Source organism: Tolypothrix campylonemoides VB511288_2 (genome assembly GCF_045999855.1).
Taxonomy (GTDB): domain Bacteria; phylum Cyanobacteriota; class Cyanobacteriia; order Cyanobacteriales; family Nostocaceae; genus Scytonema; species Scytonema bouteillei_A.
Genome location: NZ_JBFPMW010000003.1, coordinates 1 through 230,686, shown reverse-complemented (window position 1 = coordinate 230,686; position 230,686 = coordinate 1). Strand labels below are relative to the sequence as shown.

Genomic DNA, 230,686 nt, shown 5'->3' with positions numbered 1-230,686 from the left:
AAATAAAACATCACCATTATTGTATTTTGAAAATACTACACAAACAAAATCTAAAGATTTTAATCGCTCTTTTATGGCTTCAACTTCTTTTTGAATGGGAAATGCAAAATCATGGAATTCAACAGTCAATTGTTTGATTTTACATAGTGTTTCATCACTTATTGAATTAAAGAGATCGATTTCTGCACCTTCAATATCTACTTTTAGCAAATCTACACTTTGGATATGGTGCTTTTTCAGAAAGCTTTCCAAAGAAATTCCTTCAACAGTAATCTTTTCTTGTACAGCACTAACAGCCCAGTTCCCTATATGATTGTATTCTGGATTATCTGTTACACAAAATTTTACTGGCTCATTTGAGTGGGAGATTGCATAGTTAAATTTTCTAATTAAATGTGTTTCCTGAATCTTTTTATGTAAAGAAGGTAGAGCTTCTACTGCATAGCACTGGCATCCAAATTGCTGACTAACTTCATGAGAGAATTGACCTAAATGAGCACCTAAGTCAAGAACCACAGAGTTAGAGTTAACTAAATTTGCGTAAAAGTGATGACCTCTAATTGAGATCAAACCAGATATATCTTTGATAGATTTCATAAGCTTAATTGAGGTTGTTTATTGATTGACTTCTTTCAAGGCGTTAAGATTGCGTACTACATGGATGTATCATATGAAACTTCGTACCATGTCAGGTCAGATTTTTGAAATTTCAGTCTTAGCCGTTCACCTTTACCGCTCAAATATCGATCGCCGTGACATTTAACAGTAGTAGAATTTTGAGGAAATTTTACTTGTGCGTCACTCGCACCACCTACAATCAAAATCTCTTGTCCGTTAACATAGTGCTTGGTACTCATATCTACGCTAATGATTGAATTACCTGTATTGTTCAGTACTACAATTTCTTCACATTTTGGCTCAATAATGTATGGAGGGCTCTGCCAGAAATTAGCAATTCCCTGTAATTCTCGTCGTTCAACATTTATATATTGATTGTTGCGAAATAATGGTCTCTCATTTGTTAGGCTAGCAGATTGTTCGGGAGTCCGACAATTTTCAAATTTATTGTCTCCTATAACTATATTTTGTAATTCTCCAAAATAAAAGATACAGGCAGTTTTTTCAAGTTTTTCATTAACAAAATGTGTATTATTGTAAATATAAATATTGTTATTTTCTCCTGTTAAATTTGCTGTAACCGTTGGATGGTTTTCACCAATAATTTTGTTGTTTAAGAATTCAATATCATTGTTTTTACGACTTGTTAATAAAGCACTATCACAATCACGAAAAACATTATCTTTAATTAAAACATGATTGATATCAAAAGCACAAACTCCAGAGAGAGATTTAGAAAATGAACAGTTAGTAATAATATGTTTGTTAAGCGCTGGAAATTTACCAAGTGTTAAAACTAAACCATGATAAGTAGAGTCTTGAAAGATACAGTTGTCGAAATAATGAGATTTATTTGGTGATAAAGCTGCATTTTCAACCCAAGCGGTTGCCGTTTGAGAAAATTCACAGTTAGTTACGATTAAATCTGCTTCAATACTCAGCAAAGCTCCATTAGAACCATGCAATTTACTATTAGATATAATCACTTTTTGAATTCCATCTCCACCACCATAAATGACCTCTCCTCTAAAGTCATGCACGTAAACAGAATCAATAGTGATGTTGTCTAAAGAGGTATTAAAATCTAAAACAATCCCTTTATGGCTCAGATCCCATCCATCTCCAGTCAGTGGATCGGCTGGCCATTTATTATTCCCTGTGAATCCATTTGTACCACCACTTAATTCTAAATTTCTAATGACAACATTTTTTCTTGGTTGTCTGGGATTTAGAGTACCTTGAATCATAATTCCATGACCCCTGACAACATTTCCATCAATAACAGAGTAATCTCCGCTACTATGAAGGATTGTTTTTCCAATACCATCACCAAAAAGTACGATATTATCGTAGTTAATAATTAGTGAAGATGGTTCTTTAACAGTTAAAGACGGCGGAGCAATTTGATATATACCTGAGGGTATATAAATATTTCCTCCACCTATTTTACCAACTGAATCAATGGCAGATTGAATAGTTGCCGTGTTGGTCGCAATAGTATTAGAGTCGTTCGTAAGACCAATTGTAAGTGTTCCAAATTCTAAAACATTGACATAATTTATAGGTAAATTTTGAGCTTGTGCAGCCTGCATCAAATTGAAATTTTTGGCTGCTTCTTCTAATGAGGAAGCGTTACGTAGCGATCGTAAGATACTAGCGAAGGAGCTTAAACTAATAAGAGCGAGCAGAGTACGACGAGCCAACATAACTACAATTGTACTAGTAATTTCTCAAGACTTTGAGCGCGAAATTGCCAAGTATTTTGCTGAGCAAAACTCAGTTGACGTAAGCTTTTTTTGTAGACTTCAGGATTTTTATAAGAGGCTAGCTGCTGGCGTATGTACGTGACTGCATCTTTCGCATTATGAAAGATCGTAATCCATTTAGGATACAAACGGCATTCCGGGATATCGGTGCTGAAAATCGGGCGACCGCTAGCAATGCCATCCATAATTTTTGTAGGACAAGCTGCTTGATTAAAGGAGTGATCTACTACGTAGGGAATCCAATTGATTGCAAAAGACCAGTAATAGTGTGCAACTTGGTCAGATGGCACTTTCCCAACATTACGGACATTAGGCAATTCAAACACTGCTTTAAGAGCTGCATACCAATCTGCACTTGTTTCTTCGGCAGATACGTCGATACCACCAACAAAAACAAAGTTGACTTCCGGGCAAGCTTTTACTACATCATAAATTAATTTCCAGTCTAGGCGATTGCCTAAGTTACCTACATATCCAACTGTCATTGCTTCTGGAGATTTTTCTGGCTGATGATTTAAATAAGTGTTTACAACTCCATGTGGATAATGGTGTATGCGATTGCTTGCATAGGGATGAATTTTTTGAAGCGCTACAAGTTGAGAGTAGGAAGAGCAGAGCGTAATGGCAGCCCGTTCAATTAATTCTTTTTCTTGTGCTAAAATTCGATCTTTGCGGCTAGGTCGATAAAGAACGTAATCATCAAAATTATAGTATATTAATCGTTCTGATGGCACTTTGCGAACCCAAGGTGCAAAATGTGGTTCAGAAGCTATGACCCAGGGGCTTTCTCCTGAACTCTGTTTCAGTTGTTGGCACCAGTTTTTAACGAGCTGTTGTAAGTAGATTCTAAATAGCTTTTCTAGTTGTCCTGCATAGCCAGTAGGCAATGTGTTAATGGACCTTTTGAGCAGAGATGGGGGATTACGGCTAGACCAATTGGGACGGAGACGATAATAAGTTCGCCAATCATAAAAATGCACAGCGTGAGTGTGGTATTGCTGAGCTAGAGCTTCTGCCAGACCATAAGCCCAAGGACTGTTTGCACCTAAAAATAAAAAACTAAGTTTTTGCATATTTTCCCGACCTATAACAATCCATATCATTCCCCTAAGATGTAGGAATAAAGATTGGCTTTTTCAATTCAAAAGTGAAGTTTTACCAACCACGCAAATCTCTAAGCCAGTAGCCAAGATAAGGCGATCGCCCAATAAATTCTCGAATCGCTAAACGTATGCGGGGAGGTATTCCCTGAAAACGGCGGATTGGAGGTTGATAAGCTGTTGGTTGCTGACCTTTCTTACTTCTTTCAATTGCTTGAAGAGTCGAAACTTGATGAATGAGAGATTCATAGCCTTTCCACATAACTGCTGCATTGAAGTTGGAGTGTGCGCGTTCAATCACGGCAGAATAAAAAGTCTGATAATGTTCACAAGCGTACATAACTTGTGCTGCCAAGGCTCGCATTTTACCTAAAGGTACAAACAGCCCTGTTTTACTTGCGGTAACAATTTCTTTTGTTCCAGTATTAATATCCCAAGCAATTGGTACACATCCCATACTCATCGCTTCAATAGTTGCCATACCAAATGGTTCAACACGACTCAGCATGAGCAGAACCTTAGCTGATGCAGCGACAGAGAAGACGCGATCGCGTGAAACATGACCGTAGACACAAATACGATTGGAATGAGGAATCTTGTCAATCTTAGCCCTAAACTCTGGCGTTACATGACCAAACCAGTGTAGCTTTCCTGCAAAGCCAAGTTTAACTAGCTGTTTCCATAACTTGAGAACGTCAAACGCCCCTTTTGTTGGATTATCGCCACCTAAAAATACAAGTTCATCTTGCCGTAAATTATTAAGTTGTGATTGTTCGGGGAAGACACAGCCGTTATAAATGACAGAAAGTTTCTCTGGCTGTTGTAAACGATCTCGAAATTGAATAGCGACGGTCTCGGATACAGCAACTATTGCCTCTAAATTTTCTTCTTCTTTAAGAGCTGTCTGCCAGTACTGAGGAGCAGTGTCATGGACAACATAAACACATTTAGTGTTTGGAGTTACATAAGGAATGATAACATCAAATTCCCCACAGGCATTAAAAAACAATACGTCCTGTGGATTCTCCTTCAGCCATTGCAGTAAAGCTGCGGGAGCTTCTGGAGCTGAACCATACAGCCCTAAAGAATCAACTCGGAAATTATTCTCAAGATCTATCTTACTAGGCGTCGCAAGCAAGAGCATGGTTGTCTCAAATCCTGCTTTTGCAGCTTGCTGACAACAAGACAGAGCAACAGGCGATATCCCACCACTGCGATCGCTAGGAATTAGCCAACACAATTTCATTGTTATTAATATGAAAAAAGTACTTCACGATTTTACAAACAATCAGGATGCTCCCACCAATTGAGAGCGGTTTTGGGGAGAGATTAATTCTTCAGAATTAGCGCATCTGTGAATCATCTCAATGTACTGAGGACGCAGCCTATCCCAGCTGAATCGATTGTAGACGCTAAGGTGGCGAAGGTAATATTTAGATTCACTAAAACCTTCTGCCAAAACTTGGCATATCAAACCCGTTAAACTGTTCGTTAATTCAAAATTTGCTAAATATCCCTCCTTACCTACTACGAATTGAGTGATTGGATAATCATGGGCCAGACAAGGTAAACCATGAGACATTGCTTCTACAAGGACTCGCGGTAACCCTTCACGCAAAGAAGCAAGCACAAAGATATTGGCAATTTTATAGTAATTAGAAACCTCATTATGTTTAACAGTTCTTACTTGAAAATTATTATTCCCTAATAATTTCATACCCAATTCAATCACTTCAGATGATTCTGTATCTTTTTGCCCTAATAATAAAAGATAAGGTCGTGGCTCAGGTAGATTAGCAACCTCTCGAATGAGATAATCCATCCGCTTATGAGATTTATCAATCATTCCCACAGAAAGGATTAAGGGCTGTTCTTCTGGTAGTCCAAGCTTACTGCGTAAATTTTTGCGTTCAGTAGATGTCAGTATTTGTAATTGAGATGGAAGGTGAAAACCATAAGGAACTAAACTTTGTTTTTCTGCTGCTACTCCCGCATCTATAGCGGATTGCAAATGAAATGGAGTCAATTGCTGGATGTAATTCCATCTTGGAAAAGGCGGGTCTTGTGGAGAGCCATTAGAAAATAAAAGTTTGTATCTTTTTTTCGTGAAACGTCGCCAGTGCCAAAGGGCGTGTCCCAAGTTAATATCACTAAAATAGATTATATCTGGATTTTGTTGATAGATATATGGTAGTAAACTCAAAAAAAATGTCGATTGTTCAATATTATAGCCAGTTCTTCCAGTTAGTTTGCCCAATTGATTTGCTTTCCAGTCACTACGCGGTAAATTCCACAATGTAACTTCTTTCTCTCGAGTACCTCCATCTCCCTTAAAGAGAGTTAGCTTAAGAGAAGGTTCATTTGCCAATACATTAAAGCATTCTTGCGTAAAAGATTCAAAACCACGTTTTACACGACCCAGCCCCGAACAGGGCATAAAAACCTTAATCATTACGGTACCTTGGGAGATTAACTACTCAAAAATTTGTTGTTTGTGGAGAAATTAAGTTTCTCCTCGCGTAAATCATGTAACGCTGCTGCGATCGGGGAATTCTATAGCAATACTAAATCATTTGTAAAATTCTCTCTTGCCCCTTTTCCTTAGGCTCTTTGCTTCTTTGCAGTTTATAATTTTTACAACTCAAATAAGACTACTATCGAACGCCGATACAGTATTGCCAAAAAACCGTTTTCTTCAAGTTTATTCTACGAGATATAAAGATATTCGAGCTAGAAAGAACGTTTTTTTGTCTTCATTTTTATTTCTGTACGACGCTCTAGAGGCTAGTATTCAACTTGTTTAAAGATAGCATAGCCACTACGTAGAGAGGGATTCTGAGCGACTAGAGTATAGTTTGGATCTATAAGAAGTCTGTGATGATTCTTGTAATTCTGAAAGGTACTAGTATCATCAAGCACGAATAACTTTGCTCCATACACTTCCTCTAACTCATTACTAAAATTTAGTTCGGAAGCATCTATTAATACTAAATCAAAAGAATCAATCGCATATTTTTGTTTAATTTCATTAATACAATTATTGAGCTTACCAGGAAAATCTTCTGATGAGAAAAGTGAAATTTCGTGAAAATTAATTGAAGAGATAACAGAATACTGCTTTTCCAATTTGACAAAACTAGGTTTTGAAATGTTTATACAGAATGTGGAGGGATGATTTGGATTCTCTCGAATGCCTGTTAAAAAAGCCTCAGTGGTTCCCTCTCCAGCAGATGCTCCAATAATAATTGCTGTCTTGATATCTTCTTTTCCTGCAATTCTTTGAATGGTGCTAAAAAATTCGTCATTTCTCATTTCCGAAAAACGGTAAGGCAGAAAATAACCGAATCTCTTTTCCAAAAAACGCAATATATCGCCAGCTATTGACTTGAAGTGCAAAATCAACTGTTTGCTAAGTGTAATATATTTGGGTTCTATAATTGGTTGAGTTTCTAAATTTTTTAGGAAATTTTTTGAGCCAGTAGTAGGAATAGAGGTTTGAGAGTTTGTTAACGAGCTGGGAAGATAACTATAACCATTTTTTGGTTCTTTGAAAAATCTAATTTTTGACTCTAGCACACTGTCTAACGTTTTTGCCCAATCAACTTGTTGAGAATTATGCAACATTATGGAAACTTGCTGAACCCACTCATCAAAACTTCGGTGGGGTAGTTGATGAACACTAAAGCGGTACTTTAAGGGATCGCTATACGCTAAATTTTCATTCTCTCTCGTACTTTCTAATACATTAATAATCCAACGAGTACGGTCAAGCTCTGGATGCTTAAGTGATGGAAATTCATTAGCACACTTTATAGCTTCTTCTAATTTTCCTTGGCAGAGAAGGGAAATAATTAAATAAGCCCACTCGACTGGGTCAGGATCTAAAGCTTTATAGTGTTCAAGAGTTTGTTTAATCAGTGGGAGAATCCACTCGTATGCCTTTGCTGGCTTTCCTTGATAAAGATTACATAGTGCTAATCGCAGTCTTGGTTCGGGTATCCAGAATATATACCCCAGGCAACGAAGATATAAAGTTTGTGCTTCTTCATACTGACCTGTCCAAAGTTTTTCATCCCCCTGCTTCAGCAGCATTACATCTAATCCATTACAGTGGATAGGCGAATTTTTAATTTCTGATGAGTTTTCTACAACGATAAGCGGTTTGAAAGGATTGGTCTGAACAATCTTTTGATTGGGTTTAAGATTTTTGTATAGATTAAACCATTGGAAAATTTGATCTCGTTGTTTTAAAGTGTGTTGAGAATGAACCAATTGATACCCAGCATTAGTAATTTTTTCTAACTCATCTAAATTTTGAAATAGATAGTCAAGCTTATCTAATACATCATGTTCATTAGCAAAAACACAATTTTGCATATCAATAAAGCCACAGGCTTCCAAAGCTGATGTTTTTTCTGTAATGAGACATGATTTAGATGCTGGTATTTCAAAATGTTTGCGAACAACTTCTTTTGCAACTGTACCACAAGTAGGTACAAACCAAGAAGCGTTTATTGTACGGGCATATCGCTCCCCATACATCATGCGTGTTGTTAAACGCTCTGTATATCCTAAATGCGGGCAAATGAGCGATGGATAATTCTGGGAAACAATTTTATAGATTTGTTGACGCCAAGGATACAAATGATGTATGTGCCCGCTAAACAAAATTGGTATATTTTTAGATTCACTGTAATCCTTAAATATGTCAGCATCAACAAAATTTGGCCAGACAAATAAGTTTTCAGCAATCTCAGGTGTATGTTCAGCTGTAGTGGTGCAAATGGAAAAGAAGGTTTCAATACCCCAATGTTCCATATCAGAGAGAAAACCTGCACGGCAATCGCACCAGGAATCTCCGTTATGAAATCCTAGCTTGGGTATTTCTGGGTATGCCGAAGTATTTTTAATACTAATTCTGCAAGAATCAATATATTTAATACCACTTTCAAAAAGTGTTAAATCTGGTTGATACTTATCACAAATCTCCTGATAGTCACAATCCTCATTAATAACAATAACTTCAAAAAATTCGGATAAACACTTGACGTGTTGTTTGATGTGCATTTGGACGAACTTAGCTGTCTCTTTATGTTTCCATTGAAAAAACACAAGCTTAGGCTTAGTCATCTTCTCTATCTTATCCATACAATTTCTTTGCTAACTCCCAATCATTGTTAATAGCAATCAAACCTCACAGATTCGTTTTAGTGCCTTAACCACATAATTTTGCTCTTGCTCAGTCATTTGATGGAACAATGGCAAAATTATAGAACGCTCTTGAGCTTGTTCGCTTTCAGTTAAGCGCTGACACTTTCCCTTTTGGCAATCACAGTTATGGCGATCGATTCCACACAACCAATTTTCTCTCTTGTAAGCACTTTCGCGATGAGCGCACATAATTCCACGTCGTGTTGAAATACCTGCATCTAACATTGCCTGCATGACTTGCACTTGGTCACATCGCTCCGGTAACCTCACACAATAGCTTTGCCAATTACTTCTCACCCATCTAGGCTCTGTCGGTAATTTCAACCCTGGTACATCTGCCAACAATTCCTGATATCGCTGTGCTAAGTAACGACGACGTTCCACAATTTCCGGTAACCGCTTCAGCTGTTCGCGCCCCACTGCGGCTTGGATATCGGTCATGCGATAGTTGTAACCCAACATGGGGTAAGACTCGAAAATAACTTGCTTGGCACCATGACGCACTGTATCGGGAACGCTCATCCCATGTTGTCGCCAAAGGCGAAACAGCTTATCCCATTCAGGATTGTTTGTAGTTATCATCCCACCATCACCAGTGGAAATAACTTTACGGGGGTGGAAAGAGAAACAAGCGATATCCCCATGGGGTTTGCCAATTTTTTCCCATTGTCCATCCCAAAGAATTTCACTGCCGATCGCACAAGCAGCATCTTCAATCACTGGCAACTCGTAATGACGGGCAATATCCAGTATGGCTTTTAAGTTACAAGGCATCCCCATCTGATGAACAATGAGAATAGCACGAGTGCGCTCGCTAATTGCCGATTCAATTAATAGCGGGTTAATGTTATATGTCTGCGGTTCAATATCTACAAAGACGGGGACTGCACCGCAGTAACGAACACTATTAGCAGTAGCGATATACGAATGACTGACAGTAATCACCTCGTCCCCAGGCTGAACACCTACAGCTAATAGTGCGAGGTGCAGTGCCGTGGTGCAATTAGACACAGCACAAGCATAATTTGCCCCCACATATGCTGCAAACTCCTGCTCAAATGCAGCAACTTCCGGTCCTTGAGTCACCCAACCGGATAAGATCGGGCGCTTAGCTGCCTCAGCTTCTTCTTCACCCATCCACGGTTTGGCAATGGGAATATTCTGTATTTTCTCAGACATTGCTTGTTTCCTTTGTCAGCTTTTGTTCCTGCCACCAATTAACCAAACGAGCCAATCCTTCTTCCAGAGACACTTGTGTCTCAAAGCCCAGCAATTTTTTGGCTTTACTAACATCTGCCAGTCGGCGCTGCACGGGGTTCACTTTACGTTCCGGACCGTATTCTGGTTTTAGATCTGACCCCATCACTTTAGCCAAACTATAAGCCAGGTCATTTAAACTAGTTTCAACACCACTTGCAACATTAAAGACCTCATCTGTAACATCCGCTTTCGCAGCCAAAATGTTAGCTCTAGCAATATCTTCAATGTAAACAAAATCCATGGTTTGCTTGCCATCCCCAAAAATCAAGGGTGGCTGACCTGCGGCAATGCGATCCATCCAGCGAATCAGAACTTCAGTGTATACACCGTGAATATCCATGCGCGGACCGTAAACGTTGAAGTAGCGCAACCCTACGTAGTTCAAACCGTACATATCATAGAAACTGCGTAACAAACCCTCATTAAATGTTTTAGCTGCGCCATAGAGGGTGCGGTTATTATAGGGGTGATGGGATTCTGTCGTCGGAAATTCTTCTGCCATACCGTAAATGGAAGCAGATGAAGCCGCAACTACCTTTTTTACCCCTGCCTTGACTGCTGCTTCCAAGACATTAAAAGTACCATCTGCAAGTACTTCCAACGCCAGACGCGGTTCTTCAGCACATTGAGTGATGCGAATAGCTGCTTGATGAAAGACGACATCCACACGTTGCATGACGTCATCTAAGAGTTCGCGATCGCGAATATCACCTTCAACAAGAACTACGTGACCGTTTTCTCTTGCCCAAGCTAAGTTCTCGCGTCGCCCGCGTGTAAAGTTGTCTACAATAACGATCTCGGAAGTTCCCTCTTTAACTAGCAGATCGGCTATGTGCGATCCAACCAAACCTGCTCCACCTGTAATCAAGACTCGTTTATTTGGCATTTTCTTTTAACCTGATTATTTCCTGTTCCAGAGTTTGAATGCGTTCTAGTAGCTCAGATGCTCTGAGACCTAAAGTTGTTTTAACTGATTTAATGACGTTTGCTGCTGCTGTCTTTTCTTCACCTTCAAATTGAACTTCATAAATTCTCAGCACTCCATCACCTGTCAGCACATCAACATAACCTTCTTTTTTAGCTCGGTTGATGACTCGACCTGAGATGCGTCCTACATAGGAAGGAGGATTCTTAACTATCTCGGCTTGCCATATTAACAATTTTCGCCCGAGTAAGTATGTATAAGCCCCAGGGAAGGGAAAGACTAATGCCCGAATCAGACAGTCTATACTTCTTGTTGGTGCAGACCAATTAATTTCACCATCTTCAGGAAGGCGAGTACAACCATAGGTAGCTTCGGCACTATTTTGCTCAGTTCCTTGGTAACCTTGCAATAATTTAATAACCGTTTCTCCTAAATGCTGTTGCTGAATCTCATTTAACTGGTGATACAGATCGGCTACAGTATCGCGATCGCGAATGGGAATAAGCTTCTGAAATAGAATATTACCCCCATCTAGTTCAGCACTGAGCTTGTGAATTGTAATTGCAGCGCAAGGTTCATCATTGACAATTGCCCAATTAACATTAGCGCGACCCCGATAATGCGGTAAGGGAGAATAATGAACATTGACAAAGGTAGACAATTCAATCAGATCTGGTGGCAGAATGTAGTTATATGATGAAACCACCACACAATCTGGCTGAAATTTTAATACTAGCGATCTAATCTGCTTGGTGGAAGTTTCTGAAAAGATTGGAATACCTGCTTGGCAAGCAAAGTTAACTACAGGATCGTCTGTCTTGGAATCGGAACTGACATTTCTGACTACCGCTTGAACGTGGCATTTAGAAGCTAAAGATTCTAAAGCACTTAAAGTGGTAATACCCATTCCAATTAAAAGGACATTAGCCATTTCCCATCTACCTTTACAACAGTTGAACAAATTTCATTTCTGCATCGTTGGAAGATTGCCGCCAAATCACTTCTGCTGCTTTCAATCCTCCGGCTTGCAGGCGGATAATTGGTTCTGGTCCCACTGCTGATGGCAAAATCCCCATATGTCCTGGTTTTGGCTCAACTTCCGGGCATACAGGTATGTTGTGGGAGAAAAAGGCAGATCGATCTATGTCTCCCCAGTACTGAGCAACCAACGCTCCAGGCCAATATTTGGCGATCGCAGTTGCATCTGTTGTAGAGAGTAGCGGTTCAAAGCGCGGCTGCAAAGCCACTAAGATAGCATCGTATGTTTTATCTGTAGGAGCTTCTGCCAAACTATCAACAGTATCTACACTAGCACCAGCATTGACTAAACCCCGTTCGATAAAGGAACGAAAAGGGTTATCGCACAACAGCAAAATCTGACTTTTGTAGACCGCGATACCAGCGTCTAATAAAAGCTTTACCGCCATTATTCCCAAAAAGGAGAACACATCTACAGATAGATGCCGCTCGTTCACACCAACTACATTTATATTTTGCTGGCGACAAGCTATCAAATCCACGTCTTCTGGTCTAAACTCCCAAGCCTCATACATTAACCCAATAACTGCATTTGGCTTCATCCAAGCAATCATCTCTGCGTTAATAGGACGCACGTGACCGCTATTGGTAATGATGTCTGCTTGAGCGACAACATCTTTTGATTTATTTGTGAGAAATTCAATGCGATCTCTGACCCCTGCAATTTCAGCTATTTGCTGTACTTCTGCTTTTACCTGTTCTACAGAACCATAACGACTGTCACGAGCGATCGCAAATACCTTGTCTGCTCCTGCCATTGCTGCCAAGACGGGCGTGACTGCATATGCTCCAGTTGCGGCTTCAGTCAGTACTGTCATGTTTTGAAGTTGCAAATTGCAGCCCTGAATTGCTTGCCGCATTAAAGTAACAAGGCGATGGGAATTTAAACCAGGACGAGTATCGGACATTAAACTTTTACCCCTCGAGCAATTTTGATACTATCCGCAACGGTATGAATTTGTGCTGCTGTCAGTTCAGCGTACATTGGTAGCGAAAGAACTTCTTTTGCCACTTGTTCTGAATGAGGAAAATCTCCCGGCTTGTATTCTAAGTATGAATAAGCTTCTTGTAGGTGTACTGGAATGGGGTAGTGAATCCCTGTTTGAATGCCTTGTTCCTGTAAACTCTGTTGCAGTGTATCGCGTTGCTGTAACGCGATCGCATAAACGTGATAAACGTGATGGCTGTAGGGCATAACAGTTGGAGTTGTCACACCCGCGCTTGCCAATAATTGGTCGTATAGCGCTGCGTGAGTTCTCCGTGCTTCAGTCCACTTATCTAAGTAGCGTAACTTCACCCGTAAAATAGCTCCTTGGATACCATCCATGCGATAGTTGTATCCCCTTAAAACATGGTGATATCTGCGTTCTTGTCCCCAGTCACGCAGCATTCGCATAGTCCGGGCATATTCGGGATTGCTGGTGACAACCATGCCTCCCTCTCCATAAGCACCCAAGTTCTTACCGGGATAAAAACTGAAACATCCTATATCACCCAGACTACCAACTCGTTGCCCTTTGTATTCTGCCCCATGAGCTTGAGCCGCATCTTCTATGACAACCAGGTTATAACGTCGAGCAATTTCCAGAATGGGCTCCATATCTGCTGGCTGACCGTACAAATGCACCGGCAAAATAGCTTTAGTGCGTTCGGTGATTGCTTGTTCGATTTGGGTAGTATCGATTGTATAGGAAACAGGGTCAATATCTACGAAAACAGGTCGGGCACCAGTATAATAAATTGCAGCAACGGTGGCAACAAAGGTGAAAGGTACGGTTATGACTTCGTCACCAGGACCAACACCAGCTGCTAGTAGTGCGAGGTGTAATGCACTCGTACCTGTATTGACAGCAATCCCGTAATCAGCCCCGCAGTAGCCGGAAAATTCCTTCTCTAAATTGGCTACCTCATCACCTAAAATAAATTGAGTGCTTTCCAGTACGTTGAGAACAGCAGAATTGATTTCTTCTTTAATACTGGTGTACTGAGCCTTTAAATCGACAAATGGAATCATGCTGCTACCCTCGCTAAATCTAGTTCAACCAATCGACCTTGTCTCTTCATAGACTGTGAAGCCGCTTCAAGAATCCTGACGACTTGCAATCCTACTTCTCCGTCTGTAATGGGACGTTCGCCTTTGCGAATGCAATCGAGGAAGTGCAATGCTTCTACTCGAATTGCTTCTGTCATATCTAAATGCGGTGCCCACATATCTCCAGCGCGATAACCAATCAGCATCTGGTATACGCTCTCAGAATTGTCTTTGATTGTAATTCCTTTGTCGTAAATCTTGACTTTTTCACTGGGTTCTAAGTCATCGTAAACAATCATTTTTTGCGTACCGCCAATTAACGTGCGGCGTACTTTCACTGGTGCTAACCAGTTTACGTGGATATGAGCAATTAAATTACCTTCAAAGAATAATGTCAAGTAGGCAATATTTTCCGGTCCTCCAGAAACATGACTCATACCCGTAGCAGAAACGGCATATGGTTGAGATGACAGTACATAGTTCATAATTGCAAGGTCGTGTACTGCCAAGTCCCAAATGACATTAACATCATGCTGAAATAGCCCTAAATTGACTCGAACAGAATCGTAATAGTAAATATCGCCTAACACTTTGTTGGCGATTAGTTCTCTCATTTTGCGTACAGCACTTGTGTACACAAAGGTGTGATCCACCATCAGCACTAAATTACGCCGTTCTGCTTCGTCGATCAGCCTCATGGCTTGATCGGAGGTGACTGTCATTGGCTTTTCAACAAGTACGTGCTTGCCTGCTTGTAAAGCTGCCAATGCTAGGTCAAAATGTGTACTGACTGGTGTTGCGATCGCAACAGCATCGATTTTGGGGTCAGAAAACATATCTCGGCAATCCGTCGTAACTTGGATAGAGGGATAGCGAGATTGTACCTTCGCCAGCAATTCTGGTTTAAAATCACTGACCATTCTCACTTGAGAACCAGGAATTTCTGCAAAATTTCTTACTAAATTTGGTCCCCAGTAGCCATAGCCAATGACACCAATCTTGATGTTGCTTTCCATGATTTATCACTCACTATTTTATAAAAAATGAGACCTTTAGAGAAAGGTCTACAAAGCGCTCGGTAACCGTAGAAACAGGTAACTGTACGCAAATAAAACTTACTAAAGCCAGAAGCTTTTCAATTGAAAAAAATCAAAAGCGTTTTGATGAACTTCTGCCCTCGATCTGCTTCAAGCCAATCGTTAATGCAACTCCAAGCATTCCCAGAAGGAAATTGTTTTCTGGAATGCGTTGGGGTTGTTTAACCGTAAATAAAGCATAATTTGCTTTCTCGTTTCCTAAAGTAAAAATGTCTTGGCTTTCCCCTCTAAAATTAGACCACCTCGTAATATAGTCATCTATTTTGTTGACTATATATAGCGATTGATTGCTAGCTATTATGCCTCTATAAGGAACTAAAACAGAGGAGCTATTGTTAACTTTTGACGGAACTGTAGGCTGGGTATTTAGCAACAATTCAATGCCATTAGCAACTTTTCTAGCTCCTTGTTGGTTGTTCCAAAAAGTAGGTGTATTAAAATCAGGATTGCTAGGGAAACCAAACAAGTTAAGAAAAGTATCAGATTTGAAGGTGATATCATAAGTAATGCCATCAGCTGTGAAGTTTTCAATTTTACTGACATTACCCGTGCCATTGTAGATAATTTGAGCGGCTTGAGCAGGAGGAACAGTAGTTGTAATGGCAAAACTACTGATGATAGACATCACGCTACAGACTAGTTTTGAATTCATGAGTTGTCGTTAAGGCCTAGTTTTTAGGGTTTCTTGGCTGTTTAACTCAAGTGACTGGCTATCATTTCCAACTTTTGGCAGCGATCGCGAACATCGCCTATTTTCTTAGCTGGTACTCCTACAACAATGGCGTAGTCAGGAACATCATCAGTAACAACAGCCCCTGCTCCAACAATTGCTTTTTCTCCAATTGTGACTCCAGGAAGAATGGTAGCATTACTTCCTATAGAAGCACCATGCTTGACCTTGGTTTTAACTACATACCAGTCATCAGCTGTTTTTAAAGTGCCATCCTCATTAGTAGCGCGGGGGTAAAGGTCGTTAGTAAACATTACCCCATGACCGATGAAAACTTCATCTTCGAGCATGACACCTTCACACAAGAAACTGTGTGATGAAATTTTACATCGACTGCCTACTTCAACATCTTTTTGAATTTCTACAAAAGCTCCTATCTTGGTGTCATTGCCGATGGTGCAACCGTAGAGGTTAACAAGGTTAGAGTGAAATATCTTAACATTTTCACCCAACTTTACATCATGATTTATTGCCATTTATTCACCTTTTCATGACTAAATGTGATGGATTTGTGCGTTGTCCAAATAGAGTCTTCCAAATAAAGGCACTCATCAGATTGCCATGGATACTCTTGCCGCTCAATACTGTGCATGCTAACTTCAAACGGGCAAATTTCTCTGAGATTCTCAAGTAAAGTTTCGCTACGGCGTTCGGAAAACCATGTTGTTAAGGTATATGAACCCATGTAGAGCCGGAACTTTGGTATTTCACACCTGAAAATAAAAGTTCCTGGCTCTCGATAAAAAGGAGCATCGGGTTCGGAAAACCAGAAAATACAAATAGGCTGTTGAAAAGCATTAACGACTTGAAAAGAGAACCACAGACTTTCATGAGGTTGAGTGACATGTAGGGCAAACTCAAAGATAATAGGTTTTCCCCAGCAGTGAATACCATCTCCTTCAGAAGTGTGTACTCGCGCCCAAGCTACATGATTGCCTGTTTTTGTTAAAGGAGCTTCGTAGTAAGCTAGTTGTTCGTCAGCAAGTTTTTGACCTGCAAGATATAATTTTACTGCTTGTTCGGTATTCCCATCGTATTGAACTTGTCCTTTAGAAAGGAGTATGCATCGCTTGGTCAGTTGGGCAATAGCCTGCATGCTATGGCTGACAAATAAGACTGTCCGCCCTTCTTTTGTTGCGACATCTCCCATTTTTCCAAGACATTTCTTTTGAAATGCTGAATCTCCCACCGCTAGGACTTCATCTACAATCAAAATTTCAGGCTCTAAATGAGCAGCAACGGAAAAAGCAAGACGCACATACATCCCAGACGAATAACGTTTTACTGGCGTGTCTAAAAACTTTTCTACTTCGGCAAAAGCAACAATTTCATCAAATTTCTTCTCGATTTCAAATTTGCTCATACCCAAAACAGAACCGTTCAGGTAGATATTCTCTCGCCCGGTGAGTTCCGGGTGAAAGCCCGTACCAACTTCCAGTAAACTTGCGACTCGTCCTTGGATAGTGATTCTTCCGTTTGTTGGTTCGGTAATTCTGCTTAAAACTTTAAGCAGTGTTGATTTTCCTGCACCGTTGCGTCCAATCACACCGATGGCTTCACCTTGTGAAATTTCAAAACCAACATCCTTCAATGCCCAAAACTCTTCACGAGTAGCATTAAGTACTTTTTTCTCAGAAGGTTTGAGAAAGCTTTTAGCGAGAGTCTTAGCTCCTGTAGCAATGACATCTCGCAGAGCTTTATAACGGTAGCGACTGGTATTTTCTTCCTGGTGGCTGATGATATATTTTTTACTTAGATTTTCTACGCTAATAATTGTGTCAGACATCTGCTTTACTCCTTAATTAAATGACGTCAGCAAACGTCCGTTCCATTTTGCGGAAGTACCAAATGCCAGTCACTAGTACTATGGCTACTAATGCCACAGATAGAATGAATCCTGGCAAATACAGTTTTGATTCTCCACCTAAAATTGCCCAACGAAATCCATCAATCACACCGACCATTGGATTTAAAGAATATAGCAATCGCCACTTTTCTGGAACAATACTGCTACTAAAACCCACAGGCGATATGTAAAGACCAAATTGGACAATAAACGGCACAATGTAACGAAAATCTCGGTATTCGACATTTAAAGCAGCCAGCCACAATCCCGCTCCTATGGCTGCTGCAAATGCGATCGCGACGAACAAAGGCAGTGTTAAAATTCGCCAATCTGGTACAAAGTTGTACCATGCCATTAAGCCAAGCAGAATTATGCCAGAAACCATGAAGTCTACAAAACTGACTATGACAGCACTAACAGGCACAATCAGACGTGGAAAATAGACTTTAGACACAAGATTGGCATTCACAATTAAGCTATTGCTGGATTCACTAAGTGCATTGGCAAAAAATTGCCAAGGTAACATAGCAGCAAACACCAGAATCGGATATGGCGCACCTTGAGAAGGTAATTTAGCTAAGCTACCAAAGACTACAGTGAACACAACCATTGTTAAAAATGGTCGGATCAGTGCCCAAGCAAGACCAATTGCAGTTTGCTTGTAGCGTACTAAAATATCGCGCCAAGCAAGAAAATAAAAAAGTTCTTGATAGCGCCATAAATCTTGCCAGTACTGGCGCTCGGTACGTCCTGCCTCAATCACTAGTTTTGGTTTAGAGGCAATCTCTTGATGCCGCATAAATTATCGTTGCCTCAATAACTTAACTCATAAACTTATAAGCATTGATGTTTCTATAGGTGAGAAAACGAGCTTGCCTGCGAGTAAACTCTCCTACGGAAGGGTTCCCTTGAGGGGAAATTACTCCAGCTGCTTGTTGCCAAAGCTCTGATGGTGCCAATGACACTTCATAAGTACGGCGATCCCGCTTGCGGACGTGATACCATTTTGTTGCCTGACATTGCTGACACCAAAAAGCTTCTAGCCACTCTCCGTCTAGAGGAACTGCTGTCTGATTGGCGACTAACAGGATTGCATTGCGTCGGCTTATGCCTCTAGCTTCTAATTGACCCGAGCGATCTGCGTATAGTTGATATTTAGAACTCATACTATCGAGATAACAACTATGGGTTGGACAGTAAATAGCTCGTCTTTTTGAACGTTTTCGATTTCGATCGCACCTTCTCTGCAATTTGACCTCCCACGGCAATAAAAATAAGGAAGGTTACGTTGGATAGACCGAGATCAAAATGACCATCAAAGCCCAGAGCCGAAATTTACTAAAGATTATTTAATTCAAAGATTTAGCTATTGTTTTAGCTTTGTTTTTATTTTTGGAATTTTCAATCTTTCCAAAATATTTTGCGGTGTTTTGTTTTGTTATTTTTGTCTGGTTTTTCTCTCACAAAAATTATAAGAACATTATAAAAGAATTTTCTAAGGATACTTACGTGTATTGTTTAATTCATGTGAATTTTTTGCGTTTATTAACAAGAAAAATGAAGAGTATGTAAATTAATACTAATAAAATTATTTATGACTTTTTCGCCCTGCTTTTAGTAGTTTATGTATGACTCTTATCTGATTTTTGAAATACAAATAAGGGATACACCTTCGTGTAAGGGGAAAGCGTATGGATAGGAGTGGTGTTGGACATCCCCTACCACAAGAGCCCTTTGGCGGACAATGCCTACCCTACAGTACTCAAAGCTTGTCATAAATTCTTGGTGATTCCAATAGTAGCATTTTAAATTTAAAATTTTAGCAAAAGTAAAATAAAACTATTTTCATATTTGTTACATAAAATTATGTAGTTTTATTTGTGAGTTAGTTTTGAAGTTCAATAATTATTACCATTGCTAAAATTTAGCAATGCTTCATTATAAATTTATAAAAAAAACAAACCAGGAAATGGCAGAATTTGTTCGCCTCATAAATACCATATAAAAATCCTATCTAATTTTTGAAATATAAAGGAGCCACCCTCATACGTGGAGAACCTACGTTGAGAGGAGTGGCGTTGGCAATAACTACAACAGGGGTCTTTTGATATGCAATGTCTCTTGCCCTACATGACTTAAACTTTTGTTGTTCTACGTCACGAAAACAATGATTGGGGTTTGCGTATAGCTCTATGCTTGGGAGTATCTCTTTAAGGAGATACCCTTTGGATACAAAATGTCAGTTTAAAGTACAACTTTCTCCAAAACCTTCAAATACTGCTGGGAAATGATTTGAGCAGTAAAATGAGATTGCATATACTTACGACCTGCCATACCCATACTCTTTGCAAGCTGGCGATCTTTACTCAACAAGCGAATAAACTGAGCTAAACCTTGACTATCTCCATTTTCAAAAACACCACCACAGTTAGCATCTGCTATCATCTGCCATAAATACGAGCGTTTAGAGCAAATCACTGCCATTGGTCGTCCAGTTGCTAACGCAGGATACACCTTGCTAGGAGCAACTAGACTTTCCATACCCGCACCTACACTAACTAAGGATAAATCACAAGCCGTTAAGGAATAGGGCAGCACTTCTTTGTCTTGATATGGTAGAAATACCATATTATCTAGTTTTAAGCGATGTGACTCTCTAAGTAAATCCTCACCTTTTGCGCCACTACCAATAAACACAAACTGAATAGGCTCATCTTTTAAAAGCTTTGCTGCTTCTAGGATCGTATTCATATCATGGCAGCGCCCCATATTTCCTGAGTAGAGAACAGTAAACTTTTCAACTAGCTTATGCTTCCAGGCAAACCAGTTTTGCTGCTTGGGTATAGGCACAATCAAGTTGGGGTTTCCCCAACTGTGAATGACAAAAACTTTGTCTGCTACTTGCGGGCAATGAGATACTATCCGCATTTTCATAGCTGGGCTTAAAACTATAATGGCTTTAGCTTTCAACCAAATCTTTTTGTTGATAGCCCGCCAAAGCTTTGCCAACCAATGATCCTTAGATATCACTCCCAAGGAAATCGCAATATCTGGGTACAGGTCGTAAAGTATACAAATATAAGGCAGTCGGAAGAAAGTTTCTGCTATGTATCCCAGAATAATCGAAAATGGAGGAGCTGTAGTTAGCAGCAAAACATTACAACGCTGGCTTGTCTTAAACAAATGGAGTATTGCTCGCAAAGTGAATAAGACTCCACTAATAGCTTTGCCACGAATTCGGCCCAACCACAACTGAGCCGATCGCGATCGCTGAATGAAAATTCGTTCAAATTGTTCAATGGCTGGTGCAGAAGCGTCCTTAAAAGCATAGCCCGGTTGACTTGTGAAAACCTCAACCTCTACACCTTGCTGTCCTAAGTTTTTAACGAGTTCCTCAATTAACTGTCCGGTAGCAGCATAGTCGGGTGGAAAGAACTGGGTAATGACAGACAACCTAATGCTCTGTTTGCTCTTAATAGAGTCTTGAGTTTTACCTTCTATATAAAAAGAGCTTGACTGTAATAATTTTTCATTGATTCGATCTCTGGGTGTCATTGAATCCGTCCTTGAAAAAGTTTGTAATAATCGAGGTGCAAAACTCTATCAATTAAGTGGAAAATACCTGGATTTTGCTACCCCTTGAAGAATTCGTTGGAGAGTGTATTTTACGACTTCCTTTCTCTCAAAACATGACTGAAAGATGTGAAGTAAGTCTCAATACGACTTGGTCAAGAATTGTCTGCACCACAAAAAACACGGTTTCTTTTAGAAACGGGGTTTTTGTTCTGGCTTATCCAAGCAGTATTGGGATGACAAGTGCTTGCTTCACAAAAATCGCTAATTTTAGAGTGGGAAGGGAGTTAGGGCTTACGCATCCTCAACGGTATTGTGGGAGTTTCATACGTTGAGCATCTCCCATAACACTTCTTAAAAAGGGTGAGTGTGTGTCAATCCTAGGAGCAAGCGGACAAAAAGAGTTTGCGTTTCACATATGAGTCTAACTAAGTATAAATTACGACTCATGCATTCACACAAATACTCACAGATTTGTTCTGCGATCGTACTGTGTCAAATATCTATAAAGGTTGTTTAAAGCTTCTGCGAAATGTGTAATATGCACTTCTTACCATTGCATAGATACACTTTCTCCGGCAATCGGTTCTCTTCATTGTTCCAGACCACAAATCAAAAGAGAGATCCGTTGGATAGACTGAGATCGAAACGACCCTCAAAGCCGAAATCCTAAACTTACAATAGACTATTTAATTTAAATGCAAAAACTTACTCTCTTGAAATACTGGTACATCAGCGGTTCTTGCCGCAGTCTCTTCGCAACAAAACCAATATTCCGCCAATATACTTAAATTTTTCCCAAAAATCTAACTCCCTTTAAGTTTTACAGCTATTTTGTCAGATACACAGAGCATATCACAGTTTAACTTTAGTTAGGTATATGGTTATGGATAAAAATAATTTATGTAAATTTACTGAAAACAATTGACAAAACTTTTTCCTACGCTAAAATTAAAATACAAGACATTAAGTGTATTTACGTAGTTTTTTTTTGTATAAAAGACGAATGAAAATAACTAAAATTAATACTTTAAGCCTGAGAAAGGGAGTATGAGACGTTTGAGGATAGTATCACTTAAATCTACACGTTTATGTAAATTTTATCTATTAAATTTGCTTATATTTTACTTTTTTTTACATGGCTTTACTATAGGGAAAAGCTATAAGCTTTTTATCAGCCCTATGGCAGAAATTTAAATTAGAGGAGTTTATTTGCTTGATACTTTCATAACAATAAATTTTTATCTGGTAGTTCACCAAATAAAATTTGAGGAGGTAGAGTTTAGGAAAGAGGGATTTTCATCTTTAGGTTACAGCACACACTTTGCGAGGATTTATCTAGCAACCATGTATCCTAATGTGATATGATTAAATCCTTATAGTTACTCGCTTCAACGCAGTCAACAGTTCGCGAGCATCTGATAAAAGCAGAGTAATTCCTAACTCAGTTGCCGTTTCAACTAGCATTTCCTGTGTTGTGCAAATCCTGTTTGTATTTTTCTAAGCATTAATAAATCATGGAGAATCATTCTTCTCAACCTCTAAGTTCTGAGCAAAATACGAACTTAGTACCTCACCCTCAAGCTTCTCCGTGGTCTGAAGGACAAGGAGAAGATTGGAATTTACGTGAACTGTTAAGTATTGTACGACGACGAGGGCTAGTTATTGCAGCGATCGCCACGGTTGTCATGGGTGCTGTTGTCTATTCAACTTTGAAACAGAAAGCAGTTTATGAAGGCAATTTTAGGCTGTTAGTAGAACCTCTCAATCAAGAAAGTACGTTGTTAGATCTAACCTCTGGCAAACAGAACTCCAACTCAAGTCAGCCCAGCCTGGACTATGATAGCCAAATACAGGTTCTTAAAAGTCCCGGACTGATAACAGGGATTGCAAAGCTATTAGAGCCAGCTTATCCCGCCATCAACTATAATTCTCTTGTCAATTCTCTGACCATCACTCGCTTGGGTGAGACTAAGATTCTAGAAATTCGGTATCGGAGCAACGATCCTAGAGAAATTAAAATAGTGCTAGATCGGGTTGCTGAAGCTTACTTAAAATACAGCTTAGAAGAAAGGCAAACAAGCTTGCGCCAAGGGCTTCAGTTTGTGGAGACACAACTCAAGTCCATGCAGATGCGGGTCGATCAGCTGCAAAAAGAGCAGCAAATTTTTCGACAAAAGTATAAGTTAACCGATCCAGATATCCAAGCAGCGCAAATCAACGAGCGAGCTAGTACTCTAGCTCAACAACGACTAGCAGTCAATCAGCAGTTGGCAACAACTCGCGCCAAATTAACCAGTTTGGAGAAACAAAGTGGAGAGTTAGCAGCGCTCAATGAAGCAACAGTATACCAACAGCTTATAGCTCAGGTGCGTCAGTTAGACACTCAGATAGCAACTGAGTTAACTCGTTTTCAAGAGGACAGCCCACCCGTTCAAGCATTGAAAGAAAAACGCGAAAAACTGGTGCCCTTGTTAAACCAAGAAGCAAAACGTTTTTTAAACGTAGAATTGGCTAAGCTAGTCACTGAAGTAGAGACTTTAGAAGTGCAAAGCCAAGAGCTTGCAAAAGCCGAACAGAAGCTCGAACAGCAACGCAAGCAGTTACCAGTATTGGCACGAAAGTACACGGAATCGCAACGGAAATTACAAGTAGCAACAGAAAGCCTGAACCGTTTTCTCAGTACTCGCGAAGCTCTTCAGATCCAAGTCGCACAGACAGAGCTTCCTTGGCAATTAATTCAAGCACCGATTCAACCAACAAACCCCGTATCTCCCGACATTCGTCGTAGTTTGATAACGGGGTTTGTCCTTAGCTTAGTTTTAGGAATCAGTACGGCACTATTTATAGAAAAAATGGACAATACTTACCATAGTATTGATGCCCTCAAAAAGAAAGTTAAAGAACCGTTATTAGGCGCTATCCCCTTTGAAAAACAAGTTCAAAATGTTTCACCTCGTACTTCTAACCCCAAAATTTCCATCAAGATAGTACCAGATGCCTTTTCCAGGCATCTTCCCGGATTAGCTGTGACGGCTGAACAAAGCCATAACAACTACTCCGCGAATTTCTTAGAAGCTTTGCGCGTACTGTACACAAATATTCAACTACTGAGTTCGGATCGCCCTATCCGTTCCTTAGTCGTTAGCTCAGCAACGCAAGGAGACGGTAAGTCTACAGTGGCATTTCATTTAGCTCAGATAGCAACAGCAATGGGACACCGAGTACTGCTTGTAGATGCGGATATGCGCCGCCCTATGATTCACAGCCTATCCGATCTCAATAACCAATGGGGATTGAGTAACCTAATTTCAGCAAATTTACCAATTGCAGAAGTAATTCGACAACCGTCATTTATCAACCAATTATCTGTAGTCACTGCTGGACCTATACCACCTGACCCAACCAAATTGCTTTCCTCTGAAAAAATGAAACGATTGATAGCAAGTTTTCATAATAGCTTTGATTTGGTGATTTATGACGTTCCTCCTTTAATCGGGTTAGCAGATGCTAGCTTACTAGCACCTCACACAGATGGCATTTTACTGGTAGCGAGAATACATCGCACAAACTGTTTGGTATTGAAACAAGCCTTGGATAACGCCAAACGATCTCGCATGACTGTCTTAGGTCTTGTTGCTAACGGTCAAACAACTAGTTTTAACATTTATTAACTTGAGAAGAGCGAATAGAGACTCAAAGTAGTTACAGCTTGACTTTTGAAAGACCAAGTATTTTCTTGAGGGAAATGGAGTATCAGGCAATACCCAAAACCTTTCGCAGCACAGCTTGGTCTTCTAACTTGGCTTTAAGACGACCGTTTTCCAAATCGCGAATCCAACTTTGGCTTTTACCAGCCAATTTTGCCAATTCTCTTTGGGAAAGATTTAAATTTTGTCTTGCTTGTAGAATTTGATCGCCAAGCAAGAACCCTGCCGTGCTTTTTGACTTTTTTTTGTTCTTAGTAGCAGTTCGTTGTTTTTTGTCTGGTTCAATGGTTTGATGTTCCCACTCTTGTGGTAACTCAAAAGATAATATGCGAGCATTCATGAGCATATTCCACTTACCACGAGGACTTGCATCTGTTATACGGGTATTACCACCTGCATCATTAATCCAAAACTCTAACGCTTCATCTGGATCTTCGGGTATCTCAACTAATTTCGCCCATAAGGGCTGAATTTCAGGTGGATAGGTCACAGGGTCAAATGTCGGTTTCATGCCATAATAGTTAAGGACTTCTAAATCATTTTCAAAAGTCCGCAGCAGCCGTTTGCGTTCTTCCCTCTGTCTGCAAGCAACAGAGATTTTTGCTTCTCCGTAAGCTACCCGCAGTAGGGTAGGGACTGTGATCCGTTGTTCCTTCCCCATTTTGGTTTTAAACAACAGCCATAACATCAGTCGCGCTGTACCTTCATGTTGTTGCCAAATACTCATGACTGTGGTTAACAGGGATTTGGGCAAGCTGCCATATTGATAAAATGCAGTTCTTTCCTTACAACCTTGTTTATTTAAGAAATATTGAGACCAGACACCTGCTCTGACTTTAAAAGTTAACCCAGTTAAATATTTACACCCAATATTATCTTCTTGAAAGTGATGTTGAATGTCTATCAAGTGCCACAGTCGGCTGTCTTCTACAGAAAACCCCTTAATATAACCTTGTTGGGGCCAATTAATGGAAACAATCAGCGAACAAGCTTGTTGTACCAAATTCTTCATCAATGCCAGCTTAGCGCTTTTACTCAAGTCTTTGCGCTTTTCCATACCCAAGTATTTCTCAATTTGGCGGTCATCGATAGCAAATTCTTGTTCCCAAGGCTTATCTAAAGCTGTTACATGAGCAGCAAAAATCAAGTTGATGCAAGCCGCTCTAATATCAAAATTCTCTATTGTTTCTAATTCAGTCAGAAGTTCACCCTTGTTACGGAGTTCGGAGACATGAAAAGAGATTTCTCCCTTTCCTTGATTAACTTGTCTGAAATAACACACTTTTTGAGATTCATCAATTGCCCAAGGTAGCGAAGTTCTTTGAGAAAGAACATTACAAGCTTCCCATATGACTAGTGATGATGCAAATGGATTGGTCTTACCGTTGGCAAATAAATCAGGACTAGTTACTTCTCTAAAGTCAATTTTGCATCGCCCTCTTTTTGCCTGTAAAGGAATGGGCGACTGTGTTGGGCAAACAATTACACATTGAGGTTCGGGGTAATAGCCCTCGCAATTGTTACAAAGGCTAGGATCGATCCAGTATTCATCGTTCTCTAGTTTGATAGCACCAGTAGGACATTGGGGACGGCAATTGTCACATCCAACGCAACTGTTGTTAGGAATTGTATAAGACATATGGCTTCTTCCCACTCTAATCGTTGAGATGTTTGGCTCAAGTCTCCCCTAGATGTGTCCTTTACTCTCTCCACTCTTCACCGCGTTATTTTTGGTAAAAATGGATTTTTTTACCGTACTCATTACCCACATCTTTAATTGGGACTATACATCCAATTGGAAGCTATTTAAGGTTTTTAACCAGAGCCTATTTTTTTAGTTTCCTACTTTATAATATTTCATAAATTTTTCTAAAAATGTGTTCTTAACGAGCTAAAGAAGTTTTAAAAAACTACGCTTAAGAAGTAATTGAATAACACTTTTCCATGTTCGCATCATATAGTTAATAATTGTTAATCTAGAACAATTCGGATAATTAAAATATATCTTTTCATGCAATTATTAATAATATTAATATTTATATTTTTAAATTTTATGTTAAAAAAACAACATTTTTATTTTTCAATTTAACATTTAAAATAGTTTTTTGATAACAAAAAAAATAAATAATTTTGTATTTACTAATACTCTTAATTATTCTCTAAAATTCAAGCATTAGTTTATTGATAATAAATAGCATTAATTATGGATTAAATTGAGATAATAACTTTAAAGGATTCTGTAAGAAAACTGAGGTATACAACTGTCCAACTCATCTAGCTCTCTTCTAAAATATGCTCTCTTTTCTCTAACTTTATTTTAAATAAATCGCATTTAAATACCAAAAAAATTTAAAAAGACTTTTGTAAGTCAGAAAACTTTAATGAAATCCTAGATTGTTGGAAGAAGTTAAGAATGTAAAAATAACCTTATGTTAGTATGAACGAAAGAGTAACATTTGTAGATGTACTGACAGAAGGAAAAATCATGGCAACCGTAACAGGATTGACATTTGGTGGTAAAACTTGGACACCTAAATTTGTGGAAGCGATCGATCAAGAAAAATGCATTGGTTGTGGCAGATGTTTTAAAATTTGCGGCCACAATGTACTGCTGCTAAAAGCAATGAATGAAGAAGGTGAATTTGTAGAAGATGAAGATGATGATGAAATTGAAAAGAAGGTGATGACGATCGCTAACAGAGACAACTGTATTGGTTGTGAAGCATGTGCCAAAATTTGCTCCAAAAATTGCTACACCCATACTGCTTTAAATAACTAAGAATGAAGGATAAAGGATAAAGGGTAAGTTTTGTCATTTTCACTTCAATTTCAAACTTTATACTTTATCCTTCATCCTTAAGAGTGACTGAATTAAAAGTTTGTAGTAAACAAAAATGTAAATTGCAAGTTGTCTGCGGTGAACATATTAAACCTTGCTACCAATACCCTAATCAATTGTTAAGACTAAAGCAATCTTCTCTACTACTAGTTAATCTTGAAGAAGAAGACTTCTCCACCCCGATATAGAGAGATAGTCTTAATGAGAGTAGATAGTTGTTAGTGGTTGAGAGCCAAGCAGTTTTCCAACCACCAACGACTAGCCACTAACCACTAAACCCTAACCCGTTCTTTGTAAAGAGCAGGCATTTATGCAACAAATTCCTGTTTCACTATTGACCCTAGTTGCTGGAATGGTCGTCACGCTTTTCAGCATATGGGTTGGACAAAACCACAGTTTATTACCAGTACAAGCATCGCAACAAGCGCCTCTGGTAGATGGTTTTTTTAACATCATGGTCTCCATTGCCACTGCTTTGTTTATTGTGGTAGAAGGAACCATTTTACTTTTTCTAGTTAAATTTCGTCGCCGTCGCGGAGACGATACAGATGGCGTACATGTAGAAGGAAATCTTCCGTTAGAAGTTTTTTGGACTGCGATTCCATCGATTATTGTTATCTGTCTCGGAATCTACAGCGTTGATGTTTATCAACAGATGGGAGGGTTTTCAGCAGGACACCATTCCCCATCTCATGTAGCCCAAATGCCAGGAAGTGCAATTGCTGCTACCCTGAATGATACCTCATCAAGTCAGTCAGAAACAGCAACGACGTCTTCAGCAACTCCAAAATATGGCTTTGGCGGAACTCCACAAACACAAGATAACCCAGCTGAGTTGGTTGTCAATGTTACGGGAATGCAATTTGCTTGGGTATTTAACTACCCTGAGAGTGGTGTCAGTACAGGAGAATTACACGTTCCTGTGGGTACAGATGTACAACTGAAGATTTCTGCAACCGATGTAATTCACTCTTTTTGGGTTCCCCAATTTCGTTTGAAGCAAGATGCAATTCCCGGTATACCTACTGAATTAAGATTTGTAGCTACCAAACCAGGTACATATCCGATCGTTTGTACGGAATTGTGCGGCGGCTACCACGGTTCAATGAGGGCGCAAGTTGTCGTTCACAACTCTCAGAAAGAGTTTGACAACTGGTTGGAAGAAAACCTCGTTGCTCAAAAGCAAGAATTGCAAGAAGCTGTTGCAGTGAAGCCTGCAAATTTATCAACATCCGAGTTTCTCGCTCCCTATGTTCGAGACATGGGAATCCAAGGCGAAACTCTCAAGTCATTGGTTGGTAGTTAGTCGTTAGTAGTTAGTGGTTAATAGTTAGTAACTAATTTAACTAATAACTAACAACTAACAATTAACACTTAACAGAGGAAAAAATATGACCCAAGTAGGACTTCCACCAAACACTCCACCAGAAAAAAGTCAAGGCGAAATTCAAGTCGCGACACATCTCCACCCCTCACATCCTCAAGCGTGGAAATGGTATGACTACTTCACGTTTAATACCGATCATAAGGTGATTGGTATCCAGTATTTGGTTACAGCATTTTTGTTTTATCTCATTGGCGGACTGATGGCTGTTGCCATGCGTGCCGAACTGGCAACCCCAGATGCAGATTTGCTAGACCCCAACCTATATAATGCTTTCATGACCAATCACGGGACGATCATGATCTTCTTATGGATCGTACCTAGTGCAATTGGTGGATTTGGGAACTATTTAGTACCATTGATGGTTGGTGCTAGAGATATGGCTTTCCCGAAACTGAACGCGATCGCCTTTTGGTTAAACCCACCCGCAGGATTGTTAATACTTGCTAGTTTCTTTTTTGGCGGTTCGCAATCTGGTTGGACAGCTTACCCTCCTCTAAGCTTGGTGACTGCTAACGCCGCCCAAACTTTGTGGATACTTGCCATTGTGTTGGTAGGAACTTCTTCGATTTTGGGATCGCTGAACTTTGTCATCACTATTTGGAAGATGAAAATTCCCAGCATGAAATGGGATCAACTCCCTCTATTCTGTTGGGCAATTATGGCAACTTCAGTACTGGCACTTGTATCTACTCCAGTCTTAGCAGCAGGGTTAATATTGCTGTTGTTCGATCTCAATTTTGGGACATCCTTTTTTAAACCAGATGCAGGTGGTAATGTAATTATTTACCAACACTTGTTTTGGTTCTACTCCCACCCGGCAGTTTATCTGATGATTCTGCCAATCTTTGGTATTATGTCTGAAGTCATCCCGGTTCACGCCCGCAAATCTATTTTTGGATATAAAGCGATCGCTTATTCAAGTTTGGCAATTTGCGTTGTGGGATTGTTTGTCTGGGTACATCATATGTTCACCAGTGGTACGCCCGGTTGGATGCGGATGTTCTTCACGATTTCGACCCTAATTGTTGCCGTTCCTACTGGTGTCAAGATTTTTGGCTGGGTTGCTACCCTTTGGGGAGGTAAAATTCGCTTCACATCAGCCATGCTTTTCGCCCTTGGCTTACTATCCATGTTTGTCATGGGTGGATTGAGCGGTGTGACCATGGGAACTGCTCCCTTTGACGTTCACGTTCACGATACATACTACGTCGTAGCGCACTTCCACTACGTCTTATTTGGTGGTTCTGTATTTGGTATTTATGCCGGCATCTATCACTGGTTCCCCAAAATGACGGGACGGATGCTCAATGAACCTTTAGGTCGCATTCACTTCATCCTCACTTTGATTGGCACTAACTTGACCTTCCTACCCATGCACGAATTGGGTTTGCAAGGAATGCCCCGAAGAGTTGCGATGTACGATCCGCAATTTATCTCGCTCAATCAGATTTGTACTTACGGTGCCTACATCTTAGGGCTATCAGTAATTCCATTTACTATCAATATCATTTGGAGTTGGATTGCCGGAAGAAAAGCCGAAGACAATCCTTGGAATGCACTCACCTTAGAATGGACAACAAGTTCACCACCCATAGTTGAAAACTGGGAAGTTCTACCCGTTCTTACACACGGTCCCTACGACTACGGTTTGGATAGCCATAATGCTGCTCCACAAACTAGTGAAAAGGCTGTTCCTGCACAGTAGTTCTTCGGTCCCAGGCTCAGTCTGGAAATACCTCGTTCCCAGGCTAAGCCTGGGAATACCAACCTTGAGGCTCCGCCTCCAATATTGAACTAAAGATTTATGATGGACGCAGCAAAAAATATTAACAACCCCGTTGCTCTAGAAACAACGAGCGATCGTCACGAAGAACATCCAGATTTACGAGTCTTAGGACTCTCAGCATTCCTTGTTTCTGAATCCTTAATGTTTGCCGGCTTTTTTGCCACGTATCTCTTGTTTCGAGGTGGTGCTGATGTTTGGCCTCCACAGGGAACAGAAGTAGAATTGTTGTTACCTACAATCAATACCATCATTCTGGTATCAAGTAGCTTTGTCATTCACCTAGGTGATGCTGCCATTAAGAAAAATGATGTCCAAGGAATGCAAAAGTGGTACAAAATCACTGCTATCATGGGCGCAATTTTCTTACTCGGTCAAATCGTTGAGTACTTAACCTTAGGATACGGTCTAACTACCAATATCTTTTCTAACTGTTTTTACTTAATGACTGGTTTCCACGGGTTACACGTTTTTGTGGGACTGTTATTGATTTTAGGCGTGTTATGGCGTTCCCGGCGTCCCGGTCACTATTCTGCTACCAAACACGTTGGGATTGAAATGGCAGAAATTTACTGGCACTTTGTGGACATCATTTGGATTGTTCTTTTCACCCTACTCTATATTCTGACACAGTTTTGAAATGGCTAATGGCTAATGGTGAGACCAGCCCTGCAGGCGGGTTTCCCGCCGTAGGGGACTGGCGAACCCGGAGGGCTAATGGCTAATGGCTAATGGCTAATAGTCCTAACCTGTAAATAGGTTTCTAACTAACGTATAGCCTTTGCAGATCTTGTAGCATGTGTTTTGCGTATAGCGTAACAAAGGTATAGAGCGTATAGTCATGAACAATTAGCTAATAGCTAATAGCCATTAGCCATTAGCTATTAGCTATTACCCAGTAAAAATTTTATGCAAAGTGAAGCAGATAAATTTTCGTGGTTCCAAATTCCAGAAGACATCAAAAAGTTATTGATACTTGCAGCAGAAAACTGGGAAAATACTTTGGAATCCGATAAGTATATGAATCAAGCCTTAGCTAAAACAGGAGAATATACAGAGATTTTAGTAGCTGCCTACAGATATTTTTTTTACAAAAATAATTACATAATGGCACTGCAAACAGCAACTAAAGTTATAGATAGAATTAAAGAAGCAGAACAATTTCCCGAACAATGGGAGCAACTTAAACCAATATTAGCTACTCGGAAAGATGATTGTAGAATCAGATTATACCTCAATGCATATGCTGCTTCAGGTTTAGTGTTAGCAAAGCTAGGAGAAATAGAGCAAGCTAAAGAGATTAGTGCTAGAGTAAAAGAAATAGATGATAAAAATGAGTTTGGGGCTGGCATTTTATATGATATCTTGACACGTCCCAAAGAAGAAGACGAATAAAAAAGTGATTTTTGGGTCTTAGGTAATTAATCCAAAATCCAAAATCGAAATCGAAAATGACTTAATTTATTCATAAAAGTTATGAAAGGTAGGGATTGGTTTGTCACTGATGACGGACAGTATCAAGCCTGTCAATCAGTTAGACCCTGGGATTTATTAAGAGAGAATTATCGTCTCTATCGGTTTCTAACTGAAGTAGAAGATGTTCTTAGTAGTATTGAAGATGAGACTAGCCAACTTCCAGAAATTCGGATGTTGGTAAGGCGTTTAATTGTGAACTCTTACTGGGTACAAAGTCGATATTTAGAACCTTGTACCAAAACAGGAACCTCTATTTTACTCCTGTATGATGAATTAGGTTTTCCATTTACCGTGCAAACTGTGACATTTGCACCAGGTACTGTGTCAACAATTCACAATCATGGAACTTGGGGTGTAGTCGCAGTCTTAAAAGGCGAAGAGAGAAATACTTTTTGGCAGCGAATCCCTCATTCAGATTCTCAAGACAAAATTGACCGAACTGGAGAACTGACTCTCTTCCCTGGAGATATTATTAGCTTTACTCCTGATGCTATTCACAGCGTAGAAGCAGTTGGCGAGCAACCAACTGTAACTTTTAATATTTATGGAGAAACTCGTATGCGAGAAAGATTTGAGTTCGATCCAGTTAACTTTACTGCTAAAAATTTTTAACTGAATTAGCAGGTTGTTAGTTGTTGTTTATGACCACTAAGAACTAACTACTAACCACTAACCATTGATGGAGATAACTTTATGGCAAGAATCATTTTTTATGAAAAACCAGGCTGTAGAGGTAGTGTTAAGCAAAAAACTTTACTAACTGCTGCAGGTCATCAAGTTGTAGCTTACAATTTATTGACCGAACCTTGGACGGCGGAACGTTTGCGCTCATTTTTTGGCGATCGCCCCGTGTCTGAATGGTTTAATCGCACTGCTCCACGAGTACAATCCGGAGAGATAGTTCCTGACAAGCTCGATGCTGAAAGCGCTTTGCTACTCATGCTTAAAGACCCTATACTCATTCGTCGTCCTTTGATTGAAGTTGGCGATCGTCGTGAGGTCGGTTTTGATGTGGAACTCCTAGATGGATGGATTGGTTTAAAGCCTGTAGATGAGTCTTTGAAAGAAGTGAGTGAGACTCTCATGCAACAAGACTTGCAAAATTGTGCTCACGGACACGGACACGGACACAGCGAGCACAAACACGAACACGGTTCTGGCTCTTGCAAGCACTAGTGGATAAGTTGTGAGGTATTTAATTTTCTCATGTTGGCTGAAGGGGGATAGTAGGAGAAGATTTGGCTGACCGCTCTCTCGTTTCTGATGGTTCGTCATATAAATTCTCATAAGCAATCCCTTTGCCAGCCCTACAGACTGGAAGTCTGTGGCTACATAAAACAAGCCCACCTGCGTGGGCTAAAACCTAAAGCCCACGCAGGTGGGCTTTGTTTGTGCCGAGGCAGCGCGTTGCCCAGAGCAGCGCCGTGCGGAGAGAAGTTGCGGCTTGGGGGTTTCCCCCAATAGCAAACTTCGGAGGGTTCCCCCCGTTGAGGCGACTGCGGGGGGTTCCCCCCGTTGTAGCGCCTGCCGTCCACATTTCTAATGTGAGGGCGTTTTGGCAAAGGTATTGATTTTTAGTCAAAGTATTGCTGGTGGCGTAGGCTTGGGTTGGATGTTCTATATTTTTCTAGATACTAAATAATTTCTCGTATAAATTTTCATTTTTTTCTTTATACTTTCTTAAGATTTGTACAACCACCAAAGCCAAAAATTATCGAGTATACTTGTGGCACCCAAGTACCCTTATTCAGTAATTATACCCAACTAAAAGTTAAACAACTCAGTTAACTTTTAGATCGGGTATAAAATGCTCAAGGTTTTATAGCAATCCTATTTGATTTATGAAATACACATAGGGGAGCCATCCTCGTATGCGGGTTACTCGCGCACGGTGGTGTGGCATAGAGCACGTTACCTTGCCTAAAGTACTTAGAATTTTTACGAATGATTTAGGATTGCTATATAAAAGTCAAATATGGTTAGTAAATTCAGCCAATTTTCCTAGCGTATTAGACATTACGGGCTTTGAATGAGCATTGTTATCACAATACTTACTGAAGCGTTACAAGTACACAATTATTCAAATCAAGAAGTAACAATGTCACAAGAAACAGTCGTTCAATTTTTTGATGCTGCATTTCAGGATCAAATCATACAGGGACAATTGAATTATGCTTTTGCTGCGATCGCACCAGAAGCCCTGATCCAAATTGCTGGCGAGAATGGTTATAGTTTTACAGCTGGAGAATTACAAGCGGTTTTAGAACAACAGGCGGAATTGTCTGATGAACAGTTAAATTCCGTGGCTGGAGGTAGAGCGGCATATTTTGTCCGTGAAGGCGGTCCTATCTTTGCACAAAAGCAGTCCTACGATTCTCCGATGCGCGATGAATTAGGTGACGAAGAGGTTGATTTTGCCACGAATTCCAATACCTCTGCTGTGGAAGCCTTTCGCTCACTTACAGATTGATCGGTAACCATACTCTTGAGCTTGGTTGATGGGGAGATTTGATAAATGCTGAGATCTTCCCAATCCATCAAGCTGAGTGAAGCCTATAAGATTTTTCTGAAAGACATAAAATCATACCAATTTGAACAAAGAATGCGATAGATAGTTGGACTAAAGCAAGCCCAGAAAAGGCTTTCTCAATTTAAAATCTCAAATCCAAAATGGTATCAGCGTTTAACTCATAACAATCAGTACTATTTATTAAGTTTTTCTTGGAAGAATTTATGACATCTGGCGAGAAAAGAAAAGTTCAATTTGTCATTAAAAGTTCTAAGTTTTGCAATCTTCGCTGTCGTTACTGCTATGAATACGCGGAGTTAGGCAATCGTGAAGCGATCGCACCAGAGCAGTTAGATCGGATGTATGCTCATATTGCCAGTTATTACAGTCGCCTCGATCGCCCGGTAGAGATCCAGTTTATTTGGCATGGTGGTGAACCTCTTTTACAACATCCAGACTATTACTGGCGAACTTTTGACCGTCAGCAACAAATTTTTGGAGAACTGGCTGATTCCGTTACAAATACTGTTCAGACTAATTTGACTGTACTGAACAAACACCAGATTCATTTGTTGCGGGAAGGATTTGATGGTGTAGGAGTTTCTATAGATTTATTTGGGGGTCTGCGGGTTAATCAAACAAACGTAGATTCTTTAGACAGAGTTTTAGCAAATATGGATTGTTTGCGCTCTGAAAAAGTGCGTTTTGGATGTATCACGGTTTTAACTCAGTTGAATTTACCTTATTTGGAAGAAATTTATAAATTTTATAACAAAATAAAAATACCATTTCGAGTTTTACCACTCTTTAATGGAGCATTTGATGGACAACATCAAGGATATGAAATCAGCCCTAATGAGGTTTTAATCGCTTATTGTACCTTGTTCGATCTGTGGTTGGAAAGTAAAAAACCAGTCATTGTTAGACCAATTATTGATTATATTAAACAGGTAATTCAATACTATACTCCTAATACAAAACCAAATTTCTATAATAAAAGAGAATGGGAATCTATTTATTTGGTCAATATCAATGGTGACATCTATAGTTATGCAGATGCTTATAACATTGACTTTTGTCATGGCAATGTGTTTGCAACGCCTATGGAAAATATCATTCTTAGCTCAGGACATCAAAAAGCTATAGCAGCAGCAGAAAAACGCATGGCGTCTGCATGTCATTCATGTAAATATTTTGGCAGTTGTAGTGGTTATCCCGTTGCAGAAGAAAGTGTAATTCACAATCAAATGGATGAAGTAGGTCACGCCCACTGCACGAAAGAAAAAGGAATTTTGCAGTATATCGAGAAACGTTTAAAAGAAACTGGAATCATTAATCCAATAACACGCCAAGTCAATATCAATCAAGATTATATTTCTAAACATATCTTGGGTTTGGATATTTCCGTATGATTTTGTGGCAATGGAAATCGACTAGCTTATTAATTGATTTGAGAGGAGACTATGTTAGCCCAAAGTAAATTGATATGCGTACAAGAAGGAACCAAGGTTGTTTTGGATACTAATGTAGTTAGCCAAAGCCCCAGAATCTGGCTGAGTTCGGGGACGACACGGGAAATTCAACCCTTACCAGAACATATCAAATATCGCCCTGATTCGTTCGTACCCAAAGAACCATGGAAAGAACCGAACCCAACAGAATATCACCGTCTTGGTATTAATGAACCGCTCTCCCACCTTAGTTCTTGGGATCTGGGATCGTATATTGGTGTTTGTCGCTTTCCAGATGAGATTTTAGCACCATTGGAAGTCATACTTGAAGAGTTAAACACGAGAACTAAAACACTTCAATACTATCCACCTGCTAATACGCACCCAGAATATCAGAGTGCAATGACCAAAATCATCAATTATTTATCCTATTATTGTCTGTCGCATGAGCCACCAAAACTACTGGGTCTGCAAGTGACATTACCCGGATTGCGAACACTCACAATGGAGAACGCCGATTATTTTGTAGGAATGCACCTTGATAGTTGGGATCGAGCACCACTCAGACGCAGGCATAAATCCAGAAATCGGATCTGTATTAACTTGGGACGAGAAGAGCGCTTCTTTTTATTTATTAACCTCCCACTTATGCAGATGTTCGAGGCTCTAGGCTTTTCTGACGACGAAGTTTATAAGCATTATCGAGGGACAACCGTAGGCGATGAGTTTATGAAAAAATACCCCGATTATCCGGTCGTTAAATTGAAAGTAGCACCGAGAGAAGCGTATATTGCTCCGACAGATAACTTAATCCATGATGCTTCTTCTGTAGGTAAGCAATATCCTGACATTACGTTGTCTTTTATTGGGTATTTTGGCATTCCATTTGGTCAAAATCAAGAGCATTAATTTACAAAACAACACAGCTTTCCTGTAGAGAATTGCAAGCAATGTCTGAAATAGAATTCGATTTTCAAAAACTGATTCACCCCCTCGACACGGATATCTTTTTGAAAAACTATTGGGAGCAGCGATCGCTCTTTCTTGTTCGAGGAAAAGCAGATTATTATGCCAATCTTTTTTCAACAGAGTACATAGACGATCTCATTCGCTTTACCGACCTCAAATTTTCTGACTGTAGAGTGTTTAAGACTAAAGAAGGAGTATCCGTTGAACCCTATACAAAGATAGGACCAGATTATGCAAATTCCTATTCAGCAAATCAACTTTACGATGCTTATCACCAAGGGAACACATTCTGTATTCAGAAAATTCAAGATCGCTGTAAGCCAGTTGCTACTTTTTGTCGGAATTTAGAACAATTTCTCAATCATCCTGTAAATATTAACCTATACTTAACACCTAAAGGTGCTCAAGGATTTCCACCGCACTATGATACACACGACGTTTTTGTACTTCAGATTGCGGGATCGAAACACTGGCAAATTTATGAATATTTATCGGATTTGCCCCTCGTTACCAGAGGTTATGCAGTCGATCCGAAAAACTTAGACACGCCAACCCATAATGTTTGTTTGCAGGCGGGTGACTTATTGTATATTCCCCGTGGTTGTGTTCATGAGGCAATGACCTCAGACAGCTCCTCATTACATCTGACAGTGGGAATTTGTGTCTTTGAGTGGGCAACTCTCATTCAGGAAGCGATTTTATCTATCGCCGAACAGAACGTTCATTTCCGCAAAGCACTACCAGTAGGCTTTATCCATCGGAGCGAAGCTATGGCATCGATGAAAAATCAATTAGCAGAACTTTTGCAAGTCCTTGCTGATAAGGTCAACCACGAAGACGCTATAGAACGGTTAACCAAACGTTTCATTGGAGGGATGTCTCCACTCCCTGATGGACATTTTATCAGTTTGGATGCAGTTAATGAAATCGATCCCAATACTACTGTTGCTAAGCGAAAGGGAATGATTTGTCATATCACCAGAAAAACGGATTCAGTAACCATTCAATTCCCAGGAGGAACCGTTGAGGGGCCGCAGTCCATTGAGCCAGCGCTTCGCTTTATCACCAACTCAGAACAATTTCTCGTCAAAGACCTTCCAGGTATCCTCAGCAGTCATAGCAAAGTAGTTCTGGTGCGACGTTTGGTTAAAGAAGGACTGTTAATGATTCAACGCTAATCCCAAGCACCAAAAGTCTGAATGTAACAAACAATGTCTAACCCAGATTTTGATTTTGAGAAATTAATTCAACCTATCGATTCACAAACCTTTTTAACCAATTATTGGGAGCAAAAACCACTTGTTTTGATGAGAGAAGATGCAAATTACTATGTTAGCCTTCTCTCAATGAAAGAGATTGACAATATCATATGTTTCGCTAATTTGAGATCGGGCGATATTGAGACTGATTCTTTAAATCGCTCTAGTGATTTTAAATATTCTGATTCCCATACAGTTCCTAGTATTAATCACCTTTACCAAGCTTATTCTCAAGGTCATACTTTACTTATACACGAGCTTCAGTACCACTGGAAAGCAATTGCTGCTTTCTGCTGTCGTCTGGAACAATTTCTCAATCATCCTGTAAATGCAAACCTGTATTTAACACCTAAGAATTCACAAGCCTATCCAGCGCACTTTGATTTAAACGACGTTTTCATTCTTCAATTAGAAGGTGCTAAACTCTGGCGCATTTACGATTCCTTTTTAGATTTACCCACTGCTGCTCACATCCAAGCAATACCAAAAAAAATACTAGACGCATCGCCACGGGAAGTTTATCTCCAAGCTGGTGATTTATTGTATCTCCCTCGTGGTTTTGTTCATGAAGTGCTTGCTTTAGAAAGTTCCTCGTTGCACCTTACAATTGCTATAGATGTCTTTAAATGGAGTCACCTCATAACTGAAATGCTTGCATCTGCCACGGAGCAAAATGTCCGCTTTCGTAAAGCACTACCAGTCGGCTTCCTTCATCGGAGCGAAGCAATGGAGTTGATGAAAACTCAATTAGCAGAACTCTTGCAAGTTTTGGCTGCTAATGTCGATCGCGAAGATGCTGTGGAACAGCTGACCAAACGTTTCATTAAAGAAAAATTTCCATTGGCGATGTGAATTCTCTAGCAATCCTATTTGAGATCTCAACAAGAGAGATAAGAGAGACAAGGGAGACAAGGAGGACAAGGAGGACAAGGAGGACAAGGAAGAGGTGTTTGTAAATCATGTAGGACTGCTATATCAGTTATTGAGGTCAATCTATCCAGAATTCTTGCCTTCACGGCTACTCACAGATTGGGATTTTTCGTGAGTTTGCTCAACCGCGTAATACTAGAGCAAATACTTCCCACTTCCTTACGGCTCGTCTACAGAAGGTGCTGATACTGCAATTATTCTTCAGTCATTTCCTCTTCATCTTCCTCCTTAATCTCTTCCCAATCACCCCGTGCCAAGCCACGCTTGTGTTGCACCAGAATAAATTCGCCTTACCTATTCCTCAAATATTCCCCCGTCCCACTTAAAAATCTAGGTTATGACCAACAATGTAACAAAAAACACTTGTAGAGAAGTCTCTTTACCATTAAGTTTTGAAAATGATTATATATTGGTAGGAAATTGGGACTTTTTTAGTTGAAATCTTTATTTGACTTTCTAGAGTTCTTACTGTCCAGTGGACTGTTAGCCGCAAGAGTACTGCGCCCCAGCGCGAAGCTTGGGTGTAGGGAATTGCAGTTGAGCGAGTGCTTTTTCTAGAAGATATAATGGTTCGCGAATACTCTTCGTAAAATGAAAAGAATGAACAGTAAAAATCAACCCTACCAGTAGCTTTTATGACCCAAACACTACCACTACAAAAGCTATTTACCTTCAATGAATTTATTGAATGGTATCCAGAAAACTCACCCCGGCGCTACGAGCTACACAACGGAGTCATAATTGAGATGCCCCCACCAACTGGCGACCATGAAGATGTTGTAGGTTTTTTGATTGAACAAATCGTAACTGAATTTAAGCAGTGTAAGCTACCCTATACCATCCCAAAATCCGCTTTAGTTAAAACGCCTCATGGTGAATCAGCCTACATACCCGATGTATTGGTACTTAATCGGGACAATTTAAAAAATGAACCATTGTGGAAAAAAGAATCGACTGTTATCTACCCTGAATCTGTACCGTTGATAGTTGAAGTAGTTTCAACAAACTGGCGTGATGATTATCATAATAAATTCGGGAATTATGAAGAGATGGGAATACCCGAATATTGGATTGTAGATTACGCTGCATTGGGCGGGCGTAAGTTTATTGGCAATCCCAAACAACCTACAATTACTGTTTGCGAATTGATTGACGGTGAATATCAAATGGCCCCGTTTAGGGGCGATGATTTGATTGCGTCACCTACTTTTCCACAGTTGAATTTAACCGCACAACAGGTATTTAGCTCTGTGATTTAATGAAAAATCCCCTATCGCTTTCTCCAGTGGTAGGGTATAGTTATGTTTTTGTAAAATTATACTTTGGCACTATTGTACTTTTAGACAAAACTAAAAGTTAACCTAATTTACGACGGTTGTTTTCTACAATCTGCACTACCGCGAGTCCTTCAGAGATGGGTATGGTAGCGTCAAACTTTGGTGGGACAACTATTTTTCCAATTTTATTAATATAACCCCACTTGCTACCTATTGGGGCTGTCGCCCCGGACGCGGGGCGTAGCGACTCTCCGTGTCTGGTGTGTTAACTGAACCGTATTGAGTTATAGTCCATTTCCAATTAAAATAAAAGATGCCCAATAATAGGGGTGTTTAAATTGACTGTTACTTCCTGTTAATAATTCTAATTGTGCGTTGCGTAAAGCTTCGGCTTTGCTCAATTTCCCAGCTTTTAATGTTGTATAAAATGCATTCATTAAGGCTTGCGTACCACCATCAGAAACAGACCACAATGAAGCAATAGAGGCTTTGGCACCTGTTAATTGAATTTGATATCCCAAACCTAGAATTTCCTGACCGTTACCTAATTGTTTGCCCAAACCAGTTTGACAGGCACTTAAAACGACTAAATCAACATTAGGTAAAGACCAATTTTCTATATCTTTAAGGGTGACACGTGTACCATCCCCAAACAAAATAAATGAATCTTCAGGATTACCGCTCACTAGCATGCCATGCGTTGCTAAATGCACGATTTTGTAATCATTCATCTGTGGGATGGCAACTTGGGTGTTAAATTCTTTATCTAAAAGAATCTTTGTGTTTTGAATTGTCTTAGCTAAATTTTCAACTTCAGCTTTGGCAAATTGCAACCCGCTCAATGTTTCTTTTCTTTCCCCTACAGCTACTTGATAATCACCCTTGGTAAAAGCAGCGGCTAAAGTGGTTAAAGATGCTGGAGGTTTATTGTTTAATTTAGTTAAACTTGCAGCCGTAATATTGTTGACAATAAAACGCTCAACCAACCAATTTTTTCCGTCGTATAATGCTGCTAAAGGTATATATCTCAGTTTGCTATCCGGAGCATAGATAATTGCTTTTGCATCAGCTTGTTTGATGTCATTTTCAATAGGTTTAATGAGCCAATTATATAATTGTGTGGCAGAATTTTTGCTATCTTTATAAGGAGCTACTAGGGCTTGGCGAAATTCAGTAATAACCTGATTTAATTCAGATGCTTTGACTGGTACCGGACGGTGAATTGGGGGTGAATCCGCAGTTACTAAAACTAACTCTAATCTATCTTCTAAAACTAAGGGATATAATAAGACTGTTTTTTGATTTAACTGGCGTAAATTATCTCGCAGTGAGTTAAGTTGACGCAAACTGAGATTTTCCTGTCCGGAGTTAGTCGATAATTGTTGCACTAATGCTACTACAGACGGATTTTTGGTGAATTTATTAAATTCAGCCGTAATTGCCTGTTCGAGTTTGACTAATTCAGCGATGCGTTTTTCTTGAGCAGATGTCCGCGAAGTTTGGGGAATTTTTCTGAGATTGGTGAGTTCTTGTCCCAGTGCGATCGCTTTGTCTTGAATGACACTATATTTTTGTGTAATATCTTGTTCTTGGGGCTTGAGTGGTAAATTTTGGGATACTGGAGTTTCTATATTTGTTCCTCTTTGTCCGCTATTAGCAACTGCTGTTTTCTTAGGTGTTATGCGCTCAATTCCGATAAAATCACTCACTTCTTGGATTTTGAGTAAATCCAGAACTTGTTGCGCTTCTGCGGAACGATTTTGTTTAAGCAATAAATCGGCGAGGCGGCGGTATCTTTCTGCTACCGTTTCTGTATAAGATTGTTGAATAGCAGTTGGCATAACGCGCAAGTTTTGCCGAATTTCCTCAGTTAAATTAACTGATTTTTTGTAAAATGCAATTGCTAGCTGTGGTTGATTTTGTCCGGATAAAGTATCTCCTAAAAATTTCATTGTTGTGGCTTCACTGGCTCGATCGCTCACTTCGCGGTGTATAGCTAAAGCTTGCTGATACAATTCTTCCGCTTTGGCGTATTGATTTTGCTGTTGGTAAATTTGTCCTAGATGGCTCATTGTCACACCTTCCCCGGTGCGATCGCCCACTTCTCGATAAATAGCTAAGGCTTGCTGGTTTAATTCAATTGCTTGCTGATATTTGCTTAAATTGCTATGAACACGCGCAATATTATTAAGAGTGGCAGCAACCCCTAGTTTGTAATTATTTTCCTTGTAGATATTTAAAGCTTGTTGATATATCTTTAAAGCTTGGTCGTATTTACCTAAGTTTGCATATATTTGTCCAATATTATTAAGATTGATTGCTCTCCCTTGGAATTGAAAAGAGTCTTTACCAAAAGCATCACCAACAATAGCACGACTGACAAATTGTTGAGATGCTTGGGAGTTTTGACCGAGATAATCGTAAAGTAATTTAATATCTTGTTTGTTAACTTCTTCAGAATTAGTACTACTCAGTCTGTTATAAATATTTGCAGATTGCTCTGCGAGTTCTAAAGACTTCTGAGACTGACCCAAGCTAAAATAAGCCCCCGCGAGATTATTCATAGTTGCTGCTTGCGTACCTAAATAATTTGAGCAGCATTCTTGCAAACTGTTTAAAGCTTGTTGGTAAGAATTTACAGCTTGAGCATAGTTTCCTAAGTTAACATAAACTACACCAATATTATTTAGAGTTTGAATGCTGCCAATCTTATCATCACTGGTTTTTTGGAGAGCTAAACTTTGTTGATAAAAATCTAAAGCTTTGGCATACTGTCCCGTGCGAAAATAAACGCTACCCAGATCGCCAAGCATAATTGTTTCGCTTGTAGCATAGCTAGTATCTTTTGGGTTAGCGGCTTTTAGTTCTCGAAGAATCGCTAAACCATTTTGATACGCTTCTATAGCTTGAGGATACCGTCCCAAATTGACGTACACTTCACCTAGATAGGAAACAGGTATCCATTCATTTTGGCGATCGCGTGTTTTTCTGCGAATATCTAAAGAGGATTGAAAATATTCCAACGCTTGAGGATATTTACCTTGACGGAGATATACATATCCAATGTTCGTAAGGGAGTTAGCTTCCCCGGCTTTCGCACCGTATTTTTGGAAAATAGTTAAAGCCTGTTGAGATTGCGTTAACGCTGTTTGTAATTCATTCAAACCAACCAAATCCTTATAAATTAGACCTCCAGCGTTATTATTTAACATAACAGCTTCCGCGATCTGTTCTTCAGGTGTTGGAGTCGGTGCTTGTGCTAGAGATGGGGAAGCTAAAGCTAGGATCAGTGTTAAGGAAATAATAGGAAGTTGCATATATGTATTAATAGTGACAAGATTTTTTCTATGATAGTCGTAGTTCTAAGGAACCGCCAGGTTTGTGTTACTGCTAGATCTCAATACCTTTGCCAATTTCTCAAAAGCCCTACAGACTGGAAGTCTGTGGCTACATAAACCAAGCCCACCTGCGTGGGCTTTGGGTTTTAGCCCACGCAGGTGGGCTTTGTTTGTATAGCCTCACATTTCTAATGTGAGGGCGTTTTGGCAAAGGTATTGAGATCTTCAACTTCGTTCCCTTGTCTCCCTTGTCTCCCTTGTCCGGATCTCAAAAAGGATTGCTACATCTGCCGTGCCATTAAATTTGCAAATAATCCTTCTTGATTGACTAATTCCTCAAATTTACCTTGTTGAACAACTCGCCCAGCTTCAATGACATAAATTCGGTCGGCGTTCTGGATAGTGCTGAGGCGATGGGCAATAACGATGCGTGTTACTCCCAAATTGTCTAAGCTGGTACTAACGATAGCTTGGGTGCGATTATCTAAGGCACTGGTCGCTTCATCAAAAATAAGAATTTTAGGTTTTAATACTAAAGCACGGGCAATTAATAGTCGCTGTCTTTGTCCGCCAGACAGGTTTGTCCCTCCTTCGGAAATAACCGTGTGCATTTCCATTGGCATTGACTGAATATCTTCAGCAAAACCAGCCATGCGTGCTGCTTCCCAAGCTTCTTCCATTGTCACCAATGCGCCACTAGAAATATTTTCAAAAATCGAGGCGCTATTAATCCGCCCGTTTTGCAGCACTACACCAATTTGCCGCCGTACTGCAGATATATCTAGCCCTGATAAATCCTGCCCATCGTAGTAAATCGTCCCATCTTTGGGCGTTTCAAATCCCAACAACAGCCTGATAAGTGTGGATTTACCACTACCAGAAGGTCCTACTAAAGCAATAAATTCTCCTGGTTGTGCCTGAATGGTGACATCAGCTAAATTCAAGGGACCGTCTTCTCGGTAACGGAACGTTACGCGATCGACTTTAACTTTACCCGTTAATCGTCCCGGATCGCTTTTGCTAAGGTCAATTTCCGATTGAGCTTGAAAGATGGGCTTTGCCCGTTCCCAGAAAATGCTGATATCCAAAATGCTGACTATAGTATTACTTAATTGCGTTGTTCCAACAATAAATATGGCAAAGGCTGAGTTAAATGCTAAAAATTTACCTGTAGATAATCCTGCATCCCCTGCAGACGGGGCTTGAGTTATAAACGTGACCGCCAACCAAAAGATAATTATTGAACTGACAGTTGGCATAATGGTATTAAATATAGCTAAGATATCTTCAATGAATTCTGTACTCAATTTGAGTTTTAGCTGTTGACTGTACTTTTTTGCCCAATAAGCAAAGGCGCGGTCTTCTGCACTGGTGACACGGAGTTTAGACACGCCAGCAACCATCTGTACTGTAAAGCCAAAAATATCTCCCTCGATTTCTTCTAAAGGACGCAACTTTTGACGGTTCAGTACGCCGGAGACGGTGGTAAAGACGATTGTCACCAGTGCTACTCCTACTACCACTAAAGCCAATTGAGAACTGTAAACAAACAACAATCCCAAATTGAGTAAGGAAAAGACACTTGTAAAAATTGTGCGTAGTACTGTGTCACTGAGTTTCTGACGAATCTGAGTGATAACGGAAACACGAGATTGTAAATCCCCAATAGAATATTCACGAAAGAAAGATACTCGCAAATTTAATAATCTATCCCAGAGGGCTGCTTGGGAGTCTATACTGGCTTTAGTATCCAGTCTTAGGGTGGAAAAACCTTGAGCAATTTGAAAAATTATTGTGCCGATACTGGCGGCAAAAAGACCCAAGGCGATTTGTACTAATAAACCTCGGTCTGCGTCGGGAATAGCAGAATCAATGAGAACGGCAGTTGCTAAGGGAGTTAACATCCCCAGTAATGTGGCGATTGTACCTGTCAGGAGAATGACGAGCACTTCTTTGATTTGTCCTTGGAAAGCAAATACTAACAGATCGATAGCAGTGAGATGTTTGTCGGGTAGGGGACGATAAAACACATAGGCAAAGGGAGCTAGTGTTTGGGCAGTATCGTTATTTACAGGAATGCGAGTATGATTTGGGTCAAAAATTTCGTATTTTCTTGCACCCACCGGTAGCACTGCTACAGGACGGTTATCTTGCTGTGTATATGCCAAGAGGGGTCCAGTATCTTTTTGCCACCATTTATCGTTCAGTAAAACCCGCCTGATACGAATGCGCGATGCACGAGCGATCGCTTCTAGGGGTTCTTTAATCCGATTCATATCTTCGGAACGTGCAGGGGGCAAAATCTTTATTCCTAATGCTTTGCCTACCGCACCTGTAGCAATTAAAAGAGGTGTCTCTGATTGCAAAAATTCCGCTTGTTTTGGCTTGAGGACTGCTGCCAAATTACCTAAAGCACCAACTTTTGCTTGATGATTAAGTTGTTCTCGTGCTTGGAATTGCTGCCATTTTGCGGTTAACTCCTCCTGTTCTATTTGCATTAAAATTTGGCAGAAATCGCTATGGAGTTCGTTGAGAGCCACTTGGATAGTGTCCCAACTATTCAGTTTTTCAGGATAGGAAAACACGGGGGAAATCACGGCGCGATCGCCTGCACAACTACAGATATGTTTCCTCCAAATCTGCACTAACTCGAGAAACTTTTCTGGCTCGCATTTCTCCTCACTCTCTACAGTCAGTTGCCATAATAAACTATCTTCCATAGATACCGCTAAAATCTTATGCGTCTTAGCAGCTATCCCAAACAATGCTTCCCCCGCACGGACAGTAAACAGATAGCGGCGGACCCCCTCAAATCCTTGGTGAATGGGAATGGCAAACAGAGCGATCGCACCTGATTCAACCTGCCAAAATGTTTGAGTATTGTCGAATACTAAGGACTGATTACCTGTCAATAGTAATTTGGAATCATTCATCTTAATTTATAGTGGTTTTTAATTAATATTTCATTCATTTGTAGCAAATGTTTGGCGTTACTCAATCCATATATGAATCCTGGTTATCTCGATCTAAGCCCTCAACCTAGAAGAATTTACTGCTCCCTTCTCCTTTAAGGAGAAGCGAATCCCGACTGCATACTATTCAATTGAGTTGCCACTTCTGATGGTATATTGGTAAAGCGAATATAAAAACTATTAGATTCTGCTGCTTTGTCCAAGACTTTAGCATAAGTATCTTCGCTCACCGTGCTTTCTTCAGATAAGAAAAAATTTATCTTTAAATTAGTAAATGGTTGTACTTTTAAGGAGTTTTCTATTGAATCAAAATAAATTTGTCCCCCCTTTTCTGATAGTTTTACTAACTTCCCCATCCTGATACTGCTATCTACATCTTTGCCATCTAAGATTGCATATTTTAGGGAAATTGGTGCTAGAAGTTGCAAAAATATCTCTTCTTCTTGCTCCAGGTACAAATTGTATTCACCAGCAATTCCACCTACTTCATGTATCTCTATTGGTTGTTTCACTCCTTTTGCTTGTACTTTTTTAGAACCAATAATTTTGACAATAGAACCAGCCTCATTAACAGTTGAGTCGGAAACAAAAATCTGTCCGCCGACTGTATAAGATTCAATACGATAAGTTAAATTAACTTGACTCCCGATAATTCCATATTTAGTCCGTTTTTCTGAACCAATATTACCAACTACTACCTCTGCTGTATTGATCCCAATCCCCATTTCCAATTTTGGTAAACCCATGTGCTGCATTTTTTGATTCACAGATGACATTGCTAATTGCATCGCTACAGCACAAGCTATGGCTCTCTTAGCATCATCTTCTCTAGCAATGGGAGCGCCAAATAAAACTAAAATGCCATCACCCATAAACTCATCTATAGTCCCTTGATATTGAGTAATGACATCTGCCATATATCCCAAATAAAGGTTAATAATTTTGATAACTTCTTCAGCAGGTAATCTTTCAGAGGTCGCAGTAAAACCTCTTAAATCGGAAGTGAGAATAGTAATTTTTTTGCGTTCTCCACCCAGCTTTAAGCCTTCAGGATTTTCTAACAAATTTGCGACTACTTCATCGGTAAGGTAACGACCAAAAGTTTTGCGAATAGCTCCCGCAGTCCAGGCTATATAAGCTGTCACAGCAATTCCCGCACCTATTAATGCCATTAACGGTGGGACAATAGGAATCCACCACCCAGCAAGAAAAGCGAGATAACTACTACCTATAAGACAGCATACCGCTAGGAAAAGACTCAGAGGGGGAAATAGCGATCGCCTTTTAGAACTACCGCTATATCTTTGTTGCCATATCAATGCTGAGCCAATCAATGACCACAGAGAAATCCACAACCATTCCTGGGGCTTATTCCACGTTTTAATTAAGGGTCGGTTATCTAAAGTCGCACTTAAAATTTGACTGAGCGCATGGCTGTGAATAGCTACTCCAGCCATGCGTTTGGGTGCTGTTAAGACAGTGCTGCTATAAGGTGTATAGAATAGGTCTTTGAGACTTTCGGCTGTGGGACCAATCAATACAATGCGTCCCTTGAGTAAATCCTTTGGAGTGTGATTTTCTAACACATCTATAATGGAGATACGCTGAAAATTCTGCTTGGAATGACGATAATTTATAAGAACCTGATACCCTTGGTCTTCTGCTCTAACATAACCGCCATCATTGCCTTGAAATAACGGATAGATAGTATCTCCTGTTTTCACTAAAAAATTATCTGTTTGTCCGACATAAACATCGCGCTCGTGCAGATAGAGATATGCTAGTTTAAAAGCAAAACTAAATACATTCTCCCCATTTTTATCGGCTAAATACAGCAAACTCCGCCGAACTTTACCATCTCCATCTAAAGGAAAATCATTTGCACCTACCTGTCCCAGTTTTTTGAGCACTGGTGGTGGTGCAACTGCTGAACTATCATCACTCTCAGCAACTTTTTGCACGCCAACTAAATTGGGTGTAGACTCAAAGACTTTCACTAAAGAATCATGACCGGAGCCTACTGGTAAATCTCGATAGAGATCGAGACCTATCGCGCTAGGTTTGTGTTGTTTTATATTTTCTAAAATTTTTGCTAATAAACCATCAGGTATAGGCCAATGACCGCGCTTACCAAGTTTTTGGACATCTGATTCATTAATTTCTACAATGACAATGCGCGAGTCAACAGGCTCCAGAGAACGCAACGAAAACATTCGATCTAATGCAGCTAATTCCAACATCTGCAATAGTCCACTCAAGCGCAGGAGTAATACAACTATGACTGCACTGGGAGTAGCAATTAATATCCCGCGCCATCGCCAAATTTGTATTTTAATTGAACGCCACATACAGCATTTGATTTTGGGAGTGGTTTCTTTCAGGTATAAATTGCTGTTGTATCTTGGTGAAGGAATTGCGAGCGCGAAGCGGCTGCAAAGCAGCATCGCCCTTGGCGCAAGCGAAGCTATCGCGCTGTAGGAGCAGAGGCGCAGAGAAAATGAGAATTTTGAGGTTAAAAGACATGAATTTGCTTCTCTGGTTGTACAAAATTTATAAACTATTTAGTTTTAATAGTGTTGCTAGCTACCAACGGTTGCGAAACTAAGTTTTTTAAGCCGACTGACTCTAAAAATGTTTGCCAATTAGCTAGAATCGTGCGCTCCCTGGGGTTAGCAAGACGTTGCTGCACTATAGTATGTAACGCTTCATACCAAATACCTGTCTTAGCATACATTTGGGAGAGTTGTTTGGGATTTGTTTTGGCTAGCTGCTGTGATAAAGCAGGAGTTGTTGGGATACGTTCTACCCATCCATCAACAGCCATCTCTTTCTCTGATTCTTCGGAATTGCAAGCGATGGCAAAATACCAATGGTATTGTTTGCCAACTTTGAGAGCAGGTGTATTAGATGGGAGAGTAAAGCCAATAATTCCCGGTTTGTTAGGAAGTTTAACAGTTGTTTCGTAGACTATATTGTTGTTATCTAGCAGGGATAAGTGAGCTGTTTGTGCAGTTATTTGCGGTACAAACCAATAAAAAGTCGGACGTTCAGCTAAAGTTAAACCTAACTTACTTGCAGGTATTAAAGGAATTAACTTTTCTTGACTTGCTAAATCGCAGGAATCACCGCGACTTCCCCCACCTGCTGTAGTCTGTGGAGCTTTGCGGTTTGGTGGTATGAAGTTCTGACTTATTTGCCAGTTATCCCATCTTAAAGTCACTGGTGATTCAGATCTTCCTACTTGAGAAGAACTAGAGATCGTTGCTAATACCAAAGAAACTGGAATTGTTATAAGATTTATAAACTTTTTTTTCCAATTCATATTAAGTACGGTTAATTTTCCACCTTATAAAGGACAAAAAATAGAAAAAAGCTTGCAAGGGACATAGAGAAGGGTTTTCACAGACAGTTACGACACGATCGAAGAAACCCTATGAACCAGATTAACCTATGGTGTCAAAATTGACAGTATAGTTCTTGGCGTGACAGATAATTTTATTACACTTATAATCTAGATTTGATCCTATGAGCGGACAATTGCTAACTCATTTTCCTAATTTTGCGGTTTTTAAGGATCGCGATATTGCTTGGATGATAAATATCGGTAAATATACGGAATACCGTACTGGTGAAATTCTGCTTCGAGAAGGTCAAGAAATTATTGACACAGTGGAAATTCTATTAGAAGGAGCATTGAGTATTGGTGTTTCTCCTACAGGAAATATAGAAGATGCTGTTGAAATTGAGCGCGTAACAGCTGGCGAAGTTGTAGAATTTCTATCTTTTATAGATAATCGTCCTCCATCTAGCACTTGTACCGCCTTAGAACCCTCACGGGTATTATCGTTACCCAGACATTTATTAATTAAAAAATTGGAGAACGATACAGAATTTGCTGCCCGTTTTTATCAAATGTTATCTATTTTTCTGTCGAAGCAGTTGCGAAAATTAACTGATTTTCTTATTAAAAACAAAGTAGTACCGGGAGAACCGTTACGCAAAGTTTTATTTGTCTTTGCTATCTTGAATGATGCTGATATTGATTGGATGATTGCTCGAGGCGTTAGAATGAAAGTTCATTCTGGGACGGTGCTTATAGAGGAAGGTCAACCGCCAGAAGCCTTATATATATTGTTAGATGGAAAATTAGGTATTTTTGTAACCAGCCAACAGACTGAATCGGGACAAAAAGAAATTGCTACATCAGTCAAGGGTGAAATTTTGGGAGAAATGTCCTTTGTAGAAATGACAACCGCCTCCGCTACAGTCAAAGCAGCAGAATCTGCTGTATTATTGGCACTACCAAAGCACATCCTCATGGAAAAATTAAAACAAGATACAGGATTTACAGCCAGGTTTTATCGAGCGATCGCGGTAGTGTTAGCGGATAGAATTCGCGATCGGTTATTCCGCCGGGGATTTGGCAAACTAGCCTACCAACTAGACCCAGTTTTAACAGAAGATATTGAAGTTGAAGATGAACTTGACTTAGATACCCTAGACAATACCGCCCTAGCAGGTGCTAGATTTGACTGGATGATTAAACGCCTCAATAGGCAATAATTAATTTCTTATTATTTTACAAAATATTTCTACAAGAGCTATAACATATATGGCTGAAAAAGACAGTCTATTTCGCAAGGAATCACTGGAGCGTTTATCTTCTCCAGAAAGATTGGATCGATTAATGCAGTTGGTCAACCCTCTCGATTGGCTACCCTTGACGGCGTTAGGTAGTTTTATCCTCATTGGGTTGGTTTGGAGTGTTTTTGGACGTATTCCCATCACTGTTTCAGGGAAAGGAGTGCTTATTCAACCCTATCAAGTCATCACTTTTGAGTCTCCCATTTCAGGACAATTAAAAAGTCTAAATATCAAACCTGGACAGTGTATTGAAAAAGGACATATCCTAGCTACAATCGATCCCACCGATCTTAAGCAACAGTTGCAATTGCAACGCACGAAAATCGCCGAATTACAAGCACAAAGCCAGTCTTCTATTTTACTTCAGCAACAGCATACAATGAAGGAAAAAGAAGCGATCGCATCTGCAAGGGCTAGTTATATTCAACGGTTGCGGGATACCCAAACACTCACACCTGCGTTTTATGAAAAAGGTTTAAATGCGATCCGCGAACAGCGTATAAGTCTACAACAACGCCTCAAAGATGCTCGGGGTCTTGTTCCCGTACTGAAACACAGATTTCAAGAGCGTCAGCAACTTTTAGATGTAGGAGCAATTGCCAAAGATACTTTATTACAAGCAGAGCAAGAATACAAACAAGGACGCCAAACTGTCTATGATATCCAAGCGCAACTTAAGCAATTAGATGTAGAAGAAACAGAAGCCCAACAGAGATACTTACAAAATCTGAGTTCTGTAGGAGAACTGCAAACGCAATTGAAAGACTTAGAAACTAGGAGTAAACGAATTGACCAGGAAAACGTAGAAAACCTTAATAAAAACTTTAATCAAATTCAAGAAGTCAATCGAGCGATCGCTCAACTAGAAAAACAAATATTAGATAATAGCCAAATTGTCAGTCTTAATAGTGGTTGTGTCTTGGAAACCTCTGCTTTCGTTGGTCAAGTTGTCAGTCCCGCGACTCCCATTGCATCTGTGAATCTTCGACAAAATAACACCCCATTGATAGCCATTTCCTACTTTAGCATCAAAGATGGCAAGCAGATTCAACCAGGAATGACTATGCAAATTACCCCCGACTCGGTGAAAAGAGAACGCTTTGGCGGTATTGTTGCTAAAATCACTTCGGTTCCTCCCTTACCTGTCACTAAAGAAGGTGCAAATTCTGCGATCGGCAATCCCGATTTAGCAGCCAAAATTTTACCAACTGGTGGCGGAGATATGGAAGTGCGAGCAGAGATGGTACTTGAGCCGTCTACCTTTAGTGGCTATCGTTGGTCTTCCTCCCAAGGACCAAAATTAAAAATTTCTGCGGGAACGACTACCACCGTGCGGGTAAAAGTAGCAGAACAAGCACCGATCGCTTATCTCTTACCAATTATACGTGAATTTACTGGCATTGACTAATAAATTTCTCATGACTCCCCGCGCCTGGAGTAGGAGCTTTAAAATTCTTAGAAAGCAAATATTTGTATAAGAAATGCACTTAGTTTTATCCAAATACTTATCAAACTTAAATCCCTTCCGTAAAAGAAAGCCACCGTTAGAATTAGAAACAGCAAAAAGTCAAAGTTCCTGTCGCGTCAAAACTCCGAGCCTCTTGCAAATGGAAGCCGTGGAGTGCGGTGCAGCTGCTTTGGGAATTATTTTGGCTTACTACCATAAAATTGTTCCTCTAGCAGAATTACGGCAAAATTGCGGCGTTTCCCGTGATGGTAGTAAAGCTTCCAATATTATTAAAGCTGCCAGAAACTACGGAATGCAAGCTAAAGGTTTTAAAAAGCAGTTGGCACAATTAAAAATACTCCGCCCGCCGTATATTGTCTTTTGGAATTTCAATCACTTTTTAGTAGTTGAAGGATTTAAAAAAGATTGGGTTTATCTTAACGATCCAGCTACAGGTCCAAGGCGAATTTCTTTACAGGAATTTGATGAAGCTTATACGGGGGTAGTTCTCGTGATGGAACCAGGAACAGAATTTCAAAAAGGAGGTCGCAAGCCTAGCTTAATCGGCTCATTACTCGCTCGTTTGCAGAATTCTTGGGGACCTATTCTTTATTGTTTGCTAACGGGATTTTTTTTAGTGATTCCAGGGTTTGTCCTACCAGTTTTCAACCAGGTATTTGTAGATAATATCTTAGTAGAAAATCGTACAGACTGGCTTCGTCCCCTGATTTTGGGGATGACAATTACTATGGTTATTCAGGCATGGTTGACATTACTCCAAAGACGCTTTCTCCGGAAACTGAATATAAAATTATCGGTAGAAATGTCAGGGCAATTTATTCATCATATTTTGCAATTGCCAGTAGGATTTTATGCTCAAAGATTTGCCGGAGAAATTAGCAGTCGGATTAAGATTAATACTAAAGTAGCTGAAGTGTTATCGGGTCAATTAGCTAGAACTGTTATTGATAGTGTGATGCTGGTATTTTATGCCACAGTCATGTTAGCCTACGATCGTATGCTAACTGCGATCGCTATCTGTTTTGCTGCCATTAATATATTGACATTGCAAGCAGTTTCACGACAACGTACAGATATTTATACGCGAACCATCCAAGACAGAGGCAAAGTAGCAGGTACTGAAATCGCCGGTCTCCAGAGCATGGAAACTCTGAAAGCATCAGCATTAGAATCTGATTTTTTTGCCCGTTGGTCTGGCTATTACACCAAATTTATCAACGGTCAGCAAGAACTAAGCATTACCAATCAATTCTTAGGTCTTTTACCTACATTTTTAACTGGTTTGAGCTCTCTAGCAATTTTAGCGATTGGGGGGCTACGGGTGATGGATGGACACTTAAGTATTGGAATGTTAGTTGCTTTTCAAAGTTTAATGACAAGCTTTCTCACTCCAGTAAACTCTCTCATCAATTTTGGCAGTACCCTTCAAGAACTAGAAGGTGACTTGAACCGCTTAGATGATGTGTTGCAAAACCCTATCGATCCAGAATTAGACAGTCAAAATTTACTTATTTCGCCAAAACCGCTACAGTATGCTTCATACTGCCAACTTCAGGGATATGTAGAATTAAAAAATGTCAGCTTTGGATATTCGCGAACCGATCCTCCCCTCATTCAAGATTTAAGTTTTCAGATCAAACCAGGAGAAAGGGTCGCCTTCGTTGGGGGTAGTGGTTCTGGTAAATCCACAGTTGCCAAATTAGTCGCAGGGCTTTATCAACCTTGGTCCGGTCAAATTCTCTTTGATGGTATTCCCAGAGAACAAATTCCCAGAGCAATACTATCTAATTCTCTGGCAATGGTAGAACAGGAGATTTTTTTGTATGCTGGAACTGTCCGCGAGAATTTGACCTTGTGGGATGACACAGTATCTAATTCTCAACTAGTGCGAGCATGCATTGATGCGGCAATTCATGAAGTGATTCTAGCCTTACCTGGAGGATATGAAGGAAATCTTTTAGAAGGTGCGGCTAATTTTAGTGGCGGACAACGCCAGCGTTTAGAAATTGCTCGTGCATTAGTCAACGACCCCACAATTTTGATCGTAGATGAAGCCACCAGCGCCTTGGATGCAGAAACAGAAAAAATTATTGACCGAAATATGCGCTATCGTGGTTGTTCTAGCCTGATTGTGGCTCACCGCTTGAGTACCATCCGTGACTGTGATGAAATCATTGTTCTCGAACAAGGCAAAGTCGTACAAAGAGGTACCCACCAACAGATGTCACAACTTGACGGTCCTTATGCGCGGTTAATACAGTCAGAACCAACGAACAGCTGCTGCGGTTATGACTCGTTTATTTGAGATGGTGGCTAAACCATTGGCCATTATAAGCTTAATTTCCCCCTCTATTTCCCCTTAACCGAGCAGTATTAAATCATATCTTTACTACTTTTCTCAATTACTTACCGCTATCTCCACAGTTTCTTCATTTTTTTTGGATAAATTCAAGACTAGTTTCTCTTGATAAAGTTTGTTTTTCAGGCACTGGTGCGGACGATCTCCCGCATCTTTTTTTATTTCTGCAAGCACATGAATTACCACGATGCATGGTTGATGGAGAATTTCGTGCAATTCATTAAAATACCCCTCAGGTATTACCTAAGGGGAGGTTAGCATAAGTGTTTAGAAATAAAGAATGAGTTATATAGTAGCGTTATGAGTAACGCTATTGTTAACTGTAATTAACAAAAATGAAGAAGTTGTGGAGATTTGAACGCATCCCAACTAACCTTGCGCTACAGTTGGGGATGCGTGCGCGTTAGAACCCATAATATTGGGAAATTGCAAATTTTTCTACTTTTGATAATTGTCTCCACAACTTCTTCATTATTCCATATCTAAATGTAAGTATATAGTTCCTCTTAACAAGGTTTGTATCTGTAGGTAGGGGTGCGGAAAGTTCATCCGCACCTTTTTCTATGTTTCACTCATTTTAACTTCGTGATTATCTATAAGGACTAACCGCCCTTCTTTGTATGCCGATCGCAAGGCTATAGCTTCAGCTACAATATGCTGGGCGCTTAATCCTTCTTCATCTATCATTTTTTGTAAAGCAATTCCCGTCCGTTCGTCTGGTTCGTGAATGGGTGGAATTTGGCAATACCTCCTCCCATCACTTGTTCGCCTCCAAATACTGGGTTTTTCAGCTTTCGGTTTTCTGGAAGTACGTTGTTCTTTGATTAAAGAACGAACAGCCTCTTGTGTGATTGCTGTTAAGTCTAGAAGCTTGTCTATAACAGGCTGGTACTTCTTGCTGTTTTCCGCTAACTGATACACGGTTCTTGGCTCTATGTGTGCTAACTCACAAGGCAAAAATTTCCCAAATGCAGCAGCTATTTTGAGATACCTTTTTTCCTCGCCTTTCCAGTCTTTCTCTATAAGTAATTTTTTATACTCTTTTACCGGGAGCTTTCGTTTTCGCTCGGCTAACCAAAAGGCATGATGCAAAATGGCCTTAGTCACTTCCGTCAGGGTTGGGAAGGCGAAATTTTCATGACTGCTACTATCGATTGCATTTTCTTCAAAATACTGTTGCTCAAACTCAGAGGGTGTTTTAGATGGTTTGTCAACTCGGGTTGCGATCGCACTTTTTACTGGGGTCATCATAATTATGGAATTCTCTGGAGGGAAAAAATCACTGCTTATTATCTATTGCCATTTAAGTTCCAACTTCTCTGTGTACTAGAGAAGCGCCTCACCTTAGTCCTTGACTAATATGCTAATATGTGTGATGCGGCCAAACATACAAGAAACTCCTACCCCAGTTGAGGGTGATAGCCGAACAAAAACTCTTTCTAATAGAACAATTGTACTATTTAATAGAAAAGATAAATCCCCAAAATTACTTATTTTTTCCATAAATTAGAGAAATAATTATACATAAGTTAGAACCGTAGCCTCACAATCTATACTTTTGTTTGAGAAATACTTGCCTCACATACACCCCTTATGCAATGATGTCTTCATTTGCAAACTAAATACTGTTATTCCATGCATTTACCGTACTTTTGGCTTTGCATGGTGCGAAATTATCTTTAATCGACGGATGAAAAATGCCTTGGTACTTGGTAATTGAAACAATCAAATTTTGATGACTGTGACTGAGGCAATCAACACAACAAACACGAAATAGGGATATGCACAAAGATCTACCAGAAGCAATTAGTCGGCGCAAATTTTTAGGCACTGCTATTGCCACTACAGCCATAACGATAGGAGCTTCGAGCGTTTTTTCTTCTGTTTCTGCCAAACAACGGCGTCCAAATGTAGTGTTTATTTTAACGGATGACTTGGGCTGGGGCGATCTGAGCATTTACGGACAGACAAATTATCAAACGCCAAATTTAGACCAACTGGCGCAAGAGGGTACAAGATTTACTAATGCTTACGCAGCACAAACCGTTTGTACGCCAACACGTGTAGGCTTTTTTACAGGTCGTTATCCAGCCCGATTGCCAGTTGGTCTTCAAGAACCCTTAGCTGGGGGAGAAACTGTAGGATTACCGCCCGAACACCCTACAATAGCTTCTCTTTTAAAAGCTAACGGTTATGAGACAGCATTGGTAGGTAAATGGCATACTGGCTTTTTACCCAATTATGGTCCTTTAAAAAGCGGCTTTGATGAGTTCTTCGGCAACTATAGTGGAGCAATTGACTACTTCACCCATAAAACTGGCAATGGATCTCTTGATTTTTACGAAGGTGAAGAGCTTGTAGATCGATCGGGCTATACAACAGATTTATATACCGAGCGTGCTGTTAACTTTATTAAAAGACCTCGTACTCGTCCGTTTTATCTCAGCCTTCATTACACTGCACCACACTGGCCTTGGGAAGGACCGGAAGATGAAGAATTAAGTAGAACTTTTTACAATTCCAATAGCTTTACTGCAGGAGGCTCGCCAGAAACTTATGCTGCAATGATGAAAAGCCTTGATGATGGAATTGGTAAAGTCCTGACAGCTTTGGAAGAGTCCGGGCAGGCTGATAATACAATAGTGATTTTCGTTAGTGATAATGGAGGAGAAGAGTACTCTAATTTTGGTCCCTATCAAGGTAAAAAAGGTAGTTTGTATGAAGGTGGCTTGCGAGTCCCTGCTATTATTCGCTGGCCGGGAGTTATCCCATCCAATCAAGTGAATACTCAAGTGACTATTACGATGGATTTAACTGCAACAATTTTGGCAGCAACTGGCACTAAACCCGATCCAAACTATCCTCTTGATGGGAAGAATTTGCTGCCTGTCGTTTTAGGCAAAAAAGCTGTTTACCCGCGATCGCTATACTGGCGCTACAAAGCCTATCGCCCCGGTTCTTCACAACCACTTCAAGCAGCAGTCCGCAGTGAGGATTGGAAGTACTTAAAGCAAGGAGACAAAGAGTACTTGTTTAACCTTGCTACCGATGAAGGCGAACAAACAGACCTCAAAGATGATTACCCTGACGTATTAGAAGAACTTCGCACTAAATTTCAAGCGTGGGATGCACAAGTATTGCCTTATCCGGCTTAAAGAAAGCGAGTTATGCAAGAAAGATTGTGCCAAGAGAATTTAAACCATAACCTTGGTAAACAAAGAACACTCAAACCTCCTCAAAAACCAAGCGATCGCGATATGGTTTGGATACCGGGCGGGACTTTTATGATGGGGTCCGATCGCCACTACCCTGAAGAAAGCCCAGCTCATCTCGTTCGTGTCAGTGGTTTCTGGATGGATCGCTATGCAGTTACCAATAAACAGTTTCAACGTTTTGTCAAAGCCACAGGCTATAAAACTGTTGCAGAACGGCAACCAAAGCTAGAAGATTACCCAGGTGCTATCCCGGAACTGCTTGTACCAGGCTCGGCTGTCTTTCAGCAACCAAATCAACCTGTCAATTTACAAAATTGTAACTGGTGGGTTTACGTCCCTGGTGCTAACTGGCGACATCCTACAGGACCGGACAGTTCTATTAAAGGGAAAGAAAACCATCCCGCAGTACATATTGCGTATGAAGATGCTGTAGCGTATGCAAATTGGGCTGGTAAATCACTTCCAACAGAGGCAGAGTGGGAATTTGCGGCTCGTGGTGGATTGGATAATGCTGTTTATGGGTGGGGCAATGAATTTGCCCCTAAGGGCAAGCGGATGGCAAACACTTGGGAAGGAGAGTTTCCCTGGCAAAACCTAAAACCAAACCCTCCTGGAGCAGAACCAGTTGGTTTGTATCCTCCCAACGGTTACGGTTTATATGATATGGTAGGCAACGTTTGGGAATGGACAACAGATTGGTATCAAGACCATCACCCAGAAAACAAATCAAAACCTTGCTGCATTCCCACCAACCCTAGAGGTGCAACAAAAGAAGAAAGTTACGACCCTACTGTACTCCAAGCTCAAATACCAAGAAAAGTCCTCAAAGGAGGTTCTTTTCTTTGTGCGCCCAACTACTGCCAGCGTTACCGACCAGCAGCACGACATCCAGAAACAGTTGATACCTCAACCTGCCACATTGGATTTCGTTGTGTAGTCCGCGTAGGTTGATTGCAAGGTTTTCCATAAAATAGATTGTCCATTGTCTGGGGCGGGCTAGAAAGCTTGCCCTTTCAAACATTCAGGAAATCGAGCAGTTTTTTCAAAAGAACTTACTCTATTTTGTCCCTCATATCAACTGAAGTTTTTCTACACGCTATCTTCATTTTTTCTCTTTACACTTATAAATATTCCTGGCAGTGGTACGGAAACCCCTTCCGTACCATTATTTATTGGCTTTACTAACCTTTTTAATAAAAAGAACGTTGCAGCAAGCACTACAACGTTAGAACATGAAGAATATTTAGCTAAATATTAATTCTAACCGTTATAAACAATACAATTGATAACTTACTCCTTTTGGTAGATTAGCAAAAAAGTTTTTTCTAGAGTGATAATTAGCAGGGAGATACTTATCGAGATCGAAATTCTTCATTTACAATCATTACAATTGCTAATGGATATGCGGCAGTGATAGGGTAAGAATCTATGAAAACAAGTTCTCGGTAGCAAGAACTATAAATGTTGATTTATACTGAGTTTATATATTTAAGATGAGTCTAAAAATTTCACAATACGTTATACAGCAATTTCAAAACTGTGCTTTAAAAGCCTACAAGCATGGCAAATTAGTGGAGTCGTGTGGACTAGTTTTACAGATGTACAATCACTTCTCAGTCGCACAAGAAGATAGTTTATTAATAACGCGCTACGGCTTAGGTATAAAATATAACGCAGATAAATCCTTTCAATACTTACGATTGTTGAACCCACAAGGTAACGACTCAATAGAGTTTTATTATCAGTCCGTACAAGGCTATACAAACGCAGTCCGAACACATATTAAGGCAATGAACTTATACTTATCTATAACTCAAAAATATATTTCAAAAAATCAACATTAGACGATAGTAAGGTCAAGCCAACAGCCAGTCCAAAAACTTGGAAATATTCTCATTATACTAATTTCCTACAGCTTTGAGACACTGTTGGCGAAATATTGCTTTAACATTGAACGGATGGAAAAGCCCATTTTTCAATTCAAATTGGGATTGAAGTGTTTTCTAGACTGCTCCTACCGTGTAATACAAGGATAGGAACTCTTCTTTACATGTAATACACGATCAAAGTCGGTAAAACATCAATGAACTGGAGTTTTTCGGCTCGTATTTCTTGAGAGCGACTGGGGACGTCATCGCTCTTCGATAGCAACCGCAAGTACGCTCATCCCGCGCTTAAAGATGACAAAATATGACCTAAATTTTTCTGAAATTTCTTAATTTTCTCAAAAATCTGAAAAAACATACCTGAATTTCACTAAACTTTTGAAGAAAAAATTTGAACAGAATAGCAATAGAAAGCAACGAAAACGTTGTCAACATTTTCTGTAAACGCTATTTTTCAAATTCAGGAGCCGCTTATGAGTGTACAAACTCTTCCTTCTATGCAACGAAATAAGATAGCTCGACTGGCAGCGTTTTTCTACGGTCTGGTCTGCTATGCAATTTTCTTGTTCGCGTTTCTTTATGCCTTTGGATTTGTGGGAAATTTTGTTGTTCCCCATTCTATCGATTCAGCACCAGCGATCTCCTGGGCTAATGCCTTGCTAGTTGATGCTGCTTTGCTAGGTATTTTTGGCATTCAACACAGTGTCATGGCTCGTAAAGGCTTTAAAAACTGGTGGACTCAGTTTGTACCAAAGCCAATTGAACGCAGCACTTATGTTCTGTTTTCTAGCCTTTGCTTAATTGCTCTGTTCCATTTCTGGCAACCCATTGGGGGCGTCATCTGGAATATAACAAACCCTATGAGCGTTCTTATTATCTATGCTTTGTTTGCGTCTGGCTGGTTGCTGGTGCTAGTATCAACGTTTTTGATTAATCACTTCGATCTATTTGGTCTGCGCCAGGTTTGGCTCTACCTGCAACGTCAAGAATATACCCATCTCGCGTTTGCAACACCAGGTCTTTACAAATATGTGCGTCATCCCCTCTATGTCGGTTGGTTTCTTGGCTTCTGGTCAACTCCGACGATGACCGTGACTCACCTAGTTTTTGCATTAATTACAACAGCATACATTTTAGTTGCTATTCAGTTTGAAGAACGCGATCTGGTAAATATTCACGGTCAGGCGTATGCCGATTATCGTCGCCGAGTTCCAATGCTGGTTCCTTTTACTCATCGCCGTCAGCGCGAACAATAAAGCTACGCCGCTCTTCAACTTCTTGCACTTGTGGTTGAAGGCGATCGCATCCAGACAAACGTGATTCAACTTACTGTTGGATAGCTTAAGTAGGTCGGCATTAAAAATTATCGTCATAACAAGGCAGAAGGGAAAAGGTTTTTCGGCTACTTTACTTTTCGTTACATAGTTCGGTTTTTTTGTGCCTCTCTACTTACTTAAGCGGGAATACTATATAGCAAGTCTTGAGACAATTAGTATGAAACACAGATATCAAAGCATATAATAAGAAGCTTTTGATCCTTGTGCCTTTTTGCACTCAATATATGTATAATATTTTACAATTTACTTTTAACAAGCCTACCTAATGAAGAAGCGTCACTCTCGCACAATTAAAGCGTTACCATTACAATTTGTTCTCATTTGCAATCACAGACAACGGACCGGGAATGCTCCAACAAGTAAAAAACCGCATCTTCGATCCCTTTTTCACGACTAAACCTGTAGGCAAAGAAACAGGTATGGGTATGGCCATCAGCTATCAAATTATTACCAAAAAACATGGTGGCATACGCGAATGCTTTTCCACAATTGGTCAAGGAACTGAGTTTATGATTCAACTCCCCATCCACCGAAAATCTTCTCGTACTTTGACCGATCCCTTAACCAAAATCCAACCATAACCCGACCAAAAGTTAATGGAATTTAAAAGCTTTGAGTGTGACTTAAAAGAATTGTTTGCTGTGAATATTGTAATATTGGTCTTTATGCTTGAATTTAGCGATCGCTAGTTTTAGCCCGGAGATGCTTCAAGCATGAGACACACAGCAAATTATCTAATATCCGATCTATGGTATCGAATATGAATAACACACTCAAGAATAAACGCGCACTTGTTACAGGAGGGAGTCGAGGCATCGGGGCTGCTATCGTCAAGCGTTTGGCCAATGAGGGAGCTGATGTTGCCTTCACCTATACCAGCTCGCCCGATCGAGCCAAGGAAATTGCTGATGCATTGCAGGCACTGGGAGTTCGGGCTTTGGCTATCCAAGCCAACAGTGCCGAAGCCAGTGAGGTAGTGGCTGCTGTTGAACACACAGTGAACCAATTAGGTGGCATTGATATCTTAGTTAATAATGCGGGTGTGCTGGCGATCGCACCTATCGATGATTTCAAGCTTGCGGACTTCGATCGAACTTTTGCAATTAACGTGCGTGCCGTGTTTGTGGCAACCCAAGCTGCAGTGAAACACATGAAAGAAGGCGGACGCATCATCAATATCGGCAGTACCAATGCCGAACGTATGCCATTTACAGGTGGTAGTGTTTATGCTATGAGCAAATCTGCCCTACAAGGGCTTGTACAAGGACTGGCGCGGGATCTCGGTCCACGCGGAATTACAATTAACAACGTGCAGCCCGGACCGATCGCTACGGATATGAATCCTCCGGAGGGTGAGTTTGCCGAGATGCTCAAAAAGCAGTTTCTGGCACTGCCCCGCTACGGTACAGTTGAGGAGATTGCGGGGATGGTTGCTTATCTGGCTGGACCCGAAGCCGGGTACATCACTGGGGCAAACTTAATGATTGACGGAGGATTCAGCGCCTAACTACCAGAAGTGTGAGGAAGCCTTTGTCCTCAAGTATTGCTGATGTGTTGTAAGGATGAGCAACATGCTTTCGTCCTAAGTTATCTAGTTGCGATCGCAGTACCGCCTGTTTTTGCTCAAAATTACAGGCAATGTTATGACATTCTAGCCAGAGGTAAATATCCTCAAGCAGAAAAATGCCTTTCTAGGTTAATTGCTCTATATCCCGAAAACGCAAAAACACAATTTTTGAGCTTAAACCAATGCGATCGCACTGTCTTAAACTTATCCGTCACAGTCAGTATAAGTCGTCATTTCCCAGTGGAAAGGTAAATAGATAAATTCGGGCTCCGGGTTGTTCCCTGACTCAAGGGTTGCACTTTTGCTCTAGAACTGACTGAGAACGCGATCGCTATCCATCCCGCTTCACCCACTCCTCTCTTGGATGAGTCGCTTATATAGAAGGGGTCCGATCGCAATCGCTTAAATTTGCTTCCATTTTGGCTTGTAACTTAGCCACCTGCACAGCTATCCTCTATAATGTGTCACTCTTACAAATGAATTGGCTGCCATATTTCGTATAGGAGCACGTGAAGAAGAAAACGTTTTAACACGGAATCAATATGCGATCGATCTAACACAATCTTCAATCTAGATTTTTTGTAAAATCCGGAATGTCAAATACTAAGGCTGTATCAAAATTTGAGCGCAACCATTTTGCTTACCTCCAATTACAAATTATAAATTATTAATGATTTGGTTAACTTGTGATGTCCCAGGGGACTCCGGTCAAAATTTTGAAGGTATATACTTTAGCCAGACCATAATAACTAATGACTAAGAACTTTCAAATTCAATTAAGTTGGAAAGATCCAGTGACAGGAGAACAGAGAGAACCACGTTTAAGTTTACCCATAGCCTTGGGTCGAGAGTTCTCTCAGATGCCCGTCGAACATAACGGTAAGCGCGTCGCACGAATGCTGCTTAAGAGTCACCAAGTTTCTCGCTACCATGCCTTAATTGACTGTGAACAAAATCATTTAGTAGTCATAGATAGGAACAGTGCTAACGGTACTTTTGTCAATAGTCAACGTCAAACACGTTGTATTTTGACAAGTGGTGATATTTTGCAAATAGGTTCCTGCACAATTACTGTCAGCTTTGACTCTCGTGAGTTTCTACAAGAACCTAACGACAGTGTTAGCATTGACTCTCATGAGTTTCTACAAGAACTTAGCGACAGTGTTAGCATTGACTCTCATGAGTTCCCACAAGAATCTAGCGACAGTCTTAGCATTGACTCTCATGAGTTCCCACAAGAATCTAGCGACAGTCTTAGCATTGACTCTCATGAGTTCTCACAAGAATCTAGCGACAGTGTTAGCTTGAACTCTCATGAGTTCCCACAAGAATTTACTAACAATAAAACTTCGATATCATCTTTACATATTCCTACGGCTCATTCTCTTAGCCTGACAGAGATATTTCCTGTTATCTCAAACAAGCTTGACTTATACCAAAGTGGCTTCCTAATACCAGGTCTTATTACAGTACTGTTTGTAGTAGGAATGTTAGCTACTAGAAATAGTGATAAATTCTTCTACATTTTAGCAGCTTACTTAGCTATCTCAAGTCATTACTTTATACATAAAATTTGCCATAAACATAAGCCTTGGTGGTTATTATTCAGCGTAGGTTTAGCTACAGCTCTACCCCTTTTAGGTGGATTGCATTTATTTTCATCTCATCATGATGATAATTTTTTTGAGATAATTGTTAAGACTTTTTTAGGACAAGGATTATCAGAAGAACTTTTCAAAGCATTTCCAGTATTCTTAGTCTACTTAATAGGTAGATTACTTTCATCACCTAAAAGGGAAAGCATTGGGATATGGGAGCCAATAGATGGAATACTTTTAGGAACAGCCTCTGCAACTGGATTTGCTTTAGTAGAGACTATGATGCACGTGCATGAAGAGATTGAAAAAAGCGGTCATTTTGCAGGATTAACACTTTTAATTCCCCAAATTTTAGGAGATATTTCCGGACAGGTAGCATACAGTGGCTACTTTGGCTACTTTATTGGTTTGAGTACGCTGAAAAAATCATGGCGTTGGCAGCTTTTAGGAATTGGCTGTATGACTACAGCTACCATACACGCTATTGGGTCTATTGTGACTACATTGCAAGAGAAACAACAGCACAAGTACCTTGCTAGTATAAGCTTAGTTATCATCGGTTCTTTAGCTTACGCTTTTTTGATAGCAGCGATCCTTAAAGCCCGTCAACTTTCGCCAAAGTTGCAAAAATCTATTTCTCACTAACGTGAGTTCGACAGACTTCACCCTCCCGAAGTTTGCTCAACGGGGAGAACCCCCTCCGGGTTGGCCTGTTCCGGTGGTCGCGGGAAACCCGCCTACAGCACTGGTCTCACCGCCTACTCTTTCTAGATTTAGCGCACCCAACTTCTCGGGTGCGCTTCTACGATTTAATATACAAATTACATATGGAACAGCCGATCGGTCCTAGTATATGGCAAAAGCAGCTGCCCTGCATGGCGATTTCTCTTACCAAAGACAGTGCGATCGATTTTTCTTATTTTTAAATTTATTAAGATATGTCTTTTCTTTATAAGTTTTTCATTTTCTGCCTATAAGGTGGAGCGGTCGATAATTGAACTAATAGCCAGCTTGTTTGTTTTGAAGTTTATTTTAAGAAAAAACCACTTTATAACAAACCGATGCTAACGTGGGTACTTTCAAACCCTCTTTATGCTTCACAGCTAGTCTTTTACAGGAGTGTTGCTTTGAACGAAAGCCTTATAAAAATGACAGAGTTGTTATCATGTCTTGAAGAAATTCATACTACTAAGTATAGATAACCATTATGAAAATTTTGCTTGTAGAAGAAGATATAACAGCAACACAAATGCTAAAAGAAAGCTTGGAAATGAAGCAATATTCAGTAGATTGTGCTGCTGATAGTGCAACTGCTTGGGAATTAGCAGAAGCATTTGCTTATGCCTTAATTTTGTTTAATGTGGCACTACCCAAACTGGATGGCATTACGTTTTGTCAAAAACTACGAGCAAAGGGAAACCACACGCCAATTGTTCTCTTAACAGATCGAGATAGCACGACTCTCGAAATTGCGGGGTTAGATGCTGGGGCAGATGATTGCTTGGTGAAGACCTGCGAACTTGACGAATTGTTTGCCCGTATCCGAGCAGTCATTCGGCGGGTAACACTAGTCCAAAAGTTGGGGCAAGAATTCAGTCCATCATTAGTTGAGTTACCAGTTAAAAATCGCTTATACTTTAGTTCTAATGTAGCAAGCGCGAATCAACAAATACACCTCCTAATAGTTGATAATGGGGAGTTAGTTTCAGCTTTGACCGCAGAAGCTAAACTTCGGGGAATACGAGTACAAACAGCAAAAACTTTAGCCCGCGCTAGGAAAATTGTGGCCTCCACTCAACTAGATCTGATTGTGTTAGATTTAAGTTTTTCTAATTCTTTAGAAAATGGGTTGGAACTGTTAGTAGAACTTTCTGCTGTCAAATCGCCTGTACCCGTGCTCGTGTTGACTGCTAGTGGGAATTTTAGCGATCGCGTCCAAGCAGTAAAACTAGGAGCCACAGGTTTTCTGCAAAAACCCGTGTCACCCTCAGAGGTGATGGATGCGGTAACGCAAGTGTTACAAAAATCGAATATTCCAGAAGCAAAGCTGCTAATTGTAGACGACGATCCTCAAATTCTTGAGTTTCTACGAACATTACTGTCACCTTGGGGATTTCAATTAGCACTGCTTGATAACCCGCAAGAATTTTGGGAGACATTAGAACAATTCGCTCCGGATTTACTCATTTTAGATTGGCAAATGCCTTATTTTAGTGGTGTGGAACTCTGTCAAGTTGTACGTGCCGATCTTCGTTGGAATCAACTACCCATACTATTTTTGTCGGCACATAACGATCCAGAAACAGTGCAACGAGTTTTTACATCCGGTGCTGATGACTACGTCAATAAACCAATTGTGGAATCAGAATTGATAGCCCGTATACTCAATCGACTCGAGCGAAGCAAAATTTTACAACATTTAGCAGATATAGATACACTGACTGGTCTTAGCAATCGTCGTAAATTCGTGCAAGGTTTTAATTATCTACTACGGTTGGCAAAGCGCCAAAAACAATCTTTGTGTTTTGTATTTCTAGACTTAGATCGCTTTAAATCCATCAACGATTCTTACGGACACGATACAGGCGATAAAGTCCTCAAGCAGTTGGCAGAGTTGCTAAAGTACGACTTTCGTGATGAGGATATTGTCGCTCGTTGGGGTGGTGAGGAGTTTGCTATTGGTTTATATGGTATAGACCAACAACAATGTGTCGAGCGTATAACAAGATTTCTACAGACTTTTCGTCAGCATGAGTTTATCGATACTCAAAAGCAAAAATTCCAAGTTACCTTTAGTGCAGGTATTGCTGAGTATCCCTGTGATGGAACTAACTTGGAGGAACTTTATCACGTTGCTGATACCCAATTGTACAAGGCAAAGATATCGGGACGAAATCAAGTCCTGTCTTCACAATCTGTCAGTGTTAAGAAGGAGGCTAGTCTTCATATTAGTATGTAATAATTTATACAAAAGTCGTTATGGATTAGACCTCTCCTAAAAACAATGTCCGGACTCGCTGTTTGAAGCGTTTTTACTAAAGATATCGCAATGCAGAATGAATTTCTCAAGATGTCTGTATGTCACTCATAATTGTAACGATATATGTAGATCCTGGAGCAGCTTGACTGGGCAGAAGATAATGCGAAATGATAACAACCTTTGTGTCATCAGCATCTTCTTTAAATCTTGATGCAGCTCATGAAAATTTTATTGGTAGAGGATGACATAGCAGTCAGTACAGCACTTGCAAAGTTGCTCAGTGCAAATCATTACAGTGTGGACTTAGCAAACGATGGACAAACAGGGCTAGACCTAGCAATGTCAGATCGATATGACTTAATTTTGCTGGATTGGCTAATTCCAAAATTGGATGGTATTAACCTGTGCAAGCAACTCCGAGCGCAAGGTTACCACAAACCGATTTTGTTATTAAGTGCAAAGAATTGCCATGCAGATATTGTGGTAGGTTTGGATGCGGGAGCAGATGATTACGTTACCAAACCCTATAATCTAGAAGCATTACTAGCCAGAATTCGTTCTCTGCTGCGACGGAGTGGAACACTATCGAGATCCACTTTAAGTTGGGGAAATCTTTGTTTGGATAGAATCTCCGGCAAAGTCACGTGTCACGAGCAGGACATTGCACTGACAGCAACAGAATACAAATTGCTGGAATTGTTTTTGCAAAACCCCCATCGTATCTTTAGTCGTAGGATGATTCTCGATCGACTTTGGGGATTTGATGACGCACCGATTGAAAATGCAGTGACGACTCATGTCAAAGACTTACGCAAGAAACTGAAAGCAGGTGGTCTGACAGAAGATCTTCTCGAAACAGTGTATGGTATGGGATATCGATTAAGGCTTGTTCCAGCGATTTCTATTCCAGATCGTCCGGTAAGTACAGATGAGAGCAAGAGCAAGAAACGACCTCATACTAAAAATATAGCCTCTATTAATCAAGTCTTAGAACGATTTTGCAATTCCTTTGGTCAACAAGTTGCGGTGCTAGAGCAAGCAAAAACTGCTCTGTTGGCAGGAAATTTCAGCGAGGAGTTACAGCGGGAGACATTGCATGAAGCGCACAAGCTCGCAGGCTCAATGGGTACATTTGGATATCCAGAAGGTACCCGATTGGCACGGGCAGTCGAGCATTTATTGATACATAATCGAATTGAGACAGATGCAGAAATTTGCCAATTTTCCCAACTGGTGACGGCATTGCAACAAGAGTTAACAAAGCCACCCGTAACTGTCACGGCTCCAACAGTTCCTCAGCACCAGATTTCTCACGTGCTAGCGATCGCTGATGATGATATGCTGACGGAACGGTTGCTGGCACAAGCAGATGCTTGGGGGATTAGCATGAAAACATCTCCCAATTCGATCGCTGCTCGCTCGCACCTTGCCCTGGAAATGCCAGATGCAATTCTACTGGATTTGAGCTTTCCCGGTACAGAAAAAGATGGATTAATTCTGCTACAAGAGCTCGTAGAGCAATGGCCAGATCTGCCGATTGTCGTTTTTACCGCACGAGACTCTCTTGCCGATCGATTAGCCGTGGCGCGTTTGGGGGCGCGGCAATTTCTGCATAAGTCGGCAACAACTCAAGAGATTTTTCAAGCATTGGCGCGTGTCCTACCCCAATCCAAAACTTCAGAAGCTAAGGTTTTAATTGTAGATGATGACCCTGTCATGCTGACTCTCTTATCGGCATTACTGACTCCTTGGGGACTAGATGTGAAAACTTTAGCCGAACCACAGCAATTTTGGGAGGTGTTGATAGCGACATCACCAGATTTAGTGGTGTTAGATTTAGAAATGCCGATAGTGAACGGTTTAGAATTGTGCCAAGTCGTCCGGCAAGATGCCCAGTGGGGCGATCTACCTGTTTTGGTGGTCACAGCCCATACTGATGCTCAATTCCTTGAGGAAGCTTTTGCAGCAGGAGCCGATGATTTTATCACTAAGCCAGTTCTAGGTCCGGAACTCGTGACACGGGTACTCAGCCGAATTCAGCGAGTCCGAATGTGTTTGCAGGCAGGTAGAGCCAAACAGAGATGAAACCTTATTCGCAATTATTACCCTATGGAGTAGCCATCGGCTCAACTGCGCTCGCCCTGTCGCTGGGGCTCTGGCTAGAACCGCTTCCAATCCAAACTGTTGGTGCTCTTTTTTACATATCAATTCTTATCAGTACCTGGTATGGTGGCTTTCGACCGGGGAGCGCTACAGTTGTCCTTTCGATACTGGCAATTAATTATTTCTTTTTGCCTCCTCTGTATCAATTTTGGCTCTCCCAACCCAAAGACGTATTGCAGTTAAGCATTTTTCCACTGGTTGCTTTCACGATCGCGCTGCTCGCTAGCATCAACAGCAAACAGAAGATTGCACAACTTGGTGTTGAGCAACACCGTTTGGTGATGGAGACGATCGGGCGTGTCCGGCACTCTGTCAATTTACAAGGTATCCTGCAAACCACCGTAGATGAAGCCCGACAGTTTCTAGAGTGCGATCGCGTGAGTGTCTTCCAATTTTCTCCGGGCTGGGGTGGAACAGTTGTTGCCGAATCTGTTGCAACGGAATGGATATCTATTTTACCACTCCAAATGTATGCTCCTTTCATTGGCGAAGAGAACTTCAAACTCTTTAAACAAGGCATGGTCGTCGCACAATCTGATATTTATACGGCTGGGTTCGATCCCTGTCACATTGAATTTTTGGCGAATCTCCAGGTGCGGGCTAATCTGCTGGTTCCAGTTTTCAAAGGGGATGAATTATGGGGGTTACTGGCGGCTCATCATTGTGCGGCTCCTCATGAGTGGCAATCTTTAGAAATCGATCTCCTACGACAGTTAGGGGGGTTGATGAGCATTGCTATCCAGCAAGCCGCTTTGTTTGAACGGGCTCAGACTGAACTAACCGAACGCAAACGAACAGAACAAACTTTAGCAAAAGAGCTACTCCGTATCCGGATGCTCTTTGATACTTCATTTGATGGCATCGTTATTTTAAACACGCAAGGAAAGGTACTGGATGCCAATTTCCGATTTGCCCAGATGCTCGGCTATTCTCAGGAAGAAACTGCAAAGCTCAACATTTTTGACTGGGATGCTCAGTTTACTTGTGAAGAACTTCAGCAATTAATGCTTGAGTGCATATCTGTAAAAAGTGGAGTTTTGGAAACTCGCCACCAACGAAAAGATGGTTCGAGATACGATGTAGAGATAGGCTTTAGCGTTGTGGAATGGGAAGGGGAAATTCTGCGATTCTGCGTTTGTCGGGATATTAGCGATCGCAAACGGGCTGAAGTGGACCTACACAAAAGTCAAATCCAACTTCAACAACAATTAGCTGAAATCGAAACTATCTACCAGTCAGCCCCAATTGGGTTAAACGTCTTGGACACCGACCTTCGCTTTATCCGTATTAACCAGCGACTTGCAGAAATTAATGGGTTTTCCGTTGAAGCGCATCTCGGTCGCACGGTACGTGAGGTGCTACCCGAATTAGCTGACACTGCTGAACAACTGTTGCGTTCCATTTTGGAGACAGGCAAACCGCTTCTGAATGTGGAAATAACTGGCGAAACTCCGGCTCAACCGGGTGTGCAACGAACCTGGTTGGAAAGCTTCTTGCCTTTAAAAGATGGCGATCGCATCATTGGTATCAGTACTGTTTGTCAGGAAATTACCGAACGCAAACGAGCAGAACAAAGTTTGCAGGAAAGGGAAACAACCTTACGCTTATTTGTCCGGTATGCACCTGCTGGTATTGCTATGTTCGATAGAGATATGAACTATTTGATAGCCAGCCAAAGATGGGTGGACGATCACCATCTTGATTCGATTGAATCGCTTATAGGACGATCTCACTACGAAATCTTTCCGGAAATCACAGAGGAATGGCTGCAAATTCATCAACGGTGTTTGGCTGGAGCAACTGAAAAACGTGATGAAGATTTGTTTGTCCGCTTAGATGGGAGCCAACAGTGGATACGCTGGGAAGTTCACCCCTGGCATACTGCTTTAGGTGAGATTGGCGGCATTATTATTTTTGGTGACGATATTACACAACGCAAACAGGCGCAAATTGACCTGCAACAACTGAATGCTGAACTTGAGCAACGGGTAGTTGAGCGAACAGCACAACTGGCTCAAGCAAACGATCGCCTGTTAGAAACGGTTATAGAGCAACAGCAAATCCAACTCATTCTTTTAGAACAGACGCAACTGCTGGATTTAGCACACGACACTATCATTACGAGCGACTTGAACGGCGTGATGACCTTTTGGAACGAGGGAGCCGAGTTTATGTACGGCTGGACAAAAGCCGAGGCTTTGGGGCAAATCTCGCATATTCTCCTAAAAACTCAATTTCCTCAACCATTAACAGAGATCGAAGCAGAACTTTTTGAAAAAGGCTATTGGGAAGGAGAACTTATTCATTTTAGCCGGGACGCTCGACCCATTACTGTAGCTAGCCGTTGGGTTTTACAAAAAAACAATGCCGGTCAACCAATTAAGATCTTGCAAATCAACAATGATATTACCGAGCGCAAACAAGCACAACTTGCCCTCAAGGAAAGCGAGGAACGTCACCGACTTGCTATGGATTTAACTCATATTGGATATTGGGATTTACACTTACCAAGCCAAAATATAGTATGGAATGACAATCATTTTACCTTATTGGGTTTAGCTCCCTATGGTATCGAGCCTGGCTATGAGGTCTGGCTCAATCGGATTCATCCTGAAGATATTGGTTGGGTTGAACAACAGTTTTTAGAATCTATTAAAAACAGTACCGATTACACAACCGAGTATCGAGTGGTTTACCCGGATGGTTCGGTGCATTGGTTAATGGGGCGGGGACGCGCCATTTACAATGAATCCGGGCAACCGTTGCGATCGCTCGGTGTAGTCTTAGATATTACCGAGCGCAAACGCACAGAAGCAGTTCTGCGCCAGTTTGAGCGCATCGTATCCACTACCAAAGATGGCATTGCACTGCTAGATCGGAATTACACTCATCAAATCGTGAACCAAGCTTACTTGGATTGGTGTCACAAACCCGATACCGAGGTTATAGGAAATTCCGCAAGGGATGTTTTAGGTGAAAATTTATTTGAGAATTTTGTCCGGTCTCAGTTAGATAGGTGTTTGGCAGGAGAGACAATTCAGGATGAAAGATGGTTTGACTACCCCGATTTAGTTAAGCAATTCATTAGCTTTACTTATACACCTTATCGCGAACCAAACGGAAGCATTTCAGGCGCGATCGTTAGTCTGCGCGATCTGACTCGACTCAAACAAGCAGAACAAATGCTGGAACTTCAGGCTGTCATCACCCGAAACATGGCGGAAGGCATTTGCTTGGTTAAATCCAATAATGGAGTTATTGTCTATGCCAATCCTAAATTTGAGCAGATGTTTGGTTATGACTCTGGTGAACTCAACGGTCGGCACGTATCAATTGTAAATTACGAAAATAAAAACATGACAGCCGAAGAGGTCAACCAAGCCATTCGTGCTACCGTTCTCCAAGATGGAGAAGCTACCTATGAAGTTCATAATGTGAAAAAAGACGGTACCCCTTTTTGGTGTCGTGCGGCTTGTTCTGTATTTAAACACCCCGAATATGGCGATGTGTTAGTTGCAGTTCACCAAGATATCACGGAGCGCAAACGCATCGAAGAAGCTTTACGCGAGAGCGAAGAAAAGTTTCGCCAGCTTGCCGAAAACATCCAGACAGTATTTTGGATGACAGATGTTCAATATAAGCAATTTTTATATGTAAGCAATGCCTACGAAACCATCTGGCAAAGAAGTTGTCAAAGCCTTTACCAAAGTTTTTCTTCTTGGTTAGATGCCATTCATCCAGACGATCGCCAGTCTGTCGAAATTCCATTCATGGAACAAAAAACAGAGCAATATGATGTAAAGTATCGCATCATCCGCCCCGACGGTTCAATCCGTTGGATTCGCGATCGGGCATTCCCTATCAAAAATGAACTAGGGGAAATCGTTCGGATTGCAGGTCTTGCAGAAGACATTACAGAGCAGCAGAAAATTGAGCAAATGAAAAGTGAGTTTATTGGCATTGTCAGTCACGAACTCCGTACTCCTTTAACTGCAATTCGGGCAGCACTGGGTTTATTGAAAACTGGTATCTATGACAAAAAACCAGACAAGTTTAAGCGCATGATTGAGATTGCAGCTATCGACAGCGAGCGTCTCGTGCGGTTAGTCAACGATATTCTAGATTTGGAACGCTTGGATTCAGAACGAGCTGTTCTAGAGAAAGCAACCTGTAATGCGGCTGATTTAATTCAAATTGCTGTAGAGGGAGTGCAGGCGATCGCACACAAACAACATATTAGCTTTGAGATCCATCCTACTAATGCTAAAGTTTGGGCATCAGCTGATGCTATTATTCAAACACTCACCAATTTATTAAGTAATGCCCTGAAATTCTCACCTCCTAATTCCACAATTACTTTGAGTGTTCAACAGCAAACAGATAATGTACTGTTCCAAATAACGGATCGAGGGCGGGGTATTCCACCAGAGAAATTAGAAGCCATCTTTGGACGATTTCAGCAAGTCGATGCAACAGACTCTCGTGATAAAGGCGGAACCGGCTTGGGATTGGCTATATGCCGTAGTATTATCGAACATCATGGTGGACAAATCTGGGTTGAAAGTACTATTGGTGTAGGAAGCACATTTTTCTTCACTCTGCCATTGCCACCGAAGGAGATAAAATGACGACGAAACAAGTGTTAATTGTGGATGACGAAGAACGAATTCGGGAACTCGTACAAGTTTGTTTGTCAGACTTGGGAGGATGGGACGCGCTGACGGCAGCATCAGGACCCGAAGCATTAAAAATTGCCCAGACACAATCCATTGATGCTATTTTGCTTGATGTATCTATGCCAGAGATGGACGGCTTTGCAGTGTACGAACAACTTCAGGCAAATTCAGCAACCCAATCGATACCAGTCATTTTGCTAACAGCAAAAGTTCAAAGGAGCGATCGCGCTCGGTTTGCCCAGATGGGTGTGAAAGGAACGATTGTCAAACCCTTTGAACCAACGACCATTTCCGACGAAGTGGCTGAGATTCTTGGTTGGAATGACTGAGTTTTAAATTTTGTAACAAAATCCCTCTCTTTATTAGTTTTTCATTTTTTCAATTTACCTTTCAAAGGTATAGATAAAAATTCTTTATCTTAATAAGCAAATATCAATCCTTGCCAGCTTGAACGAGAGTCGGTGAAGTTGTCACAGTTGCATTATTTCCGTTTTGGAGTTTGGTAAAATGGATATTGTGAGGGAAATAACTCTACCCACTAAAACGATTTTGCTGATTGATGATGAAGTCAGCGTGCGAGAGGTTGTGGAACTCAGCCTCAAAGATTTAGCCCTTTGGAATGTAGTCACTGCCGATTGTCCATTAAAAGGATTGCACAGAGCAGCTGTCATTCATCCTGATGCAATTGTACTGGATTGGTCAATAAGCGGCATGGATAGTTGTATGTTTTTAACAAAATTAAGAAATAATTTAGAAACTCAAGCTATTCCTGTCGTGCTGCTAAGTGCTAAGGCGAGGTGGCTAGATTCACAAATTCTTCGACAATATCAAATCGCGGGTGTCATTCTTAAACCCTTCGATCCAGTTGCTCTCCCCGGTCAGGTTGCTAAACTACTCGGTTGGAGTTTTACTCTGCCACTCTCAGACTTTGATGTCAGTTCCTAACAGAAAAAACTTTTTGTCACTTCCCATGAAATATTCATATTTCTTCATTTAATTTAAAAGATTTAAAATTTGTTAAATTCTCTTTTTCTTTATAAGTTTTTTATTTTTTTTTTATAAATTGAAGTTGCTAGTATTTATATACTTGTTCTCTCTATTAAATGCAACCTCAAACAGACACAATCTTACAGAATCTACCACACAACGGCTTAATCTTAGCAACTGCGATAGCCAACCGATCCACATTCCCGGTCTCATTCAGCCAAATGGGTTACTATTAACATTGCATGAGCCGCAACTTGAGATTCTGCAAATGAGTGAGCATGTCGAGCAAGTACACCGAAGAAACAACATCAGATCCGAACACAGCCACTTTGCGGCAACAACTCTTTACGCTCCAAGACTTGCAAGTCATACCACTAGAGTGGATTGCTCGAGTCCATGAAGCAGTACTCGATCTTAACGATGCCAGAATCTATGAACTAATTGCTCAAATCCCCACGCAGAAACAACCTCTGGCAAATGCCCTGAAGTATTTGGTCGATAACTTCGAGCTAGAAGCGCTTGCTACGCTGACAAGTCCTTATTGAGAATCTTATGATTACGCTACTCAAACCAGCATCCCAAACCAAGATTTTACTTATAGATGACGCCCCTGATAATCTACGTTTATTAGCCAAAATGCTAGAATTGCGGGGTTATATCGTTCGGAAATCCCTCAATGGCAGAATGGCATTACAATCTGTCCAGAAAGATCCACCCGATCTCATTTTGCTTGACATTAATATGCCAGAAATGAATGGCTATGAAGTTTGCCAGCAATTAAAATTTTTAGAAAAAACACGTCAAATTCCGATTATTTTTATTAGTGCGCTCGCTCAAATCGAAGATAAAATACGAGCCTTTGAGTTAGGGGGACAAGACTACATTACTAAACCATTCCAAGAGCTAGAAGTTCTGGCAAGAATTAGAAATCAATTACTCATTCAACAACAGCAGCAACTTCTCATTCAGCAAAATCAACAATTAGAACAGGATCTCCAAGAACGCCAACGCGCCGAAGCGCAAATCAAGCAACTGAATCTTGATTTAGAGCGGCGGGTACAACTTCGCACTCTAGAATTACAGCAATCTTTAAACTTTGAAGCAACACTCAAACGAATTTCTGATAAAGTTCGAGATTCTCTTGAGGGACACCAAATCTTGCAAAGTGCTGTAGAAGAACTGGCAATAACCTTGGAAGCAAAATGCTGTGATGCAGCATTTTATACGAGAGAACGTCAATCCTCAATCATCCGTTACCAGTATGTTGCACCAGGGGAACTTGTGAGTCAAGGACAACTGTTGTACATGACAGACGCACCGGAAATTTACAATCAATTGCAACAACAGAAATGTTATTTAGCCTTCTGTCAAGTTCAGTCGATACCAATTCGCAATCAATCTGCAATTTTAGCGTGTCCCATTTTCGACGATCGCGTCAAAGAAACGGGCATATTGGGCGATTTGTGGTTATTTAAAGAAACCGATTCCTGTTTCACTGAGATAGAAATTCATCTAGTGCAACAAGTAGCCAACCAGTGTGCAGTTGCTCTCCGCCAAGCCTACCTCTATGAAGCGGCTCAAGCCCAGGTCAGAGAACTTCAAAGGGTCAATCAACTGAAAGACAATTTTCTCAACACCATCACCCATGAATTACGCTCTCCTATAGCCAATATGAAAATGATAATACAGTTATTGACAAACCTAAACGAGCAGGGACATGACCTGACTCGGGAAATTTCTTCAACACCTCTTTCAAGAAATCAAGTTGTTCAATATCTTGCTCTTTTGCAACAAGAGTGCGATCGCGAATTGAAGTTGATCGATGACATATTAAACTTGCAACATTTAGAAGCAGGAACCTACCCCGAGCAACTGACAAAAATTAACCTTCAGAATTGGGTTCAGCACATCATTGAACCGTTTCAAACCCAATTTCAAAATCAGCAGCAAAATTTTGAGATGACTCTTGCGCCCGACATAACGATCGTACAAATTGATTCACTAAGCTTGAGTCACATTATCACAGAATTGCTCACCAATGCCCGTAAATATACTCCTCCAGGCGAGAAGATTTCCCTAGCGGTTGCTATCAAAAAAGACACACCAAATTCAGACAAAATTTCTGCTATCCCAGAGCGCCAGTCATCCTTCCTGCAATTAGTTGTCACCAATACAGGAGTAGAGATTGCACCTGAAGAATTCCCCCGGATCTTTGATACGTTCTACCGCATTCCCAGTTACAATCTCTGGAAACAGAGTGGTACTGGCTTAGGGCTAGCGTTGGTTAAAAAACTGGTCGATCAAATGAACGGTACAATCCGGATTGAAAGCGGTAGCAACCAGACTTGCTTTATTGTAGAAATCGCGATTGCTTTAACGAACTCTGTTCGGGAAACAGAATCGACACACAAGTGAAATATAGCAATCCTATTTGAGATCTAAACAAGGGAGACAAGGAGGACAAAGAAGAGGTCTTCTTGCAAATAACAGTCCTATCCTAACTTGATTTGTACTGTCAACTTTTTTACTAACTATTTCACATTCAAAAATCTTTATGGACTTATCTCGTAAATTTTGATTAATCATTCAGAATTTTCAGCTTGATTGTGTTGCAGCATATTGTTTAGCTGACTTTCCAACCACTGAACCATCATCTGATTTAAGATATGTTGACGTATTGTAGTTGTCAGTTTAGATGGAATAAAGCCCTCAACCATCAATAAATGGCTTCCTTGATGCGTGTTCACTGGACCAATTAATTCTCCTATCCCAGCATCAAAAACAATATCCGTAAGTTCTGGTCTTAAATTACAGCGATAAATTTTACCTTCATACCCACAGCAATTACGACGTCTCTCATCAATATCATATAAATGGGCTGCTTCATACAAACTCATTTCTTGCTCTGAAATTTGATAAAAGAGTTCGTGAGCTAGCTGTTCGTAAGGAACAATCAGTTGATAAAGCAATATTTGGTCGAAATCAGCCTGATGTTGGCTAAAAAACATTTCTATTTCATAAGAAAATAAAAATTCAGCTACTTTCTGCTCTATCAAACTTTCTTGAGTCTCTGTTTCCCAATCTTTGACTGTTAGCATATGCTCGGATAGCCAATCCACTCCATTCACACCTATCTCTAAAGACCTCTCTCTTAAAAGTCGCTCTGACTCTATCTGAATTGCTGCTGGAGTTACTAGTAACCCTTGTTCTCGAGCAGTTTGCTGAATAATTTTTTTGTATATAATGTTTTGGCAAACTTCCTTTAACTTGAATTTTTTACGCAAATAAGCTACTATTTCTCTTTGTTCTATCGACAATCCAAAGAAATCGACTCTAGAGGAATTTTCATCATAAGGCATATCAAACTTTTCTCCCTTAATTTATTTATTTATTAAAAAAAATAAAGCAATAAAAATCTAAATTTTAGCATCCAAACTAGCAAATATCATACTATTGCTTGTCTTGTATTTTACCGATCGAAGATAGACAAGCCAATGCAAATCATGTGATGTGCTGATACAAACTTATCATTAAGACAGCAGGGAAGCAGCAGAGCAACCGTAACAGAGGAGTGGTCGATCGGGTTTGTACGCATATCGTTTAATCAATACTCATTAATCAAAGCACACATAATAGCAATATCAGCTTTGTAGTTTTAATATAAAAAAAGATTTTGGGGAAATTATGAGAAAATAATTAAATAATTTAATATTTGATTGGTTCCAACTGATTATATTTACCACATCCGTTATTTTTATCAAGGTGCAACTAGAAGATGCGGTTCTGCAATCCTAAAGCCTTCTGTCACGCCACTTGCTTTATACCGGGGAACCCCTAAGTTTGCTCCACCCGTTGAACAAAAATCCCATTGATGGGGAGCATCCCAATTTGGAAAAAACACGTTTGCGATTGAAATCGCCGCTATACAAGCTAAGTCCCTTCGGGTTCACCCTATCTCCGCTCCTGAGATAGCGCCTGCCGTTCAGAATAGAATTCTGAAGGCAATTGGCACTCTTTGGGATGCTCCGCATTGATGAAGTTGGCTATTTGGTAGTTTCTTACTTGGTGCTGTCAAAGCCAGAGACCAGTTGGTACTACCTGAACCGTAGGGAACCTTGACACTCCCTGCCCTAAAGAAGTTACAACTCATTTGTCGAAACGGCTTGCTTTGTCATCTTCACAATTTCCTCAAAGTTTTTCCATAAGTTTGAGGTAGAGCCAAAGCATGAATAATTATGAGTTAATTATAAGTTGGCATAACCTAAATATCTGGGGTGAAAGTTATGACTACTACCGTCAAATATGACATAGAAGTTATCAAAGACGAAGCACGTCAACTTGTCAATAAGGGAACCATAAGCCGCAATCAGCCAATTTATGCTTTGTGTAACTACATTCCCGGTCGCGAGTGGGTGTGTGTAGAACTGGAGTTAGAAAGAAACAACTTTTTACTTAGAGATAAAATTATTGACCTGTTAGGTCGTGAAGACTGGTCTGAAGACTGACGTTAAAACAAACGATGCAGACTTTAACCTTGCTTCTTGTCTGTAGAGTTCACTTTTTGTAATGAGACAAAGTTACGCTCATCAAACAACATCCTCACAACTTCCTCAAAGTATCTTCTTATAACTTAAGGTGTCAAATAAACACAAGCTCATTGAGTGAAACCAGCTTTCGTAAATTGTTCCATTCCATTAAGGTAGCTTTATTATGCAAGAAATACTGGTCAACCAAAAGACTGAACGCTGTGGTGAAATAGACCAAGCTCTCGTATTGCCTTTGGAGAAAGTAGGAATTGCAGACATTTCTCTCGTGGGAGGCAAAAACGCCTCTTTAGGAGAAATGATTCAACAACTGAGACCTAAGGGCGTGAAAGTTCCTACAGGATTTGCGACGACTGCTCATGCCTATCGCTATTTTATTGAAGCTGCGGGCTTAGAAGCGCAATTAAGACTTATTTTTGCTTCGTTAGATGTTGAGGATGTAAACAATCTGCGGTTGCGGGGTAAACAAGCAAGGTCTTTAATGCTCAAAACTCCTTTTCCTCAGGAATTAGAACAAGCAATCGCCCAAGCTTACGAGCATCTGTGTCAACAGTACGGGACTGATACCGATGTCGCAGTTCGCTCTAGTGCTACCGCTGAAGACCTACCTGATGCCAGTTTTGCCGGACAGCAAGAAACTTATCTTAATGTCCATGGACTGCAAGCTGTTCTTGACGCTTGTCACAAATGCTTTGCATCAATTTTTACAGACCGTGCTATTTCTTATCGTCAAATCAAGGGCTTCGATCGCGTCAACATTGCCCTTTCGGTAGGTATACAAAAAATGGTTCGTTCTGATTTAGCAGCATCTGGAGTCATGTTTTCCATCGATCCGGAAACGGGTTTTAAAGATGCCGTATTGATTAGTGCGGCTTATGGATTAGGTGAAAATGTTGTCCAAGGGGCTGTCAATCCTGACGAATACTTGGTCTTTAAACCTACTCTCAAACAAGGATATCAACCAATTCTGGACAAGCGTCTGGGTACAAAAGAAATTAAAATGGTTTATGACTTGGGTGGTTCAAAATTAACCAAAAATATTCCGGTAGTAGCCAGCGATCGCTCCTCATTTGCCCTCCGAGATAACGAAATTTTACAATTGGCACACTGGGCATATGTCATTGAAGAGCACTATTCAAAAGTACGTGGTGTTTACACACCAATGGATATTGAATGGGCAAAAGATGGCATCACCAATGAATTGTTTATCGTGCAAGCACGTCCAGAAACAGTTCAATCCCAAAAGGAAAAAAACGTTTTGCACAGCTATCGCCTTCAAGAAAAAGGTGAAGTGTTGATCTTAGGGCGGAGTGTGGGTGAGACGATCGGGCAAGGTAAAGCCAGAGTCATTCTGGATGTGCATCACATCAACGAGTTTCAATCGGGAGAAGTCCTGGTGACCAACCGTACAGATCCGGACTGGGAACCAATTATGAAGAAAGCAAGTGCAATTGTAACCAACGCTGGTGGACGCACTTGTCATGCAGCAATTATTGCGCGAGAGATGGGAATTCCAGCAATTGTGGGTTGCTCAAATGCCACGACTGTCCTTAAAACAGGGCAAGAAATTACTGTTTCTTGTGCTGAAGGCGAAACTGGAAGAGTTTACCAAGGTTTGTTACCCTATGAAGTGCAAAAAATTCCCTTAAAAAGCTTACCCCATACCCGCACCAAAATCATGATGAATGTGGGCAATCCTGAAGAGGCATTTAGCTTGGCTGCTATGCCTAATGATGGAGTCGGATTAGCACGCATGGAGTTTATTATTGCCAACTATATTAAAGCACATCCATTAGCATTGATTCATTTTAATGAATTAGAAGATGAACTTGCTAAATATAAAATTGCTGAGTTAACAGATCAATATGAAGAGAAAACCCAATTCTTTATTGATAAACTTGCACGGGGAATAGGAACTATTGCTGCAGCTTTTTATCCCAAACCTGTAATCGTCCGTCTGAGTGATTTCAAGAGTAACGAATATGCTAACCTGTTGGGTGGCAAACAATTTGAACCAAAAGAAGAAAACCCAATGATTGGTTGGCGTGGTGCTTCTCGCTACTATGATGAGCGTTACCGAGAAGGCTTTGCTCTTGAATGTTTGGCAATGAAGCAAGTCCGTGACGAAATGGGCTTAACCAACGTCATTTTGATGGTTCCGTTTTGCCGTACTCCTCAAGAAGGTCGCCGTGCGATCGCAGAAATGGCAAAAAATGGTTTAGTACAAGGAGAAAATGGATTACAAATCTACGTTATGTGTGAATTGCCTAGCAACGTACTGCTAGCAGATGAGTTTAGTCAAATCTTTGATGGATTCTCTATTGGCTCAAACGACCTCACGCAGTTGACGCTGGGGTTGGATCGGGATTCGGAGTTAGTGGCGCATTTATTTGATGAACGTGACGAAGCAGTCAAGCGAACGATCGCAAAGGCAATTTACACAGTCAAACAACACGGACGTAAAATTGGTATTTGCGGTCAAGCACCAAGCGACTATCCAGAATTTGCTCGCTTCTTAGTTGAACAGGGTATTGATTCTATCAGTCTCAACCCTGATTCCGTACTCAAGACACTATTAGAAATAGCTGTTGCGGAACAAAAGGGTCAGTAATCATACCATCAGAGTTATGAGTTATTAATCTTGAACAATTAATAACTCATAACTCTGATGGTAAGTGTGGAAACCATGTGGCTGTCCTCCCATGGAGGAAACACAACGAAGTTCCTAATGGGACAGTCACATCCAGGAGCTTTAATCCTCAGCGAAGGAGAACTGAAGATTTATTGTCTTAACCACCACACCAATTATCATAAACTTGTCCTGTCATCGCCTCTGGAAATTCATCGCAAAATTCTTCAAAGGCAGTTTTTTCTAATCTTTTTGCACTTTGATGGGCTATTTCAGATTGCAATTCCTCAACGACATCCCAAGCAGCAGCGCACTCTTCGGAACGAGGAGAAGTTTTTGCACAGGCTTCACGCGCTTTTGTAATGGAATCCTGAAGTTCTTGTTCTAGCAGGATTGTTCTAGGTAGTTCAACAAATTGGCTTCTATTGATAATATCGGTTAGAGAGATAATACCTAACAGTTCTCCTTGAATAACTGGTGCTTGTAACAGATGGTGTTCAGCAAACAACCTCGCCACATATTCCACACCTAAGTCAGGGTTCACCACAATACAAGGTTTGCTCATGATTTCATAAACCCGCACTTTGCAAGGCTCTTTACCGTAGGCTATAACTTTATAGACAATATCTGACTTAGTAATAATACCATAAGCGTCTTGATTGTGACGGCGCTCAACAATGAGCGATCGCCAATCTCTTGCTTTCATAAGCCGAACGGCTTCAGCTACAGTTGCTGAACTGCGGATTGTTGCTACGTCTCGAGTCATGACGTCTGCTGCTGTTAACATATCAACAGTCATAATATTTTTCCTTGTATTTTCTTTGCAAAACTCTCTGTTTTCTGCTTTTATGTCTTCTGCAATTGGAGCTTTCTTTGATTGGTTTTCAAGGTATTAAATACATATTTACACTCCTCTAATATACTTTTTCATTAAGCCTACTACCGACTCCACTATCAACCAATACAGTTCAGTTAACAATATCGAATCCTTGAAGATCCCCCAACCTCCCGCTCGAAAGGGAGGCTTTATTTCTCCCAAACAATTGCCTGGGGGGATCGAATCTTATCCGAACCGTATTACACTATCAACTTATAAAAATACTTTGAGGAAATTGTGAGGTTCTACGCTCGAATTATTTTTTTGGCTGCTGAACTTTTACAAATAATAAATTACTTCAGGCTGCAAGGTTGCCCGGTTGCGAGTTAAAACTGTCATTTAACTGCTTATCTTCACAACTTCCTCACATCTTTTTTATACTCTAAAGATAGAAAGGTTAGGAGAAGCGATCGCAAACAAATTCAAAAAAATATTTAACTGAGGGAACGAATGTTTTTTGTGAGTATGTACAAAAAAATACTTTGGTTTTTACCTGTTATAACCAACTGTATGGTACTAAATATAACCTCACAATTTCTCGATTTTTGTCTTTAATCTTGAAATAAAGATGATAAGCTAGTATCTGACAGTGAGGACAATAAAAATATGGCAATACCGCTGCAACTTACTTTCCATAACGTTCAATCATCAGCATCTGTTGAAGAGAAAATAAGAGAGAATGTTCAAAAATTAGAACGTTTCTACAATCGAGTGATTAACTGTCGGGTTACTGTTGACGCTCCCCACCGCAACCAACGTAAAGGCAATCTTTATCATGTACGAATCGACCTGACGCTCCCTAAAGAAAACATCATTGTTAACCATAACCCATCAGACGAAACAAGCCATGCAGATATATATATAGCAATTCGTGATGCATTTGAAACTGCACGCAGACAATTGCAAGATTACACCAACTTGCATCAATGAATAAATGTGAGTTTGGCGAACTACACCCTCCCTCTCCTTGAAAAAGAGGGAGAGTGTAATCTGTTTTAACTTCATCTAACTTACGTTGAAGCAATACCTCTAATTGCTCCAACTGTTACTGTTTGTGTCATTAGTCAACTTTTTTCTTTCTATTTTCTTTGTAGAGATTATACTTTGGTTGCTTATGCTTCTTCTGTCAGTTGTTCTTTTTCTCACCGCTGCTTGTAAATATTCTTCATACAAGCGTTCTTCCGTCAAAGCTTCCCGTGCTTTTTCTTGCGTTGAGATGTTTCAACCTGATTGAGTGTTCCGACAGTTACTAACAAACTTCTCGCTCGTGCTCCGGTTCCCCAATTCTCCAACATAAATGCCCAAAGCTCGAGCAGTTTCCACGAGGTAACTGTTAGCATGCACGGGCGCAGGGCTTTGAAGGAGGACTTGTTGTAGAGGGACGGCAACAACTTGTCCGTTTTACCAAGCCACCATTCGATCGAATTGTCCTTGTGCGACTAAATCCACTGCGGTTTTACCAAAAGCTGTCGCCACCAAACGGTCTAAAGCAGAAGGAATACCGCCTCGCTGAATATGCCTAAAACTGAGACTCGCGTTTCTATTTTCTTGGTACTGTAATTAGCAATTTGGTCAGCAATGTATTGACCCATACCACAGCTGGGAGTTAGGCTCCACAGATCGCGATCGCTACAATTACAAGATAGTTTTACCGCTTCAATGCCTTCTGCAACTACGACGATCGCAAATTTGCGTCCCCAGAGATCGCGCAGTTTGTCAAGATGCTTGCAAATACCCTCAATCGAATAAGGAATTTCCGGAATCAAGATAACATCTGCTCCTCCTGCTATCCCGGCTTGTAAGGCTAAATGGCCTGCTTTTCTGCCCATAACTTCCACAATCATTACCCTGTCATGACTGGCGGCGGTAAAAGTGAGGCGGTTGAGAGCATCTGTAATTGTATTGACGGCAGTATCAAACCCAACAGATTTTTCCGTGAGTGCTACATCATTATCAATTGTTTTAGGAATAGCCACAAAATTCCAGTTGCCTTGGTATGCAAGCGAGTGGAGAATCTTGACACTACCATCACCGCCAATACCAATGAGTGCATCTAGCCCTAATGTCTGATAACCAGCAACGATCTCATCTGCACGTGCTAACGTATCTCCTTTGTTGATAGTTCCTAAGATAGTTCCTCCCATACTGAGCAAGGGATCTATGCCACGTAAGTCAAGACCATGCATCGTTAGTGTCGTCGCTTTGCTTTCCAGCAGTCCCTGGGTTGCATAAGGAATTCCCAGCACTTCCCAATTGTAAGTGAGCGTTGCATGGCTCACAACAGCCCGAATCACAGCATTAAGCCCAGGACAATCTCCACCACTAGTGAGAATGCCAATTCGTTTGCAGTTCATATGTAATTTAAAGTAGAGTTAACAATTTAACGACGACTTCCAAATGGTATTAATATCAAACATTGAGCACGCTAGAATACCTGAATTCCGGCATACTGTCCTGAATGATTTAGAGATTAAAGAAAAAATGTGAGGAACTTATGAGGACGTTAGCTTCTGGAATTGAAATTCTATTAAGGCTGCTGTAGTAACAATCGTTCATCAGCATTTAACACCAATAGAGGATTTTCTGTATCTATCCATGAAACTTGAGCGTCTAACTTGTCACAACATTCACATACCAAACGCAAACCGACATCTAATGGAAGTTGTGCGGTTGTTGGGGTAAACTCTTGTAATATTCCGGCTTCTATCGTTTGATAGCGATCGAGGTCTTGGCTCAGTTTTGCTAGAAAACTGACTCCTTCACCACCATCTGCTTTCCCTTTCTCCAAGGCGTAGCCCATAGCAAATTGCAAAATTGAATCGACATAAGCCTTGACTTTAGGGTGTTTAACTCCCTCTGTAGCTGCGGTATAAAGTAGTTCACCATTCAGATACTCAAAATCTGGTACATACAGGTAGTTATTAACGAGTTCAAATACCTGCATTCCTTTAGCAGCTTTAACTGTTAACTTCTCATTTCTGACTCGATTAGCCGCATTCTCCAGCAGTGCAATTACAGCTAAAATAACAGAAGGCTAGTTACTATCTATACATCTTATTTCGATAGTGCCGAGTTTGTTTAGTCTTACCGGATTCCAACCTGACTTGAGTAAGCTTCCTCCTGTTTTTAAAAACAGGTGACTTTCAATTCCAGCTTTTTCCATTGCTTGCGACCAAGTATAGTAACGAGCAAAGTGCTGTTCAACTAAATCCTCCACACTTTCAGCATAAGGCATGAGTCCACCAACAGGTTGTAAATGAGTGTAAACTCCTTCCCAGCCGAAGGTTTCACTCCCTCGATAACGAATGGTATGTGCTGCTAGCCCAATCGCCTGTCCTTCATAAAAGGGACACGCTCTCGTTAGGGAAATGAGTGCTGAGTCGCAAGCTGTAGCTAAATTGTAGATATTTAGTAGTTCTTCTCGTTGTGCTGATGTTGAGTTGTAAGATACTACAACACGAGGGTCAATGACTCCAGGAGAGACTTCCAAATGTATGTGTGTGCCAGTACATTTTCCTGCGTGCAAAAATTTATCATAGCCGACGGTTCTCGCTTGGATGTGGTAGTTGGGGCGATCGCGCATAACTGGCATAATGTGCAAGGGATAGCTAGACAGAGGGTAAAGCCGTAAACCCATTTGTCGTCCTACAGAAAGCGCCAGTTTGAGATTTTTGAGATATTCTCTGGCTAGTTCTGTACCACTGGAGCCAGGAGATGTATTAATTTATACTATACTCTTGACAAACTCTGGCACAAAATAATTTGGATTTAAACCTTCTGCTTCCGCCATTAAGTGACAACCCTGCAAAAATTCATCAGCACGATTGCTCAGCTGACCTACTTCATCTACCAGAAAAAACTCTTGCTCAAGACCAATACGACGCTTGGGTGCATCCATCTAAGCCTCCGTCAGAAAAATTTTGTCACAGTGTCTCGACCTCATCCTTCAGTTTAAAAGATATAACTGCGCTGTTATTAAATTGAATTAACAATTAGTTATAATATTGATTAGTTATTAATCAATTATTGTGCTGACTGTTAAATCTCCCTATGCCAAAAACTAAGCCGGCCATGGTCGATCCAGTTGTTCTTGTGGCGGTTGCAGACTACTTCAAGGTTTTATCAGAGGTAAGTAGGTTACAAATTTTGACCTGTCTCAAGTCAGGACCAATGAATGTGATGGAAATCGCTGAGGCTACTGGGTTGGGGCAAGCAAATCTTTCTAAGCATCTGAAAGTATTGACTCAAGCAGGAGTTTTATCTCGTCAGCCCAAAGGTACCAGTGCTTATTATGAAATTGCCGAGCCAATGATTTTTGAGCTTTGTGAGTTAGCGTGCGATCGCATTAACGAGCGCGTGCAACAGCAGGCTAAAACCTTCAAAGCTCTTCGGAGCAACACAGGCGTTTTTTAACCAGGAAAACACCAATACAATAACGGAAAATAGAGCGCCTCCAAAGACTCCAGCTACACCTAGCATACGAAACGGATGCATGAGAATATTGTGTTCTGATAAGTTGAAGGTTCTAGAAATACCAAGCATCATCCCATCTGAGAAACAATGAACACTGAGGTGCTAGAATTACTCAACAGTTATAAGGAAATATCTTTTGATGGCGTCTATCTTACATCCCTTACGGATTGGCAAACATATTATCCGCTATCCCATTGTTCAAGGTGCAATGGCAGTAAGGGTCTCTGGCGCAAAGCTTGCTGGAGCAGTTGCCAATGCAGGTGGAGTAGGTACCATTGCCACGCTGGGGTTGGGGTTGCATTCTCCCTATTTTCATCAACGCAAACGAGGCAACTTTTTTGAGGTAAATCGACTGGCTTTGATAGATGAACTGACCGAAGCCCGCACCATTAGCCCGAATGGAGCGATTGGGGTTAATATTCTTGTTGCCACCAAAGATTATCCCGTGTTGGTTCAGACAGCTGCTGCTTGTGGAGCAAATTTGATTGTAACAGGAGCTGGATTGCCTCTGACTTTACCAATGTACACTACAGATTATCCCGATGTGGCATTAGTACCAAGCATATCTAACTTGCTCTCAGCCCAAATCATCTGTGAAACTTGGCAAAATCAATATAATCGACTCCCCGATGCCTTGATTGTCAAAAATTGTCAGATGGTTGGAGGGCATTTCACGCAGTGTGAGAATATTGGCTCTCCAGAATTCTCGATTGAGTCCCTCATTTCTCAGCTGCGAGATTATTTGGAACAACAGATGGGTGTCAAAATTCCGTTAATTGTCACGGGAGGAATTTGGGATCGAACCGATATCGATCGCATATTAGCCATTGGAGCAGACGGCGTACAAATCGGTACTCGCTTCATTACCACAGAAGAATGCGATGCCGATCGACGTTATAAAGACTTCCATCTCAAAGCCTGTTCAGAAGATATTGTCACTGTGCCCAGTCCCGTAGGAAAACCCACTCGTGCTTTACGTAATCCCTTTACAGAGCAGGCAATGGCTGGCTCATCAACAGCACTGGAGCAGCGATGTATTGCTAATTGTTTAGAGTCGTGTTTGTGTCGAGACACTGGAAAAACTTATTGTCTTCTCCAAGCGCTTGCTAAAGCTGCATCTGGGGATGTAGAGCGTGGTTTAATTTTTTCTGGAGCCAATGTTAGGTACGCTGAACGGATCGTGTCCGTCAAAGAACTGATGGCAGTGTTAACCCAACAGTAGAAGACAATGCTCTCAAAGATCGTTGTCCATAGTAAGAACGTGCTTGACTTATAAAATCAAAGGTTGAATGATATGGATGTAGAGCAAATTCTCAAACTTTATTCTGCTGGAGAACGAAGCTTTCAACGAGTTAATTTGCAAGAAGCAGAGTTAACCAATGTAAACCTTGTAGCTTCAGACTTTAGCTATGCTGATTTACGCCAAACACGACTGGGTAAAACCAACTTTAGCCAAGCTTGTCTGCGCGAAGCAAACTTGAGTGAAGCTATTCTCTGGGGAGTGGATTTGAGTGAGGCTGATTTATATCGTGCTATTTTGCGTGAGGCTGATTTGACAGGTGCAAAGTTAATTCAGACACGTTTGGATGAAGCCAACTTAATCAAAGCTAGTCTATGTGGTGCTAATTTGAATGCTGTTAAGCTTTCTGGTTCTTTGCTAGTTCAAGCAGACCTCCGTCCGAGTTCCAACCAGCGAACAGATTTGGGATATGGGATTTTAAGCGGGGCTGATTTAAGTTATGCCGATCTAAGAGCGGCTTTACTGCATCATGCTAATTTAGATGGAGCAAAGTTGTGTCGGGCAGATTTGAGTCGGACAATACAATGGGGAGATTTGGCAACGGATCTAACTGAAGCTAGTTTGCAAGGTGCAGACTTAAGTTACGCCAATTTAACAGGTGCGGTTTTGCGAAAGGCTAATTTGCAAGGCGCAGACTTAACCGGAGTGATTCTCACAGATGCCGATCTCCAGGGTGCTATTTTGCCTGATGGTACCATTCACAATTGAATTTTTGCCACAAGCCAGCAGGAGAGGGAGGTGTGTCGCACTCATTTAAAGATATCACTTGTTTGTGGGACAAGGGATACAAGGGAGAGAATACTGGCTCTATTTTTTGTCTGTACTTCCAACAATCCTTTACGACCAGATTGTTGCACGCAATATAAAGATGAAACTTTTGCAAGGGTTACACCAGCTTAAAAGCATATTTTAACTAAGCTATGTATATACCCTCGTGCAAGGTACATCACATTCTGTAAGTACCTTGCAACAAAATCGTCCCTTCTTCACCGAACTGTGAAGCGTAATGCTTCAGTATCAATTGGTTTTATCAAGTAAACCAACAGCAAATTCCAAATAATTGCGATCGCAAGGGGAAGTTTGCGAAGAAGTTTCACAACTTTGGGTTGGGAACTGCGATCGACTTCCACCAATTTTAAGTTGTAGTCTGAGCAGCGTTGTAAAAGTGGAAAAAACTTTGGATGTTCGGTATTCAGCATGACCGGAAAGGCTCGACCAGCCGTTTCGTTTGTCTTGCGAACAACTTGACGGTCAAATTCTGTTGGCTCGAGCCCCAGTAAATAGTAAAAGCTAGCCCGTTCGTGAACCGTTAGTGTATGGGTAGCAAACACTGATAACAGAAAAAAGCGACTCCACAGTTTGGCTTTCCAATTGTTCCAAAGTTTTAGTTGCGTAGACGCGGAGCGGCTTGTCGGGAGACATCGCAATAATGCCTTAAATATATCTCCGTGACGGTTTTCATCCTGACACCAACTTTCAAAGAAGCGAAAGATAGGGTAAAACTGCTTTTCTGGATGTTTTTGTAGATGGTGATAGATAATAATATACCTCCAGTAACCAATTTTTTCTGATAGGTAGACAGTATAAATTACCCATTCAATTGGGAAAAACGTATAAGTGCGGGTTTTCGTCACACTCGCAAGATCGAGTGAGAGTTTAAAGTCACCCATTGCTTTATTAAGAAATCCAGCATGACGGGCTTCATCACGAGCCATCAAATGAAATATTTCAGACAAAAGTGGATTGCGTTCTTTCAGCCTCCGCGAGAGTTCTTTAAACAGTAAAAACCCAGAGAACTCTGAAATGCATGAACGTTCTAAATAGTCAATAAAGACGCGGCGTGATTCTTCGTCAATATGTTCCCATGACTGCTCAAATGTCTCATCCCGGACAAAATGGTGACGATTGTAGTCTGCTCGCATTTCTGCAAGCATCGCTTTTAATTCAGTTTCTTGAGCAAATACATTCAAACTAGCTGCAGCTTCAAAGTCTGTGGTGTAAAACCGGGGAGTCAATAGGGTTTCTTGGTTTGGCTCTTTGATTCCTGCTTTTGCTTGCTTGGGGGTAGACTGAGGTAGAGTATTCACCATGCTTGTTCTGTTATTCAACTATCTTCTTTAATAACTATCAAGTTATAATACCTGGAGTCTTTTGACCAAAACCATTATTAAAATTATTTCTTCACAAAGTCTGTAGCGATCGCCTAGAACTGCGGAACTGTAAGGATAACCTCAAAAAAGCATTTATTAAGTTTTGAAAATTATTTAATCTTGCATTATTTAATAACTTTATAGTTATTAAGCGTAATAAATCTGGCTCAAAGGTTAAGGGACTTCCAAAATGGGTTATCATTCAAAGAATCACACACAATTACTGACACCTCCTGGCAATACACTTCCTGCGGATTCACGCGATCGCGTCAAGCAATTTATGCAGAACTTGCAGGACGAGATTTGTACAGCGTTGGAGCAACTTGACTCAAAAGCCCGGTTTCGGGAAGATCGTTGGGAGCGAGCAGAAGGTGGTGGAGGGCGTACCCGCGTGATTCGAGAAGGGCGGGTGTTTGAACAAGGCGGTATTAACTTTTCAGAAGTGTGGGGAGACAGACTACCTCCTTCAATTTTGGCGCAACGTCCAGAAGCCGTCGGACATGAATTTTTTGCTACAGGAACCTCAATGGTGTTGCATCCTCGCAATCCCTACGTGCCAACAGTACATCTCAACTACCGCTACTTTGAAGCGGGTCCAATTTGGTGGTTTGGTGGAGGAGCCGATTTAACACCGTACTACCCCTTTGCAGAAGATGCCATTCACTTTCACTCCTCGCTAAAGTCTGTCTGTGACGCCTATCATCCGGAGTATTATCCAACCTTCAAACGCTGGTGTGATGAATACTTCTATTTGAAACATCGTCAAGAACAACGAGGCATTGGTGGTATCTTCTTTGACTATCAAGATGCGAGTGGAAAGCTTTATGTCGGTTCTCAAACAGATACACCTGCAGCGCTCTACAGTCAGCAAGTAGGAACAGTCTCTCGTAACTGGGAAGATATTTTTGCCTTTGTCCAATCTTGCGGTCATGCCTTTTTACCTGCTTATTTGCCCATTGCACAACAGAGACAAGAAATAGAGTATGGCGATCGCCAACGCCAGTTTCAACTCTACCGTCGAGGTCGTTACGCAGAGTTTAACCTAGTGTATGACAGGGGAACGGTTTTTGGTCTGCAAACCAATGGTAGAACCGAATCCATACTGATGTCCCTACCACCTCTAGCCCGTTGGGAATATTGCTACGAAGTAAAACCAGGTACACCTGAAGCAAGGCTTACCGAAATCTTTCTCCAGCCCAAAGATTGGGTAAATGAGATTTCTGCACAACAATAACAACATTTTCCATTTTTTAGCTGAAGGTAGTGCAGTAGGAATGATGGTACTAGATTACAGTATTTAACTATGTACGCTGAAGGCTTGCGAACAAGAACTCTACAAGGACTTAAATAACGGGTATCTGGGGAAGGAGGTTATTTTTCTAATTAGTTTTTTAATCTCCGCTCCCCGATCCCAGTTTCCAAGCTCATGAAATTGCGGTTGTTTGGGAAGTCTTTGTAATATTCAAATATTTATTGAATGTGATTTGTGCAATTTGCATTTTACCGAATTTTACTTTCTCAAACTTGCCTTCTAAGCCAATGGAATACTGTAGCACAACAGCGTTTAAACCGAGTTTTTCTCTTAATGCATCAACAACGTGGAAAGAATTTGCACCCAACCTATCTAACTTATTGATAAAAGCAAGATGCAGCACGCGATAGCACTTCAGGTACCTATCTACCGTAACAGACTGGGATTGTACTCCTGCAACACCATAATTGCTCCATCTAACACTCGCAAAGAACGCTCAACTTCAATCGTGAAGTCAACATGGCTTGGTCTTTGGAACTCGCAATAAATTGACGAGGCTACCAGACATCCCGCGTCATTTAGGTGTATCAATTAAATTGATTTGCATATTATGCCACCAGCAAGTGACAGCAGTCGAGGTAATGGTGATACCCTTTTCACGCTCTAACTCCATATAATCCATTGTTGCACCATCTCTATCGCCCCCAACCTCTTCAATGTTTCATCAAACATCAACATTTATCTGTTCTATCTGTTTAGCAGCTTTCTCCCAAAGCTTAGCAGAAGCCTCATCTTGCCAATGAGTTCTTAAATTTTCTGCTTTTTTGTGGCATATTCGCTCTAACATTTCTAAAATTGCGGATAATGTCAATTTGTCAATTAATGTTTCTAAAATTTCCATATATTCTTTATGCATGATATATAACTCCTATTCTGCCGATTTCTTCTGACAAAACCCATATAGATGACTTTTCTACTGGCAAATCATGGATGAAGATTTGTTACTAATTTCTCCCAATATTCTGCTAACTTTTACACGCAGTTTAACTTATTTTTAAGAAAATTATGATGCGATCGCCATACAATGGCTATAAAGTTATTTTCTCATAACACTCAAGCTCCTTGATTGAGTTTCATTTTCAGCCTTATAGAGTTGTAGAAAAACAACATGAAGAACTTGTGAAGGGAAATTTTTCTTTACCAAGAACAGATATGGCTTAATTACAAATATTTATTTTATCTTCATATAAGAACATATTTACTCTTTCGCATTCCTCACAAGTTTCTCAAATTATTTTTCTATACCTAATTATAAGAAGATCATCTGTTAAAAAACTCACTTAGCCTAAGTATGAGAGGTCAATATGTTTAAAAAGATTTTAATTGCATTAGATTGCTCTGACGCAGGCAAATATGTTTTTGAACAAGGCTTTACTTTAGCAAAGATGGCTGGATCTAGTTTACTGTTGCTACACGTTTTATCTAATGAAGAAGAAGGGAGTCCTTATATACCCGTATCCACTTTTGAATACTACCCAGCAATGTGGGAACAAGTCTCAGATTTTCACCAACAGGAGTGGGACAGGTGGAAAAATAAAGGTGTAGAGATGTTGCGAGCATTATGTGCTCAAGCAAACATAGCTGATGTGAACACTGAGTTTAGACAAATTCCTGGCAATCCCAGTCGAGTCATTTGTGACTTAGCTCAGAGTTGGAACGCAGATCTTATTATCATTGGACGTCGAGGTCACTCTGGTTTAGCAGAACTGTTGCTCGGTAGCGTCAGTAATTATGTCCTTCACCACGCTCCTTGTTCAGTTCATGTCGTGCAACTTCCTCTTAGCAATAAAGGAATTGAAGTTGTCAAAGAAAGCGCAAGTGTTTCCATCTCCAAATAATTTTCTAAGTAGAACTGCAACATTAAAGTCTATCTAACTTGCCCAGCGTTTGCGCTATTAATTTGCACAGCAGAACGGGCGTTCTCACTCTTTTTACAAAAGTGATGCTAACTGAGGCTGTGCAAATTAAAAAATGATTAGTTGAGTTGGATAAATATTCAAGAGTCCCAATAAATTAACAGTTGAGGTTTAGCAGCACTGCATTAAGTTATAAGCTGTTTGTGAGAACTATGTAAACATGACTTCAAGAAGAATTTTTGTAACTGGTAGGACAGATCGGCTCAGACCCACTTTTTGCCAGTGCTAGATCCTGTAGAAATTTTTGGTGTTATGACATCATTACAGCAACTTTTAAACCAGTGGAAGATCCAATTAAAGCAAGTCAATCGGCAAATGTACCAAGCTAGTGATGAAATAGAAAGACGGATAGAAAAATGCACAGCAGAGCTTTCTCAAACAAAGGTGCTACTCCAAAGGGAAATGGAAAATTGCAAGCAATTAGAAGCACAAATCACATTTCAGACTTATATTCTGTCCAAGGTAAATGATGCAGTAATTGTTTTTGATTCTCAAAATCGCATTACTTCTTGGAACCAAGCAGCAGAAAAGTTATATGAGTATAAAGCTGAGGAAGTTCTTGGTCTCAAGTTGGAAGAAGTGAATCGCTATTGCTCGAGCAAAGCAGAGGATGAACAGGCTGCTTACAATCCATTAGCAGCGAGAGGGATTTGGCAAGGAGAGAATATTCATTATAAAAAGAATGGAGAAGAAATTTACGTTGAGTCATCGATTGGCTTATTAACAGATGATAACGGTGCCGATCGCGGTTTTCTTGCTGTAGTCCGCGATGTTACCGAACGCAAACAAGGTGAACAACAGTGCCAACAACTTCTTGCTCAAGAAGAAGCCGCCCGTATGGACGCAGAGGCAGCAAAAAGTAAAATTTTTAATATTCTTGACAGGATTGCTGATGGTTTCTTGGCTCTAGATTGCGAGTGGCGGTTCACCTATGTCAATCGCCAAGCAGCCAAGATCTTGCACAGAACCCAAGAGCAGCTCGTTGGCAAAAACGTTTGGGAGGAATTTCCCAACGCCATTACTCTAGCATTTTATCGCGAGTATCACAGGGCAGTAACACAACAGGTCACTGTTGAATTTGAGGAATTTTACCCGCCACTTAACACTTGGTTTGAAGTACACGCCTATCCCACACGGGATGGCTTATCAGTTTATTTCCAAGACATTACCAAGCGTAAGGGAGCAGAACACAAAATCAACCAGCAAGCAAATTTACTAGATATCGCCACAGACGCCATTCTCGTTTGCAATTTAGAACACCAAATATTATTCTGGAATAAAAGCGCGGAACGTCTGTATGGATGGCAAGCAGGTGAAGTTGTAGATAAAAATGCTAACAAGCTTTTGTATAAGGAAACATCACCTCAACTAGAAGAAGCCATTTTGACTGTTTTGGAACATGGGTCTTGGCAAGGAGAGTTGAGCCAAGTACCAAAAGATTGCAAAAACATCATCGTTCAAAGTCGCTGGACACTAGTACGCGATCGAATGGGACAACCCCAATCAATTCTTATCGTCAACACTGACATCACTGAGAAGAAACAACTTGAAGCGCAGTTTTTCCGCGCACAGCGGCTAGAAAGCCTTGGTACCCTAGCCAGTGGTATCGCTCATGACTTCAACAATATACTGACACCTATTTTGATCATCGCTCAACTGTTGTCACATAAATGTTTTGCTTTTGATGAGGAAAATCGAGAACTCTTGAAAACGGTAGAAGACAGCTCTAAACGCGGTGCAGATCTTGTCAAGCAAATTCTATCGTTTGCACATGGAACTGAAGGCAAGCGCGTTCACCTACAAGTCAGACACTTGTTAAAGGAAATGAAACGAATTCTTGAAAGTACATTTCCAAAATCTATTGAAATTAATATTGATGTACTAACCCAAAATCTTTGGACAATCCGAGTAGACCCCACTCAACTCCATCAGGTTTTGCTAAATCTCTGCGTCAATGCTCGTGATGCCATGCCTAACGGGGGTACTCTTAGTCTTTTGGCTGAGAATGTCTTTGTTGATGAAAACTATGCCAGGATGAATTTAGATGCCAAAGTCGGTTCTTTTGTTGCGATCGCAATCTCAGATACAGGATGTGGCATTCCTCCAGAAATACAAGAGCGTATTTTTGAACCCTTTTTTACAACTAAAGAAAAGAGTCAAGGCACGGGATTGGGTTTATCAACCGTTCTTGGTATCGTTAAGAACCATGGGGGGTTTGTAAACGTACATAGTAAATTGGGCGAAGGCAGCCAATTTAAGGTTTACTTACCAGCTAGTGATACACAGGTAACACAAGAAGTTTGTGATATTAGGATGCCCACAGGAAATGGAGAATTAATTCTCATTGTGGACGACGAAGAAAATATTCGAGAGGCGACAAAAAGCTCACTAGAAAACTATAACTACAAAATCCTAACAGCTAACGATGCTATTGGGGCATTCTCACTCTACACTTTACACAAACAAGATATTAGTTTGGTATTGATGGATATACAGATGCCATTGATGGATGGGCTAAATGCTATTCGCATCTTAGAAAAAATAAATCCCTCGGTCAAAATTATTGCTATTAGTGGGATTTCACACAATCAAAAGCTTCTAGAAGCTCATAGTATTGGTGTGAAAGCATTTGTGTCTAAACCATACATGATACAGGAATTATTGGATACCATTAAATGTGTTTTAAGTATGCCATAAATAACTACAAAGAAACTGAGGTATTACTATGGATCTTATCAGAGGGCTAAAACAATATTCTAAAAGAATACTAGTATTAATCTTTATTCTGCTCTTGGCATCCCTAATATCAGGTTTTTCTTAAGATTCCTCAAGCAATCCTATAGCCTTCAAAATAGAATTCTGAACGGCAGGCGCTATCTCAGGAGCGGAGACGCTACGCGAACAACGGGGGTTACCCGAATGGCACGCTCGAAGTGCGACGCGGAGACTTGGAGACACACCAGACGCGGAGGGTTCCCCCCTGTCAAAAATTATCATTATAAATTTTGTATATTTTATTTTCTGGAAGTCCCTAAAGAATGATAAATTCCGAATTGGATTGAAACGTCTTAACTCGGCTACTTCAAGCAGATTCGTTCTTAAGTTTTACTCCTTTGGGAGAACAGATAAAGTCTAAAAAATTCCTAGAATGCAATTACCAAGCAATAAATTTGGTATCTCCTAGTTTGGGACTAACTAGGAGTTTTTTAATTTCTCTTACTGACCATCTATATCTTAAGAAATAAATCCAAATTTTCTCATACTTAAGACTTGTGAATAATTAGTTCTGATGACAGATTGGACATTTAGGTTGGAATTGTTATTGTGTCATTGTTAGATAAAAAAGTTTATCCCCTAATAGAACAATGAACATTATTGCTTGGATTGTTTTAGGTTTGATTGCAGGTGCGATCGCCAAGGCTATTTACCCCGGTCACCAAGGTGGTGGAATTTTGGGAACAATCTTGTTGGGAATTATCGGTGCTTTTGTTGGTGGTAGCTTGGGTGTATTCTTCAGCACGGGACAATTCTCGCTAGCGGCGACTACTCTTAGTATCCCCGGTATCGCGTTAGCAGTTGTTGGTGCTCTTGTGGCTATTTTTATATGGAATTTATTTACCCGTCGTGCGGTGTAATCAACTGAAGTACGTTTAATTTATAGTAAACCTCAGGGAGCTAATTTCTTTATTTTTATCCCTGAATTTAATAATGATAGCGCTACCCTAACTTGAGGGTAGCGCTATCATTATTAACACTTCACAAGTGCTTTGATACGAATGAAACCATTTCAACTGATTAAATAAGTAGAAAGGCGCAAAAAAAAAGTATGTAAAGAAAAGTAAAGTGACCTAAAAACCTCTTCCCTTCTGCCATCTGCCTTGATTTTAAATGCGTTTTCCCTGAACTCTCCCCCAGTCTCCCTCTCGGTCAACATGATAAAATGAAAGGCAGCACAGCTTACCAAATCCTTATGGTGTTGGCACATATTCAACCGGGCGTTGCTGGTTTAGGAGGGAATTACGGCGATCGCGAAGCGCAAGCTGTACTCAGCTTATCGAAAAGCAAGCTCGCACTATCCCTCCCTTGATAAACTCTGTATTGTGATGTAGATGCAAGTACAGAGATGGCAAAAATTGAACGGGAGTCCATTAACTTTAAACTACCCAAAACACTAACCAAAGTACTTAGAGAGAAAGCTCGCGAGCTCGACACTACAGCAACCGATTTGGTCATCCAGGGGTTGGAACACGTTTTGGATTTGGCTCCCAGTACGGATAATGGTATAGATACCCGTTTGCATCAAATCGAAGTAGAACTAAAGCGATTGGCAGTTTGTACAGAAAATTCCGTATACAGCGCTACAGAAGCTGTTTCCTCACAACGCCTCAGTCAATTAGAACAACAGATGAAAGAACTGACCAATCGATTGTCACTTATTGAAGAAGCCTTGGTGCAGATGCAAAGCAGCTCGGGAAGTTACAGTCGTCGTCGATCCTCCGGGTACTCGCACTACACTCAACTCACTATAGAGCTGCAACCCATGCTAGAAGAAAACCTTGCCAAAAGACTTGCAGTCACTCTCGCTACCCTACGCAACCAGCGCGAAACTTTAAGCCAAAAGGATTTTTTATCATGGTCTCGCTCTCGCGATACTAACAGTATGGGGTGGCGCTACGAACAGAAGGACAAGCTTTATTATCCGGTGAAGTAAAAATAAAAAAGACAAACGTACTCATAGTGCGCTTTACACTTCTGCCTTTACATAGAGCAGAAGCACGATCGAATTTCTCTCTATAAGAATAGGTACTAAAAAAAATTCCGCCGTTGGGTTAGCTAGCAATAGCTGGCTGAAGATAGAAGGGATTTTGCTTACATATTGACAGAATGAAACCATCAGATCGATATTGGCTTTGTTATGAAAAGTTTCATTCTTGGTAGCCTATCTCTACTGCTGCTATCTACCACAACTGTACCTATTGTTAAAGCCGAAAACAGAGCGGCCAATCCCAATGTGTTAAGCGGTGCATCATCCTCTACTCAGATAGAACCTTTCAATCTCGTTCACTTAGCTTATCAAGGATACCTTAGAGACCAAGGCATTCCTGGTTATGGTGCTCTTATTATGGCTTACCAAGTTAAACAAATTAGTGCTGAAGATATTGTTCGGAGTGCAGTTAAATCGAATATACTGCCACCACAAGCGATAGACGATCGCGCATATAGGAACGCTGTTAATCTTCAATTAGAAAATTTGAGAATTAAATAAGCAAAAAAATCTCTACATTTTTTCTCGTGGGATGGGTCTGCCCATCCCTTTGTCAAATTAAACCCAAATATCAGAGGTGGAATCGCCGCCCGGATAGCGCATTTCATGAGCGCGAGACGGACCTCCTGGTTCTTGACCAAAATCAACGTAGAAATTTTCGTTGATTCTTAATCCTCCCTTTTCAGTGTCACAGTCAATTTGTAACAAGTATGAACCTGTCTTAGATAAGTCAGGATAAAACTGGTTATCCCAGGTACTAAACAGAGAGTTGGTAGCATACAACCGCTTGCCATCAAGACTCAGTTGTAGCATTTGCGGTCCGGCTGCTAGCTTTTTACCCTGTACTGTACTTCCTTTGCCTAACAAACCACCACACCAAACTTGACCTGTTAATTTGGGTTGGGAGGGATCGACAATCTCATATTGGCGAATATCACCATGCAGCCAGTTGGAAAAATAGACGTAGCGATCGTCTAGTGAAATTAAAATATCAGTAATTAATGATGGCACGGGAATTGGCCAACCCTCTACCTCAACGGATGGAATATCTATAACTTTTTCCACATCCCAATGTCCGTTGGATTTGTGCCAATGCCAAACATTACTACTAAGTGCTGCTCCTACAAATCCGTGAGTGCTATCGGGATTGTGGTGAAAACGAACTTCCAAGGGAATTAATCCTTCTTCACCCAAATCAACACTTTGAATAATGTCACGTTTTGACCAATCCCAGAAATGCAAGTGCTGACCGTATTTTCCCTCCGTCACATCATTTAGGTCAAAGCCGGGATAAAATGTTTTGGGGGAACCCCACTCACTACTGACCATAACATTATGACGGGGTTGATACCAAAAATCGTAGTTAAAGCGCATACCTTCGGCTTTGCTTTCCCAACGCCCTGCAATCTCAAAGTTTCCATCAAGCAATAGAAAACCACCAGGACCGTTACCTTCGCGATCGCCAAGCATGGAAATCATCACACGACCATCGGCAAGGCAGTGGACTGTATGGGGAGCCGTCAGGTTAGTTTTTTCACGAATTTCTTCTGGTTCGATGACTTTATGAATTTTGGGCGCTTTGGCATTCGCTGTGTCAATAATGTAAATTCTACTAGAACGTATACCCGGAATCACTAAAAACCGACGCGATTTACTTGTGTCATTGTGGCATGAACTACAGGTGTTCCAACCAAAATGATGCAATTCATCTCCTATATAGGGCATTGGTAAGCGATGAATAATTTGAGAGTACGTGGGAGAGTCTGGGTCAACGTCTATAGTTGCCAAGTAATCTGGTTCTTCAATCCCCGTACCCGTGTATAGTGCGATGGTATAGAGAATTTTTTCGCGTTCTGCTTTCATTGCTACTTCTGGAGAAGCGTAACCGGGACCGCAGCAAGCATGAGCCATATTGTTAATATCTCCAACAAGTGACTTTAAAATTACAATGGGAAAATCTAGTCCTCACAGCAGAGGAATATATCAAAAACTACACCCTTATAACTCATCGAGCTTAAAAAATACGGTAATTATATAGATTTATGTTTTTAAAATGCGATCGCATTTTAAAAGAAAGAGTTTTCTATCTTATCAAAACTTATGACTGTGCGATCTTTTTGTATGCGAAAATCAACAGAATTATATTACAAAATATAAGTTGACTTTCATATAGATTAATAATATTACTGAAAAATTAGTATAGAGATATACATATATTATTTCTTATACTTGGGATAGATGATAATGCACTACAGTATGCCGCACCTTCTATATGTGTGGGGATACGTTGGGTAAAGAAAGGAGAGGGAGAACTTGATTGGTCAACTGGCTTCACATCTGGCTGCCCCCAGTCAAGGTTTTGTAAGGGTTGTAAGTGCTATAGTTATTAGCGTTGGGTCCCTGGTACTGATAGGTTGGGTTTTAGACTTTGTACAACGCAGAAGTGTCCCACAATTTGGAGTTTGTGAGTGCCTGCACAGTTGGGAACTTCTCCCTGGTACGGGAGGGGATGGGATTAGCTATTGTACGGAAAGGTGCAGAATGCATGGGAGGGTTGGCTGGCGTGGATTCTCTAATCAACCAAGGAAGCCGTTTTTGGGTAAAATTTAAGGCGGTGAAGCAGTGAACAGTCTAAATAATGCAACAATTTTACTTGTTGAAGATGAACCGGCTGATGTTTTTAGAGTGCAAAGAGCTATACGTAAAGCCAATTTACCGATTTCCCTGGAAGTGGTAAGCGATGGGGAACAAGCAGTACTTTATTTAAGCGGAGAAGCACCTTATGAAGATCGTTTGCGCTATCCCTTACCAATGCTCATGTTGCTGGATCTCAAACTCCCCCGGCTTTCTGGTTTTGAAGTTCTAGATTGGTTGAGAGAATCAACGGTAAAACATTTACCAGTGGTAGTTTTGACTTCTTCTGAGGAACAAGTAGATATAGATCGTGCCTATGCTCTCGGAGCTAATTCTTATTTAACCAAGCCTATTGACTTCAATACTTTATTTGAAATGATCCAAGCAATTGGAACTTATTGGATTACGCTCAATCGCTCGCCCTATGCGAGAGCCGATTAGCAACAAAATATGGCAACCTTTACTGAGAAGGTATTCAGGTGAGCTGTAAATGACAGGGATAACATTACAGAAAAAGACTGTTTTAGTTGTAGAAGACGAACTATCTGACCAATTTCTCCTTCAAAGAGCATTTGGTCAAATCAATCAAGAAGAATTTGCTCTTCACGTTGTCAAAACTGCAGAAGACGCAATACTTTATTTGCAGGGATCTGAACCATATCAAGAACGAGCAGTGTACCCCCTACCCGTTTTGATTGTTCTGGATTTAAGACTCCCTGGTATGTCAGGTTTGGAATTGCTGAAATGGATTAAAAAACAACCACATTTCAATCATTTACCTATCATCGCTTTGACTGCTTTTGGCAATCGGGATTTGCCTCGCGCTTATGATTTGGGTATTGACTTTTATTTACTCAAACCCGTAGAAACAAATACGTTAGCTGAAATTTTGTCTGGATTAGGCATATACAGTCACGGTGCTGAAAAACCAGAGAACTCTTAGTATCACAACGCTAGGCGATCGCTGCACAGTCCTTGATGGCGTTGTTGTAATTGATACATATGGTGAAAGAGACTCCAGCAGTATTCTTCTGGCAAACCACAAGTGACAGCACCTCGGAGAACAATATTGAAGTACCAGTCGTTAGGAGCAACTTCTTCTGAAAGCTTATCAACGACAACATAAGTACGGACATTTTTGTATACCCTTCCTTCACAGTGAATGTCCACGTATTCATGGCGATAACCTCCTTGGGGGACATCTTCTCGCTTATCCAAGCGATCGCTCAAGCGCCAAGGTAATTGATAAAGTACTCCTCTAACACTGGTTTTCGTGTCTTTTACCACATCTAAAACACCACACTTGCGAGTTGGCGAGATGCGATAAAATCCCAATCGATATCCTTTCAATGTACCTGTACCAATCACATAGGGATGCGTCTTTTCACCAAGAGAGCGTTTTAAATCAACAGGACACATACACGAACCGTAAGCAAAGTAATAAAACGTTGAATCGTTCGCTTGTACCTGTTGTAACTCCGAATTTACACTGTCAGGATTATAAGTTTGTACCCAACTGTATTGAATGTGCCCAGATTGGTTGCTCATTGTTATTCAAGTAATATTAACTATTAAATATATTATGTTACACGATTATACTTAATTCTTTACATATTTGATAGAGTAACCGTATTATACTGGCACTGCATTCTTTCCTCGTTCCCAGGCTAAGCCTGGGAATGAAGGATAATACTTTAACTCTAGTAAACTCGATTCATCTGAACCCAAGTCTTAACGACAAGCCGTAAATCTTCAGGCAAGCTGTTTTGAGAGATGTCATTATACCGTACAGAACCCCTAGGGCTTGTTAAAGTATAAGTAATGTAATCAGCACTACCTCTAGTTGCTGGATAGTCCAAATTATTGAACACATCCCTTTCTTGCTTGAGTAACTGCTGAAACCTCCGTACCTGTTCCAAAGGAATGCGATAGACGCTACGTTCGGAGTCATTCTCATCACCAATCCGAACGCGAATTAAACTTCCATCATCCAGTAGAACTGTTTCATAAGTTCTACCAGCAATACCACCAGTCGCAATTTGCCGGAAAACAATACCGCGTTCCAAGGGTCTTGGTAATTGACTGCGCGGTATGGGAACTGCTTGAAAACCATTGTTATTAGCAATTGCACTTGCTCTTTCATCAAAGATTGCAGTACCTGATTCCGCAACGCGGTAAATTAAAACCTGTTGACCATCACTGATTGTGACTCTCCAACCGGGTACAACAGTTGCTGCACATAAAGCCAGTGGATCTGGTATCCCCAAACAGCTGTCAGGCCACTGCTGTCTGTCAACTTCAACTATTTGCAACTGTGAAACTGACAATCCAGAACGCTCGGAAGCTCTCACTAAAATTCTCTCAGCAAGGCGTCTTGGCAGATTCACATTGGGTGTTTCACCGTACTGTTGGGTGTCTAGCCTCACTTCTTCAGCATCGGGAGCGGCATGAAAGACTAAAGTTTCTCTGCCAGTTCCTACGCGCACTTTCCAAGCTCTTATCGCAACTTCGGTACAAGTCTCGCCCGGACGGGGCAGATTTAAACAACCATCAGTCGTCACTTGTTCGGCGTCAACAATACGTAACTGAGAAATTGCCAATCCTGTAAAATTCGATGCAGCTTCTAAGACAACATTGCCGACTCTTTGGGGTAATCTACCATTTGTGATGCTGCTTTCTCTTTGATTGAGTCTAACAACAGAACCTGTTGTATTGGTATGATAAACCAACCTTTGTTCTCCTGTACCCACAACTAAACGCCAACCAGGTACTACTGTTTGGGCACAAGTTTCACTCAACTTTGCTAAATTCAAACAACTATTGTCCCAATTTCTTTTGTCAATTTGAACGATCGCCAATTCCTCAACTGGTAATTCCAAACGTCCGGATGCAGTTTGTAAAACGGCATTTCTAACAGAATTTGGCACACCACTTTGAACTTGTTTTGCCAAACGGATGTAACGCCCAGTACTATTGGTATGATAAGTCCAGTTTTGGCTGCCATCAGAAAGGATAACTCGCCAACCAGGGACTCTGGCTTGGGTGCAAAGTTCGTTTTTGGTTGGTAAATCCAAGCAACCATTGCGCCAAATACGCTGGTTGTAATCAGTGATTTCTAGATTTTTAATAGGAATGCGATTTTTACTGGCAACATCTCGTTTAACTGCAGAAGCTACTGAAGTTGGTAAGCCGTTATTTTTACTATTTTGCTTTAGAGATTTATTTGGTTTTGCTGCGGAAATCTTTGCCGGAGACGCAGTTACACCTTCAGGCACCGCGATCGCCCCTCCAACAGATAAAATGCTAGATAATACTAAGGCAGTCAAAATCTGCGCTTGTTTCGTGGTACTATAAATTTTAGGGATGTGTCTCATGGTAATGTTCGAGCAATAATCATTGTCAGAACGTTGTATGCAACGTCCGATCGTCAGTCAGTAGTTATCAGTGAAAAGGCAAAAACTAATAACTAGTAGCTATCAGTTGAAAATCAAGATATCTTACAGCAGCGCTCTTAGAGACAGCAGTCTTGTGTATCTTCTCAACCAGATACCGCTATGGACGCTAGAAAACTCGCTATTTGTTCCTCACGTTTTTTAGTTGTTAATGACAGATCGAGCAAGCAACCATTTCCCTACTCTGTCCCGGCTTAATGCTCATCGTGTCCATCGAACCTAATAGTACAAGCTGCCCAATTTTTGAGATCTGGCGCAAGCCAAACAAGCTTTTGTAAAATTTCATCATTAACCCATAGGACTAAAGGGTGTTGAAACCGTTTTCGCAACTCGTCTCGCATGATGTTCGTAGAGACTAGGAGTTGATTGATGGCAATCACTGATTCTAAACCTCCGATCACTAAAGCTTGAGGTCGAGCAGAACCAAGCAAATCGTTAACAGTTGTATAAAATGTTTCAGAATTGGCAGGCAGAGTAATTTCATTGATTTCTGTTGGACAAAATTCCTTTAATAAATGGAGTATTTGTGTCTGCTTCACAGTGGAGTGACAGCAGGCTAAGAGCAATGAAAACTCTCCTTGAGAAACCTGAATTGCTCTTACAAGTCTCTGAATGGGAACTGTAACGTTTACTTTACTGTCTTGTGAATGAGCTAAGCCGAGCATTGACTTGTCCGAATTTTGTCCTAATAAGCTAAATTTACCAGCAAAAGACTTCGACCACATTTAGGTAAGTACTGAAGTTGTTGTATTAAAAATATCGCCATTTGTTATAAATACATAAAATTCTCCTCAATTTTAAGAAAAATAAGCACACCCATTAGCCTCATATTTACTGCTACAAATTTATTTTGTTACAAAAGTAAAATACACAACAGGAATAAGCAATTTCGTAACAAGAACAAAACTTAACATTTGATGAAAAAAATAATGGGTTTGATAAGGTATTCATATTGTCAGTAGGCTGCAAAATCACGGAGTTCTTGAAGGAAATCAGAGTTGGGAGGCTCAATCTCTGCCTTTGTCCTTTGAAGAAGTTGAAAACGCATTCGCGTTCATCTATTTTTGGTCTGCACAACGGAACCGCCATCTATCCCCTCTCACAAATGAAAGGGGGTAAACCAAGCAAAATTAACTTATTCTAAGAATTAGTACAAAATCAACGATGAAACAATTTTTTCTTAACTTATGTAATGCAGTACATATAATGATAAGGCAAGCTCGTAGAAACAAAGTCTTCTTAGCATTCTTGGTTGCTATAACCTTTGTGACTGCGGTGATATCCTCATTTCCCTCATTTGCTCAAAATAATTTGCGTCCGCAGACATTTGAGTTACGCGGAGTCTGGTTAACTAATATAGACAGTAACGTATTGTTCGATCGCAATCGGCTTCAAGATGCTTTGCAAACTCTGAAAAACCTAAACTTCAATACGGTGTATCCCACTATTTGGAATTGGGGTTACACGCTCTATCCAAGTAAGGTAGCACAAAAAGTGATTGGGCGATCGCTAGACCCAGTTCCCGGACTGCAAGGTCGAGATATGCTCAAGGAAGTTGTTGAAGGCGGTCATAGAAAAGGCTTAACAGTCATTCCCTGGTTTGAGTTTGGCTTTATGGCACCCGCCGATTCACAATTAGCTAAAAATCGTCCTCAGTGGCTCACAAGTCGTCAAGATGGCAGCAAGATCTGGAAAGAAGGTACCCATGACCGAGTTTGGTTAAATCCCTTTCTCCCGCAAGTACAACAATTTATACAAGAATTAATTGTTGAAGCTGTAAAAAACTACGATATTGACGGCATTCAATTCGACGATCACTTCGGTTTACCTTCGGAATTGGGGTACGATCCCTATACAATTGCATTGTACAAAAAAGAACATAATGGCAAAGCTCCTCCAAAAAATTCAAAAGACCCTGAATGGGTACAGTGGAGAGCAAATAAAATAACTGACTACATGAAACGCGTTTTTACAGCTATCAAAGCAGCCAAAAAAACGTGCTTGGTTTCAATAGCACCAAACCCCCAACGTTTCTCCTACGAATTTTTCTTAGCAGACTGGGCGCGTTGGGAAAGGATGGGGCTGGTTGAAGATTTAGTTATCCAAGTCTATCGCAACGATCTAAATGTCTTTGTGAGCGAATTAGAGTACCCAGAAGTCAAAATAGCCCGAAGCCATATTCCTGTCAGCATAGGAATTATTACTGGATTAAAAGGCAAATATGTTCCCATACAACAAATACAGACTCAAGTCCAAAAAGTGAGAGAACGCAAGTTTGTTGGAGTTTCCTTCTTCTTCTATGAAACTCTTTGGAATATGGCTGGTGAAAAGCCACAACAACGACAGTTAGCCTTCAAAAATATCTTTCCTCAACCTGTTGCCTATCCAAATCTGCTCGCAGGTTGGAAACCATAATGGCTAATGGCTAATTGCACCATTGGTTCGTCGCATTAATTTTGCTGGTTTGGTCTGAGTTGTCATTAATTTCTACAGCGAAGACAGCGCAACTACAAACCTATCAAAACTTTTGCGGCAAACCACTATTAGCCATTAGCCCTCCGGGTTCGCCAGTCCCCAGGGCGTGGGAAACCCGCCTGCAGGGCTGGACTCACCATTAGCCAATTCCCAAACGTCCTGCTAAAGCAGGAGTTAAGGGTAGCAGAGTGGCTACCATCAAGAACAACGCTAACAGACCTAAAGCAGCGCGTGCGTCATCTGGTTCGCTAATTTCATTTAAGCTGGGACGTTCTAAATCCCTTTGTAAAAACAAAATTACAATTGCCCAATACATGGCAAGAGGAGTTCCCAGAGAAACTAACGCCAGCACAATTAATGTTGCTACTGTTGCTCTTCCTGCAATTTTGCGTCCGTAAATAGCTTGTACGATGCGACCACCATCTAGTTGACCTGCAGGCATTAAATTAAGAGCGGTAATAACTAACCCCAGCCAACCAATAACGACTAGAGGATGTATATCTACTATGGCAGACTGTAAAGTAGATCCAAGAATAACCCGCGATAGGGTTCCTACCAAAATCGAACTTGAAAAAAATTCGTTTGGTAGTTGAAACAAACTACCTGGATGGGAAAGTAGTAACCCTGTCACGAGCATCAACAGAGAAATAATTCCTCCTGTAGCTGGTCCTGCTAAAGAAATATCAAAGAGAACCTTACGGTTGGGTATTAAAGATTCAAAACGGGTGATCGCACCAAATGAACCAATTTGCACCGCAGGGAGAAAGTAAGGCCAACTTAAGCGGACTTGATGACGGCGAGCAAGTAACCAATGACCAATTTCATGAGCTACTAAGATTGTTATGATACCCGCGCTAATGGGCAAAGCTTCCTGAAATCGTGCCGGGGTTGAGAAGAAATCAAAATTTAGTAACAATCCACCTGTTTCTAAACTTGTAGCAATGGTTGCTAGCACCAAGATAACCCCAAAGATTCTTTGCGGTACAGTCATTGGGCGGGGATCGTTACGGGATGGGAGGACAATCATCACAGGTTTGCCATCTGTGTTTTCCACTAAAAAAAGACGGTACTTATTTCCCAGGCGCTCGTGTAGACTTTCACTCAACTGAGTATGTACTTTTTCTGCATCTCCTCGGAGATTACCTTTAAAGATGGCACCTTCTTGGTAAGCAATCGTTTCTGTCGTAAAAAAGGTATCTATACCAAAGATACTTTTGATAACACTCAAATCTTCTTCTGGAATTGGCATTACCTCAAGTTCAACTTGAGCAACAGTAGCCGGACTTGTGGAGTTATTTGTAATGCCACGTTCTTGTGAGGCAACAGAAGCCAGCCTTTCAGTTGCTCGTTGTTTGAGAATCGCATCTTGACCAGCAGCGCGTAGCTGTCTCCCGATATAAATGTACACTCCTGCAGAAACTATCAACAAGAACAAAATACTCACTATGTTGATATAAACTCCTGCGGCAAACAACCCAAAAAACAATAACCAGGGAGTCATCAGCACGACCGACTGTAACCAGGCAAGGATTCCTAGTTTGCCATATGGTTTGGCGCGATAAAAGCCCCAACCCAAGATTCCAAAAGCGACCAGCACAATTGTGGCAATAATAGGTGTTTCTGATGAAGTTAACATTTTTTCTTAATCCTTCTGAAACCAGGCCTGAGTAAGTCAGTTGTTTTGTAGATATTATTAATCTATAACGAACCTTGCATCGGCAACGGTTTTAGCAGTAGATGAAGAGTGGGTGATAAAGCCTACAACATGAGTACTTAGTGCTGTCTTTCTGCCTTCTATCTAAAATTTGTGATTGATTGCTCAATCACTTGACCTCTTATAAAGTAAGATATTATATTTTTTTACAAATCTATACAAAACTTCAAGCTTGGTGATTGAGCATTGAGTGGAATCAAGACTCACTTATTGAAAAAAACTCTACCCCTTTTGCTAAGCCTTATAAGAAAGGGGTTTAAAAGCCTCTCTCCCATAGATTGCAGGTTGAGGGCGAGGGTTTGTTCAAATGTAACTTCGATTGGTAAGCAACTCACTCCGCTCCAGGTTTTGCAAAAATTTATACATTTAAATGTATATTTTTATACATAAATAAAAACGTTTTTCTAGAAAATTCCCATCTGTATATGGATTTTAATTTTTGAGATAAGTAAATACAAGTGCTAGTTATTCAGTAAACGATAATTGTATACGTAACCTTATGGAGCTATATCTATAATTTAAGCAAAAACAAATTTAGGTATTTATACTTTTATGTACTAATATAAAATAAAAGATAAAAAGTAACGTTAAGTAAACTTGGGCGAAATTGCATAAGACTAGAAAGGAAATATTGATAGAGCATTTGTTAGCTCAAAGGATATTTTCCTTGAGGTCTGGAATGCAAAGCCTTTTTCAATCGCATTAAAGAGGAAAATAAGGGAGTGAATTCGCAAACCCTTACACAAAATCAAAACAATCGACGATACGATCCAGAAACGATCGCCCGCTACTATGGCTATCGTCCCTGGCTGGGTTGGTCAAGAGCAGCGACAATTATTTGGTCTTTCGTTTGGTTTATACTTTGTCTTAAGTGGGATGAATGGCAAAATCAAGAGGAGCAAAACAAGCTAAAGCGAGCTACTCAATTGCGGCGGTTACTAACTCGCTTGGGTCCAACTTTTATTAAAGTAGGTCAAGCCCTCTCAACGCGACCAGACCTTATCCGTAAAGACTACTTGGACGAACTGGTAAAGCTACAAGACCAATTACCGCCATTTGAGAATGCGATCGCTTTCCAAATTATCGAAAGTCAACTGGAGCGATCTATAGACGAAATTTTTAGCGAGTTGTCGCCAAATCCTGTAGCAGCTGCGAGCTTGGGACAAGTTTACCGAGGTAGGTTGATAACTGGCGAAGAAGTGGCTGTAAAAGTACAGCGTCCCAATTTACGCCCCACTCTCTCGCTAGACCTTTATCTCATGCGTTGGGTTGCAGGTTGGATAAGTCCTTGGTTGCCCCTCAACCTCGGTCATGACCTCACAATGATAGTAGACGAGTTTGGCATAAAATTATTTGAGGAAATAGATTATCTCAACGAAGCCCGCAATGCCGAAAAATTTGCGACTAACTTCCGCAACGACCCTCAAGTGAAAGTGCCAACTATATATTGGCGTTATACCAATCTCCATGTTCTTACCCTAGAGTGGATTGATGGTTTTAAACTAACAGATACTAAGAGTATTCGTGCAGCAGGTTTAGACCCAAACGCGATCGTTCAAATTGGCGTGACAGCAGGTTTGCAACAACTTTTAGAACACGGGTTCTTTCACGCTGACCCCCATCCAGGCAATTTATTTGCCACGCCCGATGGTCGTATGGCATATATTGACTTCGGAATGATGGATCAATTGAATGAGACGACCAAAGAAACTTTGGTAGATGCTGTTGTGCATCTAGTGAACAAAGACTATAGCGACTTAGCAGAAGATTACGTAAAGTTAGGTTTTCTCACCCCAGATACAGATATTCGCCCCATCATACCAGCATTAGAAGCGGTTTTAGGGGATGCCATTGGGAAAAATGTTAGCGATTTTAACTTTAAAACTATCACTGACAATTTTTCGGAACTCATGTATGAGTATCCTTTCCGGGTTCCCGCTCAATTTGCTTTGATTATTCGTTCCTTGGTAACTCAGGAAGGTATTGCCCTAAGCTTGAATCCGGACTTCAAAATTGTTGAGGTAGCATATCCCTATGTAGCAAGACGATTGCTAACAGGAGAATCGCCCCAATTACGCCGACGATTGCTGAATGTACTTTTTAAGGATGGCAAATTCCAGTGGCAAAGATTGGAGAGTTTGCTTGCGATCGCTAGAACTGACGGTAACTTTGATGTGTTACCTACAGCACAATTAGGGTTCCAATACTTGCTTTCTGAGGAAGGCAAGTTTCTTCGGAAACAGTTAGTCCTTGCGCTTACTGAAGACGATCGCCTTCATACCGAAGAAGTTCAAAGGTTGTGGAATTTAGTCAAAGATGATATACAGCCCGCCCGCCTGTTAAATGTAGCAATAGAAGTGCTAACAGAATTATCTAGAGAAGGTGTGGCTTCCATATTACCAAAAGCTGCCGCAGCTTTTAGTAGCAAACCATAAAAATTGGCTAGTTGCTAATGGCTCACAGCTAATGGTAAGAGTGCAATTAACAATCAACAATTAGCATTCTTGCTACAGGAGTTTTCATGTACTACTATCCTCAACAGCCACCTTACTTTTTATTGGTAGTTGGACTTTTTGCAGCACTTGCTTCCGGTTTAGCCTTAGCTGGAACATTAAAATCTATAGTACAAAAATGGCAAAGCGATGGTGCAGAAACTTCTGGTTCTCGAATGTCTGTCAAACAACTGTCAGTACCATTTCTAGGCATAACAGCAGGTACGTGTTTATTTCTTTGTTCGGGTTTTGAGATCTTTGGTTTTCCGCCTTTTCTTGCCTATGCAGTTGGTTTACCAGTAGCCATTCTAACTTGCTTGCTTGTTTGGTTGCAATTGGGAAGTATGCTGGCTTATGTTGAACGTCAAGGAATGCGATCTCTAGATTTAGATTCTTTGCCCTAGAGATGTTGTAAGTGATTCGGAATAAGAGGGTGGACAAATTGTCCACTCTGTTTAGTTCATCATGTATAAAAGAAGTTAAAATTCTTTAATGCTGTTAACCTAGCTAGGTTTAACCGGTAATGAAAAGCTAATTTACGATTTAATCTTTTTGACCAAACTTCAGGAGTATTTTCATAAGAAGCATCCAGATGCATCGTCGGTTTTTGCAATTGTTTCCAGCCGTCATTCTTGACTGTCCACCCCACTTTTGCCGCTGCTAACCCAATAGCATTTCCATCTCCTCCATGAATTCCATGCAGTTCTAAATAACGACCAATAAGACCCCAATATTTTACAAACTCTTTTTCTTTGCCTCCATCTTTACCAACCAAGAATAAAGATTCTCCAACGTAATTCACCTTATCTAAGGATATTTCTAACTTAGAGGCTACATTTTCAACAGCTTTTAATCTTTCAGGTGTATATTTATTTATATGTTCCAATAAATTTTCAGTGCGTCCTATAATTCCAGGAAAATACTCAATTTCTGGTAAATAATTTATAATTCTGGTATCTGCATCAATGTATATTGTAACTTGAAGTTTAGTTAAAGCTTCTTCAATAACTGCCCGTTTATCATGATAACAAAGCAGAATACCTTGCTGACGATATTTATAAGCCAAAATATTGGAAACATTACTTAATTCCCTGGGTTCATCGGTGTAAACTACTAATAAAGTTCCTGGGGAATATTTTTCTAAATCATCTGCTAATTGCTTCGTAAGTTTGCGATACTTACTCCCCAAAGCTAAAGTGCAAAAACAAAACTCTTTAGGTGATAAAGTCATAGTGCTCTTTGATAGTTCTTGGTATAATATCATTTCACTTTTTTAGTGATACAAATACCTTGGTAATACCAATTCTGTATGAGGCTGCGTTTTATTGTCCCAGAACTTTAAACTAGGGTTAGGCTAGGTCAAAAATTTTTTGGCGCATTTTCATAAAGAAACGGTGTAAAAACGCAATGTCTTGCGCCTCTATAACCAATATTTATGTATCGTAGATTTCGTGAATTGAATTGGTATAAGGTAACGGCAATTGTATGCCATAGCTATATGGATTGAGTATAGAAGAATTACTGAAATAGAATGCTGTTAAATTAATCACATAAAAAAACTTGAAATCAGATAATACTTAAAGCATTGGTACAGAAAGTATAAAAACCTAATTTTTTATTTACTATGGAAATAAAAAACAAAACACTCTCCCAATTATGAATTTAGGAGAGTGTTTTGCTGGATTTATGAACCTGGCACCGAGCTATTTTAGCAGGCGGCAACCCGCCAACTATCGTCGCCGCATCAATGTTTCACAACTGAGTTCGGGATGGAATCAGAGTGGGACCACTGAGCCATAGGCACCAGGAATGAATGATGAATTATGAATGATGAACTTCATCAAAAGGAAGGCTCATCGTGGAATTCAAAACCCTGAAGACTGCACAGAAAAGCGAAACAAGTGTGAATTGTGAATTGAAGAAGATTGTCATCATTCATCATTCAGAATTCATCATTGAGATGAGGTCAAGACCTCGGTCTGTTAGGACAACTTGGCTAAGTACATTACTGCACGTACACCGACTGCCTATGAACAGGTGTTCTACCTGTGACCTTACCTACTTGTAGTAGTCAGAGCACTCATCTTGAGGTGGGCTTCCCACTTAGATGCTTTCAGCGGTTATCCGCTCCGCACTTGGCTACCCAGCGTCTACCACGGGCGTGATAACTGGTACACCAGCGGTGCGTTCCTCCCGGTCCTCTCGTACTAAGGAGGACTCCTCTCAATGCTCTTGCGCCTGCACCGGATATGGACCGAACTGTCTCACGACGTTCTGAACCCAGCTCACGTACCGCTTTAATGGGCGAACAGCCCAACCCTTGGGACGTACTTCCGCCCCAGGTTGCGATGAGCCGACATCGAGGTGCCAAACCTCCCCGTCGATGTGGACTCTTGGGGGAGATCAGCCTGTTATCCCTAGAGTAACTTTTATCCGTTGAGCGACGGCCATTCCATACTGCGCCGTCGGATCACTAAGACCGTGTTTCCACCCTGTTCGAGTTGTAGCTCTTACAGTCAAGCTCCCTTATTGCCTTTACACTCAACGCACGGTTTCCAAGCGTGCTGAGGGAACCTTTGTGCGCCTCCGTTACCTTTTAGGAGGCGACCGCCCCAGTCAAACTGCCCATCTGAAACTGTCTCCCGATTGGATAGACAATCGTGGGTTAGAATCCTAGCTTCGCCAGAGTGGTATCTCACCGTTGGCTCGGTATCCCCCACAAGGGATACTTCAGTGCCTCCCACCTATCCTGCGCAAGCCAAGCCCGGACCCAATTCCAGACTACAGTAAAGCTTCATAGGGTCTTTCTGTCCTGGTGCAGGTAGTCCGTATCTTCACAGACATTCCTATTTCGCCGAGTCTCTCTCTGAGACACCATCCAGATCGTTACGCCTTTCGTGCGGGTCGGAACTTACCCGACAAGGAATTTCGCTACCTTAGGACCGTTATAGTTACGGCCGCCGTTCACCGGGGCTTCAGTCGTCAGCTTTAGGGTTTCCCCCTGACCAACTTCCTTAACCTTCCGGCACTGGGCAGGCGTCAGCCCCCATACTTCCAATTGCTTGTTTGCGGAGACCTGTGTTTTTGGTAAACAGTCGCCTGGATCTCTTCACTGCGACCCACTTGCGTGGGCACCCCTTCTTCCGAAGTTACGGGGCCATTTTGCCGAGTTCCTTAGAGAGAGTTATCTCGCGCCCCTGAGTTTTCTCAACTTCCCCACCTGTGTCGGTTTCGAGTACGGGTTTGATGTTTTCATCACCAACGTAGCTTTTCTTGGCACTATCATTTACAACTCGGCATCCTTAGACACCTCCCAATCCATTCAGGGCGTTGCTATCTTTCATGCGTCTTACGTTGACTCCCACATCAAAGTGAGGGATTGTTCACCCTCTGTCCATCGACTACGCCTTTCGGCCTCGCCTTAGGTCCCGACTAACCCAGAGTGGACGAACCTGCCTCTGGAACCCTTGGGGTTTCGGGGCTAGGGATTCTTACCCTAGTTTGCGCTACTCAAGCCGACATTCTCACTTCCGTCTCGTCCACAGCTGCTTGCCGCTACTGCTTCTACCTACCACGGAACGCTCCCCTACCAGTTAACAATCTCATCACTTAGCATGCAACCTTCTGGAGCGGAGCGAGGGAGTGAAGGAGGGAGGGAGGGAGGGAGGAACTATTCTTCGTTCCCTCACTCTCTCACTCTCTCACTCTCTCCCTCTGTCTTCCAAAAGAGGCTGTATGCTAAATGATGGCTTGCTAAATCCACAGCTTCGGTACATCGCTTAGTCCCATTCATTTTCGGCGCAGGAGCGCTTGACCAGTGAGCTATTACGCACTCTTTCAAGGATGGCTGCTTCTAGGCAAACCTCCTGGTTGTCTTTGCACTCCCACCTCCTTTGCCACTTAGCGATGATTTCGGGACCTTAGCTGGTGGTCTGGGCTGTTTCCCTCTTGACGATGAAGCTTATCCCCCACCGTCTCACTGGTAACTCTCCACTGAGTATTCAGAGTTTATCTCGATTTGGTACCGGTCTCCCAGCCCGCACCGAAATAGTGCTTTACCCCTCAGTTTTTCCGTTACCGCTGCGCCTCAACACATTTCGGGGAGAACCAGCTAGCTCCGAGTTCGATTGGCATTTCACCCCTAACCACACCTCATCCGCCGATTTTTCAACATCGGTCGGTTCGGACCTCCACTTGGTGTTACCCAAGCTTCATCCTGGACATGGTTAGATCACCCGGGTTCGGGTCTATAAATACTGATAACGCGCCCTTTTCAGACTCGCTTTCGCTTTGGCTTCGTCAACAAACTTAACCTACCAGTACCTATAACTCGCCGGCTCATTCTTCAACAGGCACGCGGTCATCCGTTGAATCGGACTCCCACTGCTTGTAGGCTCACGGTTTCATGTTCTATTTCACTCCCCTCAACGGGGTTCTTTTCACCTTTCCCTCGCGGTACTTGTTCGCTATCGGTCACACAGTAGTATTTAGCCTTACGAGATGGTCCTCGCTGATTCACATGGGATTCCTCGTGCCCCATGCTACTCGGGATTCAGCTACTATCCTTAAGCTTTCGACTACAGGACTTTCACCTTCTTTGGTGCAGTATTTCGCTGCTTCGCCTAACCGCTAGATTCGATTTCGCTGTCCCACTACCCCAAAATGCATGCACTTTGGTTTAGGCTCTTCCCCTTTCGCTCACCACTACTGAGGGAATCTCTATTGATTTCTTTTCCTCCAGCTACTAAGATGTTTCAATTCACTGGGTTCGCTCTTTCGTTATTGGGTTGCCCCATTCGGACATCTCCGGCTCACTGCATGCTTCCTGCTCCCCGGAGCTTTTCGTTGGTAACCACGTCCTTCTTCGCCTCTGTGTGCCTAGGTATCCACCATGAGCCCTTCTTCTCTTGACCACTATTGCTGAATGCTAACTGCTCATCGCTAATTTCCATTAGCCATTAGCCATTAGCTTTTCGCTTTTAGTTACTTTCGCTTTTCTATGCAGTTTTCAAGGTTCTGGCTGGAACATTTCCAGCAGTCTTGTTCCCTTGCGGTTTCAAGTTGCTGAATTTCTTCTATTGATAAGTGCCCAAATCATCAATGCTTTGGCATTTTTTTCCGAACCCACACTAGTTTGAAAGCCAATTTTCTTTACCTCGCACGACCTAGGATTTCTGAATTATGAATTCTGAATTATGAAGTGTGAATTGTGAATTTCATCATTCATAATTTATCATTCATAATTTAGTTGGTCTCCCTAAAAGGAGGTGATCCAGCCACACCTTCCGGTACGGCTACCTTGTTACGACTTCACCCCAGTCACCAGTCCTGCCTTCGGCATCCTCCTCCACGAATGGTTAGAGTAACGACTTCGGGCACTACCAGCTTCCATGGTGTGACGGGCGGTGTGTACAAGGCCCGGGAACGAATTCACTGCAGTATGCTGACCTGCAATTACTAGCGATTCCACCTTCACGCAGGCGAGTTGCAGCCTGCGATCTGAACTGAGCCGTGGTTTGTGAGATTTGCTTGCTATCACTAGCTTGCTGCCCTCTGTCCACAGCATTGTAGTACGTGTGTAGCCCAGGACGTAAGGGGCATGCTGACTTGACGTCATCCCCACCTTCCTCCGGTTTGTCACCGGCAGTCTTCTTAGAGTTCCCAACTTAATGATGGCAACTAAGTACGAGGGTTGCGCTCGTTGCGGGACTTAACCCAACATCTCACGACACGAGCTGACGACAGCCATGCACCACCTGTGTTCGCGCTCCCTAAGGCACTCCCAACTTTCATCGGGATTCGCGACATGTCAAGCCCTGGTAAGGTTCTTCGCGTTGCATCGAATTAAACCACATACTCCACCGCTTGTGCGGGCCCCCGTCAATTCCTTTGAGTTTCACACTTGCGTGCGTACTCCCCAGGCGGGATACTTAACGCGTTGGCTCCGGCACTACGCGGGTCGATACGCGTAACGCCTAGTATCCATCGTTTACGGCTAGGACTACTGGGGTATCTAATCCCATTCGCTCCCCTAGCTTTCGTCCCTCAGTGTCAGTTATGGTCCAGCAGAGCGCTTTCGCCACCGGTGTTCTTCCCGATCTCTACGCATTTCACCGCTACACCGGGAATTCCCTCTACCCCTACCATACTCCAGTCTCTCAGTTTCCACTGCCTTTATCTAGTTAAGCCAGACGCTTTGACAGCAGACTTGATAAACCACCTGCGGACGCTTTACGCCCAATCATTCCGGATAACGCTTGCATCCTCCGTATTACCGCGGCTGCTGGCACGGAGTTAGCCGATGCTTATTCCTCAGGTACCTTCAACTTATTATTCCCTGAGAAAAGAGGTTTACAACCCAAGAGCCTTCCTCCCTCACGCGGTATTGCTCCGTCAGGCTTTCGCCCATTGCGGAAAATTCCCCACTGCTGCCTCCCGTAGGAGTCTGGACCGTGTCTCAGTTCCAGTGTGGCTGATCGTCCTCTCAGACCAGCTACCGATCGCCGTCTTGGTGCGCTCTTACCACACCAACTAACTAATCGGACGCGAGCTCATCTCCAGGCAGCTAGCCTTTCACCCATGGGCACATCCGGTATTAGCAGCCGTTTCCAACTGTTGTCCCGGACCTGAAGCCAGATTCTCACGCGTTACTCACCCGTCCGCCACTATCTCCGAAGAGACCGTTCGACTTGCATGTGTTAAGCATACCGCCAGCGTTCATCCTGAGCCAGGATCAAACTCTCCGTTTTGAAGTGTTCTTGCTCCGACACACCCTAGTGCGTCCGAGCCTCTTGGCTTATTATTTTTCTTTTGTGAGCGGGTAACAAACCGCCACTTAATTTTTTGACGAGGTCTTTAATTGCTTGGCTTTCAAACTATTGCTTTATCTTGGTTCGGTTGTGCGGGCGTTTCTCTCTCGCTTCACACTTTATCTAAGGTAACAACCACATCTGACTTTGTCAAGGTTTTTTCAGAAGTTTTTTTGAACCTCTAGATAACTCTACTCCTAACCCTTATCCAGCAACAGTTTCAATGCTTTCACAATTTTTAGGCTTTCAAACTTATCTATATATATTGTGTCTTGGTTCGGCGTGTCTTTTGGGTCTTTTCCCTTCAACACTTGCCTACCATAGCAAAAAAATCAGAGTATGGAGATAAAAATATCCTTAAAGCTTAGCTTTAATGTGCCGTAGGTGATTCATAACGTTGTCTACCTTTTTCTCCCACAGACTCTTCTTTGATTTAGACGGAAAAACTGCTGGTGACATCTCTGGATTCAGATTGCGATAATGTTCCCAAACTTCCCAGTAAGGACAACCCGGCTCAATCCGAATACCTGCCCAATGAAGATACTGCAGGGGTTGATTGACTGAAGGGTCAATCAGAATATCTGCCTGTGTTTGAAAATGAGGGCTTCCTCCCCAGTTTCCTGGTGCTTTTCCTGGTCTGCGAACAATATTGAAGCGGCGTGGAATTCGCTTCAGAAGCATATAATTAATGATGGGTTGGTCGGAAGTTTTTTGCGAGAAGTCAAAATATTCTGGATGAGCAGCACACTCGGTGAACACGTCATACAAATCTTGTTCGGAGATTAAGTTTTTCTTAGAACCCCAAAAACCTCCGTTAAAAATATCCTTGACTTCACCCTCATTGAATACCTTGGCTTCTAAAACTGTAGAATTAAAGACATTTTTAATACCCCCAGCATACTGATAATCACAACAAATAAAGTCGTACTCAGCTAAGTAGTTAAGGTTATCAATAATTTTTTCAAAAACAACTATATCAGTATCTATGTACAAAAACTCGTCAAATGGTCCAAACCAGCAGGCTTGCTTCCTGAATTGATTGGGACGAGCGAAAAACTTACCACCAAAGGTCTCGTGTAATTTTACTGATAGTCTGTCAATAAAATCTAGGTCTTCATAAAGCTGTACGCCGTAATGTCTGTTGAGAATATCTGCAATATTATGATAATTGTCATCATATGGAATCATAACGATTGGTGTTTCCCGATCGCGCAACCGGATACTGTTTAGGAGTGCGATCGCGTGATCGGTCACCTTATCATTAGCAATAATATAAATTCCCCGAGTCATAAAATTCTCCTCAACTTGTTAGTCCTAATTTACTTAAAATTCTTGTTGCAAAACTTGGTTGTGCGTCGTAAGACTTTGGTTTGGTTGTAAACTTTGGTTTCTTATCTGGTTCATGTAAGTAGCGATAGTGCAAGAAAATATCCCTATAAGGAAAATCAATATTTTCACCAGCACACAGACGGCTAAATATACTAGAAGACAAACCAATGTAATGAACGTACAGTAAGCGATTCCCCCTATCATACAAAATCTTATCTTTAGCTTCAAAATGCTTGGATGTTACACAACACCCTGTTATTTCACTTTTTGGTAAGCGCACTGCGAAATTGTAGCTAGATAGTCCTAAACGCATGACCATATAATTCAGAATTGTTTGGTCAGGAGCCATGTCATAGAGAACTTCTGCTTCGCCTTGACGCAGTTGTTCCAACAGCCACAAACGCTTCTGAACATCAAATATGCCTTTTTTAGAGGCATAAAATCCAGAACAAAACGTTTCCGTCTGCAAACGTTCTAGTGGGAAGAGTTGTGCTAATTTTGCTGATGAAGTGTTGTAAACATGAGATAAGTCTTTAAACTGAAAGTCATAGACGACCCAGTCATGTTTCTCAAGCTGAGTAAAAGTTTGCTCGAGGGAATTCATTAATAGAGTATCGGCATCCATGTAAACAAAACGGTCAAAAGGACCATCAAAAGCACCATAACGCCGATGAGTTCCAACCCTGTAATACTTATCGCCACCAATTTGCTGCCAATGAGTTTGTGCGGTGGGGTGAGTATCCCAAACATTACGCACAAAACTATCCCATTGCTGAATTGAATCTTGATTGTCGTAAAGCTGTACGTTGGGGCGACGAGAAATTTCTGTAGCAATTTGCGTTGTCCTATCGTCATAGGGATAGACACAAACTGGCATACTTTGTCCATAGATTGCTTCTATACTATTAAGTAAAGCAACTAATTGATCGTAGACTCTGTCATTAGCAAGAGTGCAGATACCATCCATATAGCTAAGAATTAATTAGGAGAATTTAGCAATATATTCTGAAAACCAGTTCAGCAAATTGAGTTTGTGGAGAATAATTTGTCTGGCTTCTCTTATCGCGTCCTTTGCTGCATACCAAGCATCTGGGGTAGATGTAACTTCTTTAATGTAGGCGATTCCTTTTTCATCCAAGCTGGGCAACCGTAAGAAACTATCGGGTGGCAATAACTTATCAGCGGCTGGTCCACCATAGTAAATTGGCAAACACCATGCAAGTAGAGCATCCCAAAGTTTTTCACTTACATACCAATCATTTTCAGCATAATTTTCTATTGCTAGATTGTAATAATATGGTGACATTCCATACCATTTACTCCCAAGTTCTCCTGGTGTTTTTGCCCAAGTCGGTAAGTTACGTCCATATAAATCGAATTTCACGTCGCTGTCCTGCAAAGACTGCAAGAAAGCCAAACGATGCCTGTGGCTGGCTGTACGATTGATTCCAGAAGTGATCCAACTGCAAGGCTTCTCCTTTTCCATAGGAGGCATTTCATCCAAGACCTGAAATGGAACATTATGATACCAAATAGCTGGCATATAATCAGGTGTCGGGGCAAAGTCGTCAGGACCTGAGATATAACCACAATACTTCTGGGCTTGTTGATAATTTCTCTTATTGATTTCTACAACCTCATCTAGGGGAGGTTCGCGGAGTAAGTAAATAATTCGCTCTTGAGGAACACCACGCAAAAGAGAATTCACATCTACTGGCATTTCAGCCTGCTTTTGTCGGAGGTTCTTGAACCACGGTTGCGGCTGAGGTGGTTCTGGAAAATCAAACTGATACATCAGTAAAAAATCTGGTTTTGGGTGTTTTGCCAACATTTGGATGTTGTCCCAGTGACCAAAAGAGTGAGGGGTTTGCTGCCAAAGCCAATCAATATTTTTAATAGCAGAATAGGAAGTCAGCATTCCTACTATTTTTTTAGCCATAATTTAATAAATATATCTAGAGGGACGAAAAGATTCATTAACATAATTGAGAATTCGTGTGGTTCGGTTTTCCCAAGAATACTGACGGGCAAAATTTATATTGTCTGCGTATCCTTCTAATTTCCTCGGGTATTTTTCTAAAGTACTCCGAATAGATTGAGCAAATGTATGAGGGTTATCTGGTTCACACCAACAAGCTACTAAAGAGCTATCTTTAAATTCTATAAGAGGTGGAATTTCAGTGACAGTGATTGGAGTTCCAGATGCCATGTACTGAAAAAATTTCACCGGATTTGTGAAATTTGCTTCTTTACCAGAAAGATGAGGATGAGCCAAAATATCAGCAGCTTGAAACAAGCTAACTAATCTTTTGCGTGGCAAGATCCAGCCTAAAAATTTAACATTTTCTACCTGCTTATCCCGAGCTAACTTCTGATAAGCTTGTACTTGTGATTCTTTTCCTCCTGTAATTGCAAACTGAATTTCTGGCAATTCTTTAGCAGCATCAATTAAAAGTTCAACTCCCTTAAAACGATATAAAGCGCCAGAATACACAACGAGATATTTGCGTCCTCCATTCAGAAGTTCTCTACGCCATACTTCTGCTGCGTCAGATTGTCTGATAAAAAACGCTTGGTCGGAACCATTATGCAACCATATAACTTTTTCTGATGGCATACCGCATTCAATAAGACTTTGTCTGATTGGCTCGGATTGGGTTATGGCAATTTGAAAATACGGACTACGGACAATTTCTGGTTCAAATTGATTTTCTTGAAAATAGTGACGCTCATAGATAGTTGGCACTTTGTTTCTCACTGCCATTCTCACAAAATTCCAATCTCGTGTATGTACTATTTTTGTTTGAGATAGAATATGAAATGGAAAGTAATATTTTGATATTAGTGTAATAGTGTTATTCCACCTCCTAGCAAGTTGCTCGGTAAACCAAGGTATTGGTAGTGGGGCTACTTTGAGATTTTCGCCCACGTCATAGAACTCTACAAACGTAGCATCGGGTTGTTTAGGTTGGAAAGGGTAAATCCACGCAGCTGGGTTGAAGGACTTATTTTTGCGATCGAGGTAAACTAAAACTGAGTCATAACCTAAGCTAGCAGCTGCATTAGCACAAAGTACATCATGAATTTCATGAGCGCTGTCTGGTTCAAAAGACAAGTATCCGGAAAAAAAAATATACAGTTTTCTTAACTGAGAACTTCTCATGACTAGTAGTACCTATAAAATCACGGTTAGCGGTCTATAAGACTTTTACAAAAGCTTATAATTCCTTGATTTTTGACTCTGCCTTTCTTTATGGTTGCTACCTAATGACAGACCTTATCCTAAGACCTATTAATTTTTTTATGAAAATAGATACTTCCTTTAAAAACATAAATTTTAATCATGAGATTCTAAAGATTTGATATTGTCTATTAAACCCATGGCAGCTTGGTAAGCATCTTGAATAAATTCTTGTTGTTTTTTCTTAGATGTATATGTTTTACTTTCAGATAGAGAACGCAAAGAAGCAAGCATGGAATTCAAACTTCTGCGGAATTCATCAGAAATGCCCTTTAGATTTTGATTGTCAATGCTGTCAGTACGCTCTTTGTCTAGCAAAAGTGCTGATTGGCAGTTCTCGTGCAAGTTAATAATATCGTCAAAAACGTCAATTGTATTGAGAATTTTGCCAGCTGATTTGTATGATTCTTCAATTAATTCCTGCCTTTCTTGAACACTTTCTACCATGTCATCAAGCAGCAGGCGCAGCAAGCCAATCATAGAATTAAGCCGATTGCGGAGTTCGTGCGAAAGGCGAATTACGCTTTGATAAGGCTGACTTGTTGCTTCAGCCTGAGAAGCAAATTGCATTGAGTACAAACGAGAGTAGTAGCCACCCTTTTTTAAAAGTTCGTCATGAGTTCCCACTTCTACCACGCACCCCTGTTCTAACACGGCAATTTGATGAGCTCTTTGTACCGTTGAAAGACGGTGAGCAATTACCAAGGTTGTACGTTCGCGACTTAAATCATCTATTGCTGCTTGCACTAAGCGTTCGGAAACAGTATCCAAAGCACTGGTGGCTTCATCAAGAATAAGAATATCTGGATCTTGCAGCAACGCACGCGCTATTGCCAAACGCTGTCTTTGTCCGCCAGACAACATAACACCGCGATCGCCAATCAAGGTTTCAAATCCCTGTGGTAATTTACAGATAAACTCATAAGCATTTGCCCGTTTAGCTGCGGTCATAATGTCCTCGTCTGTTGCTTCAGGTCGTCCGTAAGCAATGTTATACCGCACCGAGTTATTAAACAGAAAAGTATCTTGGCTGACGATTCCCATCGCTTTTCGCAAAGATGAGAGATCGAAATTGCGTAAATCGACGCCGTCAATGGTGATACAGCCAGAAGTAGGGTCATAGAATCTCGGTAAGAGATCTGCCAATGTTGATTTACCAGCACCAGAACCACCTACCAACGCCAGTGTTGTACCGCGTGGTAAATATAAATCTATGTCTTTTAAGACTGTCTTCTCATACTCGGGGTAAGAAAAGGAAATCCACTTAAAATGCACCCCACCCTGTAATTTTGAGTAGCGCACCTTCCCGCGAGCCATGATTGGTTTGTTATCACGTCGGAGAAAGTTAGTTGCAATGTCAACACTACTTGCAGAATTTGCAAAGCTACTGCGAAGAGCATTTAACTGAGAAAGAATTGGTAACAACCGTAGGAGGAGCAATAGATATGTAAAAAGAACAGCAGAAAGAGAAGCAATTTGGTTAGCAAAAAAAGTACGACTTAAAAAGGCAATCAGAATTAGAGTCGATATACCCGTAATTTCACTGACTGGTGTAATTAGTTCTGAGTGAATTTGAGATTCAAAATCTGCTTTTTCGCGATCGCGAATAATCTTCTTGAGCTTTTGAAATTCTCTTTCTTCATTGCCCGTTGCTTTTACCAAGCGAATCCCCATCAGAATTTCTAGAACAGTCGAAGAATAAATCCTAGACATTTCCGATAGCAACTTCCCAAAATCTCTAGCACGGGCAATAGCGTATTGATTAATTAACGTAACCAAAGATAATAAAACTGTTGTAGCAATTGTTAGCTGCCAAGAAATTGAGACTAACAATCCTACAAAAACTAAAATTGTAATGACGAGTATAACGACTTTAGTTAGGTTACCTACAGCACTAGCAGCACGAGAAACTTCTCCACCCAGACTGTTGATTAAATCCCCAACTTTCATCTTGGTATAATACTCTAGATCGACATCTAGTAATACCTTTAAACCTTCCTCGCGCATATCCGCAGTGAGCAAGCGCGATAGAGAACTGGATGTTAACGTACTAGCATAAGTTGCTGCATTTTTTAAAAAAATTGTGAAGACAATCGCTCCAGCCATAATTAACAGGCGGAAATCCTCCGGTACTTCATCAAAAGGCTGCGTAATCTTTTGAAGAATGGGAGACGACCCTTCAAAATCAACTGTCTGTCCTACAATTTTCAGAACAACCGGCACAATTAATATCGTACCCACACCATTAAATAAAGCTCCGGAAAATCCCAGAAGAATTGTTAATAGAATCAACCAAGGATAGGGTCTGGTAAATCTAAGAAGCACCGGATTGGTTAATATGGAGCGTTTTGAGTAGGTCTTTTTATTGAATAACATAAGCAACAACTTATTGCCGCAACTAACAATTCTGTCTAAACCTTAATTTCGGCAATGATTTGCGATAGAGTACACGCCATAGCATCTACACTATAGTATTTGATACATCTGTCTCTGGCTCTCTGTCCTCGCTTGTTCGCTGCTTCTAAATCCTCAAATATCAATTGTATTTGCTCGGCAATTTGCTCTGGACAGCCAGGATCGACAAGATAACCAGTGTCTCCCAAAATTTCCGGAATATCACCCACTCTAGTGGACAATACAGGTTTAGCCATTGCCATGCCATCTGTTAACTTCAAAGGAAATTGAGCTTGAGCAATTATCGTATCTCGTTGGGGAACAACTAAAACGTGAGCAGCTGATACAACCTCTGGCATAATCGCGACAGGTTTTTTAGGTAGCTTGATAATCCAACGCCCCCATTTTTCAATAAGTTTGTCATCATAGTCATCATAAGGATTGCTACCTACAAGAACAAGTCTCAAATCTGGTTGATTCAGCAGATCTAATGCTATTAACACATCTTCAACACCTTTATGGGGTCGCGGTGCGCCTGGAAACATGAGAATGCGATACTCAGAAAGACCGTAACGCTTTCTGCTAACCTCAGGGTCATATAGACTGGGGTCGAACATTATAGTATCTTTTCCATTAGGGACGTAAACACCACCAAATCGGTCTTGCAGAAATTGAGTGTCTATCGTGATTGCATCCGCCTTTTTAACCAAATTTTCCAGCCAACTGACATACAGTGGATGGTTGGGAAACCTCAATGCTCCATTTTTCTTACAAATATCTCTATATAATTGTATCGGGGTTGGGCGATACTTCCAATCAAAACCTCCATGCCAGCTCAGTTCCCAATCATCCATATCTAAAAGTAGCGGGCGATTGTTGCTCATTTTTTTAATGAGAGACAGACCAAAACTTGCAGGCTTGGGTTTCACTGCATAAATAATATCGCCATCTAGTTTTTGTAAAAGTTTTCTAGCCGAGCCAAAAAAGTTGGGATAATTTTTGCCCGTAACAGAAATGACTGGAATGCCAGATGGTGGTATAACATACAAATCTTGACCAAAGAGAAAGCCGACAATTTCTACCTGATAGTCTAACTTTTGCAGAACTTGAGCTAGCAAGAATGCTCTAACACTCCCACCTTCAGATAAATCGCTAACAACTAATGAAACTTTAGGTGCCACTATAATCTCACTTACTTTTAAACAATACTCTTAATTTCTTACTGACCGCTAACATAACTACGATCCGATCTTTTATGCCAATTTGTTAATTTGGCAAAGATGGAGATAATTTTTTTAGAGCGCGGTCCTCTATATTTTTCATATATTAAGAAGCTTGGAGTTATTACTCTGAGGTTATAAATGAGCTTGAGAATATAGAGACTATTAATCTTAATTGTGTTACTATCTAGCAAATAGAAGGGAAGATGTATCAATTTAAGCAGTCTGTCAAAATTATTTTTCTCCTTTTCCCTAATTGCTTCTCTCAACAAATAGCTTACACCCTTTTGAGACAGAGGAATTAACTCTTGATGCTTGCCACAAACTGTCTCATAAAACAGAATGTAATAGTCTTTCATATAAGACCAATTATTTGTTCGATTAGACTGGTGTTTTGTATAAAAAGCTCCTACCAGGGGAACATAGACAAAATTAATTCCAGCTAAAAGTAAATCCAAGCAAAAATCTCGATCTTGGAGAGCTTTAAGTCGTTCATCAAACATTTTGTGATGAAAAATGCTTCTATGCATCAGCAAACACTGCTGAAGGAGGGGAAATGGGGAATTAGCTAAAAAATCGGGGATCAACAATCGTTGAATCAATTGCTCGCTTGTTAGAGAACCAACTCTATTTTCAATCCTATTTGTAATATTGCCTTCTTTATCTAAAAAGACACGTTCATAGTCTGTATAGAATACAGTATTTTCTCCTGCTACACTACTTAAGCAGCTTAATTGAGAGCTAATTTTAGCTTCATCAATCCAATCATCTGAATCTAAAAACTGAATCCACTCGCCCTTTGCTTGTCTAAAACCACAATTACGAGCTGAAGAAACTCCGCCATTTTCTTTATAGAAGTAACTCACACGTGAATCCCGACTCTGGAACCCTTGAGCTACCTCTCTAGTACCATCCGTTGACCCATCATCCACAATAATGCATTCAAGGTCAGTGAACGTTTGTGAAAGTACGCTTTGCACTGAGCGTTCTAAGTAGCATGCTTGGTTAAAGCAAGTGACAACTATAGAAACAAGTGGAGTCATAAATTCAGATCTCTTGTGTTTTAGCCAATCCTCATTGCAACTGGTTCAAGCAGTATCTACCAGTATCCGGAGATATACAGAGAAACCAGAAACAGGTTCATTATAAATTAATTAAGTCATTGACTGTCTTAACAATGAGAGGTCAACACAGAATATTCACATTCCGCGCTCTGTAATATTACTTATCTTAGTGTTTGGTAACCAAAGCAAAATCTGCTTAAAGAGTCAAAAATAAAACATTATAATAACTACGTAACTTTCACAAACTCATTGTTCCATAGCCCTCGTACAAACCAGAAAGCAGCATTAAATTCCGGTTGGTTTGCGATCGCAATTTTAGCAGTATAAGTTGTAACAATTTGCTGATGTACATACACCCACAAACTTAAACTAGGTATGAAACAAGTTCGTAAAGGAAATTAACTACTATAGAAATGGACGAGGAGAAGTGGAAAACAGCACCACTTTAGCCCGTTAGAGGTATTGCTTGCTGACGACGCTTGCTCTTTAAGGAGAACAAAAGTGTTTGATAATTGAAAATTCTTATTTTCTAGAGGCGGTGCAAGCAAATGTTATGAGTCCGCTCTACCTAAAACTCAAAGCTTGGCTCAAATCAGCGCTTTCATTTCCGAAATCAATGTTTGTATCAAAGCATCCCAAGTTAAATTCTTGCAATAGTAGTCGAAGGATTTTATGGCTAACTTGCTTGGCATAATCTCGAAGAACTTGTTAAGTCACCTCGGGTATGTAACGTTTACCAAGCTTTTACCAAAGCATTACACAGTTATGTTTTTCTTGTTAAGTGCCTTACTCATATCTGTGAATTTATAACAGGTAATTTTTCTAATTTACTCGTGTTTAACTGTTTATCAAAGTAGGAATCAACAACATCATTAATCTCAGACATAAATTTATGAGTCGAGAATAAAGTTTTTTGTTCTGTCAAAGATTGAATGAGCTTGTTTTGAGTGGTAGAATTCTTCAAAACAGCAATAATTTTATCTACAGCTTCCTCTTCATTATTAAAAAATAATTCTTCATTGTGCTGACCTACAACTTCGATCTGTCCACCTACACTTCTAACAAAGGGAATAGCACCTGCTTTCACCATTTCAGCAATAGAAATACCAAATGGTTCTTTCTTAAAGTGAATACCGTACTTACATTTAGCTAGAACTTGAATATAATCTTTGTATGGAAGATTTTCATACAAAGTAATCCAAGATGAATTTTCTGCAACCATCTTTCTGATTAAACGATTGTATTGCCATTGATATACTCCACCACCTCCACCTGTAATGTGTAATTTAATATCAAAGCCTTGTTCTCGAACTTTTTTAAGGATTTGAATTACTTTATGAGGCTCTTTAGCTTTCACAAGCCTACCACTACAAATAAAAGCGTCTTCCTTGTCACTCCAAGCTACGTTTGAACTATCCATCACAACAGGGGGAAAGACGACTCTAGTATCAACACCATAGGTTTCTTTAGCAGCAGTTGCAACGCAATAAGAATTTGTTAAAGAAAGATTTTTGGCTAACTGTATTTCAGAAAACTTTGAAATCTTGTGATGAAAAGGTGTTCCTTCAACAACTTTAATCCAATGTATATATTGAATTCCTGACTTACCAAGATCCATGGCATTATACGCAGACATAACAAGATCGTAATTCTCGCAATTCTGCTTAAAGAAACGTAGTAACAAATGTAAAAATATCATTCTTATCTGATTGCTATTTGCCATCATAAAATAACAAACATCAGTTAGATAACTTGGAACAAAAGTTATAACTTTTATATTTTGTTTTGATAAACTTGTTCCATAAAGAGAATTTAGTTTTTCAAAATTAACATCTCCAATAACAAATAATGTTAGATCGTATTTCTCTTTTAATGCTTGCAAAATCCATAAAGCTACTGCTTCCGCTCCACCACCTGTAAAATAGGGGTAATAAATTGCTATCTTTTTCATGTCTCAAAAGTCCAGAACTTTCTAATTTTATTTTTTAAGAAATTTTTACGCTACTTTCAAAGATATTCATACTATTTAATAAATCTATAGCAGAATAATAAGAACCTTGAATTAATTCATTTTCTTCTTCAGGATTATCTACAAAACCATCTGCAAGCAAACGCAAAAAACCAAGGATGGGATTGAGACGAACTCGAATTTCATGAGAAATGTAAATTAAAGTTTCATGCTGAGTATTAGAGCTTGCTTTGTCTGTAAAAAACATTTGGTTCAAACTCATTTGTAGCTTAACACTATCCTCAAAAGATTCCAAACTTTTGAGAATTTCAACAGCTAAGTTGTAGGATTTTTCAATAAATTCCTGTCTCTGTTGAGATTCTTTTGGAGTCTCATCTAGTAATAAGTGCAAGTGACCGATCATAGAATTTAGCCTCGTTCGCACTTCACTCGCAACATGGTTTAACTTTTCATTCCGAGCGATTTGAGCTTGTGCTTGGTCGCTAAATTGCATCGAGTAGAGGCGAGCGTAGTGACCTCCCTTGCGTAAAAGTTCTTCATGAGTTCCCAGTTCTACAACCTGTCCTTGTTCCATCACAGCAATCTGATGAGCTTTTTGCACTGTGGAAAGACGGTGAGCAATCACTAATGTTGTGCGATCGCGACTGAGATCGTCAATTGCTGTTTGTACTAAACGTTCGGAAACCGTGTCCAATGCACTTGTTGCTTCATCTAGTATGAGAATTTCTGGATCTTGCAGGAGTGCGCGTGCAATGGCTAATCTTTGTCTTTGTCCCCCAGACAACATCACACCGCGATCGCCAATAGGGGTTTCAAATCCCTGTGGCAATTTGATAATAAACTCATAAGCATTAGCCTGCTTTGCTGCGGTAATAATTTCCTCATAATTTGCATCGGGGCGTCCGTAGGCAATATTATTCAAAACCGTGTCATTAAAAAGAAAGGTATCTTGACTGACGATACCCATTGCCTTTCGCAAAGACTTGATATCAAAGTCGCGCAAATCGATACCATCAATAGTGATACAGCCTGAAATTGGGTCATAAAATCTCGGCAAGAGATCCACTAAAGTTGATTTACCGGCTCCAGAACTACCTACTAAAGCGAGAGTTGTGCCGTGTGGAAGATACAAATCCACATCCTTAAGCACTAATTTGTCGCGATCGGTGTAAGCAAAGGATAGTTGTTTAAAATGGATTCCTTCCTGTAGTTTTGTAAATTTGGCTTTACCGTTAAGCATTAACGGCTTACCATCCTCACTTAAAAAATCAAGTACGGCATCCACGCTAGCTGCATTACTAGCAAAGCTACTGCGAAGAATATTTAAGTGTGAAATAATAGGTAGTAGTCGGAGTAATACCAGTAAATATGTTAAAAGAATAGCTGATAGTGCAGTAATTTTATCTGCAAAAAAGATGCGACCGAGGAAGACAATTGAGATTAAAGCTATAATGCCTATGACTTCACTAGTGGGTGTAATTGCCTCAGAATAAAGCTGAGATTTAAAATCAGCTACTTCACGCTTGTCAATAAGGTTATGAATCTTTTGATATGTTCTTTCTTCATTAGCAGTTGCCTTAACCAGACGAATTCCGCTAAGTGTTTCGATCATGACATTGGTTAGCATTTTTGACGAATCCGTCAGCAGGTTACCAAAATCTTTTGTGCGAGAAATAAAAGGTTGATTGGCTAAAGTTACCAAAGAAAGCAAAAAAGTAGAGCAAATTGTCAATTGCCATGAAATAGAAAGTAACAAAGCTAAGAATACTAAAATAGTAATGACAAGTATTATTAATTTAACTCCATGACTTATAGAAGTAGCGGCACGAGGAATTTCCCCATTAAACCGATTCATTAAATCACCAAGTTTCATTTTTGTGTAATAATCAATATCAATTTCCAGTAATAGCTTCAAACCTATTTTTCGTAAATCTGAGGTCAGCTTGCGCTTTAGATCGCTTGAAGTTAAAGTACTGATATAACCTGTTAAATTTTTTAGAATAATTGTCAATATAATAGCTCCTGCCATCACTGATATACGATAATGCTCGGGAACATTATCAAAAGGAGACATAACAGCTTTGAGAATGGAAGGAGCATTTGTTAAATCAACTTCTTGTCCGACAATCTTTAGAATAACTGGTGCGATTAAAGCAGTACTGACACCATTAAATAAAGCTCCAGAGAAACCCAATATGATAGTCCAGACAATCAAAAATGGATATTTTTTTGCAAAATAAATTATTAGTTTTTTCATTAACATAGTTTTTAAATAAGGAATGATTTAGTAGATATCCATTACTTCATGTCGAAACTTCACTAGTTTTTTCGTTCCGTAAAAACGGATTTGATATACTTCTTATAACTTTTGAAGCATCTGTGATAGTATCCCTGCCATTGCATCAATGCTGTAGAAATCAACACATTTTTTTCTAGCTAACTTTCCTTTTTCCTGAGCTTCTTCCAGATGATTGAATATCCATTGAATCTTGTCAGCTACTTGTTCCGGGCAACTGGGATCGACAAGATAGCCAGTATCACCTAAAATTTCCGGAATATCTCCCACTCGTGTTGCTAAAATAGGCTTGGCCATCGACATACCATCTGTGATTTTTAGTGGAAACTGAGCCAAAGCAGCTGGAGTATTTCGTTGCGGTACAACAATGACGTGGGCTGCTGAAACAATTTCAGGCATGGCTGTAGGTGGAGATTTAGGTAACTGGATAATCCAACGTCCCCAACGTTCTATCAGTTGAGAATCGTAGTCATCATAGGGACTACCACCCACAATCACCAGCCTTAAATCTGGTTCATTTAGTATATCTAGCGCCATTAAAACATCTTCAACACCTTTGTATGGTCTTGGGGCACCAGGAAACATTAAAATACGGTATTTAGAAAGCCCGTAACGTGCTCTACTTTCCTCTGCATTATATTTTTCTGGATTAAAAAGATTTGTATCTTTCCCATTAGGGACGTAAACGCCTCCAAATTTCGCTTTTAAGAATTGAGTGTGAATGGTGACAGCATCAGCGCGACCGACCATGTTTTCCATCCATTTCAAATAAAACGGGTGATCGGGATTTCGCAAGGCACCATTCTGTTTAAAAAGGTCTCTAGCAAATTGCTTGGGGGAAGGGTGATATTGCCATTTTTCTCCACCATACCAACTCAGTTCCCAGTCGTCTATATCTAAAATAATAGGTCGTTGACTGCTTAGTTTTTTCAACATAGACAAACCGAATGTTGTTGTTTTCGGTCGCATAGCATAAATAATATCACCGTCAACTTTTTTTAAAAGTTGAGAGGCTTCACCCAGAAATTTTGGATAATTGTGAGCAGTTAATTTATAAACAGGTATTTCAGATTGAGGGTTTGTCCCCGGTTCGCTCCCAAAATCAAATCCTAAAATTTCTACTTGGTATTGAAGTTTTTGAAGTGCTTGAGCTAGCAAAAACGAACGGACGGCACCTCCCCACCTTCCAGCTCCAGCACTTGATAAATCGCTAACCAATATTGAAACTTTAAATTGAGTTTTATTTTTTAGGACAAGCATAATATTTTAGTTCTCTCGCAAAGATTTTTTGCTATTGAAATTCGAGCTTAAAATTCAATGACATCCAGCTACTATTTCATTAAAAAGAAAATATTGACAGGAAATATTATTAAAGGAATAGGATTAACAATTTACCCAAAAATATAACGTTATTTTTACTCAGAGCTAAGAGTGATTACACGGAAAAATTATAGAAAGTCGGAGCAGTGAAAATTAAAATTCAGTACAATTTCGGTAGTTATTATTTTTAACTGAGGTGAACCAGATGCAAGTGTTCCGTCTTGAGGCACTTTCAGACAATTACATTTTTTTGCTGCACGCTCCAAAGCAAAACATAGCGGCTGTTGTCGATCCAGCTGAAACAGAACCAGTTTTTAGGAAACTGAAAGAACTAAAAGCTGAGTTAGTAGCTATTTTTAACACGCACCACCATCACGACCATGTAGGAGGGAATCGGGAACTGATTCAAAAATTTCCCCAATTAACGGTTTATGGTGGAGCCGAAGATAACGGTAGAATACCGGGACAAAAGGTATTTTTGCGGGAAGGCGATCGCGTACAATTTGCAGATCGAGAAGCGGAGGTGCTGTTCGTTCCCGGACATACCCGAGCTCATATTGCCTACTACTTTGCTCCTAAAAACTCCAGTGAACCAGGAGAGTTATTCTGTGGGGATACTCTATTTGCTGGTGGTTGCGGACGTTTATTTGAGGGGACACCAACACAAATGGTAGACTCCTTAGGCAAACTTCGCCTGTTACCGGACAATACCCGTGTTTGGTGCGCTCACGAATACACTTTGAAAAATTTGCAATTTGCCCTAACTGTCGATGCAAGCAACATTGACTTACAAAACCGCTTTGAAGAAGTCAAAGCTTTCCGCAATCAAGGAGAAGCTACGGTTCCTTCATTACTGGGAGTCGAAAAGCGTACAAATCCCTTTTTACGTTGGGAGCAGCCAACATTACAATCATCCGTAAACAGTTACGACCCCGTACAAACCTTTGCGCGGTTGAGGGGAATGAAAGACCAATTTTAGCTAATGGCGAACCCGTTCGCGTTCGCGAAGCGTGTGCCTTGCACATAGCGTCTCCGTAAGGAGATAGGGCTAACGGCTAATTGCTACAAAACCATTAGCTATTAGCTATTAGCCATTAGCTAAAAAAAGTTGCGATCGTACCAATTTTTCGCTATGATCTTTAGGTTTGATGATAAACGCTCTTGCTTCTCAGGATACAGCTACGATGTAAGCGATCGCAGTACGAAGCTCAAGCGATTAATATTTTAAAGACAGTAGAGAAACAAGAACAAAGATGGCGAAACGCATACAGTTAGTCTTAACTCAAGACGTCAGCAAGCTGGGAAGATCCGGCGATCTAGTAGAAGTCGCTCCTGGCTATGCTCGGAACTACCTGGTTCCTAGAAAATTAGCTACTCAAGCAACCCCTGGAATTTTGAAGCAAGTTGAGCGTCGGCGCGAGCTAGAACGTCAGAAACAACTGGAACTGAAGCAACAAGCTCAAGAGCAAAAAGCAACCATAGAAAAAGCTGGTAGCTTTAACATCGCCAAACAGGTTGGTGAAGGTGAAGCGATTTTCGGTACTGTGACCACTCAAGAAGTCGCAGATGTTATTAAACAAATTACAGGGCTGGAAGTGGATCGTCGTGGTATCACGATACCAGATATCAGCAAGTTAGGTAGTTATGAAGCTGACATCAAGTTGTTTACAGACGTAACAGCGAAAGTCAACATTGAAGTGGTAGCTAGCTAAGTCGGGCAGAAAATCAATTTTTTGTAAAAAAATATGCGTATTGTAAAGAGACGTTGCGTTGCAACGTCTTTTTATTAGACGGACAAATTTTGGTTTATAAGAGTAATAGTTCATTTGTATTGAAAAGCTTTAAACAAATTCTTTTATGTCAGAAGAACTTAACTTTCAAGGCAATGGCATGGATCGCCTCCCGCCCCAAAATATAGAGGCAGAAGAAGCGATACTGGGCGGTATACTGCTAGATCCAGAAGCAATTAGCAGGGTGCGCGATCGCCTCGTCCCAGAAGCTTTTTATATCAGTGCTCATAAAGATATTTATCAAGCTACATTACGCCTCCACAATCAAGGAAAACCCACTGACTTACTTGCGGCGATCAACTGGCTCAATGACCACGATATGTTAACCCGTGTTGGTGGAAGAAATAAACTTACTACGCTGGTAGACCGCACGGTGTCAGCCGTTAACATTGATGCTTTAGCAGAGTTAGTCATGGAAAAATTCCTGCGGCGTCAGCTGATAAAAGCAGGTAATGACATCGTACAACTGGGTTTTCAGACAGACACCGAACTACCCGTTGTTCTCGACCAAGCAGAACAAAAAGTTTTTAACGTTACCCAAGAACGTCCCCAAGTGGGTTTAGTTCATATTGAGGACACGTTAATTAATGCCTTTCAAGATATAGAAACTCGCAATCAAGGAATCGCCTTACCGGGAATTCCCTGTGGTTTTTATGACTTAGATGCATTAACCAGTGGTTTTCAGCGTTCCGATCTAATTATTGTTGCAGGGCGTCCGTCTATGGGTAAGTGTGTCGCCTATGATACAGAAATCGTATTAGCAGATGGTTCAATTTCTACTATTGAAGAAATTTATCGCCATTCTCAAGCAGAATTGTTAACTTTAACGGATGATTGGAAACTCCAGATAACTCAACCATCAGCATTTATTGATGACGGAATTAAACCGATTTTTCGCGTTACAACTCAATTGGGGCGGTTTGTTGAGACTACAATGACTCATCCCTATTTAACCATTGATGGATGGTACCCCCTTTCAGAACTGACTGTAGGAACTAGAATTGCTGTTCCTCGCAAAATTAATATATTTGGGACAAAGAAAGTTCGTGAATGTGAAGTTAAATTGTTAGCTTACTTTATAGGAAATAGTTGCTTAACAGGCCATACATTGGAATTTACGCATCCCAATCCTCTCATTCAACAAGACTTTATCCATGCAGTTACTAGCTTTTCTACTCAATTAAAAATTTGCGAAGAAAATTGTTTCGAAGCTTTATCACAATCGCATACAGCAAGAACTCAAGAACAAAAAAATTCTCTTGCTAAATGGTTGAAAAAGTTAGGATTGTGGAGCAAAGAAGCTAACACAAAGACAATTCCCGCTTTTGTGTTTCAACTAGAGCGATCGCAAATTGCTTTATTCCTCAACCGTCTCTTTGCAACAGATGGATGGGCAACTGTTTTGGCAAACGGTCAACCACAAGTAGGTTATTGCACTGTTAGCAAAAAACTAGCAAGACAAATACAACACCTACTCTTAAGATTTGGTGTTATTGCAACTTTTAAGCAGGAAAATATCAAATGTAAAGATACTAGTAAATTAGCTTGGCGATTGGATATTACTGATGACAATTCAATCAAAAATTTTATTTCAGATATTGGGATCTTTAGTAAAGAAACAAATTTAGCACAAGTACAAGCTGCTTTAATAACGAAGCAATATCAAACAGATTGTAGCCTTGTTCCAGTTGCAATAGACAAGGAAATAGCAGCAACTCAAGGTAAAAACACTTGGTTAGATTTAATTCAAAGTGTAGAAATTAAAGGATATACAAATATTCAGTTTGGGAAATTTACACCATCAAGCGATCGGCTTTTTACTTTAGCAACCGCATTAAAAGATTTGTCATTACAGCATTTAACAACAGGAGATGTTTATTGGGATACAATCGTTTCTATAGAACTTATAGGTTATAAACAAGTTTACGATTTAACAATTCCCGATACCCACAATTTTGTAGCCAATGATATTTGTGTTCACAATACTGCGTTCTGTCTAAACTTGGCTCACAACGTTGCAGCTTCATATAAATTACCAGTTGCAGTCTTTAGTTTAGAAATGTCGAAAGAGCAACTCGTGCAAAGGTTACTAGCCAGCGAAGCAGGAATTGAAAGTGGTTACTTGCGAAGCGGACGAATTAGCCAGACACAATGGGAACCTTTAAGCCGTGCTATTAGTACGCTCACGGAGATGCCAATTTATATTGACGATACTCCCAATATTACAGTTACAGAGATGCGGAGTCAGGCACGGCGCTTGCAAGCAGAAATAGGTTCCGAACTGGGACTGATTGTTATAGATTACTTGCAGTTGATGGAAGGAGCCGGTGATAATCGCGTACAAGAATTATCAAGAATTACCCGCAGCATCAAAGGTTTAGCACGTGAATTATCTGTTCCCATCATTGCTTTATCTCAGCTTAGCAGAGGAGTAGAGTCGCGCACCAACAAGCGACCAATGTTATCCGATTTAAGAGAATCGGGTTCGATCGAACAAGATGCGGATTTAGTCATAATGCTGTATAGGGATGAATACTATAACAGTGACAGCCCCGAGCGCGGAATTGCTGAAGTCATCATAGCCAAACATCGGAATGGTCCAACAGGTACCGTCAAACTGTTATTTGACCCACAATTTACCAAATTTAAAAATTTAGCTAAACCTGGAGGATATTAATACCAATAGCTAATGGCCATTAGCCATTAGCTATTAGCCATTAGCATTTAGCAGTATTACTCAATACCCAACAATTCCACATCAAAATTGAGAGTAGCATTAGGTGGGATCACGCCACCCGCACCGCGAGCACCGTAACCCAAGTCGGGAGGTATAATTAGCTGGCGACGACCGCCTACTTTCATAGTGCTCAGTCCTTCATCCCAACCTTTAATGACCTGTCCGACACCAAGTTTAAATTTAAACGGTTGGTTGCGATCGCGGGAACTATCGAATTTCTTCCCATTTTCTAAGGTACCTGTATAGTGAACAACAACCGTTTGTCCGGTTTTAGGAGTTGCGCCAGTTCCCTCCTTAAGTTCAACATACTTTAATCCAGAGGGTGTAGTAATGGCATTAGCTTCAGACATAGGTTTGCTTGCAATTAAGGTATTGTTTTCAGTTGTTTGAGTGGGTACTGGAGTTGTATCAGTCATCTGTTCCGCAATAGCTGTGTTTTGATTGTTACTACCAACTTGTGCCAGAACCAAGACGACAACACAAACCAGCATGAAACCCACGCTGAGTAAAATTGCTTTCAAAATAGTCCTCCCCACTAAGGAAGTCTGGTAATGAGATGACCAGCACGACAAAACTTAGTTTAAAACACAAAGCGATCGCTATCGCCAAAGCTTATTTTCTAAATCGCGGACTTGACGCTCCAAGCGGTCTATTCTACCGCGCAATTCATCCACTTCTGACTGACGAGCCACCCCCAAATCCTGCAACATATTCCGCAGTTGTCTTTGCATTTGAGCATCCCAGGTTCCCTGCTCTGACTTTAATTGCTGTACCATATCATCCATAACCGCCTTCGCCTGTTCGGGATCGAGCTTCCCATCTTTAACAAGGCGATCGCTTGCTTCCTTAACTTTATCCGCGACTAAGGATGTTGTACCAATACCCAACATTAATAACTGCTGCATCCAGTTGTTGTTGTCCATAATGCCTTTCTATCAATTGTTTCAAAGCAAAAAACCCTTTTTCATAAATCTATGCTATAGACCTATGCCACTAAGGTTAATTAATATAGAGTACAGCTCTATTCTGACAAACAAATATGAGGAATCAATAGTGTGGTTATCGAGCTACTCAAGGTGAAAATTCCGCCCGAACAACGGGAAAAATTTATCCAGAAGGATGCAGAAATTTGGACACCAGCACTTGCCAAGTATCCGGGTTTTCTGGGAAAAGAAGTATGGATCAACCCAAATGATGCTGCTGAAGTTGTTTTTATCATTCGTTGGGCAACACGGGAACAGTGGAAAGCCATACCTCAAGGTGATTTAGAGGCAATTGAAAAAAAGTTTACTCAAGCACTTGGATTTCCGCAAAAAATTGTAGAGTCAGAAGAATATCAAGTAAGGAAATTCCCGCAAAAGTGAGTTATATCCCCCAACCAAGCACCTTACTAATTTCTTGCGGTAATTTCAAAGGACGGAAGGGTTTGGCAAAGACAGCAGCAACTTGCAAACCACTAAAGCTTTCTCGGTCGGATTCTTGAACTTTAGCTGTCACTAAGATAACAGGAATTGGCTGAGTTGCAGGGTTAGCTTTAAGTTGCTGTAATGTTGTGCGTCCATCCATATCAGGCATCATCATATCAAGCAAGATGACATCTGGTTTGCGTTCTACAGCCAACTTGATTCCTTCCTCTCCACAAGAGGCTACAATCGCATTCCACCCCGCACCCATCTCTAACCCCAGTTTGGCAATTGCCCGCACATCTTCTTCATCATCAACGATTAAGACACTTTTGCTCATAGCAATGCCCCTCAAATTTTCATAATGATAATCTAACATTTGCTATCTATCCTATTTCTCAATCGGGGAGAACTAGGGTACGAGGTCAAAAAATATAGAACTTTTACAGTTCATGACTAACTGGTAACACAACATAAAAAGTACTGCCTTCACCTAAAATACTTTCAGCCCAAATTTTCCCATCATGCTGCTGTATTATATTTCGGCAAATAGCAAGCCCCAATCCGGTTCCTCCTTTTTGCCGTGAGTCAGATGCATCAACTTGTTGAAAACGCTCAAAAATAGTTTGCAATTTATCTTCTGGAATTCCTCGACCTTCATCTCGCACTGTAATCACAAGAGAATGGGGACTAAGATTAACATTCTTCCCCTCTGGCATTTCCCCCCTCTCGCCTTCCTGTTTGAGGAGATCGGCGCTTATCCAAACAGTGTCTCCCGGTTTTGAGAACTTAATGGCATTGCTGAGTAAATTCGTGAACGTTTGCAATAGGCGATCGCAATCTGCCCAAATTTCAATTTCAATCGGATTGACAACTAGCTTTACTTTTGAGTTATCTGCCATAGCCTGCATCGCTTCTGTCGCTTGCACTAATAACTGAGCAGCATGGCATCTTACCTTATGCATAAAAATTTTACCCGATTTCATCCGTTCCAAATCGAGAATGTCATTCACCAGACGGATCAGGCGTTCGGTATTGCTAGTGGCAATACTTAAAACTTTTTGTCCCTGCTCGGTCAAACTTCCGAGTTGACCGGCATCTAACAAATCCAACGCCCCCATAATAGACGTTAAAGGAGTACGCAGCTCGTGACTCACAAGAGAGATAAACTCATTTTCCAGTTGCTTGCGTTCGGTAATATCATTTGCAATCAGTAAAGCACATTGAACTTCGTTCAGTTCGATCGGTTCAACAGATAGCAGTATTGTCTTGACATCAGAGTCCTTAGTGCAAAACTCAAATTCTTGGTTGTGTAACGAACCAGTTTGTTGCAACAATTGCATGATACGAGACAGAGCATCTGAGTTTTTACTCAAATAAATCTCAGCAGTTGTGCGATCTATCACTTCTTCTAAGGAATAGCCGCTCATCCTTAAAAAACTGGGATTGACATCGATAAACCTTCCTTCGGTAATTGTAACAATAGCAATAGGATTGGGACTGGAGCGGAAAGCTTTGGAAAACTTTTCCTCTGCTTGTTGGCGTTCTCGAATTTCCTGCTGTAGTTGAGTATTTTGTGCTTGGAGTTGTTTTTGCAGTTTGCGAATTGTTAAGTGGTTTTCAATGCGGGCTAAAACTTCCTCTACTTGAAACGGTTTTGTGATGTAGTCTACGCCTCCAACAGCAAAAGCTTTGACCTTATCAAGTACATCCCCCAAAGCACTGATAAAAATCACCGGAATTTCACGGGTACGTTCGTTTGCTTTCAATTGCTGGCAAACATCATAACCATTCATTTCTGGCATATTGACATCAAGCAAAATCAGATCGGGAGGAGCTGCTGAAGCCCCCCGCAGTCCTGTTGAACCTTTAGTAACACTACGAACTTTATATCCTTGTGCCATCAACATTGCAGAAAGAAGGTTGAGGTTCTCCGGAGTATCATCGATTACCAAAATATCTGCTTTGTAAGTATTGGGGTTTCGAGCGTACATTTTCAGTGATGTTACTAAATTTAACAGTATAATTTTAAACTTTTTATTAAAAATTTTGAATAGTTTCGGACCTCCCCTAGTTCTCCCCGATTGTTCCTTAATCTAAAAAACATTGAACCGAGGTTATTTTATGATTCATCACTTTTCCATCTCCGTTAAAGATCCTTACCACGTTGCAACAGTTTTTGCCGAAATCCTGAAAGGACAAGCTCTTTCCTTTCCCCCTCACCCTGGTAGTTACATAGTTGTTGCCTTCGACGGACACGGTACAGCGATTGAATTTTACCCTTTGGGTACCGAACTCGTCCCTGGTGTAGAGAAAGAGCAATGTAATTTTGTACAAACTTCTAAAACTTCCGATTACAAGGATGTACATGCTGCTCTATCTGTATCTCTCAGCCAAGAAGAAATCGAGCACATTGGAAAACGTGAAGGTTGGCGTGTCGTTCGCTGTAACCGCGACTCTTTATTTGATGTCATGGAGTTGTGGGTAGAAAACAGATTGATGATCGAACTACTTACGACAGAAATGGCATCTCAGTATTTATCGCATTTTCTCCAACCAGAGGAAGCTGCGTACAAATATTTCAGCCCAGTCGCTGTTGGATAACCCTTTCTCAAAAAGAACAAAGACGCAAACAGTACATTAAAAATCAGTTTTTACAAAAAAGTTGCAAAACTTCTGCAGAGAGGTAAATTATATGCGACCCACAAAAATTCAACTTGTACTTACCATTATTGGCCTTACATTGTTCGGGTCTAACTTTATCCCTGCCATGCAACTAAAAGTGAAATACCGAACTATCTCTATCTCAGGTCAGGGTGTTGTTTCTCAACCTGTCAAAAGTACAGTAACAATTAAAGAACCTGGTTTTAATTTATCTAGTAATTCACTGAAAAAACAGTCTGAGAATAACCAGGTTTTCTTCTGGGACCTGAACCGCACCCACGCGCAGGTATGGAGAGGGTCCCATCTTTTGGAATTCCACAACGTCGAGAACCTGGTTGATTGAGAATTTTTTATAGTTCATCATATTTTTAATGTACGCAATTCTTCTTATTAAAATAGCAATTAACCACGACCCGTTTGTCTAAAAAGACGGGTTTTTGATTTGGCAAAATTGAGAAAATATTTACTCTATAACAATACCTTTGCCAATTTCTCAAAAGCCCTACAGACCGGAAGTCTGAGGCTACATAAAGAAAGCCCACCTACGTGGGCTAAAACCCAAAGCCCTTGCCTTGCGGTGAGACCAGTGCGTTCCCTTGTGCGTGGCACTTTCGTGCCATAGGCGGGTTTCCCGCGTCCCGGCAAGTCGCGTAGAGCCCTGCGGGCATAGCTTCGCATCGCGTAGCGTCTCCGCTCCTGAGATACCCTCTGACTTGAAAATGCTAGAAGTTACCCACCTAAAAGATAATTCAATTGAATTTGAATGTTTGTCGTTGAACCTGCAACTAGGACAGCCGCATCATTAAATCTAGGTGGACCAGTGCGGATAACTGGGTTTTCAGAAAATCCAAATCCCTCAAGTGGAATTCCCAAACCATTCCGATTCGCTTTATTGTCGCTGTTGGTGTCATGGAGAACAGCAACAGCATAATTGCCTGGTTGCAAATTTTTAAAGGTAACGGTTAATGGCATTGTTGCGATCGCAACGCACTGACTTTGTACAGCACTAGAGCTGTTGCTCGGAAAGCCCCTACTACTAGCAAATAAACTTAAACAAACTTGCCCTTGTCGGTTTTTCAACCCCTGTATTTCAACAGTTAATTGACTGTTTTGTTTGAGTCCCGCAAAGGATGGATTCGCTATTCCTCCAATCACTGAAAAAACTGAGGTAATGGCTAGAAATTTTAGAAAGCCTATCGATTGTTTTACTTTAATGTTTTTTGTCTTAGAAGTTGTCTGCAATTTACTAGATTTGTGCATTTTATATGTCCTTGATATAGGGTTTTGATAAATTTTTATCGAACGTTCAGTAGGTTAAAAGAGCGACTAGCATGCCAAAATCACTTACCAAACGCTCAGTAGGTAACAAGCAAAAAAATTAGCGCCTTTGAATTCCTTCTAGCAAAACCAAAATCATCTCATCAACTATCTCCTTTTTATAGGACACGGGTTCTGAAGAATAAACAACAGAAATACTTTCTAATAAAGACAAAAGAAAGCCGACAAGCAATTCAGGTCGAACAGCACCAATTCGATGATTTGCTTGAGCAGTTGTAAAGATTTGTCCAATGGGTTCAAAGATGGCTTGGTTAATTGCATTTGAAAGACGTTCCTTGGCTTCCTGGCTCAGAGAAGGCATATCTGTCTGCATCATGGCATGAAAGTTAATGGGATGTTGGGACAGAAACCAGTCAGTAACCCCTTCAAGTTGCGATCGCAATTCTCCCTCTGTTCGATGTAGCACGTTCTGTAATCCAATTCGATGACGTTCAAACAAACGTTCCCTAACAGAAACAAACAGTTCCTCTTTACTCGAAAAGTGATAGTAAAGCGATGCTTGACGCATCCCCACTGCCTTAGCGATATCACGCATCGTTACAGCTGTGTAGCCTCGAGCTTGGAACAGCAATTCAGCCACATCAAGAATGCGATTTCGCCCATCTGCTTGTTTATCTGAGATTGGGTTTTGAGAATCAGGGCTCACTATACTACTGAACGATTGGTAGGCTGCAATTAATAAAAAAATTAACAAAAACTGAGGGGCTGTGTCAAGAGCTAAGAGGGCAAGATTGAGTTAGTTACGAGTGCGATCGCAAATCCATCATATCCTTTACTACCTACAGTTTGGATTGCAGTAGCGCTTACGTAGGGCGACTGCGCTAGTAGCTCGTTAAATCGGCGCACTCCGCAAACGCTAGGATCGTTAGTGGTAGCATCAATGACAGTTCCATTGCGAACGACATTATCCGCAATGATTGCACTACCTTGACGGGCGAGCTTGAGTGACCAATCAAAGTAATCCGGATTGCTTGGCTTATCAGCGTCGATAAATATTAGGTCAAATACGTGACCCTCAGCTACAAGCTGTGGTAGTGTATCAACTGCCGGTCCAAGACGCAGCTCTACAACGTCGGTTAACCCAGCACGGGCAATGTTGGCACGAGCAATTTCAGCGTACTTTGGGTTGGCTTCTAACGTAATCAAGCGACCATCAGGAGGTAGCGCTTGTGCCAGCCAAATTGTACTGTAGCCCCCTAAAGTACCAATTTCTAGAATAGTGCGTGCGCCTTGGAATCGTGCCAACAAGTGCAAAAGTTTGCCCTGGTTTGGAGAAACGTTGTGTGCTGGCAAGCCAGCTGCGGCGCTAGCTTGAAGCGCCGCATCAAGTGCAGGATCGGACGGTACGAGCAAATCTGTAAAGTATTGGTCAACTACAGTCCATTGCTCCTGAGTCATATATCCTCACTTCATAATGTAATTCCAAACGCAGACAATTGCATTCCTCTATTTTTGAGCAGCACCGACAGCAGTAGGTTCACCAAGAATTTTAGTAAATCGTTCTATATAAAAGCTTACAGGATTTTCAACTGCCCGTATTGATTCGCGATCGCGCACAGTACTCCACCATTTTTGCAAGCGAGGTGTTTCTGTGGGTAAAGTAAAGTTGCGGAAATGCTCTAGAAGAGGTAAACGTTCAAACCAGGGGTAGAAACTGATATCAACTAAAGAGAATTGTTCTCCCAACCAATACGGACCCTTGCCAGATAGCTTGCTTAACCCTTCTTGCTCGACGTACAAAAGAGATTCCAAAAATTCTCTTTGTCCCTGTTCTCGTTCTTGCGTGTCTTTCCCGCGTAGAAATTTGTTAAACGCAGGTACAAGGCGAGTATTAGCGTAGTCGATCCAGATACGAGCGATCGCACGAGATGCGGGATCGCGAGGCAATAAAGGCGGTTCTGGAAAGACTTCATCAAGATACTCGTTAATGATGGCAGATTCATAGATGGCGACATCATTATGTTTGATGGCTGGGACTTTACCGTAGCGAGAAACTTGAGTAAAACCTTCTGGTTTGTTTTGTAAATCAATTTCAATAGGGGTAAAGTCAATTCCTTTTTCTAGCACAACAACACGAGTTCTTTGAGAAAACGTAGAGCCTTTGGAGAAGTAAAGCTGTATGGTGCTCATTTGACTACTTCCTTATTTAGGGTTGCAAAAAATGAAAGGCGCTAGGAGCAGAGAGAGGAAGTTAGGGAAAAAACGAACTACAAGGGGAGAGGCTTATATCCTAGCTCCCTGCTCCTTTAGTGAACTATAAATTTAGCTGGCATTTGCAGCAGCCAAGTTAATAATTACTTTTATCGCCCGAATTACCGTATATTACTTTAAAAGTATTTCACAGTCTTTGCAAAAACACAAGTATTTTTGCACATAAAGCTTTTGTAATTAACCAAAAGAGCGCTTTACTTCCTATTACGAACTACAGTTAGTTTAAATGGCTTAAATTTCTAAAACACTGTTGTCTTGAATTCAGATTTGATCTTTTGGATTATCTGTCGCCGCGTGTTATACATATTTTGAGTAGAAGCTTCCACCCTAGTAACAACATCAGGAGGAGCCGTTTGAGGAGAACCACTTTGAAAGGGGGGCTGCGGATTGTATTCTATTGCTAGCTGGACTTCCTGAGCAATTGCGTCACCAAATAACTCAGCAGCGATCGCCAATGCAAAGTCAATTCCAGATGTAACTCCTCCACCTGTAATTCGGTTGCGATCGATGACAACTCTTTCTGAGACTACCTGAACTCCAAGCTCTTGCAATAAATCTAGCGATCGCCAGTGAGTCGTGGCTCGATAACCTTGGAGTAATCCTGCTGCTGCTAGTATAAAAGAACCCGTACAAACTGAAGTCACATAACGGGCTTTTTCTCCCCGTGTTCTAACAAAATGAAGAAACTGTGAATCTTCCAACTTCAAGTTAACCCCAGGACCTCCCGGTACAACTAGCACATCGAAATCTGGAGCCTTTGCAAAGGTTGTATCGGGTAAAAAAGTCAAACCGCGCTCGCTGCGGATGGGGTCTAAGGTTTCCGATAGCAGATAGACTTGCGTATTTGGTAATTTGGAAAAAACTTCGTAAGGTCCCGTAAAATCTAACTGCGTTAGATTTGGGAATAAAATTATACCTATAGAGATGTTAGAGATATTTTTGTTAGTAGTCATTTTTAGTTTGTCGAGTTAAGAGATCGGCACTTTTATATGCTTCAGAAGTGAGACTTCGCTTTGCTTCAATTGTCATGCAAAATCTCCCAAACGACCCCATATAAGTATGCGTTTGTACGGAAAAAAGAATGGGCTTTCATCTTCTAGATACTTCATTAACTTTTCTCGATACCGTTGTACAAATCGCTCGTATGTTTCCCTATCGACTTGTTGCTCGTAGGCAGTTAATAATGTTCCACGATACCACTCAATAACTGCTTCTCGTGATGGCAATACGTGTCCGTATATTTGCAACCTCACTTCTTGTTCTACAAACCCCAATTTATAAAGTAGCCGGGCATACTTATCTGGTGATAGCACTGTCAAGCGACGTACATATCCCCCCAATTCTTGACTAAATTCCCGTGCTACCTCTGCTGCTACGGTATGTACTGGTTCTAAATCCATTGCAGGAACTTGTACGGCAAGTTGTCCCCCTAATTGCAGTTTTTCACGTAACTTTTCAAATAATCCCTCATGTCCTGTTACCCATTGCAAAGCAGCGTTAGAAAACACTAAATCAAATTTTCCCGGTACAGAATTTTCTTCAATATGTCCTTGCACAAACCGCAACCCGTGCCCCTCAAACTCACGTGCTGCTTGTAACATATTCTCTGAAGAATCCAACCCGATTGTCTCTCGTGCTGCTATTGTTTCGTGCAAGTATTTTGTCAACTTTCCCGTCCCACAACCAAGATCTAAAACTCGCATATTTTCTTGGCTGCGTACCATGTTGACTAAGTCATAAAATGGTCGGCTTCTTTCTGCTTGAAATTTTTCATATTGGGTAGGATTCCATGTATCACTAATTACCATATTTTTTACAGCCTGTAATTCTATTGAAGCAGAGTCTCGTGTCAGGAATTTTTATTTAGGTCTTAGTAAATTTTAACAACTAAGCACTAACCAACATTGCAGGATTTTCATTTTGCTTGAGATGGCAAACTAAATAGTTCCACAAAATGTAGGAGCGGGTTTAACCGCATAATTGCTAACCTGCATCAAGCGATTGGTGAACCTGCTCCTACCCAAATGCCTCTAGCTATCTTATCCAGATTTTTGGACTGTGCTGAACCTAAAAGGGACGGCTGCCCCGGATGCTAACCCTCTTTAAAATCCGAGTTGCGTTAGCATGAAATTCCGGACGATAGTGAGCCGTTGCCTGATTATCCCAATAAAGCAAGTCACCCTTGCTCCACTGGTGCCGATAGGCAAACCGGGGTTGTGTAATATGCTCCTGTAGACGCGCAATGAGTTTTGCTCCTTCCACATGGTCATAATCTACAATGTCTACCTCACTGGCAGCATTTAGAAAGAGGATTTTTTTGCCCGTATCTGGATGAGTGCGAACTAAAGGATGGATGGCAACTCGTTCGCCTGGTTCAGGGGAACGTCCTGCTGCATAGCCTGGCTTGGGATACTCATCCCGGTACTTGCCGTAAAAATTAAAGTGGCGTAGTTGTAAACCAGCAATTTGCTTTTTGGTGGCATCATCTAGCTCTTCGTAAGCCTGCTCCAAATTCACCCAGTAGGTATTAGGTCCTCCATTTTCAGGCAGTTGTACTGCATAAAGTAAGGAACCACTAGATGGTAAAGGAAGCCAATCATGATCGATATGGGGTAACAGTTCCCGATAGTTCGGGAAGACATTGACCGAACTCTCTTCAGCAGCAGCATTTGCCAGAGTAAGAACAAGGGGTGGCAAATATTCCTCGGTTTCACCTCTGCGGACGTAAGCAGGCTGCTGGAAAATATCACCAAAGTAACTGGCAAAGGCTAATAACTGGTCATCAGTTAATGTCTGGTTTTTAAAGATAAGAATGTGGCGATCGCGCCATGCCTGTTTCAGTTGCAGAATCACCTCTGGTTCGAGAGAATGACTGGCATCAACTCCCGTAACAATAGCTCCAAGAGCTGCTTCCGTGGGTGTAATCTCAATCCGATTTGCGGTGAGTGTCACGATTGTGTCTCCTTGATTTACAAAATATATGGTCAAAGTTAGGTGAGTGTAGGTGAATCCTCTATAACTTTCTGCTTGAAGACGTTTGGTAATTCTGCACTGAATACCTCACCTTGAACCACTTCTGAACGGAAACCATCAACCCCAACTGGAATATCACCGGTGATGGTGGTCCGATAGAGGACACGCTCGACATTCAAACGATCCAAATCTTGAGGAGCTAAATGCACGGTGGCGCGGTTGTCCCAGAACGCGATATCACCGTTGTTCCATCGGAAGCGGGTGGTGTAAGCAGGCTTGGTGATTTGGTTAAAGAATAACTCCAGAAGTAGCTGACTTTCTTGTGGTGATACGTCAACAATATGCGATGTGAAGCCTGGATTAACGAATAATGCTCGTTCACCAGTCTCAGGATGAACTCTTACTACTGGGTGGATTGAGACTAGTGGATTTACTGCAATCCGATTTGCGAATTTGCCGTTACGAGGATAATGCCCGCCACCATTAAAGCGATGTTCCGCTTTTAACGTATCTGCTAGTGCTCGCAGGGGCGCTGATAGACCTTCATAAGCTGCAACGAGATTGCTCCACTGGGTGTCACCACCGAAGCTAGGGACATTAACTGCGCGTAAAACTGACGCTGCTGGAGGGTTGATAGCTGCCGTTACGTCTGTGTGCCAGGGACCTCCACTGCGAAAACCGTACTGCCGCTCATAGAGCTTACGGTCTACAGGTTTAATTTGTGGAAATCCCGGAACTGGTTCGGGCTCTCCAAGGGGATGCGCGTAAGTCACTTCGCCAAAACGAGATGTGAAAACAACCTGACTCGCATGATCTATGTTTTGACCGCGAAAGAATACAACTTTCCACTTCAATAGTGCTTTACGAATTTCTTTGACTTCATCATCATTCAGAGGGCGGGAAAGGTCTACACCACTGATTTCAGCACCAATGAAACCACTAACTTGTTTGACTTCGATATGCTTGTACCCCATGTAGATTCTCCAAAGTTTGATATGTAGGGTGGTATTCACACTCGTCTAGTTTCTTTTGGAATCTTGCTATATCCATGCAAGCAATATTTCAAAGGAAAGAAGCATCGCTAAAAATATTTTACAGTAAATTGATAGATTAACCGTAGTATTTAACTATCGTTACTTTTGTTATTCATCATGGGTCATTACTCATCTGCCACTAATTAATATGCAACACAGCTTTGCCAACATAACGCCTGTCTAGTAATTGCTGTGCTAGTTCAGCAACTTGTGTCCAAGATGCTTCTACTTCAATATGAGGACGCAATTGACCTGCGGCAACTAGATTTGCTAGCCGTTTCAGACCAACTGCTGCTGATTCGCGTTTTAATTCGTGGAACAGAATCAGACCATACAGACTTGCACCACCAGTTCCATAAAATCGTGAAGCATCGAATGTCACTTCAGACCCTGCTGATGTACCAAACAGGACTAACACACCATCTTGTGCTAGCAATCCAAGAGCTGTACCAAGTACCGCACCACCTACTGAGTCTAAAATCAAATGGTAGGGACCAAATTCACGGGCAGGTGCGAGGTCTTCGCCAATGACAACTGACTGTGCTCCTGCTGCTTTCACCAAAGCTTCGTAATCTGGGTAACGAATATGTGCAACCACATATGCTCCTGATAACCGCGCTAGTTGAATAGCAAAATGTCCTACTCCTCCTGATGCACCTGTAATCAAAACTGGACGACTTAGGAGAGAACCGCCCTTAAGTAACGCGTGGTATGCAGTTAAACCTGCTACAGGTAGTGTTGCGGCTTGAGCAAAAGATACATTGGCAGGGAGTTCGGCGAGAGCATCTGTAGAAACAGCTACGAGTTCTCCCCAAGCACCGGAACGCACCAAGCCTACTACACGTGCTCCTTGAGGGGGACCAGAGCCATCAGATGCAGGAGTTTCTATTGTACCTGCTAAGTCCCAACCGGGCTGCCAACCTGCATCTGCGCTGGTCGATCGCCTGACTTCTCCTCGGTTTAAGGAAATTGCTGCGACTCTCACTATAGCTTGATTGGGAGTAGGTGTTGGTGCATCTACCTCATGGAGTGCCAAACGTCCTTGCACCTTTGGATCGACAATTACAGCACGTATTTTTCCCATAGAAAACTTCCTAGTTTGAGTTAAAAAACGTAAAGTTTTTATACATCAATCGTGATTATTTGTCCTGTGACTTCTAATGTGTTTAAAATCTAAATTTCTTTAACTATCTCAGCAATCTCTGAAATTCTACGGCAAACTGATAGATTTTTGTATTTTATACAACTTTGATTAGTAACATATCACAAAAAACTAAAGTTAACAATCTATTTATTAATAGTTAATATTTTGTAATTTGTAATTTGTGGTTAAGTGCTTTACTTAAGGTAGCAACTTTAAATCAAGAGTTGAAACAGTACAAATGTACGTAAATATTGCAACAATAAGGCGAACCGCTAGTTAACTTTATTTGTCATAACTTACTCATCTATCTTAAATAATTCTTATGCAAGTACAAGATACCCTTGAAAAATATCAGCAGGATAACCGTCCATCTATAGCAATAGGTCATGTAAGATTGGCTGTGACTGATGTTTCAAAGGCTACTGAATTTTTCGTAAAGCTAGGGCTACGTCATATTACTCAATCAGATGAGTTTGCAGTTTTAGAGTTACGGGGAGGAACACACTTAGTCATAAGAAAAACATCAGATCCTATTTCATCGGGAACAAATGCTCCCTTCGATCTGATGGTGGACGATATTATAACTGCAAGACAAACCTTTACAGAGTGGGGACTCACGGTTTCTGAAATTACAATTGGTAGAGTTCACAAATCATTTATTCTCACTGGACCGGATGGCTACTTAATTACAGTAACTTCCTCACATACTGGTGGCAGAGTTGTTTAAGCAAATCAGCAAATATTAGCAAATAGTAAATTGTCAGAGATGTAGCACTAACGCTAGGATGTTAGCGCCGATAGGCACCTATAAGAAGTGCTTGTCCGCCCGATCTCTGGGCTGCTTTAAGCACTGCATTGACTTTTTTGAGAGCATTTGACACGTTAGAGTCCGACTTAAGCCCAATCAGGTAACGGTAGCTGTGGATCTTCCCATCAAGCGGTGTTGAGTTTACGTTTACAACATGAAAGCCTACATCTTGCAGTTCTGCTACTGTGTAGGAAAACATTCGGGAGCCAGAAGGCACAAGAAGCGAAATAATCACATGATTCGGATGAGCAGTGAAAGTAGTTTGATTTGTCTTTACAATTACCCAGAAATTTGTTTCGTAGTCGTTATCTTGAATGTTATTTGCAAGTGTCTCTAGCCCGTAAACTTTAGCAGCAGCAGATGCGGCGATGGCAGCTGTTGTACCATCTCCGTTAGAGACTTCTTTAGCTGCTGCGGCAGTGGAATTTGCTTCCACTAATGGGATGTTTGGAAAATTTTGCTGCAAGTAAGTTGCCAGCCCTCGCAAAGCATTTGGGTGTGAAATAATCTTTTTGACATCACCTGCTTGTGTACCTGGCTTAACAAGAAGACTGGAGGCAATTGGTATTGTGACTTCATCAATGACGCGCCAGCCCGGATCTAATTCCTGAAATATAAGGCGATAAGTTTCAGTGACAAAGCCACTATCTGAATTTTCTATCGGTATAAGTCCGCGAGGCACTTCACCGCTTTTAATAGCAGCTGCGATCGCTGCGATCGTATTGTAGGGAACTGCTTGCTCGAACCCAGGCATCGTAGACTGATACACTCTGGTTGCTTGCTCTGAGTAAGTGCCTTGCGGTCCGAGGTAGCCAAATTTTTCAGCCAGTGCCAATTTGAGTTGTATTACTGCAGACAAGCCGAATGCAACAGTCGTGACGCCAGCAAGACTCAAGAGCGAGCGGAAAGGCTGGAGTGAGAACATGATAAAACTTGTTTCTGAAAATAAAGAACGATTAGTGTAAAAATGATTTTACAGTAGATAGGCTCATCTCTTACCGTTAGAAAGACATTCACTGTAAGGAATAGTTACAATTTTTGTATAGCAAGTAACTTTTTGCTCAAATAGTAAAAAATCACTTTTAGTTACAGTTACTAGAAGCATGGAAAGCGGTAGATATACTCCACCGCAAATATTGAATGTCTGGTATAGAGAGTCTAATTCAAATTAGGCTCTCATATTCTGAATGGGAAAGGATAGAAAAATGGTTCAAAGTATAGATAAAGCTAACTATACAGTTACCGATCTAGATCGACTCGCACAAGATTTAAATCGAGATGGAATTTGCGTGATTCGCGGTCTTTTTGACAAAAAACTGATTGAAGAGTGGGCTCAAGCTTTTGAAAAGTTATTTAGAGAGCGTCAAAATCAACCGGGTGGGCTGGCTCCTCGTGAAGTTGCTCGTTACTATCTAACCTTTCCTTGGGTTCCTCCATTTGCTAACGAGTTAGTTTTCGCCAATCCAACGATTTTGGGTATCCTCGATCGCGTGTTTTTCCAAGAATACGTCATGGTTCAGTTAGGAGCGGATATCCCGGTGCAAGGCTCCAATTATCAAGAAACTCACCGGGATTTTCGCCCCCTATTCTCAGACCAGATAGTAACACCACTCTATGCTCTGGCTGTTAACTTTCCTTTGGTTGAAGTTACGGAAGAGAATGGACCATTCCAGATGGCACGTGGGACACACCTTTTATCCCGTGAGGAGGGGCTGGGAAAGATTGCCAGTGGTGAAATTCCGATGGAATCTTTTTATATGCAACCCGGTGACGCTATCGTTCGCTCGCCTCTGGCGCTGCATCGAGGTTCACCAAACAGAACTGCTCAGCCGAGACCGATGGTAGTTATGGGCTATGTTATGCATTGGTTGCATACAGCGAAAGTGGATTTGACTGTACCGCGAGACTATTATGAAAGCCTTCCTGAGAAAGTAAGGCAGTTATTGCGATGTCAGGTAGTAGAGCAGTTGCCAAAGGAGAAAGTAGAAACTTATATAAATTTTAAGTACTAAGTCGTTCCTACAACCTACATTGTTAAACCATCATTTGTTATGAAGAAATAAGTCATAACAAATAATGGTTTAAAGCAGAACATTGACACATAGATAGAGGTTGGGGCAAGCAAAACGGAGGAAGATTTGTTATCTTCCCGTTTCACTTTCTACAGATACAATGTCTCATATCGATCCAACACCGGAAACCCTAACTCAAAAACGTACTTACACAAATCCAGTTTACAAAGGCTATTTCGCCGATCCCTTTGTTTGGAAGTACCAAGATGTATACTATGCGATCGGAACTGGTGCAGCAGAAGCACAAGGACAGATAGACGAAATCACAAATGCGACAAGCAATGATTCTGCCAACAACTTATATGTCTTTCCTCTATTACGCTCTTTCGATTTCCTAAACTGGCATTTTGTTGGTAACGCGCTAAAACGTCCAGACCCTACTCTTGGAGACAACTTTTGGGCACCCGAAGTTGCATACAGTGATGGTAAATTCTACCTTTACTACTCTGTGGGACACGAGGATAAAAATCATCAGTTGCGCGTTGCTACCAGCGATACTCCTGTTGGTCCTTATGAGGATATTGGAGAACCGTTGATAGATCCTAATTCTTGTCCCTTTGCCATTGACCCGCACCCATTCCGCGATGACGATGGGGAGTGGTATCTGTTTTACGCCCGAGATTTTCTCGACACTGAGGGTGGTACCCGTGCTGGGACTGCACTCTGTGTAGATCGGTTCCAAAGCATGACAAAGCTCTCCGGCTTTGGGAAAACTGTCTTGCGTGCGCGTTCGGATTGGCAGAGGTTTTTAGCCAACCGTTTGATGTACGGTGAAATTTTTGATTGGCATACCTTGGAAGGTCCTTGTGTCAGGAAACATGAAGGTCGGTACTACTGTTTTTATAGCGGTGGACGTTGGGAAACCGAAAACTATGGTGTGGACTATGGAGTTGCTGACAATGTGATGGGACCTTATTCAGATGCAGGTAACGAAACAGGACCACGCGTGCTGCGATCGCATCCCGGTTGTGTTCTCGGACCCGGACACAATTCAATTATTCTAGGTCCAGACCTAGAGACTGAGTATATTGTTTACCATGCTTGGGGAGTAAACATGGCGGCGCGACAGATGTGTATGGACGAGCTGATCTGGACGCCTGATGGACCCCGTTGCAACGGTCCTACTTGGACACCGCAGACCATCACTGAAAAAAGTATGAAGGAAGGTAAGGCGTGAGACCCATTATTTGCCAACAGCACTTTATAAGGAGAGGGGTTTGGGGTGAGGTTGATTTAGGATTCCTAGTTAAAAGCCCTTAATGATAGTAGCGCTATCCCAATCCTAGGATAGCGCCATTTTTCTTATTAAATCCAGGGATAATATATGAGCAAGGGCTCCCTGAGTTTTTAGTATAAATTAGCGTGCTTTAATACATTAAACAGCACGACGGGTGAGTAAATTCCAGATAAAAATAGCGACTAGCGCACCAACAACTGCTAATGCGATACCGGGGATACTAAGGGTAGTAGCAGCCAGTGAAAATTGACCCGTGCTAAAGAATACGCCTAAGCTACCACCAACAAAAGCACCAATAATTCCTAACAAGATCGTTCCTAAGATTCCACCACCTTGATGACCGGGGTAGATAGCTTTAGCAATAGCTCCAGCGATGAGACCTAATACAATCCAAGCAATAATGTTCATTGTTTTAAATGGGGTAAACTTTTTTATTTGACAATTACACAATAACAACTTAAATATGAATGTCCAATCTGTCAGCAGAATTAATTATTTACAAGTCTAAAGGCTGACATTAGTTGGTTTATTTCTTAAGACATAGATTGCTATTAAGAAAAATTAAAAAACTCCTAGTTAGGTCTCAAACTAGGAGGGAAGAAATTCATTGCTTGGTAATTGCAGTATAGGAATTTTTAAGAACCAATCTGTTCTACCAAAGGAATAAAACTCAAGAGTAAACATCTGTCGTCTTATGTAGCAGCCTACGCTCGGAAAACGAGTGGATGAATTGTCCTGAATGCGAACAACGCCACTTTACCGTGGTACCTACAAGAAATTTTGAGGAATTTTGTGGAAAATTGCGTATTCTCACAAACTAGAGTGTATTAACAATTAGCAATCACTACTCATCAAGTATCTCTTTATGTTCAAAGGAATTTTGTTCGCATTTGCAGCTGTTATTATCCCCTTAGCTAGCTACAGCCATAACTCAGCAATTGCCAATACCCCCATTCAGTATCATCTTTCTCAAAATACTAAGCAAACAAAAACAATACGTTACGAGCGCATTGGAGTCGGAGGTATAAGACTTTCTATGTCTGAAGCACAAGTCAGACAAATCTTAGGTAAACCTGTAAAGGTTACAAACGGATTCCTTGGTATTGTTGGTAAAACTCGGACTCTTCAATATTCAGGAATTACAGTTGATTTAGCCGAAGGTTCCCAACCGGGTAACTTTGATGTTTATCAAATCAAAGCTAATGGTTCTAAGTATGGAACACCTGATGGAGTCAAAATAGGTGACAGTCAAGAAAAATTAATGAAAATATATGGAAAAAGTCAACCCACTCAAAATGGTAATGTAACTCATTTTAACTACAGTATTGATAAACCCAGTCCCACAAGTTTTGTTTTTACTATTAAAAATGGTAAGGTCACGGAAATAAGCTGCTTTGATGTTCTTGCTTAACCCTCTCCTATCACTCTAGAGATAAAATAATTGAGGCGAATAGAATTCGCTGCTATACAAACAAAGTCCGCCTCTGCAGACTAATATGAAAACGGGGTTTGAAATTTTCTAGCAGCGAAAGTGATGAAAGCTTTCTTGCGGTTTTGCTCTCTAACCCCTTAAAAAAGGGGGGAACTTAATTCCAATTCTCCCTTTTCACGATGTTTTATCTCTTTTCTAGAGATCTGTGTACACCGTAGCTTTTTAAGCGGGGTTGCAATACTGCATGGAATCGCCTTTGTTTCCTCATACCAAGTTGCGTTTATACATTGTACTTTCTCCCTTGTCTTCCTTGTCCCCCTAGTCTCCCTTGTCCCATCAACAAGTGATGTCTTTGAATGCAACTTCGTATCACACCCCCTGCTTCTCTCTCTGGAAAATTGTTGAGAGCCTTTGATGTGTTGGGAGGGCTTGGGGGTGAAGGCTTTTTCCCGCTAGACGGTAGAATTTTTTCATCGGGATTACACGAGACAGGAGGGGGCGAAGAGCCTGGAAACGCGACGGGGTAAACGACAAGGAACAAAAATATAATATTTAGTTAAACTAACAATTAGTAATCAAGAAAATCAGATTAACGTATATTTTAGTTACAAAGGGATTGTATTTTTGCTGTACCCTATGTAATATTGCTAAATAAAACCCCAGTAAGTCAGTCAATAAACAGTATTTTAAAAGCTGTAGCTGACTTTGCAATCGTGTATAAATGGCATCCGCAAGCCCGCATTTAATTAAACAGGTGTATAGTGCGTGAAACTCGAATTTCCAGAGATTTTACAGAATTAAGACATCGAAAATTACATACACAAGGGAGCAATGATTATGACTGTCGCTCTAGAACGTCCCAAAAAAAGAACTCGCTCGGCAGAGATTCGCGAACAACTGGGATATCCTATCATTGATACAGATGTACATACCCAAGAATTCCCCCCAGTTTTCTTGGATTATTTAGAGCAAGTCGCTGGTACTACAATTGCAGAACGCTTCCAAGAACACCTACCCGGTTCATCCCGATCCAAATGGTTCAAGCAATCTTGGGAAGAACGTCGCGCATATCGCACTACACGTCCTCCTTTCTGGACTCGTCCCACTGATGATGCCTTAAATTTAGCTACCATTAGCTTACCCAAACTTCTACACGAGCGCTTGCAAGAAGCAGGTACAGACTTTGCTGTTGTATATCCCAACTTAGCAACTTTAGCTCCTCATATTGGCAATGAAGATATGCGCCGAGCAGTATGTCGTGCTGCAAACACCTATCATGCTGATATTTTCCGTCCCTATAGCGATCGCTTAACACCAATCGCTACCATCCCCATGCATACACCCGAAGAGGCGATTGAAGAGTTAGAGTATGCAGTGAAAGTTTTGGGATTGAAAGCAATACAAATTCCCGGTCATATTCGCCGTCCAATTCCCGCTTTTGAGAAATATGGTGAGGAAGTCGCAAATGAAGCTATCTGGATTGACACCTTTGGTTTAGATAGCAAATATGACTACGATCCCTTCTGGAAGAAGTGCGTGGAACTCAAAGTTGTACCCACCACCCATTCTAGTGGTATGGGTTGGATAAATCGTCGCTCTATTTCTAACTATCAGTACAACCATATCGGTCACTTTGCTTCGGCTGGTGAAGCACTCTGCAAATCACTGTTTTTTGGTGGTGTGACTCACCGCTTCCCTACCTTGAAGTTTGCTTTTTTAGAAGGTGGTTCAGCCTGGGGTGCGAGTCTTTACGCTGATTTAATTTGGCACTGGGAAACCCGCAATAAAGACCACCTGTTGGAAAATAACGATCCTGCGAAGATCGATCGTGAAGAACTGTTAGAGTATTACGTTCGCTATGGTGGCGAACTCGTACACGGTCGCTTAGATCGATTGGGAAGCGGTCTGGGCTTCCACTCTGAGTTAATATCTCCTACCGATCCAGGCGAACAGGATGAATTTGCCTTAGCAGGAGTTAAAACTCCAGAAGACGTGCGGACACGCTTCTTAAATCACTTTTACTTTGGTACAGAGTCAGATGATACCCGTGTAGCTCATGCTTTTAACCGCAAAGCCAATCCTTATGGCGATCGCATTAAAGCCTTTTTGGGTTCTGATTCCGGTCATTGGGATGTACCTGATATTACAGCTGTAACTGCCAATTCTTACTCCTTTGTTGAACGTAGCATCATTACAGAAGAAGACTTGCGCTATTTCTTATCTATTCATCCATTAGAGCTGTACACAAGTCTTAACCGTGACTTCTTCAAAAGAACATCTGTAGAAAAAGCAGCAGATGAATACTTAGAGAATAAGGATTAGGGACAAGGGAGACAAGGGAGAAGGACGCATTTCCAATGCCCAAGTTCTAATATCAAAATTTTGTAAAATCAGGAGAACGCATCATGACTATTGCTTTAGACCGTCCAACACAAAAAACTAAATCTGCTAGGATTCGTGAAAAACTGGGTTATCCAATTATTGATACTGATGTTCATACCCAGGAATTTGAACCCGCAGTTTTGGATTATTTAGAAGAAGTTGCTGGAAGTGGAATTGTTGAACGCTTTAAAGAACATTTACCAGGAGCTTCTCGCTTTAAATGGTACAAGCAAACTTGGGAAGAACGTTTTGCTTATCGTACTAACCGTCCTAACTGGTGGGGACGTCCGACTAAAAATACTCTAAATTTGGCTACTATTAGCTTGCCAAAGTTATTGCACGAACGGTTGCAAGAAGCGGGTACAGATTTTGCCGTTGTGTATCCTAACTTAGCTACAATGGCACCAAATATAGGCAATGAAGAAATGCGGAGGGCTGTGTGTCGGGCTATTAATAAGTATCATGCTGATATTTTCCGCCCGTACTCTGACCGCCTCACACCAATTGCTGCAATTCCCATGCACACTCCTCAAGAAGCAATAGAAGAGTTGGAATATGCCGTCAAAGTTCTTGGTCTGAAAGCCATTCAAATCCCCGGTTATGTTCGCCGTCCGATTCCCGCCTTTGAGAAGTATGGCAAGGAAGTAGCAAATGAGGTGGTTTGGATTGATAACTTTGGCTTGGATAGCGAGTATGATTACGACCCTTTCTGGGAGAAATGTGTAGAACTGAAAGTTGTACCTACGACTCACGCTTCAAGTCAAGGTTGGACGACTCAACGTTCTGTAACCAACGCTCAGTACAACCATATCAATCACTTTGCTTTTGCTGCAGAAGCACTGTGCAAATCTTTATTCTTTGGTGGCGTTACCCGTCGCTTCCCCAGTTTAAAATTTGCTTTTATGGAAGGTGGTTCTGCTTGGGGTGCGAGTTTGTATGCTGATATTATTTGGCATTGGGAAACTCGTAATAAAGAACATTTGTTGACCAAGAATAACCCTGCTATTGTAGACAAAGAAGCACTTAAAGAACTCTACATTCGTTATGGTGGAGAACTCGTGCATGGACGCTTAGATGGACTCGGTGATGGTTTGGGATTCCACAGCAAGCATTTTGCACCTGAAGATCCAGGCGAGCTAGATGAATTTGCTCTTGCGGGAATTGAGAAGCCGGAAGATGTACGCGATCGCTTTTTAAATCACTTCTACTTCGGTACGGAGTCAGACGATACCCGTGTAGCTCAAGCTTTTAACCGCAAAGCTCTTCCCTTTGGCGATCGCGTGAAAGCTTTCTTAGGTTCTGATGCCGGTCATTGGGATGTGCCTGATATTACCAGCGTGGCTGCTAATGCTTACTCCTTGGCAGAACGGGAAATCATTACTGAAGAAGATTTACGCTACTTCCTGTCTGTTCATCCATTAGAGTTATATACCAGTCTCAATCGTAACTTTTTCAAAGGTACGGCGGTCGAGAAACAGGCGGAGGAATATCTTGTCAGTATTGGTCGTTAGTTAATTCAGACTTTGCTCTCTCAAAGCTAAGTATGGTGGGCAAATAAATGCCCGACGCCACTCCTCGCTACGCATGGAAAGACGCGCACGAGGGTGGCTTCCCTACAGATATAAAATATCGGTATTTTCATCATAGCGAAAGCTTCCTTAAAGCCTCGAAAATCTATCAAAGATACTAATACCAATTCTCTGTGAAATTGCACATTATTGCCCTCACTCTAGAAGAGTGGGGCTATACAAACAAAGCCCACCTGCGTGGGCTAATTAGATGCATCTTCATTAAGAAATGGTATAACGATAGGTAAAATGTCTAGAATTGGGTTTGTAATTACGCTATGGCTAACGCCATTTTAGGCGAACAGCGTATGCATTGCAACTACAAACCAGCGATAATTATTCGCACCGATTTACTTAAACCCTAAGTTTTTCAAGGTCAGAAACTTCTTAAGAGTTGGTGGCTAATCAACAAAGATTTAGAGTTAAAGTATTTAGGTTAAATGTTATATAACAAAAAAGGAAATTTTTTTGAAATTTCAATGAGGAATTTGTATTGATAACTAAACATGAAAGAGTTCTTCTGGAAGAGCTTCAAAGTACGCGTGGTTCTAAAAGCAAACGGTTTGTTATTGATGGAATTGCCTTAATTACATCATTCAGTGGGCTTATATTTCTGTTTTTCCTCCACCACCAAAGCTATCTTATTCTTCTTGCATCTGCACTTTGTGGAGGAATGATAGGTGTTTCTATTGAAAAGATGTATAGCAGACAAATTATGTCGGTAGCACTCAAACTTTATAAAATGAACTCAGGAAACCCAACATAATTTCGCCTAAAAGCTATAAAGAGGAAGAAATTATTACAACTTTATCTTGAGAAAAGCTAAGTAAAAATATTTAGAACTTTCAGCGAGAAAAACTGAGCCCGAACTCTATGTTGTAAAATTTTTTCCTGCCTGATAGCACTCTTATGGATGATGTGACTGCTGGTTATGTAATGGAAATGAATCAACTTATTCTTGTTACTTGGCAGGCTGTTAGTTTTAAAAAACGACTTCCTTGAGAACTTCGTCCATTGGGTAATTTGGATCGACAAAATCGAGCGATACTTCACACCGAGTTAATGGAAACGGTTCTAATAACTTATCTTTTTCCCAACTTTCTAATCGCCACCACAAAGTTTGCACTACTATTTCTCTACCCTCAAGAAACTCAAAAGTAATTTCACCAATATTATTTAATCCTACTATTTCTTTACCTGTTGTTTTACTAGAAGTATAATCCCGATAATTTTTTGCTGTTGCTAAATATTGCTCTAAAGGTTTTTTACGCTCCTGACCGGGCAAAGGAGCTTTGACAGAATAGGGTATGGTAGAGTACGATTCTTTTGGTTCTTCGATACCTTCTGAGTTGGCAGATAAAAAATCAATTCTATACCACCATTCGGGTTGTTTGTTAATTTGTAGCGATCGCAAGAAACTTCGCTCGTTTACTAAATTCAATTTGGCAGGACTACCTTGAAGTATTAAAGGCAAACACTGAACTGTCTGTTCAAAACTTTGGTCAATGATAGTATAGATATTACCAACTTCAAGACTCTTTTGTTCTGGATTTTCCCATCCCAAAACCTCTACTGTTGGAAGATTGTTTGTGATGGCAAAGGGGACAAAACCTTGAGTATGTAATGAATGGCTCCCGCCAAATCCTTGGGCTTCGTTTTTTAAGGAACTGCTAGTAAATTGGGCAATGACTGTTTGTAACAATGGATTGTGGGGGGACTCACCATCGACAGGCTTGCCATAGCGCGTCTCTACGTTATTATAATGGGGACTTTGGAACGGATAAGTTGCACCATACTGCAATCGGGCAGCAAAACTATAATGAACATCTCCCGACAGGATGATGATACGATTTTTCCGTTCTGGTAGTGCTCGCAATGCAAGTCTTGCTAGCAGCCGTTCAACTGCGGTTTCTTCTAATCCCCAAGCTTCTGGGTCAAAACCCCATGCAGAAGCCCCTAATTTTTCTGCCATGTTTTTGGCTATCTTTTGTACGGTTTCTAAAAAAGGTAAACCAATGACTGGGCTTGGAGATACTACTATTGTGATTTTGGCATCTTTTGGGCGAGCTATTTTTGATATTTGTTCATCACAACCTTCTGCACTTAAAAGTGCTGGAAAATCAAAGTCTTTGTCGCCAGGAAACCCTCGCCAAGTGCGCGTGTCTAGGACTAAAACTTCAAAATTCGGACCAGTGACTGTATAGTGCCACTTAAGAGAATTTTCTTGATGTGGTAATCGTCTGGGCTGAGTTTTTTTAATTTCTTCAAAGGTAGGAATATCAAGACACCGTGCTATTTCCTGTTCGTAGTTTAGATCTCTTCCAAAAGAATCTGACCATGCTTCAGTTGCTTTCAGCAATGTTTCACCGGGTGTGTTACTTTCAAATTGCTCTGGTGTATTTCCCCACCCCTGGCATAAAGCATAGGAAAGCAATCCGTTTTGCAAAATACGTTTGCCCAATGGCTGTTTCAAAACGCGATCGCACCACGCCATATTAAGAAACCAGTCATCCGTCATTTCATGATCGTCAAATATCATATAAGTGGGAACATTCGCCAACCCACGTCTAATATCTTTTAGCGTTGAACTAAATCCTTGTAAGTAGCACAGTTCCTCTTCAAAAATAGTTTTTTCCTTACTACTTTTTAATCTATTGGGATAGACATCTTTAAAATCAGGTAAATTTTCTTGGTTTGTCCACAATACATCACTCCAGGCAAATAAATACATTGCTACAAATTCCCCTAATGTAAATAAGTGACTTTTAGCAATGTTAGAAATTCTATTCATTTTGCCAAGACTAGCTGTTAGCCCAGCCGTATGCGTTGCTAAATTGTTGCGTTGACCGGGATTTAACTCTTCAGGATAACTGATGTCTGGAAGTAGTTCTGTCCAACCCAAAAGAGTTTGGGATGCATCCACAAGCATGAAAAGTAAGGTATCTGCAACATCATCTACATAAACTTGATCCCCTGTTAAGAAAAGTTGATGCGGTCGTTTTTTAGGGCTTTCTTCTAATGCTTCTCTAATGATTTTGTCTAAAGCTGCTAGTGCATCTAAGCTTTCTCCGTGAGGTTTGCGACACGAACCATGAATGATTCGCAAATCGTTTATGTCTTTTGGTACGAGTGCAAAACTCGGCAATTCATATTGAGGATAGGCAATGTCTTGGAGCGAACCATCCAAATTAAATACACCGGGTTGATTCAGTGTTTCCTCAGTCCCAAAGTCTAAATTATATAGATAAATGTCTCCGTAGGACAGTGAATTTGGAGATGAAATCTTGGCAGTGACAGTAACTATATGTAGATGAGTCCCCAGGCTAATACTCTTTCGACTTCCTGTCAATAATAATTTATGACGAATATCAAAGATTTTTAAAGTAACAGTGCGGCTTTCTTTCAAAGCCACCCAGACAGTTACAGAATGTGTATCGGTTCTTCTTAAAATTGGTCCTGCAAGAACAAGGGGTAGGTTGTTTATCCGTTCCTTCAAAGGTAGCCATGTCATGGAGCTTGTGTAATTAAGAGAGAGGGGATCTTAGTTTTCGCAATTAAATTATAAAAGAAACATAGATTTAAAAAAGTTTTTAGATTTCGACTGTTTCATGACAGGCAGCATGGTGTAAGGTTCAACAGTCACCAAGTTATGGTCGTTACCATGGAACAAGATCAACTTATTATTCTCCGTAACACCAGTCGTGTAGATTTAAGCGATCTGTTTTCAGGGCGATCGCGTTCTATACAATCGGTTCGAGCATCAGAAGGAATTAACCTTCGCCTTGATGTGGAATCGCTCGACAAGCAAGATCTTTTTGAAGTGCGACGAGATCCTGAGGTTGTCAGTATTGCACCACCCATGCCAATTGCACTGGTTAAACCTGTTGCTAGCCAACAAACAGAAGCTTCTCCAACTGGGGTGACTTGGGGGGTGAGTGTCACCAGAGCATCAGAAAGCCCGTTTACTGGTAAAGGCGTAACAGTTGCTGTTCTCGATAGTGGAATCGATGCCGAACATGAAGCTTTCCGAGGAATTCAACTCGTACAGCGTGATTTCACTGGTGAAGGAAACGGTGACAATTACGGTCATGGTACGCACTGTGCGGGAACTCTATTTGGTCAACCAATTAACGGCTTGCGTTACAGCATAGCGCCTGGGGTTCAACGTGCTTTAATTGGTAAAGTTTTAAATGGGGTAGGCGGCGGTACTACTGCAGGCATATATCAAGCATTATTATGGGCTATCAACGAAAATGCTCATGTTATTTCCTTATCCCTTGGCTTAGATTTTCCAGGATACGTAAACAAATTGGTTGCAGAAAAAGAATACCCAATGGACTTAGCAACATCAAAAGCATTGGAGGCTTACAGAGCAAATATTCGTTTGTTTGAAAGTTTGGCAGAATTAACTCGTGCGAGAGGGGCTGTTTTCCAACAAGGGACGGTAGTTATTGCAGCAGCTGGTAACGAAAGTAAGCGAGACATTAAGCCTGATTATGAATTGGCTGTCACTCCACCTGCAGCAGCTGATGGAATTATTTCTGTAGGAGCACTTCGCACGGATGGCGAACCACATAATGCTTTAACAGTAGCCGATTTTTCCAACACAGGGGTGAATATCGCAGCTCCTGGTGTTGACATTTATTCTGCAGCAGTTGGTGGTGGTTATATTGACATGAGCGGAACGAGCATGGCAACTCCACACGTTGCAGGAGTCGCCGCACTTTGGGCAGAAAAAATCTTAAGTGAGACTAGAACTGTCAGTTCAACTGAATTGAGTGCTCGATTGATCGGTCAAGCAACAAAATCTCGCATAGCAACTGGAGTCGATCCTCTAGATGTTGGTGCAGGGCTTGTACAGGCACCACTAAGTTAGGGTATTTTGGATTTTAGATTTTGGATGATAGGGGATTAAGAATCTCCCCCGTGTCTCCCTTATCCCCCTTATCTTCCTTGTCTCCCTTATCCCCCTTATCTCCCTTGTCTGGCCGACCCCAATCTCTAATTTGAACGTATATTAAGATTTCTCTTAAATAAGTAACAACCTATAAACCTTTGTAAATCTTAAGATTATCTTAAAAAAATGGGTTTAGTATTATTCTTATGCATCCATCAGCATCATTATGCTAATGGTTAAACCACATCTAGTTGCAATAGGGTTAGTTAGTTATGAAATCTTCTACACTACGTCACCTATGGTCTGTGATTGAGGAAACTCAAACCAGTATTCTTTTAAATTTTAGCGATACAGAACTCATCCAGCAGTTACTCAAGCAACTCCAAAACCAAAAACTGATGAATGGAGAGGAGCTTACCACGATTAATACCTACTTAAGTTCCAAAGTTCCCTTAATTCGGGACATTGCTTTAGCACGTTTGGCATAACAAAATCATCTTTATCAGTAATAGTGTAAGATAAACTACAAGTATTTTTGTAGCAAACCGATCGCTATTTCCGGTACTTCTAGATGGGGTAAAACTCCTGCATCTGCGATCGCGTGAAATCCTTGAATTGCAGTAGTATTTAACTTGACTAAACGCTCTCCCAACTTGATACTCGTAAATTGTGCTTCTGTTCCCCAAAAGACAACAGTTGGAATAGTCAGTTGTTGAATGTACAAACTCAAGTCAAAGTATAAATCCCCTCGTAAAAATGCTAAGGCGGCAAACTTTGCATTGGGCTGTTGTGCAGAAGCTAAGAAAGCTTGTACCATCTCTTGAGAAACACGTTGTGGATTGGCAAAAAGAAAGCTTTGCAAAAAATTGCGTACAGCCAACTCATTTTCCGCACCTAAAATATAAATCAAACGATCTAATAGAGGTGTATTGATAATTTGCAGGGGAAGCCTGCGTCCTGCACCTTGTCCAAAATCATCAAATCCTGACGGGCATACCAAATACAGTGCTTTGAATAAAAAAGGTTGGGTGATGGCAAGACGTATCGTCAAGGCTGCTGTTAATGACGATGCTACCACTGTGACAGGTGTAGGACAAGTTTGTCTGATAAACTCAGCCAAGACTGTCAGGTAATCTTTAACTTGATAATCCCGCACGGGATGAGCAGATTCACCCCAACCAATTAAGTCAGGAGCTAATATGTGGTGCGTGGTTGCAAATGCAGGATAAACTTTAGACCATTCATATGCAGAAGCCCCACCACCAAAATTGTGCAGAAAGACAAGGGTTGGTAAATCTTCAGTTTCAGATATTATCCAGGGTACAGCCGTTTGGGTGTAGTAAACCATAAACCCCAAGGATGTATTGATGACTTTCTGCCCAAAACCAGGGGCTTGAAATTGAAGCATAAATTAATACCGCATAATTCGTAATTCATAATTCGTAATTTTGTGATTACAAATTCTTTCTAAATATTAAGCACGGTTTGCGGAATATAAAAGATTCAGAGGGTAGTTTCTTGTAGTGAAAAACCTACCCTATTATAACTTAATTGGGAAATAATTAAGTTATAGAGTTAAAAGTACCAACTATGTCCATAACAACCTCTGCTTGTTGTGCAGTCACCTTAAATCAACAACAGGAGCAAAATATTCAGCATCACAAGCAATGTGTGGATTCTGCGCCTGAGAACAGTAAATGTACGTCAAAAACTCGCACTGTTACTGTTGTAGAAAATGGTCGAGCGATCGTCAAACCAGCACCAGCACAAACTCAAGAAGATTCTAGTTCCAGCCTTTAGAGGATTACAAAAAATTCACTAAACCGAGGCGCAGTAATTCTCGCGTGAAATCACATGAGTAGCCAATGGTAGCGTCAGCGAGAAACTTGCCTGTAAGAGCATCTTTTGTAACTCCATAGCCCCCAAGAATTTCAATAGCTGTTTGGGCATTTTTAATTGCTACGTCTACGGCAAAGGTTTTGGCTGCAGGTGCCTTAATTGTTGACGCTAGTTGGGGATCGGTATCAGCTGTATGGGCTGCATCCCACACCATTAACCGTGCTGCTTGAGTATTGACCATCATATCAGCCAGTTTTAAAGCAACGGACTGATGCTCAATAATGGGACGTCCCCAACTCTCTCGATGCTTGGCATAATCTAAAGCGTACTCGTAGGTAGCACGAGCCAAACCTACATAGGAAGCAGCTAGTCCAATAGCGACTTCAGGAAGTAACACAAGCAGTCTAGCTGCTTCGCCCTCATTCCCAATCAAATTTTCTACTGGGACTCGGACGTTATCTAATAAAATTTCGGCATGATGGGAGGGTTTCCAACCAATCATCTCCGTTCTTGTGCCAAACTTTAAACCAGGTGTATCTGCAGGAATGTAAAATATAGACAAGCTTTCATGTAATGGTTTGTCTAAGGCTGTGCGGGTAATCATGAAGTAGCTATTAGCAATACCAGCATTTGTCACTAGCGAAGATTTTTTACCGTTGAGAATATATCCATTACCCTCTCGCCGAGCAAAGGTTTTCATCCCTATTTTGGGGTCTGGTATGGGACAAAACAAATCTGAAGTGGCTATGTTTGGTTCACTTTCTGCAGCACTAAACAAATGAGGTTTCCCAGATTTTACAAAAGATAGGATTTGCTTTTGCTGTTCGCGAGTTGCTGCTCTTGTCACAAAAAGCGACATAGCCGCCGTGAGGTTAAAGTAGCTAGAGGCAATGCTAACGTCTACAGCGCCTATTTCTTCTAACACTAATGCCAAGTCTACACATTTTTTGCCCTTACCACCGTACTCTTGCGGTAGCAGTAGAGATGTAAATCCTAGCTCGAATCCTTTGTGGAACACTCGTTTGCAGAAATCCCAGGGTTCGATGGAGCGATCGCTAGACTCTTCAATTATCTGGACAATAGGTTTGACCTCGGTTTGAGCAAAGTTGCGTGCTGTTGACTGCAACATTTGCTGCTCTTGTGTTAAGGTGAAGTCAATCATGATTTATCTTCTATTTGCATTTAGATATTAGACATTCCCAAAAATTGAGGGTGCAGTGCATGCAACCTTTATAGAGACGTTTCAAATAGAGCGTCTTTACGTTGTGTTTCGCCAAATGTCTGTTTTTTATATAGGAGCAGTACTGCAGTGTTTCAACTCCTTATTGAAAAATATACAATTTTGTTAACTGTTTGGTTAGCGTTAATTAAAGTATAAAATACTACTATATTTTGAAGTACAAGACATTTTGAGTTTTGCTATAAGACGAAAAATTATTACTTGCTAAGGCTTTCAGCTTAAACAGGGATGACAAAGCTTTGAGTAGCGTGAAAAAAAGATGTCAAAATTGTCTATAAAAAAGACAATAGTTTTAATACACTTACGGGGAATTAAACATTTTTAGCTGCGGCTTGAGTGCCAGACTTGCGATCTCCTCAACTAAATTCACGAGATCGATGGGCTTGGAAATGTGTGCTTGAAAACCTGCTTGCAATGCCTGTTTTCGGTCAAACTCTCCTGCATAAGCAGTGATAGCAATTGCTGGTATCTGTCCGCCCCGTTCTGGTGGCAAAGTTCTCACTTGCCGCATTAACATATATCCATTGACTTCTGGCATACCAATATCGGAAAGCAAAATGTCTGGTTGAAACTGAGCGATCGCAGCTAGTGCTTCCTTTGCAGATGGGACTGCTGTTACAATTGCTCCATAATGTTCTAGTGAGACAGTTAAAAAATCTCGTGCATCTGGCTCGTCGTCTACAAGTAAAATTCTAATTCCTTGTAAGTTTAAACCGAGATTGGATTGTATCTCGTGTTGAGGAACGTCCAATGGATCTGGTGTAAGGGGTAATCTGACTGTGAAAGTTGCTCCCAATCCAATACCCTGGCTTTCTGCTTGCACTGTTCCACCATGCAGTTCGACTAAATGACGGACAATTGCTAGCCCCAACCCTAATCCACCAAATTTTCTAGTTGTAGAACTGTTTTCTTGACGGAAACACTCAAACACGTAGGGCAAAAAAACAGAATCAATACCTATTCCAGTGTCCTTTACACTCACTCGGGCATACTTTAAGATTCGATCTGTTGTTTCCCTATTCCCTATTCCCAACTCTCGATTTACCTCTTTTGAGAGTTCTATTTCAACACGTCCACCATTAGGAGTAAATTTAATAGCATTAGAAAGCAAATTCCACATGACTTGCTGCAAGCGGTTTGAGTCACCTAAAAGGAGGTATTTGGAATTTGAGATTGGGTATTGAGTATAAGTAACCTGGAATTCAGATTCCAGTGAATTCTCGGTATTGTCATCCCAACTTTCAGCCACTCCCCCATCACTTGTATCAATTGAAAACTTCAAAGCGATGGATTTAGCTTGCGCGGACAAGCGCACTGTTTCCATTGCAGCTTGAATTGTCATAAATAAGTCAACAGGACAACTACTCAAACTGAGTTTTCCCCGGATAATTCGAGAGACATCTAACAAGTCTTCAATCAGCTGTGATTGTAACTTAGCATTCCGCTCAATGGTTTCTAAAGCACGGTCAGTTGCTGTCTTATCAAACTCGCGAGACCGCAGCAACTTTGACCAACCGAGAATGGGATTTAATGGTGTGCGGAGTTCGTGAGAAAGAACTGCTAAAAATTCATCTTTGATTCGATTTGCTGCTTCTGCTTCAGCACGTGCTCTCTGTTCCCTCTCTAGCAGTTGCTCGCGTTCTTTTTCAGTCTGTTTGCGCTCGTTTATGTCCAAAAACGCGCAAATTCCCCCCCTAGGTTGATTCTCTCCGTCGAAAAGTGGCGTGGCAAAACAAAGTAGAGTTATAGCTGTCCCATCTTGATAAACGAGTTCGATTTCTACATCTTGAACTTTGACTCCCTTGTGAACAGCGTATTGCAGGGGAATTTCCTGAGGGTTTAATTCTCGCCCTGCTCGAAAAATTTTGTATGGTGGCGGTAATTGTCCTTGGGAAGGAGTGATAGAAGCATTGGTGTCAGGAGCAAGCTTAAGCAACTTTGCTCCTGCTGGGTTAACCCGGATGTATTTGCATTGTGGGTCTTCCGCAATAGCGATCGCGATGGGAAGAACGTCAAATAATGTCTGTAACTCGTTAACCCTCATCTCTAAAGATTCTGCCATACTATTGAAGGCGCAAGCTAGTTGACCGAGTTCACCAACTTCATCAACTAATCGGCTTCGAGCATTCAACTTCCCTTCCTTAAGTTGCTGAGTTGTTTCCACAAGAGATTTTACCTGCTCTAGAAGAAAAACATTTCCACCTACCCAAGCTGCAACCAATGCCAAGATAGAAACAGCACCAAAGCCAAGAAGATTGCGAGTTAAAAGCCAATCAGCTTTTGCAAAGGCTACGGATAGGGGAATACCAATTCTGACGTAAGCATCAGGGTTTTGTGGATCGTCCCCCAACGGTACAAAGGCAAATATACGTGGAATTCCATCCAAGCTATTGACCTTGTAATAACCTTCTCGAGCAGAACGCATCCAATTGTAAGAGTCTTTTGGTAGTCGCTTGCCTACCCACTTTTCAGGTTCGGGGTAACGGACTAAAAGCGTACCTTGAGGATCGACAACGCTCAGTACGGAATTTTCCGGTAACTTAACCCGAGCTGCTAGCTGATTTAACTGCGCTAAGTCTAGTGCAGCAACAATAACCACTTGAAGCTGACCTGCTTTATTGATGACAGGGTAAGCGAAGTTTACAGTCGCTTTTTTGGTAACTCGATCGATTTGGTAATCGCCAACAGCAAATTTGCGAGTTTGTAGAGCACGCTCGAAATATTTACGGTCATTAGCACTGACAGATGGTTTGTAGGCAAGAGGACTACAGAGACTATTTCCTTTTGCGTCTAATACATTAAGGTTTGCATAGGCAGGATACTGTTTGAGGAGGTTCGCTAGCAAGCGATCGCACTCTGGAGATTGAGCATTACGTACAGTTGGTACATGAGACAATGTTATCAAAAGTTGACGAGTTCCTTCACTTATCTGCTTTTGATTGTTAGCGGCTAATCGCGTTAACCGCAATGCGTTTTCTCTGACTTCTGCTGTTGCTGTACGTCGTTGTTCTGAGGCTGTATAAAGAATGAGCCCTAAAGCTGGAATGAGGGACAGCAAAACAAGCACAAGCAAACGAGCGCGAAGACTGGCTAGAAGCTTACGCTTATTCAATTTGGCTTGCTGAGGCGTTGATTGCTTTCTGAGCATTACAGCTTTTCAAGATTTATATGATGCTGTCAATCATAGCCCAACTTAACTGAACCCGATCTTCGGAAGATTTAACGAAGATTTAACATATATTATTAGGCGGGGTTCAATCGCTTGCTCCAAGCGTAGCTTATTAACAACTCGCTCGTATTGGTATAACAAATTATACATTATCTTAAACATCGACTGTTAGGTTCTGAAAGCGACTTGATGTTAGGGTTGAGGCTTGAACTCCAGTTAAAATGGCCAGTATTTTCTGACTGCTACTTTCAAAAATAAACGTATTGTTCAGGATTTGAGTTATAGATAGCTGAGAGTATGTTAAACCGCCTATCAAACCAATGGTGTCATACTCTTGAAAATCATTAATGGTATCAATACCCCCGTTAGAAGACACAACAAAGACATCATTGCCTTGTCCTCCTGTCAGGTAATCGTTACCTTCTCCTCCCCATAAAAAGTCACTTCCATCATTACCCCAAATCATATCATTGCCAGCATCGCCGTATAGCTTGTCGTCTCCTTCACCACCAAAAATGCGATCGGCACCATTTCCACCTCTAATAGTATCGTTGTTCTCACCGAGAATATCTACTATAGGTGTGATTTCGTCACCAAATACAGTATCTTCACCTTCACCAGCATCAATTGTGTCAGAACCCAATTTGCCGATAACTATATCATTACTCGACAATCCAAATATCTCATCGCTGCCATTAGTTCCTATTAAGGTATCTGGACTTGCATCATTAGCCGCAATTGTGAGAGTCGTTGTGTTGATTGTGCCAGCAACTGCTCCTTGAATAGTGCCAAAGTTAAACACTATTGTTTCATCATTCTCTGGTAAGTTATCAGCTTTGATGGTAATACTTAGTTGTTGTGTTAATCCCGTACCTGTGACTCCAGGATTGAAACTGAGGGTTGTGGGAGCAAAGAAATAATCGCTCCCTGATGTGGCGGTGCTCGTTAAACTAATGGTTATAGGAACAGTTACAGTTGTGGATGGAAGGCTATCTAGGGTAACGGGAATGGTCACTGTAGTATCGCTATTACCTTCTACTTTGTTATATTGAGCTGCACCAAAACTCACTTTAGGAGGATAGGGGTTAACTTCAAATGCACCAATGTCAACTGTACCGTCAATAATTCGCGGATTCCCTCGTTGATCTAGTGTTAGTGCATTTGTATTATCACCTTTATTAATAGCCGGACTCCCTGGAAGTAGAGCATGAGTTGGGGTAAAACCACCATTATCCGCTAGAGGTGCAAGCAGAGGATTTGTATTTTGTAAATCACCCGTGGATGTAAAACCTGCGTCTGTACCGCTTTCTATGTTATGTCCAAAGGATATAATCTTGCCATCTCCTGGTGAAGCGAAATTCTGTTCGCCGTCATCATTTTTATTTCCCGCTAAGATGGAATTCTTGATATTTACGGTCAAAGTGATGAGATCGATACCACCCCCACCAGCATTTGAAAAGTTGTTGTAAATAGTGGTGTTGGAGATGTTGACAGTACCAGTGGCTATAACATCCCCGATCGCACCTCCACCAAACTTAGCGGTATTACCACTGATAGTACTGTTAGCAATGCTAAAGCCAGTAGCTGCACCAATACCTCCACCCACAATTTGGGCAGTATTCCCGTTAATAGTGCTGTTAGTTACAGTTAATGTACCTTTGTTGTAGATACCGCCCCCTGTTTGAGTTGCTTGATTGCCACTGATGATGCTATTTGCGATCGCTAATGTGCCTTCGTTATAGATACCACCACCAAATTCGCTACTTCCATTAGTAAGAGTCAACCCTTCAATATTGACTGTTTGACCGTTCTTAATGGTGAAGATACTGTAATTTCCACCTGAGTTGCGGCGAATTGTTAAATTTTTCGCTCCTGTAAAGTTAATAATATTGACGCTATCAGTCAAGTTGGGGAGCGCTGAAGCTAAGTTAACAACCGAAGCTGTAGGTAAACTAAACAAAATATCCTGAGTTCCAGGAGTGCTGTTGGAATTGAGAATAGCTTGTCGTAAAGAACCGACACCACTGTCATTCGTGTTAGTGACAACAAACTGACTGAGCACTTCACCATACGCTTCCATGGCTTGAGATGAAAAGGCTAGTGATGCTTCAATCAACCCAGTCGCAACTTCTAAATTCCAATCACCTCCCAAAGTGGAGTTTCCCGTTAAATCATCTGATGCGGTAACATCGGTACCTGTTAACTGGCTGAGTTGTTGTATAAAAGTTTTTCCCTCATCCCCAAAAGCCACATCGCAACCATAAACTACAAGATCGGTACCATCGCTTAAAGCCTTTTTCCAATGCTGCAAATCTTTTTCATAAGATTTTAGAGTCTTGCTGTTGAGTAGCGTGGAACCCAGTTGCAACCCACCTTTTATACCGTGAGAAACTAAATGAATTGATTTAATGAGACCGCCTTGCTGAAGAAAGGAATTTGTTTCCAAGAACTCACCGATCTGTGTAACCCCATCTTTGGTGAAGTCTAGAATAACGACTTGATGATCTGGTTTAACACTAGCAATTAAGCTTTGACTGTTAAGAACGGTCGGATCTATAAACACAAGATTTAATTCTTGAATGTGATAGCTCTGTTGTGTCATGATTGCGTTTTTGTAATAAAACAATATATTATTTATTTTTTTGCGATCTATCACAATTTATGATGCGTACCAGTTAATAGCTAGCGTGTCGATACTGAAAAAGCATCAAGATTAGACGAAGTTTGACTTCGCCCTCAACTTCCATACGTGCAAGAGGAGTAGTAAATCGTCGATCTTCTACCTTTGCAAGAGGTTAAAAAACTTTATTAAAGAATGTTAATTTTTCAAAGAATAACTATAAGAATACTTACTTCCTCACAACTTCCTCACAATTATCGCCTAACTTTTAAATTAGAGCGGGAAATTGTTGCAATTTATACTCGCTTATCAACTGTGAAGAAAAAGGTTGGTAATGAGGATGCTGCAAGTGAAAAAGCCTTTTTGGTATGAAATAACAGACAATATTTATTCTGGCGATCGAGGTTCTGGTAGAAAATCTATGTTCACTCTAAAAAAAGAGTAGTTCTACGCTTGTTATTTACAAAAACAAGAGATAAAAACTGAGGCGCAAAGCCTGAAAGACAAGCTTTGTGACAATTGCGCCTTGGGATGAGACCAGGTCAATAATTTCTCAGTTTTGCTAACTTATCTTAAAAGTACGAACGCTAGCTTGTAACTGCTGGGAAATTTCTACTGTCTTTTGTAAAGATGAAGAAACTTGACGAGAGGAATTGCTAGTCATTTCGGAGACTTTAGCAATCTCTTGCATCAAATCCGAGACCTCGTTAGAAGTTTGTACCTGAGAAACTGTAGCCGTAGATATGGAAGATACCAATCGATCGATTTGGCGACAGACATCTAAAATATGGTTCAAACTTTGTTTGGTGTTTTGAACCAGACGAGTCCCTTCAACAACCTGTGTTGTTCCTAACTCCATAGCTCTGACAACTTGATTGGTTTCACGCTGGATATTAGCTACGATTTCTTCTATTTCGGAAGTCGCAGCACTACTTTGCGCCGCTAATACAGCAACTTCTTCAGCAATGACAGCAAAACCCTGAGCATCTTCCCCTGCACGGTTTGCTTCAATACCAGTGTTAATAGCTAGCAAGTTGGTTTGCATAGCTATTTGGTTGATTAATCCCACTACGCGAGAGATTTGTTGTGAAGACTCACCCAGTCTTTTAACTTTTTTGGCAGTTTCTCCTACAGTTTCTCGCAAGGACATAATATTTTCTACTGTCAAATCCATTGCTGTACCGCTAGTTTCAGCAGCATGATAGGCGGTTCGAGCAACTTCTGCAGCTTGTTTGGCGCTTTTTGATACGGCTGTAATAGAGAACCTCATTTGGTCAATAGCATCTAGGGTATGACCAATTTCTTGGGTTTGTTTGAGGGATTGCGTTGCTAATTGATTCATAGCTCCGGAGTTGTCTGCGATCGCAGCATTCACTTCAGTAGCAGCCACTTTCACTTGAATGACAATTTCTCGCAAGTTCTCCAATATAGAGTTAAAAAAGTCAGCGACAGTACCAATTTCTCCAGAGGTAACGTCAGCACGTACAGTCAAATCGCCTCCAGACGCAGCTTCTACATCGTCTATAAGTTTTAGCAATTGTAGTTGCAGCTTTTCTTTTTGTTGGCGTTGTTCTATAGAAACTTGTTCTGCTGCCAAACGGCCTTTTTCTGCTTGCTCTAAAAGATTGGTTCTCTCTAAGGCTAAACCCACGATTCTTGCAAATTGCTCAAACAAATCTACTTCAGATTGCTGCCACAAACGCGGTTGAGAACATTGATGGGCAATTAGCAAACCCAACAATTTGTCACCCAGTAAAATTGGGGCTACTAAATTGGCTTTCACCTCAAATGCTTCAAGTTGCTGAATGTAACATTTAGAGAGATCTGCTTGATAAATATTACTAATTGCCACAACACGACCTTGTCGGTACTTTTCGACATAATCTTTCAAACAAGGGTCGTGAATTTCTGCCCCAAAAGAGCAAGACCAAGTACCAGCTATTGATTCTGCAATAACGCTTCCTTGAAAATTTTCATTTATTTTGTAGATAATAGTTCGATCTACTTTTAAAGCTTTTCGGATATTTTGAACGGCAAAATTATATGTTTCTTGTGAGTTATGAGTTTTAGAGAGGTGAATGGCAAGGTCTTTTAATGTTTGTGTCACCTCTAACAAACTCACTCGTTCTAAAGTCAATCCAACTTGAATTGCCAACTGCCTTAAAAAATTTACTTCATAGGCTTGCCACACGTGAGGTTCTTTACAGTGATGGGCAATTAAAAATCCAAAAAGTTGATTATCTTTGATAATTGGCGTGACTAGATTCGCTTTAACCTGCAATCTATTTAATAACTTGAGATGTTCTGGAGAGAAGCCAGCTTCCCAAACATTATGAGTAGCCAATACGCGACCTTTTCTGTAAGCTTCTATAATTTCTCTATCGATACAGCCATCTTCAATTGTCTCTTGCAAAGCAATAGGAAAACCGAAATCAACTGATTCAGCTATAACTTTTCCACTGCATTCAGCATTAAATTGATAAATCACAACTCTGTCTGCTTTGAGAGCAATCCTTGCCTCTTTAACTGTTAAGTTGAATAATTCCTCAGAATCTAATGCCTGACGAATTGAAAGCAAAGTATTTGTCAGTGTTTTCAACCGTTCGGCTTCTGCAGTTTGTTCTTGTAGTAGGTGTTGCAATTGCTCTGCCATTTGATTAATGTTAGAACCCAAGATGGCAAGTTCATCTTCACCTTCTACAAGAATTCTTGTCTCAAGGTTGCCCTGTCCTAATTTCTTGACAGCTGTAGTTGCTGTTAGAATAGGGTATATGAGACGGTTAGCAAAAATTGCTGAAATTCCACCCACAATTAATGCTGTTACTAAGGTTCCAATCTGTAAGACTAGTAATAAATCTCTTTGTGCAGCTAGCGCTATTTCTGTATTTGCACTTAAAACTAGTTTCCATTTCAAATCTGGCAACCTTTCTACTTTTTGCCAAGGAACATAACTTATAAGTTCTTTAACATTCTTTTCTTTGTTAAAGACTAGTGCTGTTGTTACTTGTTCCCTAGAAGAAACTTGCTCCCAGTTAGGAATTCTGTCTCCTGCATTTTTTCCTAAATCAATTCCCTCACTGCACAAGAAAATTGTACCAGAACTATCTATTAAATTATAATCATCTTGACTGATTTGGGATTTAAATACAACAGCTTCTAAAGATTTTAGAGGTATAATGGCTCGGATAACATAAAGAATTTCACCTGTATTATTTTTGATAGGTAACGCTAGATAAATTTTTGCTGCTCCTGGATTTTTTAGGTCTAAAGACTGGCTAATATAAGGCGATCGCGTTTTGAAGGTAGTTTGAAAATATTCTTCATTTTTTTGGTTGGGAATGAATTGCCCTTTTGAGGCTGCAATCGCATTTCCATTAATATCCAATATAGCAATACTTTCATAACTTTTTTCAATGTCTAAATAGTCATTTAGCTTAATTTCTATCTGGTTGCGGTTAATTCCTTCGTTAAATTGACCATTTGACAGAGGTATGAGCTTGGAGATAATTTGAAGATCTTCATAACGTCCCAGCATAAATGTATTGACGCTATCTGCTAGCAACCTAGCTTTATCTTGCTTGTTATCGGATACCTCTCTTGTTGTTGATTGGTTGACCATTTGGTAGGTCAGCATTCCCACAACGAACACTGGCAAAGTACCGATCGCAAAAGCAAAAGCAATTGCTTTTGTTCGCAAACTTGTACGCTGAAACCAATTTATCAAATGGTTTGGGTGCAAATACCTCCTGTTGGTCTGCATATTATTCTTTTCCTCTGAAGATCCGACCAATTTCGGCTTTTGTTCCTCAAGATTCTTTGCTGTAATATTTTTGTGAGAATCAACCATCTTAACCATGTAGCAATCCTTAAAAGTAATATGACTGGATGAGGAAAAATCGAGATTGTTACTGGTAGATGCTACTTGTTAATGACTGTAAAGATATTGCTAAATCTACAATTTTTTGAAGAAGTCGAGGGTTTGACTAACTTTTTGGCTATAAGGTAGGTGCGTTTAAAGTTGTCATATAGAATTATCTTTATCTAGAAGGTATAGTTACTAAATACCTGGGTGATAGTTCTTGGGGTTCATAGTGTCATTGGTCAATAAATCTATATTTGAGCTTTCCCCACCTGTCTCAAATGGAACCTTGAGGCGGTGTTATTTATGTTTTTTGTAAAGAAATTGCGATCGACAGATAAGCGTTGATTGTGAACAAAAACGATCTTAATTGGTTCGGGCAAATCTCTTCACTTAAGAAAATACAGAACGATTGTTCTGCATCAATTTAAAGATACACAAAGAATATGAGGGAATTCTGAGGGTGGAACTTTAATAACAGGTGTTCTAAATCCACTTAAGTATGTTACCGATCTCCGATGACAGCTTTAAAGGGTCAAATGGTTTAGCAATAACTCCTGCAACCCCTAACTTGGTAAATCTCTCTATGTCAACCTTCTGAGCTTTAGCAGTCAGCAAGATAATGGGAATTGTTTGAGTCGCTCGAAGACTTTGTAATTTTTCAAAAAGTGCCAATCCGTCTATATCTGGCATCATCACGTCTAGTAGGATAGCATCAGGCTGTTGGGTTTCAGCTTTTCTCAATCCCTCCACACCAGATAGAGCTGTCAGAACTTGCCAGCCTCCTATCTTTTCCAAGCTAGCTGCAATTACAGTACACAGGTTTTTTTCGTCATCAATAATTAAAATCTGTTTCGCTGACATAGAATATTACCTTAATTCTGGGAAAGTTTAGGAACAGTGAAATAAAAAACGCTACCTTTTCCTAAAACACTTTCTGCCCAAATTTTACCACCGTGTTGCTGTATGATACCGCGACAAATAGCTAAGCCCAAACCTGTTCCACCCTTTTGGCGTGAGTCACTAGCATCAACTTGTTGAAAGCGTCCAAAAATGGCTTCTAGCTTATCTAGGGGAATACCCCTCCCCCAATCTTGAACTTTAAACAAAACGCAATCGGGTAAGTCTTCAGCACTCAAAATAACCTGACTGTTTGGAGGGGAAAATTTAATTGCATTACTAACTAAATTGATCAAAGTTTGAAGAATTTGGTCTGGATCGGCCCATATTTCTATAGAAGTAGGTAAGCTAGAAAGCGTAATGTTGTTTTCTACTGCTAAAGATTGCAAGGTTTCTACAGACTGTTGCATAAGTGCGCCAGCGTCACACTGCTGTTTGACTAAAATAACTTTGTTAGATTCCAGGCGTTCTAAATCTAGTATGTCATTAACTAACCTAACTAAGCGTTCTGTATCGCTAGTGGCAATGGCTAGCATTTGTTGGGCAATTTCTGGTTGGTTGTTGAAAACTCCAGCCGCAAGAAGCCCTAAAGAACCGCGAATGGATGCAAGAGGAGTACGAAGCTCGTGGCTGACAATTGAGATAAACTCATTTTTTATTTTTTCAATTGCCCGAGCTTCTGTAATATCTTCTACTGTACCAACATGACCTATAAGTTCGCCTAACTCCGAAATTATTGGAACGGACTTCATGTGGCAAAATCGTATCGTTCCATCTCGATGAAGAGCGCGAAACTTACAGGAAAATTCCCGCGACCCCGCTATTGTTTTCTTCCACTCAGCGATGATATCTATGTCTTCAGGATGAATAAACTCTATCCAGCCATGACCCAAACCCTCCTCTAATGTAAAACCGCCAATTGCCTGACAGCAAGGGTTGGAGTAAATATTTTTTCCTTGTGGATCGGTTTTGAAAATACCTACAGGTGCAAACTCGCAGAGAGAACGAAATAAATTTTCACTACGCCGTAAGGCAATTTCTACGCGTTGGCGTTCGTCAAGTTCTGCTTGTAGTTGTTGATAGAGTTGTTGTAAAGTTGCTTGAGAAGTTTCTAGCTCGTAAGTTCTTTGTTGAACTCGCATATCTAATTCTTCATTCAGTTGCTGAAGGCTGACTTTTGCTTGTTTGAGATCGCTAATATCCTGTGCAATCCCCACCAAGTACTGAATTTTGCCAAACTCATCCTTAATTGTGTACCCCCGATCTCGAATCCAACGTATCCTTCCATTAGGAAGGACGATCCGATACTCTCGATCCATGTCTCCTTCAAAAATTTTGTTATAAAAAACCGCTCTTATAGACTCGCGTTCTTCAGGATGAATGCTCTCTACCCATTCTTGATGATTGGTATACAAGCTTTCGCTCTGGCGTTCCCAAATTTTTTCGTATGCGGGACTAACATATAAGACTTGCGAATGTGTTGCATTTGCAATCCAAAAAACATCTTCAATATTTTCTGCAAAGTAATGAAACCTCTCCTCACTTTCTTTCAAAGCAAGTTCTGCTAGCTTTCGCTCGGTAATCTCCATAACGGTTCCCAACATTCGCACTGCTTGAGCTTTATCGTTATAGAGACATTTGCCCTTTGATTCCATCCAATGAACACTACCGTCTGACCAAATTACGCGAAATTCTTCATGAAAATCATGCCCCAAACTACATGCTTGATGGGAAGCTAAAGTTAATTTTTCTAGATCGTCTGGATGAATGCAATCCATAACAGCGTTGTAAGTTCCTAGAAAAGTGCCTGGTGACAAACCAAACAGTCGTTCGTGACCGATTGACCAAATAACACGATTAGTCAGCAAATCCCAGTCCCAGAGACCCATATTAGCTGCTTCTAAAGCTAGGATAAGTTGTTGATTAATTTTCTCTAATTCCTTACAATTACACATAAGTTATTTATTTATCATTGCTTCGTTCTAAACGATTAAAAATACGGGTCATAAATTCATGTTCTATAATTGGTTTTTGGATGTAATCGTCTCCTCCCACTGCATAAAGTTGATGGACTATTTTGGCATTTGAATGTACGGAAAGAAATAATACGGGTAACCAATTCCAACGGTTATCATTACGCACTGCTTGACATAGTTCAATACCATTGAAACACGGCATTTCAATATCCAAAATAAGTAGATCGGGACTTGTCGCTTCTAATATTTGCCAAAATTTTTCTGGGAATTGTAGGGTAGTGACTTGCAGTTTCCAAGGCAATAGCAATGTTTTGATGCGATAAAGTATTAAGGGATCGTCGTCTACAACCATAACTTTTCCTTTGCTAACAGGAGCTTGATTCACAACTTCTGTAATTTTGGAAAGCACTTCATCGACTGGTGTCTGTTTGTCTAAAAAAGTATATGCTCCGAGGCGTGCAACTTCTACACGATAATGCAGTTGATTTAATGCGGTAAAAACGATCGCGGGAAGCTCGGGTTTCTCTTCCATAAGTTGCGCCAAAAAGTTTAAGCCATTTTCTCGCTCGGTACCGAGGGCAATATCTAGGAGAACAACATTGGGAGGACGTGAAGCAATGATACTTTTTGCCATGCTGATATTTGTTGCTACCTCAACCTGCAAGTTGTGAGTGACTGCTTCTTGTTTAATACGTTCGGTGAGGACAGTATCATAGTCAACAATAAGTAATCTTGTTGATGGTAACTGACGAACCAGAGGTGCGCTCGGGATATATGGCTTTTGCTGTAAGGTTTCTTTTAGCCATATTGTTAATTTTTCAAATCTATTTAATAATAATGCTGTATGTTGTCTCCAATTTGCTAAAGTTTGCAATAAAAACTCCGCTTCTCGAGCAGCTTTAGAACCCATTGGTAAACCGTAATTTCCAAAAGAGCTTGCTAGCTCGTGAGCTTCAGCCTGTGCTTGTTGCAGTAATTGATTATCTGGTATGCCAACAGATAAATGCTTGAGTACTTTCTCAAACAATTGCAATCGTTCTGCTAAACCTAGTTGTAAATCTTCCTGTGTTTCCGATATCTTAGTTAAGGCTTCTACTCTAACGTCTTGAGTTTTTGCTGAAGGAAGATGGTGGGCTCTTATGACCGTTTTGATTTGATTTTGCTGTATGGCGGTATTATTAGTGGCAAAAATCGTTTTAACGAGAGAGCTATTCTTACCTTCTTCATCATCCAAACGCTCTTGTAAGATTTTTTTTAACTTGATTGTTAATTTTTCCAATCGATTTAAGAGTAATGCTGCATTTTCCTTCCAAGTTATAAGTGTTTGTAATAGAAATTCGAGTTCTCCAGCTACTTTTGAACCTAAAGGCAAACCGTAACTTCCCAACGAACCAGTCAAACGATGAGCTTCTGCTTGTGCTTGTTGAAGCAAGTGAATGTCTGAATTTCCAGTTGATAAATTGTTCAGTGCTAGTTCAAATAAATCAAACCGTTCTCTAAGAAAACTCTCTCGAAAATCTTCCCAAGCCGTTTTCACGACTGCTAAGACTTCTGCTTCAACACTAGAGGAAGATGAGCAAGATAGGGGCGACAAGAGAGAAGAATTTTCTTCCTTATCCGCTTTTTCTATTGTTTTTCTATTTTCTTCTCTTAAACGATACCCTGCTCCATAGACTGTTTCAATTAAATCTGCTGTCATTCCTGCGGCTTTTAGTTTTTGTCGCAACCCTTTGATTTGGGTTGTAACAGCCTCTTCTCCAGGAGATTCTGAGGATGACCAAATACGATTGAGTAATTCATTCCGACTGAATATTTTGCCTGGATTGCGTAAAAAAAGCTCTAGCAAACCATATTCTTTGGGTGTGAGGTGCAAGCGCTTTTTCTCATAGGAGACTTCTTTGGTATTTACGTCCATCTGTAAATTTTCCCAAGCAAACACCGTTGGCAAAATTTCTCTTCCCCGCCGCAGTAAAGCTCGAACTCGCGCAATTAATTCTGATAATTCACAGGGTTTGACGACATATTCATCTGCTCCCGCTTCTAATCCCCTAACGCGATCGCTTGTACTGTCTTTAGCAGTTATTATCATAATAGGCACTTGAAAGCCTTCCTGTCGAAGTTGGCTGCAAACGCTAATTCCATCCAACCCAGGAAGCATCACATCCAATAAAATAAGGTCATACTCAAACGCTCTTACCAATTCAAGGGCTGTCTGACCATTTTGTACTATCTCAGTTTGGTAGTTATACCTTTCTAATGCTTTTGATAAAAACAAAGCATTGTGCTCATTATCTTCTACCAATAGAATCTTCACGAGTACCTCACGCAAGTGGAAAAACTATTTAGCTTAAAAAAACGTATTTTTGGCGAGAGTGTTTGGTTTCCATCAAGATACTCTCAACAATACGTAGAAATCTTATTAAAAAAATCGTTTTTATTTTTTATAATGAAAACGCGTGAAGCTTAACCTCCATATGAATGAGGAAGAGAAAGATTTTTTTCTGTTATAAGGATATATATACTGAAATCCAGAGGTAACTGTCTTGGACAAGGGAGTCGATCCATATTTTTGACTGCGTTAATCGTATTGTTTTGTACGTTCACCCTGGATAACTAGAGATAGCAAAGTTTTTTCTTAACAAATTGCTTAAAATTAGATCTTAGCTTGTTACTAGACACTTTTTCTAGAATAATACAAATTTTCAGCCTATTTCAACAGAATTTTTCTAAAATTTATTCAAAGCGGTCATAATACAATATATAAAATCTTGCCAGAGGGCGAAAGTCGGGTTAAAAATAACGTTGCTCAACTAGATAGAAATTTTATGTTTTCCCCTAATATAGCTCAGGATCGACAAACTACTATTCAAGGTATCTACGAAGTCTGTATTGGCATTCAAGAACCGATTTCTGCCATTCAGTATTGGGAGCAATTTGGCTATCGTGTTGGTCAACAAGGGGAATTACCAGCAGAACGGGCTTACCAACTTTATGGTGTCAACTCAAGCTTGCGCTCAGTTCGCCTGTATCATCAAAACACAGATCACGGGTTGATCCGTCTTATGATTTGGCAAAACCCCACAAATGAAGGATTGAAGATGGGGTCAATGAAAGTTAAGGGAAATCGTTGGGCTACTACCCTAACTGCTGATGTACTTAATATTTTAAATCATATAGAGGATGCAAAAGCAGCAGGTTGGCCTATTTGGTACACCTACCCTCGTTGGGAAATCATTTACAACAAAGAGAGAAAAAGCCGTCCTTTTATTGAACCTGCTATTGGTGTGCGAGAAATGCTGATGCTGCAACCTCTCATGCGGCAGGTTTTATTTGAGAGGTTTGGTTACACCGTACCAAATTATGGAGCGATTAACGAAAGTTCCGCTTTGAAAACCAGCCAATTTACCCACATGGGTCTGGTGATTCAAGACGATACTAAAGAAACTTTAAAATTTTACGATGAGGTTTTGGGTCTGCTGCGAGTACGTGATGATGTGGAGACCAGTTATGAATCTTCCTTAGCAGGACGAGAAATTTTTGACCTCCAACCAAAGGAGAAGTTTTACGTCACAGCTTTTGACGATCCCCGTTCTTCAACAACAGACTTGTCTGCTGCTCGTTCTGGTAGACTTTACATCATTCGCTTTCCCGATTCTGTTACATTAGATTCCCGGTTTGAATTTGCACAACCAGGGTCTTTGGGAATGTGTTTGTATACTTATCAAGTCAAAGGGCTCGATGCGTACTGCGATCGCATTAAAGCAAGCCCAGTACAAAAATATACAACTATAGTTGCCAATGAGTTTGAGGAAATGAGTTTTTCCTTTGTTTCGCCAGATGGATACTTTTGGACATTGTTAGAATCCTCATAAAATTGTTACAAAGGTTAAACAAAGTTATTAATTTGAAATCCGGGAATTCTCACAATGCCCAGTTATCAACCTAAAAAATACTGGCTAGCCCTGGTGTTGCTTGGTATTGCGTCTGCAACCCTATTTGTGTTTGCAACAACAGCTTTTAGTATTTACATTTATGGCAATCCCAAGGGTGCTATTAAAGCCGATGCAGCAATAGTCTTGGGAGCAGCAGTTTGGGGAGAACAACCATCTCCAGTGTTTCGCGAAAGAATTAATCACGCCATCAATCTTTATAAGAGAGGAACTGTTCGTACCATTATCTTTACTGGAGGAGTTGGTGCGGAAAAAGCACTTGCTGAAGCGATCGTTGGTAAACACTATGCGGTAGAAAGGGGAGTCAAAGAAGCCGATATTCTTATTGAAACTGAATCTCACACAACCCATCAAAACTTGAAAAATGCTCGAGAAGTCGCTTCCAAGAAGAAATTGAGAAAATTTTTGATTGTCAGTGACCCCTTGCATCTCAAACGAGCAGTGCTAATGGCGCAAGATATGGGAATGGAAGCACATCCATCCCCCACACCCACTACCCGCTATCGCAGTTTCAAAAGCCAATTTGAGTTTTTGATGCGGGAGACGTACTTTTACTTTGTCTACCTTGTGTTGAAATTTTGACCGATTACGCGTATAATGCCGATCGCTAGTCATCAGTCACTGGTAATGGAAACCTTTCTCCAGCCAGATAGGCATCAAAGTGCTTTTGAAAGTAAAGCCAAGAAGTCATATCTTCCCCATCCATAAAAGCTTTGGGCGCATTCCTATACAAAGGAACGCGTTCATCAATTTCATTTTGAAGCAACTGTGGCAATCCTCTAAAGCCATCCACTTTGCTGCCATACGCACTATAAATAAGATGACCGGGGCTAGCACCCATCTTCATCCAAGGAAGCCACTGACCAATTCTATCCCAACTTAGCCTCAGTTCGGTAACAGATGCAACTTCGGGATTTAATAAATCTACAGTTGGCACTGTTAATTTAAACAACTCCGCTGCTTGATAGGTTGTATACGGACTATAAGCTGCAAATTTAGGGGTTCCTCCTAGTGGGTTGGGGTAGACAGGAAAAATATCAAACACGAAAGTTGTACGGTCTCCCTCAACAGGTGCGGGAAACTTACCTTTGAAATGACCTTGCACTGGATTATTGGCAACATGCATGACCGAAATAGTTTCACCTGTCCAGGGATTATCCCATTTATGCAAAACTTCACCAGTTTCTGGATTAAGGTAATAAGTTAATTCGCGAGAGGTAAAATCCCAACTACCTTCTCCTGTGGGTATGCATCTACTGACACTCATACCCACCATTTTAAATAAAAGTTTTTTCTTCTCTCCTGGAATGAAGGCATAAATGTTTCCCTTCCAAGTAAGAAAGGTAGATTCATTGGGATTGAGAGATGAACGAGTTTTTACCCAGTGCTGGGCATCAAATTCTTTGATTTCAGCAACCATTTATTAACCCGCGAAAAGACGGCTAGTCCTATAATTCTACACCTTAACAAACCAGCGTTGTCGATACATAACGCAAGCAACTCCCAACCATAACAGAACAGTCACAATAGCAAACAAAAAAGAACCATTGACTGTACCTGTCCAAGAGACAAAAAGATTTTGATAAATCCACTCGTAAGTGCTTAGCGCCTTCTCTCCATCACCAATTTTGGTTTTTACTAAGATTTTAATTAACAGTATAGAAGCAACAAAGATGGAAATAGCGTTTAATCCCATCACTTCAAAAGGTCTGCTCCAACGCCGTATCCGTCGCACTTCAATCAATTCGTAACAAGCTGCAAGTAATAATAACGCCCAACCACTAGTAAAAATTACGTAGGAACTAGTCCACAGCTTTTTATTGAGAGGAAATGCTAAATCCCAAATTCCACCTACAACCAGGCAGATCAATCCAAACAGAACTAAATCCATACTGGTTTCAGAATAAATGTCTTTTTTATTTCGTATCCATTGCCCGGTAAAGTAACCGATAAGGACACTAACAACGGCAGGTATCGTGCTGAAAAGACCCTCTGGATCGCCTAAGTTATTAAAACCATCACCTTTATATAAATGTGCTGCAGGAATGATTAAACGATCTATGTAAGCGCTGAAATTCCCGTCGCGTGTTAGCACTCCAGCTCCATAACCGGGAACGGGGACGTACATCATTGTCAACCAGTAGCCAACAAGTAAAACTCCAGCTAGTATCCACTGTCCTCTACGAGGTAAATTGAGGACAGCAACAGAGGCAAGTAGGTACGATAAACTGATACGTTGCAGCACTCCCATGATACGGATAGTACTGAAATCAAATGTCCAAACCCCTTTATTCCAAAAGCCGTTCAGGAACAATCCTAAAGCGAACAAAATAGCAGCACGACGCAAAATACGCCCGTAAACAGATGCATTTGGTTTATTTTTCTCAGTGTACTTTGACAAAGAGAAAGCCATTGCCACACCAACAATAAACAAAAAGAAAGGAAAGACCAGATCTGTTGGGGTGCAACCATGCCACTGAGCGTGGAGTAACGGTGCGTAAACATTAGGTTCGGCAAGGCTTGCCATGTTGACAAGTATCATGCCAGCAATAGTGATGCCCCGAAAAACATCAAGAGACGTCAAACGCATAGACAGAATATGGCAAAAGATATTCTAAACTACTCTGCCTCCTATGACTAATCAAGACTAATTAAATAGATTGACAACAAAAAACAAAACTATGTAACGAAGTGTAAAATTACTATATTGGATTCCTAGTTGAGTTTTAACGCTAAAGCCCAACTAGAAACCAGTTATAAGTGTCTGCGCCAACTGACCGAATTCTAATTTTAAATTCCAACTACCTATGCCAATTCAAGTAGGCGACACCGCCCCCGACTTTACGTTACCTTCTCAAAACGGTACAGCCGTCAGCCTTAGAGATTTTCGTGGCAAAAAAGCTGTTGTCTTGTATTTTTATCCTAAAGATGACACGCCAGGATGCACAGCTGAATCCTGTGCTTTTCGCGACCAGTATGAAGTTTTTCAAAATGCAGGTGCAGAGGTTGTTGGCGTGAGCGGTGACTCACCCGAATCTCACCAAAAATTTGCTGCAAAATATCAACTACCCTTTACCCTCCTAAGCGATAAAGGTGACCAAACTCGCAAGTCTTACGGTGCAACCGCAGCTTTTGGTTTATTTCCAGGTCGCGTGACTTACGTCATTGACAAAGAAGGAATCGTACAATATGTTTTCGACTCCATGTTTAATTTTACTGGACATGTCGAAGAAGCACTGAAAACACTGCAAAGAATTGCAGTTTAGTGAGTAATGAGTGGTGAGTTGTTTCTACTAACCACTCACCACTCATTACTCACTACTTCTGATAAGATTTTTCAGAAATAACAACGTGGGCTGTTTTGCCGTTTTTACCGTTTGTATGACCGTTTGTATGACCGTTATTATTGCGCGGTTGGATCACTCCGAAACCACCATGATTGCGTTCGTAAACAACGTTGATCTCTCCAGTATCTGCATTACGGAACATATAAAAATCGTGACCCACTGATTGCAGTTGATCTAAAGCTTCTGCAACAGTCATAGGTGGCATAGAAAAATATTTACACCGCACTACTTCTTCTGGTAGTTCGGGAGTGCGATCGCCTATTAAATCTTTTACAACAGTTTCTTGAATCACTCCATCAATAGTCGTTTGAGCATGGGTTTTCTTTTCGTGACGTCGTTCTTTGTATTTACGCAGTTGACGAGCTATTTTATCAGCTACTAAATCTATGCTAGCGTACAAGTTCTCGCTGTTTTCCTCTGCACGGATGACATTACCATTTGCGTAAATAGTGACTTCAGCCGATTGCTTTGGACTAATTCTTGGGTTGCGAGCCACGCTTAAATGCACATCCACTTCGTTTGTGATGTTTTGAAAATGATTTACCGCCTTTTCAATCTTTTGATGCACGTAATCCCTAATCGCTTCGGTAATTTCAATATTTTTGCCGTGGATGACAAGCTTCATGTAAACTCTCCCGCTCAATGCTGTATGTAAATATTGGTTTGGATGAAAAGGAATTGCGGTAAGGTCTAACACTGTCGCCAAAACAAGTAGTACTGGTTTGACACCTACCCGATGCCAACTGAAGACGAATTTTCAGAAATTTCCTAGCTCAAAATCACCTACAACACTTCCCCGTATTTCCAACTGATTGAAAGGCAATTGGAATTGGTGCAGACATCGTAGATTGAGCTTCTTCAGTGGCTGATTGCCTTTTAAGAAAAAAACGGTTTTTACAGCTTTCTTCTATTTTATGCTGTCCATCGCTTAGGCGTCATCACCCGTGTTCATTCTTAACTATATGTTTTGGCGTGACGGTTACTACAGAGAATTCCTCCCAACACCATTGAGGTTAATATATCAAAACTAGCATCTTGTATTCTGGAAAACCAATTCCCGTGATTTTCCTTTAAAATCCTTTGCATAGCTTGACAATTTTTGCAATCTAATTGGTAATATGCAATACATTTTATTTTCCCAGTACTTGATTTTTTAGGTGAGCCGTAGTATGTTTTCGCGACAACGCCGATGTTTATTATATAACCAAGAAGTAATGCCTTACATAGAAGTACTGAGATGGCAGCGTCAACTGCAAATGGAACGCATTAACAACTTTGATTTAGATGACGTGCTGATATTACTGGAACACCCACCCGTTTATACTTTAGGGCAAGGAGCAAATCCTGAATTCCTGAAGTTCGACCCGATCGCGAGCCAATATGAAGTTCATCGAGTTGAAAGAGGTGGTGAAGTGACCTACCACTGTCCCGGACAACTGGTTGGGTATCCAATTTTAAATTTGCATTATTATTGTAAAGACCTTCACTGGTATCTGCGACAACTAGAAGAAGTAATAATAATTACATTAGAAGCCTACGGGTTGGCAGGGGAACGCAGTCCGGGATTGACTGGAGTGTGGCTTGAAGGACGAAAAGTAGCAGCGATCGGCATTAAAGTCAGCCGTTGGATTACCATGCACGGTTTTTCATTAAATGTTTGTCCCGATTTAACAGGATTTCAGCGTATTGTCCCCTGTGGTATTGCTGATAAACCTGTGGGGAGCCTAGCCCAATGGCTTCCCAATATAACTTGTTCTGAGGTGCGCTCTCAAGTGGCAAAGAATTTCGCCAATGTCTTTAATGTTGAGATGATAGATGTACAATAGATAAAACAGTCCTAAATAAAATATAAGAATAAGAGTGAAGACTGCTAATAGCTAATTGCTTTTTGACCATTAGCTATTAGCCATTAGCTATTAGCAATCCAAATTTTTGCAAATGATTTAGGATTGCTATACATTATTATATATAGATAAACAGTGCAAAAGCCCATTTTTAAACCTTTATCAAAAAAATTATTTTTGCAAAACGAAAGGATAGTTACCCAAAAATTTGTGTCTCCTAGTTCAGATACCAGTTTTCATCATGCCAATCTAGGATTACACGCCTCACCATTGATTGCTCTCAAAAAACGTGACTGGAAAGCTCTTAGAGATCTCTTTCATAGAGAAGATATTGATGAAATTGAGGCCGAGATTAATAAAACATTGCTGTTTCTCATCCCAGAACCTTGTTGGGAAGACGATCCGTTTGATTTTCTTCGCGAGTACCTTTGAAGAACGGCAGAAGGTAATTGGAAGCTTTGCTCTTGAATGTAGTATTAAGCTACAATGTAACTCCGTCTTTCCAAATCGTACTGATTATCAGTACGATTTCTAAGGAGAACGAGCGATCGTTTAATTTTCGTAGTTCCCATGAGTTACAGAGTATCAAAATCCAGGGTCATCACAGAAATTAAAGAGTGTCTGGTTCTAGCAATTCCCTTAGCTGGAGCCCAGCTATCTCAAGGAGCGACAACGTTTGTCGATACGGTTATGATGGGCAGTCTGGGAAGCCAAATTATTGCAGCAGGGGCATTGGGAGCATCTATATTTCACATATTAATGTATATCGGTTCTGGAATTGTTTCCTCAGTGAGCCCGCTTGTTGCAGAAGCCTACGGAGCCGGACGAGCAGAGCAAGTGAGTCGGGTAGTACGACAAGGTTTGTTGCTATCACTCATCTTAGCTGTTCCAACAACAATGCTCATCTGGAATGGTGGAACTTTACTGCTCCTGTTCGGACAAGAACCTAAAACTGTTGCATTAGCAGAAGAGTATTTGAAGGCGATCGCATGGGGTTATCTTCCTGGGCTGGGCTTTGCCGTGCTGAGAAGTTTTGTCTCAGCCCTATCAAAACCCCGTCCCGTGATTGCGATCGTTATATGTGGTACGTCGATCAATATTGTAGGAAACTATATTTTAATGTTTGGTAAATATGGATTTCCTGCCTTAGGTTTAGCTGGAATTGGTTATGCAAGTGCCTTTTCCTTTTGGGCAATGTTTGCTGCTTTGGCAGTGTACATCCTCAACCACCCTCAACTGCGAATCTACCATGCCTTTTCTAAAGTGCATCAATTTGAAAGCAAAGTCTTTTGGGAATTGGTGCGAGTCGGTATACCCATCGGGGTATTGGCTGGAGTGGAAGGAGGATTTTTCACTTGCGTCACTTTTTTGATGGGACAATTGGGAACAGTGACACTAGCAGCCCATCAAATTGCTTTTCAGACAGCAATTCTTACCTTTATGATTCCACTTGGACTTTCAATAGCAACAACTGTGAGAGTTGGGCAACTCGTGGGTCAAGAAAATTCTCAAGGGGCGCGACTCGCAGGATTTGTGGGTATTGGTATGGCTGCAGCATTTATGGCAGTTATGGGCATATTGTTCTGGGTAGTGCCAGAGAGAATCGTAGCGCTTTATATTGACACCACTGATTCTAAGAATGCAGCTGTTGTCAGTTTGGCAAAGCAACTTTTGGGAGTAGCAGCAATGTTCCAAATTGCAGATGGCATTCAAGTAGCTGCGGCTGGTGCGCTCCGAGGATTAAAGGACACTCGGATTCCCCTTCTGATAGGTGCTTTGGCTTATTGGGGTATTGGCTTAACTTGCGGTTACACACTTGGGTTGTTGTTGGGATTTGGTGGCGTTGGCTTGTGGTGGGGATTTGTCATTGGTCTTGCTTCAGCAGCAATCATTTTAACGTGGCGGTTTAGCACGATTGAGATACAGCAGCAAATTAAAATCGGTCAATTTATCAATTAGGAAAGAATATGTAAAAAAATACCCAACAATCGTTCTACTGGTTCAATTGGTATTTCTATTAAATCAATGAACAAAGTTTGATGTTGTAACCGCAAAAATTTCCACAATATGCCAGTTGTAACACAACCGTAAATAGCAGCCACTGGAGAATTTTCTCTCTCATTAAATATCTGTGCTGCTAACATTTCAGCACCACATTGACCTAAGCCAAGATTAATATTCTCGTTTTTGGCTTCAACTATTGTCATGACTGGTGCGCTAATATAATATTGCTCTGGACTCCGCGTAATTAAGAAATCTGGAGAACCATTTAAGCCGCGTGATGAATCGACTGTAAAGTCATTCCCAGAAAATAGTCCAATTTGAGAATTTAATTTTCGTTTGACTTCCAGCAATACCGGAGCAATAATGAGTTCCGCACGAGCTTTTTCGCTGTTAATTGCTGTGGCCAAAGGTAACGTCTCCTGCAACGTCATAGATAATAACTCAGTAGACGATACCAACTCTATGTTTGGGAACAGTCTGGTCTTTTCTTCTAACGTTAAGTTAAATTCTTCAACAAGTTGCCTGAGAGTAATTTGACTGTAAGGCATAAATTAACACTTAAGGGAGCAAAAAATAAATTATCCCATTTTGTGGGATGGAGAGCAGCACTGAGGGTTACCCCTTACCCTGGTATGTTAACTCCACTTTGTCGCAGTTTTCCCATATATAAAAGTTGTTTAAAATTCTCTGCCTTAAGGTTGGTTGCACTCAAAACTGGGGAAAGAGTTATATTTCTGACTTGCTTTCTAATATCTGGGAAGAAACACTCCTAGTCAAAGTTACAGTTATGGAAACGTATGATGTAGTTATTATCGGTGCAGGGCATAATGGTTTGGTCTGTGCCGCATACTTACTTAAAGCTGGTTACAGCGTTTTGCTTTTAGAAGCTCGTTCTATTCCCGGTGGCGGTTCCACAACTGAAGAACTTTTAGCCAAAGAAGCGCCCGGCTTTAAATTCAACCCTTGCGCTATCGACCACTTATTTATTTTCCTCGGACCAGTTATCCAAGAATTAGAACTACATAAATACGGTTTGGAATACCTTTGGTGTGACCCGGTTGTTTTTTGTCCCCATCCAGATGGCAAGTATTTCTTGGCCCACAAATCAGTTGAAAAGACTTGTGCGGAAATTGCCCGTTGGAGCGATCGCGATGCCAAGAAATATAGCGAATATGTCAATTATTGGCAACGATTCATTAGTACCGTCACGCCCTACTTCAATGCACCACCCAAATCTATAGTTGACCTTTTGGGAAATTACGACTTGAAAAAACTGCAAGACTTGTTTTCTCTCTTAGGAGGTCCCAATGAAACGCTAGATTTGCTTCGTACAATGCTTTCTAGCCCCCAAGACAATATTAATGAGTATTTTGATTCCGAATTTCTCAAAGCACCTCTTGCCCGACTATCTGCCGAACTGAGTTCACCCCCTTCCCAAAAAGCAATGTCCTTCGGAGCGATGATGATGGTCATGCGTCACCATCCAGGTCAAGCACGACCCCGTGGCGGTACCGGGGCATTAACAGAGGCTTTAGTAAATTTAGTCAAAAGTCAAGGTGGTGTTATCCTCACCGACCAAAGAGTGGAAAAAGTTTTAGTTGATAACGGTCAAGCAGTTGGTGTCAGAGTCGCAGGTGGCAAAGAATACCGAGCCAATAAAGGAGTGATCTCAAATATTGATGCCAAACGCTTGTTTTTACAACATATAGAAGCTAGCGATGTAGATAGCGCCGACCCAAATTTACGAGAAAGACTAGCTCGCCGGATTGTTGACAACAACGAAAGCATCCTCAAAATTGACTTGGCTTTAAATGAACCACTGCGATTTGAACGTCACGAACACAGGGATGAGTATTTAATCGGCTCTATCTTAATTGCAGATTCTGTAAACCATGTTGAGAAAGCTCATAGTGATTGTACCCAAGGAAAGATTCCCGATGAAGACCCATCCATGTATTTAGTCATGCCCACCGGACGCGATCCATCAATGGCACCTCCAGGAAAGCATACAGCATGGATTGAGTTTTTTGCTCCTTATCAAATTTCAGGTGCAGAAGGCACGGGGTTAAAGGGTACTGGTTGGACTGATGAACTGAAAAATAAAGTTGCTGACAGGGTCATTGAAAAACTAGCAGAGTATTCCCCCAATCTCAAACATTCCATTATTGCCCGTCATGTGGAAAGCCCTGCCGATCTCTCACAACGCTTGGGATTTTACAAAGGAAATTATTACCACCTAGACATGACTTTGGAACAAATGTTGTGTTTCCGACCTCTGCCAGAAATAGCAAATTATAAGACTCCAATTGAGAATTTATATCTAACTGGAGCAGGAACCCATCCAGGTGGTTCTATTTCAGGATTACCGGGGCGTAACTGTGCGCGTATTTTCTTGCACGACCGACATCCAATAGCACAAACATTGAAAGATGCAGGAGAATCGATAAAATCTACTATGGCATCTGTCTTTAGTCGAGAATAGGAGAGATAACGGATGAGAGGAAATTTTTTCTTCTCTCCCTTATTCCGTATAGCTCATACTCAATACCGATGACAAAGATAGCGAAAGGTTGATGTAATGAAAATGCTGTGGATAATACTGGAGCAATGACAGATCGGGTTTTGATTCTTGGAGGACGCGGACGGATTGGCAGTAGCGTTGCTCGAGATATTCTCACTCATACACAGGCAGAAGTTACTATTACTGGACGTACCCCAGATAATGAAAGCCCCAATCCGCGAGTTCATTATTTGGTTTTAGATTTGGCAGATGTGGATAGACTTAGGAAGGCGATCGCATCTTCTAATATAGTTATCCACTGTGCGGGTCCGTTTCATTATAGAGACGCTAACGTTCTTAAAATTTGTATTGAAGAAGGCGTTGACTACGCTGATGTTAGCGATCACCGTTCTTTCACCAAAAAAGCTCTAGAGTACCATGATGCAGCTGTCAAAGCGGGAGTGACAGCAATAATTAATACAGGCATCTTCCCCGGAATTTCTAACAGCATGGTACGTCAGGGCGTTGAACAATTAGAGAAGCCAGAAAAAATTCATTTAAGTTACTTAGTCTCTGGTTCCGGTGGTGCTGGAATCACCGTAATGCGAACAACCTTTTTGGGCTTGCAAAAACCTTTTGAAGCTTGGATCGATGGTGATTGGAAGTTAGTCGAACCTTACAGCGATCGCGAAAACATTGATTTTCCAAAACCATACGGTCGTAGTGGAATTTATTGGTTTGATATGCCAGAAACCTATACACTGCCTCATGCTTATCCATCTGTCAAAACCGTTATCACCAAATTTGGCTCCGTTCCTGATTTTTACAATCACATGACATGGATAGCTGCTCATATTTTTCCCAAATGGGTCATGCAGCAGCGAAGTGCAATTGAATTTTTAGCTCATGTCAGTCACTTTATGACGGATGTCACGAATCGCTTTAGCGGTATCGGTGTAGCAGTTCGGTCAGAAATTACCGGGCAAAGAGATGGAAAAGACGCTGTTTTTTGCTCTACTCTAGTACATGAAAACACAGCAGTTGCTTCTGGTTTTGGTACGGGTAGTATTGCTCAAATGCTATTGGATGGGAAACTAAAAAAACCCGGTGTTACACCAGTAGAAGAAGCATTACCAACTAAACTATTTGAACAAGCCATGCAAAGCCGAGACGTCAAAATTCATCATGAATGGTTGCGCTCCTAAATAAAGTTTGAATTTACAGCAGGTTACACGCTAGGTTTTTTAGTCTCCAACTATCAAGCTAAAATCCAAAATAAAATAACCTTTCTTTTGGTAGAAGTCAAAGTAGCATTCAGACACGTAATATTCGTGTGTGTATTAGAGTGTGTATAAATAATTATGCATACACTCAGAAAATTCAAACCTACAACATACAATTAGGAGGCAATTATATGCAAAGATTTTTAGCTATCTTCAATAAAGCATTACGTCAAAGCATTGTTGTTTTAGGGTTGATGCTTCTTATCAGCGCATCGGGTTTATTTTTTTTTACTCAGCAGCCTAGCTATGCCATAACATCTCGTGCCAATCAACTCACACCAGAAGAAAAAATTGACCGCGCATATGAATACAGCGAAGCAACTGGGCTGCGAGAAGAAGATCGACAAAAAGCTTACGAACAGGCTGTCGAAGACTCTAACAAGCCACAAACTGTAGAAAAGACTTACGAAAGAAATTTAAAAGCTGAAGAACAACAAAACCAGAATTCCAATCTCCTCGAACAAGCCAAAGAATTAGTCGATCGCGTTACAACCAAATAAACATCGCTTGGGGATAGGAGATTGGGAATTAATGATTTGTCGTCATTGATAATTCCTTCTCCCTCATCCCCTTATTCAAATTCCTTCACCGTAGCTGGGGGTGAGGCATTGCTATTTTTGGGAGAAAGATTGCGCTCGTACCAATTCATCAGTGGAGTAGAACTAATGCCATGCACGAGCGCGGACACGACTATCGTAGTGTAAACAATCCAACCGATTTGCTCGCCAAGACCGTTTTTCAAACCATTCCCATATGCGTAGGCAAGATAGTATAAAGAGCCTACACCTCGAATACCAAACCAGCCAAGTAACCAACGAGTTCCTGGGTGCATACTTCTATAATGCCTGTGTCCTGATGGTTGACCAATTGTGCTTATCCATGCACCCACTGGTCGAATAACAAAGAACAGTAAAGCTATCACTAATAAAGATTGGGTAGCATAAGTTAGCATTGGTTTAAATAACAAAATTGAACCCAAAATTAAAATAGTTCCAATTTCTAAAAGCTTTTCCAACCGTTCTACAAATTCCAATTGTGCAAGTGATTTTTCCGATTTTTTATAACTTCTTTGAAAAACTAAACCAGCAACAAATACTGCAAGAAAACCATAACCATTAACGAATTCTGTTAGTGAGTATGTCAGTAAAATTGTCCCCAAAGCAATAAAATCTTCCATTAATGAATCAGCAGGGCGTCGTCGCTGAATTTTTTTATCAATCCAAACTATAACTTTAGCGACGAGAATACCCATACCTATGCCAGCAGCGATCGCCCACACTAAATCAATAGCAACCCATTGTTTAAACCAGTTGTCCCAATTCTTATCTTTTAACGAATAAATTCCAAAATAAACAAAAGGAAAAGCAAGAGCATCATTTAAACCACCTTCTGATGTTAAACCAAAACGTAACTCATCTTGGTCATCGACATCAGTTAATTGCACCTCTGAAGCCAATACCGGGTCAGTTGGGGCAAGAATAGCTCCTAGTAAAATTGCCTCTCCCCAATCCAGACCTAGGAACATTTTTCCAACAACAGCAAGCCCAAAAATAGAAAATGGCATTAAAAATCCAATGAGCCGTACTGTAATATTCCAAGCCCCTATTTTTAGCGGACGGAGAATTTTTAATCCACAACTAAATACAGAGACAATAACAACAAATTCTGTTATTCTTTCTAACAATTCGGCATTGAAAACTCCTTCCCGGCGTAATTGAATGAGTTTAAAGCCATAAGGACCGAGAAGAATACCAACTAAAAGATAAATCAGAGCAAAAGAAAGAGGTAAGCGTGAAATCCAGCCAGATAGTAAGGTAACAACTAGCAACAATAGACCTATAATAAATAGATTGATAATATAAACATCTATCATAGAAACTTATATAAAAACTAGGGAGTTGCAATGAAAGTCTAATAGCAATCGCTTTTATTTCTTAATCACCTTGCGATAGATTTGTCATAAAGACTTTATACAACCTAAAAATAATGATACGTGTAGTTACTTATACTGATTCAGCTGGAATTGGAGGTGCGGAAATCAGCCTCAAACACCTAGTTACTAACGTGTCAGCAGATTTTCACGTAACTGCAATGGGTACCAGTCAGTTAGTCATTGATGCTATTGCAAGCAAGAATCCGCAAGTATCTCAAGTGGTATTACCTGCGAAAGGGATTCATTCTCTAACAGCACACCTTCAAGCACTGCATCGCTTGCAACCAGATATAGTACATATCAATATTTGTACTCCTTGGGAATGTGCCATTGGTCTTTTCGCCGCTTTAACATTGCCAAATGCTCGTGTCGTGCGTGTCGATCAACTGCCACTACGAACAACTGATGCAATTAAGCTATGGCGTACAAGGGCGCTATCACTGCGAGTTGACGCTCATGTGGCAGTGGGTGAAGCAAGTGCAAGACGCATGGAGGACTTTTATGCGTTGGGTCGTCGTACCGTAATTTCTATCCCTAATTGCGTTCCGGACATGATACAACAACCCAATCTCTCAAATAAAGAAGATGAGAGATTGGGGTTTTCGGGGCAAAAAATAGTTATTGGTTGCACGGGTCGGCTAGATGCGATGAAGGGTCACGATATCTTACTCAGAGCTATTGCTCAAATTGAAGGAGTTCGGGTAGTGATTCTAGGCGAAGGTGGACAACGTACAGATCTAGAAAAGCTTGCAGTGGATTTGGGAATAAGCGATCGCGTTGATTTGCCAGGATGGGTAGATAATCCTCGCGATTGGTTACTACAATTTGACATCTTTGCCATGCCCTCAAGATCTGAAGGTTTTCCACTAGCAATTGTTGAAGCAATGCTTGCAGCCCTTCCTGTAGTTGCAACGCGTGTGGGCAGTATTCCAGAAGCCGTCACCCATGGCGAAACCGGGTTACTTGTGGATCAAGATGATGTTGAAGGTCTTGCTGCTGCATTGCAGCATTTAAAAGAAGACTGCCAATTACGGTTGCGATTTGGTCGGCGGGGACAAGATATAGCACGGCGTCAGTTTACTGTTGAGCGCATGGTCAACAGTTATGAGCGTCTGTGGTGTGAGTTGATAGAAAAGCCCCAAGTTCCTCGATTGTATATTCCACAACCAAAAGAGTAAAGGCGCAATACCGCGCCCCTACTAACTATTAACCACTAACTACCACCGCACTTGTTTCCTACAAACACGAGAACTTAAAAACAAGACAATCAACAGCAACAAATAAGGCGAGATTGCTGATGACTCCGGAATTCTTTCGACCTTATCTCCTGGTGGGTAAATCACACTTGGAGTACAAGGAATCTCGATCGCTTGATTGGAGTCACCAGGTAAACCGCACCCACTAGGAGTTGTTGGCGGAACAGTATCCGGTGTTGTTGTTCCTACAGTTAAGGGTGGTTGACCAAAAGCGCGATCTCTATCTCCACCTCCACCACCTAAAGATAAAAGAAGCAGTAATAAAACAAGCCCGCCACCCCCAATTAACCAGCCTCTTAAGGAGTTACCAGAACCTTGTTGGACAACAGCACTGTCTGGAACTATATTTTCTGGGCTTGGACTTTCTGGAATTGTAGAAGGAACATCAACAGCGATCGCATCTGGGGATAAGAAAACTGGATTGAGCCCTACAAACACATCCGGAGAGAGACCCTCACCAGTCAGTTGGTCCAACTCTGAAGGAATTCCAATATTTGGGCGTCCAAATTGCGTACCTTCTGTATCAAATGGTATGGAGAGAACATTGAGAATGCTATCTTTCAGCAGCCGGCTATCGCTAGTGCTTAATGCTTGTTTTGCTATAGCAATTTTCTCCAAATAAAATTTGGTCATATCTTGCGGCAAATTTAAAGAATGAATTTGCTGCTCGATATTAGGGATTTTTGCCATTTCCTCATATAGCAAGCGTCCAAAAGAATACTTCAAGTTCAGCAATCCACTGCGAAGGTCAAGTGAGTCACCAGATCCCTGCAATGGTGTCCAATAAAAATTTTTAGTGACCAGTCCCAAACCCGAGACAGGAGCTTGTTTCACCGTCCCTCCCAGAAGATACCGATATCCATCTACTACTAGGGGGCTGTCATCTTGCCAAAATGAAGCATACGGCATTCGATCCAAATTGGGATTATTGTTGTAAAAGGCAGCAAATTTCCGGAGATTTTCTTCTCCTCCAGCGGCTTTTACCAATAGGTCTTGATAACTCGGTCCGTTTCTAGCCTCTAATAATTCTTCAATGACTGCTGCAGTTTTGTTACAGTTGAGACCGTACCCGATCGCACATCCGGGAATACCTCGCATTTGGCTCAATTTTTGCCCTGAAATCTGGTATTGAAGATAATTCGTTTCCAGTCCCCGTTGGACTCCATAGCGACCAAGATTTAACTGACCAAATGCTTCCTGAGTAGGAATGAGTACGGATGCAAAACAAGAAAATGTAATTGTAATTTTCTTCGCCAATGGCTTTAACAAGATCCACCTCCATCAACTAGGGTTTCTTCAAATCTCTATGCTCTAAAAACACTGGAGAAGAACTTAAGTTCTGGGGTTTGTCAAGGTTAATCGTAATGGCGGTCCCCTTCACATTTCCCTCATTAAGACGGTTGTAAAAAACGAACGCACGACTGGGTTGATTAAAGAGATAGCCCCGTTCTGAAGGTTTTATCTTCCCTTGCTTGATGAGTGTAATAAAGGTTTTGATGTATTCTCGTATGTCAAGTAAGTTCTTGGAAGTTGCGCTTGTGTGATTTTGGATGAGCATGAGAAAAAAATCCAAACTGCGGCTGTCTTGTTCCTCAATCATGCGATCGTTTTCTAAAAAAGAACTTGCTACAAGTTTTTTCTCAATCTGTTGAACCTTAAAAAGAGTGTAATAGCGCCCTGATTTTTGTGGATCGCTAACGTAACAGACCCAAGAACCATCTTGAGTCTGTATAAAACCTTGCTGTGCGAGGTAAGAAAGTAATGATTTACTTTTTTCACTTGCGGGCGGTAGTAATTCACGTACAGTATCAAAAGAACAAATCTTCTGTAGTGTTGTCTGTGTTCTTTGTTGGGGATTGGTTGGAGCCTGTTGTGCTGTTGCAAAGTGAGACAGACTCACACATGCAGACACAGACAGAAAAAACTTGCTAATCCAAGAAAGACTAACATTCATAGAACCCCCAAGGCAGAAACCCACGAGGATGTGACTGACTTAGGAAGGCACGTCCGTCCTTCAGGCGTGGGAGGAAGCCGAAGCACGCCAGATACTCCTTTTGGGGAGACCCCAAGACCGCACTGGCTCCCCTTTAGGGTCAGTCTCGCTTTTTTAAAATGCATATGAATATCCATCCTTTTTATGGATTGGTTGACAATATTTGTAACTAATAAGGTGTGGGTTGCTTACAACATTGGTGTGTGGGTGGCAATAGAGATCTGTGGCGAAGTCTTTCACGACGATCGCCATTTTGAGATAACCAAAAACACAAACCGCTATTCTAGAGTCATTTTCAGATGAATAACCGACCTTATGGGGTAGGCTTCCTCACCCGCCTTCTTTAGAATGTACGCACCTTCACTCTGACCAAAAGAACATGGTGTAGTTCAATGACTTGAAAACTGCTGTAACTATAGAAACGGGAATAGTACTTTTGCTCAAAACTAGAAAATTGGCGCTACATCAAATATTTAAGCTATATCAGCTCCAACAGCTGAGCTTTGCTGTGGGGAACTGACAATTATCAAAACTTATCCAACAAGTAGCTTGCTATAGCAGTTTTCATTTGAGTGAAGCACATATTTATTTGCATCCATCAGCGTACATCTGCGGTTCTTTAATGTTCGGTGTATTCCACTGACTCAAAAAGCACTATATTCTACCGCTAGCGAATTTTCTGGCGAACAAAATTTAGACCTCAATGCAGCCATAGAGATTTTTCCCTTTCCTTATTCAATACTTGAGCAAAGATGCTTGTGCGGACAACGTAATCTCTCTAGCCTAGCGTGCTCGCACCCGTTGTTGATGCCGTTTAACAGATTACTTGACCTTAGGTTTGGACAAATTGTATTGTCTTACCCTTTCCCCCTGATGATGCTTAACTAGCTCGAGCGATTGAGAACACATTTACAATGCTAGCACCCTCTTAAGTAAATTTTATTTTACTAGCTTTTAAGGCATCAATGATGCTGATTTGACCTCATGCGCTTTAGAGTCGAACAAGATAAAACAATATAGTAGTTCGTTAAATATTGCAAGTAGGTTTGCTAGTTTTTGATGATTAAATCGGGTAATCTTTTGGCAGTTCGGGAATAAGACTGAGACAATGAGAGTGCAGTCATAGCCATAAGTTACACCGCTCGTGAACTCTCAAAAAATCACTTCCGCAGCAACACAGTCTCGCAAAGCAGATCACATCCGTATTTGCCTGGAACAAGATGTTCAGTTTTATCAAACGACTCATGGATTGGAAAACTACCGCTTCACTCATTGTTGTTTACCAGAAATAGATATTGACGAAATTGAGATTGGAACAAAGTTTTTAGGCAAACAACTTGGTGCGCCCCTACTGATTTCTTCAATGACTGGAGGAACCGAACAGGCGGGAGTCATAAACCGTCGCCTTGCGGAGGTTGCCCAGCACTATAAATTCGCAATGGGCGTAGGTTCCCAACGAGTAGCGGTGGAAAAACCTCAAGTTGCTGAGACTTTTGCAGTTCGGAAATATGCTCCTGATATCCTGCTGTTAGCTAATTTGGGAGCAGTCCAACTCAACTACAATTACGGTTTGGATGAATGTAAAAAGATAATTGATATTTTAGAAGCTGATGCCTTGATTTTGCACCTCAACCCCTTACAGGAGTGCATCCAACCCAGAGGTGATAAAAATTTCAAAGGATTAATTGACAAAATCAATAAATTATGTGTTCAGTTGCCCGTACCGGTGATTGCAAAGGAAGTTGGGAACGGGATCTCAGATACCATGGCACAAAAGCTCCTTGCGGCTGGGGTCAAAGCAATTGATGTAGCGGGTGCTGGAGGAACTTCTTGGGCAAAAGTGGAAAGCGAACGGGCGGAAAATGCTTTACAGCGACGCCTGGGAAGTACGTTTGCCGATTGGGGTTTGCCTACTGCAGAATGTATTACCAGTATTCGTGCGATGGCACCTCATGTTCCTTTAATTGCTTCGGGAGGATTGCGTAATGGATTGGATGTAGCAAAAGCACTCGCTTTAGGGGCAGATATAGCAGGATTGGCTATGCCTTTCCTACAAGCAGCAGCTGCTTCTGACGCGCTTGTTCGAGAACTAGCAGACGTATTGATTGCTGAAATTATAACAGTGCTATTTTGTACTGGCAACGCTACACTAGATGAACTAAGGCGTTCCAAATGTTTACAACGCATAAAATCAGTCTAGAGAAGTGCTCGATGACAAACGACCAATGACCACTAACTAAAAATGCGTAATTTTCTCAAACAAACTTTTGCCAGCTTAGTAGGTAGCCTCTTGGGGTTATGTATCTTTTGCGGTCTGGGTACCACTGGGCTACTCTTGCTGCTCTTTGCAGCCGCCTCCTCTAAAGATGTTGGTCCTTTAGTAAAAGATAAGTCAATGCTAGTTTTTGACTTGTCTATGAACATTACTGATGGCGAACCCAGCACAAGCGAATTGCTGGAAAAAGCATTATCAGGTGAGGAAGTCAACAGAATGTCTCTTCGCAGCGTTCTGGATGCTCTGGAAAAAGCACGTCTTGACAAGCGAATTGTCGGTATTTACTTGGACGCCAGCCGTGCTTCGCAAGCAAGTGTTGCAGGTTTTGCTACCCTTAAAGAAATCCGCCAAGAACTGGAGAAATTCCGCACTGCAGGCAAAAAGATTATCGCCTATGGCTCGGATTGGGGAGAAAGGGAATATTACCTGAGTTCGGTGGCAGATAATATTGTGGTTAACCCTTTAGGAGCTATAGAAGTTAATGGTTTGAGTACACAACCCATGTTTTTTGCAGGAGCATTGCAAAAGTATGGTGTTGGCGTTCAAGTGGTTCGAGTTGGTAAGTTTAAGGGAGCAGTTGAACCTTATGTTTTGACAAAGCTCAGTCCGGAAAACCGCCAGCAACTTCAAACTTTATTAAATGATGTTTGGGCAGAGTGGCGAACAACCGTAGGGTCAAGTCGTAAAATAGCTCCTTCCCAATTGCAAAATATTGTTGACAATCAAGCGTTGTTACTAGCAGAGCAAGCTAAAGCCAATCGTTTGGTGGATAAGGTAGCTTATTTTGATGAAGTTGTTTCAGACTTGAAAAAGCTAACTGATAGCGATAAAGATGAAAAAACATTTCGCCAAATCAACATCAATGAGTATGCGGGAGTTCCTGGTAAATCTTTGGGTATAGAACGGGAATCGAAAAACAAAATCGCTGTTGTTTATGCTGAAGGTGAAATAGTCGAAGGTCAAGGTGAAAGTGGAGAAATAGGAGGCGATCGCTTTGCCAAAATCTTCCGTCAGTTGCGCCAAGATAAAAATGTTAAGGCTGTTGTGCTGCGAATTAACAGCCCTGGTGGAAGCGCTACCGCCTCTGAGGTGATGCAAAGAGAAGTGCGGTTGACTCATCAAGAAAAACCCGTAGTAGTATCTATGGGTGACATCGCTGCTTCTGGGGGCTATTGGATTGCTACTGACTCCAAACGGATCTTCGCAGAACCCAATACCATTACAGGTTCTATTGGTGTCTTTGGAGTGCTGATCAATGCTCAAAAATTGGCAAATGGTAATGGAATTACCTGGGATTCAGTCAAAACAGGGAAATACGCTGACGTTCAAACAGTAGCTCGTCCCAAATCTACAGAAGAACTGGCACTATACCAGCGCAATGTTAACCGCATTTACAGTGTATTTGTTAATAAAGTCGCACAAGGTCGGAAACTGTCAGAGCAAAAGGTGGTTGAAATTGCTCAAGGACGGGTTTGGTCGGGTGTTGCAGCAAAGAAAATAGGTTTGGTGGACGAGATTGGGGGTTTGGATGCTGCCATTAAATATGCTTCAACAGCAGCCGATTTGGGCAACAATTGGGAGGTCAAGGAGTATCCCCGATTGGGAACTCTTGAGGAGCGATTGTTTGGAAAAGCAGCACAAGAGACACGAGCGCTTTTGGGGATAAACAATATGAAACTGAAAGCCCCAGATCCATTGATGGCTGAATTTGAAAAACTTCAAAAAGAACTGGCGATCGTACAAAAGATGAACGATTCGTTGGGTATTTATGCTCGCCTACCCATTAACCTCTTGATTGAATGAGCATTAACACACCGATTTCCAATTGAGAGCAGTACATCCAAGGGGTAGCAACTGTTAGTTGATTGCTACCCACTTCTACCCATTGTTAGTCGTCTTTGGGAAGTGATAGCGCAGCTGCTTTAGTTTGGGCGCGTCCTGGTGGAATGGGATTGGACCATGAGAGAATGCCAGCGAGATACGCCTTTGAGAGTTCGATTCAAACCGATATTTAAGTTAGCTAGATATTATGGGGTCAAAACTACTGACAAAAACGGTAAGGGCGTGTAAAGTAGTTTTGATTGAATAACAATTTACCAAATTTTATGCAACTGCCTAAAGACATAAAAACTAAACGCCTTCTTCTTCTTGTGTTTTCTTGTAGTATAGCTGGTGTCATCGTAGGTGGTACTTCAGCTTGGGCAGAAACCAATATGTGCTTGCAAGCCAATACAGTCACTAGTGAATGTATAACTCAAGACCCAGGAATGAAAACTATAGAGGGAATGGCAACTGGGTTAATAGCTGGAGCAGGTGCAGCTGTTGGTGTAGCATGGCAGCACCGACACGAAAACTAAAAGTGACAAATATCAGCTTCCTAACTGAAGTTGATTATAAATATTATTTATAGATTGACAGATTTTATAAAACTCGAAAGGCGGGCACTGCTCGCCTTATCAAGCTTTCTGTGGAAATTGCTCATTTACTATGTATTATTAATACATATGGTCTACTTGCCTGCTTACGCGATCGCTGATGATTTCGTTATGTTTGGGTCAGTGGGACTTTTTTTGGAATGAATGATGAAAGTGTATTCTAATTTATTACTTAAACTGTCGCGACATTTATTTACCAATGCAGGGGAACAAGAAAAATTTATTGAAGCCTTAACTCATCCACAGCGTTTTAATCCTTGTATCCTTTGGTGCAAACAAAAGCCTGAAGTATCTCCTTTTGTTACTGAAATAGCAATGCCTTGGCAACCGAAATTTATAGACCGTTTATCTTTAGGAGAAAAACCCGGACAGAATTCTCTACACGAACAAGGGTATTTTTACTGTTTGGATTTTTCTTCTGTCTTTGCTGCTTCTGTATTGTTGGCAATCCCTCAACCTGTCAATCTTGTTTTTGATATGTGTGCTGCACCTGGAGGAAAAAGTGTTTTTGCTTGGAAAAGTTTGCAACCAAATTTATTGATTGGCAATGAAGTGATTGGCAAACGGTTGGGAATGTTGATTTCTAATCTGAAACGCTGTGAGGTGGAACCTTCTATTGTCGCTAGCAAAGATTCAAGTTTTTTTGCTGATACGATACCTTTATCGAGTCGTTTAGTGATAGTAGATGCTCCTTGTACCGGGCAGTCTTTACTTGCTAAAGGAGAAAAAGCACCCGGTTGTTTTCATCCAACTGCTATTAATAAAAGTGCTAACAGACAGAAAAGAATTATAGCAAATTCTGCACGTCTTGTTGCCCCTCAAGGGTATCTTGCTTATATGACTTGCACCTACTCCCCAGAAGAAAATGAGGAGGTTTGTGAATGGTTTTTACAAAGATTTTCTCAGTTTAAAGCTGTGGAAGCAAAACATTTAGAGGGATATCAGTCACATTTAACGGCTTTGCCTTGTTATCGGATGTTTCCTCAGAATGGTTTGGGTGCTGGTGCTTTTACGGTGTTGTTTCAGAATACGGAGGAAGGTGAGGAGAAGGTTTTGGATGTGGAGGTTTTGCCTGCAGTATGGAAGAACATGAGCCACAGAGGAGCAGAGGGCGCAGAGAAGTAAGGTGAGGAAAAGAAGGATTACTACTTGAGTTCGGGAGCATCCCAATTTGGCGCATTGCCCTCAGAATAGAATTCTAGGGCTATACCAACCAAGTCCCTCTTGGTTCTTGATTGAAGCCTGCGTAGGCAGGCTTTGTTTGTGTAGCCGCGATTTCCAATCGTCGGCGTTTTTTCACTCATTGGGATGCTCCCCTTTACTTCAGGCTTTTCAATCGTTTTTTCTGATAATTTCTAATTCGTAGCAGCCTGTTTGCTCATCAGGTGTTCTTAGAAAAGCATATTCTTCACTAATACCAATGACTATTTCGGCTGTTGTGTAGATGATGCATCCACAGTCAAGATGTCCGCCAATGGTTTTTCCTTGTCGGTCAGAGATAGCAATATGGAGATGCACTCCAGTTGTTGCTATTGTTCCGTTAAGAGAAAGAATTTCAAATTTGTCAGCTAAGAGGGTGCTGTTGTCTTGGTTGGCAAAGCGAATTTTGGCTTGTTTCAGACTGCCAATAGCAGTTACGATAAACCCTGCTTTAATGTTTTTTAGGCTGGCAAAATTCTTTAAACTTTGTTTTAAATCTTCATCTGGTTTTAACCGCAGAGGATATATTCTCATGGTCCTATAAATCTTTAGAATACCTTTATTAAATAAATCTTAAATATTCCAAGCATCGTCAGAAGTACTGTGTCATTGTGCAATTTATATCAAAATTATGGTAACGATTTTGAAAAATAACCTAGTGTATTTGCTGAGGCTATCAAGCACTTGATTACCATAAAATGTACTGAAGATAATATTTTTATACTTTCAGGATTCCTATTTATGCAAGGGTTACCGCTCCAGTGCAAAAATTTGCAGGAGCAAGTTGAGTGTATTTTACAACTTATACAGCAAGAGCCATTTTTACGTTCTTATAATGTAACATCGATACAAACTTCCCTAAATAAAGCAATTTCACCCAGGTTTGAAATTGTGTTTGCAGGAGCATTTAGTGCTGGTAAGTCCATGTTAATTAATGCCCTTCTGGAACGGGAACTGCTTTATAGCGCGGAGGGACACGCCACTGGAACTGAATGCAAAATTGAGTATGCGCCCAGCGATAAAGAACGAGTTGTTTTAACTTTTTTAAGTGAAGCGGAGATTAGAGAGCAAGCTGTTTTCTTATGCCAGCAACTGAAGTTCGCAACAGTCACAAATATCAATCAAGCAGAAGTTATTCAATTGCTTTGTCAAGGATGCAATACCATCATTCAACAAGAAGGTGGTGAGAGCAAGTCAGAACGGGCAAAGCAAGCAAAGGCTTTGATGTTACTCCTAGAAGGTTATGTGGCAAACCGCCAACACATACAAACGGTGAATAATGCCACTTATTCTATGGAACAATTTAATTTTAAAAATCTTAAAGAAGCAGCTGGGTATGCCCGTCGTGGTAGTAACAGTGCCGTGTTAAAACGCATTGAGTACTACTGCGATCATCCCCTCTTGCAAGATGGAAATATCATCATCGATACTCCTGGTATTGATGCACCAGTTGAGAAAGATTCGCATTTTACATATGCTAGAATTCGATCTTCTGATACTTCAGCGGTAATTTGTGTGTTAAAACCTGCATCGGCTGGTGATATGACCAAGGAAGAAACAGAACTGTTGGAAACAATACGCGAAAATCCTGGCATTCGCGATCGCGTTTTCTACGTGTTTAATCGTATTGATGAAACTTGGTATAATGCTCAACTGCGTCAACGTCTAGATGATTTAATGAGCGAGCAATTCCAGGATACCAACAGAGTTTTTAAAACCAGTGGATTGCTGGGATTTTATGGCAGTCAAATTCAACAAACAAGCGAACGGGACAGGTTTGGATTGGATTCTGTCTTCACTGAAAGTTCTAGAGGATTGAATGGTAGGGAAGAAACGCCACAATTTGTGAATGAATTCCTGCGCTATTGCGCTAACTCTGGGAAACTTTCGTCCAGTCAGTTTCGGATTTCTGTTAATAGCTTTGAAACTCCCAATGAAAACTACATACGAATTGTTAAAGAACAAGGGTTGCCACTGATTCAGCAGCTGATTCAAGACAGTGGTATACGAGAGTTTAGAAATGCGATCGCTTGGTATTTAACTGAAGAAAAACGCCCTCAATTGTTTAAAAATCTGGCAAATGATTTGGAGGATGCGTGTATTCAACTTAAAAAACACTATCAGTCCATCCAAAGAGAGTTAGATAGCCAACCCCAAGAAATTGAGGCAATGAAGGCACAGGAGTTACAGCGGTTGAACCAGCAACTGCAAGAGGTTGGCAATGGCTTTCGCGCTTCAATCATCGAGGAAGTGAATCAAGTTATTACAAATGATAGTAATGCTTTCGAGACTGATTTTCGACAATTGCAATCTCGAATGATTCGCCGCTTGGATGAATTGCTAGATACTTTCTCTGTTGCAGATGCTTATCGGCACGCTACTCGCAATCATTCGCGAAATGCAACAGCACCTTTGATTGCTATTTTAGTAGAAGCACTATATTATCTAGCAAATCAGTTGGAAGATGTTTTGGTTGAGTCTTCTCAAGAAATTGTTGCCTCTTTTTTCCAAAGATTAAATGAGAAAACTCGCAAGTCAGAATCTTATCGTCAACTATATCGGCTGTTAGGAAATGATGGAGGAATTGAGCAGCAGTTGCAAGTTTTGGAAAGAGAGGTGACTCATGCTTTGGTAAGTGTGGCTAGAGTAGAATGCGATCGCTTTGTGCGGGAGAGCCCTAGATTTTATGATGAAGGCACTTTTTCTATATACCAGTTCCGTCAAACTTTGTTACAAACATCTCAAGCCTATGATTGTGAAAGTATAGTAGAAGCAGAACCAGCAATCAGACAGTTATTAAAGTTAGACTTTGAACCAAAAGTTTCTCAAACTATTCGCAAAACTTTCCGCCAAACTTTCAACCAAATTTTTAAAACTCACTTACTGCCCATGGCTGACAAGCAAGTTGAGGAAATTCTGCAGCAATATCCTAAGGCGCGTAATTATTTGGAGCAATCCCTAGAACGAGAAGCTGAGGAAAAAATTCTCTCAAACAAACATTTATTAGATGTTATTGGGCAAAAGATAGCAACCTATAATTCAGCTGTTACTTCCATCAATGAATGCCTGGAGGCGGTGGAATTATATGATTGTCTCTTACCTACTATTGAACAAATAGAATCAGAAAAAGTTGATATGAAGTTTTATAAAAATGGTTTATTGGAGTCAAATGGTGCAGTGAAATTAACAAAATTGTAAGCGTTAATACATCTAATACGCAGAAATATAATGTAAATTATACTATCTGTGTCCTTTGATTTATTCTCTTTCTTTGGCTTAAAAATAAAGTTCAAAGCCTGGAAAAATTTCTAATCCAAAAGGAAACATAAAGCTAGCTAAATGGAATGATAATAATGTCTTATTATCTCTAGTCTGGCTTTTTGGGATGTTTTAAGCTAATTGATGATTAATTGTCATCTTTACGTTTCAGTCATTTTATAATTTTCAAGCTTTAACAGCGATCGAGAATGTTACCAATTAAAAAGCAGGAGGGTCATCTGAGTATGCTAAACAACAAATTTAAACAATTGGAAGGAACAGAAGATATTATTTTTTTAGAAAATCAAATATTCAATCCCGTTCAGATTATCGATCGCATAATTGAAAATTTTGAACCGAAAGGTAACGATCTAAATTTGTCTTGCAAAAATTCCTTTCTAAAAAAATTCTTTAAGCAGAAAAATATGCAAGGCATTTTTAATCGAGTAGAGTGGAAGTTTGCACTCAGGCAAGGAATTAAATGCGAACTTTTCACTCCAGAAAATAATCGCAAGCAGAAAGGCAAGTTAGAGATCAAAGTCGTCATAGATTTTTCTCCTATGAAGAAACAGGAGTCTTGCGTGCTTGATGATGACGATGAATATAAGATTCTATCTATTGAAGATAAGAAAAGCTCGGAAAATTTAGAAATAAAAGTTTCAATAGATTTTCGCCCGGAGGAATCTGAGGTTGAAGAATCTTTTACAAACAATCAACCCCACCCATTGATTAATAATGTCTATTGGATAGTGAATGATTATAAGTAATCAGAATAAAGGAGGCGATCGAGGGACCGGGGCGACGAGAGAACAAAGAAAAATAAATCCTCGCGACCAATGACCAATTTCTACGACTGGTCATTGGTCGCCGAGCGCTGTTAACTGTCAGTCAACCAATGGTTAACATCAACCGCCAACTTTTGCCCCAATTTTAGCAATTGACGGCTATAAGTTGCATTTTCTTGATTTACCGTTTTTGTAACTATCTCCGGTAGGATTTGATTGTGCAAACGACTGAAGTATAGTTCCTGGGATCGGTCAAGACAGATACCAAGGTTAAGCTGATACCCCGCATCTATCAATCGTTCCAAGCGTTGGATATCTGCATCTGAGGTCCCACTAGGATCGTATAGTAGCTGCCAGAGAGAATGGAGTATTATCTGCTCTAACATCTGCCTGCCTTCAGGAATATTTAACCGACAATGCAGGTGTTTGGCTTCTGTGGCAACTGCTTCTAACTCTAAAATGTGGTTCCAAGTGGATTTTGGTTCGGATATCTCTTGCTCTAATGCACGTAATGTCATCATACACCGATACCCCAAAGATATCTCTGCTGCTACCTGCAACTCTTGTGGTGCGGGAACTCCATCGCGATGGAATGCCATTAAGACACCGTAATTATCCCTGTATGTTTGTGTGTACAGTTGATCTAAACGTGTCAGGGTTTCCTGACTGAGTAAGTGCATCAGTCGGTGGCGTTCTTCAGCAAATAAATTCTGTAAATTGAATGCTTCTTCACCAAACAATTGCATCATCGCCAGGATTGTGTGTGCTGCACTAGCTTGTTGCAGTGCGCCAAACAGTTTGTCCTTTAACTGGCTGTAACTCCGACGTCCTTGGAAAGGTTGAATGCAACAATGGAAATCCCACCCTCCAAGGTGAAGAACTGCAAACACTAGATGTTCGCTTTCCCAGGTGATTTCTGAAACTAGGTTCAAATTCCCCACTGCCAAAGTTAGCGATCCCATTCTTTGGAGTTGGTAATCGAGTTCGTTGACCGTGTAGCAATAAGCTCTTTTTTGAAAAGCGCTAGCTGCTGAAGCTTGATTGTTGTTGGAAGGAAGCCTGTCGCTTAAAGCCGATCGCTGTCCGTTGAACAATGAGGTAATGGCATGATGGGCTGCAACTTGTTTAAAGCTAATTTGGGCTGTTAGCACAAGTTGGCGGTAAACTTCCGCACCATGTTTGAAGAATTCAACATTACTTGTTGCTACAGCAAGACGTTTGATGAAACCTTTTTCTAACTGTACGCCTGCTACATCTCCTGCAAGTTCCAGCGCACGAGCAGCATACCGAAGAATCTGCGTTCCTTCTGGGCGCGAGATTTCTTCAAAGAACCACCCACAACTGGTGTACATGAGCAAAGCGTGACGCTGCATTTCTAACAAGCGCAAGGCATCTACTTGTTCGGCTGCTGTAAGTTTGTGGTTTTGGTGGCGGGCTAGAAAACGAGTGACATTTTCAGGAGTGCGATCGCGAATCACTTCTATATATCGATCCCGTGCAGACCAGGGATCGCGGAACAATAGCTTGCCATGTTCTTCGTACACGTGGATGAGGCGATCGCGCAACCAATCTAAAGCATCTCTTAATGGACGACGCCATTTTTGATGCCACGTTCCTCCACCACCGCAACCGCAATCATCTTGCCATCTATCTACACCGTGAGCGCAACTCCATGCCGTGACAGGCTTGAGTTCCACCTCCCAAGTCGGAGAATTCAGGCTGAGGTAGTGAGCAAAGTTGGTGACAGTCCAACCCCTGTGGGCAAATTCTTGTGTAAATGCGTAGGCTAGTGTTTTCTCCGTACCGCCTTTATGGTGTCCGAAGGTTTCTCCATCTGTGGCGACAGAAATTAACTGTGCGGGACGGTGATCCCCGCGTACTGCGGAACCAATTCGTCCTGCCAAATGGCTGGAATTATAGAGAACATCACTAAATCCCATATCTCGCGAGATCGGTCCGTCATAAAAGAAGATATCTATGTATGGGAGAGATTGGGGATCGGTGCTTGAGGATTGGGAATTGAGAGTTTTCTGTACCGAGTCCCCAACTCCGCCTTTCTCCTTCAAAAAACACCGATATGGACGTGTGGGATCGATTTGACTACCGCCTACTTCATGCCATTCTGGATTGGAATTGTCTTTTGTTGGCATGAAACGGCAGCGTTGTGCTTGCGATGGGGCAAGGACAATGAAGCGAATCCCTTCGTCAATTAAAGCTTTTAAGGTTGCGTAGTCTACAGCGGTTTCTGCCAACCACATTCCTTCGGGATCGCGACCGAAGCGGGATCGGAAGTCTTCTTTGCCCCAGCGAATTTGGGTGTATTTATCGCGTTCGTTCGCTAGGGGCATAATGATGTGGTTGTATACTTGCGCGATCGCATTACCATGCCCGTTCAACCTTTCGCAGCTCTTGCGATCTGCTTCCAAGATGCGTTGGTAAACTTCCAGATCGTGGCGTTCCAACCACGACATCAGCGTTGGCCCAATATTAAAGCTCAAATACTCATAGTTGTTAACGATCCCCACCAACTCGCCTCGATCGTTTACCACTCTGGCGAAAGCATTGGGACGATAGCATTCAGCATGAATGCGCTCGTTCCAATCATGAAAAGGCGTTGCACCAGGTTGACGCTCAATTGCATCCAAATAAGGGTTTTCCCGTGGTGGTTGGTAAAAATGTCCATGAACTGTTACATAAATACCCGTAGCTTGTCTCAGGGGATCGAGCATTTGGGTGCTTTTGATAGTTTCATGGGACATCAAATTTGTACCAGTACTAGCTGGTAATTCAGCTGCTGAGGTCATGGAGTTATGATTCCAAACACGATAGATAAACTTGCAATTGTGCCTGAGAGCAAAATTTTTATGAAACTTTCTTGCATTGGCTTTGCAATAACAGTGGGGAAAATAGAGCAACTATGATATGTGAATAAATTCCGCTCTTTGCGGTCTAAATATTGGAGTCACTTGCACGCTTAAAACAGCCTTTCAATTAAGTAACCATTGACAAAAGCGGGGTTAGCAGGTTTCATCTTTGGTGGTGCTAAAAACTTAATTGTCTTTTAATATATTACCCTGCATCTTTGTTGTAAAATTCTTCACTTCATCGAAACTTTTGCAACGAAAGATTGCGAAGACGTTTTATATCGCAATCTTATTTTACAAATAAAACTCCAGAAAGGAAACAGTACAATTTCGGAACCGTTCTACTGGAGGGTTGGGAGTATCCTAAATAAGAAGTTGAGGACAGTAGAGACGTGCTATGGCATATATATACAGAAGTGTGATTCTTCACTTTTAACCCTTAACTCCGTTTCTGTTAACTCTTTCAGCTCGAAAATACCCATGTCAGGTAAAAACATCATCTTTTTAGTTTTGTCTTTGTTTATTCCGGTTTCCCTTGCAGCACATTACTTGGAGTGGGGAGATCTCATTGTTTTTGGAACCGCCTGCTTGGCAATTTTACCTTTAGCTGCATGGATGGGAGCAGCTACAGAAGAAATTGCTGTCGTAGTCGGTCCTACCCTAGGAGGATTGTTAAATGCCACTTTTGGTAATGCAACAGAACTGATTATTGCCCTGGTTGCTTTAAAAGCCGGATTGGTCGATGTTGTCAAAGCTAGTATAACGGGCTCGATTATTGGGAATTTACTGCTAGTAATGGGTCTTGCAATGTTTTTAGGCGGACTGCGCCATAAAGAACAGAAATTTCAGTCAGTCGTAGCACGGGTTAATGCATCTTCTATGAATTTGGCAGTCATCGCCATTTTGCTGCCAACAGCAATGAGATTTGGTGCTCAGACAGTTAGCCAACAAACATTGCAACATCTTTCCCTAGCTGTTGCCTTAGTCTTAATAGTTGTCTATGCTTTAACGCTCTTCTTTTCTATGAAAACCCACGCTTACCTCTACGAGGTGGGTGTTGCAGAAACAGTAGAAGAAGAGCATTACAGCAAACCGAACATTTGGTTGTGGGCAGGTGTGTTGCTAGTTTGTACTATTCTAGTCGCATTAGAATCAGAAATGCTAGTCGCATCACTGGAAGTGGCAACAAGTCAATTAGGTTTAACTGCATTATTTACAGGGGTCATTCTTGTACCTATTGTTGGTAATGCTGCGGAACACGCGACAGCCGTCACAGTCGCAATGAAAGACAAGATGGATCTTTCTCTTTCGGTAGCAGTGGGATCGAGCATGCAGATCGCCCTATTTGTGGCTCCTGTCTTAGTTTTAGCAGGTTGGGTACTCGGTCAACCAATGGATTTAAATTTTAATCCCTTTGAACTGGTGGCTGTAGCAGTATCAGTTTTGATTGCAAACAGCATTAGTTCTGATGGAAAGTCAAATTGGCTTGAAGGGGTATTGTTATTGGCTGCTTATACAGTATTGGGATTCGCTTTCTACTACCTTCCGGTTGCGTAGACATAAAGAGAACGTTAAAAAAGCCACCACTTCGGTATTCTTTTCGCTACAACTGTATCTGGTTGGTAGTGCCTAACAAGACCTAACACTTTAGAGCAAAACAACAGGGGTAACTTTGCTTCTGTTTGGGGGAAGATTACCCTGCATGGGTAATGTCAGGGTGGGACTTGCGGCACTACCTTAGATTGATAGAAGAGTAATCTTACACCTTAAATCATTCACGGAGGGTGAATATGACACAAGCTGCCGATTTCAATACAGTGCTTGAGGCTGCTGCTCGCTCCATAAGCTTGCCACTCGTGGTACAAGGTGACAATGGTGATGCTGTGAAATTTCTCCAACAACTTCTAAATGCTTATAGAAGCAAGATTGGGGATGGTAGCACTGCACCACTTCAAGAAGATGGAGATTTTGGTCGTAACACGTTTGCGGCTGTTGTCAGATTTCAACAAGAATACAGAGCAGTTATTGGCGATTCCACTTTTTCTGTTGATGGAAAAGTTGGTCCTTTGACTTGGCGTGCTTTAGGTGATTTTGCTTATCGTCGGTGTCGCTAGTGAGCGAACGGCGATCGCCATTTGGTAAGCAGTTAATCAACAGCTCTGTCACTGGCGATTGTCAACTCACCCGGTACTGGTTCATTCATTTGACCGAACATCATTGAAACAAATACAGGAAGGTTAAATCATGGCTCAAAAGAGTTTGCCGACACTGCAAAATGGCTCTAATGGTGAAGCTGTAAGATTTCTACAACAACTTTTAATCGTTTTTGGCAAGCTAGGTAACAGTGACTTCGATGCCATCTTTGGCAGTAAAACAGAAAGCGCTGTTAAAGAGTTTCAACGCGAACAAAATTTAACAGTGGATGGTAAAGTCGGTCCCCAAACGTGGGGTGCATTGGGTAATCAAACCAAGAATACCTGTGCCCAGTTCTAGTTGGGGATTGGGGGGAGTTAGAGATTCAGGAGTGGAAGTTAGAAGTTACCAGAAGCGGAATGTTCGCGTGCTACGGACTGCTTGTTGTTAAAGCGCAGCAGTCTTGTGCTCCCACTTACTCCTGTACGAACACAATTGATTGCCAAAATCAGATTATACAACGCGATACGGCGGTCTTTCGCCCCCATTCACTTATGTCAGGGCGTAATGTTTTGCGCCCTGACTAATTATTAACACTAACTATAGAGGTGAACCATGACACAAGCTACAGATTTTAATGCCCCAGTTGGAGCTAGTGCTGCTTCTATCGGTCTACCACCAGTGGTACAAGGCGACACTGGCGACGCCGTGAAGTATTTACAACAACTGTTAAATGCTTACAGAAGCAAGATCGGGAATGGAAACGTTACACCAGTCCTGAAAGTAGACGGAAATTTTGGTAGCAACACTTTCTCTGCTGTTGTGCAATTCCAAAAAGAGTACACAGCAGTTAATACTAATAATATAAAATTAGTTGCTGATGGAAAAGTAGGCCCTGCTACTTGGCGGGCTTTGGGCGATTTTGGTTTCCTTAAGTGTCGCCCCTAATTGAGTTAATAACTAAGAAGCATGAAGAATAAAGTCAACACCAATTGATAAATTAAGAGTTTTGTATCCATAACTACCAATGTAGTTTTCATACTTTATCCTTCATTCTTTGCCCTTTTTTTGTCATTTAAAATATTTAGGAAAGTAAATCATGGCTGAGCAAAAATTGCCCCAATTAAAAAAGGACACTACTGGTGACGCTGTAAGATTGCTGCAACAACAATTGATTACTTTTGGATATCTCAGCAGTGGTGGTTTTGACTCAAAATTTGGTTCAGTGACAGAAGAAGCTGTCAAACAATTCCAACGAGACCAGAACTTAAAAGATGATGGGATTGTTGGTTCCAATACTTGGTTAGCATTGGCAAATTGGGCAAATCATTTTTGTCAACAAGTGGCTCCATAATACAGCATTTTTCATCTAAATAAACCACCCCGTTTGTCAGGGCGCAAAGCATTGCGCTCCTACGGGTGTGGTCATTTTACGTAAGAATGCCTGTCAAATTTAAAGTGCAGAACCTCACCGGATTGCTAACTCCATTCTAGAAAATCACCTGTAGTGCTAAATTCACCACCACTCGTTAACCATTAACATTTTTTCCAGTTGTGCCAGTTTTTTGAAAGATAGTTAAAATGAAAAAATGAAATTGATTTATAACTCAATTATTATGTAAGAATTTACAAACGCAGCACAGCCTCAAGGAAAACCACTAGGAAACTTGAGTAAGAACTTGAAGAACAATTTGAGGAACAATCCAAAGCACAATTTATGTCAGCACGAGCATCAGGTTTACCAACTCTAAGATTTGGCTCCTCCGGTCACTCTGTTAGAGTTTTACAACGGCTTTTAGTTTCTAACGGGTACTTTGTAAGAATTGATGGCAATTTCGGTGCTCTCACAGAATCTGCTGTGATGGCTTTTCAAAGCGGTCGGGGTCTAAACCCTGATGGTGTGGTTGGTTCTAGAACTTGGGCTGAATTAACAGGTTAATTAACGCTTCCATGCCAATTAGAAATTAGATTCGGTTTGATGAAACGCGATCGCACAAATCCTATCATCTTAAAAAAAAGAGTGCAACCAGAAATGTAGCTCAATTCAAAATCTAGAGTAGTATGGCTTTGGGTAAGCAGTCAAAGAAAGCATGACTCCTTACCCGTATTCCATATTTATACTTATAACGAAGAGCAAAGACCAGTTTACGGAATCTTTGGAAAAAATTATTACATTTTTTATTTTGTAATTACTGTTTATTCCGGAACAACACCTGTAGTAGTTGTCAAATAAAGCATGGGCCTAGCGTAAAATGTGACACAATGACTGATATTGCCCTGCTGATGACGGGCGTATTGCAAACAGGACAATTTTCTTTACTGAGTTTAGCGAATCAGCTATTTCTTCAGTTAGAGAGCAGCGTGGAAGAGTCAAATCAAGACCAGCTATCTCCGATAGTTTCACTTGCTCAAATTACACCACCTGAATTTATGCAATATGATGAGACAATACAAGTCTCCCCATTAGAACAAACTACAGAAAATGAAAATATAGTGAATCCATCTCAAACAGCTTCTTTTGTGGAGTTGTTAGTAGCGTCAGAAAATACCCCTAAGGTCAATTCTCGTCGTTACAGGCGAAGATTCACTACTAAACGAAGTGGTTACCAAGTGGTAACTGCTATATCTTACGATTATACTAATCAAGCCCTGCCAACTTTAACTTTTGGCAATGAAGGTATTGCTGTTAGAGCTTTACAACGGTTGTTATCGTACAATGGCTACGCTGTTCAAGTTGATGGAGTTTTCGGTGCGCTAACAGAAGCGGCTGTTAAATCTTTTCAAAACCAGCGCAGCATAGCAGTGGATGGCATTGTTGGACAAACAACTTGGTTAGAATTAACACAATGAATTATGAATTATGAATTATGATTATGATAAATTTGATAATTCATAATTCATAATTCATAATTTCTACCGATACTTATGTTGCTCTAAGAGTTGTTGTGCTCTTGGTTTATAAATTAAATAAAATAAAGCTTCTATATAACGCAACAAATCTTCTCGATTTTCTTTGGAAATGAAGTTCCAAAAGCCATATATTCTAGCCAAAGATAGCAATTTGGATGTATGAATTTTCCAGGTATAGGTACTGTAAACTCTTTCAATTCCTTTTTGGGAAATTTGCTCCCAATAATGGGGATTTTGTTCGCAACTCTTGATAAATTCCAAAATTTTCTCACCTGTTTCTTCTAAATTGGTTGGGTTGATGTAAAAACCATTAACTTTGTCTTGAATAATCTCTAATGGACCGCCAAACTGTGTGGCAAAAGTAGGTAATCCTGAAATCATTGATTCTAAAATTGTCAAACCAAAAGCTTCAAACAAAGCGGGTTGTACAAATATTCCCTTACGATCGCCAATGACTCGATACACTTCCCCAGAATCACTTTTTGTCAAACGCACTCCCAACCAACGAACTTTACCTTGAAGATTGTACTCTTCGATGATCCGATAAAGTTTGACGATCTCATCGCGTTCTTCATTATCGCCTGATTCTTCAACTCGCAATTTTCCTGCAATTAATATGAGATTGCAATGTTCTTGCAGCTCTTTGTTTTGACCGAAGCATTGAGCTAAACCGGTCAAGTTCTTAATCCGGTCAAGACGAGCCATTGAGAACAAGGGGCGCTTGTTGGGGTCATCTAAAGTCCCAAAAATTTCCGTTGGATCTTCCAGAGTAAATAGCATTTCTTCTAATCTGGCGCGATCGCTTTCAATTCGGTCTTCGGTACGCGTGTAAGGGAAATAGCAAATTTCGTTAACTCCTGGCGGTACAACGTTAAACTTGGGGCTAAACAGTTCAATCCCATTCACAACGTGGTACAGTTCTGGCATCGTAAAGCACTTAAGAGATTCGTACTGTCCCACACTATCTGGAGTCCCTACAATCTCTTGATAAGTACTGCTAATAATAAAATTGGCAGCATTCATTGCCAACAGATCCGCAGTAAATTGCAATGAAAAATGATACTTATCTTCTAAGTCTTGCCAGTAGAGGTTGCTGAACAAGTACTTAGATTTTTCTAATGCATGGGCAATATTACATTGAGTCACACCCAAACGTCGGGACAGTAAAAATGCGATTAAATTACCATCAGTATAATTACCGACAATTAGATCGGGTCTGCCTTGAAATTCTGCCCGCAGTTCTTTTTCTGCATCAATAGCAAATGTTTCCAGATAAGGCCAAAACTCAAACCGTGAAATCCAATTCTGAGTCATATTGGGATTGAATTCCCGCAAAGGAACTCGCAATATCCAAGCATTTTCTGTGTCGTAGACTTTTTCTAGCCGTTGGTTGCATAAAGTTCCATCACTATTGGAAATCAGGCGGGTAAGAATAATAACTTTGGGTTTAACGTTTAATCCGCCCAACCCAGCCAACATAGCATCTTCTTGCAGTTGCTTCTCTAAATTCTTCGCTTGATCTAGAACGTAAACCACTTGACCGCCAGTGTCGGGACGTCCCAAAACTCCCTCTTGTCCAAACCAACCATGGGCGGATACGAGGACAATTCTAAAAATCATTGGGATGCGAGAAATGAAGGCTTCTAAAGTTAGAGGGTCGGGAGAATCCATGAGTTCATCCAAAATACCCAACGTTTCCCGAACTCGCATGGCGGTGTTTCCCCAACCCGGTTCAAAGCCCATCATCTGTAAGTCAAACCGGAATTCTTCATATGATTGTTCGCTGGGGCGATCGCTTACAAAAGCTAATGCTTTCTTGACTTGGTCTGAAAGTTGCTGCTGTGACTTGATGCGTTCGTTAATCAGCAGTTGCACGCCATTGTACTGGTGGAGGCGCAAAAAATTCAACAAAGATTCCAGACCCTGTTTGGCATCCGCAAATAACTTTCCAGATAAATAGCGGTTGAGGAACTGCACCCCTTTGCCAATATTTTTTGGGTCGCGGATGATGGGTGAGTAATCGTAAAACGGACCAAAATCCAACTCCAGCAAGTCGCCTTCATTGGGGTTGTATTTGTTAACCAAGCGATCGCGCAGATCCAACAGTTCCTGTACTGTCATTGGCTCAATATTTAAATTGGCTGTCAGTCGATAAACTTCTTGACTGGCTATCTTAGGACGGATGATAAAACAGAGACTGGATTCCTCTTGAATAATTTCTTGAGTGTAATAGATTAACTTACCCAAGTGCGAGGCTTTGTAAAACTGTTCTGACTTTTCGTACTTCGAGCAGTATTCACCGTACAAATTGAGGATGTCATTTCGCAGCAGATATTTTTTTTCCTGCTTGCGTAACTCGCTTATCAAAGAACGCAAATCATTTTTCTCTTCACTATCCAAGATGGCTTGAAGTAATTCTGACATGGCAATTCTTATTTATATTTGACATTGAGCTTTCCTTCCAGTTGGAACTAATAGCTAACAGCTACGACATAATTGCAAATTTTTTCAGAAATTAACAATTAGTAATATTCATTTAGCATCAGCCCTCAACTAGTTTACATTTTTACGGTTATCTTATTAACAAGTATTTTGTATTCTAACTAAAGACATAGTCTGTTCTTATTTTTTAATAAAAACCAGCAAGTATCAAGTTAATAAAATGTTGCTAAACTTCATGATAAGGATCGGGAGATCTTCGCCAGATCGAACAGAATGCAGAATTCTTCAAGGATACAGCCGAAGTATAAGGAGCTATACCTTCACCCAGTACAACATTTTGTTTTCCTCTCGTTCCCAGGCTCCATTTGGGAATAAACTCTGTAAGACTCAACCTCGCATGGTAGATTGTTAACGGAATTGGATGGAGCTAAGCGCATGAAATACTTTAAATACTGTTGAAGTTGCATAAGACCTATGGCAATACCAAAAGTCTGAGATGAAACTTTTCAAATCTTCTTCTAAAAGTCATGAAACAAAAATTCATTGAATTAAGTTATTGCGAAAATAAACTTAGATAAACTAAAATAAAGTATCTTATTAAACCAAGATAAATTCCTATTTAGTTATCTATAATTACGATTGTAGTTTTGAATAAGGTTTAAACTCAGTATGAGCCAACCTTCACACCCTACTGTTCAAGATCGCAGTGTAGGCAACATGATGATAATTTCTCTTCTTGCCTTATGTGGTTTAACTTTTATCTTTCTGCTAGGAATTTTTTAGGAGGGCTTTAAAATTACCAATCTGTTTCACTTACTTTTAAATTGCATTCGAGAACCACAGGCGATGGATACTAAGTATCGGTCTGACCAGACAGAGCGCTTATCCATTGCCTTTTATGTTTAATTGACTTAATGAGTTTTTCTCAGGGCGAACGATGGGACTTGAACCCACGAGTGGAGGAACCACAATCCTCTGCCTTAACCACTTGGCTACGCTCGCCATTACATTCCTGAGTATAGCATAACTATCTTAAACGATCTAGTCCTTTTTTTAAAGGAACGTGTTCCGCTAATCTAAAGTCTAATCGCTAAAGCTACTAGCAATTAGGAAAATGAGAGTCTTATCCATTATTGTATGCGTGGGAGTCCTGGGGCTAGCGACTATAGGGTTAGCAATGGCAAGGACAAACCCCAAGCAGGATCGGTATGAAGAATATGCTGTGGAACAGTTATCGGAATACGTGAAAGGCAATGTTTGCAAGAAAACTCCGAATATTTTCGAGAATATTATTAAGTTTAATTGCAATGAACTGGTAGAAGCAGCTAATCCACAAATACGGGATATTATTGCGGCAAGAACAGAAAGGCAAGATTTCTTAATTTTTAGCATTTACCGCACTGACTTAACGCTCAACAACTGGATACCTTCGTATAAATTTGAAACAGTGGGAGCGTTTGATAAATTTTATACTTATAGTATGGAGAAGCAGTAATTTTTAGCGATCGGTAACCAAAGAGAGAACGATCTTCAAACACAACTCTTACTCCAGAAACAGGTGAAACTTGATGAGTATCCTTAGGATTTCTATTAGGTGCAAATAAATTCTTGCTTGAGGCGAAAAACACGTGAGAGAAGTGTCGCCTTAAGCCAAGGCAATAAAGCAGTAGAAAAATTAAGGAGCGTCATTGTGTTTTTACATAAAAAAGAGACAATTAAACCTGTTAACGTTAGCGAGCCAAACCCACGTTTTGCCCAACTGCTTCTAGAGCAGTTTGGTGGTGCTACTGGTGAATTAACAGCTGCTTTGCAATATTGGACGCAATCTTTTCACTGCGAGAATGCTGGGATTCGCGATATGTTACAAGACATTGCCATTGAAGAATTTAGCCATTTGGAAATGGTTGGCAGATTGATCGAAGCTCATACGAAAAATGTCGATCAAACAGAAGCTTATAAAAGCACGCTGTTTGCTGTTAGGGGTGTAGGACCTCATTTGTTAGACAGTCAAGGACAAGCGTGGACAGCAGCATACGTGAATGAAGGTGGTGATGTTGTACGCGATTTACGAGCTAACATCGCAGCAGAAGCGGGTGCGCGTCAAACTTATGAAGAGTTGATTAAATTAGCTCCGGAAGAAGGTACAAAACAGGCGCTAGTTCACCTTCTTACGCGGGAAATTTCTCATACCCAAATGTTTATGAAGGCGCTAGAGTCTTTGGGTAAGTTAACAGACCCATTTTTTGGTAATATCCAACCAGATAGCACTGTGGATATTTACTACAATTTGTCTAGTAACGGCAAAGACGAACGCGGTCCTTGGAATTCAGAACCAACTTTCCGTTATATTGCCGATCCCCAAGTCAAATAATATATTATTGGTTAGTGGTTAGTAGATAGTAGTTATTTGAGGAACTACGACTCCCTTCCGCAAAATGCTTGCCTGTGAACGTAGCGCAGGCAATGCCTTCGAGCATTAGAATGGTGGGTAGCGACCACCCAACTACAAAAGTAATTTTAGAGCCTAAAGGGCGTAACTACTAACCACTAATCACTCACTAGTTTCTACTTTCTAACCAATGCCATCAGCATATCTGCTAGTGTCTCACGGAAGTCACGATCCACGTCCGGAAATTGCTATGCAGCGCCTAGCGGGTCTGTTACATCACAAGCTCGAAAAATATTTGCCCAGCATCGTTAGTAACGATGTTGCAGTCATACCAGATAAATCTTTGGTAGGTACGGCTTATCTAGAACTTAATCCTGAACCCCTACACGAACAAATAAAAACATTTAGCAAAAATGCCCTTGCTTTGGGATGTTGTAGTTTAAAAATTCTACCGTTGTTTCTTCTCCCTGGAGTTCACGTAATGGAGGATATTCCGGTGGAAGTTGCTTTGGCACAACAGTCTTTAGATCGGGGAATTAAAATATATTTACAACCATATTTAGGCAGTCATCCGGGTTTGAAGTTTTTATTGGTTAAGCAATTGGTTTCCATGGAGGTAGAGGGGAAAATTCTTTTAGCGCACGGTAGCCGTCGTCTCGGTTCTGTGTTACCAGTAGAAGCAATGGCAACGTCTTTAAGTGCAGTGACTGCTTATTGGGCACATCCGCCAAGTTTGGAATCGCGGGTACAGGAGTTAGTGACTGCTGGCTGTCGTCGCATTGCAATTTTGCCATATTTCCTATTCGCAGGTGGCATAACTGATGCGATCGCAGGAGCGCAAGAGAAGCTAAAATTACTGTTTCCAGAGGTTAGTTTTCAATTGGCCGACCCTTTGGGAACAAGTGCGGAATTAGCTGATTTGATTTGGGATTTGGTAGAACAATGAACCGCGAAGACACAAAGGGTGCGAAACAAGAGGGGAAGAGAAGTTTGGGAAAAGTTTATTTGGTAGGTGGAGGACCGGGAGATCCTGGGTTAATGACTTTGAAGGGAAAGGGTTTGCTGGAATGTGCGGATGTAGTCGTTTACGATGCTTTAATTAGTCCGGCAATTTTGGCGATGATTAATCCTCAAGCGGAGAAAATTGATGCTGGTAAGCGGCGGGGACGTCATTCTTTATTACAGGAAGAAACGACACAGTTGTTGATTGAGAAGGCGCAGGAGCATGCGATTGTTGTGCGGTTAAAAGGTGGAGATCCTTTTATCTTTGGTCGCGGTGGCGAGGAGATGGAGGAATTGCTTCAGGCTGGTGTATCAGTGGAGGTTGTCCCCGGTATTACATCTGGTATTGCGGCTCCTGCTTATGCTGGCATTCCTTTAACGCATCGCCTGTACAGTTCTTCAGTAACTTTTGTGACCGGGCATGAGTCTGCTGGTAAGTATCGTCCCGCAATTAATTGGAATGCGATCGCTCGCGGCTCGGAAACGATTGTCATCTACATGGGCATTCACAATCTGCCTTACATTGTGGAACAGTTGAGAGAGGGCGGCTTAAGTTTGGAAACACCTATTGCTTTAATACGTTGGGGAACAAGACCGGATCGAGAAGAGCTAATCGGTGCCTTGGGGACAATTGTGGAGCGAGTGGAAGCAACTCAGTTTGCAGCACCTGCTATTGTTGTGATCGGTCCGGTAGTGAATTTGTACGCAACTCTCGGTCATCAATGAACTGCGATCGGTAACCGGGATTAAGGTGTCACTGGTTACTATTCATTGTTTACAACCGCTGCTAAAATATCAGTGTAAGTTGAGTTCTTTTGATTGTTTGAATGTTCTTGAATTTCTTGAAAAACTGGATAGCAAAAAGTTGTGAACCACTGTTCGTCCACAGCACGATTTTCTGAATATAATTTGACAATTTGACAGAGCCAATCAACTCCAGATAGTAATAAATTCAGGAGATCGGGGTCGGTTTCTAAGGAGCTGTTGTGATTTTTTAAAAAAATTAAATAGTCTTCCAAACAATGAGCTAAATGACTGAGTACTTGAAATCCCATGAGACTAGCACCACCTTTTATGGAATGAACTGCTCTCAGTCCTGCATTAATTCTTGGTAAGGTGAGTTGACGATGGATCTGAATTTCAAATAATACAATTTCCAAAGTACTAATATCATTGGTAGCTTTTTCTATAAATTGCATTTGAAGCTGTAGTTGTTGGTCTCGTAACATAATAAATGTCATGCATTACGAGTCATTGTTGTTACAAACTTTATTGCAACGACAATAACTTCTTGAGTGGGCTTTATGGGTGTCGAAAATTTTTGGTAAAAATTAGACTTGAAATAACACCTTCAATGTGAGGGGATGCGAGTTTAGTATAACGACTAATTGAAAAAGTATTGTACTTTTTCAATAGCATGATATATTTTGAAGCTAGATAACAATTTAAAACTGCTCGCTATGAGCATTATCCAATAATAATTCTCAAACGTGGAGTGATGGGACTCCTCCTTTCCCGATAATTCTATTATCTACCGGTATTGGATGACAATGCCCACCTGCACAACAGATTTTATCGGCTCTACGACCGCGTCCACCTTTTCAGGTATCGCGCTCCAAACGTTTCTTCTCTCTCTCCTTTCATCGAATTCCTTGAAATACCCCGTCTATCGAACTCATCTTAAAGAGGTATCCCAGAGTACTAATTGTGGGATAGTTAACTTCCCGAAATCTTTGAGAACAGAAAGGAAGCAGTTTTTATGGTTCGTAATCTGGTGGTAACTCCAAAACAATTTCACCAAGTAACCCTTTGCGAAAGTCTGTTAATAATTGTCTTGCAGTTCGTTCTACATCACCTTTATATCGGTGTTCTGCCAAAGCTTGTAAATAAGCTTCTCCGGTAAAAGGCGCTGGGTCAAGTGTGTAACGGGCGTATAAGGGTTGTTTTGGTAATAGATGAGGTGCTGTAGCTTCTAAATCTTTCAGTAAATCTACTAATGCAGCTGATACTAATTGAGTATCGTAAGAAGCATCGCCAATATCATCACAAATAGCTAATTTTACTCCATTCCCTTGATTTTCCAATCTACTGGGAATCACACCAGGTGAATCTAACAATTCTATTTGATCGGAAATTCTTACCCATCGCAATTGACGAGTTACACCGGGACGTGCAGCACTTTCTACAACTCGCCGCCCTAACAAACGGTTAATTAACGCTGATTTGCCTACATTGGGAAAACCAATGACTACAGCACGCACCGGACGGGGTAACATTCCACGATTTTTCCGACGTTCATTAATGACCACGCCAGCAGCTTGCGCTGCTTTTGACACTGCAGCAACTCCTTGACCTTGTTGGGCGTTAGTAAAGTAAGGAACTTCTCCCTGTTGTTTGAACCATTCTATCCATGTTTGCCGTGCTTGAGGCAAGAGCATATCCACTCGGTTCAGTACTAACACCCGTGGTTTGCTTCCTATCCACTCATTGATTTGGGGATGGTGCGTTGCTAGGGGAATACGGGCGTCACGTACTTCCAGAACCACATCTACAAGCTTGAGATGTTCTTTTAATGCTTTTTCCGCCTTAGCAATATGACCTGGATACCATTGGATCAGGTTTAACTTGTAGTTTTGAGTTAGTGCCATTTTGATTAAACCTGTTGGGAGCGATAGAAATCTTCAGTTATTCCCCGTAATGTGGGACGTCCTTGTCTGTCTGACCTATTAAGTTTAAGGAGTTAAGTGGGCTATATCCCCAACTTCTTACAGAAGTCGGGGATCGTGAAAACTTTCAAAACCAATACGGTCAAGTACTACTGAATTATAGCTGAGTTGGTTGTGTAGGAGTTTTTTCAGTAGTCGTAACGACTCTGCCTAAAATCTTTTGCGGGGTATATAACTGGTGCAATCCCAACAAAAGCAATAAAACCCCTATTTGTACAATTGATGGAACTAAAAGAAATCCCATCAGCAATAATATGGCTCCAGCAAACACAACTGCAATGCGATAAACCTCTTCAGTTATCTTGAGTCCAAGCCAAACACTACTTATACCGATAATGAGTAAGACCAAATAGCTAAATAGCATAATTATTTCCTCAAATATACTGTAAGTTAATAGCTGTACCAAACCTAGATAGCTTCGCAATCACTTAAAAGCAATTATCAATATGGAAATATCGAACTAATTCGATGTAATCAGATAGGATAGCTCTCAGACAATGGGATAAATACTACTTAATCGCAAAAGTTGTAAAAATTTACAGTTCCTTCGCTACAAGAGATACAAATTTAGAAAATGCTTCTTCATTGCGTCGGTAGTAAGTACATTGTCCCTGACGGGTAGCGACTACTAGCCCTGCAGCCTCTAACACAGATAGATAGTGAGATACAGTGGACTGAGCCAAGCCAGTTTTCTTTTGAATACAACTAACGCATATTCCTACACTATAAGGATCTACGTCTTGATTTGGGAAATACTTCTCTGGCTCTTTTAACCAATGCAGGATTTGGAGCCGAGTTTCATTTGAAAGTGCTTTGAATATATCTATAGTATCCATACCTGTGATTATTATATCGAGATTTAGCGATATGTCAAATTGTATTTTTAGCTAAGTGGTTGGTGGAACAGCAATTAACGCCTGTATGGGCGCAACGCCTTTCACTCCTACTAACTACCCACTATCTTTGTCATTTGAAACAACTGCTGGGCGTTCTTTCCTAAAAACGCATCAAAAAGTTCTTGCTTACCTGGTTCCACTTCTATCAGATACCGCTCGGCAAGTTCGTAATAAGCGTAAGTCCACGGAATTTGAATTTCTGTATCTGTTGAATCATCAAGAACCGATACAATTTCAGTCACCGCTTGAGTTGCTGTTTGTCGCAATCCACAGGTAACATCACCTTCAATTTCCTCCTTCATGGGTACACCTAAGTTAACTAAAGCACGGACAGTGGTTTCAATATCTGGATAGGCTAAAGTGTTTTGGCGGTTAACATATCCTGTAAAATGGTTAACTGCATAACCATGTAGCAATACCCAAGCACCATATTGTGTCACTTTGTTAACTTGTTCTACCACAAATCGCTTTGGAGGTTGCCAAGGAGTAGAAAAGACTCTTGAAAGTTCTTTAGCAAGACGCTCCGTACTATCGCTAAATGTATTAAAAATGGCAGAAGAACTTAGTAAATTAACACCAGCCACGGTTTTACGAATGAGTTGCACGATATTGTCTGGTAACTCATCTACAATTAATTCACTAATAAACAGTTTGGGTAAATCAAATTCTTCTTGTTGGGGATGGCGATAGTGACGGGCATAAAGGTGGGTTTCAGGAAAAGAATATTCTCCTGCCGCTTCATAACCTAAAATTTGGACGAGTTGCTCTAAATAATCAATTCCTAACTTCACTCTACGCTGCGGACTATCTACACTCATACGTAAAGACCTAAAAGCAATGTGGTCGTTAGCAACAGTTCCACCCGCTTTCTCAATCATCTGCGTGTAGGTTCGGGCGTAAGTCACCCTGCTACTATAGTCTTTCCAAAGTAAGTCCCAAAGATGACGGGCAATTTCGGGTTTCATAGAATTTAGGATTATATCTTCAACTCATGATAACCTCATGCAAAGGCAGAAGTTTGAGGGCAGAAGTTTGATTTACCATCGTTGTCAAATTTTTTGCACCCGTCAGATTGGTGTTTGCATGGAGCCGAACGGACGATGTACCGTTATTATTAGGGCGCATGAATTTTTTCTTGGAATTTGATGTCTGCTTTTATCGTTCCCAAACGACATTTGAATTGCGTCCAAAATCGCATACACTCTACCAGAAGTATGGTACGAGCAAACCCGATCGCGCTATTTAGAGCCGTGTTTGAGCGAGATCCGGCAGTCTAGCCGTTAAGCACAAAGGCTTCTTGCCCTCAATATATATGCCCCCGTGCTACCGCTCGCGCCTTTATATCTGTGGCTGACGCCAAAGCCCAACTTGTGAATCATAACTCAAGCTAATATTTCAAATCACTTCTAATAAAGAAACGGGTATTGTAAAGTTGTGTAAACATATGTAAATTAAAGACACAGGCGCACAAAAAGCCTGATTCATTCATAAAAAACAACCGCAATTATAAAACCATGACAGCAACCTTACAGCGTCGCGAAAGCGCAAGTGTATGGGAGCAATTCTGTAACTGGATCACCTCCACCGAAAACCGCCTTTATGTCGGCTGGTTCGGCG

At 40.9% G+C, this 230,686-nt stretch carries 179 protein-coding genes, 1 tRNA gene, 3 rRNA genes and 6 pseudogenes (1 of these 189 cut by a window edge); 94 read left to right on the top strand and 95 right to left on the bottom strand.

The features are described from left to right. The 18 genes from AB0756_RS09885 to AB0756_RS09800 form a co-directional block, all read right to left on the bottom strand. Positions 1 to 597: the 5' portion of an FkbM family methyltransferase gene (locus tag AB0756_RS09885; protein ID WP_038081154.1), read on the bottom strand. It extends 108 nt beyond the left edge of the window; 597 of the gene's 705 nt are visible here — the first part of the coding sequence; it begins with the start codon at positions 595 to 597; its stop codon lies beyond the left edge, outside the window. A gap of 56 nt (positions 598 to 653) precedes the next feature. After that, positions 654 to 2,324 carry a right-handed parallel beta-helix repeat-containing protein gene (locus tag AB0756_RS09880; protein ID WP_050046117.1) on the bottom strand — a complete coding sequence of 557 codons (1,671 nt, stop codon included), beginning with the start codon at positions 2,322 to 2,324 and terminating at the stop codon, positions 654 to 656. A gap of 2 nt (positions 2,325 to 2,326) precedes the next feature. Then, positions 2,327 to 3,457 (bottom strand): glycosyltransferase family protein, encoded by a 1,131-nt coding sequence (locus tag AB0756_RS09875; protein ID WP_038081200.1) that lies wholly within the window; start codon positions 3,455 to 3,457, stop codon positions 2,327 to 2,329. 82 nt (positions 3,458 to 3,539) lie between these two features. Next, on the bottom strand, positions 3,540 to 4,730 hold the full coding sequence (locus AB0756_RS09870) for a glycosyltransferase family 4 protein (RefSeq protein ID WP_038081156.1): 1,191 nt from the start codon (positions 4,728 to 4,730) through the stop codon (positions 3,540 to 3,542). 42 nt (positions 4,731 to 4,772) lie between these two features. Next, a complete protein-coding gene (locus AB0756_RS09865) occupies positions 4,773 to 5,936 on the bottom strand; it encodes a glycosyltransferase family 4 protein (RefSeq protein ID WP_038081158.1) in 1,164 nt (387 codons plus the stop codon). A gap of 332 nt (positions 5,937 to 6,268) precedes the next feature. Next, positions 6,269 to 8,632: a glycosyltransferase gene (locus tag AB0756_RS09860; protein ID WP_237265822.1), complete on the bottom strand. Its 2,364-nt coding sequence runs from the start codon at positions 8,630 to 8,632 to the stop codon at positions 6,269 to 6,271. A 39-nt stretch (positions 8,633 to 8,671) separates the two neighbouring features. Continuing rightward, positions 8,672 to 9,874: a DegT/DnrJ/EryC1/StrS family aminotransferase gene (locus AB0756_RS09855; RefSeq protein WP_038081159.1), complete on the bottom strand. Its 1,203-nt coding sequence runs from the start codon at positions 9,872 to 9,874 to the stop codon at positions 8,672 to 8,674. Continuing rightward, on the bottom strand, positions 9,867 to 10,841 hold the full coding sequence (locus AB0756_RS09850) for an SDR family NAD(P)-dependent oxidoreductase (protein WP_038081160.1): 975 nt from the start codon (positions 10,839 to 10,841) through the stop codon (positions 9,867 to 9,869). Before AB0756_RS09850 ends, AB0756_RS09855 begins: the two co-directional genes overlap by 8 nt. Next, positions 10,831 to 11,811, bottom strand: coding sequence for a methionyl-tRNA formyltransferase (locus AB0756_RS09845; RefSeq protein ID WP_038081161.1), 981 nt, complete (start codon positions 11,809 to 11,811; stop codon positions 10,831 to 10,833). The genes AB0756_RS09850 and AB0756_RS09845 overlap by 11 nt, the downstream gene beginning before the upstream one ends. Positions 11,812 to 11,824: 13 nt before the next feature. Then, the gene (locus AB0756_RS09840; protein WP_038081162.1) at positions 11,825 to 12,826 is read right to left on the bottom strand and encodes a hypothetical protein; all 1,002 of its coding nucleotides are present in this window, start codon (positions 12,824 to 12,826) and stop codon (positions 11,825 to 11,827) included. Then, entirely contained in the window at positions 12,826 to 13,932 is a 1,107-nt protein-coding gene (locus AB0756_RS09835; protein WP_038081163.1) for a DegT/DnrJ/EryC1/StrS family aminotransferase, read from the bottom strand. The genes AB0756_RS09840 and AB0756_RS09835 overlap by 1 nt, the downstream gene beginning before the upstream one ends. Continuing rightward, a complete protein-coding gene (locus AB0756_RS09830) occupies positions 13,929 to 14,966 on the bottom strand; it encodes a Gfo/Idh/MocA family protein (RefSeq protein WP_038081164.1) in 1,038 nt (345 codons plus the stop codon). Before AB0756_RS09830 ends, AB0756_RS09835 begins: the two co-directional genes overlap by 4 nt. A gap of 133 nt (positions 14,967 to 15,099) precedes the next feature. Further along, on the bottom strand, positions 15,100 to 15,699 hold the full coding sequence (locus AB0756_RS09825) for a hypothetical protein (RefSeq protein ID WP_050046118.1): 600 nt from the start codon (positions 15,697 to 15,699) through the stop codon (positions 15,100 to 15,102). A gap of 41 nt (positions 15,700 to 15,740) precedes the next feature. Continuing rightward, positions 15,741 to 16,253: an acyltransferase gene (locus tag AB0756_RS09820; protein WP_038081167.1), complete on the bottom strand. Its 513-nt coding sequence runs from the start codon at positions 16,251 to 16,253 to the stop codon at positions 15,741 to 15,743. Further along, positions 16,244 to 17,563 (bottom strand): ABC transporter ATP-binding protein, encoded by a 1,320-nt coding sequence (locus AB0756_RS09815; protein WP_038081170.1) that lies wholly within the window; start codon positions 17,561 to 17,563, stop codon positions 16,244 to 16,246. Before AB0756_RS09815 ends, AB0756_RS09820 begins: the two co-directional genes overlap by 10 nt. A gap of 16 nt (positions 17,564 to 17,579) precedes the next feature. After that, entirely contained in the window at positions 17,580 to 18,422 is an 843-nt protein-coding gene (locus tag AB0756_RS09810) for an ABC transporter permease (protein ID WP_038081172.1), read from the bottom strand. Positions 18,423 to 18,444: 22 nt separating this feature from the next. Then, a complete protein-coding gene (locus tag AB0756_RS09805; protein ID WP_038081202.1) occupies positions 18,445 to 18,873 on the bottom strand; it encodes a hypothetical protein in 429 nt (142 codons plus the stop codon). 994 nt (positions 18,874 to 19,867) lie between these two features. Then, positions 19,868 to 21,178, bottom strand: a complete 1,311-nt coding sequence (locus tag AB0756_RS09800; protein WP_038081173.1) for a glycosyltransferase family 4 protein — start codon at positions 21,176 to 21,178, stop codon at positions 19,868 to 19,870. A 1,535-nt stretch (positions 21,179 to 22,713) separates the two neighbouring features. Between AB0756_RS09800 and AB0756_RS09795 the strand changes: the two genes are divergently transcribed. Further along, on the top strand, positions 22,714 to 24,870 hold the full coding sequence (locus AB0756_RS09795; RefSeq protein WP_038081174.1) for a GumC family protein: 2,157 nt from the start codon (positions 22,714 to 22,716) through the stop codon (positions 24,868 to 24,870). Between the two features lie 82 nt (positions 24,871 to 24,952). Here AB0756_RS09795 and AB0756_RS09790 read toward each other — a convergent pair whose 3' ends face one another. Beyond that, positions 24,953 to 26,545, bottom strand: a complete 1,593-nt coding sequence (locus AB0756_RS09790) for a helix-turn-helix domain-containing protein (protein ID WP_038081175.1) — start codon at positions 26,543 to 26,545, stop codon at positions 24,953 to 24,955. A gap of 846 nt (positions 26,546 to 27,391) precedes the next feature. Here AB0756_RS09790 and fdxB point away from each other — a divergent pair. The 13 genes from fdxB (at position 27,392) to AB0756_RS09725 (ending at position 40,768) form a co-directional block, all read left to right on the top strand. Then, the gene (fdxB, locus tag AB0756_RS09785) at positions 27,392 to 27,685 is read left to right on the top strand and encodes a ferredoxin III, nif-specific (RefSeq protein ID WP_038081203.1); all 294 of its coding nucleotides are present in this window, start codon (positions 27,392 to 27,394) and stop codon (positions 27,683 to 27,685) included. 370 nt (positions 27,686 to 28,055) lie between these two features. Next, positions 28,056 to 29,051 carry a cytochrome c oxidase subunit II gene (locus AB0756_RS09780; protein WP_038081177.1) on the top strand — a complete coding sequence of 332 codons (996 nt, stop codon included), beginning with the start codon at positions 28,056 to 28,058 and terminating at the stop codon, positions 29,049 to 29,051. 85 nt (positions 29,052 to 29,136) lie between these two features. Next, positions 29,137 to 30,837, top strand: coding sequence for a cytochrome c oxidase subunit I (ctaD, locus tag AB0756_RS09775; protein ID WP_038081179.1), 1,701 nt, complete (start codon positions 29,137 to 29,139; stop codon positions 30,835 to 30,837). Between the two features lie 102 nt (positions 30,838 to 30,939). Continuing rightward, positions 30,940 to 31,554, top strand: a complete 615-nt coding sequence (locus tag AB0756_RS09770; RefSeq protein WP_137986424.1) for a cytochrome c oxidase subunit 3 — start codon at positions 30,940 to 30,942, stop codon at positions 31,552 to 31,554. 270 nt (positions 31,555 to 31,824) lie between these two features. After that, entirely contained in the window at positions 31,825 to 32,310 is a 486-nt protein-coding gene (locus AB0756_RS09765) for a hypothetical protein (RefSeq protein WP_038078555.1), read from the top strand. A gap of 81 nt (positions 32,311 to 32,391) precedes the next feature. Continuing rightward, complete coding sequence (locus AB0756_RS09760) at positions 32,392 to 33,003, top strand: cysteine dioxygenase family protein (RefSeq protein ID WP_038078552.1); 612 nt, start codon at positions 32,392 to 32,394, stop codon at positions 33,001 to 33,003. 81 nt (positions 33,004 to 33,084) lie between these two features. Beyond that, the gene (locus tag AB0756_RS09755) at positions 33,085 to 33,567 is read left to right on the top strand and encodes an ArsC/Spx/MgsR family protein (RefSeq protein ID WP_038078550.1); all 483 of its coding nucleotides are present in this window, start codon (positions 33,085 to 33,087) and stop codon (positions 33,565 to 33,567) included. 922 nt (positions 33,568 to 34,489) lie between these two features. Further along, complete coding sequence (locus tag AB0756_RS09750) at positions 34,490 to 34,861, top strand: Nif11-like leader peptide family natural product precursor (protein ID WP_162002338.1); 372 nt, start codon at positions 34,490 to 34,492, stop codon at positions 34,859 to 34,861. A gap of 263 nt (positions 34,862 to 35,124) precedes the next feature. Continuing rightward, a complete protein-coding gene (locus tag AB0756_RS09745) occupies positions 35,125 to 36,312 on the top strand; it encodes a radical SAM protein (RefSeq protein ID WP_038078549.1) in 1,188 nt (395 codons plus the stop codon). 51 nt (positions 36,313 to 36,363) lie between these two features. Next, entirely contained in the window at positions 36,364 to 37,260 is an 897-nt protein-coding gene (locus AB0756_RS09740) for a hypothetical protein (RefSeq protein WP_167844613.1), read from the top strand. 41 nt (positions 37,261 to 37,301) lie between these two features. Next, complete coding sequence (locus tag AB0756_RS09735) at positions 37,302 to 38,498, top strand: cupin domain-containing protein (protein WP_038078547.1); 1,197 nt, start codon at positions 37,302 to 37,304, stop codon at positions 38,496 to 38,498. A 33-nt stretch (positions 38,499 to 38,531) separates the two neighbouring features. Then, positions 38,532 to 39,431: a cupin domain-containing protein gene (locus AB0756_RS09730; protein ID WP_050046124.1), complete on the top strand. Its 900-nt coding sequence runs from the start codon at positions 38,532 to 38,534 to the stop codon at positions 39,429 to 39,431. Positions 39,432 to 40,144: 713 nt separating this feature from the next. Next, positions 40,145 to 40,768: a Uma2 family endonuclease gene (locus AB0756_RS09725; RefSeq protein ID WP_038078545.1), complete on the top strand. Its 624-nt coding sequence runs from the start codon at positions 40,145 to 40,147 to the stop codon at positions 40,766 to 40,768. Positions 40,769 to 40,865: 97 nt separating this feature from the next. On the opposite strand, the gene AB0756_RS09720 is transcribed toward AB0756_RS09725, so the two are convergent. The 6 genes from AB0756_RS09720 to AB0756_RS09695 all read right to left on the bottom strand — a co-directional run bounded on the left by AB0756_RS09720 (position 40,866) and on the right by AB0756_RS09695 (position 50,418). After that, the gene (locus AB0756_RS09720) at positions 40,866 to 40,979 is read right to left on the bottom strand and encodes a WG repeat-containing protein (RefSeq protein WP_408019848.1); all 114 of its coding nucleotides are present in this window, start codon (positions 40,977 to 40,979) and stop codon (positions 40,866 to 40,868) included. Positions 40,980 to 41,070: 91 nt separating this feature from the next. Next, positions 41,071 to 44,103, bottom strand: a complete 3,033-nt coding sequence (locus tag AB0756_RS09715) for a CHAT domain-containing protein (RefSeq protein ID WP_038078542.1) — start codon at positions 44,101 to 44,103, stop codon at positions 41,071 to 41,073. Between the two features lie 302 nt (positions 44,104 to 44,405). Next, positions 44,406 to 47,057: an NHLP bacteriocin export ABC transporter permease/ATPase subunit gene (locus tag AB0756_RS09710; protein ID WP_038078540.1), complete on the bottom strand. Its 2,652-nt coding sequence runs from the start codon at positions 47,055 to 47,057 to the stop codon at positions 44,406 to 44,408. A 134-nt stretch (positions 47,058 to 47,191) separates the two neighbouring features. Next, on the bottom strand, positions 47,192 to 49,444 hold the full coding sequence (locus AB0756_RS09705; RefSeq protein WP_038078537.1) for a CHASE2 domain-containing protein: 2,253 nt from the start codon (positions 49,442 to 49,444) through the stop codon (positions 47,192 to 47,194). Continuing rightward, the gene (locus tag AB0756_RS09700) at positions 49,428 to 49,619 is read right to left on the bottom strand and encodes a hypothetical protein (protein ID WP_038078536.1); all 192 of its coding nucleotides are present in this window, start codon (positions 49,617 to 49,619) and stop codon (positions 49,428 to 49,430) included. The genes AB0756_RS09705 and AB0756_RS09700 overlap by 17 nt, the downstream gene beginning before the upstream one ends. Positions 49,620 to 49,653: 34 nt before the next feature. Beyond that, positions 49,654 to 50,418: a DUF928 domain-containing protein gene (locus AB0756_RS09695; RefSeq protein WP_038078533.1), complete on the bottom strand. Its 765-nt coding sequence runs from the start codon at positions 50,416 to 50,418 to the stop codon at positions 49,654 to 49,656. A 203-nt stretch (positions 50,419 to 50,621) separates the two neighbouring features. Here AB0756_RS09695 and AB0756_RS09690 point away from each other — a divergent pair, with 203 nt between their 5' ends. From AB0756_RS09690 to AB0756_RS09680, 3 genes are all read left to right on the top strand, one after another. Then, on the top strand, positions 50,622 to 51,659 hold the full coding sequence (locus tag AB0756_RS09690) for a cyclic nucleotide-binding domain-containing protein (RefSeq protein ID WP_038078531.1): 1,038 nt from the start codon (positions 50,622 to 50,624) through the stop codon (positions 51,657 to 51,659). A gap of 49 nt (positions 51,660 to 51,708) precedes the next feature. Continuing rightward, entirely contained in the window at positions 51,709 to 53,148 is a 1,440-nt protein-coding gene (locus AB0756_RS09685; RefSeq protein ID WP_038078529.1) for an NHLP bacteriocin system secretion protein, read from the top strand. Positions 53,149 to 53,347: 199 nt separating this feature from the next. Beyond that, positions 53,348 to 55,513, top strand: coding sequence for an NHLP family bacteriocin export ABC transporter peptidase/permease/ATPase subunit (locus tag AB0756_RS09680; RefSeq protein ID WP_038078527.1), 2,166 nt, complete (start codon positions 53,348 to 53,350; stop codon positions 55,511 to 55,513). A 615-nt stretch (positions 55,514 to 56,128) separates the two neighbouring features. Here AB0756_RS09680 and AB0756_RS09675 read toward each other — a convergent pair. Further along, positions 56,129 to 56,818, bottom strand: coding sequence for a hypothetical protein (locus tag AB0756_RS09675; protein ID WP_038078525.1), 690 nt, complete (start codon positions 56,816 to 56,818; stop codon positions 56,129 to 56,131). Between the two features lie 530 nt (positions 56,819 to 57,348). Between AB0756_RS09675 and AB0756_RS09670 the strand changes: the two genes are divergently transcribed. From AB0756_RS09670 to AB0756_RS09600, 15 genes and pseudogenes are all read left to right on the top strand, one after another. Further along, positions 57,349 to 58,722: a sulfatase gene (locus tag AB0756_RS09670; protein ID WP_038078523.1), complete on the top strand. Its 1,374-nt coding sequence runs from the start codon at positions 57,349 to 57,351 to the stop codon at positions 58,720 to 58,722. Between the two features lie 12 nt (positions 58,723 to 58,734). After that, positions 58,735 to 59,733: a formylglycine-generating enzyme family protein gene (locus AB0756_RS09665; RefSeq protein WP_038078521.1), complete on the top strand. Its 999-nt coding sequence runs from the start codon at positions 58,735 to 58,737 to the stop codon at positions 59,731 to 59,733. Positions 59,734 to 61,141: 1,408 nt separating this feature from the next. Further along, positions 61,142 to 61,924 (top strand): methanethiol S-methyltransferase, encoded by a 783-nt coding sequence (gene mddA / locus AB0756_RS09660; protein WP_038078616.1) that lies wholly within the window; start codon positions 61,142 to 61,144, stop codon positions 61,922 to 61,924. Between the two features lie 389 nt (positions 61,925 to 62,313). Beyond that, positions 62,314 to 62,586 (top strand): annotated as a pseudogene (locus AB0756_RS09655) (sensor histidine kinase); the annotation flags it as partial. Positions 62,587 to 62,753: 167 nt separating this feature from the next. Next, positions 62,754 to 63,512 (top strand): 3-oxoacyl-ACP reductase family protein, encoded by a 759-nt coding sequence (locus AB0756_RS09650; protein ID WP_038078517.1) that lies wholly within the window; start codon positions 62,754 to 62,756, stop codon positions 63,510 to 63,512. A 42-nt stretch (positions 63,513 to 63,554) separates the two neighbouring features. Then, positions 63,555 to 63,824 (top strand): hypothetical protein, encoded by a 270-nt coding sequence (locus AB0756_RS09645; protein ID WP_137986411.1) that lies wholly within the window; start codon positions 63,555 to 63,557, stop codon positions 63,822 to 63,824. A 500-nt stretch (positions 63,825 to 64,324) separates the two neighbouring features. Next, entirely contained in the window at positions 64,325 to 65,815 is a 1,491-nt protein-coding gene (locus AB0756_RS09640) for a PrsW family glutamic-type intramembrane protease (protein WP_167844614.1), read from the top strand. A gap of 562 nt (positions 65,816 to 66,377) precedes the next feature. Further along, on the top strand, positions 66,378 to 68,129 hold the full coding sequence (locus AB0756_RS09635) for a response regulator (RefSeq protein ID WP_050046130.1): 1,752 nt from the start codon (positions 66,378 to 66,380) through the stop codon (positions 68,127 to 68,129). 240 nt (positions 68,130 to 68,369) lie between these two features. Further along, the gene (locus AB0756_RS09630) at positions 68,370 to 70,235 is read left to right on the top strand and encodes a response regulator (RefSeq protein WP_050046144.1); all 1,866 of its coding nucleotides are present in this window, start codon (positions 68,370 to 68,372) and stop codon (positions 70,233 to 70,235) included. Further along, positions 70,232 to 74,941, top strand: a complete 4,710-nt coding sequence (locus AB0756_RS09625; protein WP_050046131.1) for a PAS domain S-box protein — start codon at positions 70,232 to 70,234, stop codon at positions 74,939 to 74,941. Before AB0756_RS09630 ends, AB0756_RS09625 begins: the two co-directional genes overlap by 4 nt. Further along, positions 74,938 to 75,318: a response regulator gene (locus AB0756_RS09620; RefSeq protein ID WP_038086727.1), complete on the top strand. Its 381-nt coding sequence runs from the start codon at positions 74,938 to 74,940 to the stop codon at positions 75,316 to 75,318. The genes AB0756_RS09625 and AB0756_RS09620 overlap by 4 nt, the downstream gene beginning before the upstream one ends. A 178-nt stretch (positions 75,319 to 75,496) precedes the next feature. Then, positions 75,497 to 75,934, top strand: a complete 438-nt coding sequence (locus AB0756_RS09615) for a response regulator (protein ID WP_038086740.1) — start codon at positions 75,497 to 75,499, stop codon at positions 75,932 to 75,934. Between the two features lie 118 nt (positions 75,935 to 76,052). Continuing rightward, a pseudogene (locus AB0756_RS09610) lies at positions 76,053 to 76,214 on the top strand (hypothetical protein); the annotation flags it as partial. A 40-nt stretch (positions 76,215 to 76,254) separates the two neighbouring features. Continuing rightward, positions 76,255 to 76,521, top strand: a complete 267-nt coding sequence (locus AB0756_RS09605; protein ID WP_038086724.1) for a hypothetical protein — start codon at positions 76,255 to 76,257, stop codon at positions 76,519 to 76,521. A 7-nt stretch (positions 76,522 to 76,528) separates the two neighbouring features. After that, a complete protein-coding gene (locus AB0756_RS09600; RefSeq protein ID WP_167844616.1) occupies positions 76,529 to 78,391 on the top strand; it encodes a response regulator in 1,863 nt (620 codons plus the stop codon). Between the two features lie 167 nt (positions 78,392 to 78,558). On the opposite strand, the gene AB0756_RS09595 is transcribed toward AB0756_RS09600, so the two are convergent. After that, complete coding sequence (locus AB0756_RS09595; protein ID WP_050046132.1) at positions 78,559 to 79,335, bottom strand: peptidylprolyl isomerase; 777 nt, start codon at positions 79,333 to 79,335, stop codon at positions 78,559 to 78,561. 924 nt (positions 79,336 to 80,259) lie between these two features. On the opposite strand from AB0756_RS09595, the gene AB0756_RS09590 reads away from it, so the two are divergent. Next, a complete protein-coding gene (locus tag AB0756_RS09590; protein WP_038086720.1) occupies positions 80,260 to 80,481 on the top strand; it encodes a DUF4327 family protein in 222 nt (73 codons plus the stop codon). A 205-nt stretch (positions 80,482 to 80,686) separates the two neighbouring features. Further along, positions 80,687 to 83,131, top strand: coding sequence for a phosphoenolpyruvate synthase (gene ppsA, locus AB0756_RS09585; protein WP_050046133.1), 2,445 nt, complete (start codon positions 80,687 to 80,689; stop codon positions 83,129 to 83,131). A gap of 178 nt (positions 83,132 to 83,309) precedes the next feature. Here the strand turns inward: ppsA and AB0756_RS09580 are convergent, their stop codons facing one another. Next, on the bottom strand, positions 83,310 to 83,936 hold the full coding sequence (locus AB0756_RS09580) for a CBS domain-containing protein (protein ID WP_038086734.1): 627 nt from the start codon (positions 83,934 to 83,936) through the stop codon (positions 83,310 to 83,312). Positions 83,937 to 84,632: 696 nt separating this feature from the next. Between AB0756_RS09580 and AB0756_RS09575 the strand changes: the two genes are divergently transcribed. Then, on the top strand, positions 84,633 to 84,956 hold the full coding sequence (locus tag AB0756_RS09575; protein WP_038086716.1) for an HPF/RaiA family ribosome-associated protein: 324 nt from the start codon (positions 84,633 to 84,635) through the stop codon (positions 84,954 to 84,956). 291 nt (positions 84,957 to 85,247) lie between these two features. Here the strand turns inward: AB0756_RS09575 and AB0756_RS09570 are convergent. The 4 genes and pseudogenes from AB0756_RS09570 to AB0756_RS09555 all read right to left on the bottom strand — a co-directional run bounded on the left by AB0756_RS09570 (position 85,248) and on the right by AB0756_RS09555 (position 87,924). Then, positions 85,248 to 86,380: pseudogene (locus AB0756_RS09570) on the bottom strand (ATP-dependent 6-phosphofructokinase). 173 nt (positions 86,381 to 86,553) lie between these two features. Continuing rightward, a complete protein-coding gene (locus tag AB0756_RS09565) occupies positions 86,554 to 86,970 on the bottom strand; it encodes a hypothetical protein (protein WP_137986413.1) in 417 nt (138 codons plus the stop codon). Positions 86,971 to 87,060: 90 nt separating this feature from the next. Further along, positions 87,061 to 87,663 (bottom strand): hypothetical protein, encoded by a 603-nt coding sequence (locus AB0756_RS09560; RefSeq protein WP_137986414.1) that lies wholly within the window; start codon positions 87,661 to 87,663, stop codon positions 87,061 to 87,063. Positions 87,664 to 87,750: 87 nt separating this feature from the next. Beyond that, positions 87,751 to 87,924 (bottom strand): hypothetical protein, encoded by a 174-nt coding sequence (locus tag AB0756_RS09555; protein ID WP_153021618.1) that lies wholly within the window; start codon positions 87,922 to 87,924, stop codon positions 87,751 to 87,753. 152 nt (positions 87,925 to 88,076) lie between these two features. Between AB0756_RS09555 and AB0756_RS09550 the strand changes: the two genes are divergently transcribed. Continuing rightward, positions 88,077 to 88,439: an ArsR/SmtB family transcription factor gene (locus AB0756_RS09550; protein ID WP_038086713.1), complete on the top strand. Its 363-nt coding sequence runs from the start codon at positions 88,077 to 88,079 to the stop codon at positions 88,437 to 88,439. 18 nt (positions 88,440 to 88,457) lie between these two features. Here the strand turns inward: AB0756_RS09550 and AB0756_RS09545 are convergent. After that, positions 88,458 to 88,583, bottom strand: a pseudogene (locus tag AB0756_RS09545) (Photosystem Q(B) protein 1); the annotation flags it as partial. 55 nt (positions 88,584 to 88,638) lie between these two features. Between AB0756_RS09545 and AB0756_RS09540 the strand changes: the two are divergent. Further along, entirely contained in the window at positions 88,639 to 89,721 is a 1,083-nt protein-coding gene (locus AB0756_RS09540) for an NAD(P)H-dependent flavin oxidoreductase (RefSeq protein WP_038086710.1), read from the top strand. A gap of 72 nt (positions 89,722 to 89,793) precedes the next feature. Next, positions 89,794 to 90,507, top strand: a complete 714-nt coding sequence (hetL, locus tag AB0756_RS09535) for a heterocyst differentiation pentapeptide repeat protein HetL (protein ID WP_038086708.1) — start codon at positions 89,794 to 89,796, stop codon at positions 90,505 to 90,507. A 278-nt stretch (positions 90,508 to 90,785) separates the two neighbouring features. Here the strand turns inward: hetL and acsF are convergent, their stop codons facing one another. Next, the gene (gene acsF, locus AB0756_RS09530; RefSeq protein WP_038086706.1) at positions 90,786 to 91,889 is read right to left on the bottom strand and encodes a magnesium-protoporphyrin IX monomethyl ester (oxidative) cyclase; all 1,104 of its coding nucleotides are present in this window, start codon (positions 91,887 to 91,889) and stop codon (positions 90,786 to 90,788) included. Positions 91,890 to 92,139: 250 nt separating this feature from the next. Between acsF and hemF the strand changes: the two genes are divergently transcribed. Continuing rightward, positions 92,140 to 93,183 (top strand): oxygen-dependent coproporphyrinogen oxidase, encoded by a 1,044-nt coding sequence (gene hemF / locus AB0756_RS09525; RefSeq protein ID WP_038086704.1) that lies wholly within the window; start codon positions 92,140 to 92,142, stop codon positions 93,181 to 93,183. A 277-nt stretch (positions 93,184 to 93,460) separates the two neighbouring features. Here the strand turns inward: hemF and AB0756_RS09520 are convergent. Beyond that, positions 93,461 to 93,919 (bottom strand): annotated as a pseudogene (locus tag AB0756_RS09520) (GTP-binding protein); the annotation flags it as partial. 6 nt (positions 93,920 to 93,925) lie between these two features. Next, the gene (locus tag AB0756_RS09515) at positions 93,926 to 94,117 is read right to left on the bottom strand and encodes a hypothetical protein (RefSeq protein WP_038086697.1); all 192 of its coding nucleotides are present in this window, start codon (positions 94,115 to 94,117) and stop codon (positions 93,926 to 93,928) included. A 448-nt stretch (positions 94,118 to 94,565) separates the two neighbouring features. Between AB0756_RS09515 and AB0756_RS09510 the strand changes: the two genes are divergently transcribed. From AB0756_RS09510 to AB0756_RS09485, 6 genes are all read left to right on the top strand, one after another. Then, positions 94,566 to 95,099, top strand: a complete 534-nt coding sequence (locus tag AB0756_RS09510) for a universal stress protein (RefSeq protein ID WP_038086695.1) — start codon at positions 94,566 to 94,568, stop codon at positions 95,097 to 95,099. Between the two features lie 300 nt (positions 95,100 to 95,399). Then, a complete protein-coding gene (locus AB0756_RS09505; RefSeq protein ID WP_050046136.1) occupies positions 95,400 to 97,874 on the top strand; it encodes a PAS domain-containing hybrid sensor histidine kinase/response regulator in 2,475 nt (824 codons plus the stop codon). A 668-nt stretch (positions 97,875 to 98,542) separates the two neighbouring features. Beyond that, positions 98,543 to 98,812: a GlsB/YeaQ/YmgE family stress response membrane protein gene (locus AB0756_RS09500; RefSeq protein ID WP_038086692.1), complete on the top strand. Its 270-nt coding sequence runs from the start codon at positions 98,543 to 98,545 to the stop codon at positions 98,810 to 98,812. Positions 98,813 to 99,117: 305 nt separating this feature from the next. Then, positions 99,118 to 99,264 (top strand): hypothetical protein, encoded by a 147-nt coding sequence (locus AB0756_RS09495; protein WP_153021619.1) that lies wholly within the window; start codon positions 99,118 to 99,120, stop codon positions 99,262 to 99,264. 36 nt (positions 99,265 to 99,300) lie between these two features. Next, a complete protein-coding gene (locus AB0756_RS09490; RefSeq protein WP_038086689.1) occupies positions 99,301 to 99,888 on the top strand; it encodes a hypothetical protein in 588 nt (195 codons plus the stop codon). A 204-nt stretch (positions 99,889 to 100,092) separates the two neighbouring features. Then, positions 100,093 to 100,443: a hypothetical protein gene (locus tag AB0756_RS09485; RefSeq protein ID WP_038086686.1), complete on the top strand. Its 351-nt coding sequence runs from the start codon at positions 100,093 to 100,095 to the stop codon at positions 100,441 to 100,443. Positions 100,444 to 100,500: 57 nt separating this feature from the next. On the opposite strand, the gene AB0756_RS09480 is transcribed toward AB0756_RS09485, so the two are convergent. Beyond that, a complete protein-coding gene (locus AB0756_RS09480; protein WP_038086674.1) occupies positions 100,501 to 101,853 on the bottom strand; it encodes a selenium-binding family protein in 1,353 nt (450 codons plus the stop codon). Positions 101,854 to 102,564: 711 nt separating this feature from the next. On the opposite strand from AB0756_RS09480, the gene AB0756_RS09475 reads away from it, so the two are divergent. Together AB0756_RS09475 and AB0756_RS09470 are read left to right on the top strand one after the other, a co-directional pair. Then, on the top strand, positions 102,565 to 103,017 hold the full coding sequence (locus AB0756_RS09475) for a response regulator (RefSeq protein WP_038086671.1): 453 nt from the start codon (positions 102,565 to 102,567) through the stop codon (positions 103,015 to 103,017). A gap of 49 nt (positions 103,018 to 103,066) precedes the next feature. Next, on the top strand, positions 103,067 to 103,519 hold the full coding sequence (locus AB0756_RS09470) for a response regulator (RefSeq protein ID WP_038086668.1): 453 nt from the start codon (positions 103,067 to 103,069) through the stop codon (positions 103,517 to 103,519). 2 nt (positions 103,520 to 103,521) lie between these two features. On the opposite strand, the gene AB0756_RS09465 is transcribed toward AB0756_RS09470, so the two are convergent. From AB0756_RS09465 to AB0756_RS09455, 3 genes are all read right to left on the bottom strand, one after another. Then, a complete protein-coding gene (locus AB0756_RS09465) occupies positions 103,522 to 104,124 on the bottom strand; it encodes a gamma-glutamylcyclotransferase (protein WP_038086660.1) in 603 nt (200 codons plus the stop codon). 152 nt (positions 104,125 to 104,276) lie between these two features. Next, on the bottom strand, positions 104,277 to 105,950 hold the full coding sequence (locus AB0756_RS09460; protein WP_038086658.1) for a hypothetical protein: 1,674 nt from the start codon (positions 105,948 to 105,950) through the stop codon (positions 104,277 to 104,279). Positions 105,951 to 106,222: 272 nt separating this feature from the next. Beyond that, entirely contained in the window at positions 106,223 to 106,693 is a 471-nt protein-coding gene (locus AB0756_RS09455) for a hypothetical protein (RefSeq protein WP_038086730.1), read from the bottom strand. A gap of 541 nt (positions 106,694 to 107,234) precedes the next feature. Between AB0756_RS09455 and AB0756_RS09450 the strand changes: the two genes are divergently transcribed. After that, a complete protein-coding gene (locus AB0756_RS09450; RefSeq protein ID WP_408019838.1) occupies positions 107,235 to 108,443 on the top strand; it encodes a glycoside hydrolase family 10 protein in 1,209 nt (402 codons plus the stop codon). Between the two features lie 199 nt (positions 108,444 to 108,642). On the opposite strand, the gene AB0756_RS09445 is transcribed toward AB0756_RS09450, so the two are convergent. Beyond that, on the bottom strand, positions 108,643 to 110,139 hold the full coding sequence (locus AB0756_RS09445; protein WP_038086657.1) for a site-2 protease family protein: 1,497 nt from the start codon (positions 110,137 to 110,139) through the stop codon (positions 108,643 to 108,645). Between the two features lie 800 nt (positions 110,140 to 110,939). On the opposite strand from AB0756_RS09445, the gene AB0756_RS40010 reads away from it, so the two are divergent. After that, the gene (locus tag AB0756_RS40010) at positions 110,940 to 112,652 is read left to right on the top strand and encodes an ABC1 kinase family protein (protein WP_038086656.1); all 1,713 of its coding nucleotides are present in this window, start codon (positions 110,940 to 110,942) and stop codon (positions 112,650 to 112,652) included. 86 nt (positions 112,653 to 112,738) lie between these two features. Continuing rightward, complete coding sequence (locus tag AB0756_RS09430) at positions 112,739 to 113,113, top strand: hypothetical protein (RefSeq protein WP_038086655.1); 375 nt, start codon at positions 112,739 to 112,741, stop codon at positions 113,111 to 113,113. 59 nt (positions 113,114 to 113,172) lie between these two features. On the opposite strand, the gene AB0756_RS09425 is transcribed toward AB0756_RS09430, so the two are convergent. The 14 genes from AB0756_RS09425 to AB0756_RS09360 form a co-directional block, all read right to left on the bottom strand. After that, a complete protein-coding gene (locus AB0756_RS09425; RefSeq protein WP_038086654.1) occupies positions 113,173 to 113,940 on the bottom strand; it encodes a hypothetical protein in 768 nt (255 codons plus the stop codon). Between the two features lie 459 nt (positions 113,941 to 114,399). Beyond that, positions 114,400 to 114,517, bottom strand: a 5S ribosomal RNA gene (gene rrf, locus AB0756_RS09420). A 154-nt stretch (positions 114,518 to 114,671) separates the two neighbouring features. Then, positions 114,672 to 117,622 (bottom strand): 23S ribosomal RNA (locus AB0756_RS09415). A gap of 347 nt (positions 117,623 to 117,969) precedes the next feature. Then, positions 117,970 to 119,458, bottom strand: a 16S ribosomal RNA gene (locus AB0756_RS09410). The 16S, 23S and 5S rRNA genes sit together here, the layout of an rRNA operon. A 417-nt stretch (positions 119,459 to 119,875) precedes the next feature. After that, positions 119,876 to 120,808: an Npun_R2821/Npun_R2822 family protein gene (locus tag AB0756_RS09405; protein WP_038075597.1), complete on the bottom strand. Its 933-nt coding sequence runs from the start codon at positions 120,806 to 120,808 to the stop codon at positions 119,876 to 119,878. A 10-nt stretch (positions 120,809 to 120,818) separates the two neighbouring features. After that, on the bottom strand, positions 120,819 to 121,814 hold the full coding sequence (locus AB0756_RS09400; RefSeq protein ID WP_038075594.1) for an Npun_R2821/Npun_R2822 family protein: 996 nt from the start codon (positions 121,812 to 121,814) through the stop codon (positions 120,819 to 120,821). Between the two features lie 15 nt (positions 121,815 to 121,829). After that, a complete protein-coding gene (locus AB0756_RS09395; protein ID WP_038075591.1) occupies positions 121,830 to 122,786 on the bottom strand; it encodes a glycosyltransferase family 10 domain-containing protein in 957 nt (318 codons plus the stop codon). Between the two features lie 3 nt (positions 122,787 to 122,789). Further along, complete coding sequence (locus AB0756_RS09390) at positions 122,790 to 124,010, bottom strand: glycosyltransferase (protein ID WP_038075588.1); 1,221 nt, start codon at positions 124,008 to 124,010, stop codon at positions 122,790 to 122,792. Positions 124,011 to 124,184: 174 nt separating this feature from the next. After that, positions 124,185 to 126,464, bottom strand: coding sequence for an ATP-binding cassette domain-containing protein (locus AB0756_RS09385; protein ID WP_237265825.1), 2,280 nt, complete (start codon positions 126,462 to 126,464; stop codon positions 124,185 to 124,187). Positions 126,465 to 126,499: 35 nt separating this feature from the next. Beyond that, positions 126,500 to 127,663 carry a glycosyltransferase family 4 protein gene (locus tag AB0756_RS09380; RefSeq protein ID WP_202048581.1) on the bottom strand — a complete coding sequence of 388 codons (1,164 nt, stop codon included), beginning with the start codon at positions 127,661 to 127,663 and terminating at the stop codon, positions 126,500 to 126,502. 38 nt (positions 127,664 to 127,701) lie between these two features. Further along, entirely contained in the window at positions 127,702 to 128,745 is a 1,044-nt protein-coding gene (locus tag AB0756_RS09375) for a glycosyltransferase family 2 protein (protein WP_038075583.1), read from the bottom strand. 811 nt (positions 128,746 to 129,556) lie between these two features. Beyond that, positions 129,557 to 130,717 (bottom strand): glycosyltransferase, encoded by a 1,161-nt coding sequence (locus AB0756_RS09370; protein WP_038075581.1) that lies wholly within the window; start codon positions 130,715 to 130,717, stop codon positions 129,557 to 129,559. A 34-nt stretch (positions 130,718 to 130,751) separates the two neighbouring features. Further along, complete coding sequence (locus tag AB0756_RS09365; protein ID WP_038075578.1) at positions 130,752 to 132,998, bottom strand: ABC transporter ATP-binding protein; 2,247 nt, start codon at positions 132,996 to 132,998, stop codon at positions 130,752 to 130,754. A 96-nt stretch (positions 132,999 to 133,094) separates the two neighbouring features. Beyond that, positions 133,095 to 134,291, bottom strand: a complete 1,197-nt coding sequence (locus AB0756_RS09360; protein WP_038075575.1) for a glycosyltransferase family 4 protein — start codon at positions 134,289 to 134,291, stop codon at positions 133,095 to 133,097. A gap of 265 nt (positions 134,292 to 134,556) precedes the next feature. On the opposite strand from AB0756_RS09360, the gene gloB reads away from it, so the two are divergent. The 3 genes from gloB (at position 134,557) to dnaB (ending at position 138,818) form a co-directional block, all read left to right on the top strand. Beyond that, complete coding sequence (gloB, locus tag AB0756_RS09355; RefSeq protein WP_038075572.1) at positions 134,557 to 135,330, top strand: hydroxyacylglutathione hydrolase; 774 nt, start codon at positions 134,557 to 134,559, stop codon at positions 135,328 to 135,330. Positions 135,331 to 135,604: 274 nt separating this feature from the next. Beyond that, complete coding sequence (gene rplI, locus AB0756_RS09350; RefSeq protein WP_038075569.1) at positions 135,605 to 136,063, top strand: 50S ribosomal protein L9; 459 nt, start codon at positions 135,605 to 135,607, stop codon at positions 136,061 to 136,063. Between the two features lie 145 nt (positions 136,064 to 136,208). After that, positions 136,209 to 138,818 carry a replicative DNA helicase gene (gene dnaB, locus AB0756_RS09345; protein ID WP_202048582.1) on the top strand — a complete coding sequence of 870 codons (2,610 nt, stop codon included), beginning with the start codon at positions 136,209 to 136,211 and terminating at the stop codon, positions 138,816 to 138,818. A 56-nt stretch (positions 138,819 to 138,874) separates the two neighbouring features. On the opposite strand, the gene AB0756_RS09340 is transcribed toward dnaB, so the two are convergent. Both AB0756_RS09340 and AB0756_RS09335 read right to left on the bottom strand, forming a co-directional pair. Next, the gene (locus AB0756_RS09340) at positions 138,875 to 139,399 is read right to left on the bottom strand and encodes an FKBP-type peptidyl-prolyl cis-trans isomerase (protein ID WP_038075565.1); all 525 of its coding nucleotides are present in this window, start codon (positions 139,397 to 139,399) and stop codon (positions 138,875 to 138,877) included. A 78-nt stretch (positions 139,400 to 139,477) separates the two neighbouring features. Then, complete coding sequence (locus AB0756_RS09335) at positions 139,478 to 139,801, bottom strand: phasin family protein (protein WP_038075562.1); 324 nt, start codon at positions 139,799 to 139,801, stop codon at positions 139,478 to 139,480. A gap of 132 nt (positions 139,802 to 139,933) precedes the next feature. Here AB0756_RS09335 and AB0756_RS09330 point away from each other — a divergent pair, with 132 nt between their 5' ends. Continuing rightward, positions 139,934 to 140,242, top strand: a complete 309-nt coding sequence (locus AB0756_RS09330) for a TIGR03792 family protein (RefSeq protein WP_038075558.1) — start codon at positions 139,934 to 139,936, stop codon at positions 140,240 to 140,242. Position 140,243: 1 nt separating this feature from the next. On the opposite strand, the gene AB0756_RS09325 is transcribed toward AB0756_RS09330, so the two are convergent. Further along, positions 140,244 to 140,621, bottom strand: coding sequence for a response regulator (locus AB0756_RS09325; protein WP_038075683.1), 378 nt, complete (start codon positions 140,619 to 140,621; stop codon positions 140,244 to 140,246). Between the two features lie 103 nt (positions 140,622 to 140,724). Beyond that, entirely contained in the window at positions 140,725 to 142,275 is a 1,551-nt protein-coding gene (locus AB0756_RS09320; protein WP_038075555.1) for an ATP-binding protein, read from the bottom strand. A 130-nt stretch (positions 142,276 to 142,405) separates the two neighbouring features. Here AB0756_RS09320 and AB0756_RS09315 point away from each other — a divergent pair, with 130 nt between their 5' ends. Beyond that, positions 142,406 to 142,885 carry a hypothetical protein gene (locus AB0756_RS09315; RefSeq protein ID WP_038075552.1) on the top strand — a complete coding sequence of 160 codons (480 nt, stop codon included), beginning with the start codon at positions 142,406 to 142,408 and terminating at the stop codon, positions 142,883 to 142,885. A gap of 789 nt (positions 142,886 to 143,674) precedes the next feature. On the opposite strand, the gene AB0756_RS09310 is transcribed toward AB0756_RS09315, so the two are convergent. The 9 genes from AB0756_RS09310 to AB0756_RS09270 all read right to left on the bottom strand — a co-directional run bounded on the left by AB0756_RS09310 (position 143,675) and on the right by AB0756_RS09270 (position 151,585). Continuing rightward, positions 143,675 to 144,205 carry a DUF2141 domain-containing protein gene (locus AB0756_RS09310; protein ID WP_082051668.1) on the bottom strand — a complete coding sequence of 177 codons (531 nt, stop codon included), beginning with the start codon at positions 144,203 to 144,205 and terminating at the stop codon, positions 143,675 to 143,677. 118 nt (positions 144,206 to 144,323) lie between these two features. After that, positions 144,324 to 144,929, bottom strand: coding sequence for a TetR/AcrR family transcriptional regulator (locus tag AB0756_RS09305; protein WP_050045589.1), 606 nt, complete (start codon positions 144,927 to 144,929; stop codon positions 144,324 to 144,326). A 71-nt stretch (positions 144,930 to 145,000) separates the two neighbouring features. Then, complete coding sequence (locus tag AB0756_RS09300; protein WP_038075546.1) at positions 145,001 to 145,681, bottom strand: O-methyltransferase; 681 nt, start codon at positions 145,679 to 145,681, stop codon at positions 145,001 to 145,003. A gap of 48 nt (positions 145,682 to 145,729) precedes the next feature. Further along, entirely contained in the window at positions 145,730 to 146,413 is a 684-nt protein-coding gene (locus AB0756_RS09295) for a glutathione S-transferase family protein (RefSeq protein WP_038075543.1), read from the bottom strand. A 320-nt stretch (positions 146,414 to 146,733) separates the two neighbouring features. Further along, entirely contained in the window at positions 146,734 to 147,447 is a 714-nt protein-coding gene (locus AB0756_RS09290) for a DJ-1/PfpI family protein (RefSeq protein WP_038075540.1), read from the bottom strand. 72 nt (positions 147,448 to 147,519) lie between these two features. Beyond that, the gene (locus tag AB0756_RS09285; RefSeq protein WP_038075537.1) at positions 147,520 to 148,302 is read right to left on the bottom strand and encodes a methyltransferase domain-containing protein; all 783 of its coding nucleotides are present in this window, start codon (positions 148,300 to 148,302) and stop codon (positions 147,520 to 147,522) included. A 259-nt stretch (positions 148,303 to 148,561) separates the two neighbouring features. Further along, positions 148,562 to 149,446: a TauD/TfdA dioxygenase family protein gene (locus tag AB0756_RS09280; protein ID WP_050045588.1), complete on the bottom strand. Its 885-nt coding sequence runs from the start codon at positions 149,444 to 149,446 to the stop codon at positions 148,562 to 148,564. Positions 149,447 to 149,484: 38 nt separating this feature from the next. Further along, positions 149,485 to 150,480: a TauD/TfdA dioxygenase family protein gene (locus AB0756_RS09275; RefSeq protein ID WP_237265826.1), complete on the bottom strand. Its 996-nt coding sequence runs from the start codon at positions 150,478 to 150,480 to the stop codon at positions 149,485 to 149,487. Positions 150,481 to 150,640: 160 nt separating this feature from the next. After that, the gene (locus AB0756_RS09270) at positions 150,641 to 151,585 is read right to left on the bottom strand and encodes a zinc-binding dehydrogenase (protein WP_038075532.1); all 945 of its coding nucleotides are present in this window, start codon (positions 151,583 to 151,585) and stop codon (positions 150,641 to 150,643) included. 382 nt (positions 151,586 to 151,967) lie between these two features. Here AB0756_RS09270 and AB0756_RS09265 point away from each other — a divergent pair, with 382 nt between their 5' ends. Further along, the gene (locus tag AB0756_RS09265) at positions 151,968 to 152,372 is read left to right on the top strand and encodes a VOC family protein (protein WP_038075529.1); all 405 of its coding nucleotides are present in this window, start codon (positions 151,968 to 151,970) and stop codon (positions 152,370 to 152,372) included. A 61-nt stretch (positions 152,373 to 152,433) separates the two neighbouring features. Here the strand turns inward: AB0756_RS09265 and AB0756_RS09260 are convergent, their stop codons facing one another. Beyond that, positions 152,434 to 153,378 carry a prephenate dehydratase gene (locus AB0756_RS09260; protein WP_050045587.1) on the bottom strand — a complete coding sequence of 315 codons (945 nt, stop codon included), beginning with the start codon at positions 153,376 to 153,378 and terminating at the stop codon, positions 152,434 to 152,436. Positions 153,379 to 153,658: 280 nt separating this feature from the next. Here AB0756_RS09260 and AB0756_RS09255 point away from each other — a divergent pair, with 280 nt between their 5' ends. Then, on the top strand, positions 153,659 to 154,465 hold the full coding sequence (locus AB0756_RS09255; protein ID WP_038075671.1) for a phytanoyl-CoA dioxygenase family protein: 807 nt from the start codon (positions 153,659 to 153,661) through the stop codon (positions 154,463 to 154,465). 160 nt (positions 154,466 to 154,625) lie between these two features. After that, the gene (locus tag AB0756_RS09250) at positions 154,626 to 155,702 is read left to right on the top strand and encodes a glycoside hydrolase family 43 protein (RefSeq protein ID WP_038075526.1); all 1,077 of its coding nucleotides are present in this window, start codon (positions 154,626 to 154,628) and stop codon (positions 155,700 to 155,702) included. A 198-nt stretch (positions 155,703 to 155,900) separates the two neighbouring features. Here AB0756_RS09250 and AB0756_RS09245 read toward each other — a convergent pair whose 3' ends face one another. After that, positions 155,901 to 156,170 (bottom strand): GlsB/YeaQ/YmgE family stress response membrane protein, encoded by a 270-nt coding sequence (locus AB0756_RS09245; protein WP_038075523.1) that lies wholly within the window; start codon positions 156,168 to 156,170, stop codon positions 155,901 to 155,903. A 457-nt stretch (positions 156,171 to 156,627) separates the two neighbouring features. On the opposite strand from AB0756_RS09245, the gene AB0756_RS09240 reads away from it, so the two are divergent. The 4 genes from AB0756_RS09240 (at position 156,628) to AB0756_RS09225 (ending at position 161,910) form a co-directional block, all read left to right on the top strand. Then, on the top strand, positions 156,628 to 157,173 hold the full coding sequence (locus AB0756_RS09240; protein WP_038075520.1) for a hypothetical protein: 546 nt from the start codon (positions 156,628 to 156,630) through the stop codon (positions 157,171 to 157,173). An 858-nt stretch (positions 157,174 to 158,031) separates the two neighbouring features. Then, positions 158,032 to 159,516, top strand: coding sequence for an amidohydrolase family protein (locus tag AB0756_RS09235; RefSeq protein ID WP_038075668.1), 1,485 nt, complete (start codon positions 158,032 to 158,034; stop codon positions 159,514 to 159,516). 83 nt (positions 159,517 to 159,599) lie between these two features. Next, positions 159,600 to 161,087: an amidohydrolase family protein gene (locus AB0756_RS09230; protein WP_038075517.1), complete on the top strand. Its 1,488-nt coding sequence runs from the start codon at positions 159,600 to 159,602 to the stop codon at positions 161,085 to 161,087. Between the two features lie 550 nt (positions 161,088 to 161,637). Continuing rightward, positions 161,638 to 161,910: a hypothetical protein gene (locus tag AB0756_RS09225; protein WP_038075514.1), complete on the top strand. Its 273-nt coding sequence runs from the start codon at positions 161,638 to 161,640 to the stop codon at positions 161,908 to 161,910. Positions 161,911 to 162,126: 216 nt separating this feature from the next. Here the strand turns inward: AB0756_RS09225 and AB0756_RS09220 are convergent, their stop codons facing one another. Beyond that, complete coding sequence (locus AB0756_RS09220; protein WP_038075511.1) at positions 162,127 to 164,655, bottom strand: metallophosphoesterase family protein; 2,529 nt, start codon at positions 164,653 to 164,655, stop codon at positions 162,127 to 162,129. A 150-nt stretch (positions 164,656 to 164,805) separates the two neighbouring features. On the opposite strand from AB0756_RS09220, the gene AB0756_RS09215 reads away from it, so the two are divergent. Together AB0756_RS09215 and AB0756_RS09210 are read left to right on the top strand one after the other, a co-directional pair. Further along, complete coding sequence (locus AB0756_RS09215; protein WP_162002344.1) at positions 164,806 to 166,020, top strand: S8 family peptidase; 1,215 nt, start codon at positions 164,806 to 164,808, stop codon at positions 166,018 to 166,020. Between the two features lie 293 nt (positions 166,021 to 166,313). Further along, positions 166,314 to 166,529, top strand: coding sequence for a hypothetical protein (locus tag AB0756_RS09210; RefSeq protein ID WP_038075505.1), 216 nt, complete (start codon positions 166,314 to 166,316; stop codon positions 166,527 to 166,529). 35 nt (positions 166,530 to 166,564) lie between these two features. Here the strand turns inward: AB0756_RS09210 and AB0756_RS09205 are convergent, their stop codons facing one another. Continuing rightward, entirely contained in the window at positions 166,565 to 167,449 is an 885-nt protein-coding gene (locus AB0756_RS09205; RefSeq protein ID WP_038075503.1) for an alpha/beta fold hydrolase, read from the bottom strand. A gap of 182 nt (positions 167,450 to 167,631) precedes the next feature. Here AB0756_RS09205 and AB0756_RS09200 point away from each other — a divergent pair, with 182 nt between their 5' ends. Continuing rightward, on the top strand, positions 167,632 to 167,841 hold the full coding sequence (locus tag AB0756_RS09200) for a hypothetical protein (protein ID WP_050045586.1): 210 nt from the start codon (positions 167,632 to 167,634) through the stop codon (positions 167,839 to 167,841). Positions 167,842 to 167,845: 4 nt separating this feature from the next. On the opposite strand, the gene AB0756_RS09195 is transcribed toward AB0756_RS09200, so the two are convergent. The 7 genes from AB0756_RS09195 to AB0756_RS09165 form a co-directional block, all read right to left on the bottom strand. Continuing rightward, positions 167,846 to 169,042 (bottom strand): acyl-CoA dehydrogenase family protein, encoded by a 1,197-nt coding sequence (locus tag AB0756_RS09195; protein WP_050045585.1) that lies wholly within the window; start codon positions 169,040 to 169,042, stop codon positions 167,846 to 167,848. A 379-nt stretch (positions 169,043 to 169,421) separates the two neighbouring features. Further along, a complete protein-coding gene (locus AB0756_RS09190) occupies positions 169,422 to 172,268 on the bottom strand; it encodes an ATP-binding protein (protein WP_063779481.1) in 2,847 nt (948 codons plus the stop codon). Between the two features lie 175 nt (positions 172,269 to 172,443). Continuing rightward, positions 172,444 to 174,891, bottom strand: a complete 2,448-nt coding sequence (locus AB0756_RS09185) for a DUF4347 domain-containing protein (protein ID WP_038075501.1) — start codon at positions 174,889 to 174,891, stop codon at positions 172,444 to 172,446. Between the two features lie 580 nt (positions 174,892 to 175,471). Beyond that, on the bottom strand, positions 175,472 to 178,669 hold the full coding sequence (locus tag AB0756_RS09180) for a GAF domain-containing protein (RefSeq protein WP_038075658.1): 3,198 nt from the start codon (positions 178,667 to 178,669) through the stop codon (positions 175,472 to 175,474). A 585-nt stretch (positions 178,670 to 179,254) separates the two neighbouring features. Beyond that, on the bottom strand, positions 179,255 to 179,632 hold the full coding sequence (locus AB0756_RS09175) for a response regulator (protein WP_038075498.1): 378 nt from the start codon (positions 179,630 to 179,632) through the stop codon (positions 179,255 to 179,257). An 11-nt stretch (positions 179,633 to 179,643) separates the two neighbouring features. Next, a complete protein-coding gene (locus AB0756_RS09170; RefSeq protein WP_167844618.1) occupies positions 179,644 to 181,623 on the bottom strand; it encodes a PAS domain-containing protein in 1,980 nt (659 codons plus the stop codon). Between the two features lie 7 nt (positions 181,624 to 181,630). Further along, the gene (locus AB0756_RS09165) at positions 181,631 to 183,958 is read right to left on the bottom strand and encodes a response regulator (protein WP_237265827.1); all 2,328 of its coding nucleotides are present in this window, start codon (positions 183,956 to 183,958) and stop codon (positions 181,631 to 181,633) included. Between the two features lie 511 nt (positions 183,959 to 184,469). Here AB0756_RS09165 and AB0756_RS09160 point away from each other — a divergent pair. Continuing rightward, positions 184,470 to 185,516, top strand: coding sequence for a VOC family protein (locus AB0756_RS09160; RefSeq protein ID WP_408019931.1), 1,047 nt, complete (start codon positions 184,470 to 184,472; stop codon positions 185,514 to 185,516). Between the two features lie 54 nt (positions 185,517 to 185,570). Beyond that, the gene (locus tag AB0756_RS09155; protein ID WP_038075496.1) at positions 185,571 to 186,176 is read left to right on the top strand and encodes a YdcF family protein; all 606 of its coding nucleotides are present in this window, start codon (positions 185,571 to 185,573) and stop codon (positions 186,174 to 186,176) included. A gap of 25 nt (positions 186,177 to 186,201) precedes the next feature. On the opposite strand, the gene AB0756_RS09150 is transcribed toward AB0756_RS09155, so the two are convergent. Together AB0756_RS09150 and AB0756_RS09145 are read right to left on the bottom strand one after the other, a co-directional pair. Beyond that, entirely contained in the window at positions 186,202 to 187,014 is an 813-nt protein-coding gene (locus AB0756_RS09150; RefSeq protein ID WP_038075494.1) for a DUF1838 domain-containing protein, read from the bottom strand. 36 nt (positions 187,015 to 187,050) lie between these two features. Continuing rightward, on the bottom strand, positions 187,051 to 188,184 hold the full coding sequence (locus AB0756_RS09145; protein WP_038075490.1) for an acyltransferase family protein: 1,134 nt from the start codon (positions 188,182 to 188,184) through the stop codon (positions 187,051 to 187,053). A gap of 217 nt (positions 188,185 to 188,401) precedes the next feature. Between AB0756_RS09145 and AB0756_RS09140 the strand changes: the two genes are divergently transcribed. Continuing rightward, the gene (locus AB0756_RS09140) at positions 188,402 to 188,860 is read left to right on the top strand and encodes a peroxiredoxin (RefSeq protein WP_038075488.1); all 459 of its coding nucleotides are present in this window, start codon (positions 188,402 to 188,404) and stop codon (positions 188,858 to 188,860) included. A 52-nt stretch (positions 188,861 to 188,912) separates the two neighbouring features. Here the strand turns inward: AB0756_RS09140 and hpf are convergent, their stop codons facing one another. Further along, positions 188,913 to 189,566, bottom strand: coding sequence for a ribosome hibernation-promoting factor, HPF/YfiA family (gene hpf, locus AB0756_RS09135; RefSeq protein WP_038075648.1), 654 nt, complete (start codon positions 189,564 to 189,566; stop codon positions 188,913 to 188,915). A 589-nt stretch (positions 189,567 to 190,155) separates the two neighbouring features. On the opposite strand from hpf, the gene lipB reads away from it, so the two are divergent. From lipB to AB0756_RS09120, 3 genes are all read left to right on the top strand, one after another. Next, positions 190,156 to 190,767, top strand: coding sequence for a lipoyl(octanoyl) transferase LipB (gene lipB / locus AB0756_RS09130; protein ID WP_202048583.1), 612 nt, complete (start codon positions 190,156 to 190,158; stop codon positions 190,765 to 190,767). 228 nt (positions 190,768 to 190,995) lie between these two features. Next, positions 190,996 to 191,217, top strand: coding sequence for a hypothetical protein (locus AB0756_RS09125; RefSeq protein WP_167844574.1), 222 nt, complete (start codon positions 190,996 to 190,998; stop codon positions 191,215 to 191,217). Between the two features lie 138 nt (positions 191,218 to 191,355). After that, positions 191,356 to 192,744 carry an MATE family efflux transporter gene (locus tag AB0756_RS09120; RefSeq protein WP_038075482.1) on the top strand — a complete coding sequence of 463 codons (1,389 nt, stop codon included), beginning with the start codon at positions 191,356 to 191,358 and terminating at the stop codon, positions 192,742 to 192,744. On the opposite strand, the gene AB0756_RS09115 is transcribed toward AB0756_RS09120, so the two are convergent. Beyond that, positions 192,741 to 193,337, bottom strand: coding sequence for a hypothetical protein (locus AB0756_RS09115; protein ID WP_038075479.1), 597 nt, complete (start codon positions 193,335 to 193,337; stop codon positions 192,741 to 192,743). The two genes, AB0756_RS09120 and AB0756_RS09115, sit on opposite strands and share 4 nt — an antisense overlap. Positions 193,338 to 193,576: 239 nt before the next feature. On the opposite strand from AB0756_RS09115, the gene crtO reads away from it, so the two are divergent. From crtO to AB0756_RS09100, 3 genes are all read left to right on the top strand, one after another. Further along, positions 193,577 to 195,271 carry a beta-carotene ketolase CrtO gene (crtO, locus tag AB0756_RS09110; protein WP_038075634.1) on the top strand — a complete coding sequence of 565 codons (1,695 nt, stop codon included), beginning with the start codon at positions 193,577 to 193,579 and terminating at the stop codon, positions 195,269 to 195,271. A 125-nt stretch (positions 195,272 to 195,396) separates the two neighbouring features. Then, on the top strand, positions 195,397 to 196,494 hold the full coding sequence (locus AB0756_RS09105; RefSeq protein ID WP_038075476.1) for a saccharopine dehydrogenase family protein: 1,098 nt from the start codon (positions 195,397 to 195,399) through the stop codon (positions 196,492 to 196,494). A 209-nt stretch (positions 196,495 to 196,703) separates the two neighbouring features. Continuing rightward, on the top strand, positions 196,704 to 197,072 hold the full coding sequence (locus AB0756_RS09100) for a hypothetical protein (RefSeq protein ID WP_137986236.1): 369 nt from the start codon (positions 196,704 to 196,706) through the stop codon (positions 197,070 to 197,072). 71 nt (positions 197,073 to 197,143) lie between these two features. Here AB0756_RS09100 and AB0756_RS09095 read toward each other — a convergent pair whose 3' ends face one another. Continuing rightward, the gene (locus AB0756_RS09095; RefSeq protein ID WP_038075470.1) at positions 197,144 to 198,445 is read right to left on the bottom strand and encodes a cation:proton antiporter; all 1,302 of its coding nucleotides are present in this window, start codon (positions 198,443 to 198,445) and stop codon (positions 197,144 to 197,146) included. A gap of 113 nt (positions 198,446 to 198,558) precedes the next feature. Here AB0756_RS09095 and AB0756_RS09090 point away from each other — a divergent pair, with 113 nt between their 5' ends. After that, the gene (locus tag AB0756_RS09090) at positions 198,559 to 199,683 is read left to right on the top strand and encodes a glycosyltransferase (RefSeq protein WP_237265828.1); all 1,125 of its coding nucleotides are present in this window, start codon (positions 198,559 to 198,561) and stop codon (positions 199,681 to 199,683) included. A gap of 39 nt (positions 199,684 to 199,722) precedes the next feature. On the opposite strand, the gene AB0756_RS09085 is transcribed toward AB0756_RS09090, so the two are convergent. Together AB0756_RS09085 and AB0756_RS09080 are read right to left on the bottom strand one after the other, a co-directional pair. Further along, positions 199,723 to 201,030, bottom strand: coding sequence for a hypothetical protein (locus tag AB0756_RS09085; protein WP_038075467.1), 1,308 nt, complete (start codon positions 201,028 to 201,030; stop codon positions 199,723 to 199,725). Between the two features lie 16 nt (positions 201,031 to 201,046). Further along, entirely contained in the window at positions 201,047 to 201,715 is a 669-nt protein-coding gene (locus AB0756_RS09080) for a hypothetical protein (protein WP_038075465.1), read from the bottom strand. 183 nt (positions 201,716 to 201,898) lie between these two features. Between AB0756_RS09080 and AB0756_RS09075 the strand changes: the two genes are divergently transcribed. The 5 genes from AB0756_RS09075 (at position 201,899) to AB0756_RS09055 (ending at position 207,589) form a co-directional block, all read left to right on the top strand. Beyond that, a complete protein-coding gene (locus tag AB0756_RS09075; protein WP_167844619.1) occupies positions 201,899 to 202,057 on the top strand; it encodes a hypothetical protein in 159 nt (52 codons plus the stop codon). A gap of 841 nt (positions 202,058 to 202,898) precedes the next feature. Beyond that, on the top strand, positions 202,899 to 203,954 hold the full coding sequence (fni, locus tag AB0756_RS09070) for a type 2 isopentenyl-diphosphate Delta-isomerase (protein ID WP_038075462.1): 1,056 nt from the start codon (positions 202,899 to 202,901) through the stop codon (positions 203,952 to 203,954). A gap of 42 nt (positions 203,955 to 203,996) precedes the next feature. Further along, the gene (gene sppA, locus AB0756_RS09065) at positions 203,997 to 205,832 is read left to right on the top strand and encodes a signal peptide peptidase SppA (RefSeq protein ID WP_038075460.1); all 1,836 of its coding nucleotides are present in this window, start codon (positions 203,997 to 203,999) and stop codon (positions 205,830 to 205,832) included. A gap of 302 nt (positions 205,833 to 206,134) precedes the next feature. Further along, positions 206,135 to 206,386, top strand: a complete 252-nt coding sequence (locus tag AB0756_RS09060; protein WP_038075458.1) for a hypothetical protein — start codon at positions 206,135 to 206,137, stop codon at positions 206,384 to 206,386. A gap of 225 nt (positions 206,387 to 206,611) precedes the next feature. Next, positions 206,612 to 207,589 (top strand): RsmB/NOP family class I SAM-dependent RNA methyltransferase, encoded by a 978-nt coding sequence (locus AB0756_RS09055; RefSeq protein ID WP_038075454.1) that lies wholly within the window; start codon positions 206,612 to 206,614, stop codon positions 207,587 to 207,589. 207 nt (positions 207,590 to 207,796) lie between these two features. Here AB0756_RS09055 and AB0756_RS09050 read toward each other — a convergent pair whose 3' ends face one another. Next, positions 207,797 to 208,198, bottom strand: a complete 402-nt coding sequence (locus AB0756_RS09050) for a PPC domain-containing DNA-binding protein (RefSeq protein ID WP_038075451.1) — start codon at positions 208,196 to 208,198, stop codon at positions 207,797 to 207,799. A gap of 207 nt (positions 208,199 to 208,405) precedes the next feature. Between AB0756_RS09050 and AB0756_RS09045 the strand changes: the two genes are divergently transcribed. Further along, positions 208,406 to 210,862, top strand: a complete 2,457-nt coding sequence (locus AB0756_RS09045; RefSeq protein ID WP_038075627.1) for a dynamin-like GTPase family protein — start codon at positions 208,406 to 208,408, stop codon at positions 210,860 to 210,862. Between the two features lie 305 nt (positions 210,863 to 211,167). Then, a complete protein-coding gene (locus AB0756_RS09040) occupies positions 211,168 to 211,689 on the top strand; it encodes a KGK domain-containing protein (RefSeq protein WP_038075624.1) in 522 nt (173 codons plus the stop codon). Positions 211,690 to 211,799: 110 nt separating this feature from the next. Here AB0756_RS09040 and AB0756_RS09035 read toward each other — a convergent pair whose 3' ends face one another. Further along, positions 211,800 to 214,511, bottom strand: a complete 2,712-nt coding sequence (locus tag AB0756_RS09035; RefSeq protein ID WP_038075447.1) for a DUF3536 domain-containing protein — start codon at positions 214,509 to 214,511, stop codon at positions 211,800 to 211,802. 540 nt (positions 214,512 to 215,051) lie between these two features. On the opposite strand from AB0756_RS09035, the gene cax reads away from it, so the two are divergent. From cax to AB0756_RS09000, 7 genes are all read left to right on the top strand, one after another. Next, positions 215,052 to 216,128: a calcium/proton exchanger gene (gene cax, locus AB0756_RS09030; protein ID WP_038075444.1), complete on the top strand. Its 1,077-nt coding sequence runs from the start codon at positions 215,052 to 215,054 to the stop codon at positions 216,126 to 216,128. Positions 216,129 to 216,361: 233 nt separating this feature from the next. Then, positions 216,362 to 216,685, top strand: a complete 324-nt coding sequence (locus tag AB0756_RS09025) for a peptidoglycan-binding domain-containing protein (RefSeq protein ID WP_038075440.1) — start codon at positions 216,362 to 216,364, stop codon at positions 216,683 to 216,685. Positions 216,686 to 216,815: 130 nt separating this feature from the next. Then, entirely contained in the window at positions 216,816 to 217,064 is a 249-nt protein-coding gene (locus AB0756_RS09020) for a peptidoglycan-binding domain-containing protein (protein WP_038075437.1), read from the top strand. Positions 217,065 to 217,319: 255 nt separating this feature from the next. Then, positions 217,320 to 217,652 carry a peptidoglycan-binding domain-containing protein gene (locus tag AB0756_RS09015; RefSeq protein WP_038075435.1) on the top strand — a complete coding sequence of 111 codons (333 nt, stop codon included), beginning with the start codon at positions 217,320 to 217,322 and terminating at the stop codon, positions 217,650 to 217,652. A gap of 151 nt (positions 217,653 to 217,803) precedes the next feature. Further along, positions 217,804 to 218,058: a peptidoglycan-binding domain-containing protein gene (locus AB0756_RS09010; RefSeq protein ID WP_050045581.1), complete on the top strand. Its 255-nt coding sequence runs from the start codon at positions 217,804 to 217,806 to the stop codon at positions 218,056 to 218,058. Positions 218,059 to 218,421: 363 nt separating this feature from the next. Next, a complete protein-coding gene (locus tag AB0756_RS09005; RefSeq protein WP_033335405.1) occupies positions 218,422 to 218,643 on the top strand; it encodes a peptidoglycan-binding domain-containing protein in 222 nt (73 codons plus the stop codon). A 323-nt stretch (positions 218,644 to 218,966) separates the two neighbouring features. Then, entirely contained in the window at positions 218,967 to 219,554 is a 588-nt protein-coding gene (locus tag AB0756_RS09000; protein ID WP_038075432.1) for a peptidoglycan-binding domain-containing protein, read from the top strand. 63 nt (positions 219,555 to 219,617) lie between these two features. On the opposite strand, the gene AB0756_RS08995 is transcribed toward AB0756_RS09000, so the two are convergent. Next, on the bottom strand, positions 219,618 to 222,038 hold the full coding sequence (locus tag AB0756_RS08995; protein ID WP_038075430.1) for a sucrose synthase: 2,421 nt from the start codon (positions 222,036 to 222,038) through the stop codon (positions 219,618 to 219,620). A gap of 947 nt (positions 222,039 to 222,985) precedes the next feature. Further along, a tRNA-His gene (locus AB0756_RS08990) sits at positions 222,986 to 223,058 on the bottom strand. A gap of 112 nt (positions 223,059 to 223,170) precedes the next feature. Here AB0756_RS08990 and AB0756_RS08985 point away from each other — a divergent pair. The 4 genes from AB0756_RS08985 (at position 223,171) to cobA (ending at position 226,173) form a co-directional block, all read left to right on the top strand. Further along, positions 223,171 to 223,551, top strand: coding sequence for a DUF4359 domain-containing protein (locus tag AB0756_RS08985; protein ID WP_038075427.1), 381 nt, complete (start codon positions 223,171 to 223,173; stop codon positions 223,549 to 223,551). Positions 223,552 to 223,746: 195 nt separating this feature from the next. Continuing rightward, a complete protein-coding gene (locus AB0756_RS08980) occupies positions 223,747 to 224,427 on the top strand; it encodes a manganese catalase family protein (protein ID WP_038075621.1) in 681 nt (226 codons plus the stop codon). A gap of 208 nt (positions 224,428 to 224,635) precedes the next feature. After that, positions 224,636 to 225,391, top strand: a complete 756-nt coding sequence (locus tag AB0756_RS08975) for a sirohydrochlorin chelatase (RefSeq protein ID WP_038075425.1) — start codon at positions 224,636 to 224,638, stop codon at positions 225,389 to 225,391. After that, positions 225,388 to 226,173: a uroporphyrinogen-III C-methyltransferase gene (cobA, locus tag AB0756_RS08970; RefSeq protein ID WP_038075423.1), complete on the top strand. Its 786-nt coding sequence runs from the start codon at positions 225,388 to 225,390 to the stop codon at positions 226,171 to 226,173. The genes AB0756_RS08975 and cobA overlap by 4 nt, the downstream gene beginning before the upstream one ends. Positions 226,174 to 226,211: 38 nt before the next feature. On the opposite strand, the gene AB0756_RS08965 is transcribed toward cobA, so the two are convergent. From AB0756_RS08965 to AB0756_RS08945, 5 genes are all read right to left on the bottom strand, one after another. Next, entirely contained in the window at positions 226,212 to 226,688 is a 477-nt protein-coding gene (locus tag AB0756_RS08965) for an Hpt domain-containing protein (RefSeq protein WP_038075421.1), read from the bottom strand. A gap of 516 nt (positions 226,689 to 227,204) precedes the next feature. Beyond that, complete coding sequence (ylqF, locus tag AB0756_RS08960; protein WP_038075418.1) at positions 227,205 to 228,095, bottom strand: ribosome biogenesis GTPase YlqF; 891 nt, start codon at positions 228,093 to 228,095, stop codon at positions 227,205 to 227,207. 175 nt (positions 228,096 to 228,270) lie between these two features. Next, entirely contained in the window at positions 228,271 to 228,537 is a 267-nt protein-coding gene (locus AB0756_RS08955; protein WP_050045579.1) for a hypothetical protein, read from the bottom strand. A 172-nt stretch (positions 228,538 to 228,709) separates the two neighbouring features. After that, entirely contained in the window at positions 228,710 to 229,009 is a 300-nt protein-coding gene (locus AB0756_RS08950) for an ArsR/SmtB family transcription factor (RefSeq protein WP_038075415.1), read from the bottom strand. 110 nt (positions 229,010 to 229,119) lie between these two features. Further along, positions 229,120 to 230,034 (bottom strand): DUF1338 domain-containing protein, encoded by a 915-nt coding sequence (locus AB0756_RS08945; protein ID WP_038075412.1) that lies wholly within the window; start codon positions 230,032 to 230,034, stop codon positions 229,120 to 229,122. Between the two features lie 92 nt (positions 230,035 to 230,126). Here AB0756_RS08945 and AB0756_RS08940 point away from each other — a divergent pair. After that, a pseudogene (locus tag AB0756_RS08940) lies at positions 230,127 to 230,315 on the top strand (hypothetical protein); the annotation flags it as partial. Positions 230,316 to 230,686 lie beyond the last annotated feature (371 nt).

Bases quoted from the DNA above. Each gene is read 5' to 3' on its own strand.
- AB0756_RS09240 (WP_038075520.1), top strand. From the start codon at position 156,628: ATGTTCAAAGGAATTTTGTTCGCATTTGCAGCTGTTATTATCCCCTTA.
- AB0756_RS09000 (WP_038075432.1), top strand. From the start codon at position 218,967: ATGACTGATATTGCCCTGCTGATGACGGGCGTATTGCAAACAGGACAA.
- AB0756_RS09715 (WP_038078542.1), bottom strand. From the start codon at position 44,103: ATGCAACTTCCTATTATTTCCTTAACACTGATCCTAGCTTTAGCTTCC.
- AB0756_RS08945 (WP_038075412.1), bottom strand. From the start codon at position 230,034: ATGAAACCCGAAATTGCCCGTCATCTTTGGGACTTACTTTGGAAAGAC.
- AB0756_RS09390 (WP_038075588.1), bottom strand. From the start codon at position 124,010: ATGAGAAGTTCTCAGTTAAGAAAACTGTATATTTTTTTTTCCGGATAC.
- AB0756_RS09840 (WP_038081162.1), bottom strand. From the start codon at position 12,826: ATGTCCGATACTCGTCCTGGTTTAAATTCCCATCGCCTTGTTACTTTA.
- AB0756_RS09700 (WP_038078536.1), bottom strand. From the start codon at position 49,619: ATGTCTTTTAACCTCAAAATTCTCATTTTCTCTGCGCCTCTGCTCCTA.
- AB0756_RS09200 (WP_050045586.1), top strand. From the start codon at position 167,632: ATGTCCATAACAACCTCTGCTTGTTGTGCAGTCACCTTAAATCAACAA.
- AB0756_RS09710 (WP_038078540.1), bottom strand. From the start codon at position 47,057: ATGAATGATTCCAAATTACTATTGACAGGTAATCAGTCCTTAGTATTC.
- AB0756_RS09250 (WP_038075526.1), top strand. From the start codon at position 154,626: ATGTCTCATATCGATCCAACACCGGAAACCCTAACTCAAAAACGTACT.
- AB0756_RS09815 (WP_038081170.1), bottom strand. From the start codon at position 17,563: ATGTCTGACACAATTATTAGCGTAGAAAATCTAAGTAAAAAATATATC.
- AB0756_RS09870 (WP_038081156.1), bottom strand. From the start codon at position 4,730: ATGAAATTGTGTTGGCTAATTCCTAGCGATCGCAGTGGTGGGATATCG.
- AB0756_RS08995 (WP_038075430.1), bottom strand. From the start codon at position 222,038: ATGTCAGAATTACTTCAAGCCATCTTGGATAGTGAAGAGAAAAATGAT.
- AB0756_RS09425 (WP_038086654.1), bottom strand. From the start codon at position 113,940: ATGACTTTATCACCTAAAGAGTTTTGTTTTTGCACTTTAGCTTTGGGG.
- AB0756_RS09820 (WP_038081167.1), bottom strand. From the start codon at position 16,253: ATGGCAATAAATCATGATGTAAAGTTGGGTGAAAATGTTAAGATATTT.
- hemF (WP_038086704.1), top strand. From the start codon at position 92,140: ATGGGTTATCATTCAAAGAATCACACACAATTACTGACACCTCCTGGC.
- AB0756_RS09650 (WP_038078517.1), top strand. From the start codon at position 62,754: ATGGTATCGAATATGAATAACACACTCAAGAATAAACGCGCACTTGTT.
- AB0756_RS09175 (WP_038075498.1), bottom strand. From the start codon at position 179,632: ATGTCAGCGAAACAGATTTTAATTATTGATGACGAAAAAAACCTGTGT.
- fdxB (WP_038081203.1), top strand. From the start codon at position 27,392: ATGGCAACCGTAACAGGATTGACATTTGGTGGTAAAACTTGGACACCT.
- AB0756_RS09060 (WP_038075458.1), top strand. From the start codon at position 206,135: ATGCAACTGCCTAAAGACATAAAAACTAAACGCCTTCTTCTTCTTGTG.
- AB0756_RS09875 (WP_038081200.1), bottom strand. From the start codon at position 3,457: ATGCAAAAACTTAGTTTTTTATTTTTAGGTGCAAACAGTCCTTGGGCT.
- AB0756_RS08950 (WP_038075415.1), bottom strand. From the start codon at position 229,009: ATGGATACTATAGATATATTCAAAGCACTTTCAAATGAAACTCGGCTC.
- AB0756_RS09445 (WP_038086657.1), bottom strand. From the start codon at position 110,139: ATGTTAACTTCATCAGAAACACCTATTATTGCCACAATTGTGCTGGTC.
- AB0756_RS09480 (WP_038086674.1), bottom strand. From the start codon at position 101,853: ATGGCTCATGCTTGCTGCGGTCCCGGTTACGCTTCTCCAGAAGTAGCA.
- AB0756_RS09845 (WP_038081161.1), bottom strand. From the start codon at position 11,811: ATGGCTAATGTCCTTTTAATTGGAATGGGTATTACCACTTTAAGTGCT.
- AB0756_RS09205 (WP_038075503.1), bottom strand. From the start codon at position 167,449: ATGCTTCAATTTCAAGCCCCTGGTTTTGGGCAGAAAGTCATCAATACA.
- AB0756_RS09865 (WP_038081158.1), bottom strand. From the start codon at position 5,936: ATGATTAAGGTTTTTATGCCCTGTTCGGGGCTGGGTCGTGTAAAACGT.
- AB0756_RS09075 (WP_167844619.1), top strand. From the start codon at position 201,899: ATGGATTGGTTGACAATATTTGTAACTAATAAGGTGTGGGTTGCTTAC.
- AB0756_RS09590 (WP_038086720.1), top strand. From the start codon at position 80,260: ATGACTACTACCGTCAAATATGACATAGAAGTTATCAAAGACGAAGCA.
- AB0756_RS09850 (WP_038081160.1), bottom strand. From the start codon at position 10,841: ATGCCAAATAAACGAGTCTTGATTACAGGTGGAGCAGGTTTGGTTGGA.
- AB0756_RS09080 (WP_038075465.1), bottom strand. From the start codon at position 201,715: ATGAATGTTAGTCTTTCTTGGATTAGCAAGTTTTTTCTGTCTGTGTCT.
- dnaB (WP_202048582.1), top strand. From the start codon at position 136,209: ATGTCAGAAGAACTTAACTTTCAAGGCAATGGCATGGATCGCCTCCCG.
- AB0756_RS09265 (WP_038075529.1), top strand. From the start codon at position 151,968: ATGCAAGTACAAGATACCCTTGAAAAATATCAGCAGGATAACCGTCCA.
- AB0756_RS09600 (WP_167844616.1), top strand. From the start codon at position 76,529: ATGATTACGCTACTCAAACCAGCATCCCAAACCAAGATTTTACTTATA.
- AB0756_RS09500 (WP_038086692.1), top strand. From the start codon at position 98,543: ATGAACATTATTGCTTGGATTGTTTTAGGTTTGATTGCAGGTGCGATC.
- AB0756_RS09635 (WP_050046130.1), top strand. From the start codon at position 66,378: ATGAAAATTTTGCTTGTAGAAGAAGATATAACAGCAACACAAATGCTA.
- AB0756_RS09690 (WP_038078531.1), top strand. From the start codon at position 50,622: ATGAGCGGACAATTGCTAACTCATTTTCCTAATTTTGCGGTTTTTAAG.
- AB0756_RS09220 (WP_038075511.1), bottom strand. From the start codon at position 164,655: ATGACATGGCTACCTTTGAAGGAACGGATAAACAACCTACCCCTTGTT.
- AB0756_RS09015 (WP_038075435.1), top strand. From the start codon at position 217,320: ATGACACAAGCTACAGATTTTAATGCCCCAGTTGGAGCTAGTGCTGCT.
- AB0756_RS09255 (WP_038075671.1), top strand. From the start codon at position 153,659: ATGGTTCAAAGTATAGATAAAGCTAACTATACAGTTACCGATCTAGAT.
- AB0756_RS09830 (WP_038081164.1), bottom strand. From the start codon at position 14,966: ATGGAAAGCAACATCAAGATTGGTGTCATTGGCTATGGCTACTGGGGA.
- AB0756_RS09025 (WP_038075440.1), top strand. From the start codon at position 216,362: ATGACACAAGCTGCCGATTTCAATACAGTGCTTGAGGCTGCTGCTCGC.
- AB0756_RS09115 (WP_038075479.1), bottom strand. From the start codon at position 193,337: ATGCCTTACAGTCAAATTACTCTCAGGCAACTTGTTGAAGAATTTAAC.
- sppA (WP_038075460.1), top strand. From the start codon at position 203,997: ATGCGTAATTTTCTCAAACAAACTTTTGCCAGCTTAGTAGGTAGCCTC.
- AB0756_RS09145 (WP_038075490.1), bottom strand. From the start codon at position 188,184: ATGCGTTTGACGTCTCTTGATGTTTTTCGGGGCATCACTATTGCTGGC.
- AB0756_RS09615 (WP_038086740.1), top strand. From the start codon at position 75,497: ATGGATATTGTGAGGGAAATAACTCTACCCACTAAAACGATTTTGCTG.
- AB0756_RS09595 (WP_050046132.1), bottom strand. From the start codon at position 79,335: ATGCCTTATGATGAAAATTCCTCTAGAGTCGATTTCTTTGGATTGTCG.
- AB0756_RS09515 (WP_038086697.1), bottom strand. From the start codon at position 94,117: ATGCATAAAGAATATATGGAAATTTTAGAAACATTAATTGACAAATTG.
- AB0756_RS09365 (WP_038075578.1), bottom strand. From the start codon at position 132,998: ATGTTAATGAAAAAACTAATAATTTATTTTGCAAAAAAATATCCATTT.
- AB0756_RS09835 (WP_038081163.1), bottom strand. From the start codon at position 13,932: ATGATTCCATTTGTCGATTTAAAGGCTCAGTACACCAGTATTAAAGAA.
- AB0756_RS09040 (WP_038075624.1), top strand. From the start codon at position 211,168: ATGCTAAACAACAAATTTAAACAATTGGAAGGAACAGAAGATATTATT.
- AB0756_RS09375 (WP_038075583.1), bottom strand. From the start codon at position 128,745: ATGACTCCACTTGTTTCTATAGTTGTCACTTGCTTTAACCAAGCATGC.
- AB0756_RS09665 (WP_038078521.1), top strand. From the start codon at position 58,735: ATGCAAGAAAGATTGTGCCAAGAGAATTTAAACCATAACCTTGGTAAA.
- AB0756_RS09185 (WP_038075501.1), bottom strand. From the start codon at position 174,891: ATGACACAACAGAGCTATCACATTCAAGAATTAAATCTTGTGTTTATA.
- AB0756_RS09795 (WP_038081174.1), top strand. From the start codon at position 22,714: ATGGAGAATCATTCTTCTCAACCTCTAAGTTCTGAGCAAAATACGAAC.
- crtO (WP_038075634.1), top strand. From the start codon at position 193,577: ATGGAAACGTATGATGTAGTTATTATCGGTGCAGGGCATAATGGTTTG.
- AB0756_RS09300 (WP_038075546.1), bottom strand. From the start codon at position 145,681: ATGACTCAGGAGCAATGGACTGTAGTTGACCAATACTTTACAGATTTG.
- AB0756_RS09335 (WP_038075562.1), bottom strand. From the start codon at position 139,801: ATGGACAACAACAACTGGATGCAGCAGTTATTAATGTTGGGTATTGGT.
- AB0756_RS09625 (WP_050046131.1), top strand. From the start codon at position 70,232: ATGAAACCTTATTCGCAATTATTACCCTATGGAGTAGCCATCGGCTCA.
- AB0756_RS09285 (WP_038075537.1), bottom strand. From the start codon at position 148,302: ATGGTAATTAGTGATACATGGAATCCTACCCAATATGAAAAATTTCAA.
- rplI (WP_038075569.1), top strand. From the start codon at position 135,605: ATGGCGAAACGCATACAGTTAGTCTTAACTCAAGACGTCAGCAAGCTG.
- AB0756_RS09190 (WP_063779481.1), bottom strand. From the start codon at position 172,268: ATGCTCAGAAAGCAATCAACGCCTCAGCAAGCCAAATTGAATAAGCGT.
- AB0756_RS09045 (WP_038075627.1), top strand. From the start codon at position 208,406: ATGCAAGGGTTACCGCTCCAGTGCAAAAATTTGCAGGAGCAAGTTGAG.
- AB0756_RS09560 (WP_137986414.1), bottom strand. From the start codon at position 87,663: ATGGGTTTACGGCTTTACCCTCTGTCTAGCTATCCCTTGCACATTATG.
- cobA (WP_038075423.1), top strand. From the start codon at position 225,388: ATGAACCGCGAAGACACAAAGGGTGCGAAACAAGAGGGGAAGAGAAGT.
- AB0756_RS09180 (WP_038075658.1), bottom strand. From the start codon at position 178,669: ATGCAGACCAACAGGAGGTATTTGCACCCAAACCATTTGATAAATTGG.
- AB0756_RS09765 (WP_038078555.1), top strand. From the start codon at position 31,825: ATGCAAAGTGAAGCAGATAAATTTTCGTGGTTCCAAATTCCAGAAGAC.
- AB0756_RS09120 (WP_038075482.1), top strand. From the start codon at position 191,356: ATGAGTTACAGAGTATCAAAATCCAGGGTCATCACAGAAATTAAAGAG.
- ppsA (WP_050046133.1), top strand. From the start codon at position 80,687: ATGCAAGAAATACTGGTCAACCAAAAGACTGAACGCTGTGGTGAAATA.
- AB0756_RS09630 (WP_050046144.1), top strand. From the start codon at position 68,370: ATGAAAATTTTATTGGTAGAGGATGACATAGCAGTCAGTACAGCACTT.
- AB0756_RS09155 (WP_038075496.1), top strand. From the start codon at position 185,571: ATGCCCAGTTATCAACCTAAAAAATACTGGCTAGCCCTGGTGTTGCTT.
- AB0756_RS09670 (WP_038078523.1), top strand. From the start codon at position 57,349: ATGCACAAAGATCTACCAGAAGCAATTAGTCGGCGCAAATTTTTAGGC.
- AB0756_RS09780 (WP_038081177.1), top strand. From the start codon at position 28,056: ATGCAACAAATTCCTGTTTCACTATTGACCCTAGTTGCTGGAATGGTC.
- AB0756_RS09295 (WP_038075543.1), bottom strand. From the start codon at position 146,413: ATGAGCACCATACAGCTTTACTTCTCCAAAGGCTCTACGTTTTCTCAA.
- AB0756_RS09010 (WP_050045581.1), top strand. From the start codon at position 217,804: ATGGCTGAGCAAAAATTGCCCCAATTAAAAAAGGACACTACTGGTGAC.
- AB0756_RS09555 (WP_153021618.1), bottom strand. From the start codon at position 87,924: ATGGATGCACCCAAGCGTCGTATTGGTCTTGAGCAAGAGTTTTTTCTG.
- AB0756_RS09005 (WP_033335405.1), top strand. From the start codon at position 218,422: ATGTCAGCACGAGCATCAGGTTTACCAACTCTAAGATTTGGCTCCTCC.
- AB0756_RS09260 (WP_050045587.1), bottom strand. From the start codon at position 153,378: ATGTTCTCACTCCAGCCTTTCCGCTCGCTCTTGAGTCTTGCTGGCGTC.
- AB0756_RS09290 (WP_038075540.1), bottom strand. From the start codon at position 147,447: ATGACTACTAACAAAAATATCTCTAACATCTCTATAGGTATAATTTTA.
- AB0756_RS09230 (WP_038075517.1), top strand. From the start codon at position 159,600: ATGACTATTGCTTTAGACCGTCCAACACAAAAAACTAAATCTGCTAGG.
- AB0756_RS08975 (WP_038075425.1), top strand. From the start codon at position 224,636: ATGCCATCAGCATATCTGCTAGTGTCTCACGGAAGTCACGATCCACGT.
- AB0756_RS09455 (WP_038086730.1), bottom strand. From the start codon at position 106,693: ATGCTCGGCTTAGCTCATTCACAAGACAGTAAAGTAAACGTTACAGTT.
- gloB (WP_038075572.1), top strand. From the start codon at position 134,557: ATGCAAGTGTTCCGTCTTGAGGCACTTTCAGACAATTACATTTTTTTG.
- AB0756_RS09170 (WP_167844618.1), bottom strand. From the start codon at position 181,623: ATGTGTAATTGTAAGGAATTAGAGAAAATTAATCAACAACTTATCCTA.
- hpf (WP_038075648.1), bottom strand. From the start codon at position 189,566: ATGAAGCTTGTCATCCACGGCAAAAATATTGAAATTACCGAAGCGATT.
- AB0756_RS09405 (WP_038075597.1), bottom strand. From the start codon at position 120,808: ATGACTCGGGGAATTTATATTATTGCTAATGATAAGGTGACCGATCAC.
- AB0756_RS09770 (WP_137986424.1), top strand. From the start codon at position 30,940: ATGGACGCAGCAAAAAATATTAACAACCCCGTTGCTCTAGAAACAACG.
- AB0756_RS09100 (WP_137986236.1), top strand. From the start codon at position 196,704: ATGCAAAGATTTTTAGCTATCTTCAATAAAGCATTACGTCAAAGCATT.
- AB0756_RS09810 (WP_038081172.1), bottom strand. From the start codon at position 18,422: ATGCGGCATCAAGAGATTGCCTCTAAACCAAAACTAGTGATTGAGGCA.
- AB0756_RS09510 (WP_038086695.1), top strand. From the start codon at position 94,566: ATGTTTAAAAAGATTTTAATTGCATTAGATTGCTCTGACGCAGGCAAA.
- AB0756_RS09310 (WP_082051668.1), bottom strand. From the start codon at position 144,205: ATGCACAAATCTAGTAAATTGCAGACAACTTCTAAGACAAAAAACATT.
- AB0756_RS09755 (WP_038078550.1), top strand. From the start codon at position 33,085: ATGGCAAGAATCATTTTTTATGAAAAACCAGGCTGTAGAGGTAGTGTT.
- AB0756_RS09465 (WP_038086660.1), bottom strand. From the start codon at position 104,124: ATGAGCAACCAATCTGGGCACATTCAATACAGTTGGGTACAAACTTAT.
- AB0756_RS09320 (WP_038075555.1), bottom strand. From the start codon at position 142,275: ATGTACGCTCGAAACCCCAATACTTACAAAGCAGATATTTTGGTAATC.
- AB0756_RS09485 (WP_038086686.1), top strand. From the start codon at position 100,093: ATGAAAAGTTTCATTCTTGGTAGCCTATCTCTACTGCTGCTATCTACC.
- AB0756_RS09245 (WP_038075523.1), bottom strand. From the start codon at position 156,170: ATGAACATTATTGCTTGGATTGTATTAGGTCTCATCGCTGGAGCTATT.
- AB0756_RS09740 (WP_167844613.1), top strand. From the start codon at position 36,364: ATGTTAGCCCAAAGTAAATTGATATGCGTACAAGAAGGAACCAAGGTT.
- AB0756_RS09640 (WP_167844614.1), top strand. From the start codon at position 64,325: ATGACTAAGAACTTTCAAATTCAATTAAGTTGGAAAGATCCAGTGACA.
- AB0756_RS09095 (WP_038075470.1), bottom strand. From the start codon at position 198,445: ATGATAGATGTTTATATTATCAATCTATTTATTATAGGTCTATTGTTG.
- ylqF (WP_038075418.1), bottom strand. From the start codon at position 228,095: ATGGCACTAACTCAAAACTACAAGTTAAACCTGATCCAATGGTATCCA.
- mddA (WP_038078616.1), top strand. From the start codon at position 61,142: ATGAGTGTACAAACTCTTCCTTCTATGCAACGAAATAAGATAGCTCGA.
- AB0756_RS09490 (WP_038086689.1), top strand. From the start codon at position 99,301: ATGGCAAAAATTGAACGGGAGTCCATTAACTTTAAACTACCCAAAACA.
- AB0756_RS09705 (WP_038078537.1), bottom strand. From the start codon at position 49,444: ATGTGGCGTTCAATTAAAATACAAATTTGGCGATGGCGCGGGATATTA.
- AB0756_RS09470 (WP_038086668.1), top strand. From the start codon at position 103,067: ATGACAGGGATAACATTACAGAAAAAGACTGTTTTAGTTGTAGAAGAC.
- ctaD (WP_038081179.1), top strand. From the start codon at position 29,137: ATGACCCAAGTAGGACTTCCACCAAACACTCCACCAGAAAAAAGTCAA.
- AB0756_RS09675 (WP_038078525.1), bottom strand. From the start codon at position 56,818: ATGATGACCCCAGTAAAAAGTGCGATCGCAACCCGAGTTGACAAACCA.
- hetL (WP_038086708.1), top strand. From the start codon at position 89,794: ATGGATGTAGAGCAAATTCTCAAACTTTATTCTGCTGGAGAACGAAGC.
- AB0756_RS09430 (WP_038086655.1), top strand. From the start codon at position 112,739: ATGTACTACTATCCTCAACAGCCACCTTACTTTTTATTGGTAGTTGGA.
- AB0756_RS09035 (WP_038075447.1), bottom strand. From the start codon at position 214,511: ATGACCTCAGCAGCTGAATTACCAGCTAGTACTGGTACAAATTTGATG.
- AB0756_RS09160 (WP_408019931.1), top strand. From the start codon at position 184,470: ATGTTTTCCCCTAATATAGCTCAGGATCGACAAACTACTATTCAAGGT.
- AB0756_RS09605 (WP_038086724.1), top strand. From the start codon at position 76,255: ATGTCGAGCAAGTACACCGAAGAAACAACATCAGATCCGAACACAGCC.
- AB0756_RS09575 (WP_038086716.1), top strand. From the start codon at position 84,633: ATGGCAATACCGCTGCAACTTACTTTCCATAACGTTCAATCATCAGCA.
- AB0756_RS09540 (WP_038086710.1), top strand. From the start codon at position 88,639: ATGGCGTCTATCTTACATCCCTTACGGATTGGCAAACATATTATCCGC.
- AB0756_RS09090 (WP_237265828.1), top strand. From the start codon at position 198,559: ATGATACGTGTAGTTACTTATACTGATTCAGCTGGAATTGGAGGTGCG.
- AB0756_RS08985 (WP_038075427.1), top strand. From the start codon at position 223,171: ATGAGAGTCTTATCCATTATTGTATGCGTGGGAGTCCTGGGGCTAGCG.
- AB0756_RS09760 (WP_038078552.1), top strand. From the start codon at position 32,392: ATGAAAGGTAGGGATTGGTTTGTCACTGATGACGGACAGTATCAAGCC.
- AB0756_RS09645 (WP_137986411.1), top strand. From the start codon at position 63,555: ATGTGTTGTAAGGATGAGCAACATGCTTTCGTCCTAAGTTATCTAGTT.
- cax (WP_038075444.1), top strand. From the start codon at position 215,052: ATGTCAGGTAAAAACATCATCTTTTTAGTTTTGTCTTTGTTTATTCCG.
- AB0756_RS09235 (WP_038075668.1), top strand. From the start codon at position 158,032: ATGACTGTCGCTCTAGAACGTCCCAAAAAAAGAACTCGCTCGGCAGAG.
- AB0756_RS09400 (WP_038075594.1), bottom strand. From the start codon at position 121,814: ATGGATGGTATCTGCACTCTTGCTAATGACAGAGTCTACGATCAATTA.
- AB0756_RS09215 (WP_162002344.1), top strand. From the start codon at position 164,806: ATGGAACAAGATCAACTTATTATTCTCCGTAACACCAGTCGTGTAGAT.
- AB0756_RS09195 (WP_050045585.1), bottom strand. From the start codon at position 169,042: ATGATTGACTTCACCTTAACACAAGAGCAGCAAATGTTGCAGTCAACA.
- AB0756_RS09020 (WP_038075437.1), top strand. From the start codon at position 216,816: ATGGCTCAAAAGAGTTTGCCGACACTGCAAAATGGCTCTAATGGTGAA.
- AB0756_RS09790 (WP_038081175.1), bottom strand. From the start codon at position 26,545: ATGTCTTATACAATTCCTAACAACAGTTGCGTTGGATGTGACAATTGC.
- AB0756_RS09370 (WP_038075581.1), bottom strand. From the start codon at position 130,717: ATGAAAAAGATAGCAATTTATTACCCCTATTTTACAGGTGGTGGAGCG.
- AB0756_RS09745 (WP_038078549.1), top strand. From the start codon at position 35,125: ATGACATCTGGCGAGAAAAGAAAAGTTCAATTTGTCATTAAAAGTTCT.
- AB0756_RS09385 (WP_237265825.1), bottom strand. From the start codon at position 126,464: ATGTTATTCAATAAAAAGACCTACTCAAAACGCTCCATATTAACCAAT.
- AB0756_RS08965 (WP_038075421.1), bottom strand. From the start codon at position 226,688: ATGACATTTATTATGTTACGAGACCAACAACTACAGCTTCAAATGCAA.
- AB0756_RS09735 (WP_038078547.1), top strand. From the start codon at position 37,302: ATGTCTGAAATAGAATTCGATTTTCAAAAACTGATTCACCCCCTCGAC.
- AB0756_RS09855 (WP_038081159.1), bottom strand. From the start codon at position 9,874: ATGTCTGAGAAAATACAGAATATTCCCATTGCCAAACCGTGGATGGGT.
- AB0756_RS09730 (WP_050046124.1), top strand. From the start codon at position 38,532: ATGTCTAACCCAGATTTTGATTTTGAGAAATTAATTCAACCTATCGAT.
- AB0756_RS09105 (WP_038075476.1), top strand. From the start codon at position 195,397: ATGACAGATCGGGTTTTGATTCTTGGAGGACGCGGACGGATTGGCAGT.
- AB0756_RS09880 (WP_050046117.1), bottom strand. From the start codon at position 2,324: ATGTTGGCTCGTCGTACTCTGCTCGCTCTTATTAGTTTAAGCTCCTTC.
- AB0756_RS09270 (WP_038075532.1), bottom strand. From the start codon at position 151,585: ATGGGAAAAATACGTGCTGTAATTGTCGATCCAAAGGTGCAAGGACGT.
- AB0756_RS09315 (WP_038075552.1), top strand. From the start codon at position 142,406: ATGATTCATCACTTTTCCATCTCCGTTAAAGATCCTTACCACGTTGCA.
- AB0756_RS09550 (WP_038086713.1), top strand. From the start codon at position 88,077: ATGCCAAAAACTAAGCCGGCCATGGTCGATCCAGTTGTTCTTGTGGCG.
- AB0756_RS09725 (WP_038078545.1), top strand. From the start codon at position 40,145: ATGACCCAAACACTACCACTACAAAAGCTATTTACCTTCAATGAATTT.
- AB0756_RS09860 (WP_237265822.1), bottom strand. From the start codon at position 8,632: ATGGATAAGATAGAGAAGATGACTAAGCCTAAGCTTGTGTTTTTTCAA.
- AB0756_RS09140 (WP_038075488.1), top strand. From the start codon at position 188,402: ATGCCAATTCAAGTAGGCGACACCGCCCCCGACTTTACGTTACCTTCT.
- AB0756_RS09150 (WP_038075494.1), bottom strand. From the start codon at position 187,014: ATGGTTGCTGAAATCAAAGAATTTGATGCCCAGCACTGGGTAAAAACT.
- AB0756_RS09495 (WP_153021619.1), top strand. From the start codon at position 99,118: ATGAAAGGCAGCACAGCTTACCAAATCCTTATGGTGTTGGCACATATT.
- AB0756_RS09680 (WP_038078527.1), top strand. From the start codon at position 53,348: ATGGAAGCCGTGGAGTGCGGTGCAGCTGCTTTGGGAATTATTTTGGCT.
- lipB (WP_202048583.1), top strand. From the start codon at position 190,156: ATGCCTTACATAGAAGTACTGAGATGGCAGCGTCAACTGCAAATGGAA.
- AB0756_RS09050 (WP_038075451.1), bottom strand. From the start codon at position 208,198: ATGAGAATATATCCTCTGCGGTTAAAACCAGATGAAGATTTAAAACAA.
- AB0756_RS09325 (WP_038075683.1), bottom strand. From the start codon at position 140,621: ATGAGCAAAAGTGTCTTAATCGTTGATGATGAAGAAGATGTGCGGGCA.
- AB0756_RS09800 (WP_038081173.1), bottom strand. From the start codon at position 21,178: ATGACACCCAGAGATCGAATCAATGAAAAATTATTACAGTCAAGCTCT.
- AB0756_RS09450 (WP_408019838.1), top strand. From the start codon at position 107,235: ATGATAAGGCAAGCTCGTAGAAACAAAGTCTTCTTAGCATTCTTGGTT.
- AB0756_RS09580 (WP_038086734.1), bottom strand. From the start codon at position 83,936: ATGTTAACAGCAGCAGACGTCATGACTCGAGACGTAGCAACAATCCGC.
- AB0756_RS09395 (WP_038075591.1), bottom strand. From the start codon at position 122,786: ATGGCTAAAAAAATAGTAGGAATGCTGACTTCCTATTCTGCTATTAAA.
- AB0756_RS09750 (WP_162002338.1), top strand. From the start codon at position 34,490: ATGTCACAAGAAACAGTCGTTCAATTTTTTGATGCTGCATTTCAGGAT.
- AB0756_RS09460 (WP_038086658.1), bottom strand. From the start codon at position 105,950: ATGAGACACATCCCTAAAATTTATAGTACCACGAAACAAGCGCAGATT.
- AB0756_RS09620 (WP_038086727.1), top strand. From the start codon at position 74,938: ATGACGACGAAACAAGTGTTAATTGTGGATGACGAAGAACGAATTCGG.
- AB0756_RS09695 (WP_038078533.1), bottom strand. From the start codon at position 50,418: ATGAATTGGAAAAAAAAGTTTATAAATCTTATAACAATTCCAGTTTCT.
- AB0756_RS09210 (WP_038075505.1), top strand. From the start codon at position 166,314: ATGAAATCTTCTACACTACGTCACCTATGGTCTGTGATTGAGGAAACT.
- AB0756_RS09685 (WP_038078529.1), top strand. From the start codon at position 51,709: ATGGCTGAAAAAGACAGTCTATTTCGCAAGGAATCACTGGAGCGTTTA.
- acsF (WP_038086706.1), bottom strand. From the start codon at position 91,889: ATGGTGAATACTCTACCTCAGTCTACCCCCAAGCAAGCAAAAGCAGGA.
- AB0756_RS09825 (WP_050046118.1), bottom strand. From the start codon at position 15,699: ATGAATTCAAAACTAGTCTGTAGCGTGATGTCTATCATCAGTAGTTTT.
- AB0756_RS08955 (WP_050045579.1), bottom strand. From the start codon at position 228,537: ATGCTATTTAGCTATTTGGTCTTACTCATTATCGGTATAAGTAGTGTT.
- AB0756_RS09565 (WP_137986413.1), bottom strand. From the start codon at position 86,970: ATGCAGGTATTTGAACTCGTTAATAACTACCTGTATGTACCAGATTTT.
- AB0756_RS09055 (WP_038075454.1), top strand. From the start codon at position 206,612: ATGAAAGTGTATTCTAATTTATTACTTAAACTGTCGCGACATTTATTT.
- AB0756_RS09360 (WP_038075575.1), bottom strand. From the start codon at position 134,291: ATGCTTGTCCTAAAAAATAAAACTCAATTTAAAGTTTCAATATTGGTT.